The sequence below is a fragment of the Halomonas cerina genome, assembly GCF_014192215.1.
Taxonomy (GTDB): domain Bacteria; phylum Pseudomonadota; class Gammaproteobacteria; order Pseudomonadales; family Halomonadaceae; genus Halomonas; species Halomonas cerina.
Genome location: NZ_JACHXP010000003.1, coordinates 113,155 through 301,788, shown reverse-complemented (window position 1 = coordinate 301,788; position 188,634 = coordinate 113,155). Strand labels below are relative to the sequence as shown.

Genomic DNA, 188,634 nt, shown 5'->3' with positions numbered 1-188,634 from the left:
CAGCACCGCGTCGATACCGTCATGGCCTGGGTCACGCGGCTGCGCCGCCTGGCCCCGATCACCGCCATCAGCCAGGAGCTGGTGCGCTTCGACACTCAGAAGCTGGAGAACCCGGAGATCAGCAGCGTCGAGTATCAGCAAGGCACCCTGCTCGGCTACGAGCTGCGCGAGTACCTGCTGGAGAAATGGGACCGTGAGTGCGCCTACTGCGGCGCCCAGAACACCCCGCTGGAAGTGGAGCATGTGGTGCCGCGCTCGCGTGGCGGCAGCCACCGGATCAGCAACCTCACCGTTGCCTGTCATGACTGCAACCAGGCCAAGGACAACCGGCCTCTTGCCGACTTCTTTGCCACCGACAGGGGGCTGAGGAAGCGCCTGAAAACCAATGGCTTGTCGGCCAAGACGCGACGTGATCGCGTGGAACGTCAGCTCAAGCGCCCACTGCGTGATGCCAGCGTCGTCAACGCCACCCGCTGGGCGCTGCTCCAGGCGCTCAAGGCCACCGGCCTGCCAGTCACTGTGGGCAGCGGTGGGCTGACCAAGTACCACCGTCAGCGACTCGGCATCGCCAAGACGCACGCCCTGGATGCCGCGTGTGTCGGGCCGCTGGACGCCCTGCACCGCTGGGAAGTGCCGACACTGATCATCAAAGCCATGGGGCGGGGCAGCTACCAGCGCACGCGCTTGACCCGGCACGGCTTCCCTCGCGGCTACTTGATGCGCCGGAAGCAGGTACGAGGTTTCCAGACCGGCGATAGGGTCAAGGCCATTGTCCCCAGCGGCAAGAAAGCCGGCGTGCATGTCGGCCGTGTCGCGATCCGCCAGACCGGCCGTTTCAATATCCAGACCCTGCACGGCGTTGTGCAGGGGATCTCGTATCGCCACTGCACCCTGATTCAGCGCGGTGATGGCTACGGCTACCACCAGACACCCACTCTCAACTCAAAACGAGGAGCGGGACGGGCGGTGGCGTAGGTCGCCCTGCGGGCGACTCGCTATCCCTCCCGGCACTAAAAGTACCGGGTATCCCGCGAAAAATCTGATGAACGAGCCGACTTCCACGCCATGGTCAGCGACGCCGCACCCTGGCTGCCTTCAGTGCCGCTCGCCCACCGGCGGCGCGGGTTCGCCACGCTCGAGGCTTCGCTCGGCGGCGGCATCGTGCAGACGCCGGGCGTCCGGGGCACCCTCGGCGGCCTTGCGGCGCTGGCGGCTCAGGTCGCGCAGGCTGCTAATCAGCATAGCGGCGACGATCAGGCCGCCGCCCACGAAGGCCAGTGGCGCCGGCACCTCGCCGACCCACCACCACACCAGCAGGGTGCCGACCAGGGTCTCGACCAGCATCACCAGGCTGACCTCGGCGCCGGGCAGGTAGCGGGCGCCGGTCTGGATCAGGAAGTAGGCCAGCGGCAGGAACAGCCCCATCAGCGCCAGGCGCTGCATGTCCTCGCTGCCGGGGAGCTGGGCGCCGCCCATCAAGGCGGCGGGCAGCAGCATCGCCAGACAGCCCAGCGGCAGCACCACGGTGGTGTCGAGGCCCCGCTGGCCGCTGCCGCGCTGGGCGCTGGCCACCGTGGTGTTCACCGCGATGGAGACCGGGATGATCAGCGCCACCGCCAGGCCCAGCAGGCTGCCCTGCCCCACCTCACCGAGGGCCATCAGGCTCGCCCCGGTGATGCACACTCCGATCACCATCCAGGTCTGACGGCGCAGCCGCTGACCGAACAGCAACATGCCGATCAGCCCCGCGACCAGCGGCGCCAGGTTGAGCATCACCAGCACGTTGCCCGCCGAGGTGAGCCGGTTGGCACCGACGAAGGCCCAGGCGCTGGCGGCGAAGGCTAGTGGACACCAGATGGCTGCCGGGCCGCAGGCGCGCACGGCCGGCAACAACCGCTCACGGTAGCGAGCCGCGGCGATCAGCAACAGCACCAGGCCGAGCAGCAGGCCACGCCAGAACATGAAGGTAGCCACGTCCACCGTGGTGTCCTTGACCAGCAGCGCATCCGGCGACAGCAGCAGCACGCCGGTCATGGTGATTAAATAGCCGCGTAGACGAAACGGCAGCCGCTTCCACACGATCACTTCCTCCTTGTGCGAGTCATTCAGGGCTCCCGAACGACGACAGGCCGGAGCAAGCTCCGACCTGTCAGGGTGAGTCAGGCGCCGCCCAATGGGCGGCCCCTATGGCTTCAGGCGCGTTCGCGGCGGCGAATCGGTGCCTCGCCATCGTCACGCCGGCGGCGCGGGGCGCGCTCGAGCCCCTGGTCCTCGCTGATCTCCAGCGGGCGACCGGCGACCCGGGCACGGGCCATCTTAGCCAGGATGCTGGCCGGCAGGCTGCTCGGCAGTTCGACCACCGAGAAGGCGTTACGGATGTCGATGCGACCGATACGGGCGCCCTCGATGCCGCCCTCGTTGGCGAGTGCACCGACCAACTGGCCCGGCTTGACGCCATCCTTGTGGCCGACGGCGACGCGATAACGCGTCATGCCCTCGCTGGGACCACGGTCGCGGGGACCGCCCTCGCGGCGCGTCGGCTTACCGTCACGCGGGGCACGCTCCTTGCGTGGCGCCTGCAGGCGGCCGATGGGCGCCTCGTCGGCGCGGGCCATGGCGGAGAAGGCGCAGGCCAGCTCGATCGGGTCATGCCCCTCTTCGACCAGACGCTCCACCAGGGCACGCTGCTCCTCGGCGCCCTTGGTCAAGGCGGCGATGACGCGCTGGTGGAAGTGCTCGTCACGGTGGGCACGGATGGCCGCCTCGTCGGGCACGGCCATCTCGCTGAGCTTCTGGCCGGTGGCCTGCTCGATCCAGCCCACCTTGCGGCCCTCGCGGAAGCCGACGAAGGTGATCGCCACGCCCGTGCGGCCGGCACGCCCGGTGCGCCCGATGCGGTGCGTGTAGGCCTCGCTGTCCTGGGGCAGGTCGTAGTTGATGACGTGGGTGACGCGCGGCACATCCAGGCCACGGGCGGCCACGTCGGTGGCGATCAGCACGTCGACCTTGCCCCGCTTGAGGCGCGTGATGGTGCGCTCGCGTAGGCTCTGATCCAGGTCGCCGGAGAGGCTGGCGACGTTGACGCCACGCGCCGTGAGCTGCTCCATCAGGGTGGTGCAGGCCGCCCGGGTGCGCACGAAGACGATGGCCCCGTCCACCGGCTCGACCTCGAGGATGCGCGACAGCGCTTCCAGCTTGGCCCCGCCGTCGACGCGCACCAGGCGCTGCTCGATGTTCTCACCGGTGGTGGTACGGGACTCGATGGCCACCTTCACCGGGTCGACCAGGTAGCGGTTGACGATTCGCTCGATCTCGCTGGGCAGGGTCGCGGAGAAGAACACCCGCTGGGCGTTCTGGGGGGTGTCGGCGACCACGCGCTTGACGTCGTCGATGAAGCCCATGCGCAGCATCTCGTCGGCCTCGTCGAGCACCAGGGCACAGAGCCCATCGAGCTTCAGGCTGCCGCGATCCAGGTGATCGATGACCCGGCCGGGGGTGCCCACCACCACCTGGGCCCCGCGCTTCAGCGCGGACAGCTGCTCGCGGTACTCCTGGCCACCGCACAGGGTCGCCACTTCCAGGCCTTGGAGATTCTGGCCGTACTTGGAGAACGACACGGCCACCTGCTGAGCGAGCTCGCGGGTCGGGGCCAGCACCAGCACCTGGGGCTCACGGCGGGAGAGCTCCAGGCGAGAGAGCAGCGGCAGGGCGAAGGCGGCGGTCTTGCCGGTGCCGGTCTGGGCCTGGCCCAGCATGTCGCGGCCTTCCAGCAGGGCCGGAATGGTCTGCGCCTGGATCGGCGACGGGGTCTCGTAGCCGAGGGTCTCGACGGCAGAGAGAACGTCAGGCAGCAGGGCCAGATCGCCGAAGCTCGGCGAGGCGACAGAAGTCGAGGTCATGAATCACACCTTGGTAGGCCGGCAGCGCCGGCAGAAATTCGTTGGCGTCCCTGACACGGTCAACACGGTCAGGCACCCTGCCCGAAGGCAGGTCTCACTAGCGGAGTCGGGGACGCCGGTCGCACCTGGCATTTGGCCCGGGCCATCGAGGATGGCCGCATGGGCCGCTGTGGCGACCGTCTGCGCCGATCTCGCCCGGGTGGCGGGATCTCGGTGGCGCTCCATCTACACAATTCGAACGCGTCGGGCCCAGTTCATTGTCACTGTGCCTGGCGTTTCGGCGCCCACCTAGAGGCTCTAAAGCCGTAAGCAAGGTGGCGTCGTCATGATGGTGGGGTCAACACATGCGAGGAGCGCGCATGCTACCATCGTGGGTTTGACCTGGCCAGCCTTTTCGCCGCCGCCGCTTTTCTAATCCTCTGTAAGGACAGGAGCCCTGCTATGCCAAGCCTGTGGGTCGACGCCGACGCCTGCCCCAAGGTGGCCCGCGAGATCATCGTACGCGCCGCCGAGCGTACCGCCACCCCGACCACCTTCGTGGCCAACCACCAAGTGCCGCTGCCGCCCTCGAAGTGGGTGAAGGGGCTCGCGGTGAGTCACGGCTTCGACGCCGCCGACGACGAGATCGTCACCCGCCTTCGGGACGGCGACCTGCTGATCACCTCGGACCTGCCGCTGGCGATGACGGCCATCGAGCGGGGGGCGGCGGTGATGACCACACGCGGTGAGGCTCTGGACGCCAACAATATCCGCGCCCGAGTGCAGATGCGGGACTTCATGGAGACCCTACGCTCCAGCGGCGAGCATACCGGCGGGCCCAAGGGCTATTCGGATACGGATCGCCGCGAGTTCGCCAACGCGCTGGATCGCTGGCTGGCGAAGAATGCTTGATACGGGCTTCGGGCTTCGGGCTTCGGGCTTCGGGCTTCGTAGACAGCCTATCTGGTTGCTCGTAGCTCGCAGCGCGTAACTCGCAGCTTCATGTCTTCTCCCGAACGCCCTGCCCCGGCAGCCGCTCGCGGTCGTGGGGCCGGTTGAGGTCGAGCACGGGCCCGTAGGGCACGATGCGGGTCGGGTTGAGGTGGTCGTGGCTGTAGTAGTAGTGGCGCTTGATATGGTCGAAATCGACCGTTTCCCGGACGCCCGGCCACTGGTAAATCTCACGCAGGTAGTTCGAGAGGTGGGGGTAGTCCTCGATACGCCGCAGGTTGCACTTGAAGTGGCCGTGATAAACGGCATCGAAGCGCACCAGGGTAGTGAACAGGCGGATGTCGGCCTCGGTCAGCCACTCGCCGGCCAGGTAGCGCTGTTCGGCGAGTCGCGCCTCCATGCGGTCCAGCGCCTCGAACAGCGCCCGCACGTGCTTCTCGTAGACCCGCTGCTCGGTAGCAAATCCCGACTTGTAGACGCCATTGTTGATATGGTCGTAGACATCGGCATTGACGGCATCGATGGTCGCGCGCAGGTCCTCAGGATAGAAATCGAGGCGGTTGCCGGTTAGTTCATCGAAGGCGCCATTGAGCATCCGCAGCAGTTCCGCCGACTCATTGTTGACGATGCGACCCTCGTGCTTGTCCCACAGCGCCGGCACCGTGACCCGCCCCGTGTAGTCCGGGTCGGTCAGGGTATAGAGCTGGTGGTGGAAGTCGACGCCATTGACCGGGTCGCCGCTGGCGCCCTCTTCCCGGTTATAGGTCCAGCCCTTGTCGAGCATCAGCGGGCTGACATACGACAGCCCGATCAGCGCATCGAGCCCCTTGAGCCGGCGCATGATCATCACCCGATGCGCCCAGGGACAGGCCAGGGAGACATACAGGTGGTAGCGCCCTGCCTCGGCCGGCACCCCGCGCTGGCCGTCGGGTCCCGCGCTGCCATCGGCGGTGACCCAGTCACGCAGCTTGGCGGATTCGCGGACGAACTCGCCATCGTACTTTTCGGTGTCGTACCATTGGTCATGCCAGACACCATCGATTAACAGCCCCATGTCAGGCCTCCTCGCTAAAGATCAGGTCAGCGCCAGGATAAAGCCTAGTGCCTGCGGCTCAAGCGCACATTTTGGGTCGATTCATTCGGTTTTTTCGCAAGCGGCCTCTCGGCAAGTGTCACCGACGGCCCGCTTGAGGGCCTCGGCCATGGCGTGTGTGGCGGGGCCGGCACGGTCGCGATCCCGGTAGATCAGCTGTACAGGATACTCACGGCTCGCCCCGGCGACCAGCGGCAGCGGCGCGAGACGCCCCCCCGCCCGGGCCTCGCGGATGCGGGTCTCGGGCATCCAGGCGAAGCCCAGGCCACGTTCGAGCATGTCGATGGAGGTCTCCAGATGGCTCACGGTCCAGCGCTGTTCGGCCTTGAGCCAACCGGCATCCATGGACTGTCGCAGGGCCGAATCCCGCACCACCAGCTGGCGATGCTGCGCCAGGTCGCGCAGGTCCAACTCGCGCGCGAGCCCGTGCAGCGGATGGTCCGGATGCGCCACGGCGATGAAATGCACCGTGACCAACGGCTCGCCCAAAAAGCCCTGGGCCGCGATCCCCGAGACCACCAGGTCGGCGCGACCGTCGTAGAGCATCTCGACCCCGCCGTTGAGCACCGTTTCGTGGAGTTGGACCCGCACATGGGGATAGGCCGCCGAGAAGGCCTCCAGGGCGCTGGCCAGGGCATTGGAAGGGAAGATCTGGTCGATCGCCAGGACTACCTCGGCCTCTAGGCCCTCGGCCAGGCGTTCGGCCACGTCCTCCAGGGTCTCGGCACTCTCGAGCAGCTGCCGGGCCCGACGCAGCAGCAGCTTGCCGGCCTCGGTGAGCCGCACCTGCCGCCCGACCGGCTCGAGCACCGCCACCCCCAACTGCTGCTCCAGCTTGTGCACGGCATGGTTGAGGGTGGAAGGGCTCTTGTGGATCGCCTCGGCGGCCCGGGCGAAGCCACCATGGTCGACCACCGCGGCGAGCATCTGCCACTGGGCCAGGGTCACGCGAGACATTTCGATTTCCTCGTATATAAACACCAAATCAATGCGCTTAATTTTCGAAAAAATCAGCCCAAAACGCCAATGGAACCTTCAAGAATGGAGGTTTCCCCTGGCTTCTTGCCATCATCCCCACCGCAGCATCCCGCCCCTGATCTACGTGAACCACGGCGGCCTGCCCCATTAAAGGGTCACCATGACGGGACCCTGACCGGGTAGCCCGCTTCTCGCCGGCCCACCCCCGGGTTGCAATCGTACGCTTCCCGGTGGTCAAATGGTGAGTTAAGGAACAGCGTTTTTGCGTGCTGGCACGGCTTCGAACAGGACTTCGGAGGACGGGCCGGTGCTTTTCTGTATGGCCATACAGCATGGTCAGCCCATACGCCATGGGTTATGGTCTCGGCGTCGTGACATTTTTTCCTTATTCACCTTTTGTTACAGGCCGTTACCCATGATGCGAATTCTCCATTCGCTGCCGCGCACGCACAAGTTGCTGCTGTTACCCATCGCTACCATGGTCACCGTGCTGGGCACCGAGCGAATCGTCACCACCTACCAGGATGTCCAGCGCGAGAGCCAGCCGCTCGACACCGTCCTCATTCCCCTCGACACCAATGCCCGACCGGGCCTGCCCTCCCTGGAGGAAGCCCGCACGCCGGTCAGCGATGCCATCGCGATCGCGTCCCGGGCGCTGGATGCGACCCGTGAGCATGTCCCCCTATCAGAGCTGACCGCCTCGGAAGTCGTCGACGTCGACTTCATCGGCCAGGCCAGGGCCGACGACAAGGCGCCACCCCTCACCCTCGCTCACCCAGCACCGAGCGTTGCCGCTTCCTCGCCCCAGCCGTCGGACACCGTCGCCCCCCGGCTCGACGAGGGCGTCCGCCACATCGCCGTGGTGGTCGGCACTCTCGCCAGCGGCATGCTGGACCACGACGCTGGCCTGGTCGCCGACGCCACCTCCTACAGTGACGTCTCGGAGGATGAACTCGAGCTGTTCGACGACGGCCCCATCATCCTGGAGGAGGAGATCGCCGCCAGCGAACCCTTCGTGCCGCAGTGGGAGACCTACACCGTCAAGCCGGGCGACACCTTCGCCGTGATGGCCCAGGAGCACCTCGGCATGGGCTACCGCGAGGTGATGGCGCTGCTCGAGACGCTGCCCGAGCCCCGCCTGCTGACCCACTGGCGGGTGGGTAGCCACTTCGAGTACCAGCTCGACGAACAGGGCGAGGTACTGGCCCTGCGCATGATGCAGAACGTGCGTGATGGCTACCTGGTCGAGCGTGCCGATGACGGCTTCGAGGTGGCCACCATCGAGCGCGCCGGCGAGGCCACCCAGCGCCTCTATGCCGGTACGGTCAACGGCAGTTTCGCCCGCTCGGCCCAGGCCACCGGCCTGACCACCCGCGAAGTGAGCGAACTCTCTCGGGTGCTGGAGAAGAAGCTCGACTTTCGCCGCGACACCCGTCGCGGCGACCGTTTCCAGGTGCTGGTCGAATCCGACATCATCGACGGCAAGAGCCTCTCGCCCCGGGTACTGGCCGTGCGCTACGAGGGCGAACGCATGAACCTCACCGTGGTGCGCCACGACGAGGATAACCGTTTCTATACGCCGCAGGGCGAGAGCCTTGACCCGGCCTTCGACCGCTTCCCCTTCGACGGCCATTATCGCCTGAGCTCGCACTTCAATCCCAAGCGCCTTCACCCCGTGACCGGCCGCATCAGCCCCCACAAGGGCACCGACTTCGCCATGCCCATCGGCACCGCGGTCGATGCCCCGGCCAACGGGCGCGTGGAGAAGGTCGGCCACCACCCGGCGGCGGGTCGCTACATCGTGATCCGCCATGACAATGGCTACAAGACGCGCTACCTGCACCTCTCCAAGCCCCTGGTGAAGCGGGGCGATCGGGTGGCCATGGGCGACAAGATCGCCCTGTCCGGCAACACCGGGCGCAGCACCGGCCCCCATCTGCACTACGAGGTCCTGGTCAACAACCGTCAGGTCAACGCCATGAAGGTCGAGTTGCCGGAAAGCCAGAGCCTCAAAGGCGATGCACTGCTGGCGTTCCAGCAGGCGGCCGAGCCCATGCTGGCCGCCCTGGACAGCGGCACCACGGGCACCGTGGTGGCCAGCACCGGCCAGCCACCCTCGGAAGAGGACAGCGACGGCTGACGTGCCTCCTAATTGTCCCCCCGTTGCCGATGCCATGCCCCGCCTTGTGCGGGGCATGGCCGTTTGCAGCCCTCTCCACGCCCCGGCGGGCAGCACAAGCGATAACCTCACGCCACGCGGATGTCGTCGGACGAGCGCCAACGATCGGCCTGGGCTTTGGAGGCGAAGCGCACCACAATCTCGTAGTCCTGGCCGCCCTCATGGGGCCTTAGGATATGCACGCCTTGGTGGCCGGCAGAACAGTACGGGGCATGCCGCGCATTTTGGTCATGACGATACCTACCAGGGCAGCGGCGGCGGGGTCAGGGGGTCCCCCTCGTAGTCGGGGATGCTCCCGAAGCGTTCGCTGCCGGCCTCCCAGTCGCGCTGGGCCTCGGCGATCTCGGCCTTGCTGTGGCCGACGAAGTTCCACCAGATGAGGATCTCCTCGTCCAGGGGTTCGCCGCCGACCAGGATGGCCCGGCCGCCTTCGGGCAGGCTCAGGGTGACGCGCTCGCGCCCGCGGCCCAGGTAGGCCAACTCGTTGGACGGGAAGGTGTCGCCCTCGATGCCCAACTCGCCCTCCAGGGGCAGCACACCGTACTCGAAGTCCTCACGCAGCGAAAGCTCGATGGTACTCCCCTCCCGGCTGTCCAGATCCAGGCCCACCAGCGCCGAGAAGGCCAGGGTCGGGGCCCGCCGGCCGGCGAACTCGCCGGTGAGCAGGGTGAAGGCCACCCCCTCCTCTTCCCAGCCCGGCAGGTTGGGGTAGTGATCGAAGCGCGGATCGGTGCGTCGGTCCGCCTCCGGCAGGGCGATCCACAGCTGGGCGGCATGCAGCTGGGTCTCGCCGGGCACCGATTCTTCGGTATGGCTGATGCCGCGGCCGGCGGTCATCAGATTGACCTGGCCGGGACGGATCACCTGCTCATTGCCCAGGCTGTCGCGGTGCAACACCTCACCCTCGATCATCCAGGTGAAGGTCTGCAGTCCGATGTGAGGGTGGGGGCCGACGCGCAGGCCGCGAGAGTCGCCCTTGAAGACGCTCGGCCCGGCATGATCGAGAAAGCACCAGGCGCCCACCAGGCGACGATGGCGCGAGGGCAGCACCCGGTTGACGGGGATCCCGCCGACATCGGCGGTGCGCGGGGGAACATGCTGGACCTGGCGCTTGCCGTCGACGATCGGGCACTCGAGGGACGAAGCCAGTTCACGATCCTGGATGAGGGTGCTCATGGCGGCACTCCTTGAGAAGGGATGGATCCCGGGGCGCGACCTTAGGAGGACAACCTAGAGCATAGGCCACCCCACTCGGGGCCGCGCCGACCGGGCTTAGTCCTGGCTCTGCTGGGCGTAGCTCTGCATCAGGTTGGCGTAGGCCGGGAGGTGACCGGCCAGCAGGCCGCCGAAGCCTTCGATGTCGTTGCGCCAGTCACGATGCAACTCGCAGCCGACGCCGAACCAGGTCATCAGCTGGGCACCGGCCTGAGACATGCGATCCCAGGCGGCGTCCCGGGTGGTCTGGTTGAAGGTGCCGGAGGCGTCGGTGACCACGAAGACCTCAAAGCCTTCTTCCAGGGCGGAGAGCACCGGGAAGGCCACGCAGACCTCGGTGACCACGCCGGCGATCAACAGCTGCTTCTTGCCGGTGGCCTTGACCGCGTCGACGAAGTCCTCATTGTCCCAGGCGTTGATCTGGCCCGGACGGGCGAAGTAGGGCGCCTGGGGAAACGCCTCCTTGAGCTCCGGCACCATGGGGCCGTTGGGGCCGGTCTCGAAGCTGGTGGTGAGGATGGTAGGAATATCGAAAAACTTGGCGATATCCGCCAGCGCCAGCACGTTGTTCTTGAACTCGTCCGGGCCATAGTCGCGCACCAGGGACAGCAGGCCGGCCTGATGGTCGACCATCAGCAGGGCCACGTCATCCTTGTTCAGGCGGTGGTAGGTGAAGGACATGATCGCTCTCCTATTGCATCAGGGAACACCCCCGGCGGGTCTGCCGCCGGGGAACGAACGCCAGCGGATTCCTCCCACTAGGCGTTCAAGGCGCCGTACTTCCCGCGTTGGAAGTCGGCGAAGGCTTGGTGGATCTCCTCCACGCTGTTCATCACGAAGGGCCCGTGGCCGACCACCGGCTCGTCGATGGGCTCGCCGCTGAGCAGCAGCAGCTTGGCGTCGTTGTTGGCCTCGAGGTGCACTTCCTCGCCACGACGCTCGAAGCTCACCACGGCCTCATCGCGCACGATGGTCTCGCCATTGACTTGGACGGTGCCCTCCAGGACCACCAGCAGGGTGTTGTGGCCCTCCGGCACCGGCAAGGTGGCATGCCGGCCCGCGGTCAGCCGCAGGTCCCACATGTTGATCGGCGTGAAGGTACTGGCCGGCCCCTCATGACCAAGATAGTTGCCCGCCACCACGCGTACCCGGCCGGCCTCGTCGTCCAGCGCCACGCTCGGAATGTCGGCATCGAGCAGCGTCTGGTAGGCTGCCGGAGTATCCTTGTCCCGAGCCGGCAGGTTGACCCAGAGCTGCACCATCTCCAGCTTGCCACCCTGCTCGGTGAACGCCCGGGAGTGGAACTCCTCGTGGATGATGCCGGCCCCAGCGGTCATCCACTGCACGTCCCCCTCGCCGATCTTTCCGCCGCTGCCGGTGGAATCGCGGTGCTCGAGCTCCCCTTCGTAGACCAGGGTCACCGTTTCGAAGCCCCGGTGGGGATGCTGCCCCACGCCGCGAGGCCGCTTGGCCGGCTTGAAGGTGTAGGGGCCGGCGTGGTCCAGCATCAGGAAGGGGCTGAGGTGCTCGGCGCCCATGCGGTCATAGGTGAACAGGGAACGCACGGGGAAGCCGTCACCGACCCAGTGGCCGTGAGGGGCGCCGTATACGGCTTGGATCTTCTTCATCGTCGGGCTCCGGAGTGTGGTGCGGAGGCACATGGCCTCGATGACAAGAAGCCTATTAAATGAACGACGAACCCACTAGACGGCACATTCGGCACGGACCGTTGCAATAATAGGACGATCGAATGCAGGACCTCAACGACCTCTATTACTTCGTGCAGGTAGTGGATCACGGGGGGTTCGCGCCGGCCGGCCGCGCCCTGGGGATCCCCAAGTCGAAGCTGAGCCGGCGCATCGCCCAGCTGGAGGAGCGCCTGGAGACACGGCTGGTCAATCGCTCGACGCGCCACTTCTCGGTGACCGAGATCGGCCAGGCCTTCTATCGGCATTGCGTGGCGATGCTGGTGGAGGCGGAGGCGGCGGACGAGCTGATCCAGCGCAATCGCGCCGAGCCCCGGGGCGTGGTGCGGCTGAGCTGCTCGCCGAGCGTGCTGCATTACCTGATCACCCCCCTGCTGGTCCGCTTCATGGCGAAGTACCCCAAGGTCGATGTCCAGGTGGAAGCCACCAGCCGCCGGGTGGACGTGGTCAAGGAAGGCTTCGACATGGCGATCCGCATCCGCTTTCCGCCCCTGGAGGACAGCGACCTAACCATGAAGGTCCTGTCGCGCAGTCCCCAGCGACTGGTGGCGGCCCCCGGCTTGTTCGAGGACCATCCACGGCCCCGCGCGCCCGCCGACCTGTGCCGGCTCCCCAGCCTGGATTTCGACCAGCCCGACAAGCAGCATCGCTGGGACCTGGTCGGCCCGGACGGGGTCACCGCCCGGATCGCGCATCGACCGCGCCTGGTCACGGACAGCGCCGAGACCCTGCACGAGGCCGCCCTGGCGGGGATGGGCGTGGTCAAGCTAGGCCTGCTGGTGGGCGGCAAGGACCTTCAGGCAGGACGCTTGATCGACGTGCTGCCGGGCTGGGCGCCCCGGGGCGGCATCCTGCATGCCGTCTTCCCGTCCCGGCGCTGCCTGCTGCCCTCGGTCCGGGCCCTGCTGGACTTCCTCGCCGAGGAGATCGCCGAGGAGGACTTCGTCACTGGTGTCGAGTCGGCCATTCAGAAGGCCCACGGCTCACTACGGTGATTCCCAAGGGTGTCGCGAAACGGGCGCTCCAGGAAGCCGCGGTGGAGTCTGATACACTGGACCGGTCATCCCTGAAGGGCCCTTCGGCTTGGCGGCATCCGCTCCCCCGCAATCGTCTCCTCCCCTCACCGGCTTCCTCGGTGTCTTCCGCTACAGCCGCCGGGCCCTGGGCCTGGTGTGGGACACCTCGCGTGGCCTGACCCTGGGACTGGCGGCCTGCACCCTGGTGGCCGGCGTGCTGCCGGCCATCGCCGCCTGGGTCGGCCAGCTGATCGTCGATGCCGTGGTGGCCGCCATGGAACTGCACCGCCAGGGCGATGCCTCGCTCGTCACCCTGGCCACGCCGGTGCTGCAGTACGTGGCGCTGGAGGCCCTGATCATCGCCACCATCCACCTCGCCCGGCGCGGCCTGTCGGCCCAGCAGTCGCTGCTGCGGGCGCTGCTCGGCCAGAAGGTCAACGTGATGATCCTCGAGAAGGCCGGCACCCTCGCGCTTGCCCAGTTCGAGGACGCGGACTTCTACGACAAGCTGACCCGTGCCCGCCGCGAGGCTTCAACCCGTCCCTTGGCGCTGGTCAACAAGACCTTCGGGCTCTTGCAGAATGGCGTCTCGCTGGTCAGCTTCGGCGTGCTGCTGGTGCAGTTCTCACCCTGGGCGATCGCGCTGCTCGTCGCCGGGGCCCTGCCGGTGTTCCTCTCCGAGGCCAAGTTCTCGGGCGATGCGTTCCGGCTGTTCCGCTGGCGCTCGCCGCAGACCCGCATGCAGATGTACCTGGAGACCGTGCTGGCCCGCGAGGACAGCATCAAGGAGGTCAAGCTGTTCGGCCTCGAACCGCTACTGCTCGGGCGCTATCGCGACATCTTCGATACCCTCTACGCGGAGGACCGCCGCCTGACCATTCGCCGCGATACGTGGGGCTTCTTGCTCGGCCTGCTCGGGACCCTGGCCTTCTACGGCGCCTACGGCTGGGTGGTGGTGGACACCGTGGCGGGCCGGCTAACGCTGGGCCAGATGACCATGTACCTAATGGTCTTCAAGCAGGGCCAGGCGGCGCTGTCGGCCAGCCTCACCGCAATCAGCGGCATGTACGAGGACAACCTCTACCTGTCGAACCTCTACGAGTACCTGGAGCAGCCGGTTCCCAGCGAGGCCGGCCGTCTTACCCAAGGCGTGCTTCCCGGCGACGGCATCCGCTTCGAGGAAGTCGCCTTCACCTACCCGGGCAGCGACACGCCGGCACTCGCCAGCATCTCCCTGCACCTGCGCCCCGGGCAGAGCCTGGCCTTGGTGGGCGAGAACGGCTCCGGCAAGACCACCCTGATCAAGCTGCTGACCCGGCTCTACGAGCCCGATGCGGGACGCATCCTGCTCGATGGCAGCGACCTGCGCGACTGGGACATCCAGGCCCTGCGCCGGCGCATCGGGGTGATCTTCCAGGACTTCATGCGCTACCAGCTGAAGGTGGGCGAGAACCTGGGCGCCGGTGACGTGACCGCCTTCGATGACGAGGCACGCTGGCAGGAGGCCGCCCGGCGCGGGCTGGCCGACGACTTCATCACTGCGATGCCATTCGGCTACCACACCCAACTGGGGCGCTGGTTCAAGGGTGGGCAGGAGCTGTCCGGCGGGCAGTGGCAGAAGGTCGCCCTGTCACGGGCCTACATGCGTGAGGAGGCCGACATCCTGGTACTGGACGAGCCCACCGCAGCCATGGACGCCGCCGCCGAGGCCGCCGTGTATGCCGACTTCCGCGAACATGCCCGTGACCGCATGACCCTGCTGATCTCGCATCGCTTCTCCACGGTGCGCGCCGCCGACCAGATCCTGGTGATCGACGGCGGACGCATCCTCGAGCGCGGCGACCACCAGAGCCTGCTGGCCTTGGGCGGCCGCTACGCCCAACTGTTCCGACTGCAGGCCAAGGGCTACCAGTGACGCCGCTGAATTGAATCAAGGGGACCTCACGTCCTAACGCATCACCGGACGGTCCAGGGCGGCGAGCAGGGCGCCGTCGCGGCCGTAGATGTCCGGTCGGAAGCTCGGCAGGCCACTGCCCTCCCCCCAGGCCGTCCAGTATTGCAGAGCCAACGGCACCGTCCGGGCCAGATCGACGTCGCGGGTCCGGCCGCTGGCAATCAGCCCCCGGAGATCGCGTTCCGTGCCGGTATCCTGGAACAGCAGTCCCGCCAGTTCGAGGATGCCCTCCACGCGAATGCAGCCGGAGCTCAGGGCCCGCCGGAGCCGCTGGAAGAGGTGCTGATCGGGGGTGTCGTGGAGATAGACCAGATGATCGTTGGGGAAGCGCAGCACCAGCAGACCCAAGGGGTTCCGCGGACCGGCCCGCTGGCGCAGCATCACGGCCCCGGGACGCCACTCGTCGATGCGCCCCGGATCCAGCCGCCGCCCCTGAGGGCTCAACACCACCATATTATGTGCCGCCAGGTAGCTGGGATCACGACGCACCCGAGGCAACACGTCCTCGCGCAGGATGGTCGGCGGCACCGTCCAGGTGGGATTGAGGGTCAGGTGGGTGATCGACGACTGCAGCACCGGGGTCGATCGGCCGGGCTGACCGACGATGACGCGGGTCTCCCAGACCCTGCCGTTAGGACGCCGGTAGCGCAGCCGCTGGCCGGCGACATCCACTCGCACATGGGGAACGGGCAAACCGCCCGACCACCAGCGTGCCCGCTCCAGGTTGGCACGAAGCGTCGCCAGGCGCTGGGTGGCCGGCACATTGAGTGCCGCCCGGGTCTCGGCCCCAATCACGCCATCGTCGTCGAGCAGGTGCCGGCGCTGGAAGCGGCGCACCGCCTCGACCAGGGGGGCATCGTAGTGATGTGGCGCCGGGGCCTCGAGCGCGATCCCCGAATAGTAGTCCACGTCCGCCACCATCACTTCCAGTTCGCCGATCACGGCCAGGCGCCGGCGCAGCAGGGCCACGTCCTCATGCACGTCACCGGGGTGCAGCGCGGTGTCGCGCACCGGCAGCCGCGGCCAGCCGCCCAGGCGAACGATGTGGCGATAGCGGGTCAGGGCCTGGCGCAGGGCATCATAGTCCTCGGAAGCGGGCCGCGCCATGGCCAGCACCTCGCTCACCTCGCCGGCTTCCAGGGCGCGGGAGATCGCCGTCAGATCCAGCGCGGGTGGCGGCACCGGCATCTCCCAGCCGGGATAGAGGTGCTCGGGGTCCAGCTTGCCCCGCTGCAGGTGGCCAAGCGCCGTCAGCAGCGTCTGGCTGGCCCGCCGGTCGAAGCGTACCCGCGCCTCGGTGCCCGCGGCCTCGTCGAAGGCCGCTCGAGCCTCGTTGCGCAGCAGCTCGGGACGATAGTCCCGGGACGTCAGCCCCTCGCCATCGAGTCGCTGCAACAGCTCCACCAGGGAGGCCACCTTGGCTTCGTCCTGCCAGACCAGCCCCCCGTCGTGTAGGGCATAGAAGCGTGCGAGGCGCTCGCCTTCCCCGCTCAGACGCTCCACCGCGGAGGGCGCCCCAGGCTCGGCCGGCGCCACCGGCGCGTCGGCCGAAGCGACCACCGCCCCCAGCGACAGCAGCAGGGCCACTCCCCACCGGCGTAGCCCTCTTGTCAGGGTTCTTGTCAGAGTATCCGCTGTTTGCATGAGGTGACCTCCCGACGACTGGCTGACAAGAGGGACCGTCATGACCACAATACGGCCCGAGGGGGCGGCCGATACAAGGGACGATGACAGCACTTGCGGCGCCTCGTCATAAAAAACGACAAGCACTCATTCCTGGGACTCGCCATGCTACCGATGCGTTCGTTGCGCCCTTCGACCGGCCCGCTGCTGGCCGTCGCCCTGCTGGTGCAGAGCCTTCCCGCTCTGGGGGGCGACTTCATGACCCGTGCCGCCATGCGCGCGCCGGGGCATTCACTCCCCTCCTCTCCTTCTCCCTCGCTCACCAGCACCTTGACTCACCTGGCCCCCCGGGCCGACCCCGAGGTGCTGCACCTCGCCGCCCGGGCCCTGCGCTGCGCCGACCCCACCGCCCAACGCCTGGCGGTGATCGACTTCTCTCTGCCCTCCACCGAGCGGCGACTGTGGGTCTTCGACCTCCACCGTAAGCGGCTGTTGTTCCGCGAGCTGGTCTCCCACGGCCAGGGCTCCGGCAACGCCCTGGCCAAGCGTTTCTCCAACGTGCCCGATAGCCACCAGTCGAGCCTGGGACTGTTCCGTACCCTGAACAGCTATCAGGGCCGCAACGGCTATTCGCTGCGCCTGGAGGGCCTCGAGCCGGGGGTCAACGACCTGGCCTATCGGCGCGCCATCGTCATCCACGGCGCCGACTACGTCAGTGAGGCCTTCATCGAGCGTACCGGCCGCCTGGGGCGCAGCCACGGCTGCCCGGCCGTGCGCCAGCCGGTGGCTGCCTCGCTGATCGACAGCCTCAAGGAAGGCCAGTACCTCTTCACCTACTACCCCGACCCGAACTGGCTGGCCCACTCTGCCTACTTCTACTGCGACCGCTGGGTGGCCATGCGGTGAGGCACACCTTGGCCCGCAACGTTGGGGCAGCACCATGGCGAAGCATCCCCGATACCACTCTGCACCCTGCTGTCACCTCGATGGTCGAAGGGGGCCTGGCCCCAGGAAGCCAAAAACCACACAATCAACTGAAATTTAAGATAAAAAAATTACTTGGCAATATTATTGCTTGAAAGGGGACAGACAAGTGGCAGGCGTGGACCAGGCTCCCTTGGGAGTACGAGTGCGTCGGACCCGACCTTCAACGGCGAAGGCCCAGGATCGTGTGTTCGAACGTCCCTCGATGAGGTATTCCCATGGAACTGCGCAACAAGGCCAACAGGATACGCCTGTTCACCTTCAACACCCCTCAGATGCGGGCCTTCCACTTCTCGTGGTTCGCCTTCCATATCTGCTTCTTCGGCTGGTTCGGCATCGCCCCGCTGATGGCGGTAGTCCGCGATGACCTCGGCCTGACCAAGACCCAGATCGGCAACACCATCATCGCCTCGGTGGCCATTACCGTGATCGTGCGACTGGCCATCGGCGTGCTGTGTGACAAGATCGGCCCTCGCAAGGCCTATACCTGGCTGCTCTGCCTGGGCTCGCTGCCGGTAATGTGTATCGGCTTTGCCGACAGCTTCGAGTCCTTCTTCCTGGCCCGCCTGGCCATCGGCGCCATCGGCGCGTCCTTCGTGATCACCCAGTATCACACCTCGGTGATGTTCGGCCCTAACGTGGTTGGCACCGCCAATGCGACCTCCGCCGGCTGGGGCAACCTGGGCGGTGGCACCACCCAGATCCTGATGCCGCTGGTGTTCTCCGGCCTGCTGATGCTCGGCGTCAACGAGGCCTTCGGCTGGCGCCTGGCCATGGTGGTCCCCGGCGTGGTGCTATTCCTCACCGGGATTGCCTACTACCTGTTCACCCAGGATGCCCCGGACGGCAACTTCGATGAGCTGCGTGCCCGCGGTGAACTGCCACCGGCCAGCGGCGAGCACGGCATGGGCCAGAGCTTCGCCGCCGCCGCCAAGGACATCCGCGTCTGGGCCCTGTTCGTGGTCTATGCCGCCTGTTTCGGCGTCGAGCTGACCATCAACAACATCGCCGCCATCTATTACTTCGACCACTTCGACCTGACCCTGGCCACCGCCGGGATGATCGCCGGCCTGTTCGGCCTGATGAACCTGTTCGCCCGTACCCTGGGCGGCATCTTCTCCGATCTGTTCGCCAGGAACGGCGGCCTCAAGGGCCGGGTACGCTGGCTGTTTATCGCCATGCTCTGCGAGGGCGTCGCGCTGATGTTCTTCTCGCAGATGCACGTGCTGGCGCTGGCCATCGGCATCATGCTGGTGTTCAGCCTCTTCGTACAGATGGCCGAGGGGGCCACCTTCGGCGTCGTGCCCTTCATCAACAAGAAGGCGCTGGGTGCGGTGGCCGGCATCGTCGGCGCCGGCGGTAACGCCGGGGCGGTCGCCGCCGGCTTCTTGTTCCGCTCGGAGTCGCTGAGCTACCAGCAGGGGCTCTTCTACCTCGGCATCGCCGTGGTGATCGCCTCCCTGTGCGCCCTGGTGGTGCGCTTCTCACCGGAGGTCGAGGCCGAGGAAGCCAAGGCCTACCACGATGCCGTGGGCGAGGATACCGGCGCCGCTGCCCTGACGCTGCGCTGAAGCCTTCCCCCTTGGCGCTGACGATGCCATCGCCCCGCGGGGCGATGGCATCGTGGTGATCCTGACATTGGGGGCGTTGATGCCGCTGAGGGTCATGTCACCGGATGAGGTGCAAGCCGAATGGCGGTAGTATGCCAGAGAAAACAAGGAGTTGGCGGACCTCACGCGGCAACCGCCTAAATAGTTACTTTTTTGATACTTGTTGTAATGCTACTGAGTCACTTCTTGTGATGTCGTTACTGGACTGTTTCTGAAAGGAATGCATGGCACGCCAGGCTTTTTCACCGGTTTTAGTGTTTCACCCCTGAAGCACTAAACCATTTAGTTGCTAATGGCCGCTGGCAATACCTTTATTGTCCTGAACTCGTCTTATTCATAACATCAAAGCCGGGTGAAAATTTATTTTATAAAAATCATACGATTATAACTCACCGATAGGCCATATCTCGCTTCACAAAAGGGTGAAAGCGCACCGCTTGGATAAAAGCATCTTAATGCTTCTATTTTTAATCATTTTTTATAGATCATTAGAATGTTTTGCGATTAAAAACACGCTAAAGCGACCGGCACCTAAGTGTCTGATGAAGAATTTTCGCGCACCCACTCACCATAAGGAATTGATTTATTTATGATCATCTCAGTGCTTTAGCAGAAAGAATTGTAGTAAATACTTATAAATCTTCCGTTTGCAGTCTATTACCTATTGCATCCGAGGAGTTCTCAACTGGCATGGATCATGCTGTATGGGTTGGTGACTGCGAGTAAGCAGCGTCATTCAGGGAACCAGGAGTGAACGTAGGGACGATGGCGCGAGTTCGCAGGCTGCAGCAGACACAACAAATGGAGACATGATCATGAAAAAGTATCTTGTAATAGCGGGTACCCCTCTGCTGGCCATGGTGATGGCCATCTCCACGGCGCACGCGAACCCGAGTGCTACCTTCTCTGATGGAGCCGACCAGGACGTGAATTCCACGGCCACTGCGGTCGGCGGCAGCAGCGGTGGTGGCAACGGTGGTACCGGTACTGGTTTCGGTACCGGAGGCCTCGGCCTTGGCGGTAGTGCCAATGGAGGGGTTAACAACGATGACTCCAACGATGACGAGTCCATCGGGGCCAACGGCGGCACCGGTGGCGCCGGCACCGGTGGCTACGGTACCGGGACCGGTACCGGGGGCAATGGCGGTTCCGTGGGCCGTGGCGGGGATGCCTGGGCCATGAGCGAGTCCTATAACACCTCCACCAGCGTGATCTCGACCCAGGAGATGAACTCCACTGTGGTCGGTGCCGGCATCACCATCATCGGTGGCGCAGGCGCTGGAGGGGCCCAGGGCGGCACGGGTGGCACGGCGGCTGCCGTGAATCTCGGCATCGGCGTCGGCGGTAACGGTGGCAACGGTACCGGCGGTGCCGGTGGCGCGGCCGTGGCTGTCGGCGGTGAAGGGGCCCAAGGCGGCGACGCCACCGGCAGCGGCGTGGGTCTCGGCGATGGACTCGGTGCCGGTGTGGGTGGCGATACCGCCTCCGGCTCCGCTGCGGCCTCCGGTTCCTTGGCCGCGAACATCGCTGCCATTCTCGCCGGTGAGGATATCGATGATGACAACACCGCCGGTGGCACTCAGGATGCCGCGGCTGACTCTGCTGCCACCGCCAGCGCAAGCTCTGGCGACGGAGGGGCTGGAACCGGCACCGGCACCGGTACCGGCACCGGCGAGGGTGCCGCCCTGGCCGGCAACGGCGGCAATGGCGGCAATGCCGATGCCCTGGCCGGTAACGGCGGCAATGGCAACGGCGGCGCCGGCGGCGCCGGCCAAGGCACCACCGGTGACGCCTTCGCCTTCGCCGGTAATGGCGGAGCCGGTGGTAACGGCGGCAATGGCGGCGCTGCCAGCCTGGCTACCGGTGCGGCCAATGTGTCCGTTGGTACAGGAATGTTCGGTGGCATCAACAACATGAACGTGTCCACCGGCCTCTATAACTCCCAGGTGGCTGGTACCAACGTCGCGGCTCACAGCAACGTGAGCATCGGCAACTGATACTGAATGCATGAGGCGCTCGGATGAGCCGGGAGCTGGTGGAGGTGAACTCCACCGGCTCCCTTGATGAACTGTCCCTATGAACCGGATACCGGGAGTCAAGGCCATGAAGGTGTTATCAATCATTTCAACTCCAACAACCTTGCCTCATCCACAGCTGCAGTTGATGGCTCTCGCCTTCTCCCTGGTGCTGATCACCTTCGAGGCATCAAAGAGCCAGGCAGATGATCGCCTTGCGCCTCAAGCAGAAGGCTTCGCCGCGATGGAGAGGATGGACTTGGAGGAGATGGACAAGGCACGGGCCAGGGAGGGTGATGCAATCGTCAATTTCAATACGGTAAAAAGCGTCCAGAACATGAAGGCCTCGGTGGCAGATACTTCCTTCGATATCGGTGGAGATATGGTCTCGGGCAACATCAGCTTCGCTCCCGATGCATTAGGTAACTATAGTGGTACGGGAATCTTCAACGCCGTGACCGGCGGCGGAAACTCCATCAACAATGCCGTGGGGATCAGTGTCTTCATCGCCAACTGAACCTTGACCAGATTCGGCCCCATGATGTTCCAGCCAAGGGAAGACGTGCCATGAAACTGACCAGACAATTCTGCTTTGGCATGGCGTCACTCGTTCTCATTGGGAGCACATTGGTCGCCCATGCTGGCCAGGTGGCCATTGCGAATGATTTCGGCAGCTTTCAGGTCGAGGTCAAGAGCCTACAGGAGAAGGGCTGGGACAGGGTAATCAGGCAACAATACGACTTCAGCTGTGGCTCCGCATCCGTTGCAACCCTGCTGACCTTTCACTACCAGCGTAAAACCACCGAGGCAGAGGTCTTCGAGAGCATGATCCATGCCGGAAAGGCCGAACAGATCCAGCGACATGGTTTTTCCATGCTGGACATGAAGCGTTACCTGGATGCCCAAGGACTCAATGCCGACGGGTTCAGGATCACCCTGGATGACTTCATTAAAATCGGGGTGCCTGCCATTACCATGGTGGATACTGGAGGCTACAAGCATTTCGTCGTCGTCAAGGGCATCGATGCCGATAATATCCTGGTGGGCGATCCCGCGGCAGGCACTCAGGTAGTGCCGAGAGAGCACTTCGAGGCCCTATGGAACGGAACGGTTCTGGGGGCGCGTGAGGAGATCGAGGTTGCCCGTAACCACTTCAACAACGAGAAGGATTGGGCCGTGCGCCCCGACTCACCGCTGGCAAGAGGCGTGAATCGCTCAAGCATCGGGGCCAGCCTGCTGACCCTGCCCGCCAGCAATGAGATGGGCCGGTGATGAGGAGATGTGAAGATGCTATCGCTCGCTAGGATGATGCAAAGGATCGGTGGGGGGTGGTGGATGGGTGCTCTGCTGGTGATGGTGACAGCAGGAACCCAGGCGGCCTCTCCGGCAGCAAACGACGCGTGGGTAAAGGGGCAATGGGCACATGACTCGAACGACCAGGCATCAGCGAGACTCTATACGGAGATTTCGTCACCGTCTGCGACGCGGGATGTCTTCCACCGAGGGGCCGTCATCGCCGAGACCGAGCTCGATCAGATGCGGGCAGGGTTCAATATCGGTGGTCTCGACGTAGATTTCGGGGCCAGGTTGCAGACGATGATCGACAACAGTATCGAGTTGGTATCGGTTGTAAACTTCACGAAAGCGGGAACCGATCTCGTCTCCCAGACCTTCCGTGATCCCTCTAGGTCAGCCAGTCGGATGGGAGCCGGTACCGAACTATCAGTAACCGACATAACCCCCGGTGGTATCGATCTCTCGGGCCTGGCGGACTTTTCCGGGATTGCCTTGAACGACCCCAAGGGCTTCACGGCGGCCCTGCACAATATCACTCGTAACGCCATCGTGAGTGGTGTGGTGAGCAATGCCTCCGGGCGAGATATTCAACAGCGGATCGATATCGACATTCGACTTAACAATATCGGGGCACTGAGAGCTGCCAAGCAGCGCGCTTCTATCATGGATTCTTTTTCAGGTATCCTGCGCTAACAGGTATCAGCCGACTGCCGCCCTCGCAGAAGGCAATTTGATGAAGGCAATGCGACGGCTGCCGATTCGGCAGCCGTCGGGTGTTGTGTCCTTGGCGTAGGTCCCTGGCTAGAAGGCGTTCATACCGATGGGCATGCGAAGGCTAAGGGTCGTGTCCGGGGCATCCTCGGTGATACCGAGCTCTAGGCCCAGGTTGACGGAGACATCAGGGTTCATCCGATAGGACCATCCTAACAGCAGGGAGCCGACGTTCAGGGTATTGGAATTGACCCGAGTGGTGGTGCCGTCGCTGTTGTTGACATATTCTGTCTCGGTCTCACCGATGAAGTCGTTCTTGTAGCCCAGCGTGAAGGAAGTCCTCGGGTTGATGGAGTAGGCCATGCCAAAGCTCAGCCGAACAACATCCCCAGGATCCACATCATCGATGAATAGATCTTCATCATTCTGGGTAACTTGCTGGTTGACATCATCCTCAAGATGAAAGACATAGCCCAGGTTGGCGAAGTAGACGGCCGGCGCGGAGGGAAGCAGCATGGTGATGCTGGGCTCGATGGAGTGGAAGCCGGTACCTGTTGAAAGTTCCAAAGGGGTGCCAGCACTATTGCGGCGGATATCGAAGGGCCCCTCGCCGGTGGTGCTCTTGTAGCGCAGGTTGCCGATGAAATAGGGCATGCCAGCCAGGCCACGGTTGAACTGATAGTGGGCGGCCACCTCGATATCGCCTAGCGCATCGTTGGATAGCTCACGAGCCAGAGAGAAGTCGGGGTCGACTTCGGAGACCGTGACTCGGTTCGACTCATCCCGGTAGACATAGGGTACCTTCATCTCGAGTTCCAGGCGGTCGGTCAAGCCCAGTCGGCCGGTCAGCGCGGCCGTATAGTTGTCCCGATCGACATCCTGTGCCGTGAACACCCCGATCAGGAGGGTGCTCAATACTTCTACACCCTCGAATGTCATGCGGTTAATGCTCTCATGGGAGTACTGGAATTCCGGCTCCAGTACCAGCCTGCCCTTGGGCGTCAGCACACCGCCATATTCCGCCATGGCCTGGACGTCTGGCTGGACCTGCTGCTCCTCGGGCTCCTGACCAACCGGTTGGATCTGCGTATCCTGTGCCATTTGCTGGGCCATAACAGGCGTGCAGCCGATCATCGATATCAGGCCAGTGGTGTAGAGGATTCTCGTGCCTCGTGAACTCATGACTCCCTTCCTTTTCTTGCTTGAGTAGTGCCTCGTCCGCACGGGAGAGACATGACCGATGTCGATCACAACACCCTTTCCTAATATGAATAGGACTGGTCAGCAGGCGTCTGTGACCTGCCTTCATCATGTTGAGGTTGGTTGAACGAATCCTGATATCGATGGATCGGCCGTTTTCCCTCATCCGCGCCACCGCTCTTGTCGATACGGTGCTTCTCTATAAGCCGATACAGGGTGACGCGTGAGACCCCCAGTTCTCGTGCCGCATGCCGTACCTTGTGCTTGTTGCGTGCCAGGGCAGCCCTGATGGCTTCGGACTCTGCCATGTCGCGTACCTGTTGAAGGGTATCGGCTTCCCGGGAGAGGCCATGGCTTCTTTCCAGCCCCATGTCGGAAGGTGTGATAAGCCTGTGCTCGCACATGACCATGGAACGCCTGACTCGATTGACCAGTTCGCGTATGTTTCCCGGCCAGGGGTACTGCTGCATGACCACCGTACAATCGCGGCTGAACCCATGGACCCGAGATGGCTTTTCAGCAGAAAATTTCCGAAAGAAAAATTGGGCGAGGGGCTCTATGTCCTCCGGATGATCCCTCAGCGCCGGCATCCTGACTTGAAGCACATTGAGCCGGTGATAGAGGTCCTCGCGGAACTCTCCACTGTCCACCGCCTTCTCGAGATCGATGTGGGTAGCAGCCAGAACCCTGACATCGACGGGAATCTCCTGGAGACCACCGACGCGAAATACCTTGAGGTTTTCCAAGAAACGAAGCAGGTTGACTTGCATGTCCAGGGGCAGGTCGCCGATCTCGTCGAGAAAAAGCGTCCCTCCCTGTGAGCTCTCTATGATGCCTATCTTGCGGTGGTTGGCGCCGGTGAAGGCTCCCCTCTCATGACCGAAGAGCTCGGACTGAATGAGTCCGGATGGTAGAGCCCCACAATTGACGACGTTGAACGGGCCATGATGTCGGGATGAATGAACATGGATGGCATGGGCCGTGAGTTCCTTCCCCGTGCCGGATTCTCCGGTAATAAGTACGGGGGCATCGGCGGCGGCCACCTTGTAGATGGTTCGGTAGAGTTGCTGCATGACCGGGCTTTCACCTACCATATGATATTCGTCGCCCGGGCAGGAAAGCGTCGGGATAGGGTGAGCTTCATGGAGACTTGCCATGTCCAGCGCACTCTCCAGCAAGATATCGAGTTTTTTTACATCGGTGGGGTGAGCTTGATAGGCGTAGCAGGCATTATAGATCAGGTCGCGAACCTTGTCGTGTTGTAATGCATCACGATCGATGATGGCTACCCATTGTATCTGCGATAAGCCGGACCTCCAATCGAGTTCAAAGGGAAGCGAGGATACCGACGGTACGATGGTGGTCAAGCCGACCTTGCAGGCTTCTCCGTTTAATAATTTCATCGCTTCCTGCGCATTATTGGCATGGTGGATCGACCATCCATAACCTGAAAGCTGCTGCAGTGTGACCTGAAGAGATGCTGCGTTTCCTACTATCATGAGTTGCCTGGATGGTTCCATGATGATCACGTTCCCTCATGGTTGCTGGCAACCATTGCTGTTGGTGATCAGGCCCTGCGAAAGGCGAGTCATTCCCCACGGGTCTTGACCGCGTGTCATGATTTTTTATGTCCCCGCAGGCAGCTGTCATCTTCCTGACCTCTGGGCCGGAAGATAGACCAATCTTAGCCCCTCGGCCACGGTGTTATCGTGGTACTGGGGTGACAGAATAAGTGTTGGTCGATCTCGAATGATTGTAAAGTCGGTCACTATTCAGACGCTGCCGTCAGGGAAATCTCACGCCTGAGTTTAATCGCGTCTTATTAATGTAGCCTTAGGCGCTATAACTGGAACATTTGAGACTTCCCCATGTCCCGGCTTCCTTCGCTTGTCGCTATCGTTACCGTTGTGATGGTCCCACGAGAGGCCGCCGGATCGAACATCCGCTGCCTGATGACCTGACCGTCAGGTCGTGAAGACGTCAACAAGGATAGTAATCCTAGGAGGTACCGAGCTCACTTGCCTGGACTGAAATGAGATTCAATCTCTAATATGCGTTTGCCCTGGTGTCCGCACGTTGCAGCGCTCTCATCCTGTGGCCATGCTATAGGCTGATCCGACACCCAGAGAGGAGAGGACGATGCAGGACAGAGTCATGCTCATCACCGGAGCCTCCAGCGGGATCGGGGCCGCCACCGCCCGCGCCGCCGCCCGGGAAGGTCACCGGCTGATCCTGGCCGCCCGCTCTACCGAGCGGCTGGACACGCTGGCCCGGGAGCTCGGGCCCGAGAAGGTGATGACGGTCACGCTCGACGTAACCTCGCTGGCCGCCCAGCAAGCCATGGTGGAACAGGCCCTAGAGCGTTTCGGGCGGATCGATGCGGTATTCGCCAACGCGGGACGTGGCGGCTCTCCGGGCGGCTTCAGTGGTGCCGACCACGAAGCGTGGCGCGACATGATCCTGACCAACATCTACGGCGTCGGCCTCACCGTACAGGCCACCCTGCCGGCCCTGCGGCGCAGCCGTGGCCACATGCTGCTCACCGGTTCGGCGGCTGGCCGCGCCACCATTCCCGGCTCGATGTACGGCGCCACCAAGTGGGCAGTGACCGGCATCGGCTACAACCTGCGCGAGGAACTGCGCGGCAGCGGCATCCGGGTGACCCTGATCGAACCCGGCATGGTCGACACCCCCTTCTTCGATGAGCCACCGGAACACGCCCTGGAGCCGCGCGACATCGCCAACGCGGTGATCTATGCGGTCAACCAGCCGGCCCATGTGGACATCAACGAGATCCTGGTGCGCCCCACGCCCCCGGTGGAGTAGCCACCTCCTTCATGATCGGCGCGACAGGAGCCCAGCCCGTGAGTGACGACAACCGCGTGATCGCGTTCTATGATGCCCGTGTCCTGGACCATCAGCCGGATGGCGACGCCCCCTTCCTTCCCGGTCGCATGGATCGCCGCATTCGTCAACTGATCGCGAGCCTGAACATCCCCTGGAAGTATCCCGAGCATCCCGGCCGTCTTTCCGCCATCCTCGACCTGCTCGAGCGCGAACCGATTCCCGGGCTGCGCTTCGAGGCCGGCGCGGCCGCGACCCGGGAGCAACTCGCCCGGGTGCACACCACCGCCTACCTGGAACGCCTGCATTCCCTGCGCGGCCTGAATGCCTGGCTGGATGTGGACACCACCGCGGTCTCTCCCGGCAGCATCGATGCCGCCGAGGTCGCCGCCGGCACGGCCATTGCCGCCGTCGAGGCGGTGATGACGGGGCGCACCGACAGCGCCTTCGCCCTGGTACGTCCCCCCGGCCATCATGCCGAGCCGGTCCGTGCCCGGGGCTTCTGCCTGCTCAACAACGTGGCGGTAGCCGCCGAGCATGCCCGGGCCACGCTGGGCTGCCAGCGGGTACTGATCATCGACTGGGACGCCCACCATGGCAACGGCACCCAGGACATCTTCTGGGCCGACCCGGACGTGATGCTCTTTGATATCCACCGGGCCGCTCCCTACTACCCTGGCTCGGGACGACTCGAGGACGTCGGCGTAGGGCTCGGGGAAGGTACCACCATCAATGTCCCCCTGCCACCCGGGACGGGTGACCAGGCCTATCTAAAGGCCTTCCGCGAGATCCTCATCCCCGCGGTGGAATGGTTCCGGCCCGATCTGATTCTGGTCTCCGCGGGTTTCGATCCCCACTGGCACGACCTGGCCCTCAATGTCTCCTACGAGGGCTTCGGCGCGATGACCGGGCTGCTCCAGGAGATTGCCCGCGAGCACTGTGATGGCCACCTGGTTTTCGTGCTGGAAGGGGGCTATAACCTCGAGTCGCTTTCCCACGGCGTGAGGGCGGTGCTGTCGGTACTCGCCGGCCAGGCCCCCCCCCAGCCCGGCATCTGCGGGGTGGCCGAGGTGGAAGCCGCGGCGGCCTTCCATCGCCCGGCCTTCACCCTGGACGACCCGCCATCGTGACCCGGCCGGTCGCCGGCATTTCCCGGAGCACCGCGACGACTGCTACATTAGCGTGGCGCCCGGGCCTCGGCCCGGGCGACATGATCCTCTCGATATGCCATCCACCCGACCGACAAGAGGTAAAACCCCCATGACGATCTCCAAGGGCGACCGCATCCCCGATGTCACCATCAAGACCAACGGCTCCCAGGGGCCGGAGGACCTGAGCACCGGAGACTTCTTCGCCGGCCGCAAGGTGGTGCTGTTCGCCGTTCCCGGCGCCTTCACGCCGGGATGCTCCAATACCCACATGCCCGGTTTCGTGGTCCGCGCCGACGATATCCTGGCCAAGGGGGTCGATGCCATCGCCTGCATGGCGGTCAATGACGCCTTCGTGATGGGCGCCTGGCAAAAGGACCAGAACGCCCAACAGATCACCATGCTCGCCGATGGCAATGCCGAGCTTACCCGCGCCTTGGGCCTGGAACTGGATGCCAGCGCCGGCGGCATGGGAATGCGCTGCAAGCGTTTCGCGCTGATCGCCAACGACGGCGTGGTGGACTATCTGGGCGTCGATGCCAAGGGCGTGGAGCAAAGCAGCGCCGAGACCATCCTCGAACAGCTCTGATCTCGCCTCCCCCTGCCTGGGGCCGGTGATCTGGCCGGCCCTGCTGCCCGAGGGCCCTCCGCTTGCCCCTGTTGCCACCCGAGCACACTTCCTTTCCACCCGCGCACTTCCATACGACCCGCCAGATTGAACGGCCGTTGGCCCGCCTCGCGTCGACGTCACCCCGGCCATACCCCACCCGCAAGCACATACCGACCGGCCAATTCGTGTAGGATACCGCCGGACCCGCTATATTAAAAAATCATGAAACGATCCGGACAGCTGACCTCACCGAGGACATCCGCCACCGGCAAGGAGACCCCCATGCGCCCTCTCATGCTTGCATTGTGCCTGGTGACCGGTCTGGTCGCGGCCGGCAATGTCGCCGCGGCACAGCCGCCGACTTCCTCCGAGACCCTGGAGGTCAACGTCATGACGGGGCCACGCGTCACCAGCGAGGTCCTCGACTATGCCACCGGCGGCATCACCTATCAGGGCTACCTGGCACGCAATGCCGGTCTCGAGGGTCCACAACCGGCGGTACTGGTGGTCCATGAGTGGTGGGGGCTGGACAGTTACGCCCGGGCGCGTGCCAACCAGCTGGCCGCCCTGGGATTCGTGGCCTTCGCGGTAGACATGTACGGCAATGGCCAGTTGGCCTCGCACCCAGATGAAGCGCAGGCGTTCTCGCGCCAGGTGATGGAGGACTGGCCCGCCGCGCGTGCCCGGCTGGAAGCGGCCATGGCCAGGCTCGCCGAGCACCCGGCGGTAGACGGCAGTCGTATCGCGGCGATCGGCTACTGTTTCGGGGGCAGCGTGGTGATGAACATGGCCCTGGCCGGTATGCCGATTGAGGCCGCCATCAGCTTCCACGGCGTGCCGACCCAGTCGGTGAGCACGCCACAGGCGTTCACGGGAAAGGTCCAGATCCACAACGGGGCCGAGGACCCGTTCGTCGAACATCACGGCCTACTGGAGATGGCCCGGGCCCTCAAAAGGCAAGGTGCCGTCGTCGAGGTGATCAACTATCCTCGAGCCAGCCACGGCTTTTCCAACCCGCACGCCGATGCCATGGCCGCCGAGCATGACCTGCCGCTGGCCTACGGGGCAGCCGCCGATGCGGCCTCCTGGCAGTCGGCGCTGCTGGCGCTGGATGCCGCCCTCAACGATACCTGATATGTCCGGCAGGCCTCGCGACAGGATCCGGCTCCGTCTCGAACGAAGCCGGCAAACCGGGCGGCGACCGTCGGCGTGCCGGGGCCGCGATCGCCGCGCCTCCCCCTACCCCGGCCAGCAGTCAAGCGAGGAAGATGCCATGAAAGATGGAATAACGGCGCGCGGCAGCTGCCTTTGCGGAGCCGTGCGCCTGACCCTTGAGGCCACCCGCCAGAACGTTGGCGCCTGCCACTGCCGGATGTGCCGCACTTGGGGCGGCGGCCCACTGCTGGCACTGGAGACGGTGTCACGGGTCGACATAGAGGGCGGGGACAGCATCACGCTCTATGCCTCCTCGGACTGGGCCGAGCGGGCCTTCTGCCGCCACTGCGGCACCCACCTCTTCTATCGTCTGAAGACCGGCGACCACTACGCCGTGCCGGCCGGCCTGGTTGACGACGGCGAGGCCTGGACCCTCGATTCGCAGATCTTCATCGACGAGAAACCGGCTTGGTACCACTTCGGCAACGAGACCCGCAACCTGACCAGCCGCGAGGTTTTCGAGGCCTTCCTGGGACGCGAGCCCTGAGGGTGCCTTGCAGTCGCCAACCAATCGGCACCGCCCGCCCAAGCAAGCCGGAGACACATCCCCTCAGCGAGTCGCGTCAGTATAGATATCCGCCGCCGGGCTGGTTGCGACCATGCGCACCACGCTGCCCACCACGATCAGGCAGGGTGACGGCAGCGGGTGAGCGGCGAGCTGCTCCGGCATATCGGCCAGGGTGCCGGTCAGCGCCGCCTGCTCGGGCAGGCTGGCGTGGGCCACCAGCATGATCGGCCAGTCGTCGGGCAGCCCGGCGCCGCGCAGGCCGGCACAGATCGCCTCGACCTTGGCCAGCCCCATGTAGAACACCAGGGTCTCGTCGCGGCGTGCCAGCGAGGCCCAGTCGGGGGTTCCTTCCGTCCGACACAGCTGCGCGGTGATAAAGCGCAGCTGCTGGGCGTGGGCGCGGTCGGTGAGCGGGATGCCCATGCCGGCACAGGCCGCCGAGGCGGCGGTGATGCCGGGCACGATCTCGGCCGGCACCCCGGCCTCGGCGAGCGCAGAGAGTTCCTCGCCCATACGCCCGAACACCCCGGGATCGCCCCCCTTGAGGCGCACCACCACCTTGCCCTGCCCCGCCAGCTCGACCAGCAGCGCGCCGATCTCGGCCTGGGGCACGCTGTGATGGCCACGGGCCTTGCCCACGTAGTAGCGCTCGCGGCCGGCAGGGATCAGCGCCAGCACCTCATCGCCGACCAGGCGGTCGTAGACCACGGCGTCGGCCTGGGCGAGCAGCCGCGCCGCCTTCAGCGTCAGCAGCTCGACGTCGCCGCTGCCGGCGCCCACCAGGTAGACGCTACCCGGGCGACACTCGCCGCGCCGCGGCAGCTGGGTCGCGCCGTCATCAGGCCGCGCGCCCTTGAGATCGGCCAGAAAGCGCGTGGCGCCCGCACCCAGCCGCGCCAAGACGGCGAAGGGACGCATGCCGTCAAGCAACTTGAACGGCTTCAGGGGTCTGTTCAGAGCGCACATGGGGCCCCTCCTCTTCGCTACTTTCTTCAATAAGGGATTTCAGTTCGGGAATGCAGCTGCCGCACTGGGTGCCGCAGGCGAGTCGCGCGCCCAGCGCCTCGACGCTGGCGTCGCCCGCGCGAATGGCGGCGACGATGGCGGCCTGGCCCACCTGGTGGCAGCTGCAGACCAGCGGGCCGTTGGCGGCACCACCGTCATCGCAGCCGGCCAGCAGCCGACGGCGACGCCCGTCCTCCAGGGGCAGGCCCTCGGCCGCCTCGGCGAAGCGTGCGTCGAGCCAGGCCAGGCCCGGCAGCTCGGCGGGCGGCCCCACCATCAGCCACCAGCGCAAGCGGCCGTCCTCGAGGCCGGCCGCCCGCCAGCGGCCGGTGGCGGGATCGTCGCACCACAGCGAGGCCGGCACCGGCAGGCTCTCGGTGAGGCGGGCCAGCCCCGCCTCGCCCTCGCCCCAGGCCAGCTGCCAGCGGTCGGCATGGCCCAGCGGGATCCGCGTCCAGTAGTCGGCGCTCTGCCGCACGGTTTCGCTGACCTCGAGATCCCCCGCGACCAGCAGGGTGGCCTCGCAGGCCGTGGCCAGCGGCGTCACCGCCACGGCGCCGTGCTTGGCCTCGGGCTGGCCGGAGAGCGGGTCGACATGGGCCGCGAGCAGGCTGCCGGCCAGGGCCCGGGCCGAGAAGCGATCGGTCCAGTGGATGGGCACGAACACCTCGCCGCGTCGCTGGCCGCGCGACAGCCGGACCCGGCCACGGTACTCGCCGGTGGCACTGGTCAGGCGCGCCAGCTGCTGGTCGCCGAGCCCGAGCGCCTGGGCATCTTCCGGGGCGATTTCGATGAAGGGTTCGGCCCGGTGGTTCATCAGCCGGGCCGCGCGGCCGGTGCGGGTCATGGTATGCCACTGGTCGCGCACGCGTCCGGTGTTGAGCCGCAGCGAATGGGTCGCGTCGAGCGCCTGGACGGGCCCCCGCGGACGCACCGGAAAGAGCCTGGCGCGCCCATCGGCGGTGGCGAAGCGACCATCCTCGAACAGCCGGGCGGTGCCATGGGGGACGTCGGCGGTCACCGGCCACTGGATCGGCGCCAGGGCGTCGTAGCCCTCGCGATCCAGCGCGGCCAGCGCCGAGATATCGAACATCCGGGCACGATGGCCCGGGTGGTCGGGCGCGTTCTCGAAGCCGGAGAGCCGCGCGTGCTCGGCGAAGATCTCGGCGGGATGCTCGTAGGCGAAGGCCTCGCCGTAGCCCAGGCGATGGGCGACCTGGGCGATGATCCACCAGTCGTGGTGCGCCTCGCCGGGCGGCAGCAGCAGCCCGCGCTGGCGCGAGATGCGCCGCTCGGAGTTGGTCACGGTGCCGTTCTTCTCCGACCACGACGAGGCCGGCAGCACGATATCGGCATAGGGCATAAGGTCGGTGTCGGCCATGCACTCGGAGACGATCACCAGCGGGCACTTCGCCAGCGCCGCGCGCACGCGGTTGGCGTCGGGCAAGCTGACCGCTGGGTTGGTGGCCATCACCCACAGTGCCTGGACCTCGCCACGTTCGATGGCCTCGAACAGCTCGACGGCCTTGTGCCCCGGCCCCTCGGGCAGAGTCGGTGTCAACGACGCCTTGCTCCAGAAACGGGTGACGCGCTGGATAGCGCCAGGTGAGTCATAGTCCATATGGGCGGCCAGCTGGTTGGCCAGGCCGCCCACCTCGCGGCCGCCCATGGCGTTGGGCTGGCCGGTGATCGAGAAGGGCCCGGCGCCGGGCAGGCCGATCTTGCCGCCGGCCAGGTGGCAGTTGATGATGGCGTTGCACTTGTCGGTGCCGCTGGACGACTGGTTGATGCCCTGGGAATAGAGGGTCACCACGTGCAGCTGGCTGGCGAACCAGTAGAAGAAGGTCTCCAGGCGCTCCGCGTCGACATCGCAGTCGGCGGCGATGGCCTCGACGGTACAATCGTCCTCGCGGGCCGCGGCCAGCGCCTCGTCGAGCCCCCGGGTGTGCTGCTCCAGGTAGATGGTGTCGAGCTTGCCCTTGTCGGCCATCCAGGCCAGCAGGCCATTAAACAGCCGCGCGTCGCTGCCGGGCGCAAGCCCCAGGTAGAGGTCGGCGATCTCGCAGCTGTCGGTGACCCTAGGATCGATCACCACCACCCGCATCAGCGGGTTGCGGGTCTTGGCGGTGCGCAGGCGCTGGTAGAGCACCGGGTGGTTCCAGGCCAGGTTGGAGCCCACCAGCACCACCAGCTCGGCCTCCTCCAGGTCCTCGTAGCTGCAGGGCACGGCGTCGGCACCCAGCGAGCGCTTGTAGGCGGCCACCGCCGAGGCCATGCACAGCCGCGAGTTGGTATCCAGGTGGGGCGTGCCGATAAAGCCCTTGAACAGCTTGTTGGCGACATAATAGTCCTCGGTGAGCAGCTGGCCGGACAGGTAGGCCGCCACGGCCTGGTCGCCGGCGGCATCGCGGGTGGCCTGCAGCCGCTCGGCCACGGCGTCGAGCGCGGTGTCCCAGTCGACTTCGACGCCGTCGACCCGGGGACGGGTCAGGCGGCCATGCTCGCCTAGGGTCTCGGCGAGCGCCGAGCCCTTGACGCATAGCCGTCCGTAGTTGGCCGGATGGTCACCGTCGCCCTCCACATCGGTCAGGCGATCGTCATCGACGTGAGCCAGCACGCCACAGCCGACGCCGCAGTAGGGACAAGTCGTTCGGGCCTGGTGCATGGCATACCTCATTGGTTGTGCAAAAAGAAAAGGCGCCCACCCTCGGTGACCCGCAGGTTCCCGAGGCTGGACGCCGTTGTCATGTTGCCGGGTGGCTCATTGCGGGACCCCACGTTGGCTCCCGGCTTGAGCTGCCACCACGTATTGCCACAATCTCACTTATTCAATCTCATGCAATCCATATGCCATGCCTTACCCGAGGACGGCCTCCTGCCCATGGCGAGGGGCCTCGCGGCGACCGACAGTGGGCCGCCGGATCAAGACGGTAGGGATATAACGCACCATGGCCTCGCTTCTGACGCGGCTTTCGCACCAGAGGAAGGCAGGCTGCACCGCTCCCCACGCCAGGGGGTCGGACAGCCGCCTGGGGAGCAGGTCGGCACCCAACGGCCACGACGTGGCGCCGTTGCCCTTTCGTAGTGCACCTCCCCTATCGCCCGCCAGGCACTGGAACATTCCTTGCATGAAACCTGCCAGACATTCACCGCCAATATCACGAGCCCAACACCATGCCACCACCACTCAAGGTCCTGCTCGTCGACGATGAGGTCGTACGGGCCGCCATGGTCGAGGAAGCCCTGATCCACGAGGGTCACCAGGTCATCTGTCGCCTGCCGAGCCCGGCCAGCCTCAACGAGATGGTCGCCCGCCACCAGCCCGATGTGGTGATCATCGACATGGAGTCCCCGGACCGCGATACCCTCGACAGCATGGCCGTACTGAATCGCGAGAATCCCCGCCCGGTGGTGTTCTTCGCCGACCAGCACGACCCCGACACCATGCAGGCGGCGTTGAAGTCCGGCGTCAGCGCCTATGTGGTCGACGGCCTGGTGCCTGGCCGGGTCAAAGCCATCATCGAGGTGGCCATCGCCCGTTTCGATGCCTTCCAGTCGATGCGCCGCGAACTCGACAAGGCCCGTAACCAGCTGGCCGACCGCAAGCGTATCGAGCGCGCCAAGGGACTGCTGATGAAGCACCAGGACTGCGACGAGGAACAGGCCTATCGCATGCTGCGCAAGCTCGCCATGGACCGCGGCCAGCGCATCGCCGCCGTCGCCGACAGCGTCATCGACATCCTCGAACGCCTGGAGAAAGGCTCATGACCCCATTGCAAGATGCTGAGCTCACACGGCTAACGCTGGGTTTCGTTCCGCTGCTGGACGCGGCCCTGCCGATTATCGCCCGGGAGGGCGGCTTCTTCGCCGCCGAGGGACTCGAGGTCACGCTCTCCCGAGAGAATGCCTGGTCGACGCTGCGCGACAAGGTCGCCGCCGGCCTGCTCGACGGCGCCCAGATGCTCGCCCCGCTGCCACTGGCCATGAGCCTGGGGCTGGGGCGTGCCCCCTGCGACACCCTCGCGCCGATCACCCTGAGCCGCAACGGCAACACCATTACCCTGTCCCGTACGCTGGCCGAGCGCTGCGGCGCCGACTACCGCGATGCGCCGGCCGACAGCGCCCGGGCGCTGGGCGCCTGGCTCACCGACCACCCCGAGCGGCGGCCCCGCCTGGGCATGGTCTACCCCTTCTCCTGCCAGCACTACCAGTTGCGCCAGTGGCTCGCCCTGGGCGGCATCGACCCCGACCGCGATGTCGAGCTGGCGGTGCTGCCGCCACCACGCATGGTCGAGGCCATGCAGGCCGGCGAGATCGACGGCTTCTGCGTCGGCGAGCCCTGGGGCAGCCTGGCCCAGCACCGGGGAGGCGGTCGCATCGTCGCCACCGGCGCCCAGCTCTGGCCGGACCACCCCGAGAAGGTCCTCGGGGTCACCGCGTCCTGGGCCGAGCGCCACCCCGCGACTCTCGCCGCCCTGATCCGTGGCCTGACCGGGGCCGCCGACTGGCTCGGGGCCTCGCCCGAGCATGCCCGCCAGGCACGCGACTGGCTGGCCCTGCCGCCCTACCTGGACCGGGCCGTGAGCCATCTCGAGACGCTGGCACCCGACACGGGCCCGGCACGCCAACGGCTCGGCGGCGACCTGCGCCCCTCCCCCGCGGCCATGGCCGCCATGGCCGCCCACCTCGACCAGGCGCTGCGGGCCCGCGGTGGCCGGCTGGCCCCCGCCCGACTGTCGGCCTGTTACAGCCCCGTGCATTTCGATGCCGCCACGCACCAGGAGCGTGCATAAGACCCGTCCGAGCGGCGGCGGGCATCCCGCCGCCGTCCGCCACGATGGATACAATTATTTGATTTTATTGAAACGAACCAAGAATTGGCCCGGTAATTGAAAGCCTGTAAGTAACCGGAGCGGGCCCCCAGGCCTCTCCCTCGCGATCAACGGCGATCGCCCACCGAATTCCAGACGAAGACGTCTCCGCGCCCCCGATGCCAGGGGGTGCCGAGGCGTCTTTCGCGTTTCAGGAGGTTTCGACATGTGCCCCGATGCCCTTCCCAGACCCGTCTCGCCCCAGCATCCCATCGAGCACCTGGTGATCGTCGGCAACGGCATGGCCACCCAGCGCCTGGTCGAGACGCTCGTGCGCCAGGCCGCCGCGCCGCGCCGCATCACCGTGATCGGCGAGGAGCGCTGCCCGGCCTACAACCGCATCCTGCTCTCGCCCTGGCTGGCCGGCGACATGACCCATGACGACCTGCGCCTGCCCGAGATCGCCGGCCAGGCCGGCATCGCCCTGAGCACCCGGCTCGGCGAGCGGGTGACCCGGATCGACCGAGCCCGGCGCCGGGTGCTGACCGAACGCGGCGAGGCCATCGCCTATGACCGGCTGGTACTGGCCACGGGATCGCGTACCTCCCTGCCGCCGGTGCCGGGCATCGAGCTGGCCGGCGTCGGCGGCTTCCGTGATCTGGACGACGCCGAGGCCCTGGCCGAGGCCGCGCAGCGCGGTGGCCGCGGCCTGGTGGTCGGCGGCGGCCTGCTGGGCCTGGAGGCCGCCGAGGGCCTGCGTCAGCGCGGCATGCGGGCTCGCGTGCTCCAGCGCAGCGAGCGCCTGATGAACCGCCAGCTCGATGCCACCGCCGCGACGCTGCTGCGCCGCGAGCTGGAGGGCCGCGGGCTGGAGATCGCCACCGGCGTCGAACTGGCCGCCCTGGAGGACGACGGCCACGGCCATGTCGCGGCCGCACGCCTGGCCTCGGGGGAGCGACTGCCCGCCGATCGCGTGGTCATCGCCGCCGGCATCACGCCCAACGCCGAGCTCGGCCGGGAGGCCGGCCTGGCCTGCGACCGCGCCATCCGGGTCGATGCCTGGCTGACCACCTCCGACCCGGCCATCCATGCCCTCGGCGAGTGCTGCCAGGTCGGGACCCGCACCTTCGGGCTGGTCGAGCCGATCTGGCAGCAGGTCGAGGTGCTGGCCCGTCACCTGTCCGGGGAAGCGACGGCGGGCTTCGTTGACGCCCCGACGGCCACCAAGCTCAAGGTCGGCGGCGTGTCCCTCTATGCCTTCGGCCCCACCGAGGCCGCGCCGGGCCAGGAGGCCCTGACCTATCACGACCCGCAGCAGGGCGAATACCGCCGCCTGCTGCTGCGCGACGGCCGCCTGGAGGGTGCCGTGCTCTATGGCGACACCGCCATGGGGCCCTGGCTCTTCACCCAGGCCCGGGCCGGCACCCGACTGGACGCCGCCCGGCAGGCCCTGGCCCTCGGCCAGGCCGACGTCGAGGCCCTGCTCGCCGAGCACGAGACCCCTCTCCGAGACACCGATAGCCCCGAGAAGGAGGCCGCATGAACACGCCCCATTCCGAGAAACACCACCTGATCATCATCGGTAACGGCATGGTCGGCCACCACCTGGTCGAGCAGCTCATCGAACGGGGTGCCACCGATCGGTACTGCATCACGGTCTTCGGCGAGGAGCGTCACCGTGCCTACGATCGCGTCCACCTGTCCGAGTATTTCAGTGGTCGGGACGCCCAGTCGCTGGCCATGTGCGACGCCGACCTCTATGCCGAGAACGGCATCGAGCTGCGCCTGAACGAGGCGGTGACCGCCCTCGACCGCGATGCCGGCGAGGTGGTCACCGAGGCCGGCCGCTACGCCTACGATCGGGTCGTGCTGGCCACCGGCTCCTACCCCTTCGTGCCGCCGATTCCCGGCAACGACCGCGACAACTGCCTGGTCTACCGCACCCTGGACGACCTCGATGCCATCCGCGCCGCGGCCGAGACGGCCACCACCGGCGTGGTGGTCGGCGGCGGCCTGCTGGGCCTGGAGGCCGCCAACGCCCTGCGCGGCCTCGATCTCGACACCGCGGTGGTCGAGTTCGCCCCCCGCCTGATGCCGATGCAGGTCGACGCCGAGGGCGGCGAGCTGCTGCGCGAGAAGATCGAGGCCCTGGGCGTCCAGGTGCTGACCGGCCGGGCCACCCAGCATATCGAGGACGGCGAGGCCAGCTTCCACCGCATGGTCTTCCAGGACGACAAGGTGCTGGAGACCGACCTGATCGTGTTCTCCGCCGGTATCCGTCCCCGCGACGAACTGGCCCGGGACGCCGCCCTGGAGATGGGCGAGCGCGGCGGCGTGGTGATCGACGACCGCTGCCTGACCAGCGACCCGGCGATCCTGGCCATCGGCGAGGTGGCGCTGTGGAACAACAGCATCTTCGGCCTGGTGGCCCCCGGCTACCAGATGGCCAAGGCCGCCGCCGACACCCTGCTGGGTGGCGAGCTGACCTTCGCGGGCGCCGACATGAGCACCAAGCTCAAGCTGCTCGGCGTCGACGTGGGCGCCATCGGCGACGCCCACGGCAACCAGAATCCCGGCGCGCGGCTGTTCCGCTACCTGGACGAGATCAAGCAGGAATACCGCAAGCTGGTGGTCTCCAGCGACGGCAGGAAGCTGCTCGGCGCCATGCTGGTGGGCGACAACGCCACCTACGACACCCTGATGCAGTACTACAGCAACGGCCTGGAGCTGCCCGAGGACCCGGCCGCGCTGATCCTGCCCGCTACCGAGGGGGCGCCGACCCTGGGCGCCGACGCCCTGCCCGAGGGCGCGACCATCTGCTCGTGCCACAACGTCACCAAGGGGTCGATCTGCGCGACCCTCGACGCCGGCGCCACCGACCTGGGCGCCGTCAAGGCCGAGACCAAGGCGAGCACCGGCTGCGGCGGCTGCGCGGCCCTGCTCAAGAGCGTGGTCGACCACGAGCTGGAGGCCCGCGGCGTGGAGGTCGACCAGTCGATCTGCGAGCACTTCGCCCACACCCGCCAGGAGCTTTACGACATCGTTCGCGTCGAGGGAATCAAGACCTTCGGCGAGCTGATCGGCAAGCACGGACAGGGCCTGGGTTGCGACATCTGCAAGCCGGCGGCGGCCTCGATCCTGGCCTCCTGCTTCAACGAGCCGATCACCGACGCCGCGCATATCCCGCTGCAGGACACCAACGACACCTTCATGGCCAACATGCAGAAGAACGGCACCTACTCGGTGGTGCCGCGTGTCGCCGGCGGCGAGATCACCCCGGACAAGCTGGTGGTGCTGGGCCAGGTGGCCCAGAAGTACGACCTCTACACCAAGATCACCGGCGGCCAGCGCATCGACCTGTTCGGCGCCCGCCTCGAGGACCTGCCCGACATCTGGGGCGAGCTGATCGCGGCCGGCTTCGAAACCGGTCACGCCTATGGCAAGTCGGTGCGCACCGTGAAGTCCTGCGTGGGCAGCACCTGGTGCCGCTACGGCGTGCAGGACAGCGTGGGCATGGCGATCCGGCTCGAGCACCGCTACAAGGGCTTGCGCTCGCCGCACAAGCTCAAGTTCGCGGTCTCCGGCTGCACCCGCGAGTGCGCCGAGGCCCAGAGCAAGGACGTCGGGGTGATCGCCACCGAGCACGGCTGGAATCTCTACGTGTGCGGCAACGGCGGCATGCGCCCGCGCCACGCCGAGCTCTTCGCCACCGACCTGGACGACGAGCAGCTGATCAAGATCATCGACCGTTTCCTGATGTTCTACGTGCGTACCGCCGACCGCCTGCAGCGCACCTCGGTATGGCGCGAGAACCTCGAAGGTGGCCTGGACTACCTCAAGGAGGTGGTGCTCGAGGACAGCCTGGGGATCAATGAGGAGCTCGAGGCGCAGATGCAGACCGTCATCGACAACTACGCGTGCGAGTGGGCGGATGCCATCCAGGATCCGGAGAAGCTCAAGCGCTTTCGCAGCTTCGTCAACGACGCACGCCCCGATCCGGACATCATCGTCACCGAGGAGCGTGGACAGCTGCGGCCCGCCTGACATTGCCCCTGCCAGAGGAAAAGCGATACGAGTCGTGTAGGTCGGGTAAGCGAGCTTGCGAGCGCACCCGACAGACCAGGTCGACAGCGTCTCCGCCACGTCGGATGCGCCTTCGGCTTATCCGACCTACTGACTCCCACCTTCCTTCGGCAGGCCCCTCGGGCCCTGTTCCGGCAGAATCGTCAACCAGAGGAGTTTTCCATGACCACCGCAACCGCAGAAGCCCCGACCATGACCCAGACCTGGCAGACCCTGTGTAACAAGGCCGATCTGGTGCCCTTCTCCGGCGTCGCCGCCTGGATCGAGACGAGCGAGGGGCCGGTCCAGATGGCGCTGTTCTATCTTCCCTGCGGCCCGAACACGCCGGCAGAGGCCGGCCACGCCACCGAGCTCTACGCCGTGGACCATCGCGATCCCTTCTCGGGGGCCAACGTCATCGCCCGCGGCATCGTCGGTGATATCCAAGGCGAGCCCGTGGTGGCCTCGCCGCTCCACAAGCAGCACTTCCGGCTCACCGATGGCCAGTGCCTGGAGGACGATGCCGTCAAGCTGCGCACCTGGCCGGTGTGCTTCGACGGCGACCGGGTGGTGATCGACGTCCGCTGAAGGTACCGGCCATCCGGACGACACCGGCCTCTACTCCCTTGCGGGGCCACTCGGGAACATCGCCATCCGGGAACGCGCCCCCCTGCCGCTGTGTGCCTCCGCGGTCAGGTTCATCGCCGCGACCGAGGGGGGCTTCTGTCGCTGTGTTGCGCCGCCGGGTAACTGCCCCGGCCGAAGAGGGACGAGGGCCCACCGGCGGCGATGGAGCGATGGCGGTGAAAGAGAAACACCAGCCCCAGCAGGGCCAGTCCGGGAAGGTCGGTGGTCAGCCCCGGCTTGATCATCATCAGCGCACCCCCCAGCACCAGCAGGCGTTCGTACCAGTGCATCCGGGTTACCAGATAGCCCTGCGTCGCGGCGACGAAGGCCAGCATGCCGGTCGCCGCAGTGAAGACGACCCAGACGCCCCGGTACCAGCTCTCCACGTGCAGGATCAGCTCCGGATTGAAGAAGAACATGAACGGCAGAATGACGGTGCGCAGGTCATAGATGAAGCCCTGCACGCCGGTGTGTACCGGGTCGGCCCGGGAGATGGCCGCAGCCGCATAGGCCGCCAGCCCCACCGGCGGGGTATCATCAGCGAGGATGCCGAAATAGAACACAAACAGGTGAATGGCGACCATCGGTACGGCCATGCCGATATCGCCGGCCAGGTTGGCGATCACCGGCGCCACGAGCGCCGCCATCACGACATAGTTGGCGGTAGTGGGCAGGCCAATGCCGAGAAGCAGCGATGTCACCGCCGCCAGGATCAAGACCAGCCAGATATGGCCCTGGGAGAGCACGCCGATGACCTGGGTCAGGCCATAGCCCAGATTGGTCATGGTGACCATGCCGACGATGATGCCAGCGGCCGCGGTCGCGATGGCGATGGTGGTCATGTTGCGTCCCCCCTGCTCCAACCCTTGGAAGACCAGGTGGCCCCCCCGCCACAGGCCACGCATCCCTCCCCTCCACCCCCCGTGTCTGGCGCGCACACCACGGCAGGCCTCCTGGGCGAGGATCAGCAGTATCAACACGACCAAGGCGTTCAGCACACTACGTTCCGGGGTGAGCTGGACCCACATGAGCTCGTAGAGCAGGAAGGCCACCGGGATCAGGTAATGGGCGCCCTTCAAGAAGGTCGGCCAGAAGGGCGGTAGTTCGGCCCTGGGGACACCGGCCAGGTTGAGCTTCAGCGCCTCCAGGTGCACGGTGAATACCAGGCCCATATAGGCCAGCAACGCCGGTACGAAGGCATAGAGGATGAGCTGGGAGTAAGGAAGGTTCAAAAAGGTCGCCATGATGAAGGCGGCGGCGCCCATGATCGGCGGCATCAGCTGGCCATTGGTGGATGCCGCACACTCGATGGCACCGGCCTTGACGGCCGGGTAGCCGATCCGCTTCATCAGCGGAATGGTGAAGGTGCCCGTGGTCACGGTATTGGCGGTCGAGGAGCCGGAGACGATGCCCGTCAAGAGGCTTGCGACCACCGCGGCCTTGGCCGGCCCCCCGCGATAGGCGCCGAGACCGCTGTAGGCCAGATCCACGAAATACTGTCCCGCACCGGCCCGGTCCAGCAGCGCCCCGAACAGCACGAACAGGAACACGAAGGACGCCGACACCTGGATGGGCGTGCCCCAGATGCCCTCGGTCGTGATATAGAGTTGCTGGATGATCTGTGGCCAATCATAGCCATTGTGCAGGAAGATCACGTCGGGCGGGGTCAGCGGGATGATGCCAGCGGGCCCGGTAATGCCATACAGGATGACGAGACCGGCGATGGTCGGCAGGGCGAGGCCGACGATACGCGCGGCGGCGCACGCCAGGATGACCAGCAGGACCGATCCCATCCAGACATCGCGGGTGAGCGGCAGGCCTCCCTGGACCGCGATTAGATTGTAATAATTGACGACGATATAGAGCGCGGTGGCGATCCCGGCGATGGCCAGCAGCCAGTCGTACCAGGCAATGTGCTCGACGGCCCCCCGCTTGGGGGGATAGGCCAGAAACGCCAGCGCGAAGCCGAAGGCCAGATGAATGGCGCCGAGCTTCTGCGGACTGATGGCACCGGAGTAGGTCGCGTAAAGCTGGAACAGGCTCCAGCCGACCGCGATCAGGATCAGCAGCCAGCGCAGCCACGGCCGCCGCGGCGCTCGCGCCCCATATTCGCTCGCCTTGATGACCCGCTGTGCCTCGGCGCTCCCCTTTTCGGGTCCGACGCCGCCTTCGGTGGGCTGCTCGGCCATCGTTCCCTGCTCCCCTGACCCGTGCCGGGACCGTTTCGCCACCGCCATGCCCCACCGCGAGTGGGGCATGGCGGTGACCGCGGCTCAGGCGGACGGCATCAGGTTATCGGGAATCTCGACGCCCTGCTCCTTGAAGAACTTGACCGCGCCGGGATGCAGCGGGATGGACATGCCCTCCATCCCCTTCTCGACGGTAAAGAATTCGTCCAGGTTGGGGTTCTGGACATCATTATAGAAGGCGTCCAGGTGCTCGTTGAACACCGTGTTCATGAAGGTGTAGACATCCTCCTCGGGCAATGCCGCGTCGGCGCCGAGCATGGCCATCAGGGTCACCGTCTTCACGTCCTCGTCGACACCGGGGTAGGTCCCGCCGGGAATCGTGAAGGGGGTATAGAAACCATACTCGTCCTGAAGCTGGGCGAGGGGATCTTCCGCGATCGAGATGACCGTGACAGGCGCCGTCTGGGCCGCCTCGACAATCGCGGCCGAGCCCAGCCCCACCGTATAGAACATCGCGGCGATCTTGTCGTCACGTAGCAGGCCGACGGCATCGCCCGAGCTTCCACGCACCGTCGCCTGCAAGTCATCGAGGCTCACACCGAACACTTCCATGATGTTGATGGCATCCTGCTCGGTGCCCGAGCCCACATCACCGACATAGACACGCTTGCCGGCCAGGTCGGCGACGGTCTCGATGTCGGCATCCTCCCGCGCCAGGATATGGATGGCTTCGGGGTACAGGCTGATCAGGCCGCGCAGGTTGTCGATCCTGTTGTTCTCGAAGGCTTTTACACCGGTGCCGTGATAGGCGTAATGGGCGATGTTGTTCTGCATCATGCCCATCTGCAGTGAGCCCTCGCCGATGGCATTGGCATTGAATACCGAGGCACCGGTGGAGCGAGCGTTGGCGCGCAGGCCGACATCCGCCTCGCCGAGTATCTTGGCGATGCCGACCGCCGTCGGATAATATAAGCCGGACGTGGAACCGGAGCCGATGGTGATGAAGGTGGTGGATTGGGCCGCGGCCATCGTGGTCGTCAACAACAGACCGCAGGTCGCGATCAGCAGGCGTTTGCCAAGTTGCATGTTCATTGTCGTTACCCTCTGATTCGCTTGGAGGAGAGCGAGGTTCCAAGGATCATGACGTGAGTGTGCCCCACTCTTGAAACTAATCAGCGGCGGCAGGTAACGCAAATAGGCTCAGGGCCAGGCTGCCCCACCCCGAGACATCCTGCGGCTGGTCGCTTCCTGCGTCGGGCGTTATGCTGCCTTGATGCTGCGATGCATCAAGGCAGCCTGGCAAGGGAGCGAACATGACGGAAAAGAAGCGTATCGACCTCGCCCTGCAGGGCGGCGGCGCCCACGGCGCCTTCACCTGGGGCGTGCTGGATCGGCTGCTGGAAGACGAGCGCATCGAGATCGAGGCCATCAGCGGCACCAGTGCCGGGGCCATGAACGGGGTGGTGATGGCCGATGCCCTGACCCGCGGCGACCGCCACACGGCGCGCCAGGCCCTGCGCGACTTCTGGCAGGCGGTGAGCCGGGCCGGCATGGCCAGCCCCATCCGCCGCACCCCGCTGGACATGCTGACCGGCAACTGGAGCCTCGACTACTCGCCCGGTTACCTCGCCATGGACCTGATGAGCCGGCTCGTCTCGCCCTACCAGTTCAACCCCTTCGACGTCAACCCGCTGCGCGACATCGTCGCCAGCCGCGTCGACTTCGCGCGGGTCCGGGCCTGCCAGGATCTCGAGCTCTTCGTCACGGCCACCAACGTGCGCAGCGGCAAGCAACGGGTGTTCCGTCGTGAGGAGATGAGCCTCGACGCGGTGATGGCCTCGGCCTGTCTGCCCACCGTCTTCCAGGCCGTGGAGATCGACGGCGAGGCCTACTGGGACGGCGGCTATACCGGCAACCCCACGCTCACACCGCTGCTCTACGACTGCAGCGCCGGGGACATCCTGCTGGTGCAGATCACGCCGATGTACCGCAGCGAGGTGCCCCAGACGGCTGCCGAGATCCTTAACCGCCTCAACGAGATCACCTTCAACACGGCCCTGATCAAGGAAGTGCGGACGATCGTGATGCTGCAGAAACTGCTGGGCGATCACGACATCGATATCGGCTGCTATCAGGAGGCGCGCCTGCACCACCTCAGCGGTGACGAGGTCCTGTCGCACCTCTCGGTATCGAGCAAGCTCAACGCCGAATGGGCCTTCTTGTGTCATCTTCACGACCTGGGGCGCACGACCACCGAGGCCTGGCTCGCCGAGCACTTCGACGATCTGGGTCAACACTCCAGCCTGGACCTGGAGCGCGTCTATCGCGAAACCGAGACCATCCGCTGAGCCAGCGTTGAGGCTTCGTCAGCATGATGCATTGCAGCATAGGCGCGCACCGCTCATGCTCGAAAACAGGCGGCACCTCAGGAGCCGCCGCCTGTCGAATGTCAGAACAACACAAGAGGAGGAGCGCCCCACCGAGCCCGACGACACCGTCGCCTTGTCAACGAACTGACATCACGCGCTGACAGTGTCGACATCGAGACGTCACGTTGACGTCTGACTCGTGATCATCAGGAGAGCTGCGCCGATGGTACGCATCGACAAGAAGGCCACCCGACTGTACGTGCTGGACACCAACGTCCTGATCCACGACCCCGCCGCCCTCTATCAATTCGACGAGCATGAAGTGGTCATCCCCATGACCGTGCTCGAGGAGCTCGACAAGCACAAGAACGGCATTCGCGAGATCGCCCGTTCCGCCCGCCAGGTCAGCCGCACCCTCTCGGACCTGACCGCCAACGTCGACCTCGATCAGATCCGCGACGGCATCCCCATCCCGCGCCTTACCGGCCCCGAGGGGCATCTGAGGCTCCTCTGCTACAACGACCTCAAGCCACTGGACCCGCTCGAGGAGAGCCCCGACAACCGGCTGCTGGCCGAGACCTGCCGGCTGTGCGACGAGCGCCCCGACGCCTCGGTGATCCTGGTCACCAAGGACATCAACCTGCGCGTCAAGGCGGCGGCCCTGGGCGTGCCGGTGGAGGACTACCTTACCGACCGCGCCTTCGATGACAGCGACGCCATGATCAACGGCGCGCGGGTCTATCCGGACGCCGGCCACGACGGCAGCGGGCTCTGGGACAGCCTGGCGGTAGACGTCCGCGTCGAGCGCGAGCACGACAAGGTGATCTACCGGCTGGCCGGCGACATCCCCCGCGAGTGGCACCTGGGCATGCTGGTCTCCGACAGCGACAACGGGGCCAGTTTCGAGGCCATCGTACGCGAGGTGGGGCCCAAGCATGCCTATCTGGAGCTTCTGACCAACTACCGTCACGGCACCAGTGTGTGGGGCGTGCACGCCCATGACAGCCGGCAGAACTTCACCCTCAACCTGCTGATGGACGACGATATCGACCTGGTCACCATCGCCGGCAGCGCCGGCACCGGCAAGACCTTCATGACCCTGGCCGCCGCCTTCCAGCAGACCCTGGACACCAAGCGCTTCGAGCGCATCGTCTTCACCCGGGCGCCGATCTCCATGAGCGAGGACATCGGCTTTCTGCCCGGCACCGAGGAGGAGAAGATGTCGCCCTGGATGGGCGCCTTCCACGACAACATGGATAATCTGCTGCGCGATGAGGATGGCGCGAGCAGCTGGGACCATGGCGCGACCCGCCAGCTGCTGGGATCACGGGTGCAGATCCGCGCCCCGGGCTTCATGCGCGGCCGCACTCTCAACGATACTTTCCTGATCATCGACGAGGCCCAGAACTTCACTCCCAAGCAGCTCAAGTCACTGATCACCCGGGCCGGGCGCAACACCAAGATCGTCTGCCTGGGCAACGTCGGCCAGATCGACACCCCCTACCTGACCGCCAACACCTGCGGCATGGCCGCCGTGGTCCAGCACTTTCGTGACTGGCCCCACGCTGGCCATGTCACCCTCAAGAGCGTGGAGCGTTCACGGCTGGCGCTGGCCGGCGAGGAGTTGCTCTGACCCGCTGACCTTCCCCGCCCGGCCTGCCTCGTCGCCCTTGCCGGCGGGTCAGGCCGGAGCGAACACATTCAGCAGGGCCAGTCCCACGGCCAAGCCCATCATTAGCACCGCCGCATGGCGGCGCAGCCACCCCTCGCCGCGAGTCATGCCGTCCAGCGCCCGGATGGCGTCGCGCTCCCGTGCCACCCACCAGGCTACCCAGGCGCCCTGCGCGCTGCCGAGCCGGTCCAGGCTGCCCTGAGCCCGCGTCCGGAGCCGCTGCCCGCTCCTGACCAGCGGCCACCAGAGGTCCCCGGGCGGCAGCCGCCAGGTGAGCCGCAGCGGGCGACGACGTGCCACGGACCAGGCCGTAACCGCCCCCACCAGGCCCAGGGCCAGCGGCCACAGCAGCCCGGAGAGTTCATCGAGCGGTGGCCAGCCGCGGACCATGAGCTCACCGCCCAGCCACCAGGGCAGAGTCAGCGCGGCCAGCAGGGTCGCCAGCCAGGCCAGCGGCATGGGCGACATCAGCGGCTCGAGACCCTCCTCGCGCGCCTGTCCCTTGCCCTGCCACTGACACCACAGGGTGCGGGCCATCAGCGCCGTGGTCCCCACCGCCGCCAGACTCAACCCGGTCACCATGGTCGGATATCCGCCGTCGTAGAGTACCGCCTTGACGGCCCACTTGGCGGCCAGCCCCGAGGCCAGGGCACCGGTGAGCGACAGCGCCGGCAGCGCCAGCAGGGTCCAGAGCAGCCAGGTCGGCAGGCGTGGCGGATGCTTGCCGATGCCCACCCCGAGAAACAGCGCCCCCTTGGTCAGGCCGTGGTGGGCGGCGAACAGCACCACCGCCGCCGACAGCGTCGGCCAGAGTGTCGGCGCGACGAGCCCCATGGCCACCAAGGCGGTGGCCATGCCCATCTGGCTAACGCTGGAGTAGGCTAGCACTACCTTGGGGTGACGCTGACAGACCCCATAGAGGGCCGCGCCAATGGCGGCCGCCAAGCCGGCCACCAGCATGGCCCGCCCCAGCCAGACGAAGGTCTCGCCGGCGGTCGGCTCGCCCAGCGGCAGGGTGGAGAGCCAGCCGACCAGGCCCGCCTTGATCATGACCCCACTGAGCACCGCGCTGGCCGGTGTCGGCGCCACCGGGTGGGCCAGCGGCAGCCAGAAGTGCAGCCCGACCACCCCCGCCTTGACCCCGAAGCCAAGCCACAACAACAGGCCCATCCAGGCACCGCCTGGCGCCTCGAGCATGCCCTCGCGCAGTCCATCCAGCATGGTGGTGCCGGCGCTGCCCGCCCCCCACAGCAGCCCGGCCAGGATCAGGCCCTCGCCCAACACCGCCATCACTAGGTAGGCCCGGCCGCCGGTGCGGGCGTCCCGGGTCTCTGCGTGCACCACCAGGCCGTAGGCGGCGAAGGTCATGACCGCGAAGCCCAGGTAGAAGCTGGCGATGTCCTCGGCGACGAGCAGTAGCAGGTTGCCGGAGAGCGTCAGCGGCCAGAGCAGCGCGAAGCGCGTCAACCGGACCTCGGCCGCCCCGTCACCGGCTACCGCCCTGGCCTGCTCGCCGGCCAGGTACCCCCGGGCATACCCCCCCGCCAACAGCCACAACAGCGCCGTAAAGGCCAGTAGCGGACCCCGGGTACCGTCCAGCATCCAGCGCCCGCCGAGCAGCCACCAGTCGAGCGCCAGCGCCCCCTCGTCGCTTCCCAGGGCCAGCGCCAGGGCGGGTAGCGGTGCGGTACACCAGAGCCCATCCAGCAGGGCCCGCGGCTGGCCGCGCTCGGTCCGGGCCACCGTCAGCGATACCCGTAGCATCAGCACCAGTGGCCAGAGCAGCGCGGTCGGCAGCGCAAGGGCAAAGAGCGCATCGCTCATGGCAGATACTCCGTGTTGACCACTCGGGTCGTCCACTCCAGCGGGCTGAAGGGCATACCCGCCAGCACGCCGGCCATCAGGCTGAACAGCGCCGTCGCCACCGCCGGCACCAGCAGCCAGGCAAGGGTCTCCAGCCGGACCGGGCGACGCTCCGCCGGCCACTCTCCCACGCCGTGATCGGGGCCGGGGCGAAACCACAGCCGGCCGAGGATCGGCAGGAAGTAGGCGGCATTGAGCAGACTGCTGGCCAACAGCACGACGATCACCCAGGGCATGTCGGCCTGGATCGCCCCGGTACCCAGGTACCACTTGCTCAGAAAGCCCACCACCGGTGGCACGCCGATCATGCCCAGCGCCCCCACGCTGAAGGCCAGACTAGTCAGCGGCATGCGTCGCCCGGCGCCGTCGAGCTCGTCGATGCGGTGGATGCCGAGCTCCTCGGCGTAGTTGCCGGCGCAGAAGAACAGAGTGCTCTTCATCAGGCCCTGGTGCAGCAGGTGAGAGAGGGCGGCGATAGTGCCCAGTGGGCCGAACAGGCCGATGCCGAGCACGATGTAGGAGACCTGGCTCACCGTGGAGTAGGCCAGCCGCGGCTTGAGTTCCTGCTGGGCCAAGGCGCGCAGCGAGCCGTAAAGGATGGTCACCGAGGCCACGGCCACCAGGCCGTGCAGCAGTCCGAGTTCGGCGCTCAGCTCGACGCCGTAGATATCATAGACCAGCCGCACGATGCCGAAGGCACCGGCCTTGACCACCGCCACCGCATGCAGCAGGGCGCTGACCGGTGCCGGCGCCACCATGGCCCGTGGCAACCAGCCGTGCAGCGGTACCAGGGCCGCCTTGACGCCGAAGCCGACGATCAGCACCCAGAAGATCCCCACCAGCAGCGGACGTCGGCCGGGGGCGAGTTCGGCGAGAATCTCCTGCTGGCCGAAGCGGATATCCCCGGCCAGAGCATGCAAGGCCACCATGCCGATCATCAGCACTAGCCCGGCGGGCAGGGTGAAGCGCAGGTAGACCTTGCCCGCCGCCAACGCCTTCGCGGTTCCCCGATGCACCACTAGGGGGTAGGTCGAGAGGGTCAGCAGCTCGTAGAAGACCAGGAGGGTGAAGAGGTTGCCGGCCAGGCTGATGCCCAAGGTGCTGGCCACGCAGAGGCTGAAGAAGCCGAAGAAGCGCTTGCGGTTGGGCGAGTCCTCCAGGTAGCCGATGGCATAGACGGTGGTGAACAGCCAGAGCAGCGAGGAAAGCCCCGCGAACATGATCCCCAGCGAGTCGGTGCGCAGCACGAAGGCCAGTCCCTCCAGGACCGGGAACGCGAGGGTGTACTCGCGGCCGCGACTGAGTCCCCAGACCATCCAGGCCACCAGGCCCAACTTGACCAGGGCCGCTCCCAGGTTGAGGCCGGTGCGCGCCCGAAAGGCCCGCTCCGGCAGCAAGAAGATCATCACCGCGGTAAACAGCGACGTGCCCAGGGTGGCCAGGATAATAAGCGCCCCGCTCATGGCCTGCCTCCCTCACGCAGCAGGGCCAGCGGCCACTCGGCGCCAAGCCCCAGCCCCAAGGCCCCCAGTGCCAGCAGCAGAGCCATCAGGTCCATGCCCGCGGGTAGCGGCCGGACCTCATGGCAGGGTGCGGTCTCGACGAAGGCGCAGCGCAAGACCCGGAACACATAGGCGGCGGCAAGCAGGGTCCCGGCCATCAGCACCGCGACCCACAGCCACTGCCCGGCGAGGATGGCCGCCTGCAGCAGCAGCCACTTGGCGGTAAAACCGGCGCTGGGCGGCAGTCCCATCAGGGTCACGGCGGCGATGCCGAAGGTCATCAGCGGGAGCGGTAGCCGTCGGCTGGCCCCCGCCAGGCCTGTAAGGCGACTCTCGCCGGCAGAAAGCACCAGGTTGCCGGCCGCCATGAACATGGCGGCCTTGGCCAGGGCATGCCCGGCCAGCTGCAGCCAGGTGGCCTGCCAGGCCAGGGTCGCCACCGCCACCGAGGTGCCGGCCAGCAGCGGAAAGGCCAGCATCAGATAGCCCAGCTGCCCCACCGTGGACCAGGCCACCATCTGCTTGAGGTCGCTGGCCCGCCAGGCCTGCAACCCGCCCCACAGCACCGCCAGGCTGCCGAGGAGCCCGAGCAGCCAGGCCGCAGCCACCGCCTCCGGCATCAGCCGCTGCCACAGCTGCATCAGGATGAAGAAGGAGGCCTTGACCACCAGGGCCCCGTGGAGGGCACTCACCGAGGGCCAGGCGCTGGCATGCACCGGCGCCAGCCAGCCGTGCAGCGGGAAGATCGCCGCCTTGAGCAGCAGGCCGGTAGCCAACAGCGCCATGGCGATGCCGGTTACCGGCCCCGGCTCGGTGGTGGCCGCCAGACCCGCCAGGTCCAGCCGCCCCGAACTCCCCAGCAGCAGCGCCACACCCAGCAGCCAGGCCAGCGACCCTACCAGGGCATAGAGCAGATAGCGCATACCCGCCACCAGCGCCTCCCCCTTGCCGGGCAGCAGCATCATGCCCACGGCGCACAGCCCCATCAGCTCCAGCGCCGCATAGAGGATCAGCAGGTCGGCGGCCACCCAGATCAGGCCGAGCGCCGCAGCCAGGCCCCCCAGCAGCGGCCAGAATCCCGCGAAGGCGCACTCGGCCAACGTGGTGGCTCGACGGTGGCCGACGGCATAGGTCGCGCTGGCCAGCAGCAGCAGCTGAGTGAGCAGCAACAGCAGGCCCGCCAGGCCGTCAAGGCGCCAGTGGAGCAGCAACCCACCGGGAGACCATGCGCCCTCGAACTCGCCACCGACCGAGACGCGATGCAGCAGCCAGAGGGTCGCCAGCGGCAACGGGAGACCCGCCAGCAGCACCGGCAGCATGCGTTGCGGAGGAAAGCGCCACGCCCACAGACCCAGCAGCGATGGGGCCAGCAGTGCCAGCCACAGCACCGTCGTCTGGACACACAACAAAGCGTCCAGTGACGCGCTCATCGAATACTCTTCGGTCCGTCGCCCAAGGTCACCCGGCCGTCCAGGGCATACAGGCGACGCAGCAGTGCTGCGCCGAGTACCGAACCGACCAGAGCCACCACCAGCCCCACCAGGATCAGCCCCTGGACCTCGACCACCGGCCCGGCCAACCCCGCGAGCAGCAGGAAGACCCCGGAGCCCAGCACGTTGAAGGCCAACAGGCGACGCAGCAGGTGAAGGTGGTGGGCGAAGGCCCAGAGGCCCAGCGCCATGATGGCCAGCCCCGCGGCCAGCAGCGGACGACGCGACACCTCGGCCGACGCGGCGAGTTCACCATTCCCCGTCACCCCCCACACCGCGGCCCCCGCCAGGGCCAGCCAGACGAGGGCCGCCGGCCAGCGTGCCATGACCTGGCGGCGAGGCCGACGTTCGCGGTCACGGGAAGGAAGAGAAGATTGGCCACCCAGACGGCCCAGCCCGTGGAACAGGGCCATGCCAGTCAGCAGCGCGCCCAGCACGGCCTCGACCAGCGCCAGCCAGGGCGCATCGAGCCGCCACCAGGCCAGCGCCATCAGCAGCGCGAAGGCGATGAAGGCCAGGCAGGCACGCACCAGGTGGCGGTCGAGGAGACAGGCCACCGCCAGGATCACCAATAGGCTGGCCGGGAAGAGTTCGCCCGACAGCGACACGCCGACTCAGCGGTCGAAGCGATTGACCGCCTTCTCGATCAGCGCCTCGCTCTCGTCCCCCGGCCCCTTCCTCAGTACCGTCTGCGCTTCGTGCCAAAGGCAGATGAAACGATGGCAGGAGGCGCAGTGCACCTGGTCATCGGGATTCTTGACGCTGGACACCCGCATCAGGTGACTGCCGCAGCTCGGGCAGGCCACCGGCAGGCGAAAGTCTTCCGACAGTCCCATGGAGCTCTCCTTTGTTGTGCCTTTCTCGGTTCCCCTATCCTGCCCCCATCCTGTCCGTTTCACCACCCCTCCCGCCTCAGGCCGACACCTCGGAGCTGTCGGGGGCATGGATGTCATGGGGACCGACAATGCGGTTGCGCCCCTCGTGCTTGGCCTGATAGAGTGCCAGGTCGGCCCGGGCGAGCGACGCCTCGAGGCTGGCGCCCGGCGCCAGGAAGGTGAGGCCGATGCTGACCGTGAAGCGCAGGGTTGTGCAGTCCACGGCAAGTTCGGTGGCGGCCACGGAGGCCCGCAGGCGCTCGAGGATACGCCATGCCTCTTCCGCCGAGCTGTCGACCAGCATGATCACGAATTCCTCGCCGCCTATCCGTGCCAGCAGGTCATAGGGACGTAGACAGTCACGGCAGGTCGCGGCGAAGGTCTGCAAGGCCAGGTCGCCTGCGGCATGACCATGGGTATCGTTGAGCGCCTTGAAATGGTCGATATCGAGCATCGCCACGGGTACCGAGCGCCCCTGACGCTCGGCATGCGCGCATATCGCCTCGCCATGGTCGAAGAACGCCCGACGGTTCAAAAGCCCGGTTAGCATGTCGGTGCTGACCAGTTGCTGGACCCGCTGCTCATCCTGCTTGCGGCGGGAGACGTCGATCAGCATACCGTCCCACAGGGTGTTACCGTCTCGCTGGCGACGCGGCAGGGCCCGCCCCTCTATCCACCGTGTATTCCCCGCCACGTCGAGACGAAACTCCAGCCGCCAGGACGACAGGCTTACCGCTGACTGGATCAAGGAGGTGATCAGGACCTCGCGGTCATCGATGTGGACCAGGTCCAGCAACCGTGCAGAACTGTCCATGACGGCCTGGGGCGAGAGCCCGCACACGGCCGTCAGGCCCTCGCTGATGAACAGGAAATCCAGATCCCCCTGCGCCTCACGCCGCAGCTCGAAGACTACCCCGGGCAGCCTCGCCACGTTACGCTGCAGCCGCTCCAGCAGGGCATGGTCATGTTGCGCCGTACGGCGAAGCTCGGTCACGTCGTGCTGAGTCACCAAAAGCTGCAGGGTGTCACCCGGCCCATGGGGCAGTGGCTGGATCAAGGTGTCCTGATACGTCAGGTTGCCATCCGCACGACGACACAGCAGCACGCCCTGCCACTCCCGGCCACCGACCACACAGTGGCGCAGTGCTCGGGCGAGATCACCGCGCAGCGGATCGATGTCCAGCAGGGTGAAGCGCTTGCCCAGCAACTGTTCGGCGGGATGGCCGGTGTGGCGCTCTACGCCTGGCCCTACCCGCAGGATGACGCCGTGGGCATCCACCACCATCACCGTACCGGGGAAATGCGCCAGCAGCCGATCGGCGAGAGAATCCTCGTCCGAGGTGCGCGCCCTCCGTCGGTTTCGCCACATATCCCTGATTCGTGCCATGCCCCACCCTGGGGTTTGCCGCCTCGAGTCACGAGTGGATCTTCCACCCTCTATTCCTTACCCTACTCCAGGTTCGGCCATGATACACGGTCCGATCCCATCAGAGCGCGAGCCGGTCGGCGACGTAGTCGGTGTCCTTGTCACCACGGCCCGACAGATTGATCAGGATAGGCGTGGCCTCGGGCACGCCGTTCAGCGGGTCAGCCGTTCGCTCAGCCAGCGGCCGATGTCCGCCACCTGCTGGGGGCAGACGGCATGAGCCATGGGATAGCGGCGGTAGTGGGCCGGATAGCCCATGGCCAGCAGGCGCTCGTAGCCGGCTCGGCCCAGCGCCTCAGGGACCACCGGATCGAAGCTGCCGTGATGGACCTCGATGGGCAGGTCGCGGTTGGCCGCAGCGGGGTCGAGGCTGTCGGCGGTCGCGAAGTAGGTGGACAGGGCCAGCAGCCCCCCGAGGCGGCGGGGATAGCTGAGCGCCGCCTGATAGGCCACGGCGCCGCCCTGGGAAAAGCCGGCCAGAATAATCCGCTCGGCGACAATGCCCTGGTCGACCTGGGCGTCCATCAGTTCCTGGATACGCTTGGCGGAGGCCTTGAGCTGGGCTTCGTCGACCTGGCGATCAAGGTTCATCTCCTGGATATCGTACCAGGCCGGCATGACCATGCCGCCGTTGATGGTCACCGGCAGGCGCGGCGCATGGGGCAGGATAAAGCGTACCGCGGCATCGGCCGGCAGCGACAGCGCCGGCACCAGCGGCTCGAAATCGCGCCCATCGGCCCCCAGGCCGTGGAGGATGATCACACAGGCATCGGCTGGCTGGCCGTTTCGGGGCTCGAGGATCCGTTCACCGGGGCCACTCATGGTCTCTCTCCGCTAGCAAAAAGCCTCACCCTAGCGCAAAGCATCGCGCCTGGCGAATCCGCCGCCCCAGAACGGCATCGCCCCCGGACTCGATGCCCGGCACAATGCCATGAACCAGAAATATAAAACCCTGCCCACAACGCAACGGGGCTCGCTTTCGCGAGCCCCGATACCACTGCCCAAAGGCAGCTCATCAATCGTTATCTAGAATCAGATAACCTTGATGTTGGACGCCTGAAGGCCTTTCTTGCCCTGAGTGACGTCGAAGGAGACCTTCTGGCCGTCCTGCAGGGACTTGAAGCCGTCAGCCTGAATCTCGGAGAAGTGAGCGAACAGGTCGTCACCGTTGTCGTCCGGAGAGATGAAGCCGAAGCCTTTGGTGTCGTTGAACCACTTGACGGTACCGGTAGCCATTATCGAATTCCTCGAATAGCGTTGAGATTTGCCGGGAAATACCCGAGTTGCAGTGGGTAAAACAAGAAACTTTCACCGGGAAATCGATGCCATGAGCGTTTCGATGACCGCCTGCGATGTTCCACTTGCCAACCAACTGCACGCATCATGCGCCCTCTCCGGGCGCACGTCAAACCCTATTTGCGCTAGATGACCGCAATATTACCTGGCGTCGAGGATCCAGCCCGCTGCCTTCTCGGCGATCATCAGGGTCGGCGAGTTGGTATTGCCGCTGGTGATGGTGGGCATGATGCTGGCATCGACGACGCGAAGGCCCTGAATACCGCGCACGCGAAGGCGAGAGTCCACCACGGCCATGGGGTCGTCGTCGCGTCCCATCTTGGCGGTGCCCACCGGGTGGAAGATGGTCGTGCCGATGTCACCGGCCAGACGCGTCAGGTCCTCGTTGCTCTCATACTCCAGCCCCGGCTTGAACTCCTCCGGCGAATATTTCGCGAAGGCGGGCTGTCCGGCGATGCGCCGCGTGACTCGCAGCGAGTCGGCGGCGACCTGACGATCCTCAGGCGTGCTCAGGTAGTTGGGAGCAATCGCTGGCGCCTGCCGCGGGTCGGCGCTCTTGATCCTCACCGTGCCGCGACTGGTGGGGTTGAGGTTACACACGCTGGCGGTGATCGCCGGGAAGTCGTGCAATGGCTGGCCGAAGGCCTCCAGGCTCAGCGGCTGGACGTGGTACTCGAGATTGGGATGTGGCTGGTCGTCGGAACTGCGCGTGAAGGCACACAGCTGGGACGGCGCCATGCTCATGGGGCCGGAGCGCTTCAGGACGTATTCCAGGCCAATCTTGGCCTTGCCCACCAGGGAGTTGGCCATGGTGTTGAGGGTCTTCGCCCCCGTCACCTTGTAGACCGAGCGGATCTGCAGGTGGTCCTGCAGGTTCTCGCCCACGCCGGGCAGCTCGGCCACCACGGGGATGTCATGCTCGGCCAGCAGATCCGCGGGGCCGATCCCCGAGAGCTGCAGAAGCTGCGGTGAGCCGATGGCCCCGGCGGAAAGGATCACCTCACGGCTGGCCGTCGCCACGAGCTTCTCGCCAGCCCGCTCGGCCTTCACGCCGCGGCAGTGCGGCTCGCCGCCTTCGCCTTTGTCGAACTCGAGTCCCAGCACCTGGGTGGAATGCCACAGGGTCAGGTTGTCACGCTTCTCGACCCCGCGCAGGAAGGCCTTGGACGTGTTCCAGCGCCAGCCCGAGCGCTGGTTGACCTCGAAGTAATCGACGCCCTCGTTGTCGCCACGGTTGAAATCGCGGGTCCGCGGAATGCCGGCCTCCACGGCCGCGGTGGCGAAATCATCCAGTACCTGCCATTTCAGGCGCTGCTTCTCGATGCGCCATTCACCGCCGTGGCCGTGATAGTCGCGGTGGGTATCGTCGGCGTCACCCCCCTCATCCAGGCGATAGTGATCCTCATGCTTCATGAAGTCGGGCAGGCAGTTCTCCCAGCGCCAGGCGTCGTCGCCGGTGAGCTCGGCCCAACCATCGTAGTCACGGGCCTGGCCGCGGAGATAGAGCATCCCATTGATGCTGGAGCAGCCGCCCAGGGTCTTGCCGCGGGGATAGATCAAGGAGCGGCCATTGAGGCCCTTGTCCGGCTCGGTGCGAAAGCGCCAGTCGGTGCGCGGATTGTCGATGCAGTAGAGATAGCCCACCGGAATATGGATCCAGTGGTAGTTGTCGCGCCCCCCCGCCTCGATCAGCAGCACCCGGTTGGCCGGGTCGGCGCTCAGCCGATTGGCCAGCAGGCAGCCGGCGGTGCCGGCTCCCACGATGATGTAATCGAAGTCATGCGGGAGATGTGGGGAGAAGACGCTCATTAACTGCATGACCCTCTTAGCTAGGTTAATGCACCGGGAGGCATTTTCACATTGATATAAGGCAAGAGGCTAGCCGTACTTAAGGATGCCTTGTTGTCCTGCAACACCGGCCCTCGCCTTTGCCGGTCAGAGGCGGGAGTCACCAAGCCAGACTAGCGCCGTGACCATCTGGATCAATTGTGAAATCCTGAATTAATATATAAAATTCCTTTATATCTCTGATCAGCCAAGGCTCCATCATGCAGGACCGGCAGAGCCCTGCACAGCATGCTGCGCGGGCGCTTGAAGCTCGGCACCACGTGGATCACCACCCCCTTGGCTTCGCCCACCATCGCCTGTTGCATGGCCTAGTGAGAAAGAGCCGATTGACAGCCTGACCGCCGGCAGCATGATGAAATATGTCGCCTCACCGCCAGGAACGCTCCATGCCTGCACTCCCTCTGCGCTACAGCGCCTACGCACTCAGCCTGCTGGGCCTGGTCGGCAGTCTCGCTGGACTGGCCGCGAGTCCTGTCTGGGCCTGGGGCGTGCTGGCCTTCGGCGGGCTCGCCACCCTGGGCACCCGGGACCTCCTCCAGCGCCGCCACACCGTGAGCCGCAACTACCCGATCACCGCCCATTTCCGCTACCTGCTGGAGTCCTTCGGCCCCGAGATCCGCCAATACTTCATCCAGCGCGATACCGAGGAAGTGCCGTTCTCCCGGGAACAGCGCAGCCTGGTCTACCGGCGTGCCAAGGCCACGATCGACAAGAAGCCGTTCGGCTCGCTGCGTGACATGCAGGCCACCGGCTACGAATGGATCAACCATTCCCTGGCACCGGCGCATATCGAGGACGACGACTTCCGGGTGCTCGTCGGTGCCGGCCGACCCAGACCCTATGCCGTCAGCGTGTTCAACATCTCGGCGATGAGCTTCGGCGCGCTCTCGCCGCATGCCATCAGCGCGCTGAACGATGGGGCCCGGCGCGGCGGCTTCTACCACGACACCGGCGAGGGCGGGATCTCCCCCTACCATTGCCGCGGTGGCGACCTGGTGTGGGAAATCGGCTCGGGCTACTTCGGCTGCCGCGACGGTGCGGGTCGCTTCGACCCCGCCCGCTTTGCCGAGCAGGCAACCCGGGACGCGGTGAGAATGATCGAGATCAAGCTCTCTCAAGGTGCCAAGCCGGGCCATGGCGGCATCCTGCCCGGGGCCAAGGTCACCGCCGAGATCGCCCGGATCCGCAACGTACCCGAAGGCCGCGACGTGATCTCGCCGGCGGCGCACAGCGCCTTCGCCACGCCCCGGGAGCTGATCGGCTTTATCCGGCGGCTGAGCGAGCTATCCGGGGGCAAGCCGGTGGGCATCAAGCTGGCCATCGGCCACCCCTGGGAATGGTTCGGCCTGGTCAAGGCGATGCACGAGGAGGGCGAGCATCCTGACTTCATAGTGGTGGACGGCGGCGAAGGCGGCACCGGCGCCGCCCCCCTGGAGTTCGTCAACCGCCTGGGCATGCCGCTCACCGACGCCTTGCTGCTGGTCCACAACACCCTGGTGGGCACCGGGCTTCGCGAGCGGGTGCGCATCGGTGCCGCCGGCAAGGTGATCGGCGCCTTCGACATCGCCCGCACCCTGGCCCTGGGCGCCGACTGGTGCAACGCGGCCCGCGGCTTCATGTTCGCCCTGGGCTGCATCCAGGCCCAGAGCTGTCATACCGACCGCTGCCCCAGCGGCGTGGCCACCCAGGACCGGTGGCGAGGCGATCGGCTGGATATCCCCCTCAAGGCCGAGCGCGTCCAGCGCTACCAGGCCAGTACCCGCCGGGCGCTGGCCGAGATGCTGGCCGCCGCCGGCCTCACCCACCCGCGAGAGCTCGGCCCCGAGCACGTGATGCATCGCGTCTCGCGCCATGAAGTGAAAAGCTTCGATACGCTCTACGACTTCCTGGCGCCCAATGCCCTGCTTCAGGGCTGTGCATCGCACCATGCGGTGTTCCGCGACTACTGGGACCTGGCTGACCCGGACCGCTTCGCGCCCCCGGAGACACTGATCCGGCTGCGCGAGAGCAAGCTCGTGTAACGAAGATGACGCCGGGATGAACGGGACGTTCAGGCTCCCGTAAGGTGCCGTGGTGTAGAAGGATCCTGTCCCCACCGAAGAGGAGTGATCCTGATGAACTGGCTCGATACCGAACACCGCTACGGCCCCGTCTCCCGCGCCCTCCACTGGTCCATGGCCCTGCTGGTGCTGCTGATGCTGGGCAGCGACTGGTGGATGGAGGGCCTCGGCGAGGCCGCCGCGATGGACCTGCACCAAAGCATCGGGTTGGCGCTGCTGGCCCTGCTCGCCTTCCGCTTGGCCTGGCGCGCCGTCAATCGCGGACGCCTGGCCGAGCGCTGGCCGAGGCGCTGCAAGAGGCCCTGGGTGACGCCGGCGTGCTGCTGGAGACCGCCACCACCGGCGGCGAGGCCGACTTCCTGGTGCGCACCGAGGCCTACGACGCGGTGATCCTCGATCTGGGCCTGCCCGACGGCGACGGCAGCCGTTGGCTCGCCCAATGGCGCGAGGACGCCATCGACACGCCGGTACTGGTGCTCACCGCCCGCACCCGCTGGGCCGATAAGGCCGCCGGCTTCTCGGTCGGGGCCGACGATTACGTCACCAAGCCTTTCGAGACCGCCGAGGTGCTGTTCCGGCTGCGCGCCCTGGTGCGGCGCAGCCACGGCCATGCCCACCCGGTGCTGAGGATCGGCGAGATGTCCTTCGACACCCACACCGGTAGCGTCACCCTGGCCGCCCGCCCGGTGAGTCTAACTGCCCAGGAATCGCGCTTGCTGGCCTACCTGGCCCACGCCGCCCCGCGGGTGGTGAGCCGCAGCGAGCTCGCCGAGCATGTCTACGATCGCGACCACGAGCCGGACTCCAATGTTATCGACGTCCAGATCAGCCGGCTGCGCCGCAAGCTGGGCGCCTGGCGCATCCAGACCCACCGTGGCCAGGGGTATCGCCTCGTCGGAGGCGACGAGACGCCATGAGTCGACTGCGGCAACCGTCGCTGGCCAGTCGCCTGATGCTGGCGTCCCTGCTGATCCTCGTGCTCGCCTTGCCCTTGGCCGGCGCGGGGCTTTCTCACCATTTTCGCACCACCGCCACCGGTGCCTTCGACGAGCGCCTGACGGCCCTGCTCAACGTGGTGATCGCAGGACTCGCCTGGGATCCCGCGGCGCAACGGCTGATCCATGAACGCTCCCTGGGCGACCCACGTTTCGAGCGAGTCTTCTCCGGCTGGTACTGGCAGATCAGCGACGGCGGCGAGCGCACCCTGACCTCCCGCTCGCTGTGGGACCAGCGTCTGCCGACCCGCTCCCACCGCCAGGTGATGATCCGTGACCTGGCAGGTCCCCGCGGGACGCCGCTGCGCGTCATCGAGCGCGATATCCGACTGGCCCCGCTGGACGACCCACTGCATGTCAGCGTCGCGGTCTCCCGGAAAACCCTGGACGCGGAACTCGCCCGCTTTACCCGCCTGGTCACGCTCTTCCTGGCCGGCCTGGGGCTGCTGCTGCTGGCCACCCTGGCCCTGCAGGTTCGCTGGGGCCTGGCCCCGATGCGGCAGTTGCAGGACGACCTGCAACGTGTGGAGAACGGTGATGCCGAACGGCTTGACACTCGCCTGCCGCCGGAACTCGCTCGCCTGGCCCGGGCCATGAACGGGGTACTGGCCCGCGACCGACGACTGATGGCGCATGCGCGTCACGCCGCGGGCAACCTGGCCCATGCGCTGAAGACCCCGGTCAGTGTGCTGACCACCCTGGCGGATGGCATCGACGAGCCGCGGCGCATGCGTATCCGTGACGAACTGACGCGCATCAATGCGGCAGTAGACCATCACCTGGCCCGCGCCTCGGCCGCCGGGGACGCCAGCCTGGCGCCGCGGATCGCCGTCGCCTCGGCCCTGGCCCCGATACTTGAGGGACTGGGACGCCTGGCCGAGCGACGCGCCATCGCGCTCACCCACAGCCTGCCGAGTGAGCTGCGCGTGCGCATGGACCCGCAGGACCTTCAGGAGCTGGCCGGCAACCTGCTGGACAACGCCCTGCGCTGGGCCGGGAGCCGGGTGTCACTCAGTGGCGGCAGCGACGCGGGGGGTACCTGGCTGGCCATCGAGGATGATGGCCCCGGCATGGACGACACCCAGCGTCAGGCCGCCCTGGCCCGCGGCGCCCGGCTCAACGAGCAGCGCTCCGGCAGCGGCCTGGGTCTGGCCATCGTCGCCGACCTGGTGAAGCTCAATGGCGGTCGACTGGACCTCGGACGCGCGCGCCTCGGCGGCCTGGCGGTGCGCATCTGGCTGCCCGACCACCCCTTCCAGCCCGCCGACTGACGCGGCGAACACGGCTCAGTCCCGGCGGCCCGTGCCCGGGTCGGGCTCGTCGACACAGCCGTCACGGCGCTCGAGCTGAATCGTGGCGTGCTCGACGCCGAACTCCTCGGCCAGCACCGCCTTGATGGCCACCAGCGTCGCCTCCCGGTCGGCCCCTTCCTCGAGGGTCGCATGCAGCGATAGCAGGTGCCGGGCCGGGGTCAGCGACCAGGCGTGCACATGATGCACGTCCCGGACCGCCGGCAGGCGCGCCGGCACCTCGCGGGCGATATGCGCTACGTCGAGTTCCTTCGGGGCCCCCTCCAGCAGGATATGCCCCGACTCCCGGGTCAGCTTCCAGGCACTGCGCAGGATCAGCGCCGCCACCAGCAAGGACAGCAGGGGATCGATCGGCATCCAGCCAGTGGTCAGGATCACCCCGGCGGCAACGATCGCCGCCACCGAGCCCAGCAGATCCCCTAGTACGTGCAGCGCCGCACCGCGGATATTGAGGTTGTCCCGATCCCCCAGGTGCAGGATGACGAACACCACCACGTTGACCACCAGGCCCAGGACCGCGATGACCAGCATGGGGGTGCCCAGCACCGCCACCGGCGAGAGCAGTCGACGGATCGCCTCGACCACGATCCAGGCGACGATGGCGATCAGCGTCAGGCCATTGACGAAGGCCGCGAGGATCTGTACCCGGTGATAGCCGTAAGTGCGCTTGTCGTCCGCCGGCCGGCAGCTGATGCGCGCGGCGAACCAGGCCAGCGCCAGGGCAGCGGTGTCGGTGAGCATGTGGCCGGCATCGGCCAGCAGGGCCAGCGACCCGGAGAGGATGCCCCCCACCACCTCGGCGACCATGAAGCCGCCGGTGAGCAGGAGTGCCCAGGCCAGCCGCCGCTGGCTGTCGTGGCCGTGAGCATGAGCGTGGTGATGGCCGTGATCGTGAGACATGTGCCCTCCGTTGCCGAGGCCTCCAGCATACCGCAAGCCACTCGCGGGACGCGCTCCTCGCCGTGTGGGACACGCCCTGGCAGGCGTCGGGGCGCGACGCTCCACCGCCTGGATAAAACGATGCCGCCCTCTTGTCAGGCAATGGCCGAAAGCATCGCCGAACTGCCGATCTCACGATAGACATAGTCCATCATGGTCAAGCCCAGCATGATGGCCAGCCACATGAGGGTAGCCAGCGCAAAAACACGCAATAGATTGTCCGCGGAGCGAAGCCCCATGAAGAACACCATGACCAACGACGCCATCACCAGGGCACACAGCAGGTTGAACACATGGCCCAGCGTTCCCGGGGCCCACCGGGTCACCGTGATACTGGCGCCCAGCACCACAAGATAGGCCAGCCAGGCAAGAATCGGCGCCTTGACATCCTTCATTCACCACCTCTGCGATATAGCGTGTGTCACGACGAGGCACGTAACAGGTACAGCAGGGTAAAGATGAAGATCCACATCACATCGACAAAGGCCCAGTAAAGGCCACTGATCTGGAACTGCCGCCTCAGCCTGGGGGGATCCCGCCAGCGTAGCGTGAAGACCACCATCACCATCAGCCAAATCATGCCTACGCCCATATGCATGGCATGCAGGCCTGTCATGGCATAGTAGAAATTGAAGAACAGCTGTGCCCGATCGGCGTGCTGCCCCGAATACACGAACTCCAGCCCGAGGATCGGCATCAACCCTTGGCTGTACTCGTGGTGCCACTCGTAGCCCTTGATGCCCAGGAAGACGGCCCCCATGCCGATCGTGATAAGCAGGAAGAGCAGCGTCAGCCGCTTGCGATCGGCACCGACGGCCCGCTCGGACAGCGCCATGAACAGGCTGCTGGTGACGAGCAGCCCCGTGTTGAGCATGCCCAGCACCAGATCCAGGTGCGTCGCCGCCTCGGCGAAGGCCTCGGGATAGGCGTAGCGGTAGACGACGAAACCGGTGAAGACGCCACCGAACAGCATCAGCTCGGTAGCCAGAAACAACCACATGCCCATCAGATCGGCATGGCGCTGCTGCGTCAGATCGTCGAACTGTTCATCGGGCTTCGCCTTGGGGGTTGTCGAGGGTATCGTAGTCATAAGGAGGCCCTGATACTGTCTGCGGCTTCAGGAAATTGTGCGGGGGCGGCGGTGAACCGGTGCGCCATTCCAGACCTGCCGCTCGCCAGGGATCTGCGGGTGCACGCGCTCCCCAGCGCAGCGACCAGAGCAGGTAGCCCAACGGCAGCAGATAGCCGATGGCCAATACCCCCGCGCCAAGCGACGACATGGCATGCAGGATCTGAAAATCCTCGGGGTAGGTCTGATAGCGCCGGGGCATGCCGGCATAGCCCAGCAGGTACTGTGGAAAGAAGGTCAGATTGAAACCGATGAAAAGTGCCAGTGAGGCCACCTTGGCCCAGACCTCCGGGTACAGGCGTCCGGTCATCTTCGGCCACCAGAAGTGCAGCCCACCAAGATAGGCCGTGACCATGCTGCCCACCATGATGTAGTGAAAGTGGGCGACCACGAAGTAGGTATCGTGGACATGAATATCGACCGCCAACGACGCTAGGAAGATACCGGTGAAGCCGCCGATGGTGAACAAGCCGATAAACGATAATGCATAGATCATCGGCGACGCGAAGATCAGCCGTCCCTTGTACAGGGTCGCCGTCCAGTTGAAGGTCTTGATTGCCGATGGCAGCGCCACCAGGAAGGAGAACAGCGAGAACATGATGCCGGCATAGAGGCTCTGCCCGGCAACGAACATGTGATGTCCCCACACCAGGAAGCCAAACACGGAAATCGCCAGAATCGACAACGCCATGCCGTGATAGCCGAACACCGTCTTGCGCGAGAAGCAGGTGATCAGCTCGGAGACGACCCCCATTCCCGGCAGGATCATGATGTAGACCGCCGGATGGGAATAGAACCAGAATAGGTGCTGAAACAGGATCGGATCTCCGCCCAACCGCGGATCGAAGATCCCGATCCCCAGTAGGCGCTCCATGATCAGCAGCAGCAGCGTCGCCGATAGCACCGGCGTCGCCAGCACCATGACCAGGCTGGTGGCATAGTTGGCCCACACGAACAGCGGCAGGCGGAACCAGGTCAGGCCCGGTGCGCGCATCTTGTGGGTGGTGACGATGAAGTTGATCCCCGTCAAAATCGACGAGAAGCCGACCACGAAGACCCCCGCTATCGCCGCGATCACGGCGGTATCGGTGAACTGGGTCGACAGTGGCGTATAGAAGGTCCAGCCGGTATCCACCCCGCTGGTGATCACCGCCGCCATGGTGAAGATCCCGCCGAGGGTATAGATATACCAAGACAGCAGATTGAGCCTGGGGAATGCCAGGTCCTTGGCGCCGATCATGAGGGGAAGCAGAAAATTGCCCAGGGTGTTGGGAATCGAGGGGATCAGAAAGAACCACACCATCACCACGCCATGAATGGTAAACAGCTGATTGTAGATATCGGCACTGACCAGGTCGCCCTGGGGCGTCATCAATTCCAGGCGGATGAGCAGGGCCGCGATGCCGCCCAGAAAGAAGAAACCGGTGATCGATACCGTATATAGCCAGGCGACCCGCTTGTGATCCGTGGTCAACAGCCAGTCGCGCCACCTCCAGCCGTGAGTCAGATAGCTTTCCGGTGCTCGGCTACTGGCGGCGTCATCGCTCATGGGCGTACTCCCTGGCTCATCGGCACCGGCTCCTTGTTCCGCCCCGAGGGCTGCAGCGACTTGATGTATTCGATGAGCGGCAGGATATCGCCCTCATCGAGCTGTCCGGCAAAGCTCGGCATGAGCGGCTCGAACCCGGCCACCACCTGCTTTTTCGGCTGCAGGATCGAGTCGCGGATATAGGCATCATCGGCCATGACCACGCGCCCGTCCTCCAGCGCCACACGGCGTCCATAGAGACCGGCCAGGCTCGGGGCGCGCACGCCCGACTGCGCCTTGTGGCAGCCGCTGCAGCCATGCGCCGCGAACAGCTGCTGGCCGATGGCTGCAAGACGCCCGCCGGAGCGCTGCCGCGTGAGCCACGCCTGATAGTCGCCCTTCTCCATCACCACCACCTTGCCCAGCATGCGTGAATGGAAACTGCCGCAGTATTCGGCACAGAACAGCCGATAGTTGCCCGGCTCCGTCGCCTCGAACCAGGCCATCTTCTCGGTCCCCGGCACCACGTCCCGCTTGAGCCGGAAGGCCGGCACGAAGAAGCTATGGATGACATCCTGGGAGGTCACACGCAGCTGGATGACTTCATCGGCCGGCACGTGGAGTGAATTGATCTCGCGGGTGCCGTCCGGATGCTGCACCTTCCACATCCACTGCTTTCCCACCACGTCGATGGTCATGGCCGGTTCGGGGCCACGATAGACGTTCAGATAGAGCGTGGTGGCCCAGGCAAACAGGACCATGAAGACCCCCAGCATGGCCGCCAGCACGGCGATCTCGACCCGATTCTCGGTGCGTGTCGAGGGCCGACTCGAACGATCCGCCTTCTCGTTGCCGGCGCGGTAGCGAAAGCCGAACCAAGTGATCATGCCGACGACCACCAGCAGAATGATGGCGCAGGCCGCGATCAGCACGTAGTAGAGCTGGTCGACCTGGCCGGCATGGCTGCTGGCCTGCGTGGGGATCAGATGCAGCCCCTTTTCCACCGCCGGCAGGTAGTCCGCGACCTCGTCATTCATTCCCTGCCTCCTGTCCTGCGCCGGGGCCGGCAGAGGTGTTGACGTTCGACGGCGTCACCGAGTCGTCGTTGGCCCGTGTTCCCCGCTCGGACAACCCATGCTCGACCAGCAACTGCATGGCGCGGTCGATGGGCAGGTAGACGCGCCCCGTCTCCCGGTCGATCCAGCCCACCCCTTGCAAGCGCTGCTCCATGCGCCGCTTCAGTGCCGTCAGATCCGCTTCGGGTGAGGCCTGCAACGGCGGCGCGTCGGGGACGCTGACGGGCTCCTCGGCAAAGGGGGTGGCCGGCCCGGATAGAGCCGGCCAGAGCGTGGCCATCAACCCCCACAGGCCCACCAGCACAAGTGGCACGAATACGGTCATGAAGACGATGAACAGCACCGGGAGGCGTGCCGGCACATCGCGCGTGTCATGTCCTGCGGTGCGGATGTGTTCTGGGTCACCCATGGCATGCCTCCCGACATTCCAGGCCCCGTCCCGTCATCCACACGAATCCCGCTCCCACGGCTACCAGCGCGGCGGGAACGAGCCAGCCCTGCGCCGGCCGCCACTCCTCGAAGGCCGGCAGGATCATCCATTGCATATGCAGAACATAGCCGGCCAGGCAGATCCCGGCAGCCCTGCGCAGCCACCGCCGGCTCTGCTTGGCTGGCGTGGACAGCAGGATGATGAAGGGGATCAGCAGGAAGAGGATGAAGGCTAGGCGGCCGATCCAGTGCCAGACGCCTTCGGTACGCTGCAGGTACCAGCCGATCTCGGCCGGCATGTTGGCCGACCAGATGATGATCAACTGGGAAAAGCCCATGAACGCCCAGCCCAGCAATACGGCCAACCAGATATTGGCGAGGTCCTGGCGAATCGGTGCCTGAACGCAGGGCACCAGAACCAGCAGCCCCAGTGCCAGGCTGCTGGCTACCATGGCGCAAATCCGCTCCAGCCCGAACACGTCCGAATAGAACGCCGGCTCCAGCGACATGTACCAGTCGAAGGAGAAGAAGGACAGCGTCAACACCCAGAGGATCAGTCCCGGCGCCGCCACGGCCCGGGCCTGGCTGCCCCGGTGTCCCAGCAGCCAGGCCAGCCCCAGCCAGATAACCACGTAGAACAGCCAGCGTGCCAGCAGGAAGGGCTCGTTGAGATAAAGCCGCTTGTGGCGAACCGTCTCAGGCAACTCATCAAGCGGGTGCATCCAGGGGAACAGCTCATCCAGCCCGAACAGCAGCGGTACCATGGCCAGGACGAACAGCGGCATACTGCGTGCCAGCACGCGCCACACATGCCGGCTGGCGTGCCCCCAGGCACCACCGGTCATGTTGTGGGTCATGAGCACGGCCACCGCCCCCAGCGGCAGGGCTCCCCAGGTCAGCGTGGCCGCCAGCCAGCTGCGCAGGAAAGCCGTCCAGTCGAGCATCGCACCGACCACACACAGCGCCAAGGCCACCAGACCAACGACCGGGATCATTCGCCTCATCATTGCTGCGCTCCCTCCCCCGCCTGGCCGGATGAGCCTCCTTCCAGCCGGGCCCGCTGTTCGGCGGTCAGGTCATCGACGCGGGCGTACTGGGAAAGCTGCAAGGCTTCGATATAGGCCGCGATCGCCCAACGATCGGACCGCGCCACCCGGTCGGCGTAGGCGTACATCACCCCGTAGCCGTGACTGATGACGTCGTAGAAATGGCGCAGCGACGCCTGGCGCAGCCGATCGCTGTGCAAGGTGGGCGGCGCCGGGAAACCACGCTGCACGATCATGCCGGCGCCGGCCCCGTCGCGGCCGTGACAGGGAGAACAATAGATATTGAAGAGGGCCTGACCGCGTTCGAGGAGTTCCCGGGTCAGGGGCATCGGCAACGTCTCGGGCACGCGCGGATCGATGGCCTCACCCCGCGCCACGGTGCCGGCCACCGGCACCCGCGCGGACTGATTGTGCGGCCAGCGCGGCGCCGGCTCGAAGGTCTCGTACTTGGGCTGGTTGGTCATCGGCCCCTGATCACAGGCCGACACCAGCAGTATCAGCAGTCCCCCCATTCCCCTCCGTACCGGCCTGCCGCTCATGCCGGCACCTCCACGATATTCGCGGCCGCCAGTTCCCGCAGGCGAGCGGCCGTGCGGCTGTCGTCGAAGCAAGGATCGCTGGCCGCCACGATCAGGAAAAAGCCATCGCTGGTCACCCGATCGAATTCGGCGACATGGAAGGCCGGATGATAGGGGCGCGGCAACCGGTTGCCGAACAGCATTGCGACCACGCTACCCACGACCGCCGACAGCAGGCCGATCACGAAGGCGGGAATCAAAAACGCCGGCCAGCTGTGCAGCGGTTTGCCGCCCACCACGAACGGATAACTCACGACACTGCTGTACCACTGCAGGAAATAGATGCCGACCGCCCCCATGATCGCAGCGGCCAGCGCCATGACCGGCACCCAGCGGGACGTGAACCCCAGGGCTTCCGGCAGGCCCGCTACCGGATAGGGCGTACAGGGCTCGAGGGCGCGGTAGCCCGCCTGGTGCATTGCCTTAACCGCGGCGACCAGGGCGTCGGCCGTGTCGAAACGCGCCAGCAATCCGTAGCGCTTAGCCATCGTCGCTCCTCCTGTCACGCATGGCGATGAAGGCGCGCATGTCATGCAGAGAAATCAGCGGCATAAGGCGCACGAACAGCAGCAGCAAGACACCGAACACGCCCAGCGAACCGATGAATACCGCCCAGTCCCACATCGTCGGCCATGCCTCGCCCCAGGCCGAGGGCATATAGTCGGCATGGGTGGAGGTAAAGACGATCTGGAAGCGTTCCAGCCACATACCGATATTGCTGGTGATCGCTAGGCACAGCATGGCGAGTGGTGAGCGCCTGACACGCCGGAACCAGAGCAACTGCACCAGCACCACGTTGCAGAAGATCATGCCCCACCAGGCGGGGGCATAGGGCCCCGTCCAGCGGTCGATATAGACATAACGGTAGTAGTCCTCGCCGGAATACCAGGCGGTGAAGATTTCCTGGGTGTAGGCGTAGTCCACGACCAGTGCGAACAGCAGCATCATACGGCCGAGATAGTCGAGATGCGTGCGAGTCACCAGATCCTGAAGCCGGAACATGCGACGCAGGATCACCGCCAGCAGCGCCACCGTCGAAAATCCCGAGAACAGCGCCCCGGCCACGAAATAGGGCGGAAAGATGGTGAAGTGATACCCGGGCACGATGGACACCGCCAGATCCAGCGAGATGATGCCCGTCACCGTCACCACGATGGGCGCGGCCACCGCGGACAGCACCCTGTTGGCCCGCTCGTAGCGTGCCCAGTGCACGGCCGAGCCGCGCCAGCCGATCGCCAGCGTGCCGTAGAACACCTGCCCCAAGCGAGTCGCCGCCCGGTCGCGCAGGGTGGCCAGGTCCGGCAGCAGGCTCACGTACAAAAACGTTGCGGTGAAGCTCAGATAGGTGAAGATGGCGAAGAAATCCCAGACCAGCGGGCTGCGCCACTGCGGCCACAATTCCATGGTATTGGGATATGGCAGCAGATAGTAGAACAACCACGGCCGCCCCAGATGAAGAAGGGGATAGACGCCCGCCAGCACCACGGCGAACATCGCCATGGCCTCGGCGAAACGGTTGATCGACGCCCGCCATGGTTGTCGGGTGATCAACAGCACCGCGGAAATCAGCGTGCCGGCATGGGCGATGCCGATCCACCAGATGGTATTGGTGATGGGAAAGCCCCAGGCCACGGGGATATTGATACCGAACACCCCGACCCCCAGCGCGAACAGGTAGGCCACGGCGTAGACGAACAGCGTCGCCAGCAGCCCGCAGACCAGCAGGCCTCCCCACCAGGCGCGTGGCGAAGACCGATGCAACACCAGGTCGCAGATACGCGTGGTGAGCTGGTCATGGGTCAGGTCGGGAGGCAGCAGTGGCGATTCGTCATGCCGGCTCATGCCGCCCCCTCCTTGCCGCCGCTGGCCACCTCGGGATCGAAGTGTCTCACCACCGGCTCGTCGCTTCCCGGCCCACCTCGGGTCTGCGACTGCGTCCTGTCCGGATTGACCCGCGACACGTCCTGAGGCGTCTCGATTTCCCGGTTAGGATTGCCCACCCCGGCCAGGTAGGAGACGCGTGGCCGGGTATTAAGGTGTTCGAGCATGCCGTAGGCCAGCGGATGTTCCTTGAGCTTCCTGACCTGGCTTTGACTATCGCTGATATCGCCGAACACGATCGCCTGGGTTGGGCAGGCCTGCTGACAGGCGGTCTGTAACTCGCCATCCCGGATCGGCTGGTCCGTAACATCCGCGGTGATGCGCGCCCGGTTGATGCGCTGTACGCAGAAGGTGCACTTTTCCATGACTCCCCGCGAACGGATCGTCACTTCGGGATTGTGCACCGCATCGGGCTGAGGATAGGTCGCCTGGCGCCCCGTATAGTCGAACCAGTTGAAGCGCCGCACCTTGTAGGGACAGTTCTGCGAGCAGTAGCGCGTCCCGATACAGCGATTGTAGATCATCTCGTTGAGCCCCGAGGCCGAATGCTGTGTCGCCCCGACGGGACAAACGTATTCGCAGGGCGCATTTTCGCAGTGCATGCACAACACCGGCTGGAAGATCAGACGCGGGCTCTCGAGAGGGCCCTCGAAGTAGCGATCGATGCGGATCCAGTGCATTTCACGCCCGCGCCTGACCTCCTCGGGCCCCACCACGGGTATGTTGTTCTCGGCCTGGCAGCCCATCACGCAGGCATTGCAACCGATGCAGGCACTCAGGTCGACCACCATGCCCCAGGCATGTTCGGCCTGACGATCGGCAGGCCAGGGTTCCGGGTAGAGCGACTCCTGCGGCGGCGGATGCTTGGCGAACGCGGGATTGTCGCGATACGCCTCCAGCGTGGTGGCACGAATCAGGTCGCGCCCCTCGATGGCATGATGATGCTGGGTAACGGCCAGGTTCTCGTGGTCGCCGGTCTTCTCCAGTTCGACCGGTATCGCCCAACGCTGCCTGCTGGCCTGGAGTCGATAGGCATTGTGCCCCACCCCATCGGCGACCTGCCCGATTCCCTTGCGGCCATAGCCCAATGACAGCGTCACCGCCCGCTCGGGCATGCCCGGCAGCACGTAGACCGGCACCTCGAGCCGATGATCGCGAGTGCTAATTCGCACCACCTCCCCCTCCATGAGACCTCGCGCCTCGGCCAGCGCCGGGCTGACCAGCAGCGCATTGCTCCAGGTCAGCTTGGTCAGCGGACGCGGCAACTCCTGCAGCCAACCATTGTTGGCATAGTGCCCGTCCCACACCGCGGCGTCCGGCTGTAATTGCAGCGTTATGCCCTCGGCCGGCTCTTTCGCCGAGGGAGGTGGCGGCAACGCGTTCATCCAGCCCTCGCGCGGCGTGACCTCGACGGCCAGGGATGTGGACCCCGCCAGTAGGCCGTCGTGCAGACAGCGCCGCCAGAACGTGGTGAAGTCTTCCTCGTCATGCCGCTCACGCCAGTAGCCGACCAGCAGTTCGCGGGCATCCTCGTCGATTCCCCGGGTCAGCGCGGTCAACAATTGCAGGCCGGTCTTGCCGCCATGCAGTGGCTGGATCAATGGCTGCAGGAAGCTCGTGGTGCCATCGAATGCCCGGGCATCGCCCCAGGTTTCCAGCGCATGCGTAGCCGGGATGTGCCAGTGCGACAGCCGCCCCGTCTCGTTGTAGGTTTCGCCCCAATGCAGGCGCCAGGGGACCTGTCGATAGGCCCGTTCGAACGCCAGATCGGCCGGTGCCGTATAGACGGGATTGGTGCCCATGACTACGAGATCGTCGACCTCACCGGCCTGCATGGCCTCGGTCAGCGCGTCCAGGCCAGGCGCGGCATGGCCGGCATCGACCGGCGTAATGAATGCCAGCGTCCGGCCATGGGCCTCCAGCTGCTGGTTGATGGCATGGGCGATGGCATGTACCGCGGGCGGTTGCCGGTCACCGGGAACGACCACGGCCTCACCGGCATGCCGGCGCAGGTCATCGACCAGCGGATTGAGCCAGCTCTCCGCCACCCCGGGCCGATCGGGCGGCTCGACCGCTACGCCCAACGCCCGGGCCAGCTGGCGCGCGAAGGCCTCTACCTGCCGATAGTCCAATCGATGGCGATGGTCGGCGACGCTGCCGGTGATGCTGGGGGTCGACTCGACCACGTAGAGCCGGGTGAGAACGTCGTCGTTGTCGCGAGGCCGTCGCCGTGTCATGAGGTCGTGGGCATAACGCAGAAAGCCCGGTTGCATCTGCAGGAAATCGGCATCCAGCGACACCACCACGCGCGTGCGCTCGAAATGGTAGACCGCCTCCAAGGGCCTGCCGAACAGCAGCTCGCTGCCGGCGTAGACGGCACGCCGGTCAATCGGCTCATGCACATACCAACGGGCCTGTGGCCAACGTGCGAGCAGCGTCGACAAGCGGTCATGCTGGCTCGGTGAGGTCAGGCTGCCGGTGAGAATCGCCAGCCCGCGCCCTTCCCGCGCCTCCCAGGTGCGACGCCTTTCCCACAGTGCCATGAGCCAATCGTCATAGCCGGCGATATTCCCCCGGTGCATGACCGCGGCGGCACGATCCGGATCATAGAGCGACAGCACCGAGGCCTGGGAGAAGATATCGCAGGCGCCCAGGGTGGCTGGATGTTGCGGATTGCCCTCCAGTTTGACCGGGCGTCCCTGATGGCTGCGGGCCAGCACGCCATGGGCATAGCCGCCGACCAGGTGAGAGGTGGCATAGTCGCGCAAGACCCCCGGCACCTGCCCTTCGGGCATGTTGACGTAGGGCACGATGAATTCCGGCGGTTGCCGACCGCAGGCAGTGAGCCCGGCCAGTGCCAGGCTCGCGGCCATCAGCTTGAGGGCGCCGCGTCGATCCAGCGGCGCCTCCCACACCGCCCCGAGCCGCGGGAACTCCTGGTGCAGAAACCGGCCGAACGCCTCGCTTTCAGCCAACTCCTCCAGACTTCGCCAGTATTGCGGCCCCCGCGCATGCGAAAGCCGTTGACGAATCTGCTGTAGGTCGTTGTGGCTCATCGATGACATGTGACGCACTCGGTCAGGTTGTCCTTGCGAATGCCATAGTGCTCGCGCAGTTCATGGCCCGGGATGCCGTCCCCGGCCGGGTCATAGCCCAGCGCCGTGATCCGGTTCTCGGGGCGCAGATAGGGTTCCGGATGACGATGACAGGCAAGGCACCACTGCATGGTCAAGGGCTTTTGCTGCGTGGTGATCGGCATCCTGTCGACGCGACCGTGGCAGGATTCGCAGCCCACGCCGTTGTTCACATGGGCACGATGGCTGAAATAGGTGAAATCCGGCAGATCATGGACGCGCACCCAGGCGATGGGCTTGTCATGCTGCAGGCTCTGGCGAACAGGCGCCAGCATGGCGGCGCTCGTCCACAACTGCGAATGGCAGGTCATGCAGGTCGAGGTCGGCGGGAGGCCGGCGAAATCGGACTGCTCCACGCTGGTATGGCAATACCGGCAGTCGATGCCCAGCCCACCGACATGATGACCATGACTGAAAGGCACCGGCTGTTCGGGGGTCGAATTGACCCCGGTAGTGTGGGCCGAACTGCCAAGGGTAATCGCCACGATGACCAGAGCGACCCCCCCCACCAGTCCCCCCCAGAGCATCGCACTCACCAGCGAATTCGCCCGGCGGGGAAAAATTTGCGGCATACCGCCTCTCCTTGGACGGGGTCTGTTGGCTATCTCCTTAACGGCACCGCCCGTGGCCCAACGCAACTCACTATAGAAAACAAGCGCTCGGTCTTGCCAGTGCGCCCGCCAGGATCGGCCGACGCGATCTCCCCTCGTCGAGATCTACTACCCTGAGTCTGGACCGATAGCCTCGCAGCGCGCCATGCCCCCGAACCTGATCGAGCCTGCCAAGCGCGACGCCGCCTCGCCTGCCGACAAACCCGCCGAGTGTCCCGGCCCGTCGCCACGGGACAACATATTTGCCGTTCACGGCATGTGGTGCAGCAGTTGCGCCTTCGCCGTAGAGCACGTCCTGCGGCGTCAGCCGGGCGTCGAGCACGCCAGCGTCAACTTCATGTCGTCTACCGCCTTTCTGCAATGGAACCCCGCCCGTACGGATGTCGAGATCTTGCGCCGGCATGTCGGCAGGCTCGGCTACTCCCTGGGCAACACCCCCAGCACGGAAGAGAGCCGCACACGCCTGGCCCGGGAAAGACGCACCCTGGTGACTCGCCTCGTGGTCAGCGTGGCGTTCGGCATGTGGACGGTGATGGCCTCGTCCCTGCTGTACTTCAATTATGGGCTGGGGCCTGACGTCGACTGGGTGCTGGCGTTGGTGGCCAGCACGCTGGCCCTGCCCGTAGTAGGGTATTCGGGAGTGCCCTTCTATCGTGCCGCCTGGCGCACCCTACGCGCCGGCCGGCCCGGGATGGACGTGCTGGTCAGCCTAGGCGCCCTGGGTGCCGTACTGTTCTCGGCCTGGCAACTCTGGCATGGCTCGGCGGATGTCTACGTCGATACCGCCGTGATGCTGATCACGCTGCTGCTGGTGGGTCGCCTGGTGGAGATGTTCAGTCGCCAGGATGGCCTCGATGCCCTGGCGGCCCTGGATGATCTGACGCCCGATACTGCCCGAGTGTGGCAGGCGGGAAATTGGGTGGCATTACCGCTCGACCAGGTCAGTGTGGGTGACCGGATCAGGGTCGAGAGCGGCGACGGCGTGCCCTTCGACGGCGTGCTGATCGATGACCGGGCAAGCGTCGACCGAGCGGCGCTGACCGGCGAGCATGCCCCCATCACCCTGACCCGTGGCGACCGTATCGAGGCAGGCTGTCTCAATGCCGACACGGCCTTCACGCTGATCGTCGAGGTCGAACTGGGCAACCGCTACATCGATACCCTGCGCCACAGGATGCTCGAACTGGTTGCCCGCAAGGGAGACGTCCAGAAGTTATCGGATACCTTCGCCCGCTGGCTGCCCACGGCGGCACTGTGTCTGGCGCTAGTTACCTTCGGCCTCACGCTGCTGCGGGGTGTAGAGGTCGAGGCCGCCTTTGCCTGGGCGCTGTCGGTTCTGGTCGTGGCCTGCCCCTGTGCCGTGGGCCTGGCCATTCCGGTGGTGACTCAGGCCGCCAGCGCCCAGGGACTGAGACACGGCCTGGTGTTCAAGGACATGTCGGCCTTCGAGAGCCTGGCCCGGGCCCGCAGCATTGCCTTCGACAAGACGGGGACGCTGACCAGCGGCCGACTCGGTATCCGCGAGATACGCACCGCTCCGGGCATCGAGGCGGATCGGCTGCTGCAACTCGCTGCCCAGGCGGAACGGGGCATCATGCATCCCGTCGCTCAGACCCTACGCCGCCGGGCCATCGAGCGTGGCCTGGCGCTGGCTGATGACGTCGAGGTGACCCACCATCCTGGTCAGGGGGTCGAGGTGCGCCTCGTCTCCGGCGCGTGGCTTCGGGTCGGTTCACCGACATGGCTCGAGAGTTGCGGCACGCGCTTGCCCGACATGCCGGATCTGGCCGGCAAGCTGGTCGCCGTTTCTCTGGGGGCACACTGGCAGGGTACGCTGGCGCTGGATGAGACGCTCCCGGCCGATACATCGGAAGCGGTATGCCACTTGCGCCGGGCCACGCTGACGGTGGCCCTGCTGAGTGGCGATCGGCGCACCAGCGTGGAGGCCGTCGGTAAACGGGCGGGATTCCGGAAGGAGGAGCGCTATGCCGCGCTGACACCCGACGCCAAGGCCAGGCTGGTCGATGCCCTGCCCAAGCCTTCGGCATTCGTCGGCGACGGCATCAACGACACCTTGGCACTGGCCAGTGCAACGACCGGGATCAGCGTGGCCGGTGCCACACGGCAGGCACACGATATCGCCGCCATATCGCTGCTCACGCCCGGCATCGGCCAGGTCCGGGAGGCGCATCAATTGGCCCGGCGCGCCTATCGGCTGATGCGCCAGAACCTGGGATTCTCGATCGGCTACAACCTGCTGGCCTTGGGGATCGCATTATGGATGCCGATTCCACCGGTCATCGCCGCCACGGCGATGACGATCAGCTCACTGAGCGTCTTGGCCAATGCCGGGCGTCTCTACCTCGATCCGGCCAATTAAGCGTGCCCGCCGCAGGCAGGCGGCTTTCACGGTCGCGGCAAGCCGCATCAGCGAACACCCCCGGCACTGGTAAGCTGTCGCGGCCCGCCACTCGGCAACTCACGACACGGGACCATTCTCGGCTACCATGGTCCGACAGGCCAAGGCGGGGCCCGGCGCCTCTGCCCTGGCGATCCCTTCCAGGAAGCCGCAGAGCGACAATGACGTCTCCCGACCCTCGACACGCTGCCCTCCCCGACGTACTGGCCGGCCCACTGCTGCGGCGACTGTCCCCGGACCGCCTGGTGCTCTGGCTGGTGGGCTCGCGTCCCCTCGCGCTGAGCCTGATGCTGCATCCCGCCGGCCAGCCGCCACGGCGACTGGGCCTGAACGACCGGCGACTCCGGCGCCTGCCGCTGGGCCGCCATGCCTGGCTGCACCTGATCGACGTGGCCCTCGACACGCCCCTACCCCGGGGCGTACGCATCGACTACGACCTCAAGATCACCTCGTCATCCGGCCAGGCCGGCATCGCCGACTGGGCGCCCCACCTGCTGCATGAGGGGGGCGCCTATCCCTGCTTCGTGCTGGCCGAGTCACACCGCCGGCTGCTGCACGGCTCCTGCCGCAAGCCTCACCACGACGGCCCGGACGGCCTGGTGCGCGCCGATGCCTGGTTGGCCGAACGTCGCGAGGCCCCCGAGGCATGGCCGGCCTGGCTGCTGATGACCGGCGACCAGGTCTATGCCGACGACGTGGCCGGTCCCCTGCTGGTGACGATCCATGCCCTGATCCAGCGCCTCGGGTTATTCGACGAGACCCTCGAGGGGGCCACCGTAGCCGACAGCCAGGCCCTCTATGCGGCCACCGATACCTACTACCGACGCGAGTCGCTGCTGCCCGACGTGAAGAACAGTGCCGACCTGCGCGAGCGCTTCTTCGGTGGGGCACGCAAGCCGGTGTTCACCTCCGCCAACGCCCACAACCACCTGATGAGCTTTGCCGAGGTCATCGCCATGTACCTGCTGGTCTGGTCGCCGGTGCCCTGGCGGCTGGTGAGCATCACCGAGCCGGCGCTGGATAACACCAACGGCGAACGCTTCCATCAGGAGCAGGCGATCATCGAAGCCTTCATCGTGGGCCTGCCCGCCGGCGCCCGACTGATGGCCCACCTGCCCTCGCTGATGATCTTCGACGACCACGACGTCACCGATGACTGGAACCTCACCGCCGACTGGGAGCGCACCGCCTACGGTCATCCCTTCTCGCGGCGGATCATCGGCAATGCGTTGCTCGCCTACCTGCTTTGTCAGGGGTGGGGCAATGACCCGGACCGCCTGGCCGAGCCTCTGGACGACGCCACCCGCCTGCTCGAAGCGGCAGCCGCGGCGGATGGCTGGCTGCCCCCCGGAGATCAGGACGCCGTCATCCAGCGCCTGCTGCGTTTCCAGGGCTGGGAGGTCCAGGTCGAGGGCCATCCGCGGCTGATCGTGCTGGATACCCGCACCCGGCGCTGGCGCAGCGAGCGCAGCCCCCGGCGCCCCTCGGGGCTGATGGACTGGGAAGCCCTGTCGGAACTCCAGCAGCAGATCCTGGACGCCCCCTCGGTGGTGATCGTCTCGCCCGCGCCGATGTTCGGGGTCAAGTTGATCGAGATCATCCAGAAGCTCTTCACTCTGGCGGGCAAGCCGCTGCTGGTGGATGCCGAGAACTGGATGGCCCATCGCGGCGCGGCCAGCGTGATGCTCAACATCTTCCGCCACTCGCGCACCCCGGGCCATTACGTGATTCTCTCCGGCGACGTGCACTATTCCTTCGTCTACGACATCCGCATCCGCCACCGCCGCGCGGGCCCCCGGATCTGGCAGGTCACCTCCAGCGGCGTGAAGAACGCCTTCCCCGACACCCTGCTCGACTGGTTCGACCGCCTGAATCGCTGGCTCTACGCACCGCGCTCACCGCTCAACTGGTTCACCAAGCGCCGGCGCATGGCGATCACCCCGCGGGACCCGGATCGGGCCAAGGCGGGCGAACGCCTGTGGAACGGGGCCGGCATCGGCCTGGTGGAACTCGACGATCGAGGACGTCCGGAGCGAGTACGTCAGCTCGACGCCCGGGGCTTCGACGTGGAGTTTCCGCCACCGTTGGCCACGCGGGAATGATACCTGTTCGCTCGGCGCAGGGCCTCACCGCACCCCGCATGGCATCCCGCGGCCTCAGACGGGCCGGCGACGCCGCCACAGGGCCAGGCCCACGGCCATCACCGGCCAGGTCATGACCGCGGCCATGCTGTCATCGAGCACAATGCCGACCCCGCCGGGGAGCGACTCGGCCTGGGCCACCGGCAACGGCTTGGTGATATCGAACACCCGGTAGACGACGAAGGCCCCGGCCAGGATAGCGGGATGGCGAGCCGCCGACAGCCCGAGCACCGTCAGCGGGAAGGCGACGATTTCGTCGAGCACGATGCGCCCATCGTCCTTGAAGCCCAACACCGTGGCGGCCTGGTGGCAGACCGGCATCGCCGCCACCAGCAGGGCGGCCACCACGGCGAGTTGCACCCGCCGGGCGCGCCCCAACAGCCACCCGGCCAGCGGCAGGCCCGGCAGCGAGCCGACGGTGCCGGACGCCAGCGGCGAAAGGCCCAGCCCCAGGCCGGTGGCCAGTAACATCAATGCGGTTTCCATGGTCAGGGGGCCTCAAGCCGGCATCACCGGCACGCCGATCAGGCGCAAGTGGAGATAGAAGGCGAAGAGTGCATAGGCCACCAAACCCACTGCCACCGTAATGGTGGTGGCTGCCCAGCTTGGTGCCGGCGGCGCGGGTCGGGGACGGCGTCGTGCGGCGCGGAAGTCGAACACCGCCCATACCAGGAAGGCGCCGAAGAAGACGATGTCGCCCAGCCGACCATTGGCTAGCAGGTGCGAGAAGGCCCACAGCTTCACGCCCAGGATCATCGGGTGGCCAAGCTTCACCTTGAGATGGTTGCGCGGCACATAGGCCGCCACCAGCAGCACAAACGACGGAATCATCAGCAGGGCGACCAGGTGACGCAGGGCGACCGGTGGTGTCCAGATGAAGAGCGGATCCAGGCGCATCTGGCCGTAGCCCCAGATCGCCAGCACCAGGCCGACCAGCGAGGCCAGTGCATAGAGCGCCTTCCAGGGCGTAAGGCCAAGCCGCTCGATCTGTGCCGTTCGCCAGTCGTCGGCGACGATGCGCACCGAGTGCACGCCGAGGAAGATCACGAGGCCGAGAATCATCAGGGTCATGGGGCACACCTTATATCGGCAAAAGAGAACGAAACGAGAGGCAGCCTAACCGTTCCGCTCCCGTCCTACCAGTGACTGATGCCTTGCCATCCACCGACCTGCCACTCCTGCCGCCTGATTGCCAGCCCCAACACTGCAGACATACTTACGGTCTATATAGGGACATTGAGCAGGCTTTGCCTAAGCAATACGGTGATCCCAAACCACGCCGCAATTGGAAATATAATGTTAGCGATCGTACTGGCCTGTCTGATCATTTTCTTCGCTTCCACCTTGCAGGCGGCAACGGGGTTCGGCTTTTCCGTGCTGGCCACGCCACTCTTGTTCTTGATCTTCGAGCCTCATCAGGCAATCCAGATCAACATAATCATTTCGCTGATCATATCCCTTATTCTCTACCCGGAACTGAAGAAGACTGTTGACAAGCACCTGCTTTACAACCTTGCAAAAGGCGCCATCATTGGCACCCCTATCGGAGTTGTTCTAATTCTCTTCCTCAGCGAGACAATGCTCAAGATATTTGCAGGGATCGTCATCCTGTCACTGACCTTTGTCGTACTGCTCCGATTCAGTATTCAACAAAAGGGGTCACGGGACATCATATCAGGCCTTTCTTCGGGTGCACTGACCACTAGCCTTGGCATGCCTGGCCCGCCTCTGCTTCTTTACTTCTCCAGCACCAATCTGGACAAACACACCTTGAGGAGCACGACACTCATATACTTTCTCTTCATCTACTTTCTGGGATTGATTGCGCATGTTTTCACTATTGGCAGCAGCTGGAACACCTGGCTGATTGCTGCCGCACTCACTCCCATGGCGTTTGCTGGCATCTTTGCCGGCCGCACAGCATTCAGGATGATCAGCCAAAAAACATTCAGGATAATAAATATCTCCATACTCCTGGCAACCGGAGCTTCTCTTATCGTTACATCCTTAAACTAATTAAACAACAATCACTTTTACAACCTGACAATAACAACCCTTGCATGTCGATGAACCTCCCCTATAACAGCGAGGCATTACAATGAGAACGATAGCGAACATATTTACCAAGGTAGCCGAAAGGTACCTGCCTGACGCTTTTATCTTTGTCTTCTTCTTGACCTTTATTGTTTTCGCACTGGGCTTGCTGAAAGGCTATCAACCCAACCAGGTGCTAGACTTCTGGGGAGAAGGCTTTTTCGATATTTTGAGATTTACCGCACAGGCCACCTTGATGCTGGTAACAGGGTTCGCACTAGCGCACACCCCCATCGTCAACAAGATATTGGTCGCTTTTGCCAAGTTTCCCAGAAATGAAGTCCAGATCATTGCCCTGACCACCTTGGTCATGATGGTTTGCAGCTGGTTTTCATGGGGCTTCGGCTTAATTGCAGGCGCCATTGTGGCAAGGGAGATGGGCATCGTTCACAGGGACAAGATCCACTATCCCCTCGTGGTCGCTGCATCCTATGCTGGTTTTATTGTATGGCATGCGGGGTATGGCGGTGCCATACCTACCTTGATCGCGACCGAAGGCCATTTCCTCGAATCCGCCATGGGTGTTATTCCTGTTTCACAAACGATTTTTTCCATTAACACCTTAATCATCTTGTTTGCGTTGGTGCTGATTATCCCCTTGACCATGGTCATGATGCGTCCGCGCGCCAATGAAGAGAGAAGAAGTATTCCTGAAAGTGAAATCAGCTTTGAAGAGCAGGACCCTGACGTTAAAGTTGACAAGAAGACGCTGACACCGGCGCAAAGGATTGAGCGCTCCAGAATTGTTCCCCTTCTTCTGGGCGCTGTCGGCTGCATTTGGCTAGCTCAATATTTCATTACCGGCGGTGCCGTCAACCTCAATATCGTCATTATGACCTTCTTTGCACTAGGCCTGCTCTTCACCCACAGCACCATGGAGTACATCACTTATTTCACAGGCGGAGCAAAATCGGCTTATGGCATCATTATGCAGTTTCCATTCTATGCGGGTATCATGGGTATCATGATTCATACCGGACTGGCTGCAGACATCGCCTCAATGTTCGTTGCCATTGCCAATGAAAATACCTTGCCCTTCTGGGGATTCATTAGTGCCGGCATCGTGAACATGTTTGTTCCCTCTGGCGGTGGGCAATGGGCAGTTCAGGGCCCCATCATGGTAGAGGCCGCCTCACAACTGAATGCCGATATATCTCGCGTGGCGATGGGGGTCGCGTGGGGAGATGCCTGGACCAATATGCTGCAACCCTTCTGGACCCTCCCCCTGCTTGCCATTGCCGGCCTTGGAATTAGAGACATCATGGGGTATACAGCCGTGGTGCTGATTGTGAGCGGTTTTGTGATCGGCGGCGGCCTGTTGTTTCTCTAACAATTCTTGATGGGAGCCCGCCGGCGGGCTCCCCGACTGGAGGACGCCAATGGAGCATTATATTACCGAGCTTAGCGTTCTAGAACTTGGCACTCTGATCAAGAACCGGAGCGTGTCTTGCACCGAAGTGACAACCAGCTTCTTGAAACGCATTGAATCTCTCAACCCCAGGATAAATGCCTTTTGCGATATCTTTTATGAAAGGGCCATGCAGGATGCCAAGCTGGCCGACGACGCTATCGCACGCGGGCACTATCTCAGCCCGCTGCATGGAATTCCCATAGCCCTGAAGGACCTGACCCCAACTTCAGGGTCCACGACAACCTTTGGCTCCAGACTCTTCAGGCGCCACAAGCCACAGCATGATGCCATTCTGGTGGAACGACTCAAGAACAAGGGGGCCATCCTTGTCGGCAAGACCAACACCCCCGAGTTTGGCCATAAGGGCGTAACGGACAACCTGGTCTTTGGCAAGACTCGCAACCCACGGGACCTGACCAAGGTGGCAGGAGGATCTAGTGGTGGGTCCGCCGCGGCCGTTGCCGCCACTATGGTCCCCATTGCCGAGGGCAGCGATGGCGCAGGCTCGCTCAGGATTCCCGCTGCCTTGTGCGGCGTAGTGGGCTTTAAGCCAAGCTTCGGCCGAATTCCGGACGTTGCGGGTCCCTTCTCGAGCACGACCCCCTTCTTTCACAATGGTCCGATCTCTCGAAATGTGCATGATAGCCATATCTTTTATCGTGCGATTGCAGGAGAGGATCATAGGGACCCGTTTTCGCTTCCAACGGAGCACGGCCTGGTGAGCAAACCACTGCCTTCTCTCTCGACACTAAAAATTGCCTACAGTAGAAGTCTCGACTATTTTCAGGTCTCCCCCGAAGTCGAGGCATGTGTTGATACAGCCGTCACCAGACTCTCGAGTCTTGGCTGTCAGGTGGAACCCGTCGATCTTGGCATGAACCTGGATGTCGAAGAATGCTTCATGACACTATGGCGCTTCAAGCTTTCAAGCACTTACGGAAACCTCAAGGATAATGAACTAGCACTACTTGAGCCTGCCGTACGCCAGTTGATCGGTGAAGGAAACAAGATCACTCCCGCTGATTACGGTCGCGCCATCCAGACGAGAGAGAAGGTATGGAACACCATTTCGAAGCTATTTGTCGATTATGATTTCCTGGTATGCCCCACCACGTCGGTGCCAGCTTTCGACATCGATGCTTCTCCCCCCAAAGAGATTAATGGAACAAGTATAAACTCATTGATTGGCTGGTTCCTTACCTATCCTTTCAACTTGACAGGCAATCCCGCAATTTCCTTGCCTATCGGCGCGTGCAACTCTGGCTTGCCTGTTGGCATGCAAGTGGTAGGCAAACGACTGGATGACACCCGTCTATTGAATTTTGCCGAGCTTATCGAGTCAAAGATTCAATAACGTGTCACAAACTTGCCCACACCAATCTGGCAAGCCATAGGCTGCCAGATTGGCCAACCTATTCATTTCTATAATTCTTATCAAACCTTCAACAAGTATAACCGCCGCGGCCTACCTTTTCCTAGGGGTTGCTCTTCTCCTACCACAGTGGCATAACCGGCCTGTTCCAGTGAGGCAATGATTCGTCGAGCACTTCTCGAGGTGACATTAAACTTCCTGGCCACCTCATTCGCCGTAACCCTCAGCTCCCCTCCTCGAGCAGACAACGAAAGAATCTTGTGAATCGTTGCCACTCCCAAGCCTGTCTTTCTGGACAAGTCTAACATATAGTCATTATCCGTTCGATACGCAAAATCCCTTTTCTCCCACTGACCAACAGGGCCAAGCAAATGACCACCAGCGTCCATGATATGGCAGGAAAACCTCCCATGGCTTAGCGACGCCTTGAGTGCCTTTTCTGCCTGCCGCGATGCCTGCTTTACCGAGGTACCGTACCCCACCCCCCAGAATGACCCTACACCGCATTCCGTATAAATCCTGTAGCCAATACTAAAATCATCCAGCATATTGGTTTCCTTGTCGACATCCGGCTTTCTACAGATAATTTCCAGTCGACTTCGGCCTTTTTGCCAATGCGCCTCCCCTTTGATTTTTTCTGAAAACTCCTTGACCAATCTCGCCACGCCGCCAGGCTGGTTGGTGGCCCTGTCCTCACCACCATGCACTGATGTCACAGCCTCAGCCATCCTGGCCTTCAGCACAGCCAACTGTTCCCTTCCTGCAACCTTAGCCTGATGCATTAATATGGATCGCTGGATACCATTGCGTATCGATGACTTCGCGGGAGAAATCCTGATGACAGGCGCCCCCATCTTTTCCAACTTCTCATAAACCAGATAGATACTCGTCATGGAAAAGTCGACCTGCCCCTTTTTCCATAGCCGATAGTGAAACCTGACAATATCATCCAGCTTGTCGGTATAATGACACTCCCAGGAAAATATCTGTTCTGACCTGATCTCCAGTTCTTCTAGGCACTCCTTTATATCAGCCTCTGCGGGATGATCGATACTGAAACGCAGACCCTTGGCAATAGAGACCAGGTCAACACTCCGGAACAGCGCCTTGTAGATTGACACTTCCGTGTAGTCAATATACAGAACCGGAACCTCCAGACTCAACCATCGCCTCCTGACATTGTCCTTTATAATATGATAGGCAAGCGGCCCCCCAAACAGGATGACATCGAAATCGCCCCTATCAACCAACTCGACCACTTCCCCCGGATTCTGATAGGTCTCGACATGAATGAATACGCTATCGAAAGAGCTCACCACCCGTTTCAGGTCATCGACGATATCTGGTGTCACGAGGCATAGTATTTTCACGTTCTCCATGCACACCTCCTCATCACACCAAGCCGAGGGTACGGAGCCTGCGCTTTGTTGCAGCGGCTATCCCCAGACACATATGCAACTGCCTTCGGCCTGCCTACTCGCCGTGCCAAGTGCCTGCCTGCGATTGTCATGCAAGTCTAGGTAGGGAAAGAGCGACGTACGACATGCAAGCATCCTCGCGGCCCCCCTTGCCAGGCAAGGTGGCCAACGCAAAAGCACTACGTTTTCTTCTCGAACCAGTCTTTCGTACCGCCTTCGTAATCGTATACCTGGGTGAAGCCGGCCTCTTCGAGCCGCTTGGCGGCCTTGGGAGACGCGTCGCAATCGAAGTTGGCACAGTAGACGACAACCTTGCGATACTTGCAGCCGACGACACCCTCCACTTTCTCGACGAAATTCTCGTCCTTCACGGGAATGTTGATCGAGGTGCGTATGTGTTCCTTGTTGAAGGCCTCCGGTGCCAATACATTGATGAGCACGAAATCTTCATGTTCGGCTTCGTTCATGGTCTTCAGCTCATCACGCGTGATCGGTTGCATGATCGCCTCCTTAACCTCAAGGGATTCGATAACGGTTTCCGCACCGTTCCATGTTCGTCAGGGGATGCTAACCCCCTTATTATAGAAGACTCTTTGCCCTCCATCGCCGTGCCGAGGCCCATCCAGGCTGCTGTTGGATAAACGGCCTCACCCCGGATACGCTTCCTGCCTTGTGGCTGGCATGATAGGGGCCTGATCCCTGGTCCATGCGAAACGATGACCCTCGATACCACACACCTTAACCGACACATGACCCACTTCGACGGCCACCACGAGATCTGGCTGTTCGGCTACGGCTCGCTGATCTGGAAGGCCGATTTCCCCTTCCTGGAGCGCCGCCCCGCCTGCATCCACGGCTGGGAGCGACGCTTCTGGCAGGCGTCTCACGACCACCGTGGCACCCCCGAGGCGCCGGGCCGGGTGGTCACCCTGGTGCGCCGCCCCGAGGCCGTCTGCCACGGCATGGCCTACCGGATCACCCCCGAGGTGCTGGGCCCGCTCGACGTGCGCGAGAAGAATGGCTACCTGCGCGAGGTCACCACCCTGCACTTCCTTGCCCCGGATGAGCATGTGCCGGGCGGCGGCAGTCCTGACCAGACCCGACACGCGCATGCCGAGGGGCTGGTCTACATCGCCACCGAGCACAACGCCGCCTTCCTGGGCGAGGCCCCGCTCGACGCCATCGTCGAGCAGATCGCTACGGCCCATGGCCCGAGCGGTCCCAACCGTGACTACCTGCTCAACCTAGCCGAGGCCCTGGCGACGCTCGGGGTCGACGACCCCCATGTGTTCGCCCTAGCTCGCCGACTGCGTGCCCTCCTCGTCCCTCAACGCTCCGCCGGCCCCGCCCGGGGTGAACGATGAACCGCCAGGATCCCCGCCCATGACCGTGACCCTCGACGACATCCGCCAGGCCGCCGACCGTATCCGCGACAGCGTGGAGCGTACTCCCTGTCTGCGCTCGCGTACGCTCTCGACGCTCACCGGCTGTGAGCTCTACATCAAGTTCGAGAACCACCAGTTCACCGCCGCGTTCAAGGAGCGCGGCGCCCTGAACCACCTGCTCTCGCTCACCGCCGAGGAGCGTGCCCGCGGCGTGATCGCCATGTCCGCCGGCAACCACGCCCAGGCGGTGGCCTACCACGCCGCCCGGCTGGGCATCCACGCCACCATCGTCATGCCGCGCCACACACCCAACCTCAAGGTGCGCAACACCCGACACCTGGGGGCCGAAGTGCATCTGGAGGGCAACGGGGTGGACGAGGCCGGGGCCTACGCCCAGCGTCTGGCCAAGGAGCGCGACCTGGTCTTCGTGCATCCCTATGACGACGCGCGCATCATCGCCGGCCAAGGCACCATCGCCCTGGAGATGCTCGAGGATGTACCAGACCTGGAGTGCCTGGTGGTGCCCATCGGCGGGGGCGGCCTGATCGGCGGCAACGCCGTGGCGGCCAAGGCCATGCGCCCCGAGATCGAGGTGATCGGCGTGCAGACTCAACGCTTCCCCGCCATGAAGCAGGCGCTCGCCGGCGAGGAGGTTCACTGCGGCCTGGCCACCCTGGCCGAGGGTATTGCCGTGAAGCAGCCCGGCCGCCTGACCCTGCCGATCATCCGCAAGCGGGTCGCCGACATCGTGCTGGTGGACGAGCCGGAGATCGAGCGCGCCATCCTGCTGCTGCTGGAGATCGAGAAGACGGTGGCCGAGGGCGCCGGGGCCGCGGGGCTGGCCGCCCTGCTCGCCGAGCCCGAACGCTTCCGCGGCCGCAAGGTAGGGTTGGTGCTGTGCGGCGGCAATATCGACATGCTGGCGCTGTCCTCGGTAATCCAGCGCGGCCTGGTGCGCAGCGGTCGCATCGTACGCATCCGGGTCGGCATCTCCGATGTGCCCGGGTCGCTGGCCGAACTCACCCGCTTGCTCGCCGAGCAGCGCGCCAACGTCATCCAGATCGCCCACCAGCGCACCTTCACCGACCTGTCCCTGCGCGCCACCGAGGTCGAAGCCACCCTGGAGACGCTGGGCAGCGACCACACCCGCGAACTAATCGCGGCGCTGCGCGCCGAGGGCTACGACCCGGTGCTGCCCGCCAACGAGTTGCACCCGGACGAGCGCTGGGCCGACGACCCCGAAGGCCATAACTGAATGATGACGCTGCTGATCTATATCGCCGCCGCTCTGGCGGAGATCGCCGGCTGCTTCAGCGTCTGGGCCTGGTGGCGTCTCGATCACTCCTCGACCTGGCTGCTCCCGGGGCTGGCCAGCTTGGCGCTGTTCGCCTGGTTGCTCAGTCTCTCCTCGGCTGACTACGCCGGCCGCGCCTATGCCGCCTATGGCGGGGTCTACATCGCCACCTCGCTGCTCTGGCTGTGGCTGGTCGAGCAGCGCGCACCGGACCGCTGGGACCTGCTCGGCGCCGGGGTCTGCCTGTTCGGGGCCGGCATCATCCTCTTCGCACCCCGCGGCGGATAACGCCGCGATCTCGTCTTCCTCGCAGGACCATGCCATGTGATTCCCTGCTTAAAGGCAAATAACCAGATATTTATCTGGCTAAATAGATCAACCAAGGTCGCAAAAGCTATTTATAAACGACGATGATAGAATGCCGCGCGTCCGGCAGGGGCCCCCTCGACAAGGCGCTCCGCCCCGTCGCGCCCCTGCTCCAGCGCCTTCCATTCCCCGTGAGACATCCCATGATCGCAACCGTCCATACCCTCAGCCGCCCGCTGCGGCAGCTGGGGCTGATTCCCCAGATCGCCATCGGCATCGCCTGCGGCATCCTGCTGGCCACCCTCTCTCCCGAGGCCGCCCAGGCCGTATCGCTGCTCGGCCAAGTCTTTATCTCCGCTCTGAAAGCGGTGGCCCCGGTGCTGGTGTTCCTGCTGGTGGCCGCGGCCATCGCCGGCCATAAGCGCGGCCAGCCGACCCATATCCGCGGGGTGCTGGTGCTCTATGTGATCGGTACCCTGGTGGCGGCCCTGGTAGCCGTTATCGCGAGCTTCGCCTTCCCCACCACCCTAACCCTGGATGCCCCCCAGGCCAGCGGCACCCCGCCCGGCGGCATCATCGAGATCCTCGAGAACCTGCTGCTCAACGCCGTCGCCAACCCGGTCAGCGCCCTGATGGAGGCCAACTTCATCGCCATCCTGGCCTGGGCCATCGGCCTGGGGATCATGCTGCGCGGCGCCGCCGAGAGCACCCTCACCGCGCTGAATGACCTCTCCAGCGCCGTCTCGCAGATCGTGCGGATGGTGATCCGCCTCGCGCCGCTGGGCATCTTCGGCCTAGTCGCCGGCACCCTGGCGGAAGCCGGCATGGGCGCCCTGCTCGACTACGCCCGGCTGCTGGCGGTGATCGTCGGCTGCATGCTGTTCGTCGCCCTGGTCACCAACCCGCTGATCGTGTTCGCCAAGACCCGCCGCAACCCCTACCCGCTGGTCTTCACCTGCCTGCGCGGCAGCGCCATCACCGCCTTCTTCACGCGCAGCTCCGCGGCCAACATCCCGGTCAACCTGGAGCTGTGCAAGCGCCTCAAGCTGCATGCCGACACCTACGCGATCTCGATCCCGCTGGGGGCGACCGTGAACATGGCCGGGGCCGCCGTCACCATCTCGGTGATCACTCTCGCCGCCGCCCACACCCTGGGCATCGCCGTCGACTTCCCCACCGCCCTGCTGTTGTGCGTGGTCTCGGCCCTGGCCGCCTGCGGCGTCTCCGGGGTGGCCGGCGGCTCACTGCTGCTGATCCCCATGGCCGCCAGCCTGTTCGGCATCTCCACCGACGTGGCCATGCAGGTGGTGGCGATCGGCTTCGTGATCAGCGTGGTGCAGGACGCCACCGAGACCGCCCTCAACTCCTCCACCGACGTGCTGTTCACCGCCGTGGCCTGCCGCCAGCCCGGGGTCGAGACCTCCGACGCGTGACCCCTCCCGCCATGGGCCGCGGTTCGCGGCCCATGGCAGCCCGCCTTCCCGAGCCGGCGCCTGCTTTGCTCGTGGTAACATATCGGCTTATCCTGAACGAATCTGGCGTCACGCGTCCGCCCCGTCAGGCTTCGGCCCCCGCCTCACGACCCAGCCGCCCGACCCGCGACGCCTCATGGCCCATCACTCGGGCCCCATTCGTATGGTGAGGCTGGCTAACTACCACCATCGCAACACGGGAAAAACGATGAGCAGCAAGATCAACGTGGCAGCTCCCCTGGTCATCCTGCATGGCGACGAGATGGCCCAGGTGGCCTTCGAGCGGATCCTCGATACCTTCGTGACCACCCGGCTGGACGTGCCGCTGGTAGAGATCGACCTCTCGGCGGAAAATCGCCTGGTCACCAATGGCCAGGTGGTGCTCGAGGCCATCGAGGCACTCAAGCAGCACGGCGTGGGCGTGAAGAATGCCGGCATGACGGTCAACCGCACCCAACTGGGCGAGCTGCTGGCCAAGCATCCGGAGCTGGATGGCGCTCGCCTTCATCCACTGGCCACCAAGTCGCCCAACGGCGCGATCCGCAAAGGCATCGGCGGCAACATCACCCGCGAGGACATCCAGTTCCGCAACCTGCAATTCAACAAGCCGGAGTGGATCGGCCGCGACATCGAGGTCGAGACCATGGCAACCGGCGGCAGCAAGGACAGCTACAACGAGCTCTCCCGCGCTACCGGCATCGTCAGGCTGATGTTCGTCGGCGCCAGCGGCGACCCGGTGGAGCTGCACCGCCGCGAGGTCAACAAGGGCGCCCCCTGGCTGCTCGCCACCAACGACCTCGACGCTATCAAGGCCTGGGCGCACCGCTTCTTCCAGCGCGCCATCGACGAGCAGCGCGACATCTACCTGGGCCTCAAGGACACCGTGATCGCCGGCTACGACGGCGTGATGCGCGCCGCCATCGAGGGGATCTACGAGCAGGAGTACAAGGCCCGGGTCGAGGCGCTGGGACTCGCCTACCACTACGAGCTGATCGACGCCCAGGCCGCGCGTATCGTCGCCAACCCGCCGGAGCGGGCGCTGTGGGGGGTGCCGGACAATACCACCGGCCGCAAGCTCTACAAGCTGGTGGAGCAGCTCAAGGTATACGGCATCCCCAGCCGCAAGGCGCAGGTGTCGATCTCGCGCATGAGTGCCGGCGGCGGCGATCAGTACGGCAGCTACAACGCCCCCGCCGCGGAGGATGGCATCCTCAAGGTGATCGTCGACGGCGACGAGAAGCACGCCCGCCACGTCAAGAAGGGCGATCCCATCCTGCTGATGTCCAATGATCGCGAGGCGATCAAGGACTGGGTGACCCAGGTATTCCGCGATGCCTCGCGCAAGCAGAAGGAGGTCTACTTCGGCCTCAAGCGCGAGTACATGGACTACGACGAGGTGTTCAGCGAGGTCATCACCAGCGTGCGTCGCGAACTGGCCCAAGGCGGCACCCCGCCCCCCTCGTTCATGATCATGCGGCCCTCCAGCCAGCTCATCAAGATGATCACCGACCCGCCCCGCAACGCCCTCTACCCGGCCCAGAACCTGGACGGCGACATCTTCTCGGACATCTCCGCGGCGCTGGGCGGCAGCCTGGCCACTGCCAGTTCGATCATCGAGAGCAAGAGCGGCACCATGCTCTTCGAGGCCCCTCACGGTACCGCCCACGACCTCTACCTTAAGTACCTGGAGAGCGACGGCGAGGAGGCCCACTTCAACTCCTCGGCGCTGATCTTCGCCGTGGCCAACGCCTTGGAAACCCTCGGCGAGCGCGAGGATAATGCGGCCCTCGTCGACTATGCCGGCCGTCTCAAGACCGCGCTGATCGACACCGTCGCCGACGGTATCATCACCGGCGACCTCAAGGGCAAGACCACCGACCCCGCCGCGGAGACCCTGGTGGATATGCAAGGCTTCCTCGACGCCGTGGCCACGCGTCTCGCGGCTTGACGCCGACGAGGCCCTGGCTGGGTAGCGAAAACGGGCCTTGCCCAGTCACGATCGCCGGGGCAAGCCCGGCGGTTGCCAGCCCGACGGCCTGGGTTTCGTGGTCGAGGCAGCTGAATCAACAAGGAGATAGGCCGATGCCAGGCCAAGATGACCCATTGCCACCCTTGGTATGGGACCCTCAGCGGGTACAGATCCGGGGGTTTACCACTGGTCTGTATCAGATCGAGTGGCTGCTCGTCATGCTGGTCACGTTCTATCTCGTGGCCTTGGGCTCTCCGGGTGAAGGGGAAGGCGGCATGCTGCTGGCCCTTGTCGCGTATTTCGGCTTCAGTCTGATGGCTAGCCAACTGCGCTTCTTCGGGGACCGGCAGCGCTGGCTGTTAGCCATCCATACCTGGGTCATGATCAGCTTCATCACCTGGTTTCTCTACAGCACCCAAGGCGTGACCGGGCCTCTGGCGAGTCTGTATCTGCTGGCCGTGGTGACCAGTGCCTTGACACTGGGAGTCCAGGCGACCTTGCTCGAGGTGGCGGCGATTGCCGCCTGCTACCTGCTGCTGTTTCAGCTCGGCGACGCCAAGCTCATGACGCCTGCCAACCTGGCGCTGGTCGGCAGCAACCTTACCGTGTTCCTGATCGTCGGTTATTTGATCTCGGCATTGGTTCATGCCATTCAGGTATCCAATCGTCTACTGCTGGCGATGGCCAGCCAGGATCCCCTGACCGGCCTGTTCAACCGGCGCGCCTTCGATGACCTGGCGCGACCTATCCACGCCATGGCGCAGCGCTCGCAACGTCCCTATAGCATGATTGTCATCGACATGGATGGCTTGAAAACCATCAATGATGGTCTGGGGCATGATGCAGGGGATCGAGCCCTCGTTGACCTGGCGCAGCGGCTGAGGGACTGCGCGCGCAGCAGCGACTTGGTGGCGCGCTATGGTGGTGATGAGTTCGTGCTGCTGTTGCCCGACACCGATGCGGACGGCGCCAGGAGCATGATGCAGCGACTGCTCGTCTCCGTGCGGGAGAGTGACCTCTGTTTCAGCATCGGCGTGGCGTCCTACCCGGAACATGGCGACCGGTTGGAGCAGCTGTTCTCGCATGCCGATCGTGCCATGTACAGGAGCAAGGCATCAGGCGGCAGTCGCGTCTCGGTCCAGGACCAGGCTCAGCCCGAGGAGCACGAGTGATGGTCGACAACCGGGCCCGGGTCAAGCGCCTGGAGGCTTCTCACTCCCTCCCCCTCGTGACCAGCTTGGCATCCACCGGCTGGCGGCGCGACCAGGCGACGAGTGCCAGTCCCGCGGCGATCATCGGCAGGGTCAGCAGCATGCCCATGGTCACCCAGCTGAAGGCGATGAAGCCGATATGGGCATCCGGCAACCGCACAAACTCCACCGCGAAGCGAAACAGGCCGTAGAGCGCGAGGAAGAGTCCCGAGACCAGGCCGCGGCGGCACGGCGTAGCCGAGACCCACCACAGCACGGCGAAGAGCACCGCGCCCTCGAGCAGCGCCTCGTAGAGTGACGATGGGTGACGCGGCGCGGGCCCCATGCCGGGGAACGGCATGCCCCAAGGCAGGTCGGTGACGCGTCCCGGCAGCTCATGATTGATGAAGTTACCGATGCGTCCTGCCCCCAGGCCGATGGGCACCAACGGCGCAACGAAGTCGGTCAGGGTGAAGAAGGCCAGGCCCTTCTTGCGCGCGAACCACAGGGAGGCGAGCAGTACCCCCACCAGGCCGCCATGGAAGCTCATGCCACCGTCCCAGATCCGCAGGATCCACAGTGGGTCGTCGAGCCACTGGCCCAGGCCGTAGAAGAGGGCATAGCCCAGGCGCCCCCCCACCACCACGCCGATGGCGGCATAGAAGAGCAGGTCCCCCACGTCATCCTTGGTCAGCCCGATGCGCTCGGCACGGCGCTGGCCCAGGAACCAGGCGGCGACGAAGCCAACGACATACATCAGCCCGTACCAGTGGACCTGGAAGGGACCGAGGGAGATGGCCACGGGGTCGATGTCAGGATAAGTCAGCATGGAAAGCCCTTGAGTGGGTAAAGGATCAGAGCAGGAACTTGAGGCCCACGGCCGTGAGCAGGGCGGCGAAGGACAGCCGCAGCACTCGAGCCGGCAGGCGGTGGGCCAGGAAGACGCCGAGACGGGCACAGGGTACGCTGGCCAGCACGATACCGAAGAAGGCAGGCAGCATCACAAAGCCCAGCGCCCCTGTCGGCAGCAACGGGTGGCCCCACCCCACCACCATGAAGGTGACAGCGCCGAACAGGGCGATCGGGAGGCCACAGGCCGAGGAGGTACCGATGGCCACGGGCATGGGGGCCGCACAGCGAGTCAACCAGGGCACGCTCAGGGTGCCGCCACCGATGCCGAACAGCGCCGAGACGGCACCGATCACCACGCCCGCCAGCCCCATCGCCAGACGGCCGGGCTGCAGGCTGCCGGCCCGGGGACCGCGCCCCAGGGCCATCTTCGCCGCCACCAGCAGCACGAAGATCCCGAACAGGGTGCCCAACCGCCCGCCGGCCAGGCTGCCGGCCACGAAGACCCCGGCAATGGCCCCGAGGATCAGCCCGGGCAGCATCGCCAGAAACCATCTCGGCCGGATACTGCCCCGCCGGTGGTGTCCCCATGCCGAGGAGGCCCCAGTGACGACGATGGTGGCCAGCGAGGTACCCACCGCCAGATGCATGGCCACCTCCGGAGACACGCCCTGCAGGTCGAAGACCACGATCAACGCCGGCACGATGATCAGGCCACCGCCTACGCCATAGAGGCCAGCCAGGGTCCCGGCCGCGGCGCCCAGCACCAGGTAACCGATCAGCAGGCTGAGCATGCTCACCTCGCCTCCTCATGCAGCGCCGGTAGCCAGCGCTGCACGATCCCGATCAGATCCCGGGGACAGTAGGGCTTGGCCAGGCAGTCATCCATGCCGGCCTCCCGGAAACGCCATCGATCCGCCTCGCTAGCGCTAGCGGTCAGCGCCACCAGCACGCTGCGTGGGGAGCGCGCGAGTTCGGCCTCCCGGGCGCGCCAGCGGCGGCAGGTCTGCAAGCCGTCCGGCGCCGGCATGAAGATGTCCATGAGCACCAGATCGAAGGCCTCACGCTCCAGCCAGGCCAGGGCCTCGGTGCCGCTGGTCGCCGTGACCACCGAGAGGCCCTGGCGTTCGAGTACCTGCTGGGCCAGCATCAGGTTGACCGGACCATCATCGACGATCAGCAGTCGGCGGCGGCCACTGGACGGAGCCGGTGGCCGGCTATCGGGGAAGTCGCTGAGGTGTGCCAGCAGCGCGGTGGCCTCGGCCAACCGTGTCCGCAGGTGCTGGAGATCGGCCTGGTCATCGGCGCTGCCACACTGGCGGAACCGCTCGCTGTCGAGCAATCGGGCCAAGGAGCCCATCAGCGGCGCCATGGTCTGCTGCAGGTGGGCCAGGTAATTCGACTTGAGGCGGGACGCTTCCCGAGCACGCGCCTGCCCCGTCTCAAGACGCTCGAAGCATTGTTGCAGGGACGTCAGGTCATCGGCCAGTCGACGTGTCCCCACCTTGCCCGCCTCCAGATCCTCCCGCCACTGCGCGATTAGGGCCTCGAGGCCGCCCACCAGCCCCTCCAGGCGTTCGCGGAGCGGCTGCCAGGCGCCGTCACCGCCCACCGGCGAGGGTAGGCCGGCAGAGGGGAGCGGCCCCTGACGCGCCAGGAAGGCCTCGACGCGCCACAGCCCCTCGTTGACGTCGGACTCGACGCCGCGCAGCCGCTGCTTCAGCAGCATCAAAAAGACCGTTACATTGAGGCTGCTGCCGGCCAGCAGCACCAGCAGCAGCCAGAACGTGGTGCTCCAGGAGACAGGGGCAGGCATCAGTGACCACAGGGTCAACCCGATGGCCAGGCAGAACAGGACCAGCAGCGCCTGTGCCAGCAGCACGGGCCACAGGATGGGGCGGATCAGGCGTGTCCAGAGGCGATCCCTGCATGTCTCGACGCGCATCGTCTTCCCTGTCACCGAGCCAAGAATGGACAGGGAGTGTACGCTGACCGTCGCTTGCTGTCATGGCAGCCCTTCCCCGGTTCGGACGAGAGCGCTAAGCTGACCGCCATGTGCCTGATTGCCTTCGACCATCGCCCCGGCGGCGCCTGCCCGCTGCGCCTGGTGGCCAACCGTGACGAGTTCCATGGCCGCCCTGCCGCCCCCCTGGCGGCCTGGGAGGATGCCCCCGACATCATCGGTGGGCGCGACCTGGCCGCCGGGGGCACCTGGCTGGCGGTGCACCGCCGGGGACGCTTCGCAGCGGTAACCAATGTCCGCGACCCGCGCCTCGAGGTACCGGATGAGGCCCCGAGCCGCGGCGCCTTGGTGCGCGCCGCCCTGGAATGCGAGACGCTAAGCCGCTGGCTCGCGGAACTGGCCGACGGCGAGGCGCGGCGCTATGCCGGTTTCAACCTGCTGGCCGGCGACGGCGAGCACCTCTGGCACCTGCATCGCGGCAACGATGGCATCCGCCTGCAGGCGGTCCCGCCGGGGCGGCACGGCCTATCGAATGCCAGCCTCGATACCCCCTGGCCCAAGCTGGTCGCCGCCCGCCAGGCCCTGAGCCCCGCCGCCCGCTGGCCCCAACAGGCCCTGGCGGCAATGGCAGATCCGCGCCCGGCCGATGACGCGCAGCTCCCCGATACCGGGGTGGGCCTCGACCTGGAACGTCGACTGTCGGCGGCCTTCATCCTCGGTCAGGAGTACGGCACTCGCGCGATGAGCTGGCTGACCTGGCATGCCGATGGCCGGGTCGAGATCGGCGAGCGACGCTTCGGGCCGGAGGGCGTGCCGTGGGGAGAAAGGCGGAAAAATCTAGACGTTAGAGGTTAGACGTAAGACGACATCTTGCCTCCCCAGCCTGAGACAAGGGGGTTCTTCAGGCTTCCAGGCGCGAAGCACCGCTCTTCCAGCTTCAAGCTTAAGCCCGGCGAAGCCGGGCTAGCCCCGCGGCGGCAACAGGTGAGCCAGCTGCCACTCCTCGAGGCGCTGCGCCAGATGCTGGCGTACCTCGACGGGCGACTCCAGGGCCAGGGTTTCCTCCACCAGCGCCCGGGCGTCGCTTCTCGGCACCCGCCGGATGGCCGCACGCACCCGCGGCAGGCTGGGGGCATTCATCGACAGGGCATTGAAGCCCATGCCCATGAGCAGCAGGGCCCCAGCCGGATCGCCGGCCAGTTCACCACACACCGAGGTCGGCATCGCCAGCGCCTCGGTCTCCGCGGCGAGTCGGGACATCGCCGAGATCACCGCGGGATGACAGGAATCATACAGGTCGGCCACCCGCGGGTTGTTGCGGTCCACCGCCAGCAGGTACTGGGTGAGGTCGTTGCTGCCGACCGAGAAGAAGTCGACCCGGCGGGACAGAGCCCCGAGCTGGTAGAGGGTGGCCGGCACCTCCAGCATCACCCCCACACGGGGGCGACCCACCTGGACCCCCTCCTCGCCGAGCTCGACGATCGCCCGGTCCAGCAGCTTGAGGGTGTCATCGACCTCGTCGACGTTGGTAATCATCGGCAGCAGCACCTGCAGGTTGTCGAGCCCCTGGGAGGCCCGCAACATGGCGCGAAGCTGCACCATCAGCACCTCGGGATGGTCGAGGGTGACGCGGATACCCCGCCAGCCGAGGAAGGGATTGGCCTCCTCGATGGGGAAATAGGGCAGGTCCTTGTCGCCGCCGATGTCCAGGGTACGCATCACCACCGGCAGGGGCGCGAAACTCTCCAGTTGATCGCGGTAAAGGCGGGTCTGCTCCTGTTCGCCGGGAAACCGCTCGGCGATCATGAACGGCACCTCGGTGCGGTAGAGCCCGACCCCACCGATCCGCGACTTGAGCGACGCCACGGCGTCCACCGCTAGCCCGGTGTTGACCATCAGCGGTACGTCGTGGCCGTCGGGGGTACGGCTGGGAAGGTCCTGCTCATGCTCCAACACCTCGGCCAGCGCCCGCTCCTCGTCGATCAGGTTCTGGTAATGGCTCTCCAGCTCCGCGACAGGCCGCACGAAGAGGCGTCCCCGATGGCCATCCAGCACCACCCGTGTTCCTGACAGGCGCGGCAGGGGCAGGTCGACCATGCCCAGCACCGTGGGAATGCCCATGGCCCGGGCGATGATCGCCACGTGGGAGTTGCTGGAGCCGCGCACCGAGACCAGACCGGCGAGCTTGTCGCGGGGGACCTCGCCGAGCATCGCCACGCTGATCTCGTCGCCCACCAGAATAGTACTGTCAGGATAGACCTGCGGCGTCTGCGCGGTCTCTTCCTGCAGGTGGGCCAGCACCCGGCGCCCCAGGTCACGCACGTCGGCTGCCCGCTCGCTCAAGTAGTCGTCGTCGACCCGCTCGAGGTACTGGACATGGCGGCGCACCACGTCGGCCAGCGCCCCCGGGGCCCACTGCCCCTCCTTGATCCGCTTCACGACCTCCTGGGACAGCGCCGCTTCGCCCAGCATCTGCTGGTAGACCTCGAACAGGGCCAGCTCCTGGGCAGAGATGCGGTTAGCCAGGCGTTCGCCAGCCGAGCGAATCTCCTCGCGCACCCGGCCGATGGCCTCCTTGAGCCGGGTGATCTCGTAGTCGGTATCGGTGGGCACCAGGTCGGGCACGCTGTCGAGGTCGGCCGGTGGCGCGATGACCACCGCCTCACCGATGGCCATGCCCGGCGAGGCGGCCACCCCGCTGAAGACCGCCTGACCACCCGGCAGACTGGGACAGGAAAGATTGCCGGTCGCCAGCGCATGGGCCAGCACCCCCGCCAGCTGGGCGGCCATAGTGACCAGAAAGGCCTCGTCGGCCTCGTCGTAGCGCCGCTTCGCGGACTGCTGCACGACCAGCACGCCGAGCATGCGACGCTGATGGATGATCGGCACGCCGAGGAAGCTGAAGTAACGTTCCTCACCGGTCGCCTCGAAATAGCGGAAATGCGGGTGCGACCGGGCATCCTCGAGGTTCAGGGGTTCCTCACGCTGGGCCACCAGGCCGACCAGCCCCTCGCCCACCGGCAGTCTGACCTGCTTGACCGCCTGGGCCCGCAGGCCGATGGTCTCCATCAGCACCAGCTGCTCGAGTTCATGGTCGTAGAGGTAGAAGGAGCACACGTCGGTATGCATGGCCTTGCGAATGCGGCGCACCATGGTCGACAAGGCCGCGTCCAGGGTACGCGCCCCGTTGACCTCCTGGATGATGCGCCGCAACACCTCAAGCATCGGCATCCTGCTGTCCATTGTTGTCTTCTCTATGCCTCGCGGAGGACGTCGGCACCATCGGCCGCCATCAGCCCTGGCCCAGCGCCAGCCGCTGCGCCCGGGGCGACAGCTCGCGCAGGGCACGGCGATAGACCTCCCGCTTGAAGGGCACGACCTGCCCGAGCGGATACCAATAACTGACCCACCGCCAGCCGTCGAATTCCGGCTTGCCGGATACATCCATGCTGATCCGACTTTCCTGGCAGCGGATTCTCAGCAGGAACCACTTCTGCTTCTGACCGATGCAGACCGGTCGTGAATGGGTGCGCACCATGCGTCTCGGCAGGCGATAGCGCAGCCACCCTCGGGTGCAGCCAAGGATCTCGACGTCATCGGCGGTCAGGCCGATCTCCTCGTGCAACTCGCGAAACAGTGCCTGTTGCGGTGTCTCGTTCGCCTTGATGCCTCCCTGGGGAAACTGCCATGCATTCTGCCCAACCCGACGCGCCCAGAGCAGCTGCCCCAGGTCGTTGGCAATGATGATGCCAACATTGGGGCGAAAGCCGTCAGCGTCGATCACGAACTTCACCTTATCAGAACCGTATTGGGGCCATTCTTCCACAAGCCCGTGAAGGGCATCAATACGACGAAGCGACCGCGACGCCGGGAACGCTCGAAGCCCCCGACCGCTTCTGCCATAATTGCGGGCTTTGCGTCCGACACGTCACAACCAGAGGGGGCATCGTGAGCCTGGCCATCTTCGACCTGGACAATACCCTGCTGTCGATCGACAGCGACCATGCCTGGGGCGAGTTCCTGCTTGAGCAGGGCGCCGTGGACCCCGAGGCCTACAAGGAAGCCAATGACCGCTTCCTGGCCGACTACGAGGCCGGCACCCTGGACATCCACGCCTTCCTGGAAGTGGCGCTGAAGCCACTGACGGAACACTCCCCCGAGCAGTTGGCTGCCTGGCACCAGCAGTTCATGGCCAGCAAGATCGAGCCACACATCCTGCCCAAGGGCGAGGAACTGGTGGCCCGCCACCGCAGCCGCGGCGACACCCTGCTGATCGTCACCGCCACCAATCGTTTCATCACCGGCCCCATCGCCGAGCGCCTCGGCGTGGACGAGCTGATTGCCGTGGAGCCCGAACGGCTCGGCGAGCGCTATACCGGCCGGGTCAGCGGCACGCCCAGCTACCGGGAAGGCAAGGTCAAACGCCTGGAAGCCTGGCTCGCCGACCGGGACCTGACCCTCGATGACAGCTGGTGCTACAGCGATTCCCATAACGACCTGCCGCTGCTCGAGCGGGTCGACCATCCGGTGGCGGTGGACCCCGACCCCACGCTGCGCAAGGAGGCCGAACGTCGCGGCTGGAAGATCATCAGTCTGCGGGATTAGCGCCGAGCGCCGCAGGATGATATCTGACGCCTGGTAGGCATCAACAAGAACCCCCGCAGGAGCCGTATCCAGCGGGGGTTCTTGTTCTCAACCTCAGCACTAGCCGCCCGTCAGCGAGCGGCTGGGCGCTCGGCGCTTGTAGCTTGGCGCTTCGCCCGAAGGGCGATCAGCCCAGCAGATGCTCCACGGCGGCGCGCTCCTCGCGCAGTTCGTCCTCGGTGGCCTGCATCTTCTGCCGGCTGAAGTCGTCGATCTCCAGGCCCTGGACGATCTCGTAGTCACCGTTCTTACAGATCACAGGGTAGGAATACATGATGCCTTTCTCTACGCCATAGCTGCCATCGGCGGGAATCCCCATGCTGACGATCTTGCCATCGGTGCCCAGCGCCCAGTCCCGCATGTGGTCGATCGCCGCAGACGCCGCAGACGCCGCGGAGGAGGCGCCACGGGCCTTGATGATGGCGGCGCCGCGCTGCTGCACGGTGGGAATGAAGTCGTTCTCGTACCAGTCACGCTCGACCAGGTCGAAGGCCGGGGTGCCTGCCACCTTGCAATGGGCCAGATCGGGATACTGGGTGGCACTGTGGTTGCCCCACACGATCATGGACTCGACGTCGGTCACGTGCTTACCGGTCTTCTGGGCCAGCTGAGTCTTGGCCCGGTTGTGGTCCAGGCGCATCATCGCGGTGAACTGGCCCGCATCCAGGTCCGGTGCGTTGCAGGACGCGATCAGGGCGTTGGTGTTGGCCGGATTGCCCACCACCAGCACCCTGACATCACGGCTGGCGTGGTCGTTGAGGGCCTTGCCTTGTGCGGAGAAGATCGCCGCATTGGCTTCCAGCAGGTCCTTGCGCTCCATGCCCGGGCCACGCGGACGGGCTCCGACCAGCAGCGCGTAGTCAGCCTCCTTGAAGGCGACGTTGGCATCGTCGGTGGCGACGATGTCCTGCACCAGCGGGAAGGCACAATCGTTGAGCTCCATCACCACGCCGTTCAGGGCGTCCATGGCCGGGGAAATCTCCAGCAGCTGCAGGATGACCGGCTGGTCCTTGCCCAGCATGTCACCGGAGGCGATGCGGAAGGCCAGGGAATAGCTGATCTGGCCGGCGGCGCCGGTAATGGCAATACGGACGGGGTCTTTCATGATGGCTCCTTGGGTTGTCAACGCGCGGGTTGTCGCCGTGAGGATGGGCCGGGCCGGCATGCCGGCCGCCCTGACCTGCATGCAAACCGCCACGATGTTATGCCTGCACTGCACAAAACTCAATTCGACCTGAGGCTAGGCGCTGACGCATCGGCGACACCCTGGCGCCCGCTGCGCTATGCTGGCCGCCTGTCGACATAGGCCGCCAGAGCCCGCTCTCGAACGTCGTGCCGCACCAAGGAAGGTTCGAATGTCTCGTCGTCTCCCCCCGCTTTCCGTCCTGTTCGCCATCGGGCTGGCCTGCCTGCTGCTGGTCTGGCTGGCGCTCGGTGACATCGAGGGGTTTCGCGATACCCCGCCCGAGGGGCACGCGGCCGAGCCACCGGCACTAACCCGGGTCGAGGTGGCGGAACGCCAGGCACTGTCCCACTCGCCGCGGCTGGTGCTGCAGGGCCAGCTCGAGGCCCACCGCGAGGTGGAGCTGCGTGCCCGACAGGCGGGCCGGGTGGCGGCGTTGCCGGTTGCCCTTGGCAAGCGGGTCACCCGGGGCGAGACACTGCTGGTCCTGGCCCGCGAGGAGCTCCCCGCCCGGCTCGAGCAGGCCGAGGCCGAACTGGCCCTGGCGCGGGGCGAGCTGGCCGGCGCCGAGGAGCTGCGCCGTCGCGAGCTGATCTCCAACCCCGAGTACCTGCGCCTTAAGAGCGGCGTCAGCCAGGCCCTGGCCGAGGTCGCCACCCTGCTCCGCCAACTGGACGACACCCTCCCCGAGGCCCCCTTCGACGGGGTGCTGGACCGCCTCGACGTGGAGGTCGGCGACCTGATCCAGGTCGGCGAGACTTGGGGACGACTGGTCGATGACTCACGGCTCACGGCCCTCGCTGCGGCACCCCAGCGGGATGCCCTGTCGCTGGCTCCCGGCCTGCCCGTCGAGATCCGGCTGCTCGACGGCACCCGCCTTGCCGGCGAGCTGAGCCACGTGGCCAGCCGCGCCGACGACAGCACCCGCAGCTTCCCCGTCGAGGCGACGGTGGCCAATCCCGAAGGGCGCCGCCTGGCCGGTGCCAGCGCCACGCTGGTCATTCGTCTGCCTGAGCGACACGTGCATCGGCTCTCCCCGGCCCTGCTAGAGCTCGATGACGACGGCCGGCTGGCGGTCAAGCACCTGGACGACAACGACCGGGTACGCCTTACCCCGGTCGAGCTGGTCAGCGCCGATGCCAATGCCGCCCGGGTGGCCGGGCTGCCCGAGCGGGTCCGGCTGATCACCCTGGGGGGCGGCTTCGTCGATGCCGGCGAGCGGGTGGAGGCCGTCCCCGTCGAAGCGACCACCCTCCAGTCCGCCCCGGACGCTTCCCGGGAAGCGCGCTGACATGCGTACGCTGATCGAGGCGGCGCTGGATCGCTCGCGAACCACCCTGCTGCTGCTGGTCGCGCTGCTGCTGGCGGGGCTGGGCGCCTGGCAGGCGATCCCCAAGGAGGCCAACCCCGACGTCACCATCCCCATCATCTATGTCTCGATGTCGCTGGAAGGCGTCAGCCCCGAGGACGGCGAGCGTCTGCTGGTGCGCCCCATGGAGCAGGAACTGCGCAGCATCGAGGGACTGCGCAAGATGACCGCCCAGGCAAGCGAGAGCCATGCCGCCGTCACCCTGGAATTCGATGCCGGCTTCGACCCCGACCAGGCGCTGAGCGACGTGCGCGAGAAGGTCGACATCGCCCGCGCCGAGCTGCCCGCCGAGGCCGAGGAGCCACGCGTTACGGAGGTTAACGTGGCACTCTTCCCGGTGCTCTCCATCGGCCTGGCCGGGCCGCTGGAGGAGCGCCAGCGGCTGGCCGTGGCCCGCCGCCTGCAGCAGGAGATCGAGGGCATCCCGGAGGTGCTCGAGGTGGACATCGGCGGCGACCGCGAGGAGCTGCTGGAGATCGTCGTCGACCCCCTGGTGCTCGACAGCTACGGGGTTGACTTTACCACCCTGTTCAACCTGGTCAGCCGCAACAACCGCCTAGTGGCAGCGGGCAGCCTGGACACCGGGACCGGACGCCAGGCGCTCAAGGTACCGGGGATCATCGAGCGCCTCGAGGACGTCATGGCGATGCCGGTAAAGATCGACGGCGACCGGGTGGTGACCTTCGGCGACGTGGCCTGGATCCACCCCACCTTCAAGGACCCCGAGGGCTTCGCTCGCATCGACGGCCAGCCGGCCCTGGTGCTAGAGATCTCCAAGCGGGCCGGCGCCAACATCATCGCCACCGTGGCCCAGGTGCAGGAGCTGCTCGACGAGGCGGCCGACCTGATGCCCGACAAGCTCGAGGTCACCACCATCCTCGACCAGTCCGAGACCGTGCGCGATATCCTCTCGGAGCTGCTCAACAATGTGGTCACCGCGGTGGTGCTGGTGCTGGTGCTGATTCTGGCCGCCATGGGCATGCGCTCGGCGCTGATGGTGGGCCTGACCATCCCCGGGGCCTTCCTCACCGGGATCCTGCTGATCTGGGCCCTCGGCTACACCCTCAACATCGTGGTGATGTTCGCGCTGATCCTGGTCGCCGGCATGCTGGTGGACGGCGCCATCGTGGTCAGCGAGCTGGCTGACCGCCACCTGCGTCAGGGACGGCCGCCCCGGGAGGCCTGGATCCAGGCCGCCACGCGCATGAGCTGGCCGGTGATCGCCTCCACCGCCACCACCCTGGCGGTCTTCGTGCCGCTGCTGTTCTGGCCCGGCGTGGTGGGCCAGTTCATGAAGTACCTGCCCATCACGGTGATCCTCTGCCTGCTCGCCTCGCTGGCCATGGCGCTGGTGTTCTTGCCCACCCTGGGCGGCGTGTTCGGTGTGCGCCGCGGTACCACCACCCGCGACACCGAGCTGGTCACCGCCGGCGGGCAACTCTACCGGGCCTGGCTGGCTCGCCTGCTGACCCGGCCGGGGCTCACCCTGCTGGTGGCCCTGCTGCTGATGGCGCTGATCTACACCGCCTACGCCCGCTTCAACCACGGCGTCGAGTTCTTCCCCAGCGTCGAGCCCGACACCGCCCAGGTGCTGGTGCGCTCGCGGGGCGATTTCTCCGCCGCGGAGACCGATGCCGTGGTGCGACGGGTCGAGGCGCGGCTCGCTGGCATGAGCGAGGTAGAGGCGCTCTATGCGCGCTCCTTCGCCGTGCCTGACCAGCAGCTCGGCGGGGACGTGGTGGGGGTGCTGCAGTTCCAGCTGATCGACTGGCACCAGCGCCGCCCGGCCCGCGCGATCCTGGCCGAGATGGCCGAGCGCACCCGCGACCTGCCGGGTATCCAGCTGGAATTCCGCGAGCAGGAGATGGGGCCAGCCGGCGGCAAGCCCATCGTGCTGGAGGTCAGCGCCGAGGACCCCGCCCTGGCCGACCAGGTCGTCACCGCACTGCGCCGGACCATGGGCGAGCTGGGCGGATTCCGTGACATCGAGGACAACCGCAGTCTGCCGGGCGTGGAGTGGCGGGTGAAGGTAGACCGCGAGGCCGCCGCCCGCTTCGGCACCGACGTGGCCAGCGTAGGCAGTGCCGTGCAGCTGATCACCACCGGGCTGCAGGTGGCGAGCTACCGCCCTGCCGGCGTCAACGACGAGGTGGATATCCGGGTACGCCTGCCCCAGGGAGCCCGCTCGCTGGACCAACTGGGCCGCCTGAGCATCAATACTAACCGCGGACAGGTGCCGATATCGCACTTCGTCTCGCTGGAACCCGCCCCCAAGGTGGGCACCTTGCACCGTATCGACGGGCGCCGGGCCATCACCCTGGAGGCCGATGTCACCGTCGAACACCGCCACGACGAGCGCCTGACGGCCCTGATAGCGGCGATGGAGGCGCCTTCCGAAGGGGTGGTGGTCAATGTGGCCGGTGAGCAGGAGGACCAGCAGGAGGCGATGCAGTTCCTGGCCACGGCCTTCCTGGTGGCGATCGGCCTGATGACACTGATCCTGGTCACCCAGTTCAACAGCCTCTACCAGGCGGCCTTGGTGTTGTCCGCCATCGTTTTCTCCACCGCCGGCGTGCTGCTCGGCCTGCTCGCCAATGCCCAGCCCTTCGGCATCGTCATGGTGGGCATGGGCATCATCGCCCTGGCGGGCATCGTGGTGAACAACAACATCGTGCTGATCGACACCTACAACCAGCTGCGCGGCGAGGGGCTCCCTCCCGGGGAGGCGGCACTCGAGGCCGGCGGCCTGCGTCTGCGCCCGGTACTGCTCACCGCCGTGACCACGGTGCTGGGCCTCGCCCCCATGGTGCTGGGCATCAACGTCGACCTGATCACCCCGAGCTTAGGGCTGGGCGCGCCTTCGACCCAGTGGTGGACCCAACTCTCCAGCGCCATCGCCGGCGGCCTAACCTTCGCCACCGGCCTGACCCTGCTGCTCACGCCCTGCATGCTGGTGCTCGGCGCGCGGCTCGACCACCGGCTCTAGGCAGCGCCGTCGTGCCTCGCCTCATGCGGATACTGCGCCCACGACGAAACCGCCCCATCAGGAAGCGGGTCCGATGGGACGGATCATGACAAGGCGGCTCGTCCTGGTGTCGAGCGGGCGGCGCGCTCAGGCCCGGGTGTTGGCCTTGGCGCGAGCAGTATCCGGAGCATGGGCGGCATGCAGGCGGGCGATGAGCTGATCCTCCAGCGCGAAGCGCTCGGCGAGGCCCTTAGTAAGGCGGTCGAGCCAGGCGGGAAGACGCCGCAGGTAGTGCTGACAACGCGCAGGACTCTCATAGTCGTGATCGAAGGAAAGTACCAGCTCGGTGGACATCTCGAGCCGTTCGAGCAGGCGGGCGGCCAGGGTCAGGGCCTCGTGATCCTCGAAGGCTAAAGCCTCCTCGCGCAGCTGGGGATAGACCTCGAAATGCCCGGCGCTGATATAATCCATCAGCCGCTCGCTGAAGGCATCGACCTGCGCCTTGGTGACCGCCTCGAGCTCGGCGTCGCAAGCTTCCTTGAGCACCTCGAAGCTGGCCAGCAGTGCGTGTCGCTCGTCCAGCCAACGGTCGATCAACTCATGGACACCTCCCCAGCGTTCCTGGGCAGTCTTGCAGTCTTCCAGCATAGGGTCGCCTCCTGCTTCCGAGGGATCGCTGTCGATCCCGAGCCGCGAGACACCAGACTCTCCCCTGGCGTGGTCGCTGTCAATCCCGTTCCGGCACCCCCTGCCAGCGATAGCCGACACGACGACGGCAGGCCAGCAGCAGCAGGCCCAGCGGCGCGAGCGAGAGCACCAAAAAACCGATCAACGTCCAGCCGGGCAACGAGATCCCCAGCCACAGGAAGCTGATTTCGGCGCACTCGCCGGAGCCGGACAGCACCCGGGAGACGACCTGCTGGAGCGGCAGGATCTCCATCATGTAGTCGAGCCCCGGGCCGCAGCTGGGGACCCGCTCCGGCGGCAGCGACTGCAGCCACAGGTGACGTCCCGCCAGGGCGATGCCGCCAAGCACGGCACCAAGCGAGAGCAGGCCGTAGACGACCGCCCCGACGCGACGGCGCGGATCATGGATCGCCGCCACCAGGAAGACCGCCGCCGCGGCGAGCACCGCCATGCGCTGGAAGATGCACAGCGGGCAAGGCTCAAGGCCGACGCCATGCTCGAGAAACAGAGCCACGGCCATCATCAGCCCGCAGAAAGCGAGTCCCGCCAGGCTCCAATGGCGCACGCGCCAGGTATCAAGCGCCAGGATCATGCCTGATCTCCGGTGTCGATAGGGGTCAGCGCCCGGGACTCCCGTGCCCGGGCAAAGTAACCGGCCAGGAACTCGTCGAAGAGGACGCTGTCGCCCTGCTCGATGTCACGCTGCTGCTGATGCGAGGTCGCCACCAGTTCGTCGAGCAGCGCCTCACGGGCAGGATCCAGGGGCTCGGCACGCCGCTGGCGGGCCTGCTCGCTGGCCACCTCGGTCATGGCCTCGACGAACTCCTGCCCGGTCCCCTGAAGATGCGCCAGCAGGCGCCCCGAGGGCGTCAGGGCGGGGTCGTCGAGGCGCGGTGCCAACGCATCCAGGGCCTCGGCATGAGGGGTCCCCTCCTCGGCCAGGTCGAGCAGCGCGGCGACCTCGCCAAGCTCAGCGAAGATCGCATGGCCCCAGTCGGCGATGGAGCGCCGCGCCCCGTCGTGGACCAGACGCAGCGCAGGGTCGCGGCCCCGCTCCACCACTCGGCGGCGATTGTCGTCCAGCCGGTCGCACTCCTCGTCGGGAATCCAGGGACTCTCGGCGAGCAGGCACCAGATCAGGAAGGTATCCAGGAAGCGAACCTGAGTCTCGTCGATGCCCAGGGGCAGGAAGGGATCGAGATCGAGGCAACGCACCTCGATGTACTCTACGCCGCGCGCCTCCAGGGCCTGGCTGGGCGTCTCGTCGTGGCGGGTGACCCGCTTGGGGCGAATATCGCTGTAGTACTCGTTCTCGATCTGCAGGATGTTGGCGTTGAGCTGGCGCCACTCGCCGTCCTCCCTGACGCCCTTGGCCGCGTAATTCGGCCAGGGCGTGGAGATGGCGTGACGCAGGGTGTTGACGTAGTTGGAGAGCGAGTTGAAACAGATCTTCAGCTGTGCTTGAACCTTGTTCTGGTAGCCCAGGTCAGACATCCGCAGGCTGGTGGCATAGGGCGAGACCAGGGTGGCGTCGCCGTGGGGGATGAGCCCCTTTGGCACGTCACCGCGAGGCAGGAAGCTGCGATCCAGCGCCGGCGAGGCGCCGAACAGGTAAAGCAGCAGCCAGCTGTAGCGCCGAAAGTTGCGAATCAGGCCGAAATAGCGGGCCGAGCGGTAGTCATTCAGGGATGTATCGGCCTCGTCGTCGAGCTCCCGCAGCAGCGCCCAGAGGTCATCGGGCAGCGAGACATTGTAGTGTACCCCGGCGATGGCCTGCATGATCCGCCCGTAGCGCACATCCAGCCCACGGCGATAGACGGTCTTCATGGTGCCCACGTTGGAATCGCCATAATCGGCGATGGACACGCTGTCGTTGCCGTCGAGGCGCCCCGGCATGCTGGCCGGCCAGATCAGCTCGTCACCCAGGCGGCGGTAGCTGAAACGATGCAGGTCGGCGAGAAAGCCCAGCGCCTCGCCAGGGCGGCTATAGACCGGGGTGATGTACTCCAGCAGCGCCTCGCTGTAATCGGTGGTGATATGCGGATGGGTCAACTTCGACCCCAGGGCGGCAGGGTGTGGCGTCCGGGCGATGCGTCCCCGGGCATCGACACGCAGGCCTTCCTTCTCGATACCGCGGCGCAGGCGGCCGCCCCGGCCTTGGCGTGCCGCCTCCTTGAGTCGTTCGATGAGGCTGGTAAGGGATTGGGACAAGGTGAACACCCCATGTCGTGGAAGCGGCCCGCCCGGACCGGCTTCACGGGTTGGTGGTCGGCCGGGTACCGTGGCACCCGGAAAGCGTCAGATTATGGTGGCGGAAGACGGCGATTCAAGCAGCACGGGCTTCGGCAGCCAATCTAACCGTCGCTCGCAGCAATGCTTAGCGCTCGCGCTTGGCCTTGAGCAGGGCCGCGCCCAGGGTGCCGAGCTGGCCCTCGGCCTGGCTCTCCTGCCCCTTCGAGGATCTCCCCTTGTGCGTCGGCTTGCCCGACCGGCTCCGGGGCTCGCCACCGCGACGCGGCTTCTCCTCGCCGGCCTCACTGGGCTGGTCGTCCAGGCGCATGGAGAGTCCGATGCGGCCCCGCGCGATATCCACGCTCATTACCTTGACCTTGACGATATCGCCGGCCTTGACCACCGAGCGGGGGTCCTCGACGAAGCGCTCGGAGAGCGCCGAGATATGCACCAGGCCATCCTGATGCACGCCGATGTCGACGAAGGCACCGAAGTGGGTGACGTTGGTCACGCTGCCCTCGAGGACCATGCCGGGCTCGAGATCCTTGAGGGTCTCGACCCCCTCGCGGAACTCGGCGGCCTTGAACTCGGGGCGTGGGTCGCGGCCGGGCTTGTCGAGCTCGGTGAGGATATCGGTGACGGTGGGCACACCGAAGCGCTCATCGGCGAAGTCGACAGGCTTGAGAGCCTTCAGGGTCGCGCTGTCACCGATCAGGCTGGCCAGGGGACGGCCGCTGGAGCGGGCCATGCGCTCCACCACGGGGTAGGCCTCGGGATGCACGGCGCTGGCATCCAGGGGATTGTCACCGCCCATGATGCGCAAGAAGCCGGCGCACTGCTCATAGGTCTTGGGCCCCAGACGGCTGACATCGAGCAGCTGCCGGCGACTGGCAAAGGCCCCTTCGGCATTGCGGCGGGCGACGATGGCCTCGGCCAGCGCCGGGGATAAGCCGGCGACGCGCGAGAGCAGCGCCGACGAGGCGGTATTGAGATCGACCCCCACGGCATTGACGCAGTCCTCGATCACCGCCTCCAGGCTTCTGGAGAGCTGCACCTGAGAGACATCGTGCTGGTACTGACCCACGCCGATGGACTTGGGCTCGATCTTGACCAGCTCGGCCAACGGATCCTGCAGACGCCGGGCGATGGAGACCGCACCGCGGATGGTGACGTCGAGGTCGGACAGCTCCCGGGCGGCATACTCCGAGGCGGAGTAGACCGAGGCGCCCGCCTCGCTGACCATCACCTTGGCCAGCGTCCGCTTGTCGGCCAGCGCCTTGACCAGCTCACCGGCCAGCTTGTCGGTCTCACGACTGGCGGTGCCGTTGCCCACGGCGATCAGCGCCACGTCGTGTTGCTCCACCAGCCTGGCCAGCTCGGCCAGCGAGGCCGCCCAGGCATTGCGGGGCGCGTGGGGATAGATGGTGGCGTGCGCAAGGAACTGGCCGGTGGCGTCCACCACCGCCACCTTGCAGCCGGTGCGCAAGCCGGGGTCGATGGCCAAAGTCGCCTTCTGCCCCGCAGGGGCGGCCAGCAGCAGGTCCTTGAGATTGGCGGCGAAGACGTCGATGGCCTCTGCCTCGGCGCGCTCACGCAGCCGGCCCATCAACTCGGTCTCGAGGTGGGTATAAAGCTTGACCCGCCAGGTCCAGCGCACCACCTCGACGAGCCAGCGGTCCGCGGCGCGGCCTTCGTCGCGGATGTCGAAATGCCGAGCGATGGCCAGCTGGGCCGGGTGCACCGGTGCCTCCTCCTCGCCGGGCAGGCGCAGGGTCAGCGCCAGCACGCCCTCGTTACGGCCGCGAAACATCGCCAGCGCCCGGTGGGAGGGCACCTTCGCCAGGCGCTCGTCATGCTCGAAGTAGTCGGCAAACTTGGCCCCCTCCTGCTCCTTGCCGGCGATCACCCGGGCACAGAGCTCCCCCTCGCCCCATAGCCGCTCACGCAGCCGACCGACCAGCTCGGCGTCCTCGGCGAAGCGCTCCATGAGGATCTGCTTGGCGCCGTCCAGGGCCGCCTTGGCATCCTCGATGGCCGGGATGTCACCGTCCGCCGCACGCCGATACCGCGCCGCCTCTGCCTCGGGGCTGAGCGTGGGGTCGGCCAGCAGCGACTCGGCCAGGGATTCGAGCCCGGCCTCCCGGGCGATCTGGGCCTTGGTGCGGCGCTTCTTCTTGTAGGGGAGGTAGAGATCCTCCAGGCGCTGCTTGGTGTCGGCGGCGCGGATCTGCCCCTCGAGCTGCGGCGTCAGCTTGCCCTGCTCATCGATGGCGGCGAGGACCGCCGCACGGCGTTCCTCCAGCTCACGCAGGTAGCCCAGACGCTCATGGAGAGACCGCAATTGGGTGTCGTCCAGGCCGCCGGTCACCTCCTTGCGGTAACGGGCGATGAAGGGAACGGTGGCGCCGCCATCGAGCAGCTCCACCGTAGCGGCCACCTGGGGGGCACGAACGCCCAGCTCGTCGGCAAGGCGGGCGATGATCTTGGCTTGTGCGTCCATGAGATCCTTGGCAGTCAGCATCCAGAGAATCGCGACAAGGTATCACAATCATCGTTCAGGTGGGCACGAAGGTAAGCGCCAGGCCATTGTTGCACCAGCGCAGGCCGGTGGGCTCGGGGCCGTCGTCGAAGACATGGCCCTGATGGCCCCCGCAGCGGGCGCAGTGGTACTCGGTGCGGGGAAAGATCAGGAAGTAGTCGACGCTGGTCAGCAGGTGGCCCTCGACGTGGGTAAAAAAGCTCGGCCAGCCGGTGCCCGAATCGTACTTCATGGCACTCTCGAAGAGCCGCAGGTCGCAGCCGGCACAGCGGTACTCGCCGTCTCGCGTCTCCTGGTCCAGCGGGCTGGAAAAGGCTCGCTCGGTGCCTGCCTCGCGCAGGATCTCGAACTGCTCGGGGGTGAGCCGCTCCCGCCATTCGGCTTCGCTGAGTTCAAGCTTCTCCAGGCCCGGTGCCGCTGACAACTCGGGCTTGGGCCGGGCGCTGGCCATGCTCGGCATCAGGCCGACCAACCCTCCTACCCCCAGCAGTCCCAGGAAATTGCGTCGTTTCATGGTCGTTCTCCCGTTTACGGGGACAAGGCTATGTCGCCGCTCACCCCGAGATCCTTACAGCCACGAAACAAGAGGAGGATGCCGCGGCACCCCCTCTCGGACAGGTCTTGGACGCTGGGGTTCGACCCGAGGCGCCTCAGGTCAGGCGGGGACCGGCCTTGACGATGGCCTCGTTGACGCCATCGAACTTCTGGAAGTTGTCGACGAACTTGGCAGCCAGCTCCTTGAGCTTACGGTCATAGGCGGCCTTGTCCTCCCAGGTCTCACGGGGGTCGAGCAGGCGAGACTCGACACCCGGCACGGCGGTCGGTACGTCGAGGTTGAGGCCGTCGATGCGACGGGTCTCGACATCGCGCAGCACACCGGTCTGGATCGCGCTGATGATGGCCCGGGTGGTGGGAATGGAGAAGCGCGCCCCGCCCTCGCCGTAGGCGCCACCGGTCCAGCCGGTATTGACCAGGTAGACCTGGGCGTCCTGCTCGGCGACCCGTTTGATCAGGAGGTCGGCGTACTCGCGAGCCGGGCGCGGGAAGAAAGGGGCCCCGAAACAGGTCGAGAAGGTTGTCTCGAGGCCGGCGGAGGAGCCCATCTCGGTGGAGCCCACCTTGGCGGTATAGCCGGAGAGGAAGTGATAGGCCGCCGCCTCCTTGGAGAGGACGGAGACCGGCGGCAGCACCCCCGACATGTCGCAGGTCAAAAAGACGATGGCGTTGGGCTCGCCGGCACGATTCTCGGACACGCGCTTCTCGACATGCTCCAGCGGGTAGGCGGCACGGGAGTTCTGGGTCAGGCTGTCGTTGGCGTAGTCGGGCTCGCGACGATCGTCGAGGACCACGTTCTCCAGCACGGTGCCGAACCGGATGGCGTTCCAGATGATCGGCTCATTCTTCTCGGAGAGATCGATGCACTTGGCGTAGCAGCCACCCTCGATGTTGAAGACGGTGCCCGGCCCCCAGCCGTGCTCGTCGTCGCCGATCAGAAAGCGCGCAGGGTCGGCGGAGAGCGTGGTCTTACCGGTACCGGAGAGGCCGAAGAACAGGGTGGTCTCGCCATCCTCACCGACGTTGGCACTGCAGTGCATGGGCAGCACATCGGATGCCGGCAGCAGGAAGTTCTGTACCGAGAACATCGCCTTCTTCATCTCGCCGGCGTAGCGCATGCCGGCGATCAGCACCTTCTTCTGAGCGAAGTCGAGGATCACGCAGCCGTCGCTGTGGGTGCCATCACGGACCGGATCGCACGCAAACCCGGGGGCATTGAGGATGGACCACTCGTCCTTGACGGCGGGGTTGTAGGTCCCGGGGCGCACGAACAGGGTGCGACCGAACAGGTTGTGCCAGGCGGTCTCGGTGGTGACACGCACCGGCAGGTAGTGGGCCGGATCGCTGCCCACGTGCAGCTCAGAGACATAGCGCTCGCGCTCGGCCAGGTAGTCATCGACTCGCGCCCACAGGGCATTGAATCGGGCCGCCTCGAAGGGCTGGTTGACGCTGCCCCAGTCGATCTGACCGCTGGTGGTCGGCTCATCGACAATGAAGCGATCCTTGGGTGAGCGGCCGGTGCGTACACCGGTGTTCACCACCAGGGCCCCGTTCGCGGCCAGGCGACCTTCGCCGTTCACCACGGCACGCTCGATCAGCTCGGCGCTGCTGAGGTTGACATGGGCCTTGGCGGAGGCGGCGTGCTGCGTGCTGGCAGCCTGGGAAGCGGCTTGGGTCATGGTCATGTTGTGTCCTGGGCCTTGCGGCCTTTGTCTCTCGTTTGGCTGGCGTCGGAGACGCGCTGTCGTGTCATGCCGTTGATCGCCGCTGCGGTTGTCCCGTCTTGTCGTCGATAGCGATCAACTCCGTGAGTCGGCTGCATTATGGCAAAAACCCGGCCCCTGGGAAACGCCGTCGATGACCGAAGTTCTTGTAGTTTTTCTACTACATACCCCCTACTTCGCGGCCGTTCGCCACAGCAACATGATGCGTTGCAGCACAGTCCGATGGCGTCAATGCAGGGTCGGGGGTGCTCCGTCGGGAGCCGCCAGCATCGCCTCGACTTCGGCCGCCGGAAAATGATAGCGGGTATGGCAGAAATGGCACTGGATGTCGACGCTGCCCTGCTCGGCGAGGATATCGCGCAACTCCGCCTCCCCGAGGGTCAATAGCGACGAGGCGATGCGCTCCCGGGAGCAGGTGCATCCGAAGCGCAGGGCCTTGGGTTCGAAGATCCTCACGGTCTCCTCGTGATAGAGGCGGACCAGCAGCTCGCGCGGTGGCAGGCCGAGCAGTTCCTCGGCCGTCACGGTCTCGGCCAGGTGCACGGTGCGCGCCCAGGCATCGGCATCTTGGTTATGCGACTCATCGGGCAGACGCTGCAGCAGCAGTCCGCCGGCACGCACCTCATCGGCGGCCAGCCAGAGCCGCGTAGGCAGCTGCTCGGACTGGGAGAAGTAGGCCTCCAGACAACCGGCCAGGCTATCATGGTCGAGGGCCACCACGCCCTGATAGCGTTGCCCTCCGCGGGGGTCGAGGGTGATCATGATGCGACCCTCGCCCACCAGGTCGCGGAAACGGCTGTCCTCGGCGGGAATCGCGGCGTCCTCGTCCAGCCGGGCGATGGCCCGAAGCTCGCCACCGGGGTTGGACTCGGCCATCAGCAGTGACAGGGCCCCCTGCCCTCGCACCTCGATGCTCAGGGTGCCGTCGAGCTTGACGGTATCGGTGAGCAGGGCCACGGCCGCCAGCAACTCACCGAGCAGATGTGACACGGCCGCCGGATACTCGTGGCGCGCCAGGACCTCGGCATGGGCCTTCTCGAGGGACACGATCTCGCCACGCACGTTGGTGCGCTCGAAGAGGAAACGCTGGATCTGGTCGTTCATGGTGCTTGCCTGAATTAAGTGGTAAGAGAGAAGACGGAAGAAGGAAGGGGTGGATCTCCCTGTTCTCTTCCCTCTTATGTCTTCATTCCCCCCGCTGGAAGCGCTTGATCTCGCGACGCTGCTTCTTGTCGGGGCGCTTGAGCGGATGCTGCATGGCCTGATTGGCCTGGCGGCGGCTCTCGGCCTCCTGGGCCCTGCGCGCTTCGCTCTCGGCGGTCTCGCGATAGAGCTCGCGCGCCTCGGGGGCGCCGCGACGCTGTTCGGACAGCGCCACCACCTCGACCTCCCAGATATCCCAGCCTTGGGGCACGCGGATCACCGCCCCCACCTCGACGGTCTTGCTGGTCTTGGCCCGGGCGCCGTTGTAGTGCACCTTGCCGCCCTCGATCGCCTTCTTGGCCAGCTGGCGGGTCTTGAAGAAGCGCGCCGCCCACAGCCACTTGTCAAGCCTTACGCTAGTCATGCGCACCTCCCCCGGGCGGCCGAGTGTCGGGGAGGAGGGCCGCGAAACGGTCCAGGGCGATGAACTCCTCCAGTTCGCGCTCCGGCCGCCGACTGTCGGGCCGCTTGATACCCAGCAGGTGGCGGATGCCGAACTCCCGGGCACTCTCCAGCACCGCCGGGTTGTCATCGATGAATAGGGTGCGGGCCGGGTCGAAGGGCTCGACCTCCTGCAGGGCGAACCAGAATTCCTGGGCCTCCTTGGGCACGCCCAAGTCGGCCGAGGAGACGATGGCGTCCAGGTAGTCTTCGAGACCGGTTAACGGCAGCTTGAGCTCGAGGCTGGCTCGGTCGGCATTGGTGGCCAGCACCACCCGAGGATGGGCCTGTTTGAGCCATGTCAGGAAGTCCAGGGCGTCACCACGCAAGCCGATGAGGTGCTGAACCTCGCGCTTGAGGGCCAGCACGTCGACCCCTAGTTCACGGCTCCAGTAGGCCAGGCTGTACCAGTTGAGGGTGCCCTGCTCGCGAAGGATCCGCGAACGCACTTCCTGCTGAGTGGCCTCGTCCAGCCGATGCAGCTCCACGTAGCGACGTGGCAGGTGCTCGAGCCAGAAGTGGCTGTCGAAGTGCAGATCCAGCAGGGTACCGTCCATGTCCAGCAGGACGGTGTCGATGGCGCGCCAGTCGATCATCGAGATCCTTTCCAGGGCAGTCGTCAGGGGCAGCGCGATGGCGCCTCCAGGGGAATGGACGTGATAGTGTAACCAATCGATGTCGGCGACGCATTCCGCCGCCTAGTCCGCTAAGGGCTATCGCCATTACGCAAAGCGAGGGGCGCTGGGGGCAAGCCGAAGAGGAGGTCCTACGCCAGGGATGGCGTCGGTAGCGCCCAGGGATGGGGTTACAGCGCCTCCTCATAGGTTTGTCGCCAGACCAGCGCCGAGCGATGGAAGCTATCTGCGATAGCCCTGCTAGTCCGCTATCCCTGGCCCTTACCGACGGGAGTGACCATGTCCGACCCCAGCTCGTACCAGCCCCGGCACAAGCCCCATATCCTTTCGCGCCGCAGCGTGGCCAGAAGCCGTCTCTTCCATATCGAGGCGCTGGACCTGCGCTTCGCCAACGGGGAGGAACGTACCTTCGAGCGTCTGACCGGCACCGGCCAGGGCATCGGTGCAGTGATGATCGTGGCGATGCCCGACCCGGAGCATGTGCTGCTGATCCGCGAGTATGCGGCCGGCTTCGAGGACTACGTGCTGACCCTACCCAAGGGCCTGATCGATCCTGGCGAGGACATGGTCACGGCGGCCAACCGGGAACTGATGGAGGAGTGCGGCTTCGGAGCCAACCGGATCCGGCCGCTGATCGAGCTCTCGCTGGCCCCCAACTACATGCGCCATCGCATGCAGGTGATGCTGGCCACCGACCTCTACGCGAAGCGCCTGCCCGGCGACGAGCCGGAGCCCTTGATCGTCGAGACTCATGCCATCGACGAGCTCCCTGCCCTGCTAGCAAGGGAGGACTTCCACGAAGCCCGGGCCATCGCCGCCCTCTACATCGCCCGGGATACTCTACGAACCGAGCAGCCCGACACCTCGCTGTGGTGACGGCGCCCCGACAGGCTCAGGCGCGGGGGTGCAGGCGCCGCCGGCCGGCACCGCCGCCCTCCTTGAGCCTGACCCAGCGGCCCTGCCGATAGCTGTCGAGCCCGGCCTCGAGCAGGGACATGACCTCCAGCGCCTCCTCGCAGGTCACCGGCGGGGGCGTCCCCTTCAGCAGGGCCGCGGCGATACCGGCATAGAAGACCGTGTAGTCGCCCGGCACGCCAAGGGTCTCCTGGCCGACCAGCGACACCTCGTCGCCGGTGCCCTCGTCGAGGGTCAGAAAGCCCGGCTGGGAGTCGACCCCCCACGCCGGTTCCGGCACCTGCCCGGCGCCCAGCCAGGCCTCCTGGGGGTCGAGCCCGTACTTGACGAAGCTGCCGCGCGTGCCGTGAACCCGGAAGCGCGGGGTCGGCTCGGCCACCAGCGCGCTGGCCCCGAGGATCACCCGCAGACGGTCGTACTCCAGCATGGCGAGGAAGTCGTCGTCGACCTGGGCACCGTCGCGGAAGGTGGCCAGCTCGAGCAGGATCGCCCTGGGCATGCCGAACAGCTCACGGGCCTGGTCAAGCAGGTGAGGACCGAGATCGTACCAGATGCCTCCCCCCGGTCGGGGATGGTCGCGCCACTGCCCGGCGACCCGTGGCTGGAAACGGTCGAAGCGCGACTCCAGCACCACCACCCGTCCCAGGGTCTGCGCCTCGAGCACCCCCTTCAGGGTCAAAAAGTCGCTGTCCCAGCGGCGATTGTGGAAGACGCTGAGCAGTCGGTCGGCCCGGTCGGCCTGGGCCTTGAGCAGGCGCGCTTCGGAAAGCGATACCGTGAAGGGCTTGTCCAGCACCACATGCTTGCCGGCATTGAGCGCGGCCTTGGCCATCGGGAAGTGCAACTCGTTGGGCGTGGCGATCACCACCAGGTCGATGTCGCGTCGTGCCAGGAGCAACGGCAACCGGGACAAGACCTCGACCTCGGGGAAGTCCGCCTGGACCCGACTGGCATCGCCGGTCACCACCACCGTGAGCTCAAGACCGGGGGCCGCCTGGATCAGGGGGGCATGGAAGGTGCGGCCGGCCATGCCATAACCGACCAGGCCGACGCTGAGGGTCTGTGTCTTCATGAGAAAAGGCATCCCTGCGGGTGGTCACGGGCCCCGACCGGCGGCCGGGGCACTCTGGCGGCCAGGCCGCCGCCTAGTCGAGCTTGTCGAGGTCGCGCACCGCGCCCTTGTCGGCGGAGGTGGCGAGCAACGCATAGGCCTTGAGGGCCGCCGAGACCCGACGGTCGCGCCGGATGCTCGGCTTCCAGGCATCCGCTCCCTTCGCCTGCATCGCCTCACGGCGGGCCGCCAGCTCGGCATCGGAGAGCTTGATGTCGATGGTGCGGGCCGGGATATCGATATGAATGATATCGCCGCTCTCCACCAGGCCGATGGCCCCACCCGCGGCGGCCTCCGGGGAGACGTGGCCGATGGAGAGTCCCGAGGTGCCGCCGGAGAAGCGCCCGTCGGTGAGCAGCGCGCACGCCTTGCCCAGGCCCTTGGACTTCAGATAGCTGGTCGGGTAGAGCATCTCCTGCATGCCCGGCCCGCCCTTGGGCCCCTCGTAGCGGATCACGACCACCTCGCCCTCGGCCACCTGGCCCTCGAGGATGTGTGCCACCGCCTGGTCCTGGGACTCCACCACATGGGCCGGCCCCTCGAAGATCAGGATCGACTCGTCGACGCCGGCGGTCTTCACCACGCAGCCGTCCCGGGCGATGTTGCCCTTGAGCACGGCGAGGCCGCCCTCCTTCGAGAAGGCATGCGCCAGGTCGCGAATACAGCCGGTGGCGCGGTCACCGTCGAGGCTCGGCCAGCGGGCGTTCTGGGAGAACGCCACCTGGGTGGGCACGCCACCGGGACCGGCGCGGAAGAATTCCACCACTTCGGCGCTCGGCGCGCGCATGATGTCCCACTCCTCGAGCGCCGCGGCCAGGCTGTCGCCGTAGACGGTGGGCACCCGGGTATCCAGCACCCCGGCGCGGTCCAGCTCGCCGAGGATCGCCATGATGCCGCCGGCTCGGTGAACGTCCTCGATATGGTACTTCTGGGTGTTGGGCGCCACCTTACACAGCTGGGGCACCTCCCGGGACAACCGGTCGATGTCGGTCATGGTGAAGTCGACGCCGGCTTCCTGGGCGGCGGCCAGCAGGTGCAGGATGGTGTTGGTGGAGCCGCCCATGGCGATGTCCAGGGTCATGGCGTTCTTGAAGGCCGCCTTGGCGCCGATGGCCCGGGGCAGCAGGTGCGCCTCGTCCCCCTCGTAGACGCGCTTGGCCAGCTCGACGATGCGCGCGCCGGCGGTCTCGAACAGCCGGCGGCGATCGGCGTGGGTGGCTACCACGGTGCCGTTGCCCGGTAGCGCCAGGCCCAGCGCCTCCATCAAGCAGTTCATGGAGTTGGCGGTGAACATGCCGGAGCAGGAGCCGCAGGTGGGGCAGGCGCTGCGCTCCACCTCGGCCAGGGTCTCGTCGTCGACGCTGTCGTCGGCGGCCATCACCATGGCATCGACCAGGTCGAGGCCGTGGTCGAGCAACTGGGTCTTGCCCGCCTCCATGGGTCCGCCGGAGACGAAGATCACCGGGATGTTGAGACGCATGGCGGCCATCAGCATCCCGGGGGTGATCTTGTCGCAGTTGGATATGCACACCAGGGCATCGGCGCAGTGGGCGTTGACCATGTACTCGACGCTGTCGGCGATCAGGTCGCGGCTGGGCAACGAGTAGAGCATGCCGTCGTGGCCCATGGCGATGCCGTCATCCACGGCGATGGTGTTGAACTCCTTGGCCACCCCGCCGGCCTTCTCGATCTCCCGGGCCACCAGTTGCCCCATGTCCTTCAGGTGCACGTGACCGGGCACGAACTGGGTGAAGGAGTTGGCCACGGCGATGATCGGCTTGTGGAAGTCGTCATCCTGCATGCCGGTGGCGCGCCACAAGGCACGGGCACCGGCCATGTTGCGGCCGGCGGTGGTGGTGCGGGAGCGGTACTCGGGCATGATGTCCTCTTGCTATCACGCCGTCTTCGACGCCCGGGCGTCGCGACGGTCTCGGTGTCCAGGTTGGCCGATGATTCTGGCATGGGCGACGCGACCTTGCCAGACGCCGAGCGCCGAGCGCCGAGCGCCGAGCGCCGAGCGCCGAGCGCCGAGCAAAATGATGCTGCCATCAATGCTGGCGTCAACAAGAAACCGCTCCGGATTCGAGCCGGCGGGGTTTCCCGTTTTCATCCTCGATACCTGCCGCCCGTCACTGAGCAGCTGGGCGCTGGGCGCTTGCAGCTAGGCGCTGCCCGAAGGGCCTACCCGAACACCACCCCGACCACGTCGCGATAGTGCTCGGCGAAGTGCACCGTCATGCCCTCACGGAGAAAGTCCGGTAGCTCGTCATAGTCGCGGCGGTTGGCCTCGGGCAGGATCACCTCGAAGATCTCACTGCGCCGCGCGGCGATCACCTTCTCGCGGATGCCGCCCACCGGCAGCACCTGACCGGTGAGGGTCAGCTCACCGGTCATCGCCAGCGGCCGGCTAATGGCACGGTGCCTGGCCAGCGACAGCAGTGCCGTGGTCATGGTCACCCCGGCGGAGGGGCCGTCCTTGGGCGTAGCGCCTTCCGGCACATGCAGGTGGACGAAGGCGGAGTCGAAGAAGTCGGGGTCTGCGCCGTACTCGCTGAGATGGCCCAGCACGTAGCTGTAGGCGATGCTCGCCGATTCCTTCATGACATCGCCGAGCTGGCCGGTGAGCTTGAAGCCGCGGTCGAGGGCATGCACCTTGCCGGCCTCCACCGAGAGCGTCGCTCCGCCCATGGTGGTCCAGGCCAGGCCGGTGACCACGCCCTCGCCTTTCATCACCTGCTCCTTGCGGAAGGTCGGCGCGCCCAGGTAGTCCTCCAGGTTGTTCACCGATACACGCACCGTCTGCTGACCGCTCTCGAGCAGCTTGACCGCCGCCTTGCGCACGATGCGATGCAGCTGTTTCTCGAGCTGGCGCACCCCAGCTTCCCGGGCATAGCCCTCGATCACTTGGCGCAGCGCCGCCTCGGTGAGGTTGATGCGCTTTCTGGGGATATTGTCGCGCTTAAGTAGCTTGGGCCACAGGTGGTGCCGGGCGATGGCCACCTTCTCCTCGGCGATGTAGCCGGAAAGGCGAATCTGCTCCATGCGATCGAGCAGGGCCGGTGGGAGCGTGTCCAGGGTGTTGGCGGTACACACGAACAGCACCTTGGAGAGGTCCAGGCGCACATCGAGATAGTGGTCGAGGAAGTCGACGTTCTGCTCGGGGTCGAGCACCTCAAGCAGCGCCGAGGCCGGGTCGCCCTGGAAGGACTGCCCCATCTTGTCGACCTCGTCGAGCATGATCACCGGGTTCTCGACCTCGACTTCCTTGATAGCCTGTACCAGCTTGCCGGGCATGGCGCCGATGTAGGTGCGTCGGTGCCCCTTGATTTCAGCCTCGTCGCGCATGCCGCCCACCGAGAAGCGATAGAATTCACGGCCCAGGGCCTCGGCGATAGAGCGCCCCACCGAGGTCTTGCCCACCCCGGGTGGGCCGACGAGCAGCAGGATGGAGCCGCCCACGTCGCCCTTGAATGTCCCCTCGGCAAGGAACTCGACGATGCGCTCCTTGACGTCCTTGAGGCCATCGTGGTCACGGTCCAGCACCTTACGGGCATGCCCCAAGTCGAGCTGGTCCTGGCTGCGCACCCCCCAGGGCATGGCGGTGAGCCAGTCCAGATAGTTGCGGGTGGTGCCGTACTCCGGCGATCCGGTCTCCAGCACCGAGAGCTTATCGAGTTCGTCGTCGATGCGCTCCATGACCCGTTCCGGCACCACGCGTCCCTCGAGCCGCCCCCGGAAGGTATCGACATCGTTCTCGCGGTCGTCCTTGGAGATGCCCAGCTCGCGCTGGATCACCTTGAGCTGTTCACGCAGGAAGAACTCCCGCTGACGCTCCTGCATCTGCGCATTGACCTGCTCGCTGATCTCGCTCTGCAACTGGGCGACGTCGATCTCCTTGCGCAGCAGCGGCAGCACCTTCTGCATGCGGTCCATCACCGGCAGGGTGGCCAGCACATCCTGCAGCTCATGCCCCTTGGCCGAGGTGATGGCGGCGGCGAAGTCGGTCAGCGGGCCCGGCTCGTGGGGGCTGAAGCGGTTGAGGTAGTGCTTGAGTTCCTCGCCGTAGAGCGGGTTGATCGGCAACAGTTCCTTGATGCCGTTGATCATGGCCATGGCGTAGGCACGGGTCTCGTCGTCCTCCACATCCACCGGCTCGCGGGGATAGCTAACCTCCACCAGGTAGGGTGGCTTGCGCGACAGCCAGCGCTGGATGCGAAAGCGCCGCATGCCCTGGGCAATGAACTGCAGCTGCTGCTCCTCGCCCTGCAGCCGATGCACCTTCACCGCGGTACCGATCTCGGGGAAATCCTCGTGCCCGAGTTCCTCGACCCCCGTCTCGCCGACGAAGGCCAGGCCCACGGTGTGGTGCGGCGTGTTGCCGACGCGGCGAATGGTCTCCTCCCAACGCTGGCGGTTGATCACCAGCGGCTGGACCTGGGCGGGAAAGAAGGGTCGATTGTGAATGGGCAGCAGGTAGATCCGCTCGGGTAGGGAGTCACTGGCCGGCACCACGGCGTGCTGGCCATGCTCACCGGTCTGAGGCTCGAAGCTCGGATCCTCTGCGTCCTCGGTGGCCTGGATCCAGCCCAGTACATCCTGGTCCGGCCGTTGATCGTTGTCGTCGTTCATGCGTTCCTCATCCTGGTGCATGGGCCTCTCCCTCTGACTGCCTTCAGGGATGCGGGCAAGCCCACCGGACTTCAAGTCATCCTTGTGGCAGCAGCCGCCGCGGCATGGGACGCCCGTTGAGATAGACCTTGCCTCCGGCCACGTCGATCTGCAGTTCACCGGTATCCAGCGGGAGCCCCAACCACAGGGCCACCGCGGGTGGTAGTTCCCGCCAGACGGCATCACCGTCCAGGCGTGCCAGCCACTGTGCCTGCTCGGCCGGCTCGTCCAGGGCCAGCGGGTCCAGCGCTTCCAGGTGCCGGGCGTCGAAGATCAGGGTGCCCTCTCCCCGGGCCTTCAGGCCGAGCATCGGACTGTCCAGCGCGATCTCGTGCAGGTCCAGCCGGGGAGAGTCCGCCAGCATGCCGAGCAGGTACGGCTCGAGGTGTGCGATCCGCGTGCGGATCAACAGCACCTCCTCCCCACGGGCCGCCGCCTCCCCCAGCGTATCCAGGGCGGCTCGCAGGGCATCGGCATTGACCCGCGAAAGCTCGCCGACCACACGCCCGGTGAGCAGTGTCTGGCCGGCGGTCACCAGTTTCCCGAGGGTCAACTCGCTGCGTATCCGAAGCTCCTGCTCGTCCAGGGTCGTCTCGCTGTGCAGGACCAGTCCCTCACCATCCAGTGATAGGGCCGGCGAGCGCCAGGCCAGCCGCTCGACCTCGAGCCGGTCCTGCTGGGTGAAGTGCTCCGCCCCGGTGGTATAGGTATAACGGCTCTCCAGGGCGATCGGCCCCGCTGCCAGCGACATCTCACCATCCACTAGGCGCACATGATCGAGCCTCGCCTGGAGGCGCCAATCGCCATAGATCCCATCGACGGAGATGTCCGCGCCGCTGAAGGCGAGCGCGCGTTCGCCTTGACGCAGCAGGAAAGGTGAGAGCCTGAGCTCCCCGGCCAGGGTCTCGGTGAGGACATGGTGACGGGCCTGCCAGCGCGGCGGGGAGGTCGACGGCAGGATCTCGCCGAACAGGGGAACCTGCTCGGCCCCCAGATAGAGCTCCAGCCGCCCATCGACCCGAGTGCTGAGCAGCCCGTGGTGCGCCTCGTAGGGCAGGGCAAACCGCCAGGCCTGACCGAGCAGCGGCCGTAGATAGAGGGTGCCACTGGAGCTGAACCAGCCCCGGTCGATGCGGCTGCGGGTAATGGCGAGCTCACCCCTAGCACGCAGGTCCGCGACCGCCCGGGCCATCTCTCGCTCGAACAGCAGGCTGGCGATGGCCTGGGCCACGGCCCAGGCCATTGCCAGGCCCACCAGGACCGGCACGATCAGTCGTTCCTTGCGCATCCTGCACTCCCTTGCCGTAGCCCGCCCCCGGGAGCCTAGCTCAGTTGAGCCAGAACCACAGGTGCATGGTGCTCCAGCCGTACACCGCGGCCAGCACATCGTCGATCATGATGCCGAAGCCGCCGGCCACCCGCCGGTCCGCCCAACGGATCGGCCAGGGCTTAAAGACATCGAAGACTCGAAAGACCACAAACCCCCACAGGGCCGCCTCCCAGGAGAAGGGCACGGCGGTCATGGTCAGCCAGTAGCCGACGAACTCGTCCCAGACGATACCCGAGTGATCGTGGACCCCCAGGTCCCGGGAGCTCTTGTCACATAGCCAGACCCCCCAGACGAAGGTCACCGCCACCACGGTCAGGTACCAACCCAGTGGCAGCTCGGACATCAGCCAGTAGAAGGGAATCGCCGCCAGGGTGCCGAAGGTGCCCGGGGCGAAGGGCACGGCACCGCTGCCCAGCCCGAAAGCGAGGAAGTGCACCGGGCGGTGCCAGACGCTCTGGGGGGCACGGTTCATGGCGTGTCTCCGGAAAAGTGCTGCCAGCCGGGCATCGCCTCAGCCGCGACCCCGCGCACGCCGCGCTCCGCCGTGATCCGACCGACCAGGCTAAGGGAAAGGCCCAGGTCGGCGAGGCGCCGTCGCGCCTCGGCGAGGCGCGACGGCGGCAGACTGACCAGCAACTCGTAGTCATCCCCACCGCAGAGGGCGGCATGGCGGGCCGCCTCATCGCCCAGCGCCTCGGCCAGCCCTTCGGCCAGCGGCAGCATCTCCGCGTTCAGGTCGGCCCCCACACCGGACGCCTCCAGGACATGGCCCAGGTCCGCCAGCAGGCCATCGGAGATATCGATGGCCGCGCTGGCGAGCCCCCGCAGGGCGAGCCCCGCCGCCAGGCGCGGCAGCGGACGCAGGTAACGGGCGAGCAGCGGGTGGTCGAGGTCGTGTATACCGCGCTGCCAGAGCGCCAGCCCGCCGGCACCGCCGCCCAGGGCGCCGGTCACCGCTAGCCGATCGCCAGGGCGGGCACCGCCGCGGACCAGGGCATCCGCCGGCGACACCTCGCCCATCACGGTGACCCCGATGGCCAACTGGCCGCGAGTGACGTCCCCGCCCACCAGGGTGGTGCCGGTGGCCTCGCAAAGCGCATGGAAGCCGCGGGCGAAAGCCGCCAGCCAGGCGTCATCGGCCTCGGGCAGGGTCAGTGACATCAGGCACCAGCGGGCCCGGGCGCCCATGGCGGCCAGGTCACTGAGGCTGACCGCCAGGGCCCGGTGGCCAATGGCTTCCGCCGGGGCGTCCTCGGGGAAATGCACCCCGGCCACCGAGGTGTCGACGCTGACCGCCAGCCGCTCCCCCGGCGTGGGGACCAGCAGCGTGGCATCATCGCCCACTCCCAGGGCCACCCCGGCCGCCGGCCCCGGTGGCATGGGGGTAAAGAAACGGGAGATCAGCTCGAATTCGCCTTGCATCGGACCCCCGGGGTCAACGGCGACGGGCGGAGACCTCGGCGCCGCGCAGTCTGGCGGCGAGCTTGTCGAGGATGCCGTTGACATACTTGTGGCCGTCGGTCGCCCCGAAGGACTTGGCCAGCTCGACGCCCTCATTGATGACGGCGCGATAGGGTACCTCCAGACGCCGGGACAGCTCATAGGTGCCCAGCCTCAGGATCGCCAGCTCGATGGGATCGAGGTCCTCGAGGCGGCGGTCGAGCAGCGGTGCGAGGCTGGCATCAAGCTCCTCGCGGAAGCGCACCACGTTGTGCAGCAACTCATGGAACAGCGCCAGGTCGGCGATCTCCATGACCTTGTGCCAGTTCTCGTGATCCTCCAGGTCATCGTCGGCCACCTGGCTGCGGAACTCCGCCTCCACGGTGGTGATTGACTTGCCGGTCATCTGCCACTGGTAGAGGCCCTGGACCGCCAGCTCGCGAGCCGCATGCCGCGACTGTTGGGCCCGGGAAGGGGTTCGCGGATGACCGGCACTCATGATTCACCCCCGCTGTCTTCACCGAAGCAGCGCAGCAGCGAGACCATTTCCATGGCCGCCATGGCGGCCTCGGTACCCTTGTTCCCGGCCTTGGTGCCGGCGCGCTCGATGGCCTGCTCGATGGACTCGACGGTCAGCACGCCGTTGGCCACGGGCGTGTCGAACTCCAGCTGAAGGTTGCCCAGGGCCGCATTGCAGCCGCCGGCCACGTACTCGAAATGTGGCGTGCCGCCGCGGATCACCGCGCCCAGAGCGATCACCGCGTCGGGGCGAACCACTTTAAGCACCCGCTTGACCGCCAGCGGCAGCTCCCAGGCGCCAGGCACATGGACGATGTCGATGTTCTCGGCCTCCACCCCGTGGCGCACCAGGCTGTCGACGGCGCCCTCCACCAGACTGTCCACCACATGGTGATTGAAACGGCCGACCACGATCACGTAGCGGCCATCGACGTCGACGAAGCTGCCTTCGACTTGAGAGATCGGTTGCATGGTTTCCTGTCCTGAACAATCCGGTGCTGCTGAATCCGCGGGCCTGGCCGCCGGCCAGACCCGGGGAGGTCGAGAAGGTGACGCTCAGGCGCCCTTCGTCTCCATGGTCGCTTCGTCTGCTGTCTGGCCATCGGGCTCAAGGCGCTCCACCACTTCGAGATCGAAGCCGGAGAGCGCCGAGAACTTCCACGGTGAGCTGAGCAGGCGCATCTTCCCGACGCCAAGGTGACGCAGGATCTGCGACCCGGTGCCAATGGTCAGATAGTTGCCTGCGCCATCGGAGTCACTGGTGCGCGGCGGCCGACGCCGCTCGAGGAATACCTCGAGGTAGTCGAGATAGTCCTGGCGCGGCCGGCCGTCGTCGAGCAGCACGAAGACCCCGTGCTCGGCCCTGGCCACCTCGGCGATGGCCTCCTGGGCGCTCCAGTGGCGATCATCGCCCTGCTGCAGTGCCAGCAGGTCGCGCATCGCGTTGGCCAGGTGCACCCGCACCGTGGTCAGGGCCCCGGGGTGCGGGTGTCCCTTGACCAGGGCCAGGTGGTGGGCGCCCTGAATACGGTCACGGAAGACATGCAGGGTGAGTTCGCCATGGGCGGTCTGCACCGGCATCGACTCCAGCGCCTCGATGGTCTGCTCGTTGTGGATGCGGTAGTGGATGAGGTCGGCGATGGTGCCCATCTTCAGGCCATGCTCGGTGGCGAAGCGCTCGAGCTCGGGCCGGCGGGACATGCTGCCGTCCTCGTTCATGATCTCGCAGATCACGCCGCTGGGGTCCAGGCCGGCCAGCGCCGAGAGGTCGCAGGCCGCCTCGGTATGGCCGGCCCGGCGCAGCACGCCGCCGGGCTCGGCCATCAGCGGGAAGATATGGCCGGGCTGGACGATGTCGGAGGCACGTGCGTCGCGGGCCACGGCGGCCCGCACCGTGCGGGCCCGGTCGGCGGCCGAGATGCCGGTGGTGACGCCCTCGGCAGCCTCGATGGAGAGTGTGAACTTGGTACCGAAGCCGGACCCGTTGTCACGCACCATCAGCGGCAGCTGCAGGCGTTCGCAGCGCTCGCGGGTCATCGGCAGGCAGATCAGCCCCCGGGCATGACGCGCCATGAAGTTGATGTGCGCGGCCTCGACCTTCTCGGCGGCCATGATGATATCGCCTTCGTTCTCGCGATCCTCGTCGTCCATGAGGATCACCATCCGGCCCTGGCGGATGTCTTCGATCAACTCTTCGATGGGAGCCAGGCCCCCGGCGGCGGCGTGCACCATGTCGTCTCCAGTGATTCAGCGTGGCGGCTGTCGCGACGCCGCGACACAGGGGTCGCGATCGGGCGTCGCCCGCCTCGAAACCGCGTCAGGGTACCGTGGCAAGGCGCCGGGCGCCAGTTTGACGTTCGGGCTTCGGGCTTCGGGCTTCGGGCTTCGGGCAGCCTCTGTCTTATCAGGCTGGCTATCAACCGCTCGTGGCTCGTGGCTCGCAGCGCGCCTACCGCGGTCGGGCGGTGATCCGCCAGTCGCGACCCACGGCGCGGATATCGAGGATCTCCACGGGCTTCTGCTGATCCATACGGGTCAGCCCTGGCAGTTCGAACAGCGAACGCGCCTCGCCCCCCAGCAGGGTCGGGGCCACGAACAGCTGCATCTCGTCGACCAAGCCGGCCGCCAGCATGGCCCCCGCCAGGGTCGCCCCGGTCTCCAGCAGCACCTCGTTGGCTTGCTCACGCATGGCCAGATGGTGCAGCAGGGCGCTCAGGTCGACCCGGCCGTCGGGCGCGGCCGGCACCCCCACCACCTCGGCGCCGGCCTCCTCGAGCCGGGCGCGGCGCTCGGCGTCGTGGTCCTCGAGAGTGGCCACCAGGGTACGGCCGGGCTCGCGCAGGCAGGCCGCCGCCAGCGGCAAGCGCAGGCGGGAATCCACCACCACCCGCAGCGGCTGCCGGACGCCGATCGCCTCGGCGTCCGGCAGCTCGAGCTGGTCGGGACGCACGGTGAGCCGGGCATTGTCGAAGATGATCGATTCCACCCCCGTGAGGATGGCGCAGGACCCGGCTCGCAGGCGCTGCACCTCGCGGCGGGCGAGCGGGCCGGTGATCCACTGGGACTCGCCGGAGCGCATGGCCGTGCGGCCATCGAGGCTCATGGCCATCTTCATGCGCACGAAGGGCCGCCCCCGGGCCATGCGCATCACGAAGCCGGGGTTGAGCGTGCGGGCCTCGGCCTCGAGCACGCCCACCTGGACCGGGATGCCGGCCTCGCGCAGCCGCGCGATTCCCTGCCCCGCCACCTGCGGGTTGGGATCCTGCATGGCCACCACCACCCGGGCCACGCCGGCGGTGGCGAGCGCCACGGCGCAGGGCCCGGTCCGCCCCTGGTGAGAGCAGGGCTCCAGGGTGACATAGGCGGTGGCACCACGGGCCGCCTCGCCGGCGGCACGCAGGGCATGGATCTCGGCGTGGGGTTCGCCAGCCCACGCGTGGAAGCCCTCGCCCACCACCCGGTCGGCCTTGACCAACACGCAGCCCACCCGTGGGTTGGGCATGGTGGTGTAGTGGCCGCGGCGCGCCAGGCGCACTGCCTGCGCCATCCAAGCTTCAGGAACCTGTTGCGCCCTCATCGACCCTCTCCGGGGGAATCGGGCTGGAAGCTGGGTTCCTGGGCCAGGCGATCGATTTCGGCGCGGAACTCGTCGATGTCCTGGAAGCGACGATAGACCGAGGCGAAGCGGATATAGGCTACCTGGTCGAGACGTTTTAGGGCCTGCATGACCTCCTTGCCGATGTCACAGGCCTGGATTTCCCGGTCCCCCCGGGCACGCAGGGTCTGACGGATGCGCTCGACGGCGGCCTCGATGGACTCGGCACTGACCGGTCGTTTCTCCAGCGCCCGCAGCATGCCGGCCCGCAGCTTGGCCTCGTCGAACGGCTCTCGGGAACCATCGGACTTGATCACCCGCGGCATCACCAGCTCGGCGGTCTCGTAGGTGGTGAAGCGCTCGCCGCAGGCCGCGCACTGGCGTCGCCGACGCACCTGATCGCCCTCGGCCACCAGGCGGGAATCGGTCACGCGCGTATCATTGGCGCCACAGAAGGGGCAGTGCATGGCGGACATTCCACTTCGCAGGACGGGATGGTCAGCATAGTGTAACGGGTCGAGTCGACAGCGCCCAGCGACGACGGCTTCCCGGGGATCCCTTACCGAGAGGTGGCCTCGGCCCTGGGCGAATGCTTGTCCTCCTCCTGCATGCCCATCGGCTGCACCCGTCTGACCGGTACCTGAAGGGTCAGGCGCTCGCCGTTGTCCAGGCTCAGGGTGAGCTCGACATTTTCGCCCTCAGCCGGAGTAGTGGTCAGTTCGAACATCATCAGGTGCCAGCCGCCGGGTGCCAGGCGGGTGGTTTCCCCCGCCGGCACCGGGATCGCCGCCACCCGGCGCATCTGCATGACCCCTTCCTCCATGGCGTGGCGATGAAGCTCCAGGGTTCCCGCCAGGGGCGAGGAGGCCCCCACCACAGCAAGATCCACCTCGCCCGGGTTGGTCAGCTCCATGAAGGCCGCGGTGGCCGGCGAGCCGGGCGGCACCGCCCGCACCCGGGCCTCGTCGACAATCAGTGACTGGGCGAGCACGACCTGGCCGGTGAGACCGAGTGCCAGAGAGGCGAGAGAGACGGTAGAGGCGCGGGACAGCCGCATAGTGGCACACTCCAGGGGTAAAATTGGACAGCCGGGCATCGTGATGCTCCTTGACCGCCCTCAGCGTATCGCCTTCGGGCAGGTCGCGGGAGGCCGGTGCGACATCCCGCCCCGGTGGCACCGGGGCGAGTAATGCGCCGCCGAGGCTCACATGGCAGGATCGTCCCTTACCCCCCGAGCGAAAGGAAGCCCGACATGCGTTTGCCCTCCCTCCCTGCCGCCGGCCTGCTGGCCTTGGCCGCCCTCCCCCTGTCGCTCGCCGCCCTTGCCGAGTCGCGGCCGGCGCCCCTCCAGGCCCTGGAGACCCAGGGATTGACGGTCCATGGTCGCTTCGCGGCCCCGGGCGGGCTCGACGGCTACGCCGCCAGCGCCAACGGCCAGGCGATGACCGTCTTCGTCACCGCCGACGGCGAACATGCCGTGATCGGTAACCTCGTGGACGCCGAGGGGAACAACCTGTCGGCGGCGCCCCTCGAACGCCTGGTTCGCGCCTCCCAGGAGGCCGAGACCTGGCAGGCCCTGGAGGACAGCGCCTGGATCGCCGACGGCCGCGACGACGCGAAGCGGATCGTCTATGTCTTCACCGACCCCAACTGTCCCTATTGTCGGCGGTTCTGGCAGGCCGCCCGGCCCTGGATCGCGGCTGGCGAGGTCCAGCTGCGCCATGTCATGGTCGGCATCCTCGAACGCGACAGCCCGCGCCTGGCCATCTCGCTACTGGCCGCCGAGGATCCCGCCGCGGCCTTGGCCGCCCACGAACAAGGCGACGCCATTCCCCCCTTGGCGACGCTGCCTCGTCAGCAGGAAGTCAGGCTGCAGGAGAACCACGCCCTGATGGAGAATCTCGGCCTCTATGCCACGCCGGGGCTGGTCTACCGCGACGATGGTCGCCTTGCGACGGCCCAGGGCCTGCCCGACGACGAGCGGATGGTCGAGGTCCTGGGGCCGCGGCCCTGACGCGATCTGCCGGGTGCGCTCGCCGGCTCGCTTATCCGGCCTTGAGCTCGCAGCTCGTGGCTCGCAGCCGTAGGGGAGATAAGCGACAGCGCATCTACCGGTTCCCTCTGGGCAGGATGGTGGGTGCGCTCGCAGGCTCGCTTACCCACCCTACGTTAGCCGCGCTGGGGGCAAGGCCCGGGCCAGGAACCAACCGACGATCATGGCGATGAGCATGGCGGCCAGCGGGGTGGTGAGCCCGACTACGGAGGCGAAGGCCGGGCCGGGACAGTAGCCGGACAGCCCCCAGCCGATGCCGAACAGCGCCGCACCGCCGATCAGACGGCCGTCCAGGTCGCGCCGGGTGGGCACCTGGAAGGCCCCGGCGAACAAGGGGTTGGGCCGACGCATGGCCAGCCGGTAACCGAAGAAGTTGGTGACCACAGCGCCGCCAAGCACGAAGATCAGGGTCGGGTCCCAGGCACCGAAGAGATCGAGGAAGCCCAGCACCCGGGCCGGGTCGGTCATGCCGGACACGGCCAGACCGAGGCCGAACAGCAGCCCGGCAATGTAGGCCATCAGGAATCTCATGCCCCACCTCCGATCAGATGCCGGACCACGAAGACGGTGACGATCGCCGCCACCAGGAAGGTCAGGGTGGCGACCATGGAACGCGGCGACAACCGAGCCAGGCCGCACACGCCGTGGCCGCTGGTGCAACCACTGCCGATGCCGGTGCCGACGCCCACCAGCAGTCCGGCGACGAGCATCAGGGCGACGCCGCCGGCGGGCTCGCCGATCACCTCGCCCGTCACGTCGACGCCGGCACCGGCAACGTTGCCGAGTCCCCTGCCGAGCAGCATCACCACGACGGGGCCGCAGATCAAGCCGAGCAGGAAGGCCAGGCGCCAGGCGCTATCGCCCTTGGGCCGGGCGGTGACCAAGGTGCCGATGATGCCGCTGACCCCGGCGATACGGCCGATGGTGACCATCAGCCAGGTGGCGGATAGGCCGATCAGCACGCCGCCGGCCAGTCCCTGCAGGGATGAACTCCAGTCCATTTTCTCGCTTTCCTCCGGTGTAGATGCCGCAAGTAAATCCGATCGTCGCCATCTGGCATGTACCGCCCCTGATGCAGAGCGGATGTGTAGGGGCGATAAGCGCCAGCGCATCGCCCGCCCCCAGGCTCCATACCAGAACTAATGAATCAGCGAGCTGTACTCGCCTCAGTCACGGGGCACTGCTGTGACAGCTGGCCGTCGTCCTGGCCGTGCAGCGCCTGCCAAGCGTCATAGGTGCTCAGAAACACCCTGCCGGTTATCTCGCGGCAAAATTCGGTGTGCTCCAGACGATCCATTACTGGCCCCTTGACCTCGGCCAGGTGGAGGCAGACACCGGCGTCCTTCAGCCGACTGTTGATGGCTTCCAGGCTCTCCAGCGCCGAGGCGTCGATGACGTTGACCGCCTGGCAGGCCAGCACGATATGGGCCAGGCCCGGCTGGCGGGCCGCCAGGGCCATGACGGTGTCCTCCAGGTAACGGGCATTGGCAAAGTAGAGGCTCTCGTCGACGCGCAGGATGGCCAGGCGCTCGTCGGTCTCCACCGCGTGGCGGCGCACGTTGCGGAAGTGTTCGCTGCCGGGCACCCGGCCCACCACGGCGCTGTGCGGGCGGCTGGTGCGATACAGGTGCAGGCCCAGCGACAGCACGACGCCCCCCAGGATGCCGCTCTCCACACCGTGGACCAGGGTCAGCGCCAGGGTCGCCAGCATCGCCACGCCGTCGGCCCGGGAGTAGGCCCAGGTGCGCTTGATGGCGCGCAGGTCGATCAGGGTGGCCACGGCGACGATGATGGTGGCGGCAAGCGTGGCCTTGGGCAGGTAGGCCAGCGGAGTGGTCAGGGTGAGGGTCGCCACCGCGATACCCAGCGCCGTGAAGGCGCCGGCCAGGGGGGTGGCGGCGCCGGCCTCGAAGTTGACCACCGAGCGGGAGAAGCCGCCGGACACCGGCGAGCCGCCGCTGGTGCCGGCACCGAGATTGGCCAGGCCCAACGCGATCAGCTCCTGGTTGGGGTCGATGCGCTGGCGACGCTTGGCGGCCAGGGTCTGGGCCACCGACACCGACTCCACGAAGCCCACCAGGCTGATCAACACCGCCGCGGGCGCGAGGCTCGACCACAGCCCCGTGTCGAGGCTCGGCAGGGCCAGGCTGGGCAGGCCGCTTGGCACCTCCCCGACCAGGGCGACGCCGCGTTCGCCGAGCCCCAGGCCCCAGGCCAGCAAGGTAGTGACGATCACCGCCGAGACCGGGGCGGCCTTGGCCACCAGATCCGCGGCCGTGGTGGACAACCCCAGGCGCCGCAGCCCCTCCTTGAGATGCCGCCGGCATAGCAGCAGATAGCCCCAGACCCCGCCACCGATGGCCAAGGTGACCGGGTCGACCTGCCCCAGCTGCGACACCAGGGCGGTGACCAGTTCCACCAGGTTATGGCCGGACGCGTCCACCCCGAGGATATGGCGCAGCTGGCTGGCGGCGATCAGGATGCCCGAGGCGGTGACAAAGCCCGAGATCACCGGATGGCTTAGGAAGTTGGCGAGAAACCCCAGGCGCAGCAGGCCCATGGCCACCAGCACCAGCCCGGACAACGCCGCCAGCACCAGGGCCGCCCCCACGTACTCGGCGCTGCCGGGGGCGGCGATGCCGGAGAGCGCCGAGGCGGTCATCAGCGAGGCCACCGCCACCGGCCCCACCGCCAGGGTGGCGCTGGTGCCGAAGACGGCATAGAGCATCAGCGGCAGCATGCTGGCGTAGAGCCCCACCTCCGGCGGCAGGCCGGCCAGCAGGGCGTAGGCCAAGGCCTGGGGCACCAGCATCAGGGTGACGATCACCGCCGCCAGCAGGTCACGAGCCAGGATGTCGCGCTGGTAGCCGTGCAGCCAACCGATCAGGGGAATCCAGCGTGAAGGAATCATCAGCCTCTCGCGGTCTGGGTGTCGTCTCGCTCGGCATGGCGCCGGGCTGGCCGGGCCAGCCATTCGTGTCCCTTGAGCATGCCGTTCCAGTAAAGCCAGGGCAGTTGCTTGGCCTTGAGCCACCAGGCCCGCCGGGTCGCCTGGGTGCCATCGTTGACCCAGCGCGGGAAGGTGGGCTGCAACTGGCCGCCGTAGCCGAACTCGGCCAGCACGATGCGTCCCCGCTCCACGGTCAGCGGGCAAGAGCCGTAGCCCAGATACCCTGCCGGCAGGGGGTTGTCGTCCAGGGAGGCCAACAGGTTCTCGGCCACCACCGGCGCCTGCTTGCGCACCGCCGCGGTGGTCTTGGCGTTGGCCGTGCCGCTGGCATCGCCCAGGCCGAACACCGTCGGATGACGGACGTGCTGCAGGGTCTCGGGGTCCAGGTCCAGCCAGCCGCCGGCATTGGCGAGCCCCGATTCGGCGATAAAGGCCGGCGCCTTCTGCGGCGGTACCACGTGCAGCATGTCGAAGCCTCTCTCCACTTCGCGCTCGCCCTCGGCATCGTTCACGGCGAAACGCGCCGTGCGCGACGGCCCCTCCACCGCCACCAGACGATGGCCGAAGGCCGTCTCGATCCCATAGCGATCGATGTAGCGCTCCAGCGCCGGCACATAGTCGGGCACACCGAACAACACTCCGCCGGCGTTGCAGAAACTCACCTCGATCTCGCCCAAGCGGCCCTGACGCCGCCAGTGATCGCAGGACAGGTACATGGCCTTCTGCGGGGCGCCGGCGCACTTGATGGGCATGGACGGCTGGGTGAACAGCGCCCGGCCCTGCCCCAGCGACTGCACCAGCGACCAGGTATAGGGCGCCAGATCGAAGCGGTAATTGGAGGTCACGCCGTGCTGGCCGAGCGTCGCTTCCAGGCCCTCGATGGCGCCCCAATCGATCACCAGCCCCGGCGCCACGACCAGGCGGGTATAGCCGAGCCGCCGGCCGTCGCCCAGCACCACCTCCTTGGCCGCGGGGTCCACCCGCTGGGCATGGACCGCGTACCAGGTCGCCTTCTCCGGGATGACGTCGGCCATGGGACGGCGGGTGATGGCGGCTGAAAAGACGCCGCCGCCCACCAGGGTCCAGCCAGGCTGGTAATTATGCATCTCGGCGGGCTCGACGATGGCGATATCCAGATCATCGCAGCGCTTCAGCAGGCTCGCGGTCACGGCGATGCCCGCTGCGCCGCCGCCGATCACGACGACGTCGTGTCGGCGGGACGAGGTCTGTGGGGTCGAATGAGGCATGACATGGCTCCAAGGGCGGATTGTCGTTGTTGTGGCAGGCGCCGTCAGGCGTCCAGCATCTCGCGGATCGGCTGGGGGTCATGGCCGGCACCGTGGGCCGCCGCCAGCAGCGCCGGAATGTCGCAACCGGGTTCCCGGGCCCGGGACTGGGCCCAGAGATGCACGGCTCGCCGCCCGGTGCGGCAGAACGCCAGGATCGGGGTCGGCAGTTCGTCCAGGGCGCGGCCAAAGGCCTCGATGTCCGCCTCGCCATACTCCCCGGGGGCTACCGGAATGGTCCGCCAGGCCAGGCCCAGGGCCTCGGCCCGCTCGCGCAGGGCGCGGTCGTCGGGGTGGTCATCGGCCTCGCCGGGACGGCGGTTGCAGATCACCGAGCGGAAGCCGCGACGGGCGACCTCGTCGAGATCGGCGGGCGTCACGGCATTGGTAATGGCGAAGCCAGGTTCGAGTTCATGGATCTGCATGGGCACTCCTCCGCGGAATGGCATTGAACGGGCCGAATCAGGGTTAGAACTTGTTGATCGGCACCTTGAGATACACCTGACCGTTGTCCTCGGGCGGCGGCATGTGACCGGCGCGCATGTTGACCTGCACCGATGGCAGGATCAGCCGGGGCATGCCGAGGGTGGCGTCGCGCTCGGTGCGCATCTTCACGAACTCGTCCTCGCCGATGCCCTCGTGGACGTGGACGTTGTGGGCGCGCTGCTCGGCCACGCTAGTCTCGTGCTGGTACTCCTCGCGATCCGGCGCCTTGTAGTCATGGCACAGGAAGAGCCGGGTCTCGCCGGGAAGCGCCAGCACCTTCTGGATGGAGCGGTAGAGGGTGCGGGCATCGCCGCCCGGGAAGTCGCAGCGCGCGGTGCCGTAGTCGGGCATGAACAGGGTGTCGCCGACGAAGGCGGCATCGCCGATCACGTAGGTCAGGCAGGCCGGGGTGTGGCCTGGGGTGTGCAGGACTCGCCCTTCCAGGTGGCCGATGGTGAAGGTGTCGCCCTCCTCGAAGAGGCGATCGAACTGGCTGCCGTCGCGGGCGAACTCAGTGCCTGCATTGAAGGCCTTGCCGAAGACGTCCTGCACCACGGTGATCTTGGCGCCGATGCCGGTCTTGCCGCCCAGCGCCTCGTGCAGGTAGGGCGCGGCGGAGAGGTGGTCGGCGTGGACATGAGTCTCGAGGATCCACTCCACCTCGAGGCCGTTGTCGCGCACGAAGGCGATGATCGCATCGGCGGAGCGCACGTCGGTGCGCCCGGCGGCGTAGTCGAAGTCGAGAACCGAATCGAGGATCGCGCAGGCCTTACTAGCGGGATCCTGCACCACATAGCTGAAGGTGTTGGTCGGCTCGTCGAAGAAGTGGGTCACGGTTGGCTGCTGGGACATGGTATGCCTCCGTTTGCCGCGAAGGATGGGGGACGACGATCTCGGCGCGTCCCGGGTCTACAATTATGACCGCATCATAACCAAATAATTTAATCTAAGGTTAGATTGTTTTTTCATATTAGAGCGGCGGCAGATAGCGGCCCGCTATGGCCACTTGGGCGGGGAGGCGGGGGTGAATCCCCGCCTCCTGCTTGCCTTAGAGGGTCTTCTTGCAGAAGTACCAGTCGACATAGTCGTAGCCCGCGCCCTTACGCGCCTCGGCATCGGTGGCGGGAGGCGGCACGATGACCGGCTCGCCGGGCTGCCAGGCCTCGGGGGTGGCCACGCCGTGGGTATCGCTGGTCTGCAGGGCCTTGACCAGACGCAGGACCTCATCGATGGAGCGGCCGTTGGACATCGGGTAATAGACCATCGCGCGCAGCACCCCATCGGGGTCGATCACAAAGGTGGCGCGCACCGCCGAGGTGTCGCTGGCGCCGGGCTGCACCATGCCGTAGGCGTTGGCCACCTTCATGTTCAGGTCGGCGATGATCGGGAAGGGAACCTCGACGCCGAAGTTCTCCTTGATGCTACGGGTCCAGGCGATATGGGCATGGACACCGTCGATGGACAGCCCCAGCAGCTCGGTGTTGACCGCCTTGAAGTCCTCGGCGCGTTTGGCGAAGGCCATGAACTCGGTGGTGCACACTGGCGTAAAGTCCGCCGGATGGGCGAACAGCACCAGCCACTTGCCCTGGTAGTCGGAGAGTGACTTCTCGCCGTGGGTGGTCTTGGCCGTGAAATCGGGTGCCGGACGGTTGAGCTGGGGCATGACGGCTTGGGTCGCTTGCGCCTGGGTTTCCATGGTCGTTCCTCGTCTTGGGTCGTGATGGACAGCAGGCGTCATCGCCTTGCCTAGGAAGCCTTGCCTTATTGGTAATAACGTTAGGTCTTAATTGAATATAGAACCAATAGATCGCCCGCATGCCCTAAATAGCTACTAGCTATTTATTTATTACAAAAAACCGCCCCCGGAGGGACGGCGAAAACCCAACGTCACGGACGTTCAGAAGGTGAAGACGGGAATGGAAGGATCACGCATCATCTCCGCCATGGGGGGTGGCGCGGCGACACCGACGCCCTGCCGCAGATCCCCTTCGGCATAGTCGCTGTTGGGCAGATAGAGGGCACAGACATCCACCTGGGCGCCGTCGTCGATCAGTGCCTGGAGCAACATCTCCGGCTTCATGGATTCCATGGGACTGCCGGGGGCTGTCTTCAGGGCCTCGGGACTCTGATAGCTCGCCACGGCCAGATCCCCGGCCTGATCACACAACAGGACGGAGAGATCGGTGCCCTGTTGCTGCATGGTCCGAGACAGCACCATGGCCATGCCCTGGGTCTGCAGGGAACCGCTGCTCAGAATCACCAACGCCTTGTCGCGCATGTCGTGATCTCCTTCGTGCTCCGCCGCCAGGACCGGGGACGCGACCGTCACCGCGGTCGCCAGTATCAGGTTTCGCCACTGCATCTCATCGACTCCTTGGATTGGGGGTAGCCGCTCGGCCTCAACGATCGTCGCCAGGCGTCCAGGCCACCTTGGGGTTCACCTCGTAGCTCCAGGGCAGGCCGGAGTTGCGCCAACCACTCTTGGCTCGCACGCCCTTGGAGTCGCCCTCCTCGAGCTTGCCGCCCTCGAAGCCATCGGTCACGGAGTAGACCTCGCTGTAGCCCATCTCGGCGATCAGGTCCGCCGCCGGGGCACTGCGCGTCGAACCGGAGCGGCACATCACGATGATCGGGTCATCCTTATCCACTCCCAGCGCCTCGAGTTCGGCCTGAACCTCCGCTTTGAAATCGGGGTTCCGGACCATCGGCCAGGTACGGGCCTTGACATCGAAGTGCTCCCGGTCGCCCAGTACCCAAGGCACATGGATGTCGGTGGGCGTCGCGAAGCCGGTGAACTTGATCTCGATGGGATCCCGCACATCGATCAACACCGCCCGGTCGTTCTGCTGCATCAGCTCGTGGGCCTCCGCCGCCGTGACATAGAGGCCCAGCTGCGTCTCGCGATAGGCCGCCACCTCGGTGTCCTCGGTCGCGAGGACCGCCGTCGGGAATGACGCCGTGATCGCGCCCACGATGATGAAAGTCAAAAGCGACTTTTTCATAACTAAAACCTATAACGTAATTACTTTAATACCTACAAGCATAGTCATTCGCCGACGCCATGCCATGCGGCATGTCGACGCGGGAGGGCGAACCGTTCGGCGAAGCTACAGCTCGATACGCTGGCGGTAGGTGGGAATCTCGGCGTCGATGCCGCTCTCGGCGAAGGCCACCTGGAGGGCCTGCTGGGCCTCGGGCTCGCCATGCACCAGGTAGAAACGGGGCTTGCCACGGAAGGCGCCGGCCCAGCCGATCAGCTCCCGCTGGCCGGCATGGGCGGAGAAGCCGCCCAGAGTGTGGACGTGGGCCTTGACGGCCAACTCCTCGCCCAGCACCCGGACCCGCTCGGCGCCGTCGACGATCTCCCGACCCAGGGTGCCCTCTGCCTGGAAGCCCACGATCACCAGCCGGGTGCCGGGTCGCTCCAGGTTATGGCGGAAGTGATGGACGATACGCCCGCCGTTGCACATACCGGCGCCGGCGATGATGATGGCACCGCCGCGAATGCGGTTGATGGCCATGGATTCCTCCACAGTGCGCGTCAGGCGCAGGACCGGCAGGTACTGGCCGGGATCACCGTGGGCGGCGATGTTGAGCACCTTGAGATCCTCTGGATCGAGCGCCTTGCGCTTGCGGGCATAGAGCTCGGTGACGCGGATCGCCATGGGGCTGTCGAGGAAGACCATCTGCTGGCGCAGCCGGCCTTGATGGTAGAGCACGCTCAGGTGGTAGAGGATTTCCTGGGTGCGGCCCACGGCGAAGGCGGGAATCAGCACATTGCCCCCGTCCGCATGGGCCTGTTCCAGCACTTGGGCGAACTCCTCGAGGGTCTCCGTCAGCGGGCGGTGATCCCGATCGCCGTAGGTGCTCTCCATCAGCACCAGGTCGGCGTCGTAGACCTTCTCGGGGGGCTTCATCAGCACCGAGCCCGGGTTGCCCAGGTCGCCGGAGAACACCAGCCGCCGCTGCTGGCCGCCGGACGGGATGGCCAACTCGACGATGGCCGAGCCCAGGATGTGGCCCGCGTCGCGAAACACCAGGGTCACGCCGCCGGACAGCTGCACCGGTTGTCCGTAGCCATGGGGCTCGCAGAGCGACAGGGTCCGGGCCACGTCATCCTCGTCGTAGAGCGGCTCGATGGTAGGTTTGCCGGCCCGGGCCCGCCAGCGGTTCTCCCATTCGACGTCCTTGGCCATGACGAAGGCGGCATCGACCAGCATGATCTCGAGGAGCTCGGCGGTGTCGGCGGCGCAGTGGATGGGGCCCCGGTAGCCCTCGCGGACCAGCTTGGGCAGCAGGCCGGCGTGATCGAGGTGCCCGTGGGAGAGCACCACCGCCTCGAGCTCCCCGGCCAGGCGCCCGAAGGGCACGGCATTAGCCTCCTCGGCTTCGCGGCCGCCCTGGTGCATGCCGCATTCCAGCAGCAGTTTGTGGGGCCGAGGATCGCCATCCACCTCGAGCAGGTAGCGCGACCCGGTGACCTCGCCCACCGCCCCCAGAAACGTCAGCGTCGACATGGTCTCGGTCCCCTGTGCCGTGGCGTCATCCTCCTCAGCATAACGAACCCAGCCGCCGGGTGCGTTGCCTACACCTCGCCAGCGTTATCATCAGTAATGAGGCTGTTCTGGTGGAAATCGCTCATGATAGCCCCCTCCGTCACCCGCCGACCGACCCCGTCTCCCCACCAGTGGGCCAGCCCCTCGACCCAGCCGGCGGGCCCGGCCGCCGTGGTGCGATAAAGCGCCGGCTGATCGGGCGCGACCCGGTGGCCATGGCAGCCGCGGATCACCACGGGCTGGTCCACCGCTTCCAGCAGGGTGACGTCATTGGGGCCATCCCCCAGTCCCAGGGTCAGCGGCCGTCGGCCGCGCAAAGCCGCGAAACGCGTCACCAGCCAGGCCACGGCATGGCCCTTGTCGGCCCCGCCGGTGACATGCCAGAAGCGTCCGCCCTGGACCAGGCGCAGGCCATCCCCCTCCAGGCCTTCCCGCAAGGCAGTGAGCCGCTCGGGCGCATCTTCCCAGATCAGCGGTTCGCTGCCCTCGCGCAACCGGGCCAGGCATGCCGCCTGCTCATCGAGGCCAGTCAGTTCGATCACGGCCGCCAACGGCATCTCGCTCATGGTGGTGAAGCGCACGCCCAGACGCGCGCGCCATACCGCGAGCCGCTGACGGATCAGCCCGATATCGACCCCAAAGGTCTTGATCACCAGGCCATCGGGGCCGGTCGAGCGCTCGCGACGAGCATGGCACCAGGCCGCAGGTAGCCCTACCACGGCGCCATTCTCGGCGACAAAGGGAGTCTGCGTGAGCCCCAGCACGTGGCGCAGCGGCAACAGCTCGCTGCGGGTCTTGCAGGTCACCGGGATCACCGGCACGCCCAGCGCGTCGAGGCGCTCGAGCCAGGGCCCGGCCGGTGCCCAGTCGTAGCGGCAGTGATCGAGCAGCGACCCGTCAAGGTCGCTAAAGACCAGGCGCGGCCCCTCGGGGCCGGTGAGCGGCGGCAGGCGCGTACATTCCGGAGAGAGCGGCGTGGAAGACATGGCGTGACCTGCTGGCGGCATGGGAAAACTCCATGCCCAGCCGATGCAGTTAGTGTGCCAGCCCCGACCGAGATGAGGCCGTGCGGCCCACTCGGCTATCGGCCAACGGCATCAGGTACCGAACAAGTGCAGCAAAACGCCCCATCCCGGTGCACCGGGATGGGGCGTTTTGCATCACGTATGACGCGGCGCCCGGGTGAGTGACAGAAGACTTAACGATAGACCGGGAAGCGCGCGCAAACTTCCTCGACTTTGCCCTTCACTTCGGCCTCGATGGCGGCGGTGTCGGCGCCCTCGGCCATGACATCGAGGATGTCGCAGATCCAGCCGGCCAGGTCGCGACACTCGGCCTCACCGAAGCCGCGGGTGGTCACCGCCGGGGTACCGATGCGCAGCCCAGAGGTCACGAAGGGGCTCTGGGGGTCGTTCGGCACGGCGTTCTTGTTGACGGTGATATGGGCGCGGCCCAGGGCGGCGTCCGCGTCCTTGCCGGTCACGCCCTGCTTGACCAGGGACAGCAGGAAGAGGTGATCCTCGGTGCCGCCGGAGACGATGTCGAAGCCGCGCTCGATGAACACCTCGGCCATGACCTGGGCGTTCTTGACCACCTGCCGCTGGTAGGTCTTGAACTCGGGGTCCATGGCCTCCTTGAAGCAGATCGCCTTGGCGGCGATGACGTGCTCCAGCGGACCGCCCTGGCTGCCCGGGAAGACCGCGGACTGCAGCTTCTTCTCGATGTCGGCGTCGCCCTCGCTGGAGAGGATCAGGCCGCCGCGCGGACCACGCAGGGTCTTGTGGGTAGTGGTGGTCACGACATGGGCGTGGGCCATCGGGCTCGGATAAACCCCGGCGGCTACCAGCCCGGCGATATGCGCCATGTCGACCAGCAGGTAGGCGCCCACCGCATCGGCGATCTCGCGGAACTTGGCCCAGTCGATGATCTGGGAGTAGGCGGAGAAGCCGGCGATGATCATCTTCGGCCGGTGCTCGCGGGCCAGCCTGGCGACCTCCGCGTAGTCGATGCGGCCGGTCTCGTCGATGCCGTACTGCACGGCGTGGTAGTGCTTGCCGGAGAAGTTCGGTTTGGCGCCATGGGTCAGGTGACCGCCGGCGTCCAGGCTCATTCCCAGCACGGTGTCACCCGGCTTGACCAGGGCCTGGAAGACGGCGGCGTTGGCCTGGGAGCCGGAGTGGGGCTGAACGTTGGCGTAGCTGGCGCCGAACAGCTCCTTGGCATAGTCGATGGCCAGTTGCTCGACGATGTCGACGTACTCGCAGCCGCCATAGTAGCGCTTGCCGGGATAGCCTTCCGCGTACTTATTGGTCAGCTGGCTGCCCTGGGCTTCCATGACCCGGGGGCTCGCATAGTTCTCGGAGGCGATCAGCTCGATGTGGGCCTCCTGACGCGCGCGCTCCTTCTGCATCGCGTCGAACAGGGCATCATCGAAACCGGCAATCTGCATATCACGGCTGAACATCGGCGGGGGACCTCGTATCACGGGGAAATCTGAGAGCGGTATCATACCCCAGCGCATGGCGGCTTTCACATTAAAGCCCCTCATGGCGGGGTGCAGCCGATCTCATGGTCACGGCGGCGCAACGCCCCACCACTCAATGCGTCTCGACGCGCATCGACAGTCGGTCCGGCAGCGCCAGCGGGTCGGCCGCCAGCCCCTCGACACCGCTTTCCGCTGGCAGGGTCAGGTGGATAGCGAGCTCCCTGGCGTCGCCGGCCATCATGTCCACCAGGCCGGTGAACAGCGTCTCGATCTGCGGGCCGAACAGCATGCCGAAGCCCTTAGCCTGGGTGCGCGCCTGGGCCAGGAAGTCGGCCTCGCTGATCCCCTGCCCTGCGGCCATGAGCGGCGCCAGGCGGTCGAACAGGCCGTGATCGGTGAGGAGGACATCGACCCGACCGCCCAGCAGGGTCACCTCTTCCAGGCTCTCCAGGTCGGCCAGGAAGGCCGCCGGCTCGACGCCCTCGGGCAGGCGTACCGGCAGGTCCGCCTCGAGGTCCCAGCCGAAGGCTTCGACGGCGGTGAGGTGCATCTCGCCCAGCAGCCGGCTGGCCGCCTCGCCTGCCTCCCAGCGCCCCGAGGAAACCGCATCCAGCCGGAGCTGACCGCTGCCGCCGGTGAGCACGTTGCTGGCCATGCGCAGCCGGGTACGCTCCCCCACGGGGGCCAAGGCGATCATTCGCGCCAGGTCCAGCGCCAGCGCCTCAAGCCGGAAGCCACCCTCGCCATCGGTCATGTCACCGTCGAAGCGCAGGCGGTCGAGGGTCGCCACCAGGCGCTCGGCCTCGATGCTCAGGTCGATAAGCTCCAGGCGGTCGAGGGTCCGTGCGTCTTCCCGGTCGAGCCCTCTCAGGCCGACCAGGCTGAGGGCCGCCAGGGAAAAGTGACCATCGCCGATATCCGCCAGTTGCTCCCCGCTGCCGCTGATACCGGTCACCTCCAGGCTGCCGATGGCCTGGCGGGACAGCTCGGTGGCGTACAGGTGCTCGATGGTCAGCCGCCCGGTGGCGGTGCCAAGGAAGACCTCCTTGCCATCTTCGACCCGGGTGCGCGGCGTCTCGCGGCTCATCGCCAGGCCGTCGATGGTCAGCTCGGCGGCCTCGAGCTCACCGTCCAGCGGCAAGTCACGCAGGGCCAGCAGCGGCCGGGAGGGCTCGCCGACCACCAGCCGCTCGACGGTGATGATGCCCGGCTCGTCGTCCTGGGCCTCGAGGCGCAGGCCTTCCATCACCACCGCGTCGGGTTGGTCGTAGTCGCCCTCGACCGTATAGCGAGCGAGACGTAGCCGGTCACCGTTATCGCCGACGAAGACCAGGTCCTCGGCGGTGGTGCGGCCACCGAGCAGGCCGTCGGAGACCTTGCCGATGGACAGCTCGCCCGACGTGTCGGCGAACAGGGCGCGCAGGTCGGCCTCGAGGCGCTGGGCATCAGCCAGGGTCGGCAGCGAAGCGAACAGAAACAAGAAGAGGACGGTCAGAACGGCCGGCCGGCATATTGAGAGCATGGATCACCTCCCCTGTGATCGCGAGGATTGCTCCAGGAGTCTAGCACCGCTCCACCGCTCGGGTCGGCAACGCCAGGCCGTCTCACCGGCCAGGCCCTCGCCCCATTCCACTAACCCCCGTTCGTATCAGCTGCGATCGATGAGGGCGATGCGTCCGTCAGCCTCAGGCCTCGCCCAGCAAGCCGAGGCTCGCCACCGGCGCCTGGCGACGCAGTCCCCGCGACAGCAGGTGGCCGATCCCGCCGACCAGCAAGGCGCCACCCAGCGGCAGCACCAGCCAGAGCCCGGGGTGCAGGCGCGGTGTCAGGTCCAGCCAGGCCACGTAGATCCCTGCCGCGGCCAGCTCCGCCAGCAGGGCCCCGAGCAGGCCGCTGGCCAGGCCCAGCACGGCGAACTCGGCCCCCTGCACCCGGGAGAGCAGCCGATTACTGGCCCCGAACACGCGCAACAGGCCGCCCTCATGGGCGCGCACCGGCAGGCTCGCGGTCAATGCCGCATAGAGCACGCTGATGCCCGCCAGCAGCACGAAGACCAGCACCAGTTCCACCGCCCGGGTGACCTGCCCCAGCACATCGCGCACCTGGCCGAGGATGGCATCCACGTTGAGCAGGGTCACGGCGGGAAACGCGCTGACCAGCCGCTTCAGGGTCTCCCGGTCCCCATCGTCGAGATGGAAGGCGGTGATGTAGCTGTGACCGAAGCGCTCCAGCACCCCGGGCGGGAAGATCACGTAGAAGTTGGGCCGGAAGCTGTCCCAGTCCAGGTCGCGCAGACTGGTCACCTCGCCGGTGATCGTCTGGCTGCCGATGCTGAAGGTCAGGGTGTCACCGAGCGCCAGCCCCAGCCGCCCGGCGAGGCCATCCTCCAGGGAGATCGGCACCGTGTCGCGACGAGCGTCCACACGCGCCAGCCAATCACCGCTGTCGGCCGAGACATCGCCGGCAGCGAACCACTCCCCCGCCACCACGCGGTTGCCTTCGGGGAGCGTCTCCCGCCAGGTCAGGTTGAGCTCGCGGCGCAGAGCGTTATCGCCCTGGGCCTCGTCGGGCACGGCGTTGCGGGGCGTCTGACCGTTGATCGCGGTGATCCGCCCGCGGACCATGGGATAGAGCGCACTGCGCGCCTCGGCTTCCTCGGCCAGCACCTGCGCGAAGGCCTCGTGCTCGCCGGGCTGGATATTGATGGCAAAATGGTTGGGGGTATCGGCCGGCAGCTGGGTCTGCCAGGCGGTCAGCAGATCGCCTCTCACCAGGGCGATCATGGCCATGGCGAAGAAGCTCACCGAAAAGGCCAGCAGCTGGCCGAGGCTCGCGGTGCGCCGCCGCGCCAGTTGCTGGCCGCCCAGGCGTAGGGCGCTGACGAGCCGCTCGTCACCGCCGGCCCGCGGCAGGCGGGCGGTGAGCCGCAGCACCAGGCCGAGCAGTAGCCCGCCCAGCCCCCACAGCACCACCAGGCTCGCCATGCCCCCCAGCAGCAACCAGACCGAGAGCCAGAGATCGCCGGAGTAGAGCCACAGCAGTCCGCCGAACACCAGGGCGGCCACCCCCACCACCAGCCAGGCCGAAGCCGGCAGCGGGTCGAGTTCGCGGCGCAGCACCTTGAGGGCACTGACCCGCTTGAGCCGCAGCAGGGTCGGACCGGCGAACCCCGCCAGCACCGCCAGGGCGGTGAAGGTGCCAAGCCATAGGGGCAATGCCCCGGGTGGCGGCAGGGTCAGCGGCAGGAAGGCGGTAAGCAGCCCCAGCAGGGCCGCCTGGCCGGCCAGGCCCAGCAGGGCCCCCAGCGCCGAGGCCACCAGCGCCAGGCACAGCAACTGCAGGGCGAAGAGACGCACCAGCTCGCGCTGGGTGGCACCGAAGCAGCGCAGCAGGGCCGCGGTGTCCAGGTGGCGGTCGACATAGCGCCGGGTGGCCATGGCCACGGCCACCCCCGCCAGCAGCACCGCGGCCAGCCCCGCCAGGCTCAGATATTTCTCGGCCCGCTCCAGCGCACTGCCCATCCGGGGGCGGTCACGGCGCACGTCGCGCACCTCCACACCTTCGGCCCTGAGCCGGGTGAGCAGCGGCTCGACGCGTTCGACGGCCTCGACAGAGCCGGCGGCGAGTAATTCGTACTCGATCCGCGAGCCGGGCTGGACGAGCCCGGTGGCCTCGAGGTCATCGACATGCATCATCAGCCGCGGGTTGAAACTGCCGAAGCCGGCGGACTGATCCGCCTCGCGCTCGACCAGGCCACTGACCCGCAACTCGGCCCGACCGAGGCGCACCCGCTCACCGACCTCAAGCTCCAGCAGCAGGGCCAGGCGGGGGGCCACCCAGACGCTGCCCCGGGCGGGACCGCGGGCGAGCGTCTCCACGCCGTCACCGCGATCCACCCGCGAGGCGCCGTAGTGGGGATAGGCGTCGTCTACCGCCTTGACGCTCACCGGCTGGAAGGCCTCGCCGTGGCTGACCATGGAGACCATGTCGACCTGGTCGGAGAGCACGAGCCCAGCCGCCTCCAGGGCCTCGCGCACGTCGGCGGCGAAGGGCCGCGACTGCTCCAGCACCACGTCGCCCCCCAGCAACTGGCCGGCCTGGCGGGTCAGGCCTCGGTCGAGCCGGTCGAGGAAGAAGCCGATCATGGTGGAGGCCGCCACGGCGAGGGTGAGGGCCACGAACAGGGCCCGCACGTCGCTGGCGCGCAGGTCGCGCACCAGGCCGCGCCAGGCCAGGCGCACCCCACGCAGGAAGCCGGTCATGCCACCACCTCGTCGACGGCCATCGCCTCGAGCCGACCTCCGGACAGGCGCAGGCACCGTCCACAGCGTCGGGCCAGGGCCGGATCGTGGGTCACCAGCACCAAGGTGGTCCCGGCCTCGCGATTGAGGGCGAAGAGGGTGTCGATGATGCGCTCGCCGGTGGCCGGATCCAGGTTGCCGGTGGGCTCATCGGCGAACACCAGCTCGGCCCCGGTGACGAAGGCGCGGGCCAGCGCCACGCGCTGCTGCTCCCCGCCGGAGAGCTGCTTGGGCAGGTGGTCGAGGCGCTCGCCCAGCCCCACCCGGGCCAGCCAGTCCCGGGCCCGCGCCTCGGCATCGACGACCGACGAGAGCTCTAGGGGCAGCAGCACATTCTCCAGCGCCGTCAGGGTCGGCAGCAGCTGGAAGTTCTGGAACACGAACCCCACCCGGCCGGCCCGCAGCCGCGCCCGGCCGTCCTCGTCCAGGGCGGCGAGGGACTGGCCGAACAGCGTCAGCTCGCCATCGGTCGGGGCGTCGAGTCCGGCCAGCAGACCGAGCAGGGTCGACTTGCCGGCACCGCTCTGGCCGAGGATGGCCACGCTCTCGCCGGGGAACACCGAGAGGTCGAGATCACTCAGAATGGTCAGCGAGCGCTCGCCACTCTCGACCCGCTTGGTGAGCCGGTCGGCATGTAGAATCGGCGAAGTATCTGCACTGAAGGAGATGGACATGACGAAAGGCTTCCCTGTTGCGCGTTGTCGCGATGAGCGGCGGCTCCGGCCGGAGGCGGCCTGGCTGCTCCTGCTGCTCCTGCTGGCCCTGCCGCTCTCGGCCGCGGAGCGCCCGGTACTGCTGGTGATGGGCGACAGCCTGAGTGCGGGCTACGGTATCGAACACGAGGCCGGCTGGGTCAGTCTGCTGTCCGAGCGTCTGGAGGGGAAGGCGCAGGTGGTCAACGCCAGCATCAGCGGCGAGACCAGCCGGGGCGGAGCGGCCCGGCTCCCCGACCTCCTGCGACAGCATGCCCCGGACATCGTTCTGATCGAGCTCGGCGGCAACGACGGCCTGCGCGGCCTGCCACCCGCCCAGATGCGCGCCAACCTGGCCGGGATGATCGAGGCCAGTCGCGCGGCCGGGGCGCGGGTGCTGCTGCTGGGCATCGATATCCCGCCCAACTACGGCTCGGCCTACCGTGAGGCCTTCACCGGGGTCTTTTCGGGGCTCGCCGAGCGCTTTGACGTGCCGCTAGTGCCCTTCCTGCTCGATGGCGTGGCCCTAGACGCCTCACTGATGCAGAACGACGGTCTCCACCCCACCGCCGCCGCCCAGCCGACCATCCTGGCCAACGTCTGGCCGGCGCTGGCGCCGCTGCTGGAGGATAAAGGGGTGGCGCTGGCCGCCCGTCAGGAGTGAAGCAGGGCCTCGGTGCAGGTTGGATAAGCCGAAGGCGCATCCAACATCAGGCGTCGGACTGGGCGGCCGGTGCCGGCGCCTTCTGCCACTGCTGTAACCCGAGCCCGCCGAGGATCAACACCAGCCCCACCAGGGTCGAGGGCAGGATCGGCTCACCGACGACGACATGCAGCAGCAGCAACGAAACCGGCGGCGAAAGGAAGATCAGATTGGAGACCTTCGCCGTGCGCGACACCGTATGCACCGCCAGCTGCCAGAGCACGAAGGCGATCCCCATCTCGAACAGGCCCACGTAGATCCCGGCGGCCAGCCCGCCCCAGCCCTGCCACTGAAGGCCCGGCCCGACCAGCAGGAGCACCGTGAGCACCGGCACCCCGACACTGAAGTTCTGCCACTGGGCCACCAGGAGGGGGCGGTGGTCACGGGCATTGAGCAGCCAGTACAACGCCCAGAGCAGGGTCGAGGCCAGCGCCAGGCCGACGCCGAGCGGGTCGGCGAAGGCCACATCGAACACCGCTCCCCGGGTGGCGATGACCCAGACCCCGGCATAGGCGACCAGGCCGGCCAGGACATCCATGCGGGTCAGCCGCTGGCCGAGGATCGGTACGGCCAGAAAGGCCATGGTCAGCGCCCAGGTGTAATTGAGCGCCATGGCCTCCTGGCCCGGCAGGCGATCATAGGCGGCGAACAACACCAGGTAGTAGGCCACCGGGTTCATCAGCCCCGCCCAAGCGGCGGTCTGCCAGCCGCGCCTGAGTGCCTCGCCCAGCAGGCCCTGGCGGGCCACCAAGACACCGATCAGCGCCCAGGAGACCAGCGAGGCAAGCCACATCAGCTCCAGCGGCGACATCCGGCCGAGTGCCACCTTGAAGGCGGTGGCCACCGTGGACCAGAGGGCCACGGCCCCGAGGCCATAGAGCATCGCCTGGCGATCCCGAGTCATGAGGTCAGGCTGTGTCATCGTTACTCCGTTCCGGTTTCAGGGCCCCGGGACCACGGCGAAGCCGCACGACTGTCGCCCCGGCCAGATAGACCAGGCCGCCGGCCACCATGCCCGGCAGGATCTCGTAGATGGTGCTGACGATGCGCGGATCCAGCAGCTGATAGAGCAGCACCACCGCCGGCCCGGTCACCACCATCGCGATCACCAGCCACTGAGGCGGACAGCGTCCCAGCGTGTAGACGAGCAGCAGCGGGGCGAAGGCGGCCCCCAGGCCCGACCAGGCGTGCAGCACCAGCCAGAAGACGGTCTCGTTGGAGTAAAGCGCGATCAAAAGCGCCAGCACGATCACCACCAGGGTGGCCACGCGGGTGGTGGCGTAGCTGTGCCAGCGCCGAGGCAGGAGGTCGCGGCTGATGGCGGCCGAACAGGTGAGGATCAGCGAGTCCGCCGTGGAGATCGTCGCGGCGAAGAGCCCGGCCAGCACCAGACCGGCCAGGATGCCCGGTAACAGTTCCGCCGCCATGACCGGCAAGGCCAGTTCGGTATCCTCCTGCACGTCGAAGTCGGCGAGCTCCGGCAGCAGCAGGCGTGACATCAGGCCGACGAGCATGGCGAGACTATAGAAGGCCGTGAACCACCCGTAATAGTAGAACCGCGCACGGCGCATGCTCTCCTCGCTGTCCAGCGACATGAAACGCACCATGATCTGCGGCTGGCCGATCACACCGAAACCGGCGAACAGCCAGCCGACCACGAACAGCAGCGGCCCCAGCCAGCCGAAGGCCAGGTCGGTCGGGAACCAGTTCATGTAGGTGGCGGACACCGCGTCGAGCGCCTCCCAGCTCGGCTGGATCCCCCCCTGCTCGGTGACGGTGATCCAGACCATCATCCCCATGCCCAGCAGCATGACGCTGGACTGGGCCGCGTCCGTCCAGACCGATGCCCGCAGGCCACCGGAGAAGCAGTAGAACAGCACCATGGTGGCACCGATGATCGCGCCAAGCCCCTGCTGCCAGCCGAAGAGCACGTTCAGCGCCTTGCTGCCGGCGCTGAACTGCGCCGCGGCGTAGATGCCCAGGAACACCACGGCGATCAGCGCCGCCACCACCCGCACCCCCACCTGGTTCTGCCCAAACCAATTGCCCAGCAGGGTCGGGTAGGTGAGTGAGTCGGAGGTGCCGGTCGCCCGCCGTAATCGCCGGTGCACCACCAGCGAGATCAGGAAGTCACCGATGATCCAGCCGATCATCAGCCAGATCGCCGCCAGCCCCGCCGAATAGGTATAGCCGATGACACCGATGAACATGTAGCCGCTGTTGTTGGTCGCCACGGCTGACAATCCCGCCAGGGAGGGCGGCAGGCTGCGCCCCGCCAGCAGGTAATCGGTGCTCTCCTTGCGCCGCACCAGCACCGACGAGAACCCGATCAGCAGAAACACCAGCATGAAGAAGATGAAGCTTCCCTGGAGAAAGGGCATCGGACGACCTCCTTACCTCGCTGCGCTAGGTGCTACCAGTCTGGCAGCTTTCCCATGGCAGCAATGCTCTTTTGCCAGGCGAGACGGGCATGGTCTGCCTCGCCTACCCCCACGAGAAGCCCGTCCCTTCGGGCGAGAAGCCATCACCGATCGATATGCCCCAGGTCGCGGCCGGGGTCGAGCCGGTCGCGGACCCGCTGCTTGAGGATCTTGCTGTCGGGAAAGCCGCCATCGCGCTTGCGCTCCCAGAGCGACTCCCCATCGTAGAAGATCTCGAAATAGCCGCCATGGGAGGGCACCAGGGCCACCTCCTCCAGTTCCTCGCCGAACGAGGAGAGCAGCTCCTGGGCCAGCCAGGCGCTGCGCAGCAGCCACTGGCACTGGGTACAGTAGTGAATACGAATACGTGACATCTGGCCTCACCGTCGCAACAATGAACGCCCTATCCTATCAGCCAGGGAAACCCGATGGCCGCCCCCGAGATCAGCCAGTCCCGCCTCTACGAGTGGCTCACCGGCGACGAGGACAGCCGGATGTGCCGGGACATCCCCGACGAGGCCTGCCAGGAGCAGCCCCGCAGCTTCTTCCTGCACCTCGTCGCCTCGCTGGGCAACAAGCTGGCCGATGAGCTCGCCAGCGCTCGCCTGGTACTGCCCTGGCTGCTGGGGGTGATCGGCGCCCCACTGTGGATGGTCGGTCTACTGGTGCCGATCCGCGAGTCCGGCGCCCTGCTGCCCCAGCTGTTCGTGGCCGGCTTCATTCGCCATCAACCACAGCGCAAGTGGGTCTGGGTAGCCGGCGGCGTCCTCCAGGCCCTGGCCGCCGCGGCGCTTGCCCTGCTGGCCCTGGTGGGTCACGGCGGCCTGGGCGGTGGACTGGTCCTGGCCGTGTTGGTGGCGTTGTCCCTGGCACGCGGCCTGTCGTCGATTGCCACCAAGGACGTGATGGGCAAGACCATCGCCAAGCAGCGTCGCGGCACCCTGATGGGCTGGAGCGGCAGCGTGGCCGGGGCAGTAACGCTCGCCGCCGGCGGCGTGCTGATGCTGTTCGACGACCGCCCCGGCGAGCTGGCACTGGCCGTGCTGCTGGCCATCGCCGCCCTGGGCTGGGCCTTCAACGCCCTGTGCGCGGCCCGCATCGCGGAAACGCCGGGAGCCGTGGAAGGCGGTGAGAACGCCTGGGAGAGCGTACGCACCGGCCTGCGTCTGATGCGCGACGACGCTGCCTTCCGAGACTTCAATGTCACCCGCGCGCTGTTGCTCTCGAGCGCCCTGGCCCTGCCCTATGTAGCCCTGCTGGGCCAGCAGCAGGACGGCGACGCACTCGGCGGCCTGGGCGTGCTGATCGTCGTTTCCGGCGTGGCCGGCATGCTGGCCAGCCCCGTCTGGGGCAAGCGCGCCGACGCCTCGAGCCGCCGCGTGATGCGCGATGGCGGGCTGACCACCGCGGCCTGCTGCCTGCTGGGGGCGGCCATCGCCTGGTGGCCGGTGGCATGGACCGCCACCATCTGGCCCTATGCGCTGGTCTATGGTCTGCTGGTGGTCGTGCATGCCGGGGTGCGCCTGGGGCGCAAGACCTATATCGTCGACCTGGCCGGTGCCGACAACCGGGCGCTCTACGTGGCCCTCTCCAACACCATTACCGGCGTGCTGATGCTGCTGATGGGGGCCGTGGTAGGCGGCCTGGCCCAATGGCTCGGCGCCAGCGCCCTGCTGGTGATCCTCGCCGCCACCGCCCTGGCGGCGGCGGCCAGGGCCCGGCATCTGCCCGAAGTGGAATAGCCCGGCGTTGAAATCCGGCGCCCGGCTGGCCATGATGTCTCGCAACGCGTCCCCCCGGAGCCAGCCCGGCCCCACCAGGACAGGACCCGCCACAGGAACGCCCTGATGAAACGATCTCCCCTGATCAGCCCGGCTCTGCTGGAGCGCATCGTCGACGCCTCGGAGGATGGCATCGTGGTCGCCGAGCAGGAGGGCGACGAGAACATCCTGATCTACGTCAACCGAGGATTCGAGCGCCTGACCGGTTACAGTGCCGACGAGATCCTCTACCGCGACTGCCGCTTCCTGCAGAACGAGGACCGCGACCAGCCGGCCCTCAAGGTGATCCGCCAGGCGCTGGCCGAGGGGCGTCCCTGCCGCGAGGTGCTGCGCAACTACAAGAAGGACGGCACCCTCTTCTATAACGAGTTGTCGATCACCCCGGTCTATGACGAGGATGACAACCTTACCTACTACATCGGGGTGCAGAAGGACGTCAGCGAGCGGGTCGAGGCGCAGATGGAACTCGAGCGCCTCAAGGTGGAATACGGCCTCTCGTGAGCCATCCTTGGCTCGCTCCCTCCGCGAAGTGTGTCGTAAAAAGTCGCCGCCAGGGGGTTGTACTCCTCACCCAGTCCCGATATATAGCCAGCAGGTAACGACCGTTGCCGACAGGCGCTTCGGGCTCCGAGCACCTCCGGACGAGAAGCGATGTGTACGACACCGGGCCGCGCTCGGTACTTGGCCATGGGAGGACTTCGCATGCGCCCCGATTCCCTTCACGACGACTTCTACGACGAGGACGACCACGACGATGCCGTCAATGACGAGGACTATCGCCGTGCCCGCCCGACCAGCCGCGCCGAACAGCTGCGCGCCCGGCGGCGCCTGGAGGGCCTGCTGGAGGAGCGTCGCCTGAGACGCGCCATCGAGGACACCTGGGACCTGGAGGAAGAAGAGTAGCGCCGAGCGCCGAGCGCCGAGCGCCGAGCGCCGAGCGCCGAGCGCCGAGCGCCGAGCGCCGAGCGCCGAGCGCCAGGCAGGATAGGTCCGAGACCCGGCGCGGTCCACGGCTGGCCTTCGCGGGTCTCGGGCTCTATCATCACCGGTCAGTCAAATTCTCCAACCAAGTGGAACTCCATGGCGCAATACGTCTACACCATGAACCGGGTGGGCAAGGTCGTGCCCCCCAAGAAGCAGATCCTCAAGGACATCTCGCTGTCCTTCTTTCCGGGTGCCAAGATCGGCGTGCTGGGCCTCAACGGCGCCGGCAAGTCGACGCTGCTGCGCATCATGGCCGGCGTGGACACCGAGTTCGAGGGCGAGGCGCGTCCGATGCCGGGCATCAATATCGGTTATCTGCCCCAGGAGCCTGAGCTCGACGACGAGAAGAACGTCCGCGAGACCGTGGAGGAGGCGCTGGGCGCGATCAAGGAGGCCCAGGAGAAGCTCGACGGCGTCTATGCCGCCTACGCGGAGCCTGACGCCGACTTCGATGCCCTGGCCAGCGAGCAGGCGCGTCTGGAGAACATCATCGAGGCCGCCGATGCCCACAACCTGGAGCGCAAGCTGGAAGTGGCCGCCGAGGCCCTGCGCCTACCGCCCTGGGAGGCCAGGGTGGGTAACCTCTCGGGAGGTGAGCGTCGTCGCGTGGCGCTGTGCCGCCTGCTGCTCTCCAATCCCGACATGTTGCTGCTCGACGAGCCTACCAACCACCTGGACGCCGAGTCGGTGGCCTGGCTGGAGCGTTTCCTGCACGACTATTCTGGCACCGTGGTGGCCATCACCCACGACCGCTACTTCCTCGACAACGTGGCCGGCTGGATCCTCGAGCTGGACCGCGGCCAGGGCATCCCCTTCGAGGGCAACTACTCCCAGTGGCTCGAAGCCAAGGAGAAGCGCCTGGAACGGGAAGCCAAGCAAGAGGCCTCGCGCCAGAAGGCGATCAAGCAGGAGCTGGAGTGGGTACGCTCCAACGCCAAGGGCCGCCAAGCCAAGAGCAAGGCGCGCCTCAACCGCTTCGAGGAGATGCAGTCCGGCGACTTTCAGAAGCGCAATGAGACCAACGAGATCTACATCCCGCCCGGTCCGCGCCTGGGTGACAAGGTCATCGAGTTCCACGACGTCACCAAGGCCTTCGGTGACAAGCTGCTCTACGAGGACTTGAGCTTCACCGTGCCACCCGGGGCCATCGTCGGCATCGTCGGCGGCAACGGTGCGGGCAAGTCGACGCTGTTCAAGCTGATCACCGGCCAGGAGCAGCCGGACGCCGGCGAGGTGGTGATCGGCGAGACCGTCGACATCGCCTACGTGGAACAGTTGCGCGATGCCCTCGACGACAAGCAGACGGTGTGGGAAGCGGTCTCCGACGGCCAGGACATCCTCAACATCAACGGCTACGAGGTGTCGTCGCGCGCCTACGTGGGCCGCTTCAACTTCAAGGGCAATGACCAGCAGAAGTTCCTCAAGGATCTCTCCGGCGGCGAACGCGGCCGCCTGCAACTGGCCCAGACCCTCAAGCAGGGCGCCAACGTGCTGCTGCTCGACGAACCGTCCAACGACCTGGATATCGAGACCCTGCGCGCCCTCGAAGAGGCCCTGCTGGCCTTCCCCGGCTGTGCCCTGGTGATCTCCCACGACCGCTGGTTCCTCGACCGTATCGCCACCCATATCCTCGGCTTCGAGGGGGAATCCCATGTGGAGTTCTTCGAGGGCAACTACACCGAGTACGAGGCCGATCACAAGAAGCGCGTAGGCGATGACACCCCGCACCGCATGAAGTACAAGCGCATCGACGCCTGACCGGCTTCGCCGGAGCGGTAAGAACGCCCGCTTCGCGGGCTGAAGCTTGAAGCTGGAAGAAGACCCCACCACCGCAAGGTTCGTGGGGTTTTCTTATGGCTTTACGGCTTAGCGCTTGCAGCTCCCGGGGATAGCGCGGGGTTGCCCCGAACGACAAGACGCGCCATAAGGGGGGCACTTCCCGCGAGGAGTCACCCATGCGCGTCCTGCTTTCCTGGCCTATCCGTCTGTTCAAGGCCTACCGACAAAGCATCGCCTACCTGCCGTCGGTACTGGCAGTGGCTTACGGGTTGCTGGGCCTTTCGGCCCTGCTGCTGCCGATTTCCAACGAGCACCTGCCGACCCCGGTCACCGCGCTTGGCCTGGAAGCCCCGGGCAACACTCGCTCACTGCTGGCGGCCCTGCTCGGCGGCATGATCTCGCTGATGGTATTCAGCTTCTCGATGGTGATGTCGGTGCTGTCCCAGGCCGGTGGCCAGTTCTCACACAAGCTGGTGTTCGGCCTGATCTCGGAGCGGCCCCACCAGTGGGTGCTGGGCCACTACCTGGGCACCATCCTGTTCATCCTGATGCTGCTGATCGTGCCGGATGTCGCCAGCGGCGAGACCGCCTGGCGCTCGCTGGCGATCTACCTGGCCTGCGCCATGGTCGTCCACTGCCTGGGGCTGTTCGTCTATTTCATCCATAATGCCTCGGAGTCGATCCAGATCGACGCCGTGGCCTCCGGCCTGCACCGCACCACCCTGGCCGCCCTGCGCGTCCTGCAGGAACGCCAGCGGGACGCGGCGTGGCGCTTCCTGCCGACCGTGGTGCCGACGGGTCACCCCCGCCATGTCGTGCACGCCCGGCGAGCCGGCTACCTGCAGAACGCCGACCTCCCGGCCCTGGCCAAGCTGGCGGCACAGGGCGACGGTATCGTGCACCTGCACTTTCGCTTCGGGGACTATGTGGTCGAGGGGCTGCCGATCCTGTCGCTGGAAGCCGAGACACCGCCGGGAGAGACGTGGTGCGACGAGGTTCGCGCCACCCTCACCTATGTGGAGGGGGAGTCGATCACCGAGCACCATGTGTACGGCCTGACCCAGCTGATGGAAGTTGCCATCAAGGCGCTGTCGCCGGGCGTCAACGACCCCGGCACGGCACGGCTGTGCATCCACCGGCTGACCGACTTGCTGGCCCGCCAGCTGCAATGGCAGCCCAGCAACACCCTGCTGGACCAGAGCGGGACACGGCGGGTGACCTGGCCGCTGGAGCGCTTCGATGACCTGCTCTACCGACTCTTTCATCCCATCCTGCACTACGGCCGGCAGGACGTGAGCATCGGCCTGGGCCTGCTCAAGGCCCTGAAGACCCTGTCGCTGTTCGCCAAAGGCGAGGATCTCGAAACCCTCCAGGCCCATGCCGAGCGGGTCATCGAGACGCTGGCCCGTACCGCCCACCACCCGCTCGACCGACGCTTCATCGCCTCACGGTTGACCGCTGGTACCCACCGCCTGGATCTACCGCTCCAGCTGCCGACCCCAGAGGGCCAGGCGCGTGGCCGCGGTGGGGAGCGGACTCAGTAGAGCCGGGCTTGCCCTCTGGGACGGGTCTTGAAGCGGCGATGCAGCCATAGGTACTGCTCGGGATGACGCCGGATGGCGGCCTCGATGACGGCGTTGATACGGGCGGCATCTGCCACCTCGTCGCCGGAGGGGAAGTTCTCGAGTGGTGGCAGGTACTCGAGGGTATAGGTGCGGTCGTCGGGATTGCGATGGAAGATCAGCGGCATCACCGGCGCCCCGGTCATACGGGCGATCTTGGCGGTAAGCTTGATGGTCGCCGCCTCGACGCCGAAGAAGGGGGCGAAGACGCTGGCGCCGCGGCCGAAGTCCTGGTCCGGCGAGTACCAGACGTTGTGGCCCGACTTGATCCGGCGCACCACGCCGCGCAGATCATGGCGGTCGATGGCGGTACCGAAGATGCGCTTGCGAGCGCGGGTCATGAAGCGTTCGAAGAGCGGGTTGTCATGGGGCCGATAGACCACGTCCGCAGGGAAGAACAACGAATGCAGCGCCCCGCCCAGGTCCAGGGTCGAAAAATGGATGCCGATGATCAGCGCCCCCTTCCCTTTCGCCTGGACGCGCGCCATGTGCTCCTGCCCCTTGAAGGTGACCCGGTGGCGCAGGTGCTCGGGGTCCCGGCACCAGGCGGTGGCTGTTTCCAGCAGCCCGATCCCGTTGGCGATGAAGGTTTCCCTGACCAGCCGACGCTGCCGCGCCTCATCGAGTTCGGGAAAGCACAGGCGGATATTGGTCGCGGTGATGTGTCGCCGCCGCTTGGCGAGGCGCCAGGCGGCCAGCCCGATCGCCTTGCCCACCCACAGCTTGAGTCGCCATGGCAACCAGGCCCCGGCGCGCATCGCGCCGATGGCCAGCCAGGTGTTCCAGTAGCGGGGATGGGCGTGGCTCATTGGGGGCCAGACCCCCATTGACGTCTCCTGTCCATGGCAAGGCTCCAGTTGAATCGGCTGGCTCATTGGGATCTCAATGGGGGTCTGTCCCCGACAGGCCACCATGATAGCGTCTGGGCACCCGCGGCAGCACCCCGGTGAGCAGGGTGTAGCTGATGGTATCGCAGTGTCGGGCCACCTCGTCCACCGACAGCACTGCACCATTCGACGCCCGCCCCCACAGGATCACCTCGCTGCCGATATCGGCGTCGGGCAGGTCAGTGAGGTCGACGGTCAACATGTCCATGGAGACCTTGCCGACGAGGGCAGCACGCCGGCCTGCCACTAGCATCGGGGTGCCGTCCACGGCATGGCGGTCATAGCCGTCTCCGTAGCCGCAGGCCACCACGCCGATACGCGAGGGCCGGGGGGTGTGCCAGCGCCCACCGTAGCCTACCGGTTCGCCCGCAGGCAGCTCGCGCACGGCGATGATCGCGGAGCGCAGGGTCATCACCGGTGCCAGCCGCCGGCTGGCCGCATTGGCCACCTCCAGGGGATCGCTGCCGTAGAGCATCACCCCCGGGCGGTTCCAGGCGCCGTGACTCTCGGGCCGCGCCAGGGTCGCCGGGGAGTTGGCCAGGCAAGTGGGAGCCCCAAGCCGCTCGGCGAGTTCCTGAAGCAAGCTGGACTGGCGTCGGAAGTAGGCCGTATTCACGGCATCGGCGGTGGCGAAATGACTCATCAGATGCAGGTCGCAGGCATGCGCCGGTGCCTCGGTCAGGCGCGACCACACCTCGGCGGCTCGCGCCGGGGGAAAGCCCAGGCGATGCATGCCGGAGTCCACCTTGATCCAAGTCGGGATGGCGCGCTTGGGCCGGTACGCCAGCAGAGCCTCCAGCTGCCAGTCACTGTGTACCACCAGCCACAGGTCCAGTGCCTCGACACGTTCGAGCTCGGCGGGTTCGAAGATCCCTTCCAGCAGCAGGATAGGGGTAGTGATACCGTCCTGACGCAGGGCCTCGGCCTCTTCGAGGCAGGCCACGGCGAAGGCTGGCGCCCGGCCCTGCAGGGCCCGGGCACAGGCTACGGCCCCATGGCCATAGGCATCGGCCTTGAGCACCGCCATCGACTGGCTTGCGGGGGCCAGGTCGGCGGCCAGGCGGTAGTTGTGACGCAGGGCCTCAAGGTCGATCTCGGCAATCAGCGGGCGGGCCATCATGCACTCCGGACAGCGGCAGGTAAAAGCCTCATTATTTACCAATAAACCGGATAAATCATGGCCTTATAGACCAAACTAAACCATGAATGCCAAAATAACATTCGCTAAAAGGCAAGAATGCAGAAATAAGCACCACCCTCAGCGATCACCACACAACAGGACCCGGTGGTAGCGGCCGTTTACTCGCCACGCCTGCCGCCACAATGCAGACAGCCAGGACGCATCCTGGCTGTCTGCCATGACCGGTATCACGCGCCGTCACTCGAAGATGGCGTCCAGCGAGAGCCCCTGTTTGTCGAGCAGGCGGCGTAGCTTCTTGAGCGCCTCCACCTGGATCTGGCGGACCCGTTCCCGGGTGAGGCCGATCTCCTCGCCAACCTGCTCGAGGGTAGCGGCCTCATGCCCCCGCAGGCCGAAGCGACGGACCACCACTTCGCACTGCTTCTCGGTGAGCTCGGCCAGCCAGTCGTCCACATGCTGCTTGACGTCGCCGTCCACCAGCGTGGATTCCGGTCCCAGATCGTTGTCGTCGGCCAGGGTCTCGATAAGGGGCTTGTCGCTCTCGCTACCTACCGGATAGTCGACGGAGGAGATGCGCTCGTTGAGCCCCATCATCTTCTTGACGGTTTCCACCGGCTTGTCGAGGTAGTCGGCGATCTCCTCCGCGGTCGCCTCGTGATCCAGCTTCTGGGTCAGCTCGCGGGCGGCCCGCAGGTAGATGTTGAGTTCCTTCACCACATGGATCGGCAGACGAATGGTGCGCGTCTGGTTCATCAGCGCCCGCTCGATGGTCTGACGGATCCACCAGGTGGCATAGGTGGAGAAACGGAAGCCTCGCTCCGGATCGAACTTCTCGACCGCCCGGATCAGGCCCAGATTGCCTTCCTCGATCAGGTCCAGCAGCGTCAGGCCGCGGTTGAGGTAGCGCCGGGCGATCTTGACCACCAGGCGCAGATTGGACTCGATCATCCGCGCACGACCGGCGGGGTCTCCTTGCTGGGCCAGGCGGCCGTAGTGAACTTCTTCCTCGGGCGTCAGCAGCGGCGAGAAACCGATCTCGTTGAGATAGATCTGCGTGGCATCGAGGCTGTGGTGATAGTGCTTGTCCTCCCGGTTCAACGCCTTCTCGAAGGCCGCGGCATCCACGGCCTCCTCCTCGTCAGCCTCGCTCTCGACGGCGTCGTCATCCACCTCGTCGGCCGTCTCGAGATTCACATCCTGAAGGTCCCGTTCAAGCATGCTCATCGACTGCTACCCCATCGGTTGCGACTGCTCACCGCCTGCACCGGCAGGAACAGGATCGGTGCACAAGATTATTATTGTGTGACGAACGCCTCCCGAGGCGGGATGTCGAGCCGAGTCAGCGCGGGGGCAGAAACTCCAGGGGATCCTGGGGCTGACCATCCTTGCGGACCTCGAAATGAAGCCTGACATCTTCGGCATCGCTGTCGCCCATGATGGCGATCACGTCACCGGCCTCGACCACGTCGTTCTCCTTGACGCGCAGGGAGTCATTGTGTGCGTAGGCGCTGAGGAACTGGTCGTTGTGCTTGAGCAGGATGAGGTTGCCGTAACCTCGTACACCACTGCCCGCATAGACGACGATTCCCGGCCCCGCTGCCTTGACAGGTTGCCCCTTTTGTCCGGCGATATCAATGCCGGCGGTAATGGTGCTGCCCTCACCGAAGGCCCCCACGACGTCGCCATCGGCGGGCCACCGCCAGGCCACTTCCTTGACCGGCGTGTAACGCCGTTCGCGGGGTCGCTCGCTGTCCGCCTCCCCGGCTACCGCGGCACCGGCATCCGGCCTGGCGGGTTTATCGGCAGGCGGCTCAGCCGAGGCCGGGGCATCATTGGTGGCCGCCGAGCGCGTCCTGTTCCCGGTGGACGCCTCGCCGGCCTCACGGCGCTCACGCTCGGCCCGGTCACGCTCGCTCAGACGACCATCGGCCCCCGGGCTGTCCAGGCTGACTACCGGCCCCGGGCCTGATGCCTCGTCGGTCTGCGCCGACGCGGGGGCCGGGTCCTCTTTCTCGGCCTCGGCACGCTCGTCCGATTCGTGCGGCGCATCGGGCAGCACCCAGTCCAGGGACTCGTTCCCTCCCCCGGATACGGCCGCCGTGCCGCCAAGCGCCGTGGCCACGGCGCCGCCGGCCTCCCGCGCCGGGGCCGCGTCGCTTTCCGCCGGCCCATTGCCTCCCAGCACCAGGGTCTGCCCTGTCTGGATACGGTAGGGCGGACCGATACGGTTCAGGCGGGCCAGGTCACGATAGTCCATGTTGTGGCGCCAGGCGATGCCGTAGAGGGTGTCACCGGCCTTCACGGTGTACTCGCCGGGCGTGGCGGTCGAACGGCTCATCGAGAGGTCGCGCACCTGGACCGGCGGCGCCTTGCTCTGGTTGACGGTGCAGCCGGACAGGGCCAGGGTCAGGCCCGAAATCAGCAATATCCTATACATTGGAGCCTTCCTCCTTGTCAGCACCAGGTCGTGTTCCGGCGGGTGTCGTCGCTGCCGGGCGGTTCACCCGGCTGATCAGCAACACCAGGGCGACACCGGCCAGCATCAGCGCCACCACCGCCGGCAGTCGCGCAGGGTCGCCGGTCAGGACGGTGAAGTCCCCCGGGGTAAGATAACGGTAATCGAGCGGGATCATCTGGCCCTCCGGGCCCAGTTGGTAGCGTACCAGCTCACGCCAGGGCCAGAGTACCGGCAGGGAGCCGACGATGAAGCCCACCAGCAACTGCAGGGTGGCGGTATGGTGATACGCCAGCAGCCAGGAGAGCAGACGCGAGAAGACGAACAGACCAACCAGACAGCCGAGGCCGAAGAGGCCGAGCAGGCCCACATCGAAGCTGCGGATGCCGTCCATCACGGTGCCGTAGAGCCCCATGGCCAGCAGCAGGAAGCTGCCCGACACGCCGGGCAGCAGCAAGGCGCTGATGGCGATGGCGCCCCCCACCACCAGGATCAGGTCGGGGCTGCCGAGGCGGGCGACCATCGGCATTAGCGATGGCAGGGCTTGAGCCAGCAGCAGCCCGACCACCAGGGGCAGCAGATGCCACCACCGCCAGTCAGTGGGATGACGGCCGACCACCAGCACCGACGCGGCTACCAGGCCGAAGAAGAAGCCGTTGAGCAGCAGCGGATGGTCGTCCATCAGCCACACCACCAGATGCGCGACGCTGACCAGGCTGGCCAGGATGCCGGTCAGCAGCGGCACCACGAAGGACAGATTGAGATGGGCGACCAGCCCGCGCAGCCCCCATCGGCGCCAGGCCCCGATGGCAGAGGGCCCGAACTGTCGGATGGTGTGAATCAGTTCCTCGTAGATGCCGGTGACGAAGGCGATGGTGCCGCCGGAGACGCCGGGCACGGCGTCGGCGGCCCCCATGCCGGCTCCGCGCAGAAAGATACCGAGATGACGCTTCAACAGCTGACTCCTTTCAACGAATGACGCCTTCCAGCAAGGGCACGAAGCGGACCGATTCCAGGCGCTGCCGCTCGAAACGCTCGCCATGGCGACGCACCCGGGTCAGCCACTGGCAGCCGGTGCGATCCGCCAGCGGCGCGATCAGCACGCCCTGCTCCGCCAGCTGAGCCAACAGGGGCTCGGGCAGCTCGCCGGCACAGGCGGTGAGCAGGATGACATCGAAGGGGGCGGCCTCCGGCCAGCCATGTCCGCCATCGGCCAGGCGCAGGTGCACGTTGTCGATGCCGAGTTGGCCGAGCCGGTGGCCGGCCCGCCGGTGCAGGGCATTGATCCGCTCCACCGACCAGAGTTCCTTCACCAGACGCGAGAGCACCAGGGTCTGATAGCCGGAGCCGGTGCCGATCTCCAGGACCCGCCCGGGTACCTCCTGCACCACCAGTTCGGTCATGCGGGCCACCATCCACGGTTGGGAGAGGGTCTGGCCGTGGCCAATGGGCAGCGAGGTATCCTCGTAGGCACGATGCGCCAGGGCCTCGTCGAGGAACAGGTGGCGCGGCTCGGTGGCCAGCACCTCCAGCACCCGCCGATGGCGGATGCCCTGTCTCGCCAGGCGTGCCACCAGGCGATCGCGGGTTCGTTGCGAGGTCATGCCGATGCCCCTGAGGCGATCGGGCTCCAGCTCAGGTGAACGCATTCAGCCAGTCCTGCACGTCGTCGCACGCTGCATGTTGGGTCAAGTCGGTCTGCAGCGGCGTGATGGAGACATAGCCGTTCTCGACGGCGGCGAAGTCGGTATCCGGCCCATCGTCGGCATTCTCGCTTACGGGGGCGATCCAGTAACGCTTACGCCCCCGCGGGTCGCGGACCTCCACCGGCTGCGACGCCGGGCCGCGAAACCCCAGGCGAGTGACGCGAAAGCCACGGATCTCGCTCCAGGGCAGGTCCGGCACATTGACATTAAGCAGGCTGCGTGGCGGCAGCGACAGCTGATCCGCCGCGCCCACCAGGCTAGCCGCCACGCGCCCCGCACTGTCGAAGTGGCGACTGCCCATCAGCGACATGGCGATGGCCGTCATGCCCAGGCTGCGCCCTTCCATGGCGGCCGCCACCGTGCCCGAATAGAGCACGTCGTCGCCCAAGTTGCCACCGTGGTTGATGCCCGATATCACCAGGTCGGGACGCTCGTCCCAGACCCCGTTGACGCCCAGATAGACACAGTCGGCGGGGGTACCATCGACACTGTAGAAGCCGTTCTCCATGGCCGTAAGGGCCAGGGGCCGGGTCAGCGTCAAGGAGTTGCTGGCGCCGCTCTTGTCGCGGTCCGGCGCCACCACGCGCAGGCGCGCATGGGCGATCAGGGCGTCATGCAGCGCCCGCAGGCCCGGGGCATGTACTCCGTCATCGTTGGACAGCAGCAGACGTCGCATCCTCGCCTCCTTGCAGGGGCCCCGCGGGGGGCGTTCGAAAACTCAGGCTGGGGTGGGCGATCAGCTCGCGCAGCACGGCCGTGGCGAAGCCGCCTCGTGCCAGCGTGAAGGACAGCCAGGCCTCGCCCTCGCCGGCCTCGAACCTCGGCGCCTCCAGCCGCAGGCGCAGGGGGCGTCGACCGAGCCGTACGCCGGCCCGCTCGAGGCCGGCACAGAGTGCCGGGTAGTGATCTGCCAGGTCTCGCTCACGAGCCAGCGCCTCGCCCTGGGCCACCGAGCCACCGATGCCCCAGAGGATCCCCGAGGGGTGCAGGTCGAGGCGCTCGGCACGCTCGCGCAGCGAGGCATCGACGGCCTCGGCGGTGAACTGGCTGGCACTGCCATCGAGGACCACCACCTCCCCCGGCAGCGGCGTGGCCCAGTTGCCCTCGCGGACGCGTTCGGCCAGCAGCGTGTTGAACAGGAAGCTGCGCGCCGCCGAGAGCAGCATGCCCTCGCGGTCATCCCGCTTGCGCCAGCCGCCGGCCAGCACCCTGACCGCACGGTGCAGGTTACGACCTTCGGGCCCGAAGCGCTGGGGGCCGAAATAGTTCGCCACCCCATGCTGGCAGAGCCAGGCCCAGCGCTCGGCGAAGCCGGGATCCTCCAGCGCCGGGCCGGTGAGACGCAGCCGGAAGCGATTGGCGCGGTGTACGCCGCGCTTGAGCTTGCGTGGGTGCCGCGTCTGGGCCAGCAAGGTGAGCGAGGCGCTCGCGAGTGCGGCTTCGAGGTCAGCGGGTGCCTCGCGCCCCGGCAGGTGCACCGAGAACCACTGCCGGGTGACCGCCGAGCGGTCCTTCATGCCGGCATAGCCGACATCCCGGGGGGAGACCCCACAGGCCCAGGCCAGCTGGCGGGCCCCCATGGCGGTGGTCAGGTCGCGCTTCTCGATCCACAGCCAGAGATGCTCGCCGTGACCCTCGGGTGCGAAGTCCAGGCACTCCTCGACCCGGAACGCCTCTGGTGTGGCCCGATAGCCCCCGGCGGCCGGAGCGCCGAAGCGTGCATCCAGCACCCGGGGCCAGGCCGGTGGCCAGTCGATGGCATCAGTCACCGGCCGCCTCCGTGGCAATCAGCAGGGCCACGGCCTCGGCGGCGATGCCTTCACCGCGGCCGATGAAGCCCAGCCGCTCGGTAGTGGTGGCCTTGACGTTGACCGCCGCGCTCGAGACCTGAAGATCCTCGGCGAGGTGGGCGGCCATGGCCGGGAGGTGAGGCGCCATTCTGGGTGCTTGAGCGATCACGGTGGCATCCAGGTTGCCGAGCCGGAAGCCCGCCCGGTGCACCAGCGCCACCACGTGGCGCAGCAGGGCCCGGCTGTCGGCACCGGCCCAGGCCGGGTCGGTATCCGGGAAATGACGGCCGATGTCGCCCAGCCCACAGGCTCCCAGCAGGGCATCGCAGATCGCGTGCAGCAGGACGTCGCCGTCGGAGTGGGCGACGAACCCCTGGTCGAACGGAATGGCCACGCCACCGATCATCAGGTGATCTCCCGCACCGAAGCGGTGCACGTCGACGCCGTGACCGATACGCATCATGTGTCTCTCTCCCTCTCGACAGGCGGCCCGATGATAGCGGGCGGTGTTGTCCCCGAGGCGACCTGGGCGGCCAGCACCCGCTCGGCCAGGGCCAGGTCGTCGGGGTGAGTGATCTTCAGGTTATCGCGGCGCCCGGCCACCAGTCGGGGCGCCATGCCCAGGGTCTCGACGGCGGAGGCCTCGTCGGTCACCAGGACACCGCAGCCCGGCGCCATGGCCAGGGCGCGACGCAGCAGCCCGTAGCGAAATCCCTGGGGTGTCAGGGCCTGCCAGAGCCCCTCGCGGGATTCGGTGGCGGCCACCCGGCCGGCGCCATCGTCACGCTTCATGGTATCGGCCACCGGCGCGGCCAAGAGTCCTCCTACCGGATCCTCGGCGATGACCGCGTACAACCGGGCAAGGTCCTCGACAGTCACGCAGGGCCGGGCCACGTCGTGGACCAGCACCAGGTCCTTGGCGTCGGCTTCCAAGGCGATGGCATCGAGGGCATTGGCCACCGAGTCGGCGCGCTCGGCCCCGCCGTTGACACGACGCCAGTCGGTAAAGGGTACCCAGGCAGGATCGAAGTGGTGATCGTCGGGATCCAGGCAGAGGCAGAGCCGGGCCTCGGGGAAGGCGGCATGCAGCCGCGCCAGCGTATGAGTCAGGACGGGCCGCCCAGTTAGCATCAGGTACTGCTTGGGCAGCGCAGCGCCCATGCGCCGGCCACGGCCGGCTGCCGGCACCACCAGCCAGAGACGCTCGCTCATGGCGCCCCCTTACCCGGCTGGGCCGCCGGTTCGCCGTGGCCCGGCTTATCGGCCGGCGCCGCCACGCCGGGCACCCAGAAGAACTGCTCGTCGCGGCGCACCATGCCGATGTCGCTGCGGGCGCGCTCCTCGATGGCCGCCAGCCCCGTCTTGAGGTCGACCACCTCGGCGGCGAGACGCGCATTGCGCTCGCGCATGGGGCGGTTCTCGGCCTCCATGGCCGCCACCCGCTGGCGCAGCTCGGTCAGCTCATTGAACCCGCCTTCCCCCAGCCACAGGCGATACTGCAGCAGGACAAGCAGGGTGATAAGCAGGATGGACAGCCACTTCAGCATCCGGGCCTTCCGCCATGACGTTTCAATGGCGGGCATTATGCCATCATGTGCCGGGCGCCGGCGAGGTGCCAACGCCTGGCCCGAGGCAAGCGGACATCAGAAGTAGCTGGCAGGGCGGGCCGAAGGACCCGCCGCCGCGCATGGGTACCGGAAGGCTTACATCTGGAAGGGCATGCGGAAGGTCAGGCTGACATCCGAGGCATCATCGGTGAGCCCTACCCCCAGGCTGGTGACGAGGGAGGTACTGTCGCTCATGGCATAGGTCCCGCCCAGGCTCATTACCCCGACATTGGCATCGCTGCCGATCACCTCACGGGTCCCCCCTTCCTCGGTCGTCGTTTCCGACTTCTTGATGTACTCATGGGCATAGGAGAGCGACAGGCTGAAGCGTTCATTGAGAGCAAAGGCCGTGCCGAAGCCGGCGCGGATGCTGTCCCCCAGCTTGACGTCGCCCGGCTGGTCGCCGTCCGTTGCCGAGATATCGTCGAAGCTCTCCTCGAAGTTGTAGGTGAAGCCCAGGTTGGCGAAGACGATCGCCGGGTCCAGAGTCTTGAGCGCCGAGATCCCCGTGCTCACCCCCCAGACGCCATTGCCCGTGGGTAGTTCGGTGGGTACAAATAGATTGTCCCCCGCTTCTCTGGTCGCAATGCCGTAGGGGTCTGTACCGGTGGGCGCCCGGACGGCGAAGTTCCATACCAGGTCGGGGCGGGTCTCGGTCTCCGGCAGCATCCGGTAGGCGAAGGTCAGGCTGATATCCCCTACATCCGACTCATCCACCGAGGTTTCTTCATTCTGCTCAGTATCATTATCGGCCCCGATCGACTGGTAGGTGCTGCTGCGATAGACGAAGGGGAGATTGAGGCCCACCTCGAGCCGGTCGGTCAGGCCGTAGCGGGTATTGATATCGAAGGTAGTGATGTGGCTTTCGACCGTATCGACATCGATATTGCCCAGGAAGATGGCATCCAAGGCCAGGAAACCGCGCAGCGCCAGCTGGGAGCGATCGGAGTAGGAGTAGTTGATGCCCGGTTCGATGGTCAGCCGGTCCGAGAAGAGCGCGTGTTCCTCCCTCAGCACATTCTCCACGCTCTGGCTGGGTCGGGCCTGACGCACCACCTCGCCGTCGTCACCGGTCATCTGCGCCTGCACTGCCGTGGCCCCTCCGAAGGAGGCCGCCATGAGGAAGAGGGAGAGGGGTGGCACCCGCTTCGTCATGAAAACATCTGTTTTTTCCACACTCATCTCCTTGTGCCTCTACTGTCTGCCGGACCTCGGCTGTGTATATTGCTGGTTACCGATGACTAGCGTATTAAGCTAGCCAAGTGTAGACCACCCCTCCGTTGGTCGTCGTCAGCGCAGCGTGCCTGACCAGTCCTTACAGTCACAGGCCTCACGCCATGCCTGGCGCACCACAACAAACACCCGGCCTGCTCGGCAGGCCGGGTGGCATGTGGCACCGTCGGCCGGGAAGGCCCCGGCCGAGGGTTTACTGCGTTCCACCCGTGGCCGAGGCGATGGCCAGGGAGTTGCGCTGCAGGTTGTTGTTGCCCGCGGCCACGTTCACGCCGATATTGCCACTGGCGCCCAACAGGGCGTAGTCGCTCAGGGTGGCGTTGTTCTCGGCGGCGATATAGACGGTGTTGGTGGTGGTCACGCCGCCGGACAGGGTGCCGCCCATGGCCATCAGGCCCGCCTCGCGGAAGCCGAGGCGGCCTCGCTCCGTGCCGGCGAACTGGTCGGTGTTGGCACTGTTGCCATCGAAGTCCAGGTGACCCACGTAGGTGGAGCCCCCCGGGTGGCCGCTTGCCTCGGAGCCGCCCAGCCAGATCTCCGGGTAGACCTGGTTGGTCTGCTCCCAGGTGCCCGCGTAGCCGCCGCTGCCGCCGCCGAGGTAGCCGCCCACCATCACCCCGGACACCCTGACGCCGACCCGGTTGGTGAAGGTCTCGGTGTGGCCCTGGCTGCGGCTGTAGTTGTAGTAGGCGGTCTGCACGCCACCGGTGGTGGCATCGGCAGAGCCGGACCGGGTATTGGAGGAGGCGGCCAGCGAGTTCTGCTGGGCGTTGCCGACCCCGGCGGCCACGTTGACGCCGATATTGCCGGTGGCGCCCTGCAGGGCATAATCGGCGAGAGTGGCGTTGTTGGGGCTACCGGTGCTTGCCACATAGGTGTTGGAGGAGGACTGGGCCGAGAAGGCCGCGGCCTGGCCGAATACCCGTTCGGCATCCGAGGCCGACAGGGCAGCGTCATTGGCCTGACTGTTGCTGTCACCGGCCGCCACGTTGACGCCCACGTTGCCCGAGGCACCTTCCAGTGCATTGCCATTCAGGGTGGCGTTGTTCTCGGCCATGCGGTTGGTCACGTCGGCGTAGTTGATCAGCTGCTTGCTGTCCACGGTGGCCCCGGAGTAGTGGCGCGCCGGGTCAAAGGTCCAGACATTGACGTAGAAGTCCTTGTAGGTGTCCGAGTCGTGGCGCAGTTCCACATCGATCCGATTGTCGAAATCGGAGTCGATGGTGCTGTCGGTGTCGAACTTGTTGTAGCTGCCGATGAAGCTGTTGTTGACGCCATCGGCCAGGGCGTAGGGGGTGGCCATCAGTGCGGTAACGGCCAAGGCCAGCGGTGCTTTCTTGAAGGTGGTCATGAGCTTTCTCCTGAATGAACCAACGCGTTTCGTTGCATTGCGATGTCGCTACCTACCGCGCGAGCTGTATGGACATGCTAAAGCTGTGGCGGGTAGCGTTCCCCGTGCCGGCTGACTGGTTGACCTGGATGACGCCGCGGGCTCCCTCGAAGATCGACTCGTCGACCTCGATCCTGCGCGAGAGATCCGTTCGGTCATCGCGGTCACCATTCAGCCCCTGCCTGTCGGCCAGCACCTGCTGCAGGATGGTGTCGTTGAGGTGGCTGGCCGAGATGCTCAGAACACCCCCTTCGGGGTGGCTCCGTACATTACCGAGACCCGCCGTCTGATTGACCGACAGCCAGCCCTGTGACTGCCGAAAGGCGTGGTCCTGAATCTTGGTGCTGACCTGATGAGGCGTGAGGTCCTCTAGGTGGCTTGCCAGCTGGAGCAACGTGTGGATGGTGCTCGTCCCGTCATCCATGCTCAGCGCCCTCCTGTCAGCGGTGCCAGCGCCCCATCGAGGGTGTCGGCGATGCCCGAGGTGAGCGAGCGAACGCTGCCGCCAGCGCTTCCCCCGAGCACGGATGGCGCCCGACTGGCGCTGCCGGTGGCGCGGGCGCCCATGCCCGGATGGGTCCCCAGCGCCCGATGTAGATGGTGTATCGATCCCTGCACACCGCCGTGGATGCTGGCGGCCCGTTCGTCGCTGAGGGAGATAGCCTGGATGCCGATCAGCCGCTGCTGGGCCTCCAGGGCGCCATGGCGGGCATTGACCCGCGACGTGATCTCCCCGGCATGGCGCTCGACCTGGCCGTATACGGCCGAATCGACATCGCGAAGGATGACGATGTCACCGGGCAGGACACCGGGATTCAGCCGCGCCCCCGAGGTGCCATCGTCGGCCTGCAGGCCCGCGGCCGGTGTGGCCAGGGCCACCACCAGCAGCCAGCGGCGGGCGGTACGCGAGAAATGTAGATGGCGGTCGCTCATGTTCACTGCTCCCTATGGCTGGTTACGCGGGTGTGCTGTTGATTGCCGAGCCCGGAGGAGAGCGACTTGCCATTGCCCTGCCCTTTGCCGCCGGCGTTTCCCGGGGGACGCTCGTCCCAGAGGATCACGAAGTCACCGTCCTGATCGGTGAAGCTCCGAGCGTCGAGGTAGCGCCCGCGAATCGCTGCAAGCCTCTCATCATCCAGGCGCACCAGCCCGCTCGCGTCGGCCGCCCCCTCGCCGGTTGCGGTATCACCGACCACGCCATGTGCCTGGGCGCTCGCTCCCCCGACCCCCATGGCGAGGCCCAGCAGCAGCCCGAACAGGCGGCATGCCCGATGAGGGCTGGCATGAAGGCATATGGGGCAGGAGGGGAAGGGCATGTCGGCAGCTCCAAAACGTTCAGTCACTCTTTTTTACAATTTAAGGAGCAATAGGCGTGCCAACTTGTAGGTTATTGTTTTTATTAAAGAAAAATCAAATTGCTGATAATAGAATGTAACTCTTTTGTTACATGAACACGCCTGCCACGGGTGCAGCACGCGTTATACGCCGTAAAATATAAAAAAATCAAACAGTTAGAAAATGATCGACCAAGTGTCACAGGCGTGAGTCAGGCGCGCGGCAGAAGGGCCTCGGCCCGAGCACGAAAAAGGCCTGTCAGGGAGCAGACAGGCCTGAGGAAGACACGGATCGGCAGCGCTGAGGAAGGAAGGAGTTCAGGCATGCCAGTGGCTAATCTGAATCTGTCGCCGGTGCGGCCGTCGGCGAGCGGGCCAACCCGTGCTTCTCCATCAGGCGATAGATGGTGACGCGCGACACCCCCAGTTCCCGGGCTGCCTGATGAACCTTGTGCTTGTTGCGTCCCAGAGCGGCGACCAGCACCTCACGCTCGGCATGATCGCGCGCCTCATCGAGCGTCATGAGATGGCGGGGGGCCTTGCGGCGGTCGATGCCCAGATCCACGGGCTGGATGAGCCGATTTTCGCACATGACCATCGCGCGGCGAATGCGGTTGATCAGCTCACGGACGTTGCCGGGCCAGGGATACTGGCGCATGACCAGCAGGGCTTCACGCGAGAAGCCCTTCAAGCGGCTGGACTTCTCGTTGGCGAAGCGCTCGAAGAAATAGCGGGCCAGGATCTCGATGTCCTCCTGGCGCTCCCGCAGGGGCGGCACCTTGATCTGCAGCACGTTGAGACGATGATAGAGATCCTCGCGAAAACGTCTCTCCTCGACGGCCTTCTCTAGATCGACGTGGGTGGCGGCAATGATGCGCACATCCACGGGAATGTCTTCCAACCCGCCGACGCGCTGGATACATCGCGTCTCGAGAAAGCGCAACAGGTTGACCTGCAACTCCAGGGGAAGGTCGCCGATCTCGTCGAGAAACAGGGTACCGCCATCCGTGGCCTCGATACGGCCGATCTTCTTGTGTACCGCACCGGTGAAGGCCCCCTTCTCATGCCCAAAGAGTTCCGACTGGATCAGATGGTCCGGCAGTGCACCACAGTTGATGGCATGAAAGCCGGCCGATGCACGGGGCGAGCGCTCATGGATGGCCTGTGCCGTCAGCTCCTTCCCCGTACCGGACTCGCCACTAATGAGGACCGGTGCCTCCACCGCCGCCACCTTGCGGATGGTCTGGAAGAGCTCCCACATAGCTGGCGTGGTGCCGACCATCTCGCTCTCATCGCTGTCGGAGCGCCTGTCGGTCGCGACATCGTCACGCAGGCCATCCTGCTGGAGCCGTGACAGGGCGAGTGCCCGCCGCATCAGGCAGTCGAGCTCGGCGACCTCGACATCGGGCTCCATGAACCCGACGCACAGCGTGGCTACCAGGCGATGCCTGTCGGCATCCCTCAGGGTGTCGCTCGCGGCAATGGCCAGCCACGGGCAGTGACTCCGCAGGATCAACGGCTCCAGCTGACCCAGTTGAGCATCCGACATGCCCTCGAGTTGGACCAGGCCGACACCACCGTCACTCTCAGTCTCCAGACAACAGTCCGACAGCGGTGCCAGCAGGCGCTGCACGTCCCAGCCCAGGGCACTCACTTTCGCTTCCAGATGGTTGATATCCAGCGCATCCTCGGCCACCAGCCAGCAACGTTGCTCTCTTTCCATCGCGACTCACCTCATCCCTTGTTGGCAACGAACGCGGATCCCGTCGCCCACGTGAACCACCGCGCTACATGACCCTGCCGAGGGCATCGGGAATGACACGCTTCGGACCACGCGCTGACGCGTCGTTCGTTGGCCGGCATCTGCCCGGCTCTTGACTTCGCCGAAGTGTCCAATCACACACACTGAGAAACACTACAGTTACATTCTGCAAACTTCAGCATAGCAGGGGATGAGAATTACACCCGGAATGGCAGCACTTTTTCCGCCTCCCGGCAGTAGGCCTCGACATGCTCGGCCTCCTCGCGGCAGAAGCGGGCCACCGCCACGCGCAGACCGGGGTCGACGATGTGGTGCAGCGAGGTCAGCCGTCGCGGCGCGAAGCCCCGGCTGAGCTTGTGCTCGCCCTGGGTGCCCGGATCGAAGCGGGTCAATCCCTGTGCGAGGCAGTGCTCGATGCCCTGGTAGTAGCAGGCCTCGAAGTGCAGGCAGTCGGCCACCACCTCACTGCCCCAGTAGCGGCCATAGAGGGTATGGCGCCCCTGCAGGCAGAGCGCGGCGGCCACCGGCCGACCTTCGAGCCGGGCCTGAATCAGCACCAGGCTCCCAGGCAGGGTGTGGCGCAGCCGCTCGAAGAAGTCACGGTTGAGGTAGCCCCGGCGTCCCCGCTCGAGGTAGGTGAGCTCATAGCAGCGATGGAAGTGAGCCATGTCCTCGACGCCAATCGCTTCCCCCTCGAGCCGGTGCAGGGTAAGCCCCTGCTCCGTCACCAGGCGTCGCTCGCGGCGGATCGCCTTGCGCCGCTTCGAGGTGAGGGCAGACAGAAAGCCTGTGAAGTCGCCGTAGCCCCGATCCTGCCACTGGAACTGCACGCCGTGGCGGGCGATCAGGTGGGGACAGGCCGCCTGCCAGCCGGCCACCTCGGCCTCCTCGGCGAACAGCAGGTGCCAGCTCGAGAGTGACTCATCCTCTTCCCAGGCCCTGGCCAGCACCCCGCGGGCCTCGCGAGGATCGAGATCCGGCGCCAGTGCCAGCCGAGGCCCGGGCGCCGGCGTATAGGGAATCGCGGTTAGCCCCTTGGGATAGTAGCGACCCCCGGCACGCTCCCAGGCCTCGGCCCAGGCCCAATCGAAGACGTACTCGCCGAAGGAATGGTACTTGTGATAGTAAGGCAACAGACCCACCAGGGTCTCGCCTCGCCATAGAGTAAGGTGGCGCGGTGCCCAGCCGGTGGCCCGACTCACGGCGCCGCTGGCCTCCAGGGCGTGCAGAAACTCATGGCGCAGGAAGGGATGGTCATCACCAACCAAGGTATTCCAGGCCGCGGCCGGGACCCTGGCGATGGCAGGCAACTCGGTCAGGACCAGTCGAGGCATGGACGCTCCAGGGGCAGGCGGCGGGGAGGGCCGGCTGACAAGGCACCGGCAAAGCGCCTACATTGTGCGCAGACCTTCCCGTCCCTTCCAACCCGCTGCTCATGGGAGACGCGCATGTCCGACGCCCAAGCGCTGTCGGCTCGTCTGGAGGCCCAGCGCCGAGCCTTCGCCGTGGAGCCCTTCCCCTCGGCCCGGCGTCGCCACGACCGCCTCGCCCGCCTCGATGCCATGACCCGACGCCACCGCGACGAGATCATTCAGGCCATCCGCCAGGACTTCGGCCACCGCGCCGACGCCGAGACACGGCTGGCGGAGATCACGCCCCTGCGGATGGCCATTCACTACGCCAGGCGGCACCTCAGGCGCTGGATGCGCCCGAAGCGCGCCACGGTGCCCTGGCGCCTGCTCCCCGGGCGGGCCCGAGTGTACCGCCAGCCACTGGGGGTGGTGGGTATCATCGCGCCGTCCAACTATCCCTGGCACCTGGCCTGGATGCCGGCGGTGGATGCCCTCGCCGCCGGCAATCGGGTGATGATCAAGCCCGGCGAACAGACGCCGGCCACCAGTGCCCTGATGGCACGGCTGGCCGAGCGCTACTTCGCGCCGGACGAACTCTGCGTGGTGACCGGCGACACCGACGTGGCGCGCGCCTTCTCGGCCCTGCCCTTCGATCACCTGCTGTTCACCGGCAGCGCGCGTGTCGGGCACGAGGTGGCCCGCGCCGCCGCTGCCAACCTGACCCCGGTTACCCTGGAACTGGGGGGCAAGACCCCGGTCATCATCGGGACCGACGCCGACCTGGAGAAGGCCGCCGAGCGCATCGCCTTCGGCAAGTGGCTCAACGCCGGCCAGACCTGCATCGCCCCGGACCACGTCCTGATCGAAGCCTCCCGGCTCGTCGAGTTCATCGATGCCATGACGCGGACGGTGACGACGTTCTACCCCCGGGGCAGCGCCAGCGAGGACTACAGCGCCGTGCCGGGTGAGGCGCAGCGCCGGCGCCTCACGGCCATGCTCGACGAGGCCCGCGACCACGGCTGCCGGGTGATCGAACTGGGAGAGCACGTCGCTCTCCCCGACGGTGGCGCCAAGTTGCCGCCCACCCTGGTGATCGACCCGCACGAAGGCCTGGCGATCATGCACGAGGAGGTCTTCGGTCCCTGGCTGCCGGTGATCGGCGTTCGTGACCTGGACACCGCCCTGGCGCGGGTCACCGAGGGTCCTCGCCCGCTGGCGCTGTATGCCTTCACCGACGATGCCGATCTGCGCCGACGCCTGCTGGAAGAGACCCACTCCGGTGGCGTGGTGTTCAATGACACTCTGTGGCACAACGCCGTGCCTGCTCTGCCCTTCGGCGGTGTCGGCGCGAGCGGTATGGGGGCCTACCGGGGGGAGGCAGGCTTTTTGCGCTTCAGCCTGGCACGCGGTGTCTTCCTCCAGTCGCGACGCAGCGCCGTCGGGCTGCTCAACCCGCCCTACCGCCGATGGCTGATCCGGCTTCTTGGACTTTAAGGTAATAAAACTACAAAACAGGCGGAAAACCGACTAGGATAGGCGGAATATCGCAATAGATATTGGTAAACTTACCAAATAGACATAGCCGAGGTGCTCCATGGTCAGTGCAACCCCCGCCCTCAACGACACCGTCGCTGCCGTCACCCGACGCATCCGCGAGCGCAGCGCCGAGCGTCGCGCCCTCTACGAGAGCCGCATGGCCGACCAGCACCGCCGCGGCGTGCACCGCGGCGAGCTCAGCTGCGGCAACCTGGCCCACGGCTTCGCCGCCTGCGGCGCCGAGGACAAGAATGCCCTGAAGCTGATGAACTCGGCCAACCTGGGGATCATTTCGTCCTACAACGACATGCTCTCCGCCCACCAGCCGCTGGAGGCCTTCCCGGCCACCATCAAGGCGGCCGCGCGCAAGATGGGCTCCACCGCCCAGTTCGCCGGCGGCGTGCCCGCCATGTGCGACGGCGTCACCCAGGGCCAGCCGGGCATGGAGCTCTCGCTGTTCTCCCGGGATGTCATCGCCATGGCCACCGCCGTGGGGTTGTCCCACAACATGTTCGACGCCGCGCTGTACCTCGGCGTGTGCGACAAGATCGTCCCGGGCCTGTTCATCGCCGCGGCCCGCTTCGGCCACCTGCCGGCCACGTTCGTGCCGGCCGGCCCCATGCCCAGCGGCCTGCCCAACAAGGAGAAGGCGCGCATCCGCCAGCTGTTCGCCGAGGGCAAGGCCAGCCGCGAGGACCTGCTCGAGGCCGAATCGCGGTCCTACCATAGCCCCGGCACCTGCACCTTCTATGGCACCGCCAACTCCAACCAGCTGATGATGGAGATGATGGGGCTGCACCTGCCCGGCACCTCCTTCGTCAACCCCAGCACCGAGATGCGCGAGGCCCTGACCGCCTTCGCCACCGAACAGACCATCCGCAATACCGAGCCCGGTGGCGACTATCGCCCCTTCTACCAGCAGATCGACGAGCGCGCCATCGTCAACGCCATCGTCGGCCTGCTGGCCTCGGGCGGTTCCACCAATCACACCATGCACCTGGTGGCCATGGCCGCCGCGGCGGGCCTGACCATCACCTGGGACGACTTCACCGAGCTGTCCGCGGTGACCCCGAGCCTGATGCAGGTCTATCCCAACGGCCAGGCCGACATCAACCACTTCCAGGCCGCCGGCGGCATGGCCTTGCTGTTCCGCGAACTGATCCAAGCCGGCCTGATCCACGCCGACATCCTCACGGTGTTCGGCACCGACCTGACCGCCTACACCCGGGAACCCTTCCTCGAGGACGGCAAGCTGGTCTGGCGCGAAGGCCCCACCGAGAGCCTCGACACCGAGGTGCTGCGCGGCGTGGCGGATCCCTTCGCCCCTACCGGCGGCCTCACCGTGCTCGACGGCAACCTGGGACGCGGCGTGATCAAGGTCTCGGCGGTCAAGCCCGAGCACCGCGTGGTCGAGGCCCCGGTCAAGCTCTTCGAGGACCAGAACGAGCTCCAGGCCGCCTTCGAGGCCGGCGAACTGGATAGAGACGTTATCGCCGTGGTGCGCTTCCAGGGCCCCAAGGCCAACGGCATGCCCGAGCTGCACAAGCTGACCCCCTACCTCGGCGTGCTCCAGGACCGCGGCTACCAGGTGGCACTCGTCACCGACGGGCGCATGTCCGGCGCCTCCGGCAAGGTGCCGGCGGCCATCCACATGAGCCCCGAAGCCTTGGACGGCGGCCCGCTCGCCAAGCTGCGTGATGGTGACATCGTGCGCCTGGATGCCGACGCCGGCCGCCTCGAGGTCAAGATCGACGCCCATACCTGGGCCGACCGCGAAAAGCACGTCGCCGAGCTGGACCACTACCACGTGGGCCTGGGTCGCGAGCTGTTCGGCGGTTTCCGCCACCTGGCCATGCGTGGCGAGGAAGGCGCCGGGGTGTTCGGTGGCTTCGAGGCCGACGACCTGGCCCGCCAGGAGGGCCTGATCCACGACCTGGACGCCTGAGGCCCTGCCATGACCCGACCCGCTCTTATCGGTGACATCGGCGGCACCAACGCCCGCCTGGCCCTGGTGACGCCGGGCGCCGTCGACCCCCACGACATCCAGAGTCTGCCCTGTGCCGATTACGACGGCCCGGTGTCGGCCATCCGCGACTACCTGACACGGGTCGGCGCCATCGGTGCTCGCGCGCCACGGGAGGCCTGCCTGGCCTTCGCCTGCCCGGTGCACGGCGAACGAGTGGTGATGACCAACAATCACTGGGCTTTCACCAAGACCGCGGTGCGCGAGGCCCTGGGGCTTACGCTGTTCAAGGTGATCAACGACTTCATGGCTCAGGCGCTGGGCGTGCCTCACGTCACCGCCGACCAGTTGGTCACCGTCCAGGCCGGCGAGGCGGCGCCCCATGCCGCCCGCCTGGTGATCGGCCCCGGCACCGGCCTCGGCGTCGCCGGGGTCTTTCCCGGCCGGCATGCCTGGATCCCGCTGCCCACCGAGGGCGGCCACGTGACCTTCGCCCCTACCGACGAGCGCGAACAGAACCTGCTGCGCCACTTCCGCAACCGCTACGGCCGGATCTCGGTGGAGCGGCTGCTGTGCGGCCAGGGCCTGCTCGACCTCTACCTGGCCCACTGCTCGCTGAAGGGCGCCCCGCCCCGCTACGCCACTCCCGCCGAGGTCACCGAGGCGGCCGGCAGCGGTGACGGCGTGGCCCGTGATACCCTGCTGCGTTTCCTGAAGATCCTCGGCGACGTCAGCGGCGATGCCGCGCTCACCCTCGGCGCCCGGGGCGGGGTCTACCTGTGCGGCGGCATCCTGCCGCGCCTGCTCGACTGGCTGCCGGAGAGCCGCTTCCTCGAGGCCTTCGCCGCCAAGGGCCGCATGAGCGCCTACACCGGCAATATCCCGGTGCAGGTGGTGACCGCCCCCTGGACGGGCCTGCTGGGCGCCGCCGAGGCCCTGCACAACGAAGAGGTCGAGTAGCTCGACGGAGGAGGATGAATGATTCCCGCATCCCTGCGCGCCCTGCTGGACGCCACCGACGGCCAGCGCCGTGTCGACTGGGCCGGCCGCGAGGTCTGGCTGGCCAGGGAACCCTGGGGCGAGCTCGCCGTATCGCTCCAGGGCGCCCAGGTCCTTCACTTTCTACCGGCATCGCCGGAGGCCGCGACCGCCGAAGGCGCCTCGTCGGCGCCCGACGAGGCGCAAGCTGCCGGCGCTTCGGCATCGCAAGACGACGCCGAGGAGTCCTTGGTCCCCGGTGGCTGGCTATGGGTCACGCCCTCCCCCCAAGCCTTGCCCGGGGCGATTCGCGGCGGCATCCCGCTGTGCTGGCCCTGGTTCGCCGACGAGCGCACCGCCGACGAGTCCCCGGACCGCTCCGGCCCCCTGCACGGCCCGGCGCGCAAGGCCGACTGGCGCCTCGAGGCTGTGGACGAGCACGAGGAGGGGCTGGAGCTGCACCTCACCCCGGTCGAGCGGCTGCACTCCCAATTAGTCCCCCGGGCGGTGGTCCAGGCCAATGCCCAACGCCTGCATGTGGAGCTGATCACCGAGCACGTCGGCGAGACGCCGGTGAAGATCACCGGCGCCCTGCACAGCTACCTGGCGGTGGTCGAGGCCCATGCCTGCCGCGTGGAGGGGCTGGCCGGCGCGCGCTACCTGGACAAGCTGGCCGACTTCGCCGAGCGCGAGCAGCAGGGCGAGCTGGGGGTGCGCGGCGGCCTGGACCGCCTCTACCACACCAATGCCGAGCTGGTCCTCGACGACGGCGGGCGCCGGCTGCGCGTCGCCCGCCAAGGCAGCGACTCGGCGGTGATCTGGCATCCCGGCGACACCCTGCCCGACGACACCTCCGCCGAGGCCAGCCGCCACTTCCTGTGCGTCGAGTCGGCCAACACCCGGCTCGACCCGGTGTGGCTGGTCCCCGGCGCCCAGCACCTGCTGGGTACCACCCTTTCCCTGGCGAGTGACGCATGAGCGACACCCGCGCGATCTTCGACGTGCCCTTCGCCCTGGGCATGATGGCCCTGCATGAGGCCCGCGACCTGCAGGCTCCCACCGCCCTGGCCGACTGGATCGAGGCCCGCCTCGACGAGGGCCTGTGCTGGTTCGACCATGCCGACATCTACGGCGACCGGGCCGGCGAGACGCGGTTCGGCGACGCCCTGGGCGCCCGCCCCGGCCTGGCGGAGCGGGTCCGGATAGTGACCAAGGCCAGCATCGTCGTGCCCGCGCGTGACGCCTCGCCCTTCGCCGTCAAGCACTACGACAGCTCGGCGGACTACGTGACCGCAGCCATCGACGCCGCCCTGGCCCGCCTCGGGGTGGAGCACCTGGACCACTTCCTGCTCCACCGACCCGACCCGTTGATGGACGCCGAGGCCACCGCCCGGGCACTGGATGAGGCCATCGCCGCCGGCAAGATCGGCGCCGCCGGGGTCTCGAACTTCCTGCCCGAGGCTTGGCGTCGACTGCAGGCGGCCATGTCGCATCGCCTGGTCGCCCACCAGCTGCAGCTTTCGCTGGCTCATGCCACCCCGCTGTTTGACGGCCTGTTCGACGCCGTGGTCGGCGACGGCCAGGTGCCCATGGCCTGGTCGCCGCTGGGCGGCGGCGCCTGCCTGCAGGGCGAGACCGGCGAGCGGCTGTCGCGCCTCGCCGAGGAGCGTGACGCCTCTCCCGCCGGCCTGGCGCTGGCCTGGCTACGCGCCCTGCCCGGCCGTCCCCTGCCGGTGATCGGCAGCCTCAAGGCCGAACGTATCGCGACACTCCGGCGTGACGCCGCCCAGACCCTCGACCGTGCCAGCTGGTATGCGCTGCTCGAGGCGGCCCGCGGTCACGAGGTGGCCTGACACCTCGTGCCTGACCACGACAATGATTGAGGACACCACCATGACGCCCGTTATCGCCTTCGGCGAGGCCCTCGTCGACATGCTCTCCAGCCGCCTGGGAGATACCCAGGACGGGCCGGAGACCTTTACCCCCTATGCCGGCGGCGCCCCCGCCAATGTGGCCGTGGCCTGCGCCCGGCTAGGGGTGCCCAGCCGCTTTTTGGGCATGCTCGGCGATGATCACTTCGGGGACTTCATCGCCGAGGCGCTAGCCGCCCACGGCGTGGATATCTCGGGCGTGGTCCGTACCCGCGAGGCCCGCACCGCCCTGGCCTTCGTGTCCCGGGACGCGACCGGAGAGCGCACCTTCGACTTCTACCGCCCCCCCGCCGCCGACCTGCTCTACCGCGTGGAACACCTGCCGGCGGGGATCTTCGCCGAGCCGGCCATCCTGCACCTGTGCAGCAATAGCCTGACCGAGCCAGCCATCGCCGAGACCACCCTGGCCATGGCCGAGATGGCCGCGCGGGCCGGCTGCCTGGTCAGCGTCGACGCCAACCTGCGCCATAATCTGTGGGAAGAGGGCGCCGCCGACATCGCCCTGGTCACCCGCCTGCTGGACGCGGCGAGCCTGCTCAAGCTCTCCCGTGAAGAAGTCGACTACCTGCGCGCCGACCATCCCGAGGACGCCTGGCTGGCCGAGCGCCTGGCTGCCGGCGTCAAGCTGATCGTGATCACCGATGGCGGTGACGACGTGCGCGTGGCGGGCGTCGGCCTGTCGCTGGTGGTGACGCCCCCCGCCGTCGAGCCGGTGGACACCACCGCCGGCGGTGATGCCTTCATCGGCGGCCTGCTGGCCATGCTCGCCCGGCACGGACTGGAAGGCTGGCATGATGACGAGACCTTCCTGACCGAGGCGGTGACCGTCGCCTGCCGTTGCGGCGTCCATGCGGTCACCCGGCCCGGCGCCTATGACGCCCTGCCGACCCGTGAAGACCTGCAGCGCCTGACGACCTGACCGCGCCACCCTCCTGCCCGGCGCCGGGCGTTGCCTGCCATCGCCCAGGTGGCTGTATTCCGAGGCACAGTGCCTTGGAATACAGCCACCCGGAAGCCCATGACTGGACAGGGCGACCCCCTTGCTCCCGCGGAGCATTTTCCACTGCAAATTGTCTTATGATTCGTCATACCCAACGCAGCGCGAGGTGTAGCAATGTCAACACTGAGCATTCGCTTCCCCGAGGACCTGGAACGCAAGCTTGCCGAGGAGGCCCGTCTGGCCCATAAGGGGCGTTCCGAGCTAGTGCGGGAGGCAGTACAGGAATACGTGCTGCGCCGTGAGAGGGAGCGGTTCATCCAGGACATGGTGCAGGAGATGCGCGAGTGGCAGGATGATGCCCTTGGCCGGGAGGTGTCTGGCGAGTTGTCAGACGAAATGCCAGACGATGATCTGGACGCCCTGATCCGCACGGAGCATGATGCCGGCGTCGACCCCAACGCGCGGTGGTGGAAATGATCCGTCGCGGAGAGGTCTGGGTCGGCAACCTGAATCCCACCCGGGGCAACGAAGTAGGCAAGGCTCGACCGGTCCTGGTCATGCAGGCCGATGCGCTGACGCAGGCTGGCGCCGAAACGGTGATCGTGCTGCCGCTGACCACCCAGTTCCGGCCGGGATGGCAGCGATTTCGCGTACCCCTGCCCACCCGCGACCGCCTGTTGGTGGACTCCTATGTGGTCATCGACAAGCCGCGAGCGCTAGACCCGACCCGACTCGGCGAGGGCCCGCTGACCACTCTCACCGCCGAGGAGATGGCCGCCGTGGAGCAGTCGTTGCGCGGTGTACTTGGAATGCTGTGAGCGGCAAAAAAACCCGGCCTTGCGGCCGGGCGGAAAGGACAGCGACTGGCTGTCGAGAGAGCACTCGGAAAGATGGGAACTCAGTGATGGAAGCGGTCAGCTACCTCACGGGCGAGCCGTCGGATGGCGTTCCAGTCGCCGGCGTCGACCAGTGACTTGGGCGTGAGCCAGGAGCCGCCCACGCACATCACGTTGTTGAGGGCCAGGTAGTCGTCGGCGTTGTCCAGGTTGATGCCGCCGGTGGGGCAGAAGCGCGCCTCGGCGATCGGCCCGGCGAAGGCCTTGAGCGCCTTGACGCCGCCGCTGGCTTCGGCGGGGAAGAACTTGAAGCGGCGATAGCCGTACTGCCAGCCGACCATCAGCTCGGAGACGGTGGCCACGCCGGGCAGCATCGGCACCGGGCTCTCCACGCCGTAGCGATAGAGCGCCTCGGTAGTGCCCGGCGTCACCACGAAGTCGGCCCCGACCTGCTCGGCCAGACGATACTGAGCAGGGGTCAGCACGGTCCCCACGCCGATGCTGACATGGGGCAACGCTTCCTTGATGCGCCGGATGGCTTCCAGGGCACAGTCGGTACGCAGGGTGATTTCGAGCACCATGATGCCCCCCTCGACCAGGGCCTTGGCCAGCGGCACGGCATCCTCCACGCGCTGGATCGCCAGCACCGGGATCACCTCGGCCTTAAGGCAGATGCTGTCGAGCTCGGTGGTGCGGGTGGACGGCAGTTGCTTGTCGATGGTCATGTCGTTTGCTCCAGATAGGGTCGGGCCGAAAGGTGCTCAGGGGGCCCAATAGATGCCCAGCGGGCAGGCGAGGAAGGCGCGGATAGGTAACTCGCGGCTGCCATCGCCGGCCAGGGCCCTGGCCAGCACGGCCCGCTTGTCCTCGCCGCTGATGTGCAGGAAGTGCCGGCGCGCCCGATGCAGCCGCTCGGCACTGAGGGTGATGCGCGGCTGGGGCTTGCTGGGCGTGCGCACCGCCACCACCGGTTCATCGGTGGCCAGCGCCAGATCGAGCTCACGGCTGTCCGGGAACAGCGAGGCGGTATGGCCGTCACCGCCCATGCCCAGGATCACCACGCTGGCGGGCCAGGCGAGGCGCTCGAGACGCTCGCCTACCTCAGCGGCGCCCTGCTCGGGGGTCGCATCCGCGGTTGTCAGCGGCACGAAGGTCGCCTCGGTGGCCGGCCCCTGGAGCAGGTGCTCGCGCACCAGGCGGGCATTGCTGTCGTCGGCCTGCTCGTTGACCCAGCGCTCATCGGCCAGGGTCACCTGGATACGCCCCCAGGGAAGGTCATGGGCGGCCAGGGCGTCGAAGAAGGGCACCGGGGTGGAGCCACCCGAGACCACCAGCAGCGCCTTGTCCTGAACGGCCAGGTCGGCGCGCAGGGCCTCGGCCACGGCCTCGGCCAGCTGGTGAGCGAGTTGCTCACGGGGAGTCGGCATCGTGTTCGTCATCTCAGTAGTCCTCATACCAGCTGCGGCCATCCTGGGTGATCATGGCGATGGACGCGACCGGCCCCCAGGAGCCGGCAGGATAGCGGCGCGGGGCCTCATCACGATCTTGCCAGGCGTCGATCAGGCTGTCGCACCAGCGCCAGGCATGCTCCACCTCGTCGCGGCGCACGAACAGGTACTGCTGGCCCTTCATCACCTCGAGCAGCAGCCGCTCATAGGCATCCGGGATACGTGACTTGGGGAAGGCGCTGTTGAAATCCAGGTGTAGCGGCCCGCGGCGCAACCGCATGCCCTTGTCCAGGCCGCTGTCCTTGGTCAGCACTTCCAGGGCGATACCCTCTTCCGGCTGCAGGCGGATGACCAGCTTGTTGGCCGCCAGGGCACGCTGGTCGGGATCGAAGATGTAATGGGGCTGCTGGCGGAAGTGGATGATGATCTGGGAGAGCTTCTCCGGCAGGCGCTTGCCGGTGCGCAGGTAGAAGGGCACGCCCGCCCAGCGCCAGTTGGCCACCCCGGTCTTCATGGCCACGAAGGTCTCGGTGTGGCTCTCGGTGTTGGCCCCTTCTTCCTCAAGGTAGCCGGGCACGCTCGCCCCGTCGGCGGTGCCGGCGATGTACTGACCGCGGACCACGTCGCGCCCCAGCATGTCGTCGGTGAACGGCTTGAGCGCCTTGAGCACCTTGACCTTCTCGTCGCGGATGGCGTCGGCGTCGAGGTTGGCCGGGGGGTCCATGGCGATCAAGCAGACCAGCTGCAGCAGGTGGTTCTGGACCATATCACGCAGCTGACCCGCCTGGTCGAAGTAGCCCCAGCGTCCCTCGATGCCGACCTTCTCGGCTACCGTGATCTCCACGTGGGAGATGTGATTCTGGTTCCACTGGGTGCCGAACAGCGGGTTGGCGAAGCGCAGGGCGATCAGGTTCTGGACGGTCTCCTTGCCCAGGTAGTGATCGATACGATAGATCCGCGACTCGGGGAAGACCGCGCCGATGGCATCGTTGACCTCGCCACTGGAGACCAGGTCATGGCCGATCGGCTTCTCGACGACCACACGGCTGCGCTCGTCGAGACTACCGCTGGCCTCGAGATGACGGCAGATATCGCCATAGAGGTTCGCCCCGACCGCCAGGTAGACCACCATGGGGCGCACGCTGCCCGCCTGGCGCCAGTCGCGGATGGCCTGATAGCCCTCCGGGGTACTGAAGTCCAACCGACAATAGGTGAAGCGGGCCAGGAAACGCTTGACGGCCGCGCGGTCCAGCTCGGCGCTCTTGACATGCTGTTTCAGGGCCGCCTCCACCTTGCCCCTGAACCCGTCGTCGTCCAGTTCGTACCGGGCCACACCGAGCAGGCGTGTGTCGTCATCGAGCAGGCCCTCGCGATCGAGCTGGTAGAGCGCGGGATACAGCTTGCGCTGAGACAGGTCGCCGAGCGCACCGAACAGCACGAAATCGACCGCCGTACCGATGACGTCGGAGGAACGCGCCTCACCGGTCCGCTTGAATTGACTCATGTCCGCCCCCATCTTGTTAACTTAGCAAAATACTAGCGAAGAATCCTACCGCTCGCAAAGATATTTTGTAACTTTACTACAAAACATCCATGTCTTACCACCCGCCTCGGCCAAGGACTGGCCGAAAGCGCCCGCAGCGCGGTACGATCTTCAGCATAATGTAGTTAAATCACCACATCATCCGCCCCTTACCCGCGGCGCCGAGAGGGCGTTTCGCCGTCATGGAGATTTCCCCGCCCATGGTCAGTCATGATCTGCTGGATCGCATCCGCCACCGCCTCGATGAGCTCAACCGTTCCGAACGCAAGGTTGCCGACGTGATCCTGGCCAACCCGGGGGCGGCCACCAGCATGAGCATCGCCACCCTGGCCCAGGCGGCCTCGGTCAGCGAACCGACGGTCAATCGCTTCTGTCGCAGCTTCAACGCCAAGGGCTATCCCGACTTCAAGATCAAGCTGGCCCAGAGCCTGGCCGGCGGCACCCCCTATGTCAGCCAGGCCGTGGAGCCCGATGACTCCGCCGTCGCCTATACCGGCAAGATCTTCGGTGCCACCATCGCCGCCCTGGACCAGGCCAGCCGGGAGGTCGACCCGGCCCGCATCGAGCGCATGGTGGACTTCCTGATCCAGGCCAAGCAGATCCACTTCTTCGGCCTCGGTGCTTCCGGCGCCGTGGCCCAGGACGCCCAGCACAAGTTCTTCCGCTTCAACCTGCCGGTGACGGCCTATGTGGACGTCCTGATGCAGCGCATGGTGGCCTCGGCCTGTCACACCGGCGACGTGGTGGTAGTGCTCTCCTACACTGGACGGACACGGGAACTGGTCGACATCGCCCGCCTGGCCCGTGACAATGGGGCCGTGGTGCTGGGCATCACGGCGCCGGGCTCGCCGCTGGCCGCCGAGTGCACCGAGACACTGGAGGTCAGTGCCCCGGAGGATACCGACTACTATATGCCGATGACCTCACGGATGGTGCAGCTGGCCCTGATCGACGTCCTGGCCACCGGCGTCACCCTGCGGCGTGGCGAGGACTTCCTGCCCCACCTCAAGAAGATCAAGGACAGCCTGAAGGAGACCCGCTACCCCCTCGAGCCCCCCCGCGGCACGTCGTGAATCGGCACACCACATGCCAGGAAAGACCGGCCCCCTGACACGGCCGGCCTCCTGCGTGCCGGCGCACGGGGCAACACTCAGCGGCCCTTCTTCACCAGGGTGGTGACGGTGACCTCCACCCGCAGCTCGTCGGCCGGCATCGGCGCGCAGACACAGGTCCGTGCCGGGGCATGTCCCGCGGGTACCCAGGCATCCCAGACCGCGTTCATGGCCGCGAAGTCGTGGCCCTCCTTGAGATAGATCGTCGCCGTGAGCAGGTGCTGGCGATCCGAGCCGATCTCCTCGAGCAGGGCGTCGAGGCGGGCCAGCATACTCTCGGTCTGCGTGGTGATATCGCCATGGCGGGCCTCGGGGCCGGCCACCTGACCGCACAGGTAGGCCACGCCGTCGTGGATCACCGCCCGGCTCATGCGGGCCTTGGTATCGTGTCGTTCGATGGTCATGCTCATCTCCCTTTTGCTGTCTTAACCTGTCCCATGTCTTGCCCTGCGGAGTTCGGCGGATCACTCGGCGCATTCTATGCACTTGAGGGCCAAGGGATTCCACTCCAGGCGCCTGGCGCCGATCCACTCGCCGCACTCGATGCACTCCCCGTACTCGCCGCGCTCGATGCGCGAGAGGGCCCCCGTGATGCGGCGCAGCGCCAACTGGCGGCGCGCCTCCTCGGCCTTGGCCATCGCCTGGCCCTGGAGGGCATCCATACGCGAGAGTCGCCCTACCGAGGTCTGGTCGAGCATCACGGTATCGCGAGCCTCGCGGCTTGAGTCGCTCTGCTTAAGCAGTTCCTCGCGCAAAGCGAGAAGACGCTTCTCAACTGTCTCCATATCCAGTTCGGGATGGTTCATCTAGACCTCCGACGGCAAAGAGTGGCAGCAGGACTCGGAGAGGCCACCCCCGATAGGGCTGGTATCATGTATCGCTCTCTGCGGGCGAACCGCCATCTCCTCATCTTGCCACCGGGCAGCGGCCGCTGCACTCATCTCGGACAAGGGAGTCTGACCATGGGCTACCGCACCCTGCTGCGGGATCATCGTGGACTACTGGCCATCGCTTTTCTGGCAATGTTCTCCTCGAGTCTCGGCCAGAGCTTCTTCATCGGCCTCTTCCAGGCACCGATCTCGGAGCGGTTAGGGTTCAGTGCCGGCCAGTTCGGCAGCGCCTATGCGTTGGTGACCCTGGTGGCGGGCTTCGCCATGCTGCGCGTCGGCCCCGTCATCGACTGGGTGGCACCGCGGCGCTTCGCCTGTGTGGTGCTGCTGACTCTGCTGGGCGGGTTGCTGCTGTTGACCCTTTCCCCCTGGTGGGGACTGGGGCTGCTGGGACTGGGCCTGGTGCGCCTGTGCGGCCAGGGCATGCTGACCCATTTGGGCAACACCCTGGCCGGCCGCGAGTTCGTCGAACTGCGCGGCCGTGCCTTGGGCCTGGTGGGAATGGGCATCATGCTGGGCGAGACGGCCCTGCCACCGCTGATGGCTGCGCTACTGGTATGGCTGGGTTGGCGGGAGCTCTGGTGGCTGTTCGCGCTGGTACTGGCCGGGCTCTGGGTACCACTGCTGCTGCGCGGTCCCTGGCCCCAGGCGCCGGGGAGCCGCCCGGCGCGAGGCCAGCGCCGCGAGGGGCCGAGCCCCTTCCGCGAGCGGCGCTTCTGGCTGCTGCTGCCGCTGCTGATGACCCTGCCGGTGACCATGACCGGCCTGTTCATCTACCAGGCCCGCATGACCGAGGACCTGGGCAGCACCCTGAGCGTCTATGCCCTGGCACTGACCGGCATGGGGATCGCCAAGCTGCCCGGGGCATTGCTGGGAGGGCGCTGGGTGGACCGGCTGGGCCCGGTGCGCCTGGCCCGGCTCTACCTGCTGCCCTATGCCGTGGCGCTGGGGATGGCGATCGCCTGGGGCGGGCACCTCGGCGTCTGGGTACTGATGGTGGGCGGGGGCCTGGCCATGGGCGCCCAGGAGCCCATCGCCACCAGCCTGCTGGTGCGCCTGTGGGGCGCCGAGCACCTGGGCACGGTGCGCTCGACGCTCAGCGCCGCCATGGTCTTCTCCACGGGCATTGCACCAGCGCTGCTGGGGGTGGTACTGGACCTGGGGGCCGACTTCCGGGTCGTACTGACCGGCATGCTGGCCATGCTCGTCGCCGGCTGGCTGTTGGCCCAGGAGGTGCTCGCCAGTCGCGAGGCCCGGGAGGCCTGACACGCCATCGCCGGCCCGTGGGCCGGCGATGGCGTGTCACTCATACCGCATGAAAGATCAGCGCAGCAGCAGCACCGGCATGTCCGCCTTGCGCAGCACCGCGGTGGTGGTACTACCGACCAGCAGGTGACGGATCCGCGAGTGCCCATAGGCGCCCATCACCACCAGGTCGATGCCGTGCTGCTCCTTGTAGGCGCGCAGGGTCTCTTCCACCTCGCCGGCACGGATCTCGCCCTCGGCCACATGACCCGCCTCGTGCAGCGTGGTCAGTGCCCAGTCGAGCTGGGAGCGATTGTCGCCGGTCTCGGCCCCGACGATCATCACATGGACCGGGATGCCATCGAACAGCGGGCTCTTCGCCAGCATTTCCACCCCCCTGCGGGTGGTCTTGCTGCCATCGAAGGCGATCATCAC

169 protein-coding genes (1 of these 169 only partly in view) are annotated in these 188,634 nt (G+C 66.4%); 60 read left to right on the top strand and 109 right to left on the bottom strand.

Translation table 11 applies throughout. The annotated features are described in order from the left end of the window. Window positions 1-975, top strand: a 975-nt coding sequence (gene iscB / locus FHR94_RS04715; protein ID WP_183324460.1) for an RNA-guided endonuclease IscB, incomplete at its 5' end; no start/stop codon positions are given. Between the two features lie 120 nt (window positions 976-1,095). Here iscB and FHR94_RS04710 read toward each other — a convergent pair. Further along, entirely contained in the window at window positions 1,096-2,079 is a 984-nt protein-coding gene (locus tag FHR94_RS04710; RefSeq protein ID WP_183324459.1) for an EamA family transporter, read from the bottom strand. 113 nt (window positions 2,080-2,192) lie between these two features. Further along, a complete protein-coding gene (locus FHR94_RS04705; RefSeq protein WP_183324458.1) occupies window positions 2,193-3,899 on the bottom strand; it encodes a DEAD/DEAH box helicase in 1,707 nt (568 codons plus the stop codon). Between the two features lie 441 nt (window positions 3,900-4,340). On the opposite strand from FHR94_RS04705, the gene FHR94_RS04700 reads away from it, so the two are divergent. Next, window positions 4,341-4,790 (top strand): YaiI/YqxD family protein, encoded by a 450-nt coding sequence (locus FHR94_RS04700; protein WP_183324457.1) that lies wholly within the window; start codon window positions 4,341-4,343, stop codon window positions 4,788-4,790. 88 nt (window positions 4,791-4,878) lie between these two features. On the opposite strand, the gene FHR94_RS04695 is transcribed toward FHR94_RS04700, so the two are convergent. Then, window positions 4,879-5,883, bottom strand: coding sequence for a glutathione S-transferase family protein (locus tag FHR94_RS04695; RefSeq protein WP_183324456.1), 1,005 nt, complete (start codon window positions 5,881-5,883; stop codon window positions 4,879-4,881). A gap of 81 nt (window positions 5,884-5,964) precedes the next feature. Continuing rightward, window positions 5,965-6,879, bottom strand: coding sequence for a LysR family transcriptional regulator (locus FHR94_RS04690; protein WP_183324455.1), 915 nt, complete (start codon window positions 6,877-6,879; stop codon window positions 5,965-5,967). Between the two features lie 436 nt (window positions 6,880-7,315). Between FHR94_RS04690 and FHR94_RS04685 the strand changes: the two genes are divergently transcribed. Next, window positions 7,316-9,040, top strand: coding sequence for a peptidoglycan DD-metalloendopeptidase family protein (locus tag FHR94_RS04685; RefSeq protein WP_183324454.1), 1,725 nt, complete (start codon window positions 7,316-7,318; stop codon window positions 9,038-9,040). Window positions 9,041-9,319: 279 nt separating this feature from the next. Here FHR94_RS04685 and FHR94_RS04680 read toward each other — a convergent pair whose 3' ends face one another. From FHR94_RS04680 to FHR94_RS04670, 3 genes are all read right to left on the bottom strand, one after another. Then, window positions 9,320-10,255: a pirin family protein gene (locus tag FHR94_RS04680; RefSeq protein WP_183324453.1), complete on the bottom strand. Its 936-nt coding sequence runs from the start codon at window positions 10,253-10,255 to the stop codon at window positions 9,320-9,322. A gap of 96 nt (window positions 10,256-10,351) precedes the next feature. After that, a complete protein-coding gene (gene ycaC, locus FHR94_RS04675; RefSeq protein WP_183324452.1) occupies window positions 10,352-10,975 on the bottom strand; it encodes an isochorismate family cysteine hydrolase YcaC in 624 nt (207 codons plus the stop codon). Window positions 10,976-11,052: 77 nt separating this feature from the next. Then, window positions 11,053-11,922: a pirin family protein gene (locus tag FHR94_RS04670; protein ID WP_183324451.1), complete on the bottom strand. Its 870-nt coding sequence runs from the start codon at window positions 11,920-11,922 to the stop codon at window positions 11,053-11,055. A 122-nt stretch (window positions 11,923-12,044) separates the two neighbouring features. Here FHR94_RS04670 and FHR94_RS04665 point away from each other — a divergent pair, with 122 nt between their 5' ends. Beyond that, window positions 12,045-12,995 carry a LysR family transcriptional regulator gene (locus FHR94_RS04665; RefSeq protein ID WP_183324450.1) on the top strand — a complete coding sequence of 317 codons (951 nt, stop codon included), beginning with the start codon at window positions 12,045-12,047 and terminating at the stop codon, window positions 12,993-12,995. Window positions 12,996-13,083: 88 nt separating this feature from the next. Next, complete coding sequence (locus tag FHR94_RS04660) at window positions 13,084-14,931, top strand: ABC transporter ATP-binding protein (protein ID WP_183324449.1); 1,848 nt, start codon at window positions 13,084-13,086, stop codon at window positions 14,929-14,931. A gap of 33 nt (window positions 14,932-14,964) precedes the next feature. Here FHR94_RS04660 and FHR94_RS04655 read toward each other — a convergent pair whose 3' ends face one another. Beyond that, window positions 14,965-16,614, bottom strand: a complete 1,650-nt coding sequence (locus tag FHR94_RS04655) for a L,D-transpeptidase family protein (protein WP_183324448.1) — start codon at window positions 16,612-16,614, stop codon at window positions 14,965-14,967. A 144-nt stretch (window positions 16,615-16,758) separates the two neighbouring features. Between FHR94_RS04655 and FHR94_RS04650 the strand changes: the two genes are divergently transcribed. The 6 genes from FHR94_RS04650 (at window position 16,759) to FHR94_RS04625 (ending at window position 23,191) form a co-directional block, all read left to right on the top strand. Next, window positions 16,759-17,499, top strand: a complete 741-nt coding sequence (locus FHR94_RS04650) for a murein L,D-transpeptidase catalytic domain family protein (RefSeq protein ID WP_183324447.1) — start codon at window positions 16,759-16,761, stop codon at window positions 17,497-17,499. A 296-nt stretch (window positions 17,500-17,795) separates the two neighbouring features. Further along, window positions 17,796-19,148: an MFS transporter gene (locus tag FHR94_RS04645; RefSeq protein WP_183324446.1), complete on the top strand. Its 1,353-nt coding sequence runs from the start codon at window positions 17,796-17,798 to the stop codon at window positions 19,146-19,148. Window positions 19,149-20,002: 854 nt separating this feature from the next. After that, a complete protein-coding gene (locus FHR94_RS04640) occupies window positions 20,003-21,184 on the top strand; it encodes a hypothetical protein (RefSeq protein WP_183324445.1) in 1,182 nt (393 codons plus the stop codon). 106 nt (window positions 21,185-21,290) lie between these two features. Continuing rightward, entirely contained in the window at window positions 21,291-21,719 is a 429-nt protein-coding gene (locus FHR94_RS04635) for a hypothetical protein (protein ID WP_183324444.1), read from the top strand. Between the two features lie 50 nt (window positions 21,720-21,769). Then, window positions 21,770-22,474: a C39 family peptidase gene (locus FHR94_RS04630; RefSeq protein ID WP_183324443.1), complete on the top strand. Its 705-nt coding sequence runs from the start codon at window positions 21,770-21,772 to the stop codon at window positions 22,472-22,474. 15 nt (window positions 22,475-22,489) lie between these two features. Continuing rightward, complete coding sequence (locus FHR94_RS04625) at window positions 22,490-23,191, top strand: hypothetical protein (RefSeq protein WP_183324442.1); 702 nt, start codon at window positions 22,490-22,492, stop codon at window positions 23,189-23,191. A gap of 108 nt (window positions 23,192-23,299) precedes the next feature. Here FHR94_RS04625 and FHR94_RS04620 read toward each other — a convergent pair whose 3' ends face one another. Both FHR94_RS04620 and FHR94_RS04615 read right to left on the bottom strand, forming a co-directional pair. Beyond that, on the bottom strand, window positions 23,300-24,460 hold the full coding sequence (locus FHR94_RS04620) for a transporter (RefSeq protein ID WP_183324441.1): 1,161 nt from the start codon (window positions 24,458-24,460) through the stop codon (window positions 23,300-23,302). Window positions 24,461-24,471: 11 nt separating this feature from the next. Next, the gene (locus FHR94_RS04615; protein WP_183324485.1) at window positions 24,472-25,929 is read right to left on the bottom strand and encodes a sigma-54 dependent transcriptional regulator; all 1,458 of its coding nucleotides are present in this window, start codon (window positions 25,927-25,929) and stop codon (window positions 24,472-24,474) included. 619 nt (window positions 25,930-26,548) lie between these two features. Between FHR94_RS04615 and FHR94_RS04610 the strand changes: the two genes are divergently transcribed. The 5 genes from FHR94_RS04610 to FHR94_RS04590 all read left to right on the top strand — a co-directional run bounded on the left by FHR94_RS04610 (window position 26,549) and on the right by FHR94_RS04590 (window position 30,713). After that, window positions 26,549-27,235, top strand: coding sequence for an SDR family oxidoreductase (locus FHR94_RS04610; RefSeq protein WP_183324440.1), 687 nt, complete (start codon window positions 26,549-26,551; stop codon window positions 27,233-27,235). A 38-nt stretch (window positions 27,236-27,273) separates the two neighbouring features. Then, complete coding sequence (locus tag FHR94_RS04605; protein WP_343064632.1) at window positions 27,274-28,383, top strand: histone deacetylase family protein; 1,110 nt, start codon at window positions 27,274-27,276, stop codon at window positions 28,381-28,383. A gap of 130 nt (window positions 28,384-28,513) precedes the next feature. Next, on the top strand, window positions 28,514-28,990 hold the full coding sequence (locus FHR94_RS04600; protein ID WP_183324438.1) for a peroxiredoxin: 477 nt from the start codon (window positions 28,514-28,516) through the stop codon (window positions 28,988-28,990). Between the two features lie 303 nt (window positions 28,991-29,293). After that, a complete protein-coding gene (locus FHR94_RS04595; RefSeq protein WP_183324437.1) occupies window positions 29,294-30,145 on the top strand; it encodes a dienelactone hydrolase family protein in 852 nt (283 codons plus the stop codon). A gap of 139 nt (window positions 30,146-30,284) precedes the next feature. Further along, window positions 30,285-30,713, top strand: a complete 429-nt coding sequence (locus tag FHR94_RS04590) for a GFA family protein (RefSeq protein ID WP_183324436.1) — start codon at window positions 30,285-30,287, stop codon at window positions 30,711-30,713. A 63-nt stretch (window positions 30,714-30,776) separates the two neighbouring features. Here FHR94_RS04590 and cobA read toward each other — a convergent pair whose 3' ends face one another. Continuing rightward, on the bottom strand, window positions 30,777-31,700 hold the full coding sequence (cobA, locus tag FHR94_RS04585) for a uroporphyrinogen-III C-methyltransferase (protein WP_246389823.1): 924 nt from the start codon (window positions 31,698-31,700) through the stop codon (window positions 30,777-30,779). Then, window positions 31,657-34,404, bottom strand: coding sequence for a nitrate reductase (locus tag FHR94_RS04580; protein ID WP_183324435.1), 2,748 nt, complete (start codon window positions 34,402-34,404; stop codon window positions 31,657-31,659). The genes cobA and FHR94_RS04580 overlap by 44 nt, the downstream gene beginning before the upstream one ends. Before the next feature lie 509 nt (window positions 34,405-34,913). On the opposite strand from FHR94_RS04580, the gene FHR94_RS04575 reads away from it, so the two are divergent. From FHR94_RS04575 to nirD, 5 genes are all read left to right on the top strand, one after another. Next, window positions 34,914-35,507, top strand: a complete 594-nt coding sequence (locus tag FHR94_RS04575) for an ANTAR domain-containing response regulator (RefSeq protein WP_183324434.1) — start codon at window positions 34,914-34,916, stop codon at window positions 35,505-35,507. Then, window positions 35,504-36,532 (top strand): CmpA/NrtA family ABC transporter substrate-binding protein, encoded by a 1,029-nt coding sequence (locus FHR94_RS04570; protein ID WP_183324433.1) that lies wholly within the window; start codon window positions 35,504-35,506, stop codon window positions 36,530-36,532. Before FHR94_RS04575 ends, FHR94_RS04570 begins: the two co-directional genes overlap by 4 nt. 244 nt (window positions 36,533-36,776) lie before the next feature. Further along, window positions 36,777-38,093, top strand: a complete 1,317-nt coding sequence (locus tag FHR94_RS04565; protein ID WP_183324432.1) for an NAD(P)/FAD-dependent oxidoreductase — start codon at window positions 36,777-36,779, stop codon at window positions 38,091-38,093. Beyond that, complete coding sequence (gene nirB / locus FHR94_RS04560; RefSeq protein WP_183324431.1) at window positions 38,090-40,594, top strand: nitrite reductase large subunit NirB; 2,505 nt, start codon at window positions 38,090-38,092, stop codon at window positions 40,592-40,594. Before FHR94_RS04565 ends, nirB begins: the two co-directional genes overlap by 4 nt. 201 nt (window positions 40,595-40,795) lie before the next feature. Further along, window positions 40,796-41,200 (top strand): nitrite reductase small subunit NirD, encoded by a 405-nt coding sequence (nirD, locus tag FHR94_RS04555; protein ID WP_183324430.1) that lies wholly within the window; start codon window positions 40,796-40,798, stop codon window positions 41,198-41,200. 110 nt (window positions 41,201-41,310) lie between these two features. Here nirD and FHR94_RS04550 read toward each other — a convergent pair whose 3' ends face one another. Further along, complete coding sequence (locus FHR94_RS04550; RefSeq protein ID WP_183324429.1) at window positions 41,311-43,428, bottom strand: TRAP transporter permease; 2,118 nt, start codon at window positions 43,426-43,428, stop codon at window positions 41,311-41,313. A gap of 84 nt (window positions 43,429-43,512) precedes the next feature. After that, window positions 43,513-44,514: a TAXI family TRAP transporter solute-binding subunit gene (locus FHR94_RS04545; protein ID WP_221188359.1), complete on the bottom strand. Its 1,002-nt coding sequence runs from the start codon at window positions 44,512-44,514 to the stop codon at window positions 43,513-43,515. A 227-nt stretch (window positions 44,515-44,741) separates the two neighbouring features. Between FHR94_RS04545 and FHR94_RS04540 the strand changes: the two genes are divergently transcribed. Next, complete coding sequence (locus FHR94_RS04540; RefSeq protein WP_183324427.1) at window positions 44,742-45,776, top strand: patatin-like phospholipase family protein; 1,035 nt, start codon at window positions 44,742-44,744, stop codon at window positions 45,774-45,776. A gap of 244 nt (window positions 45,777-46,020) precedes the next feature. Next, entirely contained in the window at window positions 46,021-47,430 is a 1,410-nt protein-coding gene (locus tag FHR94_RS04535) for a PhoH family protein (RefSeq protein ID WP_183324426.1), read from the top strand. A gap of 48 nt (window positions 47,431-47,478) precedes the next feature. On the opposite strand, the gene FHR94_RS04530 is transcribed toward FHR94_RS04535, so the two are convergent. From FHR94_RS04530 to FHR94_RS04490, 9 genes are all read right to left on the bottom strand, one after another. Then, window positions 47,479-49,293, bottom strand: a complete 1,815-nt coding sequence (locus FHR94_RS04530; protein WP_183324425.1) for a complex I subunit 5 family protein — start codon at window positions 49,291-49,293, stop codon at window positions 47,479-47,481. Then, on the bottom strand, window positions 49,290-50,795 hold the full coding sequence (locus tag FHR94_RS04525) for a complex I subunit 5 family protein (protein ID WP_183324424.1): 1,506 nt from the start codon (window positions 50,793-50,795) through the stop codon (window positions 49,290-49,292). The genes FHR94_RS04530 and FHR94_RS04525 overlap by 4 nt, the downstream gene beginning before the upstream one ends. Further along, a complete protein-coding gene (locus tag FHR94_RS04520) occupies window positions 50,792-52,264 on the bottom strand; it encodes a complex I subunit 5 family protein (RefSeq protein ID WP_183324423.1) in 1,473 nt (490 codons plus the stop codon). The genes FHR94_RS04525 and FHR94_RS04520 overlap by 4 nt, the downstream gene beginning before the upstream one ends. Further along, a complete protein-coding gene (locus FHR94_RS04515) occupies window positions 52,261-52,932 on the bottom strand; it encodes a Na(+)/H(+) antiporter subunit B (RefSeq protein WP_343064631.1) in 672 nt (223 codons plus the stop codon). The genes FHR94_RS04520 and FHR94_RS04515 overlap by 4 nt, the downstream gene beginning before the upstream one ends. A gap of 6 nt (window positions 52,933-52,938) precedes the next feature. Next, on the bottom strand, window positions 52,939-53,160 hold the full coding sequence (locus FHR94_RS04510; RefSeq protein WP_183324422.1) for a hypothetical protein: 222 nt from the start codon (window positions 53,158-53,160) through the stop codon (window positions 52,939-52,941). Window positions 53,161-53,236: 76 nt separating this feature from the next. After that, window positions 53,237-54,568: a GGDEF domain-containing protein gene (locus FHR94_RS04505; RefSeq protein WP_183324421.1), complete on the bottom strand. Its 1,332-nt coding sequence runs from the start codon at window positions 54,566-54,568 to the stop codon at window positions 53,237-53,239. A gap of 210 nt (window positions 54,569-54,778) precedes the next feature. Next, window positions 54,779-55,447 (bottom strand): alpha/beta hydrolase, encoded by a 669-nt coding sequence (locus tag FHR94_RS04500; protein WP_183324420.1) that lies wholly within the window; start codon window positions 55,445-55,447, stop codon window positions 54,779-54,781. Window positions 55,448-55,657: 210 nt separating this feature from the next. Continuing rightward, complete coding sequence (locus tag FHR94_RS04495) at window positions 55,658-55,861, bottom strand: cold-shock protein (protein ID WP_183324419.1); 204 nt, start codon at window positions 55,859-55,861, stop codon at window positions 55,658-55,660. A 201-nt stretch (window positions 55,862-56,062) separates the two neighbouring features. Continuing rightward, window positions 56,063-57,730, bottom strand: coding sequence for a GMC family oxidoreductase (locus tag FHR94_RS04490; protein ID WP_183324482.1), 1,668 nt, complete (start codon window positions 57,728-57,730; stop codon window positions 56,063-56,065). A 425-nt stretch (window positions 57,731-58,155) separates the two neighbouring features. On the opposite strand from FHR94_RS04490, the gene FHR94_RS04485 reads away from it, so the two are divergent. From FHR94_RS04485 to FHR94_RS04475, 4 genes are all read left to right on the top strand, one after another. Beyond that, on the top strand, window positions 58,156-59,790 hold the full coding sequence (locus FHR94_RS04485; RefSeq protein ID WP_183324418.1) for an FMN-binding glutamate synthase family protein: 1,635 nt from the start codon (window positions 58,156-58,158) through the stop codon (window positions 59,788-59,790). 93 nt (window positions 59,791-59,883) lie between these two features. Then, window positions 59,884-60,219 carry a cytochrome b gene (locus FHR94_RS19615; protein ID WP_246389821.1) on the top strand — a complete coding sequence of 112 codons (336 nt, stop codon included), beginning with the start codon at window positions 59,884-59,886 and terminating at the stop codon, window positions 60,217-60,219. Continuing rightward, window positions 60,147-60,746, top strand: a complete 600-nt coding sequence (locus FHR94_RS04480) for a response regulator transcription factor (RefSeq protein ID WP_343064630.1) — start codon at window positions 60,147-60,149, stop codon at window positions 60,744-60,746. The genes FHR94_RS19615 and FHR94_RS04480 overlap by 73 nt, the downstream gene beginning before the upstream one ends. Then, window positions 60,743-62,095, top strand: coding sequence for a sensor histidine kinase (locus tag FHR94_RS04475; protein WP_183324417.1), 1,353 nt, complete (start codon window positions 60,743-60,745; stop codon window positions 62,093-62,095). The genes FHR94_RS04480 and FHR94_RS04475 overlap by 4 nt, the downstream gene beginning before the upstream one ends. A 15-nt stretch (window positions 62,096-62,110) precedes the next feature. Here FHR94_RS04475 and FHR94_RS04470 read toward each other — a convergent pair whose 3' ends face one another. From FHR94_RS04470 to FHR94_RS04415, 12 genes are all read right to left on the bottom strand, one after another. Next, window positions 62,111-63,034 carry a cation diffusion facilitator family transporter gene (locus FHR94_RS04470; protein WP_183324416.1) on the bottom strand — a complete coding sequence of 308 codons (924 nt, stop codon included), beginning with the start codon at window positions 63,032-63,034 and terminating at the stop codon, window positions 62,111-62,113. Window positions 63,035-63,168: 134 nt separating this feature from the next. Beyond that, window positions 63,169-63,468 (bottom strand): cytochrome C oxidase subunit IV family protein, encoded by a 300-nt coding sequence (locus FHR94_RS04465; protein ID WP_183324415.1) that lies wholly within the window; start codon window positions 63,466-63,468, stop codon window positions 63,169-63,171. 26 nt (window positions 63,469-63,494) lie between these two features. Beyond that, complete coding sequence (locus FHR94_RS04460; protein WP_183324414.1) at window positions 63,495-64,163, bottom strand: cytochrome c oxidase subunit 3; 669 nt, start codon at window positions 64,161-64,163, stop codon at window positions 63,495-63,497. Further along, entirely contained in the window at window positions 64,120-65,751 is a 1,632-nt protein-coding gene (locus FHR94_RS04455; protein ID WP_183324413.1) for a cytochrome c oxidase subunit I, read from the bottom strand. Before FHR94_RS04455 ends, FHR94_RS04460 begins: the two co-directional genes overlap by 44 nt. Continuing rightward, entirely contained in the window at window positions 65,748-66,767 is a 1,020-nt protein-coding gene (coxB, locus tag FHR94_RS04450; protein WP_183324412.1) for a cytochrome c oxidase subunit II, read from the bottom strand. Before coxB ends, FHR94_RS04455 begins: the two co-directional genes overlap by 4 nt. Then, entirely contained in the window at window positions 66,760-67,215 is a 456-nt protein-coding gene (locus FHR94_RS04445; protein WP_183324411.1) for a hypothetical protein, read from the bottom strand. The genes coxB and FHR94_RS04445 overlap by 8 nt, the downstream gene beginning before the upstream one ends. Next, complete coding sequence (locus FHR94_RS04440) at window positions 67,208-68,242, bottom strand: hypothetical protein (RefSeq protein ID WP_183324410.1); 1,035 nt, start codon at window positions 68,240-68,242, stop codon at window positions 67,208-67,210. Before FHR94_RS04440 ends, FHR94_RS04445 begins: the two co-directional genes overlap by 8 nt. Next, on the bottom strand, window positions 68,239-68,820 hold the full coding sequence (locus FHR94_RS04435; protein WP_183324409.1) for a c-type cytochrome: 582 nt from the start codon (window positions 68,818-68,820) through the stop codon (window positions 68,239-68,241). The genes FHR94_RS04440 and FHR94_RS04435 overlap by 4 nt, the downstream gene beginning before the upstream one ends. Continuing rightward, entirely contained in the window at window positions 68,817-69,347 is a 531-nt protein-coding gene (locus FHR94_RS04430; RefSeq protein ID WP_183324408.1) for a DUF3341 domain-containing protein, read from the bottom strand. Before FHR94_RS04430 ends, FHR94_RS04435 begins: the two co-directional genes overlap by 4 nt. Continuing rightward, window positions 69,340-70,701 (bottom strand): NrfD/PsrC family molybdoenzyme membrane anchor subunit, encoded by a 1,362-nt coding sequence (gene nrfD / locus FHR94_RS04425; protein ID WP_183324407.1) that lies wholly within the window; start codon window positions 70,699-70,701, stop codon window positions 69,340-69,342. The genes FHR94_RS04430 and nrfD overlap by 8 nt, the downstream gene beginning before the upstream one ends. Beyond that, entirely contained in the window at window positions 70,698-73,805 is a 3,108-nt protein-coding gene (locus tag FHR94_RS04420) for a TAT-variant-translocated molybdopterin oxidoreductase (protein WP_183324406.1), read from the bottom strand. The genes nrfD and FHR94_RS04420 overlap by 4 nt, the downstream gene beginning before the upstream one ends. Continuing rightward, complete coding sequence (locus FHR94_RS04415; protein WP_183324405.1) at window positions 73,793-74,446, bottom strand: cytochrome c3 family protein; 654 nt, start codon at window positions 74,444-74,446, stop codon at window positions 73,793-73,795. The genes FHR94_RS04420 and FHR94_RS04415 overlap by 13 nt, the downstream gene beginning before the upstream one ends. Window positions 74,447-74,630: 184 nt before the next feature. On the opposite strand from FHR94_RS04415, the gene FHR94_RS04410 reads away from it, so the two are divergent. Together FHR94_RS04410 and FHR94_RS04405 are read left to right on the top strand one after the other, a co-directional pair. Then, entirely contained in the window at window positions 74,631-76,865 is a 2,235-nt protein-coding gene (locus tag FHR94_RS04410; protein WP_183324404.1) for a heavy metal translocating P-type ATPase, read from the top strand. A gap of 200 nt (window positions 76,866-77,065) precedes the next feature. After that, entirely contained in the window at window positions 77,066-79,006 is a 1,941-nt protein-coding gene (locus tag FHR94_RS04405) for a metallophosphoesterase family protein (RefSeq protein ID WP_183324403.1), read from the top strand. A gap of 54 nt (window positions 79,007-79,060) precedes the next feature. Here the strand turns inward: FHR94_RS04405 and FHR94_RS04400 are convergent, their stop codons facing one another. Then, window positions 79,061-79,516: a phosphatidylglycerophosphatase A family protein gene (locus FHR94_RS04400; RefSeq protein ID WP_246389820.1), complete on the bottom strand. Its 456-nt coding sequence runs from the start codon at window positions 79,514-79,516 to the stop codon at window positions 79,061-79,063. 27 nt (window positions 79,517-79,543) lie between these two features. After that, a complete protein-coding gene (locus FHR94_RS04395) occupies window positions 79,544-80,116 on the bottom strand; it encodes an NnrU family protein (protein ID WP_183324401.1) in 573 nt (190 codons plus the stop codon). A 225-nt stretch (window positions 80,117-80,341) separates the two neighbouring features. Between FHR94_RS04395 and FHR94_RS04390 the strand changes: the two genes are divergently transcribed. The 3 genes from FHR94_RS04390 to FHR94_RS04380 all read left to right on the top strand — a co-directional run bounded on the left by FHR94_RS04390 (window position 80,342) and on the right by FHR94_RS04380 (window position 83,904). Then, on the top strand, window positions 80,342-81,061 hold the full coding sequence (locus FHR94_RS04390) for a sulfite exporter TauE/SafE family protein (protein ID WP_183324400.1): 720 nt from the start codon (window positions 80,342-80,344) through the stop codon (window positions 81,059-81,061). Window positions 81,062-81,143: 82 nt separating this feature from the next. Beyond that, complete coding sequence (locus FHR94_RS04385) at window positions 81,144-82,469, top strand: short-chain fatty acid transporter (RefSeq protein ID WP_183324399.1); 1,326 nt, start codon at window positions 81,144-81,146, stop codon at window positions 82,467-82,469. A gap of 49 nt (window positions 82,470-82,518) precedes the next feature. Next, a complete protein-coding gene (locus FHR94_RS04380) occupies window positions 82,519-83,904 on the top strand; it encodes an amidase (RefSeq protein ID WP_183324398.1) in 1,386 nt (461 codons plus the stop codon). Window positions 83,905-83,984: 80 nt separating this feature from the next. Here FHR94_RS04380 and FHR94_RS04375 read toward each other — a convergent pair whose 3' ends face one another. Beyond that, complete coding sequence (locus tag FHR94_RS04375) at window positions 83,985-85,301, bottom strand: helix-turn-helix domain-containing protein (protein ID WP_183324397.1); 1,317 nt, start codon at window positions 85,299-85,301, stop codon at window positions 83,985-83,987. A gap of 218 nt (window positions 85,302-85,519) precedes the next feature. Next, on the bottom strand, window positions 85,520-85,840 hold the full coding sequence (locus tag FHR94_RS04370) for a rhodanese-like domain-containing protein (RefSeq protein WP_183324396.1): 321 nt from the start codon (window positions 85,838-85,840) through the stop codon (window positions 85,520-85,522). A 216-nt stretch (window positions 85,841-86,056) separates the two neighbouring features. Here FHR94_RS04370 and FHR94_RS04365 point away from each other — a divergent pair, with 216 nt between their 5' ends. The 6 genes from FHR94_RS04365 to FHR94_RS04340 all read left to right on the top strand — a co-directional run bounded on the left by FHR94_RS04365 (window position 86,057) and on the right by FHR94_RS04340 (window position 92,938). Continuing rightward, window positions 86,057-86,704, top strand: a complete 648-nt coding sequence (locus FHR94_RS04365; protein WP_183324395.1) for a gamma-glutamylcyclotransferase — start codon at window positions 86,057-86,059, stop codon at window positions 86,702-86,704. A 19-nt stretch (window positions 86,705-86,723) separates the two neighbouring features. After that, the gene (locus tag FHR94_RS04360) at window positions 86,724-87,980 is read left to right on the top strand and encodes a threonine ammonia-lyase (RefSeq protein WP_183324394.1); all 1,257 of its coding nucleotides are present in this window, start codon (window positions 86,724-86,726) and stop codon (window positions 87,978-87,980) included. Further along, window positions 87,981-88,307, top strand: a complete 327-nt coding sequence (locus FHR94_RS04355) for a YnfA family protein (RefSeq protein ID WP_221188358.1) — start codon at window positions 87,981-87,983, stop codon at window positions 88,305-88,307. A 221-nt stretch (window positions 88,308-88,528) separates the two neighbouring features. After that, window positions 88,529-89,758, top strand: coding sequence for a serine/threonine transporter SstT (gene sstT / locus FHR94_RS04350; RefSeq protein WP_183324393.1), 1,230 nt, complete (start codon window positions 88,529-88,531; stop codon window positions 89,756-89,758). 247 nt (window positions 89,759-90,005) lie between these two features. Further along, window positions 90,006-91,745, top strand: coding sequence for an isocitrate/isopropylmalate family dehydrogenase (locus FHR94_RS04345; protein WP_183324392.1), 1,740 nt, complete (start codon window positions 90,006-90,008; stop codon window positions 91,743-91,745). A 134-nt stretch (window positions 91,746-91,879) separates the two neighbouring features. Continuing rightward, complete coding sequence (locus tag FHR94_RS04340; protein WP_183324391.1) at window positions 91,880-92,938, top strand: GGDEF domain-containing protein; 1,059 nt, start codon at window positions 91,880-91,882, stop codon at window positions 92,936-92,938. 40 nt (window positions 92,939-92,978) lie between these two features. Here the strand turns inward: FHR94_RS04340 and lgt are convergent, their stop codons facing one another. The 3 genes from lgt to FHR94_RS04325 are packed head-to-tail and all read right to left on the bottom strand — an operon-like array spanning window position 92,979 to window position 95,750. Then, window positions 92,979-93,785 (bottom strand): prolipoprotein diacylglyceryl transferase, encoded by an 807-nt coding sequence (gene lgt, locus FHR94_RS04335; RefSeq protein ID WP_183324390.1) that lies wholly within the window; start codon window positions 93,783-93,785, stop codon window positions 92,979-92,981. Window positions 93,786-93,810: 25 nt separating this feature from the next. After that, entirely contained in the window at window positions 93,811-94,605 is a 795-nt protein-coding gene (locus FHR94_RS04330) for a TSUP family transporter (RefSeq protein WP_183324389.1), read from the bottom strand. Next, window positions 94,602-95,750, bottom strand: a complete 1,149-nt coding sequence (locus tag FHR94_RS04325; RefSeq protein ID WP_183324388.1) for a response regulator — start codon at window positions 95,748-95,750, stop codon at window positions 94,602-94,604. Before FHR94_RS04325 ends, FHR94_RS04330 begins: the two co-directional genes overlap by 4 nt. Before the next feature lie 108 nt (window positions 95,751-95,858). On the opposite strand from FHR94_RS04325, the gene FHR94_RS04320 reads away from it, so the two are divergent. Next, window positions 95,859-96,623, top strand: coding sequence for an NRDE family protein (locus FHR94_RS04320; RefSeq protein ID WP_183324479.1), 765 nt, complete (start codon window positions 95,859-95,861; stop codon window positions 96,621-96,623). A gap of 108 nt (window positions 96,624-96,731) precedes the next feature. On the opposite strand, the gene ptsP is transcribed toward FHR94_RS04320, so the two are convergent. Both ptsP and FHR94_RS04310 read right to left on the bottom strand, forming a co-directional pair. Beyond that, a complete protein-coding gene (gene ptsP, locus FHR94_RS04315; RefSeq protein ID WP_183324478.1) occupies window positions 96,732-98,993 on the bottom strand; it encodes a phosphoenolpyruvate--protein phosphotransferase in 2,262 nt (753 codons plus the stop codon). 67 nt (window positions 98,994-99,060) lie between these two features. Further along, window positions 99,061-99,552 carry an RNA pyrophosphohydrolase gene (locus tag FHR94_RS04310; protein ID WP_183324387.1) on the bottom strand — a complete coding sequence of 164 codons (492 nt, stop codon included), beginning with the start codon at window positions 99,550-99,552 and terminating at the stop codon, window positions 99,061-99,063. A 164-nt stretch (window positions 99,553-99,716) separates the two neighbouring features. Between FHR94_RS04310 and FHR94_RS04305 the strand changes: the two genes are divergently transcribed. Continuing rightward, a complete protein-coding gene (locus tag FHR94_RS04305; RefSeq protein ID WP_183324386.1) occupies window positions 99,717-100,373 on the top strand; it encodes a histidinol-phosphatase in 657 nt (218 codons plus the stop codon). 166 nt (window positions 100,374-100,539) lie between these two features. On the opposite strand, the gene FHR94_RS04300 is transcribed toward FHR94_RS04305, so the two are convergent. Then, window positions 100,540-101,517 (bottom strand): malate dehydrogenase, encoded by a 978-nt coding sequence (locus tag FHR94_RS04300; protein ID WP_183324385.1) that lies wholly within the window; start codon window positions 101,515-101,517, stop codon window positions 100,540-100,542. 250 nt (window positions 101,518-101,767) lie between these two features. Here FHR94_RS04300 and FHR94_RS04295 point away from each other — a divergent pair, with 250 nt between their 5' ends. Next, window positions 101,768-102,886 carry an efflux RND transporter periplasmic adaptor subunit gene (locus FHR94_RS04295; protein ID WP_183324384.1) on the top strand — a complete coding sequence of 373 codons (1,119 nt, stop codon included), beginning with the start codon at window positions 101,768-101,770 and terminating at the stop codon, window positions 102,884-102,886. Window position 102,887: 1 nt separating this feature from the next. Next, window positions 102,888-105,950 (top strand): efflux RND transporter permease subunit, encoded by a 3,063-nt coding sequence (locus FHR94_RS04290; protein ID WP_183324383.1) that lies wholly within the window; start codon window positions 102,888-102,890, stop codon window positions 105,948-105,950. A 126-nt stretch (window positions 105,951-106,076) separates the two neighbouring features. Here the strand turns inward: FHR94_RS04290 and rsd are convergent, their stop codons facing one another. The 9 genes from rsd to yrfG form a co-directional block, all read right to left on the bottom strand. Further along, on the bottom strand, window positions 106,077-106,577 hold the full coding sequence (gene rsd / locus FHR94_RS04285) for a sigma D regulator (protein ID WP_183324382.1): 501 nt from the start codon (window positions 106,575-106,577) through the stop codon (window positions 106,077-106,079). 79 nt (window positions 106,578-106,656) lie between these two features. Further along, the gene (locus tag FHR94_RS04280; protein ID WP_183324381.1) at window positions 106,657-107,208 is read right to left on the bottom strand and encodes a disulfide bond formation protein B; all 552 of its coding nucleotides are present in this window, start codon (window positions 107,206-107,208) and stop codon (window positions 106,657-106,659) included. Then, on the bottom strand, window positions 107,205-108,836 hold the full coding sequence (gshA, locus tag FHR94_RS04275) for a glutamate--cysteine ligase (protein WP_343064629.1): 1,632 nt from the start codon (window positions 108,834-108,836) through the stop codon (window positions 107,205-107,207). The genes FHR94_RS04280 and gshA overlap by 4 nt, the downstream gene beginning before the upstream one ends. Before the next feature lie 157 nt (window positions 108,837-108,993). Next, window positions 108,994-111,348 (bottom strand): Tex family protein, encoded by a 2,355-nt coding sequence (locus FHR94_RS04270; RefSeq protein ID WP_183324379.1) that lies wholly within the window; start codon window positions 111,346-111,348, stop codon window positions 108,994-108,996. 55 nt (window positions 111,349-111,403) lie between these two features. Further along, window positions 111,404-111,901: a peptide-methionine (R)-S-oxide reductase MsrB gene (gene msrB, locus FHR94_RS04265; protein WP_183324378.1), complete on the bottom strand. Its 498-nt coding sequence runs from the start codon at window positions 111,899-111,901 to the stop codon at window positions 111,404-111,406. A gap of 136 nt (window positions 111,902-112,037) precedes the next feature. Further along, on the bottom strand, window positions 112,038-113,627 hold the full coding sequence (locus tag FHR94_RS04260) for a phosphoenolpyruvate carboxykinase (protein ID WP_183324377.1): 1,590 nt from the start codon (window positions 113,625-113,627) through the stop codon (window positions 112,038-112,040). A gap of 267 nt (window positions 113,628-113,894) precedes the next feature. Continuing rightward, on the bottom strand, window positions 113,895-114,770 hold the full coding sequence (hslO, locus tag FHR94_RS04255) for an Hsp33 family molecular chaperone HslO (RefSeq protein WP_183324376.1): 876 nt from the start codon (window positions 114,768-114,770) through the stop codon (window positions 113,895-113,897). An 82-nt stretch (window positions 114,771-114,852) separates the two neighbouring features. Continuing rightward, the gene (locus FHR94_RS04250; protein WP_183324375.1) at window positions 114,853-115,233 is read right to left on the bottom strand and encodes an RNA-binding S4 domain-containing protein; all 381 of its coding nucleotides are present in this window, start codon (window positions 115,231-115,233) and stop codon (window positions 114,853-114,855) included. After that, window positions 115,226-115,906 (bottom strand): GMP/IMP nucleotidase, encoded by a 681-nt coding sequence (gene yrfG / locus FHR94_RS04245; protein WP_183324374.1) that lies wholly within the window; start codon window positions 115,904-115,906, stop codon window positions 115,226-115,228. Before yrfG ends, FHR94_RS04250 begins: the two co-directional genes overlap by 8 nt. Window positions 115,907-116,224: 318 nt before the next feature. Here yrfG and nudE point away from each other — a divergent pair, with 318 nt between their 5' ends. Then, a complete protein-coding gene (nudE, locus tag FHR94_RS04240; protein ID WP_183324373.1) occupies window positions 116,225-116,821 on the top strand; it encodes an ADP compounds hydrolase NudE in 597 nt (198 codons plus the stop codon). 16 nt (window positions 116,822-116,837) lie between these two features. Here nudE and FHR94_RS04235 read toward each other — a convergent pair whose 3' ends face one another. From FHR94_RS04235 to FHR94_RS04175, 13 genes are all read right to left on the bottom strand, one after another. Beyond that, complete coding sequence (locus FHR94_RS04235) at window positions 116,838-117,932, bottom strand: oxidoreductase (RefSeq protein WP_183324372.1); 1,095 nt, start codon at window positions 117,930-117,932, stop codon at window positions 116,838-116,840. A 73-nt stretch (window positions 117,933-118,005) separates the two neighbouring features. Further along, complete coding sequence (ilvD, locus tag FHR94_RS04230; RefSeq protein ID WP_183324371.1) at window positions 118,006-119,850, bottom strand: dihydroxy-acid dehydratase; 1,845 nt, start codon at window positions 119,848-119,850, stop codon at window positions 118,006-118,008. A 15-nt stretch (window positions 119,851-119,865) separates the two neighbouring features. Further along, a complete protein-coding gene (locus FHR94_RS04225; RefSeq protein ID WP_183324370.1) occupies window positions 119,866-120,081 on the bottom strand; it encodes a hypothetical protein in 216 nt (71 codons plus the stop codon). 71 nt (window positions 120,082-120,152) lie between these two features. Continuing rightward, entirely contained in the window at window positions 120,153-122,621 is a 2,469-nt protein-coding gene (gene lon, locus FHR94_RS04220; RefSeq protein WP_425485354.1) for an endopeptidase La, read from the bottom strand. A gap of 55 nt (window positions 122,622-122,676) precedes the next feature. Next, complete coding sequence (locus tag FHR94_RS04215; RefSeq protein ID WP_183324369.1) at window positions 122,677-123,927, bottom strand: DUF945 family protein; 1,251 nt, start codon at window positions 123,925-123,927, stop codon at window positions 122,677-122,679. 40 nt (window positions 123,928-123,967) lie between these two features. Beyond that, on the bottom strand, window positions 123,968-124,441 hold the full coding sequence (locus FHR94_RS04210) for a phosphatidylglycerophosphatase A family protein (protein ID WP_183324368.1): 474 nt from the start codon (window positions 124,439-124,441) through the stop codon (window positions 123,968-123,970). Continuing rightward, a complete protein-coding gene (gene thiL, locus FHR94_RS04205) occupies window positions 124,438-125,391 on the bottom strand; it encodes a thiamine-phosphate kinase (RefSeq protein ID WP_183324367.1) in 954 nt (317 codons plus the stop codon). Before thiL ends, FHR94_RS04210 begins: the two co-directional genes overlap by 4 nt. Window positions 125,392-125,404: 13 nt before the next feature. Beyond that, the gene (gene nusB / locus FHR94_RS04200; protein WP_183324366.1) at window positions 125,405-125,908 is read right to left on the bottom strand and encodes a transcription antitermination factor NusB; all 504 of its coding nucleotides are present in this window, start codon (window positions 125,906-125,908) and stop codon (window positions 125,405-125,407) included. Continuing rightward, complete coding sequence (ribH, locus tag FHR94_RS04195; protein WP_183324365.1) at window positions 125,905-126,399, bottom strand: 6,7-dimethyl-8-ribityllumazine synthase; 495 nt, start codon at window positions 126,397-126,399, stop codon at window positions 125,905-125,907. The genes nusB and ribH overlap by 4 nt, the downstream gene beginning before the upstream one ends. Window positions 126,400-126,483: 84 nt before the next feature. Further along, a complete protein-coding gene (gene ribBA, locus FHR94_RS04190; RefSeq protein WP_183324364.1) occupies window positions 126,484-127,659 on the bottom strand; it encodes a bifunctional 3,4-dihydroxy-2-butanone-4-phosphate synthase/GTP cyclohydrolase II in 1,176 nt (391 codons plus the stop codon). Between the two features lie 217 nt (window positions 127,660-127,876). Beyond that, window positions 127,877-128,974, bottom strand: coding sequence for a bifunctional diaminohydroxyphosphoribosylaminopyrimidine deaminase/5-amino-6-(5-phosphoribosylamino)uracil reductase RibD (gene ribD, locus FHR94_RS04185; RefSeq protein ID WP_246389819.1), 1,098 nt, complete (start codon window positions 128,972-128,974; stop codon window positions 127,877-127,879). Between the two features lie 26 nt (window positions 128,975-129,000). Beyond that, the gene (nrdR, locus tag FHR94_RS04180) at window positions 129,001-129,489 is read right to left on the bottom strand and encodes a transcriptional regulator NrdR (protein ID WP_183324362.1); all 489 of its coding nucleotides are present in this window, start codon (window positions 129,487-129,489) and stop codon (window positions 129,001-129,003) included. Between the two features lie 92 nt (window positions 129,490-129,581). Continuing rightward, window positions 129,582-130,079 (bottom strand): copper chaperone PCu(A)C, encoded by a 498-nt coding sequence (locus FHR94_RS04175; RefSeq protein WP_183324361.1) that lies wholly within the window; start codon window positions 130,077-130,079, stop codon window positions 129,582-129,584. Between the two features lie 195 nt (window positions 130,080-130,274). Here FHR94_RS04175 and dsbG point away from each other — a divergent pair, with 195 nt between their 5' ends. Continuing rightward, window positions 130,275-131,036 carry a thiol:disulfide interchange protein DsbG gene (gene dsbG / locus FHR94_RS04170; RefSeq protein WP_183324360.1) on the top strand — a complete coding sequence of 254 codons (762 nt, stop codon included), beginning with the start codon at window positions 130,275-130,277 and terminating at the stop codon, window positions 131,034-131,036. Between the two features lie 150 nt (window positions 131,037-131,186). Here the strand turns inward: dsbG and FHR94_RS04165 are convergent, their stop codons facing one another. The 15 genes from FHR94_RS04165 to FHR94_RS04095 form a co-directional block, all read right to left on the bottom strand. After that, window positions 131,187-131,606: a DUF6691 family protein gene (locus FHR94_RS04165; protein ID WP_246389818.1), complete on the bottom strand. Its 420-nt coding sequence runs from the start codon at window positions 131,604-131,606 to the stop codon at window positions 131,187-131,189. Next, the gene (locus FHR94_RS04160; RefSeq protein WP_221188357.1) at window positions 131,603-132,076 is read right to left on the bottom strand and encodes a YeeE/YedE family protein; all 474 of its coding nucleotides are present in this window, start codon (window positions 132,074-132,076) and stop codon (window positions 131,603-131,605) included. Before FHR94_RS04160 ends, FHR94_RS04165 begins: the two co-directional genes overlap by 4 nt. Window positions 132,077-132,222: 146 nt before the next feature. Next, a complete protein-coding gene (locus FHR94_RS04155) occupies window positions 132,223-133,986 on the bottom strand; it encodes a SulP family inorganic anion transporter (RefSeq protein ID WP_183324358.1) in 1,764 nt (587 codons plus the stop codon). Beyond that, complete coding sequence (locus FHR94_RS04150) at window positions 133,986-135,272, bottom strand: NAD(P)/FAD-dependent oxidoreductase (RefSeq protein WP_183324357.1); 1,287 nt, start codon at window positions 135,270-135,272, stop codon at window positions 133,986-133,988. Before FHR94_RS04150 ends, FHR94_RS04155 begins: the two co-directional genes overlap by 1 nt. Window positions 135,273-135,316: 44 nt before the next feature. Next, window positions 135,317-135,736, bottom strand: a complete 420-nt coding sequence (locus tag FHR94_RS19610; RefSeq protein ID WP_183324356.1) for a protein tyrosine phosphatase family protein — start codon at window positions 135,734-135,736, stop codon at window positions 135,317-135,319. A gap of 43 nt (window positions 135,737-135,779) precedes the next feature. Further along, entirely contained in the window at window positions 135,780-136,649 is an 870-nt protein-coding gene (locus tag FHR94_RS04140; RefSeq protein ID WP_183324355.1) for an MBL fold metallo-hydrolase, read from the bottom strand. Window positions 136,650-136,845: 196 nt separating this feature from the next. Beyond that, the gene (locus tag FHR94_RS04135; protein WP_183324354.1) at window positions 136,846-137,493 is read right to left on the bottom strand and encodes a peroxiredoxin; all 648 of its coding nucleotides are present in this window, start codon (window positions 137,491-137,493) and stop codon (window positions 136,846-136,848) included. Window positions 137,494-137,694: 201 nt separating this feature from the next. Beyond that, the gene (locus FHR94_RS04130; RefSeq protein WP_183324353.1) at window positions 137,695-138,159 is read right to left on the bottom strand and encodes a DsrE family protein; all 465 of its coding nucleotides are present in this window, start codon (window positions 138,157-138,159) and stop codon (window positions 137,695-137,697) included. 37 nt (window positions 138,160-138,196) lie between these two features. Beyond that, window positions 138,197-138,799, bottom strand: a complete 603-nt coding sequence (locus tag FHR94_RS04125) for a rhodanese-like domain-containing protein (protein WP_183324352.1) — start codon at window positions 138,797-138,799, stop codon at window positions 138,197-138,199. Window positions 138,800-138,904: 105 nt separating this feature from the next. Then, the gene (locus FHR94_RS04120) at window positions 138,905-140,314 is read right to left on the bottom strand and encodes an MBL fold metallo-hydrolase RNA specificity domain-containing protein (protein ID WP_183324351.1); all 1,410 of its coding nucleotides are present in this window, start codon (window positions 140,312-140,314) and stop codon (window positions 138,905-138,907) included. A 68-nt stretch (window positions 140,315-140,382) separates the two neighbouring features. Next, window positions 140,383-141,339: an HAD-IIB family hydrolase gene (locus tag FHR94_RS04115; protein WP_183324350.1), complete on the bottom strand. Its 957-nt coding sequence runs from the start codon at window positions 141,337-141,339 to the stop codon at window positions 140,383-140,385. A 212-nt stretch (window positions 141,340-141,551) separates the two neighbouring features. Further along, window positions 141,552-142,817 carry a serine hydroxymethyltransferase gene (glyA, locus tag FHR94_RS04110; RefSeq protein WP_183324349.1) on the bottom strand — a complete coding sequence of 422 codons (1,266 nt, stop codon included), beginning with the start codon at window positions 142,815-142,817 and terminating at the stop codon, window positions 141,552-141,554. Between the two features lie 133 nt (window positions 142,818-142,950). Beyond that, window positions 142,951-144,360, bottom strand: a complete 1,410-nt coding sequence (locus FHR94_RS04105) for a hypothetical protein (protein WP_183324348.1) — start codon at window positions 144,358-144,360, stop codon at window positions 142,951-142,953. A 163-nt stretch (window positions 144,361-144,523) separates the two neighbouring features. Continuing rightward, window positions 144,524-147,100 carry an ABC transporter permease gene (locus FHR94_RS04100; RefSeq protein WP_183324347.1) on the bottom strand — a complete coding sequence of 859 codons (2,577 nt, stop codon included), beginning with the start codon at window positions 147,098-147,100 and terminating at the stop codon, window positions 144,524-144,526. Further along, on the bottom strand, window positions 147,097-147,813 hold the full coding sequence (locus FHR94_RS04095) for an ABC transporter ATP-binding protein (protein WP_183324346.1): 717 nt from the start codon (window positions 147,811-147,813) through the stop codon (window positions 147,097-147,099). The genes FHR94_RS04100 and FHR94_RS04095 overlap by 4 nt, the downstream gene beginning before the upstream one ends. Between FHR94_RS04095 and FHR94_RS04090 the strand changes: the two genes are divergently transcribed. After that, window positions 147,812-148,495 (top strand): GDSL-type esterase/lipase family protein, encoded by a 684-nt coding sequence (locus tag FHR94_RS04090; protein ID WP_183324345.1) that lies wholly within the window; start codon window positions 147,812-147,814, stop codon window positions 148,493-148,495. The two genes, FHR94_RS04095 and FHR94_RS04090, sit on opposite strands and share 2 nt — an antisense overlap. Before the next feature lie 46 nt (window positions 148,496-148,541). Here the strand turns inward: FHR94_RS04090 and FHR94_RS04085 are convergent, their stop codons facing one another. The 3 genes from FHR94_RS04085 to FHR94_RS04075 all read right to left on the bottom strand — a co-directional run bounded on the left by FHR94_RS04085 (window position 148,542) and on the right by FHR94_RS04075 (window position 151,328). Next, window positions 148,542-149,438 (bottom strand): DMT family transporter, encoded by an 897-nt coding sequence (locus FHR94_RS04085; RefSeq protein WP_183324475.1) that lies wholly within the window; start codon window positions 149,436-149,438, stop codon window positions 148,542-148,544. A gap of 4 nt (window positions 149,439-149,442) precedes the next feature. Next, window positions 149,443-150,915: a sodium/proline symporter gene (locus tag FHR94_RS04080; protein WP_183324344.1), complete on the bottom strand. Its 1,473-nt coding sequence runs from the start codon at window positions 150,913-150,915 to the stop codon at window positions 149,443-149,445. Between the two features lie 143 nt (window positions 150,916-151,058). After that, window positions 151,059-151,328, bottom strand: coding sequence for an Rdx family protein (locus FHR94_RS04075; RefSeq protein ID WP_183324343.1), 270 nt, complete (start codon window positions 151,326-151,328; stop codon window positions 151,059-151,061). Window positions 151,329-151,382: 54 nt separating this feature from the next. Here FHR94_RS04075 and FHR94_RS04070 point away from each other — a divergent pair, with 54 nt between their 5' ends. The 5 genes from FHR94_RS04070 to FHR94_RS04050 all read left to right on the top strand — a co-directional run bounded on the left by FHR94_RS04070 (window position 151,383) and on the right by FHR94_RS04050 (window position 157,042). Next, complete coding sequence (locus FHR94_RS04070) at window positions 151,383-152,696, top strand: MFS transporter (RefSeq protein WP_183324342.1); 1,314 nt, start codon at window positions 151,383-151,385, stop codon at window positions 152,694-152,696. Window positions 152,697-152,801: 105 nt separating this feature from the next. Next, window positions 152,802-153,236, top strand: coding sequence for a PAS domain S-box protein (locus tag FHR94_RS04065; protein WP_183324341.1), 435 nt, complete (start codon window positions 152,802-152,804; stop codon window positions 153,234-153,236). A 201-nt stretch (window positions 153,237-153,437) separates the two neighbouring features. Next, complete coding sequence (locus FHR94_RS04060; RefSeq protein WP_183324340.1) at window positions 153,438-153,638, top strand: PA3496 family putative envelope integrity protein; 201 nt, start codon at window positions 153,438-153,440, stop codon at window positions 153,636-153,638. Window positions 153,639-153,815: 177 nt separating this feature from the next. Then, on the top strand, window positions 153,816-155,477 hold the full coding sequence (gene ettA, locus FHR94_RS04055; protein ID WP_183324339.1) for an energy-dependent translational throttle protein EttA: 1,662 nt from the start codon (window positions 153,816-153,818) through the stop codon (window positions 155,475-155,477). Between the two features lie 197 nt (window positions 155,478-155,674). Then, the gene (locus tag FHR94_RS04050; RefSeq protein WP_183324338.1) at window positions 155,675-157,042 is read left to right on the top strand and encodes a DUF2254 domain-containing protein; all 1,368 of its coding nucleotides are present in this window, start codon (window positions 155,675-155,677) and stop codon (window positions 157,040-157,042) included. Here FHR94_RS04050 and lpxL read toward each other — a convergent pair. The 18 genes from lpxL to FHR94_RS03960 form a co-directional block, all read right to left on the bottom strand. Beyond that, entirely contained in the window at window positions 157,036-157,947 is a 912-nt protein-coding gene (lpxL, locus tag FHR94_RS04045; protein WP_183324337.1) for an LpxL/LpxP family Kdo(2)-lipid IV(A) lauroyl/palmitoleoyl acyltransferase, read from the bottom strand. The genes FHR94_RS04050 and lpxL overlap by 7 nt on opposite strands. Before the next feature lie 55 nt (window positions 157,948-158,002). Further along, window positions 158,003-159,124 carry an alanine racemase gene (alr, locus tag FHR94_RS04040; protein ID WP_183324336.1) on the bottom strand — a complete coding sequence of 374 codons (1,122 nt, stop codon included), beginning with the start codon at window positions 159,122-159,124 and terminating at the stop codon, window positions 158,003-158,005. A 261-nt stretch (window positions 159,125-159,385) separates the two neighbouring features. Next, a complete protein-coding gene (gene rpoS / locus FHR94_RS04035) occupies window positions 159,386-160,372 on the bottom strand; it encodes an RNA polymerase sigma factor RpoS (protein WP_183324335.1) in 987 nt (328 codons plus the stop codon). 115 nt (window positions 160,373-160,487) lie between these two features. Continuing rightward, window positions 160,488-161,585 (bottom strand): peptidoglycan DD-metalloendopeptidase family protein, encoded by a 1,098-nt coding sequence (locus FHR94_RS04030; protein ID WP_183324334.1) that lies wholly within the window; start codon window positions 161,583-161,585, stop codon window positions 160,488-160,490. Beyond that, window positions 161,578-162,561: a DUF368 domain-containing protein gene (locus tag FHR94_RS04025; RefSeq protein WP_246389828.1), complete on the bottom strand. Its 984-nt coding sequence runs from the start codon at window positions 162,559-162,561 to the stop codon at window positions 161,578-161,580. The genes FHR94_RS04030 and FHR94_RS04025 overlap by 8 nt, the downstream gene beginning before the upstream one ends. Before the next feature lie 10 nt (window positions 162,562-162,571). Continuing rightward, window positions 162,572-163,252 (bottom strand): protein-L-isoaspartate(D-aspartate) O-methyltransferase, encoded by a 681-nt coding sequence (locus FHR94_RS04020; RefSeq protein WP_183324333.1) that lies wholly within the window; start codon window positions 163,250-163,252, stop codon window positions 162,572-162,574. After that, complete coding sequence (gene surE, locus FHR94_RS04015) at window positions 163,239-163,985, bottom strand: 5'/3'-nucleotidase SurE (protein WP_183324332.1); 747 nt, start codon at window positions 163,983-163,985, stop codon at window positions 163,239-163,241. The genes FHR94_RS04020 and surE overlap by 14 nt, the downstream gene beginning before the upstream one ends. Continuing rightward, window positions 163,957-165,078, bottom strand: coding sequence for a tRNA pseudouridine(13) synthase TruD (gene truD, locus FHR94_RS04010; protein ID WP_343064628.1), 1,122 nt, complete (start codon window positions 165,076-165,078; stop codon window positions 163,957-163,959). Before truD ends, surE begins: the two co-directional genes overlap by 29 nt. Next, entirely contained in the window at window positions 165,071-165,559 is a 489-nt protein-coding gene (gene ispF / locus FHR94_RS04005) for a 2-C-methyl-D-erythritol 2,4-cyclodiphosphate synthase (protein ID WP_281375927.1), read from the bottom strand. Before ispF ends, truD begins: the two co-directional genes overlap by 8 nt. Next, a complete protein-coding gene (ispD, locus tag FHR94_RS04000; RefSeq protein WP_183324330.1) occupies window positions 165,559-166,311 on the bottom strand; it encodes a 2-C-methyl-D-erythritol 4-phosphate cytidylyltransferase in 753 nt (250 codons plus the stop codon). Before ispD ends, ispF begins: the two co-directional genes overlap by 1 nt. Next, the gene (gene ftsB, locus FHR94_RS03995; protein WP_183324329.1) at window positions 166,308-166,646 is read right to left on the bottom strand and encodes a cell division protein FtsB; all 339 of its coding nucleotides are present in this window, start codon (window positions 166,644-166,646) and stop codon (window positions 166,308-166,310) included. The genes ispD and ftsB overlap by 4 nt, the downstream gene beginning before the upstream one ends. Window positions 166,647-166,802: 156 nt before the next feature. Beyond that, on the bottom strand, window positions 166,803-167,861 hold the full coding sequence (locus FHR94_RS03990) for a transporter (protein ID WP_183324328.1): 1,059 nt from the start codon (window positions 167,859-167,861) through the stop codon (window positions 166,803-166,805). Between the two features lie 271 nt (window positions 167,862-168,132). After that, window positions 168,133-169,290 carry a hypothetical protein gene (locus tag FHR94_RS03985; RefSeq protein WP_183324327.1) on the bottom strand — a complete coding sequence of 386 codons (1,158 nt, stop codon included), beginning with the start codon at window positions 169,288-169,290 and terminating at the stop codon, window positions 168,133-168,135. Between the two features lie 52 nt (window positions 169,291-169,342). Beyond that, a complete protein-coding gene (locus tag FHR94_RS03980; protein ID WP_183324326.1) occupies window positions 169,343-169,753 on the bottom strand; it encodes a hypothetical protein in 411 nt (136 codons plus the stop codon). Between the two features lie 2 nt (window positions 169,754-169,755). Further along, window positions 169,756-170,262 carry a hypothetical protein gene (locus tag FHR94_RS03975; protein WP_183324325.1) on the bottom strand — a complete coding sequence of 169 codons (507 nt, stop codon included), beginning with the start codon at window positions 170,260-170,262 and terminating at the stop codon, window positions 169,756-169,758. Between the two features lie 2 nt (window positions 170,263-170,264). Further along, window positions 170,265-170,645: a hypothetical protein gene (locus FHR94_RS03970; protein WP_183324324.1), complete on the bottom strand. Its 381-nt coding sequence runs from the start codon at window positions 170,643-170,645 to the stop codon at window positions 170,265-170,267. A 352-nt stretch (window positions 170,646-170,997) separates the two neighbouring features. Further along, window positions 170,998-172,386: a sigma-54 interaction domain-containing protein gene (locus tag FHR94_RS03965; protein ID WP_183324323.1), complete on the bottom strand. Its 1,389-nt coding sequence runs from the start codon at window positions 172,384-172,386 to the stop codon at window positions 170,998-171,000. Between the two features lie 236 nt (window positions 172,387-172,622). Beyond that, entirely contained in the window at window positions 172,623-173,759 is a 1,137-nt protein-coding gene (locus tag FHR94_RS03960; protein WP_183324322.1) for a GNAT family N-acetyltransferase, read from the bottom strand. Window positions 173,760-173,873: 114 nt separating this feature from the next. Here FHR94_RS03960 and FHR94_RS03955 point away from each other — a divergent pair, with 114 nt between their 5' ends. The 8 genes from FHR94_RS03955 (at window position 173,874) to FHR94_RS03920 (ending at window position 181,943) form a co-directional block, all read left to right on the top strand. Continuing rightward, on the top strand, window positions 173,874-175,271 hold the full coding sequence (locus FHR94_RS03955; protein WP_183324321.1) for a coniferyl aldehyde dehydrogenase: 1,398 nt from the start codon (window positions 173,874-173,876) through the stop codon (window positions 175,269-175,271). Between the two features lie 100 nt (window positions 175,272-175,371). Beyond that, on the top strand, window positions 175,372-177,258 hold the full coding sequence (edd, locus tag FHR94_RS03950) for a phosphogluconate dehydratase (protein WP_183324320.1): 1,887 nt from the start codon (window positions 175,372-175,374) through the stop codon (window positions 177,256-177,258). Window positions 177,259-177,267: 9 nt separating this feature from the next. Then, complete coding sequence (gene glk / locus FHR94_RS03945; RefSeq protein WP_183324319.1) at window positions 177,268-178,236, top strand: glucokinase; 969 nt, start codon at window positions 177,268-177,270, stop codon at window positions 178,234-178,236. Window positions 178,237-178,254: 18 nt separating this feature from the next. After that, window positions 178,255-179,232, top strand: a complete 978-nt coding sequence (locus tag FHR94_RS03940) for an aldose epimerase family protein (RefSeq protein WP_183324318.1) — start codon at window positions 178,255-178,257, stop codon at window positions 179,230-179,232. Then, window positions 179,229-180,107, top strand: coding sequence for an aldo/keto reductase (locus tag FHR94_RS03935; RefSeq protein ID WP_183324317.1), 879 nt, complete (start codon window positions 179,229-179,231; stop codon window positions 180,105-180,107). Before FHR94_RS03940 ends, FHR94_RS03935 begins: the two co-directional genes overlap by 4 nt. A gap of 40 nt (window positions 180,108-180,147) precedes the next feature. Next, complete coding sequence (locus tag FHR94_RS03930; RefSeq protein WP_183324316.1) at window positions 180,148-181,104, top strand: carbohydrate kinase family protein; 957 nt, start codon at window positions 180,148-180,150, stop codon at window positions 181,102-181,104. A 195-nt stretch (window positions 181,105-181,299) separates the two neighbouring features. Continuing rightward, complete coding sequence (locus tag FHR94_RS03925; RefSeq protein ID WP_183324315.1) at window positions 181,300-181,602, top strand: ribbon-helix-helix protein, CopG family; 303 nt, start codon at window positions 181,300-181,302, stop codon at window positions 181,600-181,602. Beyond that, the gene (locus FHR94_RS03920) at window positions 181,599-181,943 is read left to right on the top strand and encodes a type II toxin-antitoxin system PemK/MazF family toxin (protein ID WP_183324314.1); all 345 of its coding nucleotides are present in this window, start codon (window positions 181,599-181,601) and stop codon (window positions 181,941-181,943) included. Before FHR94_RS03925 ends, FHR94_RS03920 begins: the two co-directional genes overlap by 4 nt. A gap of 80 nt (window positions 181,944-182,023) precedes the next feature. Here the strand turns inward: FHR94_RS03920 and FHR94_RS03915 are convergent, their stop codons facing one another. Genes FHR94_RS03915 through zwf form a run of 3 tightly spaced genes read right to left on the bottom strand, consistent with a single transcriptional unit; the run spans window position 182,024 to window position 184,913 of the window. Beyond that, a complete protein-coding gene (locus FHR94_RS03915; RefSeq protein WP_183324313.1) occupies window positions 182,024-182,686 on the bottom strand; it encodes a bifunctional 4-hydroxy-2-oxoglutarate aldolase/2-dehydro-3-deoxy-phosphogluconate aldolase in 663 nt (220 codons plus the stop codon). 36 nt (window positions 182,687-182,722) lie between these two features. Beyond that, the gene (gene pgl, locus FHR94_RS03910; RefSeq protein ID WP_183324472.1) at window positions 182,723-183,388 is read right to left on the bottom strand and encodes a 6-phosphogluconolactonase; all 666 of its coding nucleotides are present in this window, start codon (window positions 183,386-183,388) and stop codon (window positions 182,723-182,725) included. A 13-nt stretch (window positions 183,389-183,401) separates the two neighbouring features. After that, window positions 183,402-184,913 (bottom strand): glucose-6-phosphate dehydrogenase, encoded by a 1,512-nt coding sequence (zwf, locus tag FHR94_RS03905; protein WP_183324312.1) that lies wholly within the window; start codon window positions 184,911-184,913, stop codon window positions 183,402-183,404. 239 nt (window positions 184,914-185,152) lie between these two features. Here zwf and FHR94_RS03900 point away from each other — a divergent pair, with 239 nt between their 5' ends. Continuing rightward, window positions 185,153-186,025 carry a MurR/RpiR family transcriptional regulator gene (locus FHR94_RS03900; protein ID WP_183324311.1) on the top strand — a complete coding sequence of 291 codons (873 nt, stop codon included), beginning with the start codon at window positions 185,153-185,155 and terminating at the stop codon, window positions 186,023-186,025. 77 nt (window positions 186,026-186,102) lie between these two features. Here the strand turns inward: FHR94_RS03900 and FHR94_RS03895 are convergent, their stop codons facing one another. Continuing rightward, window positions 186,103-186,468: a RidA family protein gene (locus tag FHR94_RS03895; protein WP_183324310.1), complete on the bottom strand. Its 366-nt coding sequence runs from the start codon at window positions 186,466-186,468 to the stop codon at window positions 186,103-186,105. Between the two features lie 60 nt (window positions 186,469-186,528). Then, window positions 186,529-186,870, bottom strand: a complete 342-nt coding sequence (locus FHR94_RS03890) for a TraR/DksA family transcriptional regulator (protein WP_183324309.1) — start codon at window positions 186,868-186,870, stop codon at window positions 186,529-186,531. Between the two features lie 156 nt (window positions 186,871-187,026). Here FHR94_RS03890 and FHR94_RS03885 point away from each other — a divergent pair, with 156 nt between their 5' ends. Next, on the top strand, window positions 187,027-188,220 hold the full coding sequence (locus FHR94_RS03885; protein WP_183324308.1) for an MFS transporter: 1,194 nt from the start codon (window positions 187,027-187,029) through the stop codon (window positions 188,218-188,220). 57 nt (window positions 188,221-188,277) lie between these two features. On the opposite strand, the gene FHR94_RS03880 is transcribed toward FHR94_RS03885, so the two are convergent. Further along, on the bottom strand, window positions 188,278-188,634 hold the final stretch of the coding sequence (locus FHR94_RS03880) for a universal stress protein (RefSeq protein ID WP_183324307.1). The gene runs 498 nt beyond the window's last position; 357 of the gene's 855 nt are visible here — the last part of the coding sequence; its start codon lies off the right edge, out of view; its stop codon occupies window positions 188,278-188,280.

Excerpts from the sequence above, each read along its gene's own strand:
- FHR94_RS04705 (WP_183324458.1), bottom strand. The coding sequence starts at position 3,899 with ATGACCTCGACTTCTGTCGCCTCGCCGAGCTTCGGCGATCTGGCCCTG.
- FHR94_RS04700 (WP_183324457.1), top strand. The coding sequence starts at position 4,341 with ATGCCAAGCCTGTGGGTCGACGCCGACGCCTGCCCCAAGGTGGCCCGC.
- FHR94_RS04695 (WP_183324456.1), bottom strand. The coding sequence starts at position 5,883 with ATGGGGCTGTTAATCGATGGTGTCTGGCATGACCAATGGTACGACACC.
- FHR94_RS04690 (WP_183324455.1), bottom strand. The coding sequence starts at position 6,879 with ATGTCTCGCGTGACCCTGGCCCAGTGGCAGATGCTCGCCGCGGTGGTC.
- FHR94_RS04685 (WP_183324454.1), top strand. The coding sequence starts at position 7,316 with ATGATGCGAATTCTCCATTCGCTGCCGCGCACGCACAAGTTGCTGCTG.
- FHR94_RS04680 (WP_183324453.1), bottom strand. The coding sequence starts at position 10,255 with ATGAGCACCCTCATCCAGGATCGTGAACTGGCTTCGTCCCTCGAGTGC.
- ycaC (WP_183324452.1), bottom strand. The coding sequence starts at position 10,975 with ATGTCCTTCACCTACCACCGCCTGAACAAGGATGACGTGGCCCTGCTG.
- FHR94_RS04670 (WP_183324451.1), bottom strand. The coding sequence starts at position 11,922 with ATGAAGAAGATCCAAGCCGTATACGGCGCCCCTCACGGCCACTGGGTC.
- FHR94_RS04665 (WP_183324450.1), top strand. The coding sequence starts at position 12,045 with ATGCAGGACCTCAACGACCTCTATTACTTCGTGCAGGTAGTGGATCAC.
- FHR94_RS04655 (WP_183324448.1), bottom strand. The coding sequence starts at position 16,614 with ATGCAAACAGCGGATACTCTGACAAGAACCCTGACAAGAGGGCTACGC.
- FHR94_RS04650 (WP_183324447.1), top strand. The coding sequence starts at position 16,759 with ATGCTACCGATGCGTTCGTTGCGCCCTTCGACCGGCCCGCTGCTGGCC.
- FHR94_RS04645 (WP_183324446.1), top strand. The coding sequence starts at position 17,796 with ATGGAACTGCGCAACAAGGCCAACAGGATACGCCTGTTCACCTTCAAC.
- FHR94_RS04640 (WP_183324445.1), top strand. The coding sequence starts at position 20,003 with ATGAAAAAGTATCTTGTAATAGCGGGTACCCCTCTGCTGGCCATGGTG.
- FHR94_RS04635 (WP_183324444.1), top strand. The coding sequence starts at position 21,291 with ATGAAGGTGTTATCAATCATTTCAACTCCAACAACCTTGCCTCATCCA.
- FHR94_RS04630 (WP_183324443.1), top strand. The coding sequence starts at position 21,770 with ATGAAACTGACCAGACAATTCTGCTTTGGCATGGCGTCACTCGTTCTC.
- FHR94_RS04625 (WP_183324442.1), top strand. The coding sequence starts at position 22,490 with ATGCTATCGCTCGCTAGGATGATGCAAAGGATCGGTGGGGGGTGGTGG.
- FHR94_RS04615 (WP_183324485.1), bottom strand. The coding sequence starts at position 25,929 with ATGGAACCATCCAGGCAACTCATGATAGTAGGAAACGCAGCATCTCTT.
- FHR94_RS04610 (WP_183324440.1), top strand. The coding sequence starts at position 26,549 with ATGCAGGACAGAGTCATGCTCATCACCGGAGCCTCCAGCGGGATCGGG.
- FHR94_RS04600 (WP_183324438.1), top strand. The coding sequence starts at position 28,514 with ATGACGATCTCCAAGGGCGACCGCATCCCCGATGTCACCATCAAGACC.
- FHR94_RS04595 (WP_183324437.1), top strand. The coding sequence starts at position 29,294 with ATGCGCCCTCTCATGCTTGCATTGTGCCTGGTGACCGGTCTGGTCGCG.
- FHR94_RS04590 (WP_183324436.1), top strand. The coding sequence starts at position 30,285 with ATGAAAGATGGAATAACGGCGCGCGGCAGCTGCCTTTGCGGAGCCGTG.
- cobA (WP_246389823.1), bottom strand. The coding sequence starts at position 31,700 with ATGTGCGCTCTGAACAGACCCCTGAAGCCGTTCAAGTTGCTTGACGGC.
- FHR94_RS04580 (WP_183324435.1), bottom strand. The coding sequence starts at position 34,404 with ATGCACCAGGCCCGAACGACTTGTCCCTACTGCGGCGTCGGCTGTGGC.
- FHR94_RS04575 (WP_183324434.1), top strand. The coding sequence starts at position 34,914 with ATGCCACCACCACTCAAGGTCCTGCTCGTCGACGATGAGGTCGTACGG.
- FHR94_RS04570 (WP_183324433.1), top strand. The coding sequence starts at position 35,504 with ATGACCCCATTGCAAGATGCTGAGCTCACACGGCTAACGCTGGGTTTC.
- FHR94_RS04565 (WP_183324432.1), top strand. The coding sequence starts at position 36,777 with ATGTGCCCCGATGCCCTTCCCAGACCCGTCTCGCCCCAGCATCCCATC.
- nirB (WP_183324431.1), top strand. The coding sequence starts at position 38,090 with ATGAACACGCCCCATTCCGAGAAACACCACCTGATCATCATCGGTAAC.
- nirD (WP_183324430.1), top strand. The coding sequence starts at position 40,796 with ATGACCACCGCAACCGCAGAAGCCCCGACCATGACCCAGACCTGGCAG.
- FHR94_RS04550 (WP_183324429.1), bottom strand. The coding sequence starts at position 43,428 with ATGGCCGAGCAGCCCACCGAAGGCGGCGTCGGACCCGAAAAGGGGAGC.
- FHR94_RS04545 (WP_221188359.1), bottom strand. The coding sequence starts at position 44,514 with ATGCAACTTGGCAAACGCCTGCTGATCGCGACCTGCGGTCTGTTGTTG.
- FHR94_RS04540 (WP_183324427.1), top strand. The coding sequence starts at position 44,742 with ATGACGGAAAAGAAGCGTATCGACCTCGCCCTGCAGGGCGGCGGCGCC.
- FHR94_RS04535 (WP_183324426.1), top strand. The coding sequence starts at position 46,021 with ATGGTACGCATCGACAAGAAGGCCACCCGACTGTACGTGCTGGACACC.
- FHR94_RS04530 (WP_183324425.1), bottom strand. The coding sequence starts at position 49,293 with ATGAGCGATGCGCTCTTTGCCCTTGCGCTGCCGACCGCGCTGCTCTGG.
- FHR94_RS04525 (WP_183324424.1), bottom strand. The coding sequence starts at position 50,795 with ATGAGCGGGGCGCTTATTATCCTGGCCACCCTGGGCACGTCGCTGTTT.
- FHR94_RS04520 (WP_183324423.1), bottom strand. The coding sequence starts at position 52,264 with ATGAGCGCGTCACTGGACGCTTTGTTGTGTGTCCAGACGACGGTGCTG.
- FHR94_RS04510 (WP_183324422.1), bottom strand. The coding sequence starts at position 53,160 with ATGGGACTGTCGGAAGACTTTCGCCTGCCGGTGGCCTGCCCGAGCTGC.
- FHR94_RS04505 (WP_183324421.1), bottom strand. The coding sequence starts at position 54,568 with ATGTGGCGAAACCGACGGAGGGCGCGCACCTCGGACGAGGATTCTCTC.
- FHR94_RS04500 (WP_183324420.1), bottom strand. The coding sequence starts at position 55,447 with ATGAGTGGCCCCGGTGAACGGATCCTCGAGCCCCGAAACGGCCAGCCA.
- FHR94_RS04495 (WP_183324419.1), bottom strand. The coding sequence starts at position 55,861 with ATGGCTACCGGTACCGTCAAGTGGTTCAACGACACCAAAGGCTTCGGC.
- FHR94_RS04490 (WP_183324482.1), bottom strand. The coding sequence starts at position 57,730 with ATGAGCGTCTTCTCCCCACATCTCCCGCATGACTTCGATTACATCATC.
- FHR94_RS04485 (WP_183324418.1), top strand. The coding sequence starts at position 58,156 with ATGCCTGCACTCCCTCTGCGCTACAGCGCCTACGCACTCAGCCTGCTG.
- FHR94_RS19615 (WP_246389821.1), top strand. The coding sequence starts at position 59,884 with ATGAACTGGCTCGATACCGAACACCGCTACGGCCCCGTCTCCCGCGCC.
- FHR94_RS04475 (WP_183324417.1), top strand. The coding sequence starts at position 60,743 with ATGAGTCGACTGCGGCAACCGTCGCTGGCCAGTCGCCTGATGCTGGCG.
- FHR94_RS04470 (WP_183324416.1), bottom strand. The coding sequence starts at position 63,034 with ATGTCTCACGATCACGGCCATCACCACGCTCATGCTCACGGCCACGAC.
- FHR94_RS04465 (WP_183324415.1), bottom strand. The coding sequence starts at position 63,468 with ATGAAGGATGTCAAGGCGCCGATTCTTGCCTGGCTGGCCTATCTTGTG.
- FHR94_RS04460 (WP_183324414.1), bottom strand. The coding sequence starts at position 64,163 with ATGACTACGATACCCTCGACAACCCCCAAGGCGAAGCCCGATGAACAG.
- FHR94_RS04455 (WP_183324413.1), bottom strand. The coding sequence starts at position 65,751 with ATGAGCGATGACGCCGCCAGTAGCCGAGCACCGGAAAGCTATCTGACT.
- coxB (WP_183324412.1), bottom strand. The coding sequence starts at position 66,767 with ATGAATGACGAGGTCGCGGACTACCTGCCGGCGGTGGAAAAGGGGCTG.
- FHR94_RS04445 (WP_183324411.1), bottom strand. The coding sequence starts at position 67,215 with ATGGGTGACCCAGAACACATCCGCACCGCAGGACATGACACGCGCGAT.
- FHR94_RS04440 (WP_183324410.1), bottom strand. The coding sequence starts at position 68,242 with ATGATGAGGCGAATGATCCCGGTCGTTGGTCTGGTGGCCTTGGCGCTG.
- FHR94_RS04435 (WP_183324409.1), bottom strand. The coding sequence starts at position 68,820 with ATGAGCGGCAGGCCGGTACGGAGGGGAATGGGGGGACTGCTGATACTG.
- FHR94_RS04430 (WP_183324408.1), bottom strand. The coding sequence starts at position 69,347 with ATGGCTAAGCGCTACGGATTGCTGGCGCGTTTCGACACGGCCGACGCC.
- nrfD (WP_183324407.1), bottom strand. The coding sequence starts at position 70,701 with ATGAGCCGGCATGACGAATCGCCACTGCTGCCTCCCGACCTGACCCAT.
- FHR94_RS04420 (WP_183324406.1), bottom strand. The coding sequence starts at position 73,805 with ATGTCATCGATGAGCCACAACGACCTACAGCAGATTCGTCAACGGCTT.
- FHR94_RS04415 (WP_183324405.1), bottom strand. The coding sequence starts at position 74,446 with ATGCCGCAAATTTTTCCCCGCCGGGCGAATTCGCTGGTGAGTGCGATG.
- FHR94_RS04410 (WP_183324404.1), top strand. The coding sequence starts at position 74,631 with ATGCCCCCGAACCTGATCGAGCCTGCCAAGCGCGACGCCGCCTCGCCT.
- FHR94_RS04405 (WP_183324403.1), top strand. The coding sequence starts at position 77,066 with ATGACGTCTCCCGACCCTCGACACGCTGCCCTCCCCGACGTACTGGCC.
- FHR94_RS04400 (WP_246389820.1), bottom strand. The coding sequence starts at position 79,516 with ATGTTACTGGCCACCGGCCTGGGGCTGGGCCTTTCGCCGCTGGCGTCC.
- FHR94_RS04395 (WP_183324401.1), bottom strand. The coding sequence starts at position 80,116 with ATGACCCTGATGATTCTCGGCCTCGTGATCTTCCTCGGCGTGCACTCG.
- FHR94_RS04390 (WP_183324400.1), top strand. The coding sequence starts at position 80,342 with ATGTTAGCGATCGTACTGGCCTGTCTGATCATTTTCTTCGCTTCCACC.
- FHR94_RS04385 (WP_183324399.1), top strand. The coding sequence starts at position 81,144 with ATGAGAACGATAGCGAACATATTTACCAAGGTAGCCGAAAGGTACCTG.
- FHR94_RS04380 (WP_183324398.1), top strand. The coding sequence starts at position 82,519 with ATGGAGCATTATATTACCGAGCTTAGCGTTCTAGAACTTGGCACTCTG.
- FHR94_RS04375 (WP_183324397.1), bottom strand. The coding sequence starts at position 85,301 with ATGGAGAACGTGAAAATACTATGCCTCGTGACACCAGATATCGTCGAT.
- FHR94_RS04370 (WP_183324396.1), bottom strand. The coding sequence starts at position 85,840 with ATGCAACCGATCACGCGTGATGAGCTGAAGACCATGAACGAAGCCGAA.
- FHR94_RS04365 (WP_183324395.1), top strand. The coding sequence starts at position 86,057 with ATGACCCTCGATACCACACACCTTAACCGACACATGACCCACTTCGAC.
- FHR94_RS04360 (WP_183324394.1), top strand. The coding sequence starts at position 86,724 with ATGACCGTGACCCTCGACGACATCCGCCAGGCCGCCGACCGTATCCGC.
- FHR94_RS04355 (WP_221188358.1), top strand. The coding sequence starts at position 87,981 with ATGATGACGCTGCTGATCTATATCGCCGCCGCTCTGGCGGAGATCGCC.
- sstT (WP_183324393.1), top strand. The coding sequence starts at position 88,529 with ATGATCGCAACCGTCCATACCCTCAGCCGCCCGCTGCGGCAGCTGGGG.
- FHR94_RS04345 (WP_183324392.1), top strand. The coding sequence starts at position 90,006 with ATGAGCAGCAAGATCAACGTGGCAGCTCCCCTGGTCATCCTGCATGGC.
- FHR94_RS04340 (WP_183324391.1), top strand. The coding sequence starts at position 91,880 with ATGCCAGGCCAAGATGACCCATTGCCACCCTTGGTATGGGACCCTCAG.
- lgt (WP_183324390.1), bottom strand. The coding sequence starts at position 93,785 with ATGCTGACTTATCCTGACATCGACCCCGTGGCCATCTCCCTCGGTCCC.
- FHR94_RS04325 (WP_183324388.1), bottom strand. The coding sequence starts at position 95,750 with ATGCGCGTCGAGACATGCAGGGATCGCCTCTGGACACGCCTGATCCGC.
- FHR94_RS04320 (WP_183324479.1), top strand. The coding sequence starts at position 95,859 with ATGTGCCTGATTGCCTTCGACCATCGCCCCGGCGGCGCCTGCCCGCTG.
- ptsP (WP_183324478.1), bottom strand. The coding sequence starts at position 98,993 with ATGCTTGAGGTGTTGCGGCGCATCATCCAGGAGGTCAACGGGGCGCGT.
- FHR94_RS04300 (WP_183324385.1), bottom strand. The coding sequence starts at position 101,517 with ATGAAAGACCCCGTCCGTATTGCCATTACCGGCGCCGCCGGCCAGATC.
- FHR94_RS04295 (WP_183324384.1), top strand. The coding sequence starts at position 101,768 with ATGTCTCGTCGTCTCCCCCCGCTTTCCGTCCTGTTCGCCATCGGGCTG.
- FHR94_RS04290 (WP_183324383.1), top strand. The coding sequence starts at position 102,888 with ATGCGTACGCTGATCGAGGCGGCGCTGGATCGCTCGCGAACCACCCTG.
- rsd (WP_183324382.1), bottom strand. The coding sequence starts at position 106,577 with ATGCTGGAAGACTGCAAGACTGCCCAGGAACGCTGGGGAGGTGTCCAT.
- FHR94_RS04280 (WP_183324381.1), bottom strand. The coding sequence starts at position 107,208 with ATGATCCTGGCGCTTGATACCTGGCGCGTGCGCCATTGGAGCCTGGCG.
- FHR94_RS04270 (WP_183324379.1), bottom strand. The coding sequence starts at position 111,348 with ATGGACGCACAAGCCAAGATCATCGCCCGCCTTGCCGACGAGCTGGGC.
- msrB (WP_183324378.1), bottom strand. The coding sequence starts at position 111,901 with ATGAAACGACGCAATTTCCTGGGACTGCTGGGGGTAGGAGGGTTGGTC.
- FHR94_RS04260 (WP_183324377.1), bottom strand. The coding sequence starts at position 113,627 with ATGACCATGACCCAAGCCGCTTCCCAGGCTGCCAGCACGCAGCACGCC.
- hslO (WP_183324376.1), bottom strand. The coding sequence starts at position 114,770 with ATGAACGACCAGATCCAGCGTTTCCTCTTCGAGCGCACCAACGTGCGT.
- FHR94_RS04250 (WP_183324375.1), bottom strand. The coding sequence starts at position 115,233 with ATGACTAGCGTAAGGCTTGACAAGTGGCTGTGGGCGGCGCGCTTCTTC.
- yrfG (WP_183324374.1), bottom strand. The coding sequence starts at position 115,906 with ATGATCGACTGGCGCGCCATCGACACCGTCCTGCTGGACATGGACGGT.
- nudE (WP_183324373.1), top strand. The coding sequence starts at position 116,225 with ATGTCCGACCCCAGCTCGTACCAGCCCCGGCACAAGCCCCATATCCTT.
- FHR94_RS04235 (WP_183324372.1), bottom strand. The coding sequence starts at position 117,932 with ATGAAGACACAGACCCTCAGCGTCGGCCTGGTCGGTTATGGCATGGCC.
- ilvD (WP_183324371.1), bottom strand. The coding sequence starts at position 119,850 with ATGCCCGAGTACCGCTCCCGCACCACCACCGCCGGCCGCAACATGGCC.
- FHR94_RS04225 (WP_183324370.1), bottom strand. The coding sequence starts at position 120,081 with ATGAAAACGGGAAACCCCGCCGGCTCGAATCCGGAGCGGTTTCTTGTT.
- lon (WP_425485354.1), bottom strand. The coding sequence starts at position 122,621 with ATGCACCAGGATGAGGAACGCATGAACGACGACAACGATCAACGGCCG.
- FHR94_RS04215 (WP_183324369.1), bottom strand. The coding sequence starts at position 123,927 with ATGCGCAAGGAACGACTGATCGTGCCGGTCCTGGTGGGCCTGGCAATG.
- FHR94_RS04210 (WP_183324368.1), bottom strand. The coding sequence starts at position 124,441 with ATGAACCGTGCCCCCCAGAGCGTCTGGCACCGCCCGGTGCACTTCCTC.
- thiL (WP_183324367.1), bottom strand. The coding sequence starts at position 125,391 with ATGCAAGGCGAATTCGAGCTGATCTCCCGTTTCTTTACCCCCATGCCA.
- nusB (WP_183324366.1), bottom strand. The coding sequence starts at position 125,908 with ATGAGTGCCGGTCATCCGCGAACCCCTTCCCGGGCCCAACAGTCGCGG.
- ribH (WP_183324365.1), bottom strand. The coding sequence starts at position 126,399 with ATGCAACCGATCTCTCAAGTCGAAGGCAGCTTCGTCGACGTCGATGGC.
- ribBA (WP_183324364.1), bottom strand. The coding sequence starts at position 127,659 with ATGGTGCACGCCGCCGCCGGGGGCCTGGCTCCCATCGAAGAGTTGATC.
- ribD (WP_246389819.1), bottom strand. The coding sequence starts at position 128,974 with ATGGCGCAGGCAGTGCGCCTGGCGCGCCGCGGCCACTACACCACCATG.
- nrdR (WP_183324362.1), bottom strand. The coding sequence starts at position 129,489 with ATGCACTGCCCCTTCTGTGGCGCCAATGATACGCGCGTGACCGATTCC.
- FHR94_RS04175 (WP_183324361.1), bottom strand. The coding sequence starts at position 130,079 with ATGCGGCTGTCCCGCGCCTCTACCGTCTCTCTCGCCTCTCTGGCACTC.
- dsbG (WP_183324360.1), top strand. The coding sequence starts at position 130,275 with ATGCGTTTGCCCTCCCTCCCTGCCGCCGGCCTGCTGGCCTTGGCCGCC.
- FHR94_RS04165 (WP_246389818.1), bottom strand. The coding sequence starts at position 131,606 with ATGAGATTCCTGATGGCCTACATTGCCGGGCTGCTGTTCGGCCTCGGT.
- FHR94_RS04160 (WP_221188357.1), bottom strand. The coding sequence starts at position 132,076 with ATGGACTGGAGTTCATCCCTGCAGGGACTGGCCGGCGGCGTGCTGATC.
- FHR94_RS04155 (WP_183324358.1), bottom strand. The coding sequence starts at position 133,986 with ATGATTCCTTCACGCTGGATTCCCCTGATCGGTTGGCTGCACGGCTAC.
- FHR94_RS04150 (WP_183324357.1), bottom strand. The coding sequence starts at position 135,272 with ATGCCTCATTCGACCCCACAGACCTCGTCCCGCCGACACGACGTCGTC.
- FHR94_RS19610 (WP_183324356.1), bottom strand. The coding sequence starts at position 135,736 with ATGCAGATCCATGAACTCGAACCTGGCTTCGCCATTACCAATGCCGTG.
- FHR94_RS04140 (WP_183324355.1), bottom strand. The coding sequence starts at position 136,649 with ATGTCCCAGCAGCCAACCGTGACCCACTTCTTCGACGAGCCGACCAAC.
- FHR94_RS04135 (WP_183324354.1), bottom strand. The coding sequence starts at position 137,493 with ATGGAAACCCAGGCGCAAGCGACCCAAGCCGTCATGCCCCAGCTCAAC.
- FHR94_RS04130 (WP_183324353.1), bottom strand. The coding sequence starts at position 138,159 with ATGCAGTGGCGAAACCTGATACTGGCGACCGCGGTGACGGTCGCGTCC.
- FHR94_RS04125 (WP_183324352.1), bottom strand. The coding sequence starts at position 138,799 with ATGAAAAAGTCGCTTTTGACTTTCATCATCGTGGGCGCGATCACGGCG.
- FHR94_RS04120 (WP_183324351.1), bottom strand. The coding sequence starts at position 140,314 with ATGTCGACGCTGACGTTTCTGGGGGCGGTGGGCGAGGTCACCGGGTCG.
- FHR94_RS04115 (WP_183324350.1), bottom strand. The coding sequence starts at position 141,339 with ATGTCTTCCACGCCGCTCTCTCCGGAATGTACGCGCCTGCCGCCGCTC.
- glyA (WP_183324349.1), bottom strand. The coding sequence starts at position 142,817 with ATGTTCAGCCGTGATATGCAGATTGCCGGTTTCGATGATGCCCTGTTC.
- FHR94_RS04105 (WP_183324348.1), bottom strand. The coding sequence starts at position 144,360 with ATGCTCTCAATATGCCGGCCGGCCGTTCTGACCGTCCTCTTCTTGTTT.
- FHR94_RS04100 (WP_183324347.1), bottom strand. The coding sequence starts at position 147,100 with ATGACCGGCTTCCTGCGTGGGGTGCGCCTGGCCTGGCGCGGCCTGGTG.
- FHR94_RS04090 (WP_183324345.1), top strand. The coding sequence starts at position 147,812 with ATGACGAAAGGCTTCCCTGTTGCGCGTTGTCGCGATGAGCGGCGGCTC.
- FHR94_RS04095 (WP_183324346.1), bottom strand. The coding sequence starts at position 147,813 with ATGTCCATCTCCTTCAGTGCAGATACTTCGCCGATTCTACATGCCGAC.
- FHR94_RS04085 (WP_183324475.1), bottom strand. The coding sequence starts at position 149,438 with ATGACTCGGGATCGCCAGGCGATGCTCTATGGCCTCGGGGCCGTGGCC.
- FHR94_RS04080 (WP_183324344.1), bottom strand. The coding sequence starts at position 150,915 with ATGCCCTTTCTCCAGGGAAGCTTCATCTTCTTCATGCTGGTGTTTCTG.
- FHR94_RS04075 (WP_183324343.1), bottom strand. The coding sequence starts at position 151,328 with ATGTCACGTATTCGTATTCACTACTGTACCCAGTGCCAGTGGCTGCTG.
- FHR94_RS04070 (WP_183324342.1), top strand. The coding sequence starts at position 151,383 with ATGGCCGCCCCCGAGATCAGCCAGTCCCGCCTCTACGAGTGGCTCACC.
- FHR94_RS04065 (WP_183324341.1), top strand. The coding sequence starts at position 152,802 with ATGAAACGATCTCCCCTGATCAGCCCGGCTCTGCTGGAGCGCATCGTC.
- FHR94_RS04060 (WP_183324340.1), top strand. The coding sequence starts at position 153,438 with ATGCGCCCCGATTCCCTTCACGACGACTTCTACGACGAGGACGACCAC.
- ettA (WP_183324339.1), top strand. The coding sequence starts at position 153,816 with ATGGCGCAATACGTCTACACCATGAACCGGGTGGGCAAGGTCGTGCCC.
- FHR94_RS04050 (WP_183324338.1), top strand. The coding sequence starts at position 155,675 with ATGCGCGTCCTGCTTTCCTGGCCTATCCGTCTGTTCAAGGCCTACCGA.
- lpxL (WP_183324337.1), bottom strand. The coding sequence starts at position 157,947 with ATGGGGGTCTGGCCCCCAATGAGCCACGCCCATCCCCGCTACTGGAAC.
- alr (WP_183324336.1), bottom strand. The coding sequence starts at position 159,124 with ATGGCCCGCCCGCTGATTGCCGAGATCGACCTTGAGGCCCTGCGTCAC.
- rpoS (WP_183324335.1), bottom strand. The coding sequence starts at position 160,372 with ATGAGCATGCTTGAACGGGACCTTCAGGATGTGAATCTCGAGACGGCC.
- FHR94_RS04030 (WP_183324334.1), bottom strand. The coding sequence starts at position 161,585 with ATGTATAGGATATTGCTGATTTCGGGCCTGACCCTGGCCCTGTCCGGC.
- FHR94_RS04020 (WP_183324333.1), bottom strand. The coding sequence starts at position 163,252 with ATGCGTTCACCTGAGCTGGAGCCCGATCGCCTCAGGGGCATCGGCATG.
- surE (WP_183324332.1), bottom strand. The coding sequence starts at position 163,985 with ATGCGACGTCTGCTGCTGTCCAACGATGACGGAGTACATGCCCCGGGC.
- ispF (WP_281375927.1), bottom strand. The coding sequence starts at position 165,559 with ATGCGTATCGGTCACGGCGTCGACGTGCACCGCTTCGGTGCGGGAGAT.
- ispD (WP_183324330.1), bottom strand. The coding sequence starts at position 166,311 with ATGAGCGAGCGTCTCTGGCTGGTGGTGCCGGCAGCCGGCCGTGGCCGG.
- ftsB (WP_183324329.1), bottom strand. The coding sequence starts at position 166,646 with ATGCTGAAGTGGCTGTCCATCCTGCTTATCACCCTGCTTGTCCTGCTG.
- FHR94_RS03990 (WP_183324328.1), bottom strand. The coding sequence starts at position 167,861 with ATGACGAAGCGGGTGCCACCCCTCTCCCTCTTCCTCATGGCGGCCTCC.
- FHR94_RS03985 (WP_183324327.1), bottom strand. The coding sequence starts at position 169,290 with ATGACCACCTTCAAGAAAGCACCGCTGGCCTTGGCCGTTACCGCACTG.
- FHR94_RS03980 (WP_183324326.1), bottom strand. The coding sequence starts at position 169,753 with ATGGATGACGGGACGAGCACCATCCACACGTTGCTCCAGCTGGCAAGC.
- FHR94_RS03975 (WP_183324325.1), bottom strand. The coding sequence starts at position 170,262 with ATGAGCGACCGCCATCTACATTTCTCGCGTACCGCCCGCCGCTGGCTG.
- FHR94_RS03970 (WP_183324324.1), bottom strand. The coding sequence starts at position 170,645 with ATGCCCTTCCCCTCCTGCCCCATATGCCTTCATGCCAGCCCTCATCGG.
- FHR94_RS03965 (WP_183324323.1), bottom strand. The coding sequence starts at position 172,386 with ATGGAAAGAGAGCAACGTTGCTGGCTGGTGGCCGAGGATGCGCTGGAT.
- FHR94_RS03960 (WP_183324322.1), bottom strand. The coding sequence starts at position 173,759 with ATGCCTCGACTGGTCCTGACCGAGTTGCCTGCCATCGCCAGGGTCCCG.
- FHR94_RS03955 (WP_183324321.1), top strand. The coding sequence starts at position 173,874 with ATGTCCGACGCCCAAGCGCTGTCGGCTCGTCTGGAGGCCCAGCGCCGA.
- edd (WP_183324320.1), top strand. The coding sequence starts at position 175,372 with ATGGTCAGTGCAACCCCCGCCCTCAACGACACCGTCGCTGCCGTCACC.
- glk (WP_183324319.1), top strand. The coding sequence starts at position 177,268 with ATGACCCGACCCGCTCTTATCGGTGACATCGGCGGCACCAACGCCCGC.
- FHR94_RS03940 (WP_183324318.1), top strand. The coding sequence starts at position 178,255 with ATGATTCCCGCATCCCTGCGCGCCCTGCTGGACGCCACCGACGGCCAG.
- FHR94_RS03935 (WP_183324317.1), top strand. The coding sequence starts at position 179,229 with ATGAGCGACACCCGCGCGATCTTCGACGTGCCCTTCGCCCTGGGCATG.
- FHR94_RS03930 (WP_183324316.1), top strand. The coding sequence starts at position 180,148 with ATGACGCCCGTTATCGCCTTCGGCGAGGCCCTCGTCGACATGCTCTCC.
- FHR94_RS03925 (WP_183324315.1), top strand. The coding sequence starts at position 181,300 with ATGTCAACACTGAGCATTCGCTTCCCCGAGGACCTGGAACGCAAGCTT.
- FHR94_RS03920 (WP_183324314.1), top strand. The coding sequence starts at position 181,599 with ATGATCCGTCGCGGAGAGGTCTGGGTCGGCAACCTGAATCCCACCCGG.
- FHR94_RS03915 (WP_183324313.1), bottom strand. The coding sequence starts at position 182,686 with ATGACCATCGACAAGCAACTGCCGTCCACCCGCACCACCGAGCTCGAC.
- pgl (WP_183324472.1), bottom strand. The coding sequence starts at position 183,388 with ATGCCGACTCCCCGTGAGCAACTCGCTCACCAGCTGGCCGAGGCCGTG.
- zwf (WP_183324312.1), bottom strand. The coding sequence starts at position 184,913 with ATGAGTCAATTCAAGCGGACCGGTGAGGCGCGTTCCTCCGACGTCATC.
- FHR94_RS03900 (WP_183324311.1), top strand. The coding sequence starts at position 185,153 with ATGGTCAGTCATGATCTGCTGGATCGCATCCGCCACCGCCTCGATGAG.
- FHR94_RS03895 (WP_183324310.1), bottom strand. The coding sequence starts at position 186,468 with ATGACCATCGAACGACACGATACCAAGGCCCGCATGAGCCGGGCGGTG.
- FHR94_RS03890 (WP_183324309.1), bottom strand. The coding sequence starts at position 186,870 with ATGAACCATCCCGAACTGGATATGGAGACAGTTGAGAAGCGTCTTCTC.
- FHR94_RS03885 (WP_183324308.1), top strand. The coding sequence starts at position 187,027 with ATGGGCTACCGCACCCTGCTGCGGGATCATCGTGGACTACTGGCCATC.